The organism is Aquimarina acroporae, from assembly GCF_023195925.1.
Lineage (GTDB): Bacteria > Bacteroidota > Bacteroidia > Flavobacteriales > Flavobacteriaceae > Aquimarina > Aquimarina acroporae.
Window position 1 is genome coordinate 115,344 of the sequence record NZ_JALPRE010000011.1, and the last position, 230,686, is coordinate 346,029.

Annotated in this window: 205 protein-coding genes (2 of these 205 only partly in view); 67 read left to right on the plus strand and 138 right to left on the minus strand. The window is 34.7% G+C overall.

The window, feature by feature from the left end:
• The 4 genes from M0D21_RS16270 to M0D21_RS16285 form a co-directional block, all read left to right on the plus strand.
• Window positions 1-1,250, plus strand: partial view of a WG repeat-containing protein gene (locus M0D21_RS16270; RefSeq protein WP_248331466.1) — the 3' portion only. Its footprint begins 43 nt before the window's first position; only the last 1,250 of its 1,293 coding nucleotides appear in the window; its start codon lies off the left edge, out of view; the stop codon is at window positions 1,248-1,250.
• Window positions 1,251-1,264: 14 nt separating this feature from the next.
• Complete coding sequence (locus tag M0D21_RS16275) at window positions 1,265-1,768, plus strand: hypothetical protein (RefSeq protein WP_248331468.1); 504 nt, start codon at window positions 1,265-1,267, stop codon at window positions 1,766-1,768.
• 463 nt (window positions 1,769-2,231) lie between these two features.
• Entirely contained in the window at window positions 2,232-3,179 is a 948-nt protein-coding gene (locus M0D21_RS16280; RefSeq protein WP_248331470.1) for a hypothetical protein, read from the plus strand.
• Between the two features lie 16 nt (window positions 3,180-3,195).
• Window positions 3,196-3,606: a hypothetical protein gene (locus M0D21_RS16285; protein WP_248331472.1), complete on the plus strand. Its 411-nt coding sequence runs from the start codon at window positions 3,196-3,198 to the stop codon at window positions 3,604-3,606.
• Window positions 3,607-3,615: 9 nt separating this feature from the next.
• Here the strand turns inward: M0D21_RS16285 and M0D21_RS16290 are convergent, their stop codons facing one another.
• From M0D21_RS16290 to hemB, 10 genes are all read right to left on the minus strand, one after another.
• On the minus strand, window positions 3,616-4,329 hold the full coding sequence (locus tag M0D21_RS16290) for a 3'-5' exonuclease (protein ID WP_248331474.1): 714 nt from the start codon (window positions 4,327-4,329) through the stop codon (window positions 3,616-3,618).
• On the minus strand, window positions 4,319-5,479 hold the full coding sequence (locus tag M0D21_RS16295) for a serine hydrolase domain-containing protein (RefSeq protein ID WP_248331476.1): 1,161 nt from the start codon (window positions 5,477-5,479) through the stop codon (window positions 4,319-4,321). The genes M0D21_RS16290 and M0D21_RS16295 overlap by 11 nt, the downstream gene beginning before the upstream one ends.
• 522 nt (window positions 5,480-6,001) lie before the next feature.
• A complete protein-coding gene (locus tag M0D21_RS16300) occupies window positions 6,002-6,760 on the minus strand; it encodes a LytR/AlgR family response regulator transcription factor (RefSeq protein WP_248331478.1) in 759 nt (252 codons plus the stop codon).
• Window positions 6,757-8,703 (minus strand): histidine kinase, encoded by a 1,947-nt coding sequence (locus M0D21_RS16305; RefSeq protein WP_248331480.1) that lies wholly within the window; start codon window positions 8,701-8,703, stop codon window positions 6,757-6,759. Before M0D21_RS16305 ends, M0D21_RS16300 begins: the two co-directional genes overlap by 4 nt.
• A 478-nt stretch (window positions 8,704-9,181) precedes the next feature.
• Window positions 9,182-9,661: a methylated-DNA--[protein]-cysteine S-methyltransferase gene (locus tag M0D21_RS16310; protein WP_248331905.1), complete on the minus strand. Its 480-nt coding sequence runs from the start codon at window positions 9,659-9,661 to the stop codon at window positions 9,182-9,184.
• Window positions 9,661-10,746, minus strand: a complete 1,086-nt coding sequence (locus M0D21_RS16315; protein WP_248331482.1) for a CNNM domain-containing protein — start codon at window positions 10,744-10,746, stop codon at window positions 9,661-9,663. Before M0D21_RS16315 ends, M0D21_RS16310 begins: the two co-directional genes overlap by 1 nt.
• Before the next feature lie 57 nt (window positions 10,747-10,803).
• Window positions 10,804-11,319: a DinB family protein gene (locus M0D21_RS16320; RefSeq protein ID WP_248331484.1), complete on the minus strand. Its 516-nt coding sequence runs from the start codon at window positions 11,317-11,319 to the stop codon at window positions 10,804-10,806.
• Between the two features lie 5 nt (window positions 11,320-11,324).
• A complete protein-coding gene (locus tag M0D21_RS16325; protein WP_248331486.1) occupies window positions 11,325-11,717 on the minus strand; it encodes a c-type cytochrome in 393 nt (130 codons plus the stop codon).
• A gap of 14 nt (window positions 11,718-11,731) precedes the next feature.
• Entirely contained in the window at window positions 11,732-12,118 is a 387-nt protein-coding gene (locus M0D21_RS16330) for a tellurite resistance TerB family protein (protein ID WP_248331488.1), read from the minus strand.
• Window positions 12,119-12,142: 24 nt separating this feature from the next.
• Window positions 12,143-13,117 (minus strand): porphobilinogen synthase, encoded by a 975-nt coding sequence (gene hemB / locus M0D21_RS16335; RefSeq protein WP_248331490.1) that lies wholly within the window; start codon window positions 13,115-13,117, stop codon window positions 12,143-12,145.
• A gap of 222 nt (window positions 13,118-13,339) precedes the next feature.
• Here hemB and M0D21_RS16340 point away from each other — a divergent pair, with 222 nt between their 5' ends.
• The 3 genes from M0D21_RS16340 (at window position 13,340) to M0D21_RS16350 (ending at window position 18,613) form a co-directional block, all read left to right on the plus strand.
• Window positions 13,340-14,221, plus strand: coding sequence for an ABC transporter ATP-binding protein (locus M0D21_RS16340; RefSeq protein WP_248331493.1), 882 nt, complete (start codon window positions 13,340-13,342; stop codon window positions 14,219-14,221).
• On the plus strand, window positions 14,218-17,817 hold the full coding sequence (locus M0D21_RS16345; protein ID WP_248331495.1) for an ABC transporter permease/M1 family aminopeptidase: 3,600 nt from the start codon (window positions 14,218-14,220) through the stop codon (window positions 17,815-17,817). The genes M0D21_RS16340 and M0D21_RS16345 overlap by 4 nt, the downstream gene beginning before the upstream one ends.
• A 139-nt stretch (window positions 17,818-17,956) precedes the next feature.
• Window positions 17,957-18,613: a DUF6090 family protein gene (locus M0D21_RS16350; RefSeq protein ID WP_248331497.1), complete on the plus strand. Its 657-nt coding sequence runs from the start codon at window positions 17,957-17,959 to the stop codon at window positions 18,611-18,613.
• A gap of 25 nt (window positions 18,614-18,638) precedes the next feature.
• Here the strand turns inward: M0D21_RS16350 and M0D21_RS16355 are convergent, their stop codons facing one another.
• Entirely contained in the window at window positions 18,639-18,923 is a 285-nt protein-coding gene (locus M0D21_RS16355; RefSeq protein WP_248331499.1) for a hypothetical protein, read from the minus strand.
• A 333-nt stretch (window positions 18,924-19,256) separates the two neighbouring features.
• On the opposite strand from M0D21_RS16355, the gene M0D21_RS16360 reads away from it, so the two are divergent.
• Complete coding sequence (locus M0D21_RS16360; protein ID WP_248331501.1) at window positions 19,257-20,765, plus strand: carboxypeptidase-like regulatory domain-containing protein; 1,509 nt, start codon at window positions 19,257-19,259, stop codon at window positions 20,763-20,765.
• 73 nt (window positions 20,766-20,838) lie between these two features.
• Here the strand turns inward: M0D21_RS16360 and M0D21_RS16365 are convergent, their stop codons facing one another.
• The 14 genes from M0D21_RS16365 to M0D21_RS16430 are packed head-to-tail and all read right to left on the minus strand — an operon-like array spanning window position 20,839 to window position 47,714.
• On the minus strand, window positions 20,839-21,507 hold the full coding sequence (locus tag M0D21_RS16365; protein WP_248331503.1) for an ABC transporter ATP-binding protein: 669 nt from the start codon (window positions 21,505-21,507) through the stop codon (window positions 20,839-20,841).
• A gap of 23 nt (window positions 21,508-21,530) precedes the next feature.
• On the minus strand, window positions 21,531-23,945 hold the full coding sequence (locus tag M0D21_RS16370; protein WP_248331505.1) for an ABC transporter permease: 2,415 nt from the start codon (window positions 23,943-23,945) through the stop codon (window positions 21,531-21,533).
• A 21-nt stretch (window positions 23,946-23,966) separates the two neighbouring features.
• Entirely contained in the window at window positions 23,967-26,477 is a 2,511-nt protein-coding gene (locus tag M0D21_RS16375; protein ID WP_248331507.1) for an ABC transporter permease, read from the minus strand.
• Between the two features lie 18 nt (window positions 26,478-26,495).
• Window positions 26,496-29,006 carry an ABC transporter permease gene (locus M0D21_RS16380; RefSeq protein WP_248331509.1) on the minus strand — a complete coding sequence of 837 codons (2,511 nt, stop codon included), beginning with the start codon at window positions 29,004-29,006 and terminating at the stop codon, window positions 26,496-26,498.
• Window positions 29,007-29,030: 24 nt separating this feature from the next.
• On the minus strand, window positions 29,031-31,451 hold the full coding sequence (locus tag M0D21_RS16385) for an ABC transporter permease (protein ID WP_248331511.1): 2,421 nt from the start codon (window positions 31,449-31,451) through the stop codon (window positions 29,031-29,033).
• Window positions 31,452-31,470: 19 nt separating this feature from the next.
• Window positions 31,471-33,849, minus strand: a complete 2,379-nt coding sequence (locus tag M0D21_RS16390) for an ABC transporter permease (RefSeq protein ID WP_248331512.1) — start codon at window positions 33,847-33,849, stop codon at window positions 31,471-31,473.
• Between the two features lie 18 nt (window positions 33,850-33,867).
• Entirely contained in the window at window positions 33,868-36,285 is a 2,418-nt protein-coding gene (locus tag M0D21_RS16395; protein WP_248331514.1) for an ABC transporter permease, read from the minus strand.
• A gap of 25 nt (window positions 36,286-36,310) precedes the next feature.
• Window positions 36,311-38,695 carry an ABC transporter permease gene (locus M0D21_RS16400; RefSeq protein WP_248331516.1) on the minus strand — a complete coding sequence of 795 codons (2,385 nt, stop codon included), beginning with the start codon at window positions 38,693-38,695 and terminating at the stop codon, window positions 36,311-36,313.
• Between the two features lie 22 nt (window positions 38,696-38,717).
• Entirely contained in the window at window positions 38,718-41,150 is a 2,433-nt protein-coding gene (locus tag M0D21_RS16405; RefSeq protein ID WP_248331518.1) for an ABC transporter permease, read from the minus strand.
• Window positions 41,151-41,171: 21 nt separating this feature from the next.
• The gene (locus M0D21_RS16410; protein ID WP_248331520.1) at window positions 41,172-43,565 is read right to left on the minus strand and encodes an ABC transporter permease; all 2,394 of its coding nucleotides are present in this window, start codon (window positions 43,563-43,565) and stop codon (window positions 41,172-41,174) included.
• A 45-nt stretch (window positions 43,566-43,610) separates the two neighbouring features.
• Window positions 43,611-44,363 (minus strand): head GIN domain-containing protein, encoded by a 753-nt coding sequence (locus M0D21_RS16415; protein WP_248331522.1) that lies wholly within the window; start codon window positions 44,361-44,363, stop codon window positions 43,611-43,613.
• 28 nt (window positions 44,364-44,391) lie between these two features.
• Window positions 44,392-45,087, minus strand: a complete 696-nt coding sequence (locus M0D21_RS16420) for an ABC transporter ATP-binding protein (RefSeq protein WP_248331524.1) — start codon at window positions 45,085-45,087, stop codon at window positions 44,392-44,394.
• A 16-nt stretch (window positions 45,088-45,103) separates the two neighbouring features.
• On the minus strand, window positions 45,104-46,354 hold the full coding sequence (locus M0D21_RS16425) for an efflux RND transporter periplasmic adaptor subunit (RefSeq protein ID WP_248331526.1): 1,251 nt from the start codon (window positions 46,352-46,354) through the stop codon (window positions 45,104-45,106).
• A 1-nt stretch (window position 46,355) separates the two neighbouring features.
• Window positions 46,356-47,714: a TolC family protein gene (locus tag M0D21_RS16430; protein ID WP_248331529.1), complete on the minus strand. Its 1,359-nt coding sequence runs from the start codon at window positions 47,712-47,714 to the stop codon at window positions 46,356-46,358.
• A 218-nt stretch (window positions 47,715-47,932) separates the two neighbouring features.
• Here M0D21_RS16430 and M0D21_RS16435 point away from each other — a divergent pair, with 218 nt between their 5' ends.
• Both M0D21_RS16435 and M0D21_RS16440 read left to right on the plus strand, forming a co-directional pair.
• Entirely contained in the window at window positions 47,933-49,300 is a 1,368-nt protein-coding gene (locus M0D21_RS16435) for a sigma-54-dependent transcriptional regulator (RefSeq protein WP_248331531.1), read from the plus strand.
• The gene (locus M0D21_RS16440; RefSeq protein WP_248331533.1) at window positions 49,300-50,649 is read left to right on the plus strand and encodes a sensor histidine kinase; all 1,350 of its coding nucleotides are present in this window, start codon (window positions 49,300-49,302) and stop codon (window positions 50,647-50,649) included. Before M0D21_RS16435 ends, M0D21_RS16440 begins: the two co-directional genes overlap by 1 nt.
• On the opposite strand, the gene M0D21_RS16445 is transcribed toward M0D21_RS16440, so the two are convergent.
• The 9 genes from M0D21_RS16445 to hemA form a co-directional block, all read right to left on the minus strand.
• Window positions 50,646-51,071 carry a hypothetical protein gene (locus M0D21_RS16445; RefSeq protein ID WP_248331535.1) on the minus strand — a complete coding sequence of 142 codons (426 nt, stop codon included), beginning with the start codon at window positions 51,069-51,071 and terminating at the stop codon, window positions 50,646-50,648. The two genes, M0D21_RS16440 and M0D21_RS16445, sit on opposite strands and share 4 nt — an antisense overlap.
• Before the next feature lie 116 nt (window positions 51,072-51,187).
• The gene (locus M0D21_RS16450; RefSeq protein WP_248331537.1) at window positions 51,188-51,793 is read right to left on the minus strand and encodes a hypothetical protein; all 606 of its coding nucleotides are present in this window, start codon (window positions 51,791-51,793) and stop codon (window positions 51,188-51,190) included.
• An 80-nt stretch (window positions 51,794-51,873) separates the two neighbouring features.
• Window positions 51,874-52,776, minus strand: a complete 903-nt coding sequence (gene hemF / locus M0D21_RS16455; RefSeq protein WP_248331539.1) for an oxygen-dependent coproporphyrinogen oxidase — start codon at window positions 52,774-52,776, stop codon at window positions 51,874-51,876.
• Between the two features lie 33 nt (window positions 52,777-52,809).
• Entirely contained in the window at window positions 52,810-53,601 is a 792-nt protein-coding gene (locus tag M0D21_RS16460) for an EI24 domain-containing protein (protein ID WP_248331541.1), read from the minus strand.
• Window positions 53,602-53,677: 76 nt separating this feature from the next.
• Complete coding sequence (locus M0D21_RS16465; RefSeq protein WP_248331543.1) at window positions 53,678-54,166, minus strand: DUF6973 domain-containing protein; 489 nt, start codon at window positions 54,164-54,166, stop codon at window positions 53,678-53,680.
• Between the two features lie 2 nt (window positions 54,167-54,168).
• Window positions 54,169-55,194, minus strand: a complete 1,026-nt coding sequence (gene hemE, locus M0D21_RS16470; protein ID WP_248331545.1) for a uroporphyrinogen decarboxylase — start codon at window positions 55,192-55,194, stop codon at window positions 54,169-54,171.
• Between the two features lie 52 nt (window positions 55,195-55,246).
• Window positions 55,247-55,912, minus strand: a complete 666-nt coding sequence (locus tag M0D21_RS16475; RefSeq protein ID WP_248331547.1) for a uroporphyrinogen-III synthase — start codon at window positions 55,910-55,912, stop codon at window positions 55,247-55,249.
• Between the two features lie 3 nt (window positions 55,913-55,915).
• Window positions 55,916-56,827, minus strand: a complete 912-nt coding sequence (hemC, locus tag M0D21_RS16480) for a hydroxymethylbilane synthase (protein ID WP_248331549.1) — start codon at window positions 56,825-56,827, stop codon at window positions 55,916-55,918.
• Between the two features lie 2 nt (window positions 56,828-56,829).
• Complete coding sequence (gene hemA, locus M0D21_RS16485; RefSeq protein WP_248331551.1) at window positions 56,830-58,080, minus strand: glutamyl-tRNA reductase; 1,251 nt, start codon at window positions 58,078-58,080, stop codon at window positions 56,830-56,832.
• Between the two features lie 199 nt (window positions 58,081-58,279).
• Between hemA and M0D21_RS16490 the strand changes: the two genes are divergently transcribed.
• Window positions 58,280-59,170, plus strand: a complete 891-nt coding sequence (locus M0D21_RS16490; RefSeq protein WP_248331553.1) for an AraC family transcriptional regulator — start codon at window positions 58,280-58,282, stop codon at window positions 59,168-59,170.
• 2 nt (window positions 59,171-59,172) lie between these two features.
• Here M0D21_RS16490 and M0D21_RS16495 read toward each other — a convergent pair whose 3' ends face one another.
• Window positions 59,173-60,546 carry a DUF2314 domain-containing protein gene (locus M0D21_RS16495; protein ID WP_248331555.1) on the minus strand — a complete coding sequence of 458 codons (1,374 nt, stop codon included), beginning with the start codon at window positions 60,544-60,546 and terminating at the stop codon, window positions 59,173-59,175.
• 253 nt (window positions 60,547-60,799) lie between these two features.
• On the opposite strand from M0D21_RS16495, the gene M0D21_RS16500 reads away from it, so the two are divergent.
• The 3 genes from M0D21_RS16500 (at window position 60,800) to M0D21_RS16510 (ending at window position 66,366) form a co-directional block, all read left to right on the plus strand.
• Window positions 60,800-64,792: a di-heme oxidoredictase family protein gene (locus tag M0D21_RS16500; protein WP_248331557.1), complete on the plus strand. Its 3,993-nt coding sequence runs from the start codon at window positions 60,800-60,802 to the stop codon at window positions 64,790-64,792.
• Between the two features lie 70 nt (window positions 64,793-64,862).
• Entirely contained in the window at window positions 64,863-65,300 is a 438-nt protein-coding gene (locus M0D21_RS16505; RefSeq protein ID WP_248331559.1) for a T9SS type A sorting domain-containing protein, read from the plus strand.
• A gap of 196 nt (window positions 65,301-65,496) precedes the next feature.
• Window positions 65,497-66,366 carry a helix-turn-helix domain-containing protein gene (locus M0D21_RS16510; RefSeq protein ID WP_248331561.1) on the plus strand — a complete coding sequence of 290 codons (870 nt, stop codon included), beginning with the start codon at window positions 65,497-65,499 and terminating at the stop codon, window positions 66,364-66,366.
• Window positions 66,367-66,375: 9 nt separating this feature from the next.
• Here M0D21_RS16510 and M0D21_RS16515 read toward each other — a convergent pair whose 3' ends face one another.
• Window positions 66,376-66,555, minus strand: a complete 180-nt coding sequence (locus M0D21_RS16515) for a hypothetical protein (protein ID WP_248331563.1) — start codon at window positions 66,553-66,555, stop codon at window positions 66,376-66,378.
• 290 nt (window positions 66,556-66,845) lie between these two features.
• Between M0D21_RS16515 and hemH the strand changes: the two genes are divergently transcribed.
• Both hemH and M0D21_RS16525 read left to right on the plus strand, forming a co-directional pair.
• Window positions 66,846-67,889 (plus strand): ferrochelatase, encoded by a 1,044-nt coding sequence (gene hemH, locus M0D21_RS16520; protein ID WP_248331565.1) that lies wholly within the window; start codon window positions 66,846-66,848, stop codon window positions 67,887-67,889.
• Window positions 67,882-69,270: an MATE family efflux transporter gene (locus M0D21_RS16525; RefSeq protein ID WP_248331567.1), complete on the plus strand. Its 1,389-nt coding sequence runs from the start codon at window positions 67,882-67,884 to the stop codon at window positions 69,268-69,270. The genes hemH and M0D21_RS16525 overlap by 8 nt, the downstream gene beginning before the upstream one ends.
• Before the next feature lie 2 nt (window positions 69,271-69,272).
• Here the strand turns inward: M0D21_RS16525 and M0D21_RS16530 are convergent, their stop codons facing one another.
• The 3 genes from M0D21_RS16530 to M0D21_RS16540 all read right to left on the minus strand — a co-directional run bounded on the left by M0D21_RS16530 (window position 69,273) and on the right by M0D21_RS16540 (window position 71,988).
• Complete coding sequence (locus M0D21_RS16530) at window positions 69,273-69,701, minus strand: nuclear transport factor 2 family protein (protein WP_248331569.1); 429 nt, start codon at window positions 69,699-69,701, stop codon at window positions 69,273-69,275.
• Window positions 69,702-69,708: 7 nt separating this feature from the next.
• Window positions 69,709-70,875: a PQQ-dependent sugar dehydrogenase gene (locus tag M0D21_RS16535; protein WP_248331571.1), complete on the minus strand. Its 1,167-nt coding sequence runs from the start codon at window positions 70,873-70,875 to the stop codon at window positions 69,709-69,711.
• A 99-nt stretch (window positions 70,876-70,974) separates the two neighbouring features.
• Complete coding sequence (locus M0D21_RS16540; protein WP_248331573.1) at window positions 70,975-71,988, minus strand: helix-turn-helix domain-containing protein; 1,014 nt, start codon at window positions 71,986-71,988, stop codon at window positions 70,975-70,977.
• Window positions 71,989-72,144: 156 nt separating this feature from the next.
• Between M0D21_RS16540 and M0D21_RS16545 the strand changes: the two genes are divergently transcribed.
• The 6 genes from M0D21_RS16545 to nadD all read left to right on the plus strand — a co-directional run bounded on the left by M0D21_RS16545 (window position 72,145) and on the right by nadD (window position 78,475).
• Window positions 72,145-75,255, plus strand: a complete 3,111-nt coding sequence (locus M0D21_RS16545; protein WP_248331576.1) for a VPS10 domain-containing protein — start codon at window positions 72,145-72,147, stop codon at window positions 75,253-75,255.
• A gap of 3 nt (window positions 75,256-75,258) precedes the next feature.
• A complete protein-coding gene (locus M0D21_RS16550; protein WP_248331578.1) occupies window positions 75,259-75,810 on the plus strand; it encodes a CopD family protein in 552 nt (183 codons plus the stop codon).
• A 5-nt stretch (window positions 75,811-75,815) separates the two neighbouring features.
• Window positions 75,816-76,370, plus strand: a complete 555-nt coding sequence (locus tag M0D21_RS16555; RefSeq protein WP_248331580.1) for a GNAT family N-acetyltransferase — start codon at window positions 75,816-75,818, stop codon at window positions 76,368-76,370.
• A 74-nt stretch (window positions 76,371-76,444) separates the two neighbouring features.
• Window positions 76,445-77,305, plus strand: a complete 861-nt coding sequence (locus tag M0D21_RS16560) for a YicC/YloC family endoribonuclease (RefSeq protein ID WP_248331582.1) — start codon at window positions 76,445-76,447, stop codon at window positions 77,303-77,305.
• Complete coding sequence (gene gmk / locus M0D21_RS16565) at window positions 77,306-77,878, plus strand: guanylate kinase (RefSeq protein WP_248331584.1); 573 nt, start codon at window positions 77,306-77,308, stop codon at window positions 77,876-77,878.
• Window positions 77,879-77,890: 12 nt separating this feature from the next.
• Window positions 77,891-78,475, plus strand: a complete 585-nt coding sequence (gene nadD, locus M0D21_RS16570) for a nicotinate (nicotinamide) nucleotide adenylyltransferase (protein ID WP_248331586.1) — start codon at window positions 77,891-77,893, stop codon at window positions 78,473-78,475.
• 9 nt (window positions 78,476-78,484) lie between these two features.
• Here nadD and M0D21_RS16575 read toward each other — a convergent pair whose 3' ends face one another.
• From M0D21_RS16575 to M0D21_RS16585, 3 genes are all read right to left on the minus strand, one after another.
• Entirely contained in the window at window positions 78,485-79,108 is a 624-nt protein-coding gene (locus M0D21_RS16575; RefSeq protein WP_248331588.1) for a hypothetical protein, read from the minus strand.
• Window positions 79,109-79,235: 127 nt separating this feature from the next.
• A complete protein-coding gene (locus M0D21_RS16580) occupies window positions 79,236-80,015 on the minus strand; it encodes an enoyl-CoA hydratase/isomerase family protein (protein WP_248331590.1) in 780 nt (259 codons plus the stop codon).
• A gap of 16 nt (window positions 80,016-80,031) precedes the next feature.
• Window positions 80,032-81,489, minus strand: a complete 1,458-nt coding sequence (locus M0D21_RS16585) for a sensor histidine kinase (protein WP_248331592.1) — start codon at window positions 81,487-81,489, stop codon at window positions 80,032-80,034.
• A 91-nt stretch (window positions 81,490-81,580) separates the two neighbouring features.
• Between M0D21_RS16585 and M0D21_RS16590 the strand changes: the two genes are divergently transcribed.
• A complete protein-coding gene (locus M0D21_RS16590; RefSeq protein WP_248331594.1) occupies window positions 81,581-83,272 on the plus strand; it encodes an ABC transporter ATP-binding protein in 1,692 nt (563 codons plus the stop codon).
• A 539-nt stretch (window positions 83,273-83,811) separates the two neighbouring features.
• Here the strand turns inward: M0D21_RS16590 and M0D21_RS16595 are convergent.
• The 8 genes from M0D21_RS16595 to trhO all read right to left on the minus strand — a co-directional run bounded on the left by M0D21_RS16595 (window position 83,812) and on the right by trhO (window position 91,595).
• Entirely contained in the window at window positions 83,812-84,465 is a 654-nt protein-coding gene (locus tag M0D21_RS16595) for a CoA transferase subunit B (RefSeq protein ID WP_248331596.1), read from the minus strand.
• 2 nt (window positions 84,466-84,467) lie between these two features.
• On the minus strand, window positions 84,468-84,806 hold the full coding sequence (locus M0D21_RS16600; protein ID WP_248331598.1) for a hypothetical protein: 339 nt from the start codon (window positions 84,804-84,806) through the stop codon (window positions 84,468-84,470).
• A 12-nt stretch (window positions 84,807-84,818) separates the two neighbouring features.
• The gene (locus M0D21_RS16605) at window positions 84,819-85,460 is read right to left on the minus strand and encodes a peroxiredoxin (RefSeq protein ID WP_248331600.1); all 642 of its coding nucleotides are present in this window, start codon (window positions 85,458-85,460) and stop codon (window positions 84,819-84,821) included.
• A 33-nt stretch (window positions 85,461-85,493) separates the two neighbouring features.
• Complete coding sequence (locus M0D21_RS16610; RefSeq protein WP_248331602.1) at window positions 85,494-86,195, minus strand: CoA transferase subunit A; 702 nt, start codon at window positions 86,193-86,195, stop codon at window positions 85,494-85,496.
• 99 nt (window positions 86,196-86,294) lie between these two features.
• Window positions 86,295-88,646, minus strand: coding sequence for a penicillin-binding protein 1A (locus M0D21_RS16615; RefSeq protein ID WP_248331604.1), 2,352 nt, complete (start codon window positions 88,644-88,646; stop codon window positions 86,295-86,297).
• Entirely contained in the window at window positions 88,647-89,141 is a 495-nt protein-coding gene (locus M0D21_RS16620; RefSeq protein ID WP_248331606.1) for a gliding motility lipoprotein GldH, read from the minus strand.
• Window positions 89,128-90,408: a PSP1 domain-containing protein gene (locus M0D21_RS16625; RefSeq protein ID WP_248331609.1), complete on the minus strand. Its 1,281-nt coding sequence runs from the start codon at window positions 90,406-90,408 to the stop codon at window positions 89,128-89,130. The genes M0D21_RS16620 and M0D21_RS16625 overlap by 14 nt, the downstream gene beginning before the upstream one ends.
• 155 nt (window positions 90,409-90,563) lie before the next feature.
• Window positions 90,564-91,595 carry an oxygen-dependent tRNA uridine(34) hydroxylase TrhO gene (gene trhO / locus M0D21_RS16630; protein WP_248331611.1) on the minus strand — a complete coding sequence of 344 codons (1,032 nt, stop codon included), beginning with the start codon at window positions 91,593-91,595 and terminating at the stop codon, window positions 90,564-90,566.
• Window positions 91,596-92,063: 468 nt separating this feature from the next.
• On the opposite strand from trhO, the gene recA reads away from it, so the two are divergent.
• From recA to M0D21_RS16650, 4 genes are all read left to right on the plus strand, one after another.
• Entirely contained in the window at window positions 92,064-93,074 is a 1,011-nt protein-coding gene (gene recA, locus M0D21_RS16635; protein ID WP_248331907.1) for a recombinase RecA, read from the plus strand.
• Between the two features lie 136 nt (window positions 93,075-93,210).
• Window positions 93,211-93,630: a hypothetical protein gene (locus M0D21_RS16640; RefSeq protein ID WP_248331613.1), complete on the plus strand. Its 420-nt coding sequence runs from the start codon at window positions 93,211-93,213 to the stop codon at window positions 93,628-93,630.
• 24 nt (window positions 93,631-93,654) lie between these two features.
• Window positions 93,655-94,206, plus strand: coding sequence for an RNA polymerase sigma factor (locus M0D21_RS16645; protein ID WP_248331615.1), 552 nt, complete (start codon window positions 93,655-93,657; stop codon window positions 94,204-94,206).
• Window positions 94,203-95,714, plus strand: coding sequence for an outer membrane beta-barrel protein (locus M0D21_RS16650; RefSeq protein ID WP_248331617.1), 1,512 nt, complete (start codon window positions 94,203-94,205; stop codon window positions 95,712-95,714). Before M0D21_RS16645 ends, M0D21_RS16650 begins: the two co-directional genes overlap by 4 nt.
• 92 nt (window positions 95,715-95,806) lie before the next feature.
• On the opposite strand, the gene M0D21_RS16655 is transcribed toward M0D21_RS16650, so the two are convergent.
• Complete coding sequence (locus M0D21_RS16655) at window positions 95,807-96,550, minus strand: lysophospholipid acyltransferase family protein (protein ID WP_248331619.1); 744 nt, start codon at window positions 96,548-96,550, stop codon at window positions 95,807-95,809.
• Between the two features lie 73 nt (window positions 96,551-96,623).
• On the opposite strand from M0D21_RS16655, the gene trpS reads away from it, so the two are divergent.
• Both trpS and M0D21_RS16665 read left to right on the plus strand, forming a co-directional pair.
• Window positions 96,624-97,592: a tryptophan--tRNA ligase gene (gene trpS, locus M0D21_RS16660; protein WP_248331621.1), complete on the plus strand. Its 969-nt coding sequence runs from the start codon at window positions 96,624-96,626 to the stop codon at window positions 97,590-97,592.
• Between the two features lie 571 nt (window positions 97,593-98,163).
• A complete protein-coding gene (locus M0D21_RS16665) occupies window positions 98,164-98,889 on the plus strand; it encodes a DUF6261 family protein (RefSeq protein WP_248331623.1) in 726 nt (241 codons plus the stop codon).
• A 132-nt stretch (window positions 98,890-99,021) separates the two neighbouring features.
• Here the strand turns inward: M0D21_RS16665 and M0D21_RS16670 are convergent, their stop codons facing one another.
• On the minus strand, window positions 99,022-99,495 hold the full coding sequence (locus M0D21_RS16670; RefSeq protein ID WP_248331625.1) for a hypothetical protein: 474 nt from the start codon (window positions 99,493-99,495) through the stop codon (window positions 99,022-99,024).
• 364 nt (window positions 99,496-99,859) lie between these two features.
• On the opposite strand from M0D21_RS16670, the gene M0D21_RS16675 reads away from it, so the two are divergent.
• Both M0D21_RS16675 and M0D21_RS16680 read left to right on the plus strand, forming a co-directional pair.
• Window positions 99,860-100,222, plus strand: a complete 363-nt coding sequence (locus tag M0D21_RS16675) for a BlaI/MecI/CopY family transcriptional regulator (protein ID WP_248331627.1) — start codon at window positions 99,860-99,862, stop codon at window positions 100,220-100,222.
• On the plus strand, window positions 100,219-101,640 hold the full coding sequence (locus M0D21_RS16680) for a M56 family metallopeptidase (protein WP_248331629.1): 1,422 nt from the start codon (window positions 100,219-100,221) through the stop codon (window positions 101,638-101,640). Before M0D21_RS16675 ends, M0D21_RS16680 begins: the two co-directional genes overlap by 4 nt.
• A 71-nt stretch (window positions 101,641-101,711) precedes the next feature.
• Here the strand turns inward: M0D21_RS16680 and M0D21_RS16685 are convergent, their stop codons facing one another.
• The 3 genes from M0D21_RS16685 to M0D21_RS16695 form a co-directional block, all read right to left on the minus strand.
• Window positions 101,712-102,107 (minus strand): hypothetical protein, encoded by a 396-nt coding sequence (locus tag M0D21_RS16685; RefSeq protein WP_248331631.1) that lies wholly within the window; start codon window positions 102,105-102,107, stop codon window positions 101,712-101,714.
• 19 nt (window positions 102,108-102,126) lie between these two features.
• Complete coding sequence (gene pheS, locus M0D21_RS16690; RefSeq protein ID WP_248331633.1) at window positions 102,127-103,146, minus strand: phenylalanine--tRNA ligase subunit alpha; 1,020 nt, start codon at window positions 103,144-103,146, stop codon at window positions 102,127-102,129.
• 150 nt (window positions 103,147-103,296) lie between these two features.
• Window positions 103,297-103,713, minus strand: a complete 417-nt coding sequence (locus tag M0D21_RS16695) for a lipocalin-like domain-containing protein (RefSeq protein WP_248331636.1) — start codon at window positions 103,711-103,713, stop codon at window positions 103,297-103,299.
• Between the two features lie 209 nt (window positions 103,714-103,922).
• Here M0D21_RS16695 and M0D21_RS16700 point away from each other — a divergent pair, with 209 nt between their 5' ends.
• Window positions 103,923-104,246: a winged helix-turn-helix transcriptional regulator gene (locus tag M0D21_RS16700; protein ID WP_248331638.1), complete on the plus strand. Its 324-nt coding sequence runs from the start codon at window positions 103,923-103,925 to the stop codon at window positions 104,244-104,246.
• Between the two features lie 18 nt (window positions 104,247-104,264).
• Window positions 104,265-104,555: a DUF1330 domain-containing protein gene (locus M0D21_RS16705; protein WP_248331640.1), complete on the plus strand. Its 291-nt coding sequence runs from the start codon at window positions 104,265-104,267 to the stop codon at window positions 104,553-104,555.
• A 94-nt stretch (window positions 104,556-104,649) separates the two neighbouring features.
• On the opposite strand, the gene M0D21_RS16710 is transcribed toward M0D21_RS16705, so the two are convergent.
• The 4 genes from M0D21_RS16710 to M0D21_RS16725 form a co-directional block, all read right to left on the minus strand.
• Window positions 104,650-105,006: a hypothetical protein gene (locus M0D21_RS16710; RefSeq protein ID WP_248331642.1), complete on the minus strand. Its 357-nt coding sequence runs from the start codon at window positions 105,004-105,006 to the stop codon at window positions 104,650-104,652.
• Window positions 105,007-105,088: 82 nt separating this feature from the next.
• Window positions 105,089-106,222: a hypothetical protein gene (locus M0D21_RS16715; RefSeq protein WP_248331644.1), complete on the minus strand. Its 1,134-nt coding sequence runs from the start codon at window positions 106,220-106,222 to the stop codon at window positions 105,089-105,091.
• 9 nt (window positions 106,223-106,231) lie between these two features.
• Window positions 106,232-107,101: a sugar-transfer associated ATP-grasp domain-containing protein gene (locus M0D21_RS16720; protein ID WP_248331646.1), complete on the minus strand. Its 870-nt coding sequence runs from the start codon at window positions 107,099-107,101 to the stop codon at window positions 106,232-106,234.
• Window positions 107,102-107,124: 23 nt separating this feature from the next.
• A complete protein-coding gene (locus M0D21_RS16725) occupies window positions 107,125-108,711 on the minus strand; it encodes a 7TM domain-containing protein (protein WP_248331648.1) in 1,587 nt (528 codons plus the stop codon).
• Window positions 108,712-108,787: 76 nt separating this feature from the next.
• On the opposite strand from M0D21_RS16725, the gene M0D21_RS16730 reads away from it, so the two are divergent.
• The 3 genes from M0D21_RS16730 to M0D21_RS16740 are packed head-to-tail and all read left to right on the plus strand — an operon-like array spanning window position 108,788 to window position 112,872.
• Window positions 108,788-109,300: an RNA polymerase sigma factor gene (locus M0D21_RS16730; protein WP_248331650.1), complete on the plus strand. Its 513-nt coding sequence runs from the start codon at window positions 108,788-108,790 to the stop codon at window positions 109,298-109,300.
• A 58-nt stretch (window positions 109,301-109,358) separates the two neighbouring features.
• Complete coding sequence (locus tag M0D21_RS16735; protein ID WP_248331652.1) at window positions 109,359-110,267, plus strand: FecR family protein; 909 nt, start codon at window positions 109,359-109,361, stop codon at window positions 110,265-110,267.
• 46 nt (window positions 110,268-110,313) lie between these two features.
• A complete protein-coding gene (locus M0D21_RS16740; protein ID WP_248331654.1) occupies window positions 110,314-112,872 on the plus strand; it encodes a carboxypeptidase-like regulatory domain-containing protein in 2,559 nt (852 codons plus the stop codon).
• 39 nt (window positions 112,873-112,911) lie between these two features.
• Here M0D21_RS16740 and M0D21_RS16745 read toward each other — a convergent pair whose 3' ends face one another.
• The 5 genes from M0D21_RS16745 to M0D21_RS16765 all read right to left on the minus strand — a co-directional run bounded on the left by M0D21_RS16745 (window position 112,912) and on the right by M0D21_RS16765 (window position 116,756).
• On the minus strand, window positions 112,912-113,892 hold the full coding sequence (locus M0D21_RS16745) for a DPP IV N-terminal domain-containing protein (RefSeq protein WP_248331656.1): 981 nt from the start codon (window positions 113,890-113,892) through the stop codon (window positions 112,912-112,914).
• A gap of 101 nt (window positions 113,893-113,993) precedes the next feature.
• Window positions 113,994-114,935 carry a TolB family protein gene (locus tag M0D21_RS16750; protein ID WP_248331658.1) on the minus strand — a complete coding sequence of 314 codons (942 nt, stop codon included), beginning with the start codon at window positions 114,933-114,935 and terminating at the stop codon, window positions 113,994-113,996.
• Between the two features lie 119 nt (window positions 114,936-115,054).
• Window positions 115,055-116,188 (minus strand): AraC family transcriptional regulator, encoded by a 1,134-nt coding sequence (locus M0D21_RS16755; protein WP_248331660.1) that lies wholly within the window; start codon window positions 116,186-116,188, stop codon window positions 115,055-115,057.
• A 44-nt stretch (window positions 116,189-116,232) separates the two neighbouring features.
• On the minus strand, window positions 116,233-116,502 hold the full coding sequence (locus tag M0D21_RS16760; protein WP_248331662.1) for a hypothetical protein: 270 nt from the start codon (window positions 116,500-116,502) through the stop codon (window positions 116,233-116,235).
• A gap of 11 nt (window positions 116,503-116,513) precedes the next feature.
• The gene (locus M0D21_RS16765) at window positions 116,514-116,756 is read right to left on the minus strand and encodes a hypothetical protein (protein WP_248331664.1); all 243 of its coding nucleotides are present in this window, start codon (window positions 116,754-116,756) and stop codon (window positions 116,514-116,516) included.
• 124 nt (window positions 116,757-116,880) lie between these two features.
• On the opposite strand from M0D21_RS16765, the gene M0D21_RS16770 reads away from it, so the two are divergent.
• Entirely contained in the window at window positions 116,881-117,387 is a 507-nt protein-coding gene (locus M0D21_RS16770) for a CvpA family protein (RefSeq protein WP_248331666.1), read from the plus strand.
• Window positions 117,388-117,409: 22 nt separating this feature from the next.
• On the opposite strand, the gene M0D21_RS16775 is transcribed toward M0D21_RS16770, so the two are convergent.
• From M0D21_RS16775 to M0D21_RS16835, 13 genes are all read right to left on the minus strand, one after another.
• Entirely contained in the window at window positions 117,410-119,272 is a 1,863-nt protein-coding gene (locus M0D21_RS16775) for a SulP family inorganic anion transporter (RefSeq protein ID WP_248331668.1), read from the minus strand.
• Window positions 119,273-119,378: 106 nt separating this feature from the next.
• Window positions 119,379-120,011, minus strand: a complete 633-nt coding sequence (locus M0D21_RS16780; RefSeq protein WP_248331670.1) for a carbonic anhydrase family protein — start codon at window positions 120,009-120,011, stop codon at window positions 119,379-119,381.
• An 82-nt stretch (window positions 120,012-120,093) separates the two neighbouring features.
• Window positions 120,094-121,692 carry a SulP family inorganic anion transporter gene (locus M0D21_RS16785; RefSeq protein ID WP_248331673.1) on the minus strand — a complete coding sequence of 533 codons (1,599 nt, stop codon included), beginning with the start codon at window positions 121,690-121,692 and terminating at the stop codon, window positions 120,094-120,096.
• Between the two features lie 128 nt (window positions 121,693-121,820).
• Window positions 121,821-122,144, minus strand: coding sequence for a hypothetical protein (locus M0D21_RS16790; RefSeq protein ID WP_248331674.1), 324 nt, complete (start codon window positions 122,142-122,144; stop codon window positions 121,821-121,823).
• 81 nt (window positions 122,145-122,225) lie between these two features.
• Window positions 122,226-122,975 carry a tetratricopeptide repeat protein gene (locus tag M0D21_RS16795; RefSeq protein WP_248331676.1) on the minus strand — a complete coding sequence of 250 codons (750 nt, stop codon included), beginning with the start codon at window positions 122,973-122,975 and terminating at the stop codon, window positions 122,226-122,228.
• 10 nt (window positions 122,976-122,985) lie between these two features.
• On the minus strand, window positions 122,986-124,752 hold the full coding sequence (locus M0D21_RS16800; RefSeq protein ID WP_248331678.1) for a BatD family protein: 1,767 nt from the start codon (window positions 124,750-124,752) through the stop codon (window positions 122,986-122,988).
• A gap of 59 nt (window positions 124,753-124,811) precedes the next feature.
• Window positions 124,812-125,711 carry a tetratricopeptide repeat protein gene (locus tag M0D21_RS16805; RefSeq protein WP_248331680.1) on the minus strand — a complete coding sequence of 300 codons (900 nt, stop codon included), beginning with the start codon at window positions 125,709-125,711 and terminating at the stop codon, window positions 124,812-124,814.
• Window positions 125,701-126,735, minus strand: coding sequence for a vWA domain-containing protein (locus tag M0D21_RS16810; RefSeq protein ID WP_248331682.1), 1,035 nt, complete (start codon window positions 126,733-126,735; stop codon window positions 125,701-125,703). Before M0D21_RS16810 ends, M0D21_RS16805 begins: the two co-directional genes overlap by 11 nt.
• A gap of 62 nt (window positions 126,736-126,797) precedes the next feature.
• Window positions 126,798-127,307 carry a flavodoxin family protein gene (locus M0D21_RS16815; protein WP_248331684.1) on the minus strand — a complete coding sequence of 170 codons (510 nt, stop codon included), beginning with the start codon at window positions 127,305-127,307 and terminating at the stop codon, window positions 126,798-126,800.
• A gap of 1 nt (window position 127,308) precedes the next feature.
• The gene (locus M0D21_RS16820; RefSeq protein WP_248331686.1) at window positions 127,309-128,313 is read right to left on the minus strand and encodes a vWA domain-containing protein; all 1,005 of its coding nucleotides are present in this window, start codon (window positions 128,311-128,313) and stop codon (window positions 127,309-127,311) included.
• Window positions 128,314-128,315: 2 nt separating this feature from the next.
• Entirely contained in the window at window positions 128,316-129,959 is a 1,644-nt protein-coding gene (locus tag M0D21_RS16825) for a BatD family protein (protein WP_248331688.1), read from the minus strand.
• A gap of 14 nt (window positions 129,960-129,973) precedes the next feature.
• Window positions 129,974-130,840: a DUF58 domain-containing protein gene (locus tag M0D21_RS16830; protein WP_248331690.1), complete on the minus strand. Its 867-nt coding sequence runs from the start codon at window positions 130,838-130,840 to the stop codon at window positions 129,974-129,976.
• A 95-nt stretch (window positions 130,841-130,935) separates the two neighbouring features.
• Window positions 130,936-131,937 (minus strand): AAA family ATPase, encoded by a 1,002-nt coding sequence (locus tag M0D21_RS16835; protein WP_248331692.1) that lies wholly within the window; start codon window positions 131,935-131,937, stop codon window positions 130,936-130,938.
• Between the two features lie 276 nt (window positions 131,938-132,213).
• Here M0D21_RS16835 and M0D21_RS16840 point away from each other — a divergent pair, with 276 nt between their 5' ends.
• The 3 genes from M0D21_RS16840 to M0D21_RS16850 all read left to right on the plus strand — a co-directional run bounded on the left by M0D21_RS16840 (window position 132,214) and on the right by M0D21_RS16850 (window position 134,932).
• Window positions 132,214-132,966, plus strand: coding sequence for an SDR family NAD(P)-dependent oxidoreductase (locus tag M0D21_RS16840; protein WP_248331694.1), 753 nt, complete (start codon window positions 132,214-132,216; stop codon window positions 132,964-132,966).
• Window positions 132,967-133,051: 85 nt separating this feature from the next.
• The gene (locus M0D21_RS16845) at window positions 133,052-134,188 is read left to right on the plus strand and encodes an ATP-binding protein (RefSeq protein ID WP_248331697.1); all 1,137 of its coding nucleotides are present in this window, start codon (window positions 133,052-133,054) and stop codon (window positions 134,186-134,188) included.
• Window positions 134,189-134,203: 15 nt separating this feature from the next.
• A complete protein-coding gene (locus tag M0D21_RS16850; protein ID WP_248331699.1) occupies window positions 134,204-134,932 on the plus strand; it encodes a metallophosphoesterase family protein in 729 nt (242 codons plus the stop codon).
• A gap of 44 nt (window positions 134,933-134,976) precedes the next feature.
• On the opposite strand, the gene M0D21_RS16855 is transcribed toward M0D21_RS16850, so the two are convergent.
• Both M0D21_RS16855 and M0D21_RS16860 read right to left on the minus strand, forming a co-directional pair.
• Complete coding sequence (locus M0D21_RS16855) at window positions 134,977-135,174, minus strand: hypothetical protein (protein ID WP_248331701.1); 198 nt, start codon at window positions 135,172-135,174, stop codon at window positions 134,977-134,979.
• 108 nt (window positions 135,175-135,282) lie between these two features.
• Entirely contained in the window at window positions 135,283-137,022 is a 1,740-nt protein-coding gene (locus tag M0D21_RS16860; protein ID WP_248331703.1) for an AraC family transcriptional regulator, read from the minus strand.
• A gap of 260 nt (window positions 137,023-137,282) precedes the next feature.
• Here M0D21_RS16860 and M0D21_RS16865 point away from each other — a divergent pair, with 260 nt between their 5' ends.
• From M0D21_RS16865 to M0D21_RS16880, 4 genes are all read left to right on the plus strand, one after another.
• Complete coding sequence (locus tag M0D21_RS16865) at window positions 137,283-137,765, plus strand: hypothetical protein (RefSeq protein WP_248331705.1); 483 nt, start codon at window positions 137,283-137,285, stop codon at window positions 137,763-137,765.
• A gap of 12 nt (window positions 137,766-137,777) precedes the next feature.
• On the plus strand, window positions 137,778-137,987 hold the full coding sequence (locus M0D21_RS16870; RefSeq protein ID WP_248331707.1) for a hypothetical protein: 210 nt from the start codon (window positions 137,778-137,780) through the stop codon (window positions 137,985-137,987).
• A 162-nt stretch (window positions 137,988-138,149) separates the two neighbouring features.
• Window positions 138,150-139,289, plus strand: coding sequence for an SPFH domain-containing protein (locus tag M0D21_RS16875; RefSeq protein WP_248331709.1), 1,140 nt, complete (start codon window positions 138,150-138,152; stop codon window positions 139,287-139,289).
• Window positions 139,290-139,343: 54 nt separating this feature from the next.
• A complete protein-coding gene (locus tag M0D21_RS16880) occupies window positions 139,344-140,444 on the plus strand; it encodes a DNA helicase PriA (protein WP_248331711.1) in 1,101 nt (366 codons plus the stop codon).
• 16 nt (window positions 140,445-140,460) lie between these two features.
• Here the strand turns inward: M0D21_RS16880 and M0D21_RS16885 are convergent, their stop codons facing one another.
• The 6 genes from M0D21_RS16885 to M0D21_RS16910 all read right to left on the minus strand — a co-directional run bounded on the left by M0D21_RS16885 (window position 140,461) and on the right by M0D21_RS16910 (window position 148,566).
• Window positions 140,461-140,985 (minus strand): hypothetical protein, encoded by a 525-nt coding sequence (locus tag M0D21_RS16885; protein WP_248331713.1) that lies wholly within the window; start codon window positions 140,983-140,985, stop codon window positions 140,461-140,463.
• A gap of 107 nt (window positions 140,986-141,092) precedes the next feature.
• Window positions 141,093-144,779 carry a T9SS type A sorting domain-containing protein gene (locus M0D21_RS16890; protein WP_248331715.1) on the minus strand — a complete coding sequence of 1,229 codons (3,687 nt, stop codon included), beginning with the start codon at window positions 144,777-144,779 and terminating at the stop codon, window positions 141,093-141,095.
• Between the two features lie 87 nt (window positions 144,780-144,866).
• Entirely contained in the window at window positions 144,867-145,241 is a 375-nt protein-coding gene (locus M0D21_RS16895; RefSeq protein WP_248331717.1) for a hypothetical protein, read from the minus strand.
• A gap of 130 nt (window positions 145,242-145,371) precedes the next feature.
• Entirely contained in the window at window positions 145,372-146,925 is a 1,554-nt protein-coding gene (amaB, locus tag M0D21_RS16900) for an L-piperidine-6-carboxylate dehydrogenase (RefSeq protein WP_248331719.1), read from the minus strand.
• A gap of 240 nt (window positions 146,926-147,165) precedes the next feature.
• On the minus strand, window positions 147,166-147,375 hold the full coding sequence (locus M0D21_RS16905) for a hypothetical protein (RefSeq protein WP_248331721.1): 210 nt from the start codon (window positions 147,373-147,375) through the stop codon (window positions 147,166-147,168).
• Window positions 147,376-147,630: 255 nt separating this feature from the next.
• Window positions 147,631-148,566: a nicotinic acid mononucleotide adenyltransferase gene (locus tag M0D21_RS16910; protein ID WP_248331723.1), complete on the minus strand. Its 936-nt coding sequence runs from the start codon at window positions 148,564-148,566 to the stop codon at window positions 147,631-147,633.
• A gap of 123 nt (window positions 148,567-148,689) precedes the next feature.
• Between M0D21_RS16910 and M0D21_RS16915 the strand changes: the two genes are divergently transcribed.
• From M0D21_RS16915 to M0D21_RS16975, 13 genes are all read left to right on the plus strand, one after another.
• The gene (locus tag M0D21_RS16915; protein WP_248331725.1) at window positions 148,690-149,685 is read left to right on the plus strand and encodes an NAD(P)H-dependent glycerol-3-phosphate dehydrogenase; all 996 of its coding nucleotides are present in this window, start codon (window positions 148,690-148,692) and stop codon (window positions 149,683-149,685) included.
• A 39-nt stretch (window positions 149,686-149,724) separates the two neighbouring features.
• On the plus strand, window positions 149,725-150,180 hold the full coding sequence (locus M0D21_RS16920; protein WP_248331727.1) for a nuclear transport factor 2 family protein: 456 nt from the start codon (window positions 149,725-149,727) through the stop codon (window positions 150,178-150,180).
• 16 nt (window positions 150,181-150,196) lie between these two features.
• Window positions 150,197-151,045: a sulfurtransferase gene (locus tag M0D21_RS16925; RefSeq protein ID WP_248331729.1), complete on the plus strand. Its 849-nt coding sequence runs from the start codon at window positions 150,197-150,199 to the stop codon at window positions 151,043-151,045.
• 139 nt (window positions 151,046-151,184) lie between these two features.
• Complete coding sequence (locus tag M0D21_RS16930; RefSeq protein WP_248331731.1) at window positions 151,185-152,285, plus strand: glycoside hydrolase family 3 N-terminal domain-containing protein; 1,101 nt, start codon at window positions 151,185-151,187, stop codon at window positions 152,283-152,285.
• 19 nt (window positions 152,286-152,304) lie between these two features.
• Window positions 152,305-153,213, plus strand: a complete 909-nt coding sequence (locus M0D21_RS16935) for a TolB-like translocation protein (RefSeq protein ID WP_248331733.1) — start codon at window positions 152,305-152,307, stop codon at window positions 153,211-153,213.
• Window positions 153,206-153,601, plus strand: a complete 396-nt coding sequence (locus M0D21_RS16940; protein ID WP_248331735.1) for a nuclear transport factor 2 family protein — start codon at window positions 153,206-153,208, stop codon at window positions 153,599-153,601. Before M0D21_RS16935 ends, M0D21_RS16940 begins: the two co-directional genes overlap by 8 nt.
• Before the next feature lie 576 nt (window positions 153,602-154,177).
• Window positions 154,178-157,786 (plus strand): DUF6443 domain-containing protein, encoded by a 3,609-nt coding sequence (locus M0D21_RS16945; protein ID WP_248331736.1) that lies wholly within the window; start codon window positions 154,178-154,180, stop codon window positions 157,784-157,786.
• Entirely contained in the window at window positions 157,783-158,190 is a 408-nt protein-coding gene (locus M0D21_RS16950; RefSeq protein ID WP_248331738.1) for a hypothetical protein, read from the plus strand. The genes M0D21_RS16945 and M0D21_RS16950 overlap by 4 nt, the downstream gene beginning before the upstream one ends.
• A 686-nt stretch (window positions 158,191-158,876) precedes the next feature.
• Window positions 158,877-159,272, plus strand: a complete 396-nt coding sequence (locus M0D21_RS16955) for a DUF6896 domain-containing protein (RefSeq protein WP_248331740.1) — start codon at window positions 158,877-158,879, stop codon at window positions 159,270-159,272.
• Window positions 159,273-159,822: 550 nt separating this feature from the next.
• Window positions 159,823-160,530: an SGNH/GDSL hydrolase family protein gene (locus tag M0D21_RS16960; protein ID WP_248331742.1), complete on the plus strand. Its 708-nt coding sequence runs from the start codon at window positions 159,823-159,825 to the stop codon at window positions 160,528-160,530.
• Between the two features lie 75 nt (window positions 160,531-160,605).
• Complete coding sequence (locus M0D21_RS16965; protein WP_248331744.1) at window positions 160,606-161,475, plus strand: AraC family transcriptional regulator; 870 nt, start codon at window positions 160,606-160,608, stop codon at window positions 161,473-161,475.
• 168 nt (window positions 161,476-161,643) lie between these two features.
• Window positions 161,644-162,522 (plus strand): sterol desaturase family protein, encoded by an 879-nt coding sequence (locus M0D21_RS16970; protein WP_248331747.1) that lies wholly within the window; start codon window positions 161,644-161,646, stop codon window positions 162,520-162,522.
• Window positions 162,519-162,872: a SnoaL-like domain-containing protein gene (locus M0D21_RS16975; RefSeq protein ID WP_248331749.1), complete on the plus strand. Its 354-nt coding sequence runs from the start codon at window positions 162,519-162,521 to the stop codon at window positions 162,870-162,872. Before M0D21_RS16970 ends, M0D21_RS16975 begins: the two co-directional genes overlap by 4 nt.
• A gap of 2 nt (window positions 162,873-162,874) precedes the next feature.
• Here the strand turns inward: M0D21_RS16975 and dprA are convergent, their stop codons facing one another.
• Window positions 162,875-163,978 carry a DNA-processing protein DprA gene (gene dprA / locus M0D21_RS16980; RefSeq protein WP_248331751.1) on the minus strand — a complete coding sequence of 368 codons (1,104 nt, stop codon included), beginning with the start codon at window positions 163,976-163,978 and terminating at the stop codon, window positions 162,875-162,877.
• Window positions 163,979-164,122: 144 nt separating this feature from the next.
• Between dprA and M0D21_RS16985 the strand changes: the two genes are divergently transcribed.
• The 3 genes from M0D21_RS16985 to M0D21_RS16995 all read left to right on the plus strand — a co-directional run bounded on the left by M0D21_RS16985 (window position 164,123) and on the right by M0D21_RS16995 (window position 166,059).
• Window positions 164,123-165,100, plus strand: a complete 978-nt coding sequence (locus M0D21_RS16985) for an HU domain-containing protein (protein ID WP_248331753.1) — start codon at window positions 164,123-164,125, stop codon at window positions 165,098-165,100.
• 208 nt (window positions 165,101-165,308) lie between these two features.
• Window positions 165,309-165,818, plus strand: a complete 510-nt coding sequence (locus M0D21_RS16990) for an acyl-CoA thioesterase (RefSeq protein WP_248331755.1) — start codon at window positions 165,309-165,311, stop codon at window positions 165,816-165,818.
• 73 nt (window positions 165,819-165,891) lie between these two features.
• Window positions 165,892-166,059 (plus strand): hypothetical protein, encoded by a 168-nt coding sequence (locus tag M0D21_RS16995; protein ID WP_248331757.1) that lies wholly within the window; start codon window positions 165,892-165,894, stop codon window positions 166,057-166,059.
• A gap of 34 nt (window positions 166,060-166,093) precedes the next feature.
• Here M0D21_RS16995 and M0D21_RS17000 read toward each other — a convergent pair whose 3' ends face one another.
• The 10 genes from M0D21_RS17000 to M0D21_RS17045 form a co-directional block, all read right to left on the minus strand.
• Window positions 166,094-168,478 carry a right-handed parallel beta-helix repeat-containing protein gene (locus tag M0D21_RS17000; protein WP_248331759.1) on the minus strand — a complete coding sequence of 795 codons (2,385 nt, stop codon included), beginning with the start codon at window positions 168,476-168,478 and terminating at the stop codon, window positions 166,094-166,096.
• 107 nt (window positions 168,479-168,585) lie between these two features.
• The gene (locus M0D21_RS17005) at window positions 168,586-169,815 is read right to left on the minus strand and encodes a murein hydrolase activator EnvC family protein (RefSeq protein ID WP_248331761.1); all 1,230 of its coding nucleotides are present in this window, start codon (window positions 169,813-169,815) and stop codon (window positions 168,586-168,588) included.
• Window positions 169,812-170,585 (minus strand): DUF4292 domain-containing protein, encoded by a 774-nt coding sequence (locus M0D21_RS17010; protein WP_248331763.1) that lies wholly within the window; start codon window positions 170,583-170,585, stop codon window positions 169,812-169,814. Before M0D21_RS17010 ends, M0D21_RS17005 begins: the two co-directional genes overlap by 4 nt.
• A 6-nt stretch (window positions 170,586-170,591) precedes the next feature.
• A complete protein-coding gene (locus M0D21_RS17015) occupies window positions 170,592-171,965 on the minus strand; it encodes a tetratricopeptide repeat protein (RefSeq protein ID WP_248331765.1) in 1,374 nt (457 codons plus the stop codon).
• Window positions 171,966-171,998: 33 nt separating this feature from the next.
• Window positions 171,999-173,015 (minus strand): sugar phosphate nucleotidyltransferase, encoded by a 1,017-nt coding sequence (locus M0D21_RS17020; protein ID WP_248331767.1) that lies wholly within the window; start codon window positions 173,013-173,015, stop codon window positions 171,999-172,001.
• A 50-nt stretch (window positions 173,016-173,065) separates the two neighbouring features.
• On the minus strand, window positions 173,066-173,500 hold the full coding sequence (dut, locus tag M0D21_RS17025) for a dUTP diphosphatase (RefSeq protein ID WP_248331769.1): 435 nt from the start codon (window positions 173,498-173,500) through the stop codon (window positions 173,066-173,068).
• Window positions 173,501-173,522: 22 nt separating this feature from the next.
• Window positions 173,523-174,983: a lipopolysaccharide biosynthesis protein gene (locus M0D21_RS17030; protein ID WP_248331771.1), complete on the minus strand. Its 1,461-nt coding sequence runs from the start codon at window positions 174,981-174,983 to the stop codon at window positions 173,523-173,525.
• Window positions 174,984-175,046: 63 nt separating this feature from the next.
• Window positions 175,047-175,505: a hypothetical protein gene (locus M0D21_RS17035; protein WP_248331773.1), complete on the minus strand. Its 459-nt coding sequence runs from the start codon at window positions 175,503-175,505 to the stop codon at window positions 175,047-175,049.
• Between the two features lie 128 nt (window positions 175,506-175,633).
• A complete protein-coding gene (locus tag M0D21_RS17040; RefSeq protein WP_248331775.1) occupies window positions 175,634-176,119 on the minus strand; it encodes a hypothetical protein in 486 nt (161 codons plus the stop codon).
• A gap of 97 nt (window positions 176,120-176,216) precedes the next feature.
• Window positions 176,217-178,049, minus strand: coding sequence for a serine hydrolase domain-containing protein (locus M0D21_RS17045; protein WP_248331777.1), 1,833 nt, complete (start codon window positions 178,047-178,049; stop codon window positions 176,217-176,219).
• 209 nt (window positions 178,050-178,258) lie between these two features.
• Here M0D21_RS17045 and M0D21_RS17050 point away from each other — a divergent pair, with 209 nt between their 5' ends.
• Window positions 178,259-179,890, plus strand: a complete 1,632-nt coding sequence (locus M0D21_RS17050; protein WP_248331779.1) for a histidine kinase — start codon at window positions 178,259-178,261, stop codon at window positions 179,888-179,890.
• Window positions 179,891-179,893: 3 nt separating this feature from the next.
• The gene (locus tag M0D21_RS17055) at window positions 179,894-180,595 is read left to right on the plus strand and encodes a LytR/AlgR family response regulator transcription factor (RefSeq protein WP_248331781.1); all 702 of its coding nucleotides are present in this window, start codon (window positions 179,894-179,896) and stop codon (window positions 180,593-180,595) included.
• Window positions 180,596-180,649: 54 nt separating this feature from the next.
• On the opposite strand, the gene atpG is transcribed toward M0D21_RS17055, so the two are convergent.
• The 12 genes from atpG to M0D21_RS17115 all read right to left on the minus strand — a co-directional run bounded on the left by atpG (window position 180,650) and on the right by M0D21_RS17115 (window position 194,247).
• Complete coding sequence (gene atpG / locus M0D21_RS17060) at window positions 180,650-181,510, minus strand: ATP synthase F1 subunit gamma (RefSeq protein WP_248331783.1); 861 nt, start codon at window positions 181,508-181,510, stop codon at window positions 180,650-180,652.
• A 43-nt stretch (window positions 181,511-181,553) separates the two neighbouring features.
• A complete protein-coding gene (gene atpA / locus M0D21_RS17065; RefSeq protein WP_248331785.1) occupies window positions 181,554-183,134 on the minus strand; it encodes a F0F1 ATP synthase subunit alpha in 1,581 nt (526 codons plus the stop codon).
• Between the two features lie 58 nt (window positions 183,135-183,192).
• On the minus strand, window positions 183,193-183,720 hold the full coding sequence (gene atpH, locus M0D21_RS17070; protein ID WP_248331787.1) for an ATP synthase F1 subunit delta: 528 nt from the start codon (window positions 183,718-183,720) through the stop codon (window positions 183,193-183,195).
• 7 nt (window positions 183,721-183,727) lie between these two features.
• Window positions 183,728-184,228, minus strand: a complete 501-nt coding sequence (locus M0D21_RS17075) for a F0F1 ATP synthase subunit B (RefSeq protein WP_248331789.1) — start codon at window positions 184,226-184,228, stop codon at window positions 183,728-183,730.
• A 99-nt stretch (window positions 184,229-184,327) separates the two neighbouring features.
• On the minus strand, window positions 184,328-184,519 hold the full coding sequence (gene atpE / locus M0D21_RS17080; RefSeq protein WP_248331791.1) for an ATP synthase F0 subunit C: 192 nt from the start codon (window positions 184,517-184,519) through the stop codon (window positions 184,328-184,330).
• A 36-nt stretch (window positions 184,520-184,555) separates the two neighbouring features.
• A complete protein-coding gene (atpB, locus tag M0D21_RS17085) occupies window positions 184,556-185,623 on the minus strand; it encodes a F0F1 ATP synthase subunit A (protein ID WP_248331793.1) in 1,068 nt (355 codons plus the stop codon).
• A gap of 122 nt (window positions 185,624-185,745) precedes the next feature.
• Window positions 185,746-186,123, minus strand: a complete 378-nt coding sequence (locus tag M0D21_RS17090; protein ID WP_248331795.1) for a hypothetical protein — start codon at window positions 186,121-186,123, stop codon at window positions 185,746-185,748.
• A gap of 39 nt (window positions 186,124-186,162) precedes the next feature.
• A complete protein-coding gene (locus M0D21_RS17095; RefSeq protein WP_248331797.1) occupies window positions 186,163-186,417 on the minus strand; it encodes an AtpZ/AtpI family protein in 255 nt (84 codons plus the stop codon).
• Window positions 186,365-186,814: a bactofilin family protein gene (locus M0D21_RS17100; protein WP_248331799.1), complete on the minus strand. Its 450-nt coding sequence runs from the start codon at window positions 186,812-186,814 to the stop codon at window positions 186,365-186,367. The genes M0D21_RS17095 and M0D21_RS17100 overlap by 53 nt, the downstream gene beginning before the upstream one ends.
• A 24-nt stretch (window positions 186,815-186,838) precedes the next feature.
• The gene (porW, locus tag M0D21_RS17105) at window positions 186,839-189,490 is read right to left on the minus strand and encodes a type IX secretion system periplasmic lipoprotein PorW/SprE (RefSeq protein ID WP_248331801.1); all 2,652 of its coding nucleotides are present in this window, start codon (window positions 189,488-189,490) and stop codon (window positions 186,839-186,841) included.
• Window positions 189,491-189,752: 262 nt separating this feature from the next.
• A complete protein-coding gene (locus M0D21_RS17110; protein WP_248331803.1) occupies window positions 189,753-192,932 on the minus strand; it encodes a TonB-dependent receptor in 3,180 nt (1,059 codons plus the stop codon).
• A gap of 148 nt (window positions 192,933-193,080) precedes the next feature.
• Window positions 193,081-194,247 (minus strand): FecR family protein, encoded by a 1,167-nt coding sequence (locus M0D21_RS17115; RefSeq protein WP_248331805.1) that lies wholly within the window; start codon window positions 194,245-194,247, stop codon window positions 193,081-193,083.
• A gap of 86 nt (window positions 194,248-194,333) precedes the next feature.
• Here M0D21_RS17115 and M0D21_RS17120 point away from each other — a divergent pair, with 86 nt between their 5' ends.
• Complete coding sequence (locus tag M0D21_RS17120; RefSeq protein ID WP_248331807.1) at window positions 194,334-194,888, plus strand: RNA polymerase sigma factor; 555 nt, start codon at window positions 194,334-194,336, stop codon at window positions 194,886-194,888.
• Between the two features lie 30 nt (window positions 194,889-194,918).
• Here M0D21_RS17120 and M0D21_RS17125 read toward each other — a convergent pair whose 3' ends face one another.
• Window positions 194,919-195,614 (minus strand): ABC transporter ATP-binding protein, encoded by a 696-nt coding sequence (locus M0D21_RS17125; RefSeq protein WP_248331809.1) that lies wholly within the window; start codon window positions 195,612-195,614, stop codon window positions 194,919-194,921.
• Between the two features lie 4 nt (window positions 195,615-195,618).
• Window positions 195,619-197,091, minus strand: a complete 1,473-nt coding sequence (locus M0D21_RS17130) for a DUF5687 family protein (protein WP_248331811.1) — start codon at window positions 197,089-197,091, stop codon at window positions 195,619-195,621.
• A gap of 151 nt (window positions 197,092-197,242) precedes the next feature.
• On the opposite strand from M0D21_RS17130, the gene M0D21_RS17135 reads away from it, so the two are divergent.
• Together M0D21_RS17135 and M0D21_RS17140 are read left to right on the plus strand one after the other, a co-directional pair.
• Window positions 197,243-198,295 (plus strand): ferredoxin--NADP reductase, encoded by a 1,053-nt coding sequence (locus M0D21_RS17135; protein WP_248331813.1) that lies wholly within the window; start codon window positions 197,243-197,245, stop codon window positions 198,293-198,295.
• An 84-nt stretch (window positions 198,296-198,379) separates the two neighbouring features.
• Window positions 198,380-198,820: a BLUF domain-containing protein gene (locus M0D21_RS17140; RefSeq protein WP_248331817.1), complete on the plus strand. Its 441-nt coding sequence runs from the start codon at window positions 198,380-198,382 to the stop codon at window positions 198,818-198,820.
• Window positions 198,821-198,902: 82 nt separating this feature from the next.
• Here M0D21_RS17140 and M0D21_RS17145 read toward each other — a convergent pair whose 3' ends face one another.
• The 3 genes from M0D21_RS17145 to M0D21_RS17155 all read right to left on the minus strand — a co-directional run bounded on the left by M0D21_RS17145 (window position 198,903) and on the right by M0D21_RS17155 (window position 201,549).
• Window positions 198,903-199,967 (minus strand): glycosyltransferase family 9 protein, encoded by a 1,065-nt coding sequence (locus M0D21_RS17145; RefSeq protein WP_317250566.1) that lies wholly within the window; start codon window positions 199,965-199,967, stop codon window positions 198,903-198,905.
• Window positions 199,954-200,562 carry a DUF4254 domain-containing protein gene (locus M0D21_RS17150; RefSeq protein WP_248331819.1) on the minus strand — a complete coding sequence of 203 codons (609 nt, stop codon included), beginning with the start codon at window positions 200,560-200,562 and terminating at the stop codon, window positions 199,954-199,956. The genes M0D21_RS17145 and M0D21_RS17150 overlap by 14 nt, the downstream gene beginning before the upstream one ends.
• A 66-nt stretch (window positions 200,563-200,628) precedes the next feature.
• A complete protein-coding gene (locus M0D21_RS17155; protein WP_248331821.1) occupies window positions 200,629-201,549 on the minus strand; it encodes a DUF6427 family protein in 921 nt (306 codons plus the stop codon).
• Window positions 201,550-201,662: 113 nt separating this feature from the next.
• Here M0D21_RS17155 and M0D21_RS17160 point away from each other — a divergent pair, with 113 nt between their 5' ends.
• Window positions 201,663-201,893: a DUF6341 family protein gene (locus tag M0D21_RS17160; RefSeq protein ID WP_248331823.1), complete on the plus strand. Its 231-nt coding sequence runs from the start codon at window positions 201,663-201,665 to the stop codon at window positions 201,891-201,893.
• Window positions 201,894-201,984: 91 nt separating this feature from the next.
• Here M0D21_RS17160 and purD read toward each other — a convergent pair whose 3' ends face one another.
• From purD to M0D21_RS17195, 7 genes are all read right to left on the minus strand, one after another.
• Window positions 201,985-203,256, minus strand: coding sequence for a phosphoribosylamine--glycine ligase (gene purD, locus M0D21_RS17165; protein ID WP_248331825.1), 1,272 nt, complete (start codon window positions 203,254-203,256; stop codon window positions 201,985-201,987).
• An 87-nt stretch (window positions 203,257-203,343) separates the two neighbouring features.
• A complete protein-coding gene (locus M0D21_RS17170; protein WP_248331827.1) occupies window positions 203,344-204,675 on the minus strand; it encodes an O-antigen ligase family protein in 1,332 nt (443 codons plus the stop codon).
• Between the two features lie 103 nt (window positions 204,676-204,778).
• The gene (locus tag M0D21_RS17175) at window positions 204,779-206,464 is read right to left on the minus strand and encodes a DUF6044 family protein (RefSeq protein WP_248331829.1); all 1,686 of its coding nucleotides are present in this window, start codon (window positions 206,462-206,464) and stop codon (window positions 204,779-204,781) included.
• 139 nt (window positions 206,465-206,603) lie between these two features.
• Window positions 206,604-207,950 (minus strand): undecaprenyl-phosphate glucose phosphotransferase, encoded by a 1,347-nt coding sequence (locus tag M0D21_RS17180; RefSeq protein WP_248331831.1) that lies wholly within the window; start codon window positions 207,948-207,950, stop codon window positions 206,604-206,606.
• Between the two features lie 7 nt (window positions 207,951-207,957).
• Entirely contained in the window at window positions 207,958-208,938 is a 981-nt protein-coding gene (locus M0D21_RS17185) for a UDP-glucuronic acid decarboxylase family protein (protein WP_248331833.1), read from the minus strand.
• Window positions 208,939-208,940: 2 nt separating this feature from the next.
• A complete protein-coding gene (locus M0D21_RS17190) occupies window positions 208,941-210,260 on the minus strand; it encodes a UDP-glucose dehydrogenase family protein (protein ID WP_248331835.1) in 1,320 nt (439 codons plus the stop codon).
• A gap of 24 nt (window positions 210,261-210,284) precedes the next feature.
• On the minus strand, window positions 210,285-211,283 hold the full coding sequence (locus M0D21_RS17195; protein ID WP_248331837.1) for an NAD-dependent epimerase/dehydratase family protein: 999 nt from the start codon (window positions 211,281-211,283) through the stop codon (window positions 210,285-210,287).
• 48 nt (window positions 211,284-211,331) lie between these two features.
• Here M0D21_RS17195 and M0D21_RS17200 point away from each other — a divergent pair, with 48 nt between their 5' ends.
• Complete coding sequence (locus M0D21_RS17200) at window positions 211,332-212,414, plus strand: glycosyltransferase (RefSeq protein WP_248331839.1); 1,083 nt, start codon at window positions 211,332-211,334, stop codon at window positions 212,412-212,414.
• Window positions 212,415-212,443: 29 nt separating this feature from the next.
• On the opposite strand, the gene M0D21_RS17205 is transcribed toward M0D21_RS17200, so the two are convergent.
• The 18 genes from M0D21_RS17205 to rfbC form a co-directional block, all read right to left on the minus strand.
• Window positions 212,444-213,058 carry a hypothetical protein gene (locus tag M0D21_RS17205; RefSeq protein ID WP_248331841.1) on the minus strand — a complete coding sequence of 205 codons (615 nt, stop codon included), beginning with the start codon at window positions 213,056-213,058 and terminating at the stop codon, window positions 212,444-212,446.
• Window positions 213,059-213,134: 76 nt separating this feature from the next.
• Window positions 213,135-214,388 (minus strand): O-antigen ligase family protein, encoded by a 1,254-nt coding sequence (locus M0D21_RS17210; RefSeq protein WP_248331843.1) that lies wholly within the window; start codon window positions 214,386-214,388, stop codon window positions 213,135-213,137.
• Window positions 214,389-214,402: 14 nt separating this feature from the next.
• A complete protein-coding gene (locus M0D21_RS17215; RefSeq protein ID WP_248331845.1) occupies window positions 214,403-215,683 on the minus strand; it encodes a DUF6418 domain-containing protein in 1,281 nt (426 codons plus the stop codon).
• Entirely contained in the window at window positions 215,680-216,684 is a 1,005-nt protein-coding gene (locus M0D21_RS17220; protein ID WP_248331847.1) for a polysialyltransferase family glycosyltransferase, read from the minus strand. The genes M0D21_RS17215 and M0D21_RS17220 overlap by 4 nt, the downstream gene beginning before the upstream one ends.
• A gap of 16 nt (window positions 216,685-216,700) precedes the next feature.
• Window positions 216,701-217,936: an oligosaccharide flippase family protein gene (locus tag M0D21_RS17225; protein WP_248331849.1), complete on the minus strand. Its 1,236-nt coding sequence runs from the start codon at window positions 217,934-217,936 to the stop codon at window positions 216,701-216,703.
• 3 nt (window positions 217,937-217,939) lie between these two features.
• A complete protein-coding gene (pseI, locus tag M0D21_RS17230) occupies window positions 217,940-218,980 on the minus strand; it encodes a pseudaminic acid synthase (RefSeq protein ID WP_248331851.1) in 1,041 nt (346 codons plus the stop codon).
• The gene (locus tag M0D21_RS17235) at window positions 218,964-219,845 is read right to left on the minus strand and encodes a methionyl-tRNA formyltransferase (RefSeq protein WP_248331853.1); all 882 of its coding nucleotides are present in this window, start codon (window positions 219,843-219,845) and stop codon (window positions 218,964-218,966) included. Before M0D21_RS17235 ends, pseI begins: the two co-directional genes overlap by 17 nt.
• Window positions 219,839-220,852, minus strand: a complete 1,014-nt coding sequence (gene pseG, locus M0D21_RS17240; protein ID WP_248331855.1) for a UDP-2,4-diacetamido-2,4,6-trideoxy-beta-L-altropyranose hydrolase — start codon at window positions 220,850-220,852, stop codon at window positions 219,839-219,841. Before pseG ends, M0D21_RS17235 begins: the two co-directional genes overlap by 7 nt.
• Before the next feature lie 72 nt (window positions 220,853-220,924).
• Window positions 220,925-221,872: a fibronectin type III domain-containing protein gene (locus M0D21_RS17245; RefSeq protein ID WP_248331857.1), complete on the minus strand. Its 948-nt coding sequence runs from the start codon at window positions 221,870-221,872 to the stop codon at window positions 220,925-220,927.
• Window positions 221,873-222,001: 129 nt separating this feature from the next.
• Window positions 222,002-223,969 carry a fibronectin type III domain-containing protein gene (locus tag M0D21_RS17250; protein ID WP_248331859.1) on the minus strand — a complete coding sequence of 656 codons (1,968 nt, stop codon included), beginning with the start codon at window positions 223,967-223,969 and terminating at the stop codon, window positions 222,002-222,004.
• A gap of 114 nt (window positions 223,970-224,083) precedes the next feature.
• A complete protein-coding gene (locus M0D21_RS17255) occupies window positions 224,084-225,370 on the minus strand; it encodes an aminotransferase class III-fold pyridoxal phosphate-dependent enzyme (protein ID WP_248331861.1) in 1,287 nt (428 codons plus the stop codon).
• A 15-nt stretch (window positions 225,371-225,385) separates the two neighbouring features.
• Window positions 225,386-226,141: a cytidylyltransferase domain-containing protein gene (locus M0D21_RS17260; protein WP_248331863.1), complete on the minus strand. Its 756-nt coding sequence runs from the start codon at window positions 226,139-226,141 to the stop codon at window positions 225,386-225,388.
• On the minus strand, window positions 226,142-227,017 hold the full coding sequence (locus tag M0D21_RS17265) for an aldo/keto reductase (RefSeq protein ID WP_248331865.1): 876 nt from the start codon (window positions 227,015-227,017) through the stop codon (window positions 226,142-226,144). It lies immediately after the preceding gene.
• Window positions 227,007-227,537 (minus strand): GNAT family N-acetyltransferase, encoded by a 531-nt coding sequence (locus M0D21_RS17270; protein WP_248331867.1) that lies wholly within the window; start codon window positions 227,535-227,537, stop codon window positions 227,007-227,009. The genes M0D21_RS17265 and M0D21_RS17270 overlap by 11 nt, the downstream gene beginning before the upstream one ends.
• Window positions 227,534-228,676 carry a UDP-4-amino-4,6-dideoxy-N-acetyl-beta-L-altrosamine transaminase gene (pseC, locus tag M0D21_RS17275; protein WP_248331869.1) on the minus strand — a complete coding sequence of 381 codons (1,143 nt, stop codon included), beginning with the start codon at window positions 228,674-228,676 and terminating at the stop codon, window positions 227,534-227,536. The genes M0D21_RS17270 and pseC overlap by 4 nt, the downstream gene beginning before the upstream one ends.
• Window positions 228,676-229,692: a UDP-N-acetylglucosamine 4,6-dehydratase (inverting) gene (pseB, locus tag M0D21_RS17280; RefSeq protein WP_248331871.1), complete on the minus strand. Its 1,017-nt coding sequence runs from the start codon at window positions 229,690-229,692 to the stop codon at window positions 228,676-228,678. The genes pseC and pseB overlap by 1 nt, the downstream gene beginning before the upstream one ends.
• A gap of 36 nt (window positions 229,693-229,728) precedes the next feature.
• On the minus strand, window positions 229,729-230,604 hold the full coding sequence (gene rfbD / locus M0D21_RS17285) for a dTDP-4-dehydrorhamnose reductase (protein ID WP_248331873.1): 876 nt from the start codon (window positions 230,602-230,604) through the stop codon (window positions 229,729-229,731).
• On the minus strand, window positions 230,588-230,686 hold the 3' portion of the coding sequence (rfbC, locus tag M0D21_RS17290) for a dTDP-4-dehydrorhamnose 3,5-epimerase (RefSeq protein ID WP_248331875.1). It continues 459 nt past the right edge of the window; only the last 99 of its 558 coding nucleotides appear in the window; its start codon lies beyond the right edge, outside the window; the stop codon is at window positions 230,588-230,590. Before rfbC ends, rfbD begins: the two co-directional genes overlap by 17 nt.

Sequence of the window (230,686 nt, forward strand, 5' to 3'; positions counted from 1 at the left end):
GCTCAGGTTTTTCACAACTTAATAGAGATATCTATGTATTTGAAGATGGTAACCAAAAGGGATACGTTGACCATAATTTAAACATTATAATTCCTGCGAATTATCAAGAGTTAGGTGGTTCCCCTAAAAAATTTAATGGATATTATTCTATTTTCAAGAAAAATAATAAATACGGAGTCTTGAATATGAAAGGTGAACATTTGATTACTGCAAAGTATGACTACCTCAGCTATTCTCAAATACCAGGTGTTTTTCAATGTCAACTAAATAACAAATACGGATTAGTCGATAGTAGAGGGAAAGAAATCATCCCGGCACTTTACGATTACTCTCCAGACTTTATAAATAAAGGAAAAGCAATTGTAGCCGAAAAAGAACGGAAATATGGTATACTTGCTCCTAGTGGGAACCCAATAATACCCTATAACCACGAATATATCGATGCCAACTTTGAATCTACATTACAAGCATTTAGAAAAAAAGACTCTTATGGTTATATCAATCATAAAGGAACAGAAATAATTCCTGCCACGTTTGGACCTTCGCGAAATTTTAGAGGTAAGTACGCTATAGTAACTAAAGAAGGATCATATGGTATTATAAACAAAAAAGGGGAGCTGGTACTGCCAGCTGAGTATCAGGATATACGTTATAAGTGGAGTTTTTTTGGTTTTGGTAATGAAAGGCCAACAGCCAAGGTATATTTTGTAAAGAAAGATAATAAGATTGGGGTTTTTGATAAAAACCTAAAAGTTATAACAGCACCTATTTATGACGAGATTGGAAACTTTAAAGACGGGGTCGCAGTAGTTTCTAAAAATAACAAATACGGTTTTATAAATGCAAAAGGTAAAGTTGTAATTCCACTAGAGTACGAAGACGCCGATTTCTTTTCTGAAGGTCTAGCTCCTGTAGTTAAAAATGGAAAATGGGGATTTATTGACACCAAAAACAATGTGGTTATTGATTTTAAATTTAAAGGCTGTGTAAAGCCCTTTTCTGAAGGCCTTGCAGTGTACAGAAAACGTAATCATACCTCATCTAAAGCTCACTATGTAGACGATCGTTGTGGGTATATTAACAAGAAAGGAGAGATAGAAATTGACACCAAATATAAGGAGGCACAAAATTTTAATAAGGGTGTTGGCGTTATAGAAGATGAACAAAATAGGTATTTGCTCACTAGGGATCTAAGAACATTTTTATTAAAATCGATTGAAGACGAACCAGTTATCATGGAGTCTTACTAAAATTGTAATGTATTATGAAATCGATATTTCATATTTTAATGCTATTGATTTTTTCTAACACTATTGGTCAGGAAACTCCTGGATATATAGAAATTAGAAAGATTATAGAACGCTCTGCTTCTTCATTAAATACAGCATTGATAGTTCCTGATTCTGACTTTTATATTGGAATTAGAAATAATGGAATTGTAGAAAATATTGATCAAGACCCATGTATCGATATTCAATCTGACGATGAAAAAAACAAGCAAATCCTAGCTGTTTTAAAAAAGCATAAGTTATTAGACAGTTTATACATGGGGGCAGATAATCAATTCATTAACCTTCGTACATCTAAATCTATAAAACCTGAAAACACCAAATTTTATATTGAACTTACTCATACAGGAGAGAATGCTCCTGATCAGATTTTTATTCCCATTTTGGAATATGAAAAGGCATACCAACTTATTGAGGATCTAAATATAATTTTCGACAACGAAGCGTGTTACAAAAAACTCATCCGTAAGATGAGATGATAGGTTATCTAGAAAGATTATGTTTTCCCTAAAGGAATGTTAAAATAAATCCGGTTATGTTAAAATAAATGCTTATATTCGCATTCGAAATACCTTCACACCCAACATTATATTTAGCTTACTCCCAGAATTATTTTCAATTTTTATTGCAAATTTTTAGTGTTTTAATCTATTGTATAGGTTTTAATTCTGTTTTTTGATGTTAACGCACTATACCAACCATATTTAACGGTGGGGAATGAAAGTTCTACACCTGCTTGCTGGTAATTATATCGAAGGACTTACTCGAATCTACCTGTCATTGACAAATTTAAAATTCGAGTCTGTTGGGGGGACACAACGGACATATAATTACCGAACTCCCCCTCCTGAGGGAGGGGGTTATTTATAAACCTTTCGACACAATATAACTATAGATGCACACGTTTCCTTCGCAAATCATCTCAATTGCAAAACCTTGTTTATGAAACAACTACTAATTTTACTATGTTTATGTACCATTTCAGTAGGTTTTGGTCAAGATGAGCGCAAAGAATCTTCTCAAATTCAAAATAGTAAAACCAGTACACACATACATATTCCGGGCACAAAACTCTCAATAATCCCTCCTTCTGGTTTCAAAATAGCGACGGCATTTACGGGTTTAGAAAAAGGAGAATCAGCTTTAATTCAGGTATATGATCTTGTGGGTGGTAATTTCTATACCAACGCGAATAAGTTTACCAAAGAACGTTTTGAAAAAAGTGGCGTTACCGTTTTTGATTATCAAGAAATGACCATTAATGGATACTCAGGAAAATATATTCATCTTCAAGGCAATCCAGATAAAAAAGGGATTAGTTTGGTTTTTGGTGATGAGACATTTACGGCCATGATTATGGCACTTTATATTGATAATAGCGATAATACAGCCGAGCAAATTAAAGATGCCTTATTTTCTTCGGTTTATGAAAAAGACATGCCGATCGATCCTTTTGAAACCGCAGTATTCAATCTTGATGATTCTAACACCAAATTTAAATATGCAAAATCGGCTGCAAATACTTTTATCTATTCTATTAATGGCAGCAACGAGCTTGATACGAATAGAGATTCGATTATGGTCGTTCTACCATTCCCTGCAGATCCAAGTATGACTGCCAAAAGTATTGCCGAGCAAATGATAGGATCACTTAGAAACAATGGATTAAGTGAAATCAAAATTTTAAGCACCTCTAACGACACTCTCAACAACTACTCGGCGTATCAAATTAAAATGGAAGGTAAATTAAATGGTAGTCCAAGTAAATTACTGGTACAAACCGTTACTCATGGTGAAAATGCAGTAGTATTTAAGGGGTTTTTGAAAGAAAAATCGAATGCAGTGATTGAAGATTTTGAAGCATTAATTAAAACCTTGAGAATGAAATAAATCAACTAAACTATACATGAACAACACAAGGTTAGACAAGATTTTAAGGTTCATAGCAGATCAAATTGAAGGACCGAAGGGAAATTGGCATTTTGTGGTTCAAGACATACAATTTATATGTCTCACTGATGAGTTACACAATCGAATGCGAATTATATCTCCTATTATAGAGCATAAAGATATGAGCAAAGATGATTATTATCGGTGTATGAAAGCTAATTTTCATTCTGCTATCGATGTTAAGTATGCGGTTTCTGGTAAAGTTCTTTGGGCAGTTTTTATGCATCCCTTAAAAGAGTTAACGACTCCACAAGTAGAAGATGCGATACATCAGGTGTTCACGGCAGTTAAAACTTATGGCACTTCTTACAGTAGTTTAAACCTTTATTTCCCAACAGATGAGGATCGAAAGCGTTACTTGAACTAAGAAATACGTCTAAACTGAAACCACCTCTTCTTCTCCAAGTAATTCCTCTTGTCTTAGGCGCAATAAAATTTGAGCTACAGCTACGGTATCTTTTTCACAGTACACTATAATTCTATCGATATCTTGTTCTTCATAAAAGACCTGCCTAACCTGGCTACCATCGATATCATCTTTCGGAGAAGGTATCCCGAGAATGCTAGTAAGTAGTTTTAAGGATGTATAGTGCTTATAGTCTCCAAACTTCCATAAATCCATAGTGTCCAAATGCGGAACTTCCCATGGCTTTTTGCCAAAGAGATTAAGCTTATAAGGCAACGCAATATTATGTATGATCATTCTGCGCGCGATATAAGGAAAATCAAACTCTTTCCCGTTGTGTGCGCAAAGTAGATGATGAGCTTTGGTAAAATGCGTCTCCAGAAGATTTTTGAAATCTATGAGTAATTGTTTTTCTTCTCCGTAAAATGAAGTAGTTCTAAAAGATCTATTTTCTCCTTTGAAAGTGAAATATCCCACCGAAATACAAACGATTTTACCAAACTCTGCCCAAATCCCTGCCCGATCATAAAATTCTTCTGCTGTAAAATCTTCTTTACGTTGATATTTTGTTTTATCTGCCCATAATTGTTTCATTTCAGGATTAAGGTCATCAAAATTCTCATGTTCTGGTACAGTTTCTATATCCAGAAATAAAACATGTTCTAAATTCAATTTATGAAGCATTCTCCATCATTTTATAAGCCTCTTCTATAAAGACAAAGAAATCGTTTGTAAAAGATTCTCCAGGCACAAACTCTCCCCTATTATGTCCAAGTCGCACAATAATAACATCATCTTCAGGAATACAAATTACATACTGCCCTAAAATTCCTCTCATAGCAAATATCTTTTTATCGAGATGATCTGACAGCCAAAAACCATATCCATACATATCATCTTCAGGAAATCGTTGTCTTGTCGCCAATTCTGTAAATTCTGCTGGTAAAATTTGTTTCCCTGCATATACGCCTTTGTTTTTAAACAGGACTCCAAATCTGGCGAAATCCCTAGCGTTACTAGCCACACAACAATATGCTTTTTCCATACCACTATCCTCACTATCGAGTTGCCATATAGCATCCTGATTCATCCCCATGGGGGCCCAGAAACTTTCACTAAGGTACTGTGACAATGTTTTTCCTGTTGCTTTTTCGATTACCATACCTAACAACTGTGTGTTTCCACTCAAATATTTAAATCTTTGTCCTGGTTCCTCTACTACTTGTAGTCCCAACAAAACTTCACGAATATTAGTATCGTAATATGCTTTGGCCGTTATAGAAAAAGGACTTGTATAGTGTTCTACCCAATTTAACCCAGAAGACATCGAGGACAAATCTCCCACAGTAGTTTTGGCAGCTAATCCTTCAGAAAATTCAGGGAAAAAATCACCTAATGGTTGATCCAGGTTTTTTATGTATCCGTCCATTATAGCTTTTCCTAGCATAGCTGTTACTATACTCTTAGCCATAGAGAAGGAATTGGTTTTTGAAGTGGTTCCAAAACCTTCGGCATAGTTCTCATACCATATACTATCACTTTTAATAATCAAAAAAGCCACTGTTCCCAATTCATCATTGATCTTGTTTAGACGGTCAGTACTTTTTACCGTATTATATTTCTCATGAATCGCCCAAGGTATAGTTGCATTTCCTTTAGCAATTGTTCGATTATCAAAATGGGTATAATCATCTAAATAGGCTGTGGTGTGACCAGTCATATAGACCACACGAACTCCTTTTAAAATATATTCTGAATCGAATGCGTATAACAATCCTACACACAGGAGAAGAATAATTCCAAGACCCCTAAGAAATTTTTTTAAGATTTTCATATGATTTAAATTGATGAGAAAATGAGTTTAATTTCCAACTTCTAACCCTACTAATGTAAGAAAATTAATCACAGTGAATTAGATCCTATCTATTATCATTTTGTACAATATAAACTTTGAGTTCATTATCATGGATCATTTGGTGATAACCCCGAATAATTCTAAATAAGGTTCCAAAAATTAATACTGCAATGATACTATTTATAAGTTTCAAAAAATGAAACTCAAAAAAAAAGAGTGTCTACAAAGACACTCTTTTACATTTAAACAAAATTTTACGTTTCATAGACCGAGGTCTTGGCCCACCTGAATTACGGAAAATAAATCATTCTAATGTGTAACCAAGTAAAGGGGCATTCATAATAAGCTTTTGTTTGAATTTGTGTAACTTTAAAGGTAAATACTATGAACAGTATTTTTGCCCTCGATGTTTTAAACGTAGTTTTTAGTGTATAAAACAACAATTTCATTACATCAAATTAATTTCACAAAAACAAACACCTAATATCGTTTTAGGATAAATTATAAAACATTCATCCTTTCATACAGTTCTTTTTTGCTTTTCCTTGAAATTGGCAAGGACTTCCCATTCTTCATAATTACTGACCCTCCTTGTTCTTTAATCAGAAAATCGATATGGTTTAAATTCACCAAATACGATTTATGAATTCTCAAAAAGTCGTAATTTTTTAGTTTAGATTCGAAATGTTTGAGGTTTTTAGAAATTACAATTTCTGTATCATCAATCATTACAAAAGTGGTGTAATTACCATCACTAACACAGTACAAAACATCAATAGCCTTTACCACATGCACTCCTCTAGCATCGGTAATCGATATTTTCGGTGTTTCTGTGATTTTTGAATAGAGTTCCTTAAAATCATTTACAATACTTTCTTTAGATTGATTTTCATTTTTCAATCTAAATGTTTTATCTACCACCTTTATTAATCGTTTGGGATCTACTGGTTTAAGTAGGTAGTCTATAGCGTCATATTGATAGCCTTGAATTGCATATCTATCAAAAGCCGTGACAAACACAATTGTAAAATCTATACTTTCCAGCTCATTTAAGATATCGAACACAGAAATTGCACCCAATTGAATATCCATAAACACGAGGTCTGGCTTCATTTCTGTAAGCACTTTTAGGATCGATGATCTATCCTTAGCCTGTGCGATCACTTCGACTTGAGGACAATAAGAATCCAAAAGCATCTTGATATTCTCTCTATCCTTTTGTTCGTCGTCTATTATTATACAAGTAAGCGATGGTGTCATTTGTGTTCATTTATTATGGGTAGTGTAATAATTACTTCGGTTCCTAAAGACGCTCCAGTGTCATCTATGAGATCATTGATACGTACATTGGCATTATCATTACCGATTCTGCTCAATATTCGTAATCGTTCATCGGTATTTCTAGTAGCAATTGATAAGTGAATAGTGTCATTCCCTTCCTTTTGCAATCGCTCGGCTTCTAAACGGCCAATTCCGTTATCTCTAACTTTGCAAAATACAGTATCAGTGCCTTTCGCAAAAGACACTATTAATTTTCCTTTTTTCTTCGAATGCGAAAAACCATGTATTATCGCATTTTCGATATATGGTTGTATAACCATTGAAGGAATTACAGGATTGGTCTCTACCAATGTGTCATCGATATCATAGATCACCTCAAAACTTTCACTAAATCGTTCTTGCTCTATATTGATATAAGATTGCAAAATCTGTAATTCTTCTTTAAAATTGATGTAGATACTATCAGAGCTTGATAAAATATTTCGAATTAACCCTGAGAGTTCTGTCATATATTCATTGGCCTTGAGATTGTCTTTTTTCAGAATAAAGTTCTGAAGTGTACTAAAAGAGTTAAACAAAAAATGAGGATTCATAGTCGACCTCAGAGATTTCAACCTATTCAAACTTAGTTCTTCATTAAGTTGATGAAATCTTACTCTATTTGCATGACCGCGATATAGTAAAAAGAATAACGCAGCAAGTAAAAAAGCACCTAACAAATAGCTAAACCATCTGCTTTTACTCATAGCCTGACCGATCTTAAAGTTTTCTTCCTCCAGGTCCAGGATTTGCTCTTCTTTAATAGCCAATAATTTCTTACTCTCTATTTTGGCTATCTCTTTACTAATTTTAATGTTATCGAGCGTAGATATTAAAGGTTTTATCTCTCTCATAAGCTTTAAACTAGCAGCTAAATTTCCTGTTTGCTCATAAGATTTAGAGAGATCTTCTTTGGTAATAATAATATTGGCAACATCATTTTTCTTAATAAAAAAACGCTCTGCAATTTTAAAATGGGTAATCGCTTTTTCGTAATCTCCCAACTTAAAGTAAATAAATGCTAAGGTATGCATTAATGCAGGGTACAAGCTATCCCGATCGTTATACTGGATATTATCAAAATCGATATTGTTATTGATCAAAGCCAGGGCTTCCTGAGCCATACCCTTCTGAACGTAGGACCAAGCCATATTGTTATAGGCCAAATTGCAGGTTCTCGATGTCTTATTATTTTTACACCCTTGCAACGCTAGTTTTGAGTAATATATGGTAGAATCGGGTTGGTGATCTGAAAAAGAAGCCGAAATGTTTATGTAGGTTATTCCTTTTCTATAGTCTGAATCATCTTTGATATGGCGAAGAGCTTGTTTAAAATCTATCTTACTTTGGTCCAAATCTCCAATATCCATAAAAAGTAGCCCTCTTGCAGTACAAGCTTCCCAAATATTATCGTTGCTTTTGGTGTTTTCTGCCCTTTGCATAGCCTCATTAAAGTACTGTAGTGCCTTAATAAAATTCGATTGTCTTTGATTAAGCTCCCCATACCTAATCGTGCTTATAGCCAAACAATCCTGATCATCAACCTTTTCACAAAAGTCATAAACAAAGTCTATGATATGTCTGGCATTTTCATGCTTTTCTGCTATTGCAGACAAGAATCTTTCTAATCGAAATCCCGTTTGAATAATTCTTTTTTTGTCTCCAGTTTTTCTAGCTAATCGAAAGGCATTGAGATAACTAGTTTCTGCCTCTTCAATATTCTTTGCTTTCTGCAAACTGTCGCCTTGTTTAAGTAATAGTTTTATAGAATCTTTTTGTACGGTTGTTGTTCTTTTTAATTCTCTATCGATATCATCTTGTCCCGTTATATTACCTGCCAATAATAGCAAGCAGCTAATCAAAATGTAATTATATCTCTTCATTTAGAATTAAAATATATAGTTATTGTTATGTCGAAGGACCTTTATATTCATGAATTAGACAAAGTAGTTACTATGTTTTCAGATCCTATTAAGTATAACAATTATACGTATTTTCAAAAGTTCTGCAACCTTAAACAGCAGTCTTTTATATATATACAACGTATTTTATGTAATGTACCCTAGTTTTTTTGTCGGTTATTTTCAAAATGCTTAAATAAAAAAACTGGTTATTGTAAAATACAATAACCAGCTGCATATAATTGAATGATTTGTGTGAGTTTAATTTCAGTTTTATAAAACCTGTGTTATCACTTTAACCCATTGAGAACAGATTTACATATACACTAAAATTTTCATCATGAAATTATCGTTTATTTACTTAAGTACTAATTGAGTTTACACCAACGGCAATATTGGTTGTATAAAATGCAAAAACAATGTGTTAATGGAGATTTTCTAAGATTAAAAGCACATTCTATTAAAAAAGAGATTGCTGTTTACTAGGGCTTTCATGCTCTAATAACCACTTTTTTCGCCATAATCCTCCAGCATATCCTGTGAGGGATCCATCACTACCAATTACTCGATGACATGGTACAATAATCCACAAAGGGTTTTTACCATTGGCACTTGCCGCTGCTCTTATCGTTTTAGGATCTCCTAATCTTTTGGCGATATCTAAATAGGAAACCGTTTTCCCAAAAGGAATCTTAAGCAGCTCTTTCCATACCTTTTTTTGAAATTCTGTTCCCGAAGGATTTAATTTTAAGTCAAAGTGAGTTCGTCTACCCTCAAAATATTCCTGAAGTTGCGTTACAGCTTGTTCAAGATAAGGAGGAGCTTCTTGTTGTTCTTCAATTTTTTCTATGTCTTTAGTTACAGAAACACTGGATAGTCCATTTTCATCTCCAGAGAGACATGCAATACCCAAGGGAGTTTCAATATATGCAGTCGTTATCACTCTTCAGGTTTATCTTCCAGAATACCCAATCTACGTGCTCGGTTTTCCCAGTTTTTTCTGGCTAGCACCTGCATATCGGTTTCAGTATCACTTTCGTCTACTATTTCTAATCCAAGTAACGTTTCGATAACATCTTCCATAGTTACTAATCCATTTACCGAGCCATATTCATCTACGACCAAAGCGATATGATTTTTGGTCTGAATGAGTTCATTAAACAAATCTGGGATGGGTAAATTCCTCGTCGTAAAAATGATAGGTCTTTTTATATCAGCCAACGTTTTATGACCATTCTGATTGGCCATTTCTTTAAAAATCTCATCCTTCAAAACCTGACCAGTAATATTATCGGCATTGTCTTTAAACACCGGAATTCTTGAAAAACGAAGGTTCTGATTTTCATTAAAGAATTCTTCAACTGTAGTTTCTTCAGAAGCAATTTTCATAACCGTTCTGGGTGTCATTACATCTTTAGTGAAAATCTCTTTAAAATTAAGAAGGTTTCTAATTACTTTAGACTCTGACTCTTCAAAAACTCCTTCTTCTTCGGCAATATCGGCCATAACAGAAAAATCTTCTCGACTAAGCACAGAACCATGATGTCCTTTTCCTCCGATTACCTTAGTAGTAAGTCGCAATACCCAAAGAATACCTGTGTATTTTAAAGGAGCAATAAGAATAATTAATGCTTTAGAGGTAAAATTGGCAAGTTGTTTCCAAAAAGTGGCCCCAATAGTTTTTGGAATGATTTCAGAAACTACCAAAATTAATATGGTCATTATTGTTGATACAATACCTACAATATTCACTCCTAGAATTTCAATCTTATATGGAAGTTGCTCTGCCTGTACACCCACTAAAATTGCTCCTACTGTATGTGCAATAGTATTCAAAGTAAGAATGGCTATCAAAGGTTGATCTACATCTTTCTTCAAATTTTCTAAAGTAGTAGCATATGGTTTCTGTTCTTTCTTCTTTACATTAATAAAAGTAGGAGTTACACTAAGTAATACTGCCTCTAAAATCGAACATAAGAACGAAAAGAAAATAGAAAGTACGGCGTAAATAATGAGTAAGGTCATGTTGTTATAGATATGTAGCTAAAGTACGGATTTTAGTATATGTTTTGCAACAAAAGATTACCAGCCTACATATCGAGGAGGTTCTATCTGGTTTAAATTAAGATATACTATTATTTGACCTCGATGATGAGTAACGTGATCTTGTAATAAATTTAGGATTTGAAGCTTAGATTTTTTACCCGCAAAAAAATCGACTTCAGTTTTAAAATCATCGGCATTGGTTGCCTTAACTTTACTGGTTACAAACTCAAAAGCTTCCCCTAGAACCTCAATAGTTTTGGCTTTGGTATCGGGAATATTCTCTTGTAATGATTCTCTATTGAATTTCTCATCAGAAAAATAAGTGGTTGCTAACCAAAGCATATTGCCCCGAATATGCAATAATTGATTTTTAAAATCCATCTCTCTTTCTGTTGGTTTAAACGAGAATTTCTCCTCGGGCATCTTCTCCGCGATTTGTAAAAGGTAATCTTTGGAGTTTTGCCACTTTTCGAGAAAAGCATCTTTAGGAGTAAATTGTTGTGCCATTACCGTACTTGAAATCAAAAATATTATACTTAAAATCTTTTTCATCACGCTTATTTACTATTACCAGCTTCTTTCATATATGCCTCTATGGCTTTAAGCTCATCATGAGAAAAAGTTTTTAGAATCGCAAAATTGGTCTTCATAACGGTATAGGTTTCGGGATCTACAATAGGTTCTGCTTCTTGTTTTAGAAAAGCTACTACATCGGCATTTTGTTCATTATATACCTTCATAATCTCCTGTATACCTGGACCAATTGATTTTTTATCTATTTTATGGCAGGTATAGCATTTTCCTTTGCCATTAAAAATACGTTTCCCGATATCGTATGGTTTCTCTGCAACGGTTTTTTTACCAATTACAATTTCTTCTTTTTCTTTTTTCTCAGATTGACAACTGGCAAATAATGCTACAGCAATCAATAACAGGGCAATTTTTTGCATAGTATATATGTGAATTAGCTATATTTTTCTTTTATAGTTTCTATGTCTTTGATGAAACGGGCTAAGAGGTCTTTGGAGAAATTACGAATCACTTTTTCTTCATCTTTAGTCATTCCTTGGCTTGCTTCTGCAATTCGAGTAAGCGCATAAATCATAAAATCATATTCTTCATCTGGACCATTATCTGAAAATACTTCGATTACTTTCTTATACAGGGTTTCAATATCATTTTGTTGATCTGTTTCATAATCGAAAGACCATTTGATATCTTTTCCTTTTGGGTGACCTCGTAATATTTCTTCCAGAGTTTCTACTTCCTCTTTTTGAATAACTCCATCGCTCATTGCAATGACATACAACAACTCCCCGAAAGTTTGATATAATCGATCTCTGCTTACCATGATATATGAATTTTAGTTGATGATCTACCCCAAAAGTTTCACCACATCTTTGGCAAAATAACTGGCTATAATATGAGCCCCTGCTCTTTTAAAAGCCATAATTTGTTCGAGCATAACGGCATCGTGGTCTAACCAACCTTTTTCTGCCGCAGCTTTTAGCATCGCATACTCACCACTTACCTGATATACTGCTACAGGTACATCTACCGCATCGCGAACATCCCGAACCAAATCGAGATATGCTAATCCTGGTTTTACCATAACGATATCTGCACCTTCTTCTATATCGATAAGCGTTTCCTTAATGGCTTCATCTCGATTGGCAAAATCCATTTGATAGGTTTTTTTATCTCCAAAACCGGGTGCAGAATCTAGCGCATCGCGAAACGGGCCATAAAATGCTGAAGCATATTTGGCACTGTAACTCATAATTCCAGTATTTTTGAAGTTTTCGGCTTCTAACAGCTCTCTAATCGACAAAATACGTCCATCCATCATATCACTAGGTGCTACAAAATCGGCTCCGGCCTGTGCATGTGATAACGACATTTTTGCTAGCACCTCACATGTTTTGTCATTTACAATATATCCATCTTCTACAATTCCATCGTGTCCATATGAAGAATAAGGATCCAAAGCTATGTCTGTCATGACCAACATATCAGGAGCAGCATCTTTGACTGTTTTAATAGCTCTTTGCATTAAACCCTCAGGATTTAACGCTTCGGTGCCTTTATTATCTTTCAAATTATCGGGTACTTTTACAAATAACAATACCGATTTTAATCCCATAGCCCATAAATCCTTAACTTCTTGAGTTAATAAGTCTAGACTATATCTATAATACTTGGGCATAGAAGGAATTTCTTCTTTAATCCCTTTCCCCTCCACTACAAAAAGAGGTACCAAAAAATCATGTGGGGTAATTGTATTTTCTCTTACCAAGGAACGAATTGCATCATTTGTTCTTAGTCTTCTGTTTCTGCGAAGTTGTTGCATTCTGTACTCTAAAATTTGATGGATGTAAAGATACTCATATATCTGTTATCCCTGTAAATTTTAATATATGATTAAACATTCAAGTTCTTTTAAAACATGTGTTTTATGAAATTGATGACGCAAAGTAGTACTCTTGTTTCCTATTTTAACATCTAAGCTGTAACAAAAACAAAAAAAAGCATACTAATTCACAAAGTGTCGAAATACAAAAAACTACTGCACATGCTCAACATAAAAAATCTGAATAAGACGTATCCTAACGGAACGCAAGCTTTAAATGATGTACATCTGAATTTGGAAAAAGGAATGTTTGGTTTGTTAGGACCAAATGGTGCTGGAAAATCTACATTAATGAGAACGATTGCTACACTACAACTTGCCGATTCTGGTAGTATTGAGTTTGATGGTATCGACGTTTTTAAAAACCCTGAAGAGCTTCGTAAAGTATTAGGATACCTCCCGCAAGATTTTGGTGTTTACCCTAAAGTTTCTGCCGAAATGATGTTGGATCATATCGCAAAAGTAAAAGGGATTACGAATAGTAAAGAACGAAAGAGTTATGTAGCTGACCTTTTAAATAAGGTAAATTTATATAAGTTTAGAAGTCGTAACCTGGGAGATTTTTCGGGGGGTATGAGACAACGGTTCGGAATAGCACAAGCCCTTCTGGGAAATCCAAAACTTATTATTGTAGATGAACCCACGGCTGGTTTAGATCCATTAGAACGTAATCGCTTTCATAATTTACTGAGTGAACTTGGTGAAAACGCAGTGGTGATTCTAAGTACTCATATCGTTGATGATGTAACCAATCTTTGCCAAAATATGGCCGTGTTTAATGAAGGTAAGATTCTTGAACAAGGAAACCCACAAGAATTATCGAGCAGACTTGATGGCAAAGTATTTAGAAAACATATTGACAAATCTGAATTAGAAGCTATAGAAAATGAATTCACGGTATTGTCTAACTATCTAAGAGGTGGTCAATTCTATGTGAATATCTACAGCGAAACCAATCCTGGTGATGGTTTTGAAGTTATACCTAACGATCTGGAAGATTTCTATTTCTATTGTATCAATAAAAAAGAGGAGGTTACGGTATGAAAGAGATTTTCCTTTTCGAATTACGATATCGTTTAAATAGACCTGCTACATGGATTTATATGGCACTGGGTATTGCCATTGCTATTTTATTCTCTGTGTTTCAAAGATCTTCTACGGCTGAGTTTGTGAATAGCCCAAATAGTATAACTGGGGTTTTAGGAACGATCTCAATCATTTCTATCTTCTTTTATGCAGCTATTATGGGAGTACCTATTTTTAGAGATAAAGATCATAAAACTGCGCAAACTTATTTTACATTTCCTATACCTCAAAAATCGTATGTTCTAGGGCGATTTTTAGGTAGTTTTACTATAGTTACCTTTTTAAATATTTGTATTGTTCTAGGAACACTTATCGGTTTTGGTATTGGAGATTTTCTAGATCGACCAGATTATGGAGAATTCGACTCCTTTAATTTCTCTTCCTATTTTCTGCCTTTTCTGTTTCTATTGCAGGTTAATGCACTTTTAATAGGTGCTCTATTTTTCTGCTTGATGGCATTTTTCAAGAAAATGCCTATTATATATCTGGGAGGTATTTGTTTATTTCTCCTCAATTCTCTTTCTCAAAATTTATTGGGAGATATCGATAATCAATGGTTGAGTGTATATTTAGATCCTTTCGGAAACCAGGCTTTTGATTATGTAAAAAAATATTGGTCTATCAATGAGCTTAATGTTAATCAGCTTCCAATACACGGCAAATTTCTTTTAAATAGATTGCTTTGGTTAGGTGTTGGTTTAATACTGTTTTTCATTACTCTATTTAGATTTGATTATAAAAGATTTTTGGTCGACGGAAAAAAAGAGAAAAAAACAGATAATGCAGAGTATGCACCTTCTATGATCTCACAGGTAACGCAATTGTTTACCAAAAAAACAGAACGCCAAAACCTTTGGTCATTAAGTAAAATTGAATTTTTATCAATACTTAAAGATCCTGTTTTTCTAATTTTATTAATCATAGGAATTGCTATATCTGTATTTGTAGTATTTCTAGCTAATGAAACTTATGGAACACCTAATCTACCGTTAACTAGATTTGTAATAGTATTTATTTCTGGAGGTATTTCTTTGTTATCGATAATAATTTTGGTTATCTACTCAGGAGAAGCAGTACACCGTACCAGAAAAAACAAAACTTTTGTTTTTTATGATGCTTTACCGATAAGTGACTCAAGCCTTTATTTTTCAAAGATTATCTCCTTAATAGGTATAGCAATCATTTTGGCTTTTGCCAATGTACTCGTAGGTATTATTTTTCAGACCTTGAATGGCTATTTTGTCTACGAATTAGATTTATCATTAATCTATAACTACGGATTGATTTTTCCTGGCTTTATAACCACTGTGTTATTAGCTTTCTTTATTCATGTAATGGTGAACAATAAGTTTCTTGGTCATTTTTTGGTAATTCTGTTATATGTGGGATTACCTATATTGGTGGCATTTGCCTTTAAGAGTACAGACCCAATGATTACTTATGGTGCTACTACTCCATTTTTTATTAGTGATTTAAACGGCTTTGGGCACTACCTTACAGGGATGACATGGCTTAACCTGTATTGGGTTTTATTTACAGTGGTATTGATGGTTATTGGAAAAGTATTCTGGACTCGTGGATTTTTCTCTTCTGCCAAAGAACGTTTGTCGTTGGCCAAACAACGATTCACAGCTAAAACTATAATAGCATTGATCACCACAATATTTGCTTTTGTCTCAGTTGGTGGATACAGTTATTACAATTTAAGGGTATTAAACTCTATTACAAACACCAATACCTCTGAGAAAATCGATGCTGACGCCGAAAAGAAATACGCAAAATATATAAACACCCCTCACCCACAGGTTACCGATTTAAAAGCATATATAGATGTATTCCCAAACAAAAGAGATGTACATGCCAAAGGGGAATTCAAAATCACCAACAACAATAGAAAAGCGATAGACACTTTATTACTAGAGGTGCAATATCCCAATGAACATACCAATTTGCAAAAAGTGATCTATAATGGTACAGAATTAACTCCTGCAGTTTCAGACTCTGTATATAGAATGTATTTTTACAAATTACCCAAGGCAATGCAACCTGGTGAAAATGCAAAACTTACTATTGAAGTAACTGCAGAAACCAAAGGTTTTTCTAATGGGCTAGAAACACAGGTGTTGTATAATGGATCTTTTTTTGACCAATCTATTTTTCCGAGATTTTATTACGAACAAAGTATTATTGATAATGGAGTACGTAAAAAATATGGCTTAGAAAAATTAGATTATTTATATCCTCCAAGAACAGATTCTACTGCGATTGGCAAAAATCTATTTAATGAAGACTCTAATTACATTAATTTTGAAGCTGTAGTAAGTACCACAAAAGATCAGAAAGCTCTAGCTCCTGGTAAACTGGTAAAACAGTGGGAAGAAAATGACAGAGCGTACTATCATTTTAAATTAGAGTCCCAAACTATACTGTTTTTTAATATAGTATCTTCAAGATATGACGTTAAAAAATCGAGTTGGACAGCACCTAGCGGAAAAAAGGTGGATATCGAAATATATCATTCTCCAAAACATAAACGTAATCTTGAGCATTTTATCAATGGTGCCAAAGTTGCCTTAGATTATTGCTCTAAGAATTTTTATGAATACCCAAACTCAGTACTGCGTATTGTAGAATTTCCTGCGCACTCTAATTTTGCCCAATCTTTTGTAACTACTATACCTTACTCTGAAGATTTTGGATATGTAGCAGACTTTGATAAGGCCGAAGATTTTAATTACGCGTTTAGGGTAACAGCTCATGAAGTAGCTCATCAATGGTGGGCACATATAGTAACTCCAAGTAAAACTACGGGTGCCAATATTATTTCTGAAACTCTGGCAGAATACTCATCTTTGATGACCATGAAACATGAGTATGGCGAAAATGGAATTAAAAACTTCCTAAAATATTCCTTAGATAATTACCTAAGAAGTAGAGCTTTTAGTTTTAAACCAGAACGTACACTATTAAATGTTGAATTTGGTCCCCATATTTGGTATGAAAAAGGGTCTATGGTAATGTATGAGCTTCAGGATATTATTGGTGAAGAAAAAATAAATACAGCCCTTAGAAACTTCTTGAACACCTATAAAAACTATGAGAGCGGAGTATACCCTACTTCAGAAAATTTATATGAAGCTATTCGTGAGGTTGCTCCAGATTCTTTAAAATATGCAGTAGACGATGGATTTAAGGAAATCGTACTATATGAAAACCGTGTTTCTAGTGCTAAAACTAAAAAATTGGGTAATGGAAAATATGAAACGACCTTTACCGTTGATTCTAAAAAAACCTACTATGATGATCAAGGTAAAGAAAAACGTGTAGATGATAAGACCAATTATATTGAAATAGGAGTTTTTGGTGAAGATATTGTTGATGACCAGGAGGTACCTCTTAAAAATCCGTACTATCTCAAAAGAAAATGGTTATCATCTGGAGAAAATACCTTTACAGTTATTACTGATAAAAAACCTGTAAAAGTAGGAATTGACCCTTATAACAAACTAATAGACCGAAATTCTGGTGACAATTTAAAAACTGTTGCCGAGTAATCGCAATATATTATAAGGGACTATAAAATCACGATCAAATAAGCGCTGTTTTGATCGTGATTTTTTTATTCTACCCCTTCTCATACCTCCTGAAAATAAATTAATTAGTACCTTATACCAGCTATTCACACGTCTAGATATGAAAAAAATTAATTGGAGATATGCCCTGGGGGAAACGCTCATTGTAATTATTGGTATTACCATTGCATTTAGTTTAAACAAATGTTCAGAAAGTCAAAAAGATCAAAAACGAAGATCAGCCTATCTTCAGAATTTAAAAAATGACATTCAAACCGACCAAAAAACGCTAAACGACAATCTAGAAACCCTAACAGAATTTCAGAACAATGCACGTGAGATTACACAGCATTTAAATACAGTTTCTGAAAAAAAGATGAGTGTTATTAGTAAAATTTTTAAAATCTCTTCTTTGGTAGAATTCGTTCCCCAAGATGTAACCTATACCACACTTATTAATTCTGGAGACCTCACTCTTTTTGAAGATTTATCGGTAAAATCTGCCATACAAAAGTATTATTCGGCAGACCTGCACACGATACTAAAAGCCTACGAACGTCAGGAAATAATTCATAAAGAATATCTGGGAAGTTATTATATATATCATGCAGATTTCGACAAAATGAGAACCAATGAGTTCCCTTTTGAGAATGAAAAATTATTAAAAAGAATTGTTCAGAGTTTAGATGGGAGTTATCAAATACAAATTCAAGCCACAAAAAAAGGTATTCAACAGTGCGATAGTATTATGGCTATTCTAGGCAAACAAGCAAAATGACTTGTCTATTTCTAACCAAATACGTTTAATCAAATAGTATTGGTGAAGTAGTATATGGTATAAAATCAACAATCTCCCCATCGAATTCGCACCATTTACATTGAGAGACAACCTTACCGAAGGTACTTTTTAAATCATATAAAGTAGAGGGTTTTACTTCTCCGTTTACTACATAAACTCCGTAGCACAAAAAGAAAACATTATCTTGAAGGTCTTTTACAATTAAAGAATTGGTTCCTTCATAACTCTTTTCTACCATTTTACAGATGCTCAATGCTTCGTCTACAGTATAATTACCTTTGCTTTTCATCACACTTATTTTGGGGCGGTAAATGTACCGTATTTATTGAGGTCATTACTTTACCAAAATGTTATCTATACATCAATATAACATTGACTAACAACACAGTAGAAACTCATCAGAATGAGAATAGGTTAATATTCATCATATTTTAGATATTTTGGAACATTGAATGTGATTTCACAACTATCTTTAGTTCAAAACCTGATAAGCATAAGGTTTTATTCGGTTATTAATCAAATCTTTGTAACAAATTCTTTTAAAAAAAGTCTTCTTTTTATGATGGTCAAGGCAACCTTAGGAATAAATTTTGCGTCTTAAAGAATAAGTAAATAATACATCATGACAAACATCAAAGTAGTAACATCTATATTCTTATTTTTTAGTGCTATATCACTTACCACAGCACAAACCATAACATCAAAAGTGATAGATCAAAAAACAAATGAACCTATACCTTATGCAACTATTCAAATTGGCGAAAATCAAGGGATCATTACCAACGAAGAAGGCCGTTTTAGCCTAAATATTGATCAAAATCTGGCCGATATTGATTCTATTTATATTTCTTCTATGGGATATGAAAAAGTAGGAGTAGCGATAAATCAAGCTACAGATAGTATTATCTATATTGCTCCTAAAGCTATTGAGTTAAAAAGTGTGTTTGTTTCGAATAAACATCTCACCATAGATGAAATCATGGAGAATGTTAAAGATCAACTTTCTGAAAATTACAATTTCGAACTGTCAAAAAGGCGATTGTTTTTTAGAGAGTCTGAATTTAATAGCCTAAAGAAATTAGACATTGATTTCAAAAAATCAACTATAAAAGAATTAAACAAAAAATTAATAGATAGCGTGGTTTCTATTATCCCTCGAAAATCTTCTTACTATACCGAAATTTTATGTGATTTATACGGAGACTTCGACAAAAGAAAACTACATATCACCAAAGCTGCAGAATTATACGACAAGAGTAAAACTGTATCTCTAGAAGCGATGTCTAAACGCATGGAAACCATTTTTAAAGAAAACGTGAAGCGAGATTCATATCTTAAAATTAAATCTGGGTTATTTGGCACCAAAGTACAGGTAGATTCAATTTTGGAACAAACCGAAGATTCTGAAGCTGTAAAAGACGAACTAGACAAACAGAATAAAGAAGACAAAAGTAAGTTCTTGAAATATAGAAAAAGTGGGTTAGAAAGTCTATTCTCAAGCTTGTTCTTCAATAAAGATGTAATGTCTAATTTTTTGAACAAATCGGGCAGGTATAACTTTGAACTTGTAGACTACACTTATCTAGATGACCAAAGTGTATACATCATCAATTTTGAACCCAAAAGGAATGAAGATTTTAAAGGGACTTTATACATAAATACCGAGGACTTTGCAATTGTAAGAGCCGATTATGAAAACGTTAGGAATTTTAGAAATTTTAAACTCTTAGGGATTCACTATCAAGATAACTTATATCGTGCAAAAATGGGATTTACCAAAGGTGCTAATCAAAAATATGACCTTAAGTTCATGGAAATGTACCGTGGTGGATTCTTTGGTTTTGATCGCCCATTGAAGGTAATCGAAAAGAACAAGCACGTAAAAGGCAGACGCAAACAAAATGAATTGTCATTAGACATTAATGCAGTGAACACCTATCAACGTAAATATGAAATTGTAGTTTTCGATTCTGAGCAACTCTCTGAAGCCGATTATAAAAACAGTAAAGAAAATTCTGGAATAAAACCTGAATACCTCTCTAAATACGATCCTGAATTCTGGAAAGGCTACAATATCATAGAACCTAATACAGCAATACGACAATTTACTGCAACGCCAGATAGTGAGTAGAATTATCTAAGGAAACATAGAAGACTTTAAAAGTTCCTTCCTTTATTGCCTGGGAAGGAACTTTATTAATTTTCTACCCTGTAACTATACTTCCGTCTAGCAAATTAATCACTCTTGAACCATATTTCATATTCTTTTCAGAATGAGTAACCTGAATAATGGTGACTCCTTCCTTATTCAGTTGGGTAAAAATATCCATAATTTCCTCCCCTTGTTTTGAATTTAGATTACCGGTAGGTTCGTCGGCCAATATTAATTTAGGATTCGCGATTAAAGCACGTGCTATACCTACCAATTGTTGTTGCCCACCACTAAGTTGAGCAGGGAAAAGATCTTTTTTACCAACAATATTAAAACGGTCTAACATATCGGCAACCAATGCTTTTCGTTCTGCACCCCCATGTTTTTTGTATAACAAGGGCATTTCGAGGTTCTCTTTAACCGTAAGTTCGTCTATGAGATGGTACGATTGAAAAACAAATCCTATATATTGTTTATAAAGATTAGAGCGGTGCTTTTCTTTTAAGTTATGTACCGCTTCGTCCATAAACGTATATTCCCCTTCATTAAAATCGTCTAACATCCCAATAATATTAAGCAAGGTAGATTTTCCTGAACCAGAAGGTCCCATTACCGAAATAAAATCTCCTTCATTTACCCAAAAACTAACGTCTTTAAGAAGGTGTATTTTCTGTCCTCCAGACTGCACCCATTTTGATAGATTATTTAATTTTAAAAGCATAATAATTTACTATTTTATCATATTTATTCTGTTCGTAAACTCTTTACTGGGTTAGACAAAGCGGCTTTTACTACATGAAAACCAACGGTAGAGATCGCAATAACAACTGCCAATACGGTTGCTACCACAAAATGCACCCAGCTTATTTCAATTTTATACGCAAAATTTTCTAACCATCTGTTTCCTGCATAGTATGCCAGCGGACTGGCAACCAACATGGCCGTAAATACCAATTTTAAGAAGTCTTTGAGATGTAGGGTGGTGATTCCTAAAACCGAAGCACCCAATACTCTTCGTATTCCTACTTCTTTCTTGCGTTGCTCTGTGCTAAAAGAAGCTAGTCCGAACAATCCTATACAAGCAATAAAAATGGCAATAAGCATAAACCAAAAAACGACCTTCGAAGTACGTTGCTCTGCAGCGTAATTACCATAAAAATTCTCGTCTAAGAATGAATATTCAAAAGGAATATTTGGGTTTAATCTTTCCCAAAGTGATTGAATTTCTTTTATAGTTGTGGCAAAGTTATTGTGACTTAAGGTAGCTACAAAATAATTAGGATTTGCTTGCCCCAAACTGAGCAAAGCATATGGAGCAATAGGTTCATGAAGACTTTTGAAATTAAAATCTTCAATAACCCCGATAATCTCAAGATAGTTTTTCTCTTCTGCATTTCCGTAAAACACTTTTCTCCCTACTGCGGTTTCTGGGTTATATCCAATTTGCTCTACTGCCGTCTTATTAAGTATTATTGAAAGTGAATCACTTGCCCTGTTTTTTGAGAACGTTCTACCATGTAATAATGTGTATCCCAAAGTCTCAATATAATCATCTGCTACTTGACCATACCTGGTGTATACATTGTCATGAATGGTTTTGTCTTCTGCATAAAAGCCATTGTCACTGATCACATGCAAACCGGGGTAGGAATCTCCCACACTTGCTGAAACCACATTAGGATTTTTTAAGAGCTCAGTCTTAAAAGTTGCATAATTTTCTGCAACCTCAACACTACGTAGAGGTATGAGTAACTGTTGTTCTTTTTTGAATCCAAGGTCTTTATTTTTCAAAAAATTCATTTGTTGCCAAATGACCCCAGAAACTAAGATCAATACTGCCGATACAGCAAACTGAAACACAACAAGCCCTTTTCGTATAGACTTGGCCGAAATTGAATTCACCAAAGCTCCCTTAAGCACTGTAATTGGCGTAAAAGAAGACAAGTACAACGCAGGATATAAACCTGATAACAAGCTGGTAAGTATCGTCAACCCAAAAATGATAATCAAAATACTTGGGTGCGCAAAAAGGTCTAATTGTTTTTGAATAAGGGTGTTAAAAACGGGCAAAAGTGTCCAAACCAATAGCAATGCTATAGATAGTGCCAATAAACATAGTAGTAAAGACTCTCCAAAAAACTGAAAAACCAGTGCATTTTTCTTGGCACCAAGCACTTTTCGCATTCCAACTTCTCTAGCCCTCTTTTCTGATCTTGCGGTAGACAAATTCATAAAATTCACACATGCGATCAATAGTAAAAATGCTGCTATTGCACTAAAAATATAGATATAGGTCATACTTCCATTTGGAGCTAGTTCCCATTGCATATTCGAATTGAGATAAATATCCTCCAGCGGTTGTGTAAAGTAGTTTCTTTCAAAATTACTTTCTGCTAGTTGAGCGCCTAGATGTCGTTGTGTAAAATCTGGTAGTTTCCGCTCAAAATTAGCTACAGAACTTCCTTCTTTGAATTTAAGATAAGTGTAAAACAGATTGTTACCCAGTAATCCTTCTTGACTATCGACCCATGTACCCACATCATTATTTTTCATCGATAGTAATAGGTTGGCATTAATATGAGATTTGTAAGAGTCATTTCGAAATACTCCTCCTACAGTATATTGCGTTACTCCATAAGGAATTTCAATATCGATAACCTCATTCACCGGATTTTTCTCTCCAAATAATTTAAACGCTACATCTTCAGAAAGCACGACCATATTAGGTCTATTTAGGGCAGTACTCCCAACACCATACTTAAAATCATAGGTTAGCACCTTAAAAAAAGTAGAATCTACATAGTACCCATTGGTTTCGTAAAGCTTGATATCTTCCTTTTTGTTTTTTAATAGAAACTTATCGACATTAGGGAATTTGAGTACCCTTGTGGCCATTTCAATCTCTGGGAATTCATCTTGTAAAGTTTGTGCCATAGGGGCCGCTGTGGTAGCCAATTCTGTTCCTGCAGATTTCATAAAAATACGATGTACACGATCTGCATTTTTATGGTGCTTATCATAACTCACCTCATCCATAATATACAAGGTTAATAATAGACAGGTTGCGAGTCCGACTGCCAGACCAAAGATATTGATGAACGAAAACAACTTATGTTTCAATAAGTTTCTCCATGCTATTTTGAAATAATTCTTAATCATAATCTTCCGTTTTAATTTTGTTTATTCTGCTCGTAAACTCTCTACAGGATTTACCAATGCAGATTTAAGAGCTTGAAAACTAACTGTAAGTACTGTTATAGCGAGAGCAAAAACAGCAGCTAGTGCAAATACCCATAGATCTATTGAAGTTCTGTAGGCAAAATTTGTAAGCCAATCATCAACAAGAAAGTATGCAATAGGAATTGCTATTGCTATTGAAATAATAATCAGTTTCGCAAATTCTGAAGTAAATAAGACCACCAACTCAGATATTTTTGCACCAAGAACCTTTCGTATTCCCAATTCTTTAACCCGCTGTTCTGCAGTAAAGGCTGCAAGTCCAAATAAACCAAGACAAGCAATTATTAGAGCCATAACTGTAAATATGTTTAACACCAATCCCATTTGCTGTTCTGCAACAAAGGTGTTGTTAAAATCTTGATCCATAAAGCTATATTCAAAAGGAAACGAAGGATCAATTTGTGCTATTTCTTCTTGTACACTAGTAATTACTTCCTGTATATCAGAGGCATTAGTAAAAGATTCTTGATGTAGTCTCATCGAGTAATAGGATAAACCAGCCCCATAATCCCAAACCTTATCATTTTGATGATGAATAATAACCAAAGGACCTATTTCTTGTCGAACACTATTAAAATTAAAGTCCTTTACGACACCAATCACTTCAAACTCATCTTCATCGCCAGAAGCCAGAGCTACTATTTTACCAATGGGAGATTCATTTGCATAATTATCTTTGATCCCCCACCCTAGCTTTTTAACCGCTTCTTCATTAAGAATTACCTTATATTTATCATTAGGTCTGGCCGAAGTATCAAAATTTCTTCCTGCTACAAATTCTACTCCCAAAAGATCTAAATAGTCTTCCTCTGTGCGTACATTTCTAAGTTGAACGACATCACTATTTCCTTCAGTAGTCTTATAACGATCACCTGTCCAAATATTGGGTGGTAGCCCAAAAGACTTTCCTACTTTATCAAAGGCTGGATTCGATTGTAGTTTTGTTTTAAGAGATTCGGTATCAAATCCCAATTGCTCTATATTATGAATTTGAAGAATGTGATCTCTATTAAATCCAATATCTAATGATGATGTATACTTTAATTGTTTCTGAACAAACAAAGTACAGATAACCAATGCTATTGAAATCGTAAACTGAAATATTACCAAAGAATTTCTTACACCCTTACCTTTAAATCTACTGCTTATTTTCCCTTTTAGTGTCTCGGCAGGACGAAAAGCAGAAAGATAGAAAGCTGGATAGCTTCCAGAAATAATACCCAGCATTAAAATAAATACCCCAACGATTACCAAGAATAAAGGATTACTCAAATAAGTAAGCAACTCCAGTTCTGTGTTGGCTATAGTATTAAATACTCCTAAGCTCAACTGCACTAGTAACAATGCTATAAAAGTCCCTAAAAAAACAAATAATGTAGATTCTAAAATAAACTGCTTAATAAGAGCAGTTTTTTGAGACCCCAACACTTTTCTAACTCCTATTTCTTTAGCTCGTTTTGATGATCTTGCGGTAGATAGGTTCATAAAATTAATACTAGAAAGTATTAATACCAGTATTCCTATTGCTCCGAAGATCTTTACATACATTGGGTTTCCGGTAGGACCAAACGTATGGAAATCTGGTGATCCCGATCTATAAATCTCCTTAAGAGGTTGCAAATCTAGTTTCCAAGGATAGCCCTTGGTGAATTCTTCGAACGTTTGATTAAAAATACGTTCAGTGGTGGGTGGAGCCCATTTTGGAGGTATCGCCTGAAGTTTATCTGTAAGAGTTGAAATATCTGTCCCTTCTTTTACCAGAGCATATGTCCCAAAAGCAGTCCAAATCCATTTCCATCCGTCTCTTTTCATTTGATCAGAAAAACTGCTTAGAGAAACCAAAACATCAAACTGAAGATGGGACTTGTAAGGAATATTTTCTATAACTCCTTTTACCGTATAAGTTTGCCAATGCCCTTGCCAATCTTTCACCTCAACTGTTTTTCCTATAGGGTCGTTATTTCCAAAGTAAATTTTGGCCTTTTCCTCAGATAGTATCATGCTCATAGGTTGACCCAAGGCAGTTGCTTTATTCCCTTTAAGCCATGGAAAAGAAAAAATATCAAAGAAATTTTCTTCGGCAGCATAATAAAATTCCTCATTGTAGACATTACTCTCAACATCATCTTGAACACGAAGAATTTGAGCCCCGGTATTCAAGATTCTGGTTACCTCTTCAAATTCGGGAACATCTTCTCGCAAAGCAATGGCGACATTAGGCCCTGTACTAGACACTTGTTCTTCCCAGTCACCCCAAATATCAGGTTGATTTACTCTATAGATACGATCACCTTTTTCATGAAACATATCGTAGCTCAACTCACTATGCACATAAAACCCAATAATAAAACAAGTAGCAATACCTATGCTTAATCCAATGATATTTAGGATACTAAATTGCTTTTGACGAAGTGCATTTCTCCATGCTATTTTGAAATAATTCTTAATCATAATTTCAGTTTAACTTTGCTACTCTACTCGCAGACTATTAATGGGATTAGACATTGCTATTTTCATAGTTTGAAAACTTACTGTTGCAATCGTAATGATTACCGCGCTAAGTGCAGCAATACCGAATACCCAAAATTCTATAGGGGTTTTATATGCAAAGTTTTCTAACCATTCCTGAACAAGGAAATAAGCTACGGGAGAAGCGAGAACGATCGCGATTAAAATAAGCTTAGTAAACTCAGAAGAAAAAAGCATTGCCAGCTCTGAAACTTTGGCACCAAGAACTTTTCTGATTCCCAGCTCCTTTACCCGCTGTTCTGCAGAAAAGGCTGCTAACCCAAATAATCCCAGACATGCAATTACCAAAGCCAAAATGGTAAAAATATTCAGAATAACTGCCATTCTCTGTTCAGATTTAAAGGTAGCATCAAACTCCTGGTCCAAAAAGCTATATTCAAACAATACCGAGGGATCCATAACTGCTATTTCTTCTTGTATAGCATCGATCAATGATTGCAGTTCTCCCGAGGTTTTTACAGATTTATCATCAAATCTAGCGGCCAAAAAAGTGCGGCCTCTTCCATAATTCCAAACCCAATCATTATCTTGATGTAGAATAACAAGCGGCCCTATTTCTTTTTTGGTAGAACTAAAGTTGAAATTTTTAACCACTCCCAATACTTCCATTTTATCAGCGCTTTCATTGGTCATAGCTACATACTTTCCTATTGGAGAGTCTGTAGCAAAGGTTTCCTTTGTACCCCAACCCAAAATCTTAACCGCCTCTTCATTTAAAACTACTCCATACTTATCATTCTCACGAAGAGGATCAAAATTACGGCCGGCCAAAAACTCCAGACCCAAAAGGTCTAAGAAATCACCTTCGGTACGCACATCTTCAAAATGTAATGCAGGGTTTTCTGGACCAAAAGCACGGTACTTATCTCCAGAAGTAACATTAGGCGGAATCCCAAAGGAAAGACCAACATTTGTAAATGCCGGATTCGTTTTTAGCTTCTCTTTAAGTGTCTCTACCTTGTCTCCCAGTTGTTCGACATTGTGAATTTGTAGTACATTATCTTTTAGCAACCCTAAATCTAAATTAGAGGTATACGACAACTGCTTTTGAACAAAAAATGCACATATAATTAAGGCAATCGAGATAGTAAACTGAAATACCACCAAACCGTTTCGCAAGTTTTTACCTTTAAAAACTGAAGTTACCTTTCCTTTTAGCGTTTCAATAGGTTTAAAGGCTGATAGATAAAAAGCAGGATAGCTTCCAGAAAACAACCCTAGAAGTAACACAAACGATAGTAATAAAATCACAAAAATAGGATTGCCTAATACTGGTAACAGTGATAGTTCTTTATCTGCAATAGCATTAAACCCACCCAATAAAAACTGAACCAGAATAATAGCAAAAACAGTACTTAACGCTACAAACAATGTAGATTCAAGAATGAACTGCTTAATCAATCTTTTCCTTTCAGACCCCAATACTTTGCGTATCCCAACTTCTTTCGCTCTTTTTGAAGATCTTGCTGTGGAAAGGTTCATAAAATTAATACAGCACAGAAAAAGAATCAAGATACCAATAGCACTAAATATTTTTACAAACTGCGGATTTCCATTTGGGCCAAATAGATGAGCTTCGGGATCATTAGACAGATATACTTCTCGTAAGGGCTGAAGGTGCAATTGCCATTTTTTACCATCGGTAAATTCTTCATAAGACTGACTAAACAATCGCTCAGTGGTTAGTGCCGCCCATTTAGGTGGAATAGCTTGAATTTTATCTTCCAGAGCCATAGCATCGGTTCCTTCTTTGACCACCCCATAAGTTGAAAATCCTGTCCAGGCCCACAACCAATTTTGCCGATCTAATCGCTGTTGAATAGTAGATAACGATATTAGAATATCAAATTCTAAATGAGAATTATTAGGTAGATTTTCAAGCACCGCAGTCACCGTAAAAATACTCCACTCTCCCTTAGACTCACGCACCTCTAGTTTTTTACCTATAGGATCTTCACTACCAAAATAACGTTGTGCCGTTTTTTGAGTAATAACCATGCTATTGGGTTCTTTGAGAGCGGTTTGCACATCTCCTTTTTCAAACTGAAAAGAGAAAACATCGAAAAAATTGTCTTCGGCCAAAAACGACTTTTCTTCTTTAAACATATCTCTATCATCATTTTGGCTTTTTCGTCGAACTGTTTGAGCTCCGGAATTTAGGATACGGGTAACTTCTTCAAATTCTGGAGCATCCTGTCTTAAGGCAACAGCTACATTTGGTCCTGTAGATGCGTATTGCTTATTCCAGTCACCCCAAATATAAGATTGATTCACCCTGTAAATACGATCTCCTTTTTCATGAAACGTATCATAAGTCATTTCGCTATACACATATAGACCTATCATAAAACAACTAGCTATGCCAATTGTTAAGCCTAATATGTTGAGAAAAGTGAATTGCTTTTCTCGGATCAAATTCCTCCAGATAATCTTGAAATAATTCTTAAGCATGATGTATGTTTTTTGATTGAATTCTTATTCATCTCTAAGCGCATCTACCGGATTTGCATTTGCAGCTACAAAGCTTTGCCAACTTACTGTGAGTAAAGTGATAAGCAAGGCGCTAATGCCTGCCAGTACGAAGATCCACCAACTAATTGAAGTTTTTATCGCAAAATTCTCTAACCAGGAATTCATAGCGTACCAGGAAATTGGAATAGCAATAAAAAATGCGATCCCCACCCACTTAATAAAATCGATATTAAGTAGTTTTAATATTTTGAAAATACTGGCTCCGTTTACCTTTCTTATGCCAATTTCTTTTTTGCGTTGTATACAGGTATAGGAAGTAAGACCAAATAACCCAAGCGCCGCAATAAAAATGGCTAATGCTGTAAATACTTTAAAAGCATCACTAAACTTATTATCTTCTTCATATTGTGCCTGAAATTTTTGATCTATAAACGTGTAATTAAATGTACTCTCGGGGAAAGTTGTATTCCATCTATTTTGAAGTTCATTAATAATCGAATTAAACCCTGCCACAGAAGTAATTCCTGCATCGAGTTTTACCAATAGCACATCACTCGTTGGTGAATGACGCAGTACCATAGGTTCGACCGGATTTTTCAATCCAAAATGATGATAATCCTTAATGACTCCTGCAATATTCCATTCTCGACCCCAAAATTTTACCTTCTTATAAATAGCGTCTTCAACATTGGTAATACCTACTTCTTTTACAAACTCAGCATTTACAACAATGTCATTACTGTACTTTTTGACATTCTCTTTAAACCCTTGTCCTGCCAAAAACTCTATCCCCATTACTTCAAAATAATCTGGGTTCACTTCATAATTATACCAAACCTTTTGCTCATTCAACGTACCATCTGGGTAAGTCATACCCATAAAAGAAGACAAATTATCATACCCATCTCCAGGGTATGTATTTGATAAAGCCGTTTTGGTAACGGTTGGCATTTTTTTGAGTTCATCCATCAAGAAACCATAGTCTCTTCTTAATAATGAGTCTGTAGAAGCATTTAATATTTCTCCTTTTATGGCTATCACATTATTCAGATCTGAACCAATGGGTTGCTCCTGCATAAAGTTAATCTGTTTGGTAACTACTATTGTACCAATTAATAGTACAATTGTGGCAAGAAATTGAGTAATGATTAAGCCCTTTCGAATATGCAACCCTTGCGCCGAAGTTCTTATTTTTCCCTTTAGCGCTTTTGACGGAGAGTAACTACTTAATACAATTGCCGGGTAAAGCCCTGCCAATATCATTCCCAATAGAATTATCCCTAAAATAGGAAGTAACTGTAAGGCTCCCTCAACATCAAAATTCATGGCTTTGCCAGTAAAATTGTTATATGCAGGCAGAACAATTACAGCTAGAATAACTGCAATAATAATAGCCAATACATTCAGAATTACAGATTCTAATAATGATTGTACAATCAATTGTCTTTTTTGTGCACCTGCTACCTTTCTAATTCCTATTTCTTTGGCTCTTTCTAGTGATTTTGTTGTAGACAAGTTGATATAATTAAGCCAAGAGAGAATTAAAATTATAAATGCAATTGCGGTTAAAAACTTCACTCGCATAGCACTACCATTGGCTTCGGCCTCGTAAGGTTTGTTAGAATAAAGATGAATATCTTCTATAGGTTCAATATTCATACGCTCATCATTAACTTCTTCTAATCCGCGATCGAGTATTTTTTGTTGAAGTACTGCCCCATCAGCCTTCTCATCAATTAGTATATAAGTGTAGAATGTATTGTTGTTCCAACTGGGTTTTTTAATAGTTTCACTAATAGCTCCCCAATTAGCCATGGTGCTATATGAAATCAGGTAATTGATTTTAAAATGAGAGTTTTTAGGTTGATCTTTTAGAACTCCAGTTATGGTAAATGTAGCAGGAACCCCGCTATAAACTTGAATTGTTTTACCTACAGGGTTTTGATTCCCAAAAAACTTATTAGCCAAAGTTTCGGTTAATACAATCGTATTTGGTTCTTTGAGCGCCGTATTCACATCGCCGTTCAAGAGATTTTTATTAAAGACTTCAAAATAACTTGCATCTGCAATACACCCATTATCACTTTGTAAAATATGATCTTGAGTTCTTAGAGTTGTCTTTCCTAATCGATAAAAACGAAGGTAGTCTACTACTTCACTAAACTCCTTTTTTAAAGTAGGACCAACCAGATTATAGGTTTGTGCATCTCCGGCAGCATAGGCATCTCCGGTAAGATAATCCATATAAACTCTATATACGTTTTCTGAACCATCAAATTTATCATAGCTTCGTTCGTATCCTACATAAAGCATTATCAAAATAAAAGAAGCTACCCCAATGGCTAAGCCAGATATATTGATAAATGAATACCGTTTGTTCTTTAAAAGATACCTTAATGCTATTTTAAAATATAACGTATACATAATCTGCTTTTTTGATGATTTATTCGGATTTTAAGCTTTTAATAGGGTTTTGTAATATGGCAGAGAATATTTTTCCACTCACAGAAATAAGAACTATAAATAAGGCTAATACTGCTGAAACAAGTACATAAGCAAGTTTAACATCTTCATGGTAAGGAAAAATACCTATCATTTGATTTGCAATAAAGTAAATTGTTAAAAGGCCCAAAACCGCTGCGATACTAAATAGCAAAAGGTATTCTTTTACAATGATTAGAAATATACTTTTAACGTTTGCCCCTAACACCTTACGAATAGCAATCATTTTCTGTTGAGATTTTGTAGAAAATGAAACCAGGCTATACAGACCGAGCACTGCTAATAAAATAGCCAGTAAAGAGAAAAAGATAAAAATATTGATCATTCCCTTCAAGGATCTTAAAAAGATACCATCTAAATCTTCGTCTAAAAAACTAAATTCGATAGGTCTATCTGGAAAACTATCGTTGAAAACAGTGTTTACCCAAGCTTGCATTTCTGCTCTTTTCTCTGAATTCACTTTTATGCTGATGGTTTTACCGCCTATCTCATTATCCATAACCAAAATCATTGGTGGAATTTTCTTAAAAGCCGTATAATCATTGAAATCTTTAACAACTCCTATTACTTTATATCGGTCATTTCCAATTCCTTTACCTATAGCTTTTTTCCAGCCAAATAGCTCCAGCGCTGTTTGATTAATGATGCATGCTTTTTGTGAATCGGTTGCATATTTTTCAGAAAAATCTCTCCCTTCTATCAGTTGCATTTTGTAGGTTTTCAAAAAATCATAATCTACACCATGGGATCTTAGAACTACCTTTTCATTAGGCTCTCCTCCTTCCCAATTTACTCGGTATTGCCTACCCCCAGTAAATGGACCAGAATCTGAAATTGAATAGTGCGTTATATTTGGGTTCTCAAGCAGTACCCCCCCAAGAGTTTCAAGTTTTTCTTTTTCTTCAAGGGTACTTGCACTTATTCGTGAAACCAATAAATCTCCCTTCTCAAATCCCATATCGCGTTGCTCGATATACTTAAATTGTTGAATTATTAATATGGAAACAAATACCATTGGCATTACCAGTATTAATTGAAAAACAACCAATGCTTTTCTTAACCCAGACCTCCGTTTTATTGAAGCATTTCCTTGAAGGAAAGAGGAAATTTTTAAAGAGGATAAAAATATAACTGGGTATAACCCCGCTAAAACTCCAGCTAGTAATACTCCAATTGCAGCATACACAAAAAAGGGCCAGTCCTGAGCAAAAACAATCGATATATTCTTGCCAACAACTTCGTTAAAAACGGGAAGAAATAACAATACCAACCCTATCGAAAGAACAAATGAAATTGATACCATAAAAAGTGATTCTACCACAAACTGATATCTTAAATGTCTTTTGGTACTTCCTAACACTTTTTTAATACCAATTTCGAGCTCTCGATTCATTACCTGAGCTGTTGATGAATTGATATAATTAAACAATGTAATAATTCCGGTAAAAATTACTACCGAAAGAAAAAGGTACAACACAATCATATCACTACGATTTCCCCCTCCCCCTCTTACTTTTGAAGTTTTCATGTATATATCGCCAACAGGTCTTAGCATCAACTCTTCTCTAATCCCATCTTCTAGGGAGATATGACTCGATAAAAAACCTTTTATCTTTTCAGAAACTTCATCAACAGATGCTTTTTGATCTAATACCACATAAATCGTAGCGTTATGATCTCCCCAGCCTCCATTCTTGGCATTTCCAGTTTCTGTTTCATAGGAACTAAAGGAAAGTAAGTAGTCGAATTTTAAATGAGAGTTATCCGGATAATCGATAAATACTCCAGTCACTACATACTCGTGTTTTTTATTTAGTTGTACTGTTTTTCCAATAATACTTTGGTCAGGAGAAAGCTTTTGAGCCAGCGACTCAGATACGGCTATACTCATAGGGTTTAGTAATGCACTTTTTTTATCTCCCTCAAGGAAATCTAGAGTAAACAATTCTAAAAACTTATGATCTGCAAACAAACCATTCTTTTCATGATACATAACATCATTGAAACCCAAATAATTTGAAGTATTTTTAATGCTTGTGGCCTCGATGATTTCGGGGAAAGATTTAGGAAGTTCTTCAGACAACCTATACGAATTACTATCCCAAATTGAATTCTGATTATTACTAATAGAAGCTCTTTCTACCCTAAAAAGGTTGTCATAATTTGCATGAAAAGCATCATAACTACTCTCATGATTAATATAAAAGAGCATAAAAATCACCGCCGCAAGACCTATCGTAAGTCCTCCAATATTTACCAAAGAGTACCCTTTGTACCTCTTTACATTTCTCCAGGCAATTTTGATATAGTTTTTTAGCATTACTGTTTTTTTGATGAATTACTCTGTTCTTAGACTCTTTACTGGGTTTTGTAGTGCTGCTTTTACAGTACCAAAGCTTATAGTAGCAATAGCGATACCCAAAGCCACCATTCCTGCTCCTAAAAACAACCAAATATTTAGATCCATTCTAAAAGAATATTTCTCAAGCCACAAGTTAGCATACCACCAAGCAACCGGTACCACAATAACAAATGCAACTATAACTAATTTCACAAAGTCCTTGGCCAACAATACTACTAATGAAGGAACATTGGCACCTACTACCTTTCGAACTCCTATTTCTTTTGTACGTTTATTCACCACCAACAATGAAATTGCCAATAACCCTATACAACTAAGAAGGATTGAAATGATAGCTCCGCTAGTTATGATGGTGATCATAATTCGCTCTCTTCTAAAAGTTCTATCTATATTCTCATCAAGAAAAGATCCTATAAATTCGGAGTTTGGTTCCAATTTTGACCATGTATCTTTTATAATATCATAACTCTTAGAAATGTTTGAAGATGCAATTTTAATATATGCATATCTCACCTCTTTTTGACTGGTCATAAACAGACTAAGCGGTTCTATTTCTTTGTCTAAATCTCTAAAATTAAAATCTTTGACGACTCCAATAATCGTATGCTGTATGCTATCACTAATAACACTCAGACGTTTGCCCAAAGGTTCAGGCTCTTGCAATTCTTGAACCATTGCTTCATTAATAACGACAGATAAGCTATCGGTAGCAAAACTTGGATCAAATGATCTTCCATCGAGCAGTTCTATATCCAAAGTTTCTAGATAATCATAATCTACAATGAGCATATGGGTTCCCACTTGTCTATTTTTATAATCGAACCCAGATGAACTCGTGTATCGGCTTCCATCTCTACCTCTTCCTAGGTTATTATCTGAAGCAGTAATACTTATAATTTCAGGATGATTTTTTAATTCTTCTCTCAATAGTTTTATAACCTTATATCCATCTTTTTTACCATTTAACGGCACTGAAATTACTTGCTCTTTATTAAACCCTAAATCCTTGTTTCGCATGTATTGCAATTGACCCCAAAGCACAAAACTTCCGCTTATTAGTAGAATTACAATGGCAAACTGCACGATCATAAGTAGGTCCCTCACCTTATCTCTTCCGTTAACCTGTATTTTTCCTTTTAGCGCCTGTAAGGTCCCTAATTTACTGAGTAGAAGCGCAGGGTATCCTCCCGCAACAGCTGTAATAATGAAGAAAACAAAAACCAGCACTGCAATGGTTAAAACAGAGAGTGTATTGGTAAAGGTTGCACCAGTATTAAATAAAGATTTAAATTCATCCAATAGCAATACACTTAACAACCCACCCAAAAGCAGCGTAGCTATAAAAACCAAAATACTTTCACTCCAAAATTGCATGAATACATGTTTCTTTGCAGCTCCCAGTGTTTTTCGCATTCCTATTTCCTGCAGCCTGGAAGTGCTTTTGGCTATGCTCATGTTTACAAAATTTACACAAGCTATAAAAAGTAATAAGATGGCTATTCCTAAAACAACATATGGTAGTGCTCTACTTACAACAAGTTCACCTCTTTGATATGAAGTAAAATAAAGGTCTTTAAAAGGGTGTAACTTTAGTTGTACATATTCTCCAAACTCATTAACCGAAGCTCCATCTCTTTTTGCGTTTTCGATTGGTCCCGAAAAATGAAGATTCATAAAAGCTCTGGAACTTTCTTCAAACTGCTTCGCAGAAACTCCATTCTCAAGTTGCACATATACCTCATGATTAGAGTGATCCCACTCATCTTTAAGATAATCATATCGAGGTGCACTTTGGAAATTAGCTAAAATTTCAAATTCAACACTACTGTTATCAGGAATATCTTTTAAAACGGCACTAACCGCAAAAGGTTGTTTATTTCCCTCAAGAAATAGATTTATCGTTTTACCGATAACATCTGTAGTTCCAAATGCAATTTTGGCCATTTTTTGTGTTATGGCTACTGTATTTTTATCTTTTATGACTGTTTTTGTATCTCCGCGCTCTACAGGAAATGAAAACATCTGCAGAAACTCCGGATCTACCCAACTAATATCTGCGGTTATTTCTTTATCATCAAGCAATACGAGTATACCGCCATCAAGATACCTTGATACTTTATGTACACCTGGTACTTCCTCTTTTAAAGCTGGTGCTAGAGGCATGGGTTGAGAAGTGTAAATATCTGACCCTTCTGGTATTTGCCAATTGGCATATACTTGATAAACCTCATCACCATGTTCATGAAAATCATCATAAGAAAGTTCAAAAAACGCAGCCATACTCAATAATATGGCTACTCCAAATGCAACTGATAATCCAATTACATTCAGAATTGTAAACGACCTGTTTTTCCAGAGAGATCGCCAGGCTATTTTGATATAGTTCTTAAACATTACTGTTGTTTTTTTGATTGATTATTTATTCGCTTCGAAGGCTGTTTATAGGATTTGCTGTTGCAGCTTTAATAGCTTGATAACTTATAGTAATCATGGTAATAAGTAACAACCCAGAGATAGATACAACAAAAATCCACCAGCTCATCTCTGTTCGATATTTGTAATTTTCTAACCAGCGACTCATAAAATACCAAGCCAACGGAGTAGCAATAGCTCCTGCGATAAGGATTAACTTGAAAAAGTCTTTCATGAATAGTATCAAAATTCCAGACACATTACTCCCCAGAACTTTTCGTATACCTACCTCTTTGGTGCGTTGTGCCACGAAAAAGGATATTAACCCGTACAGCCCTAAGCAACTTATAAAAATGGCTAATCCTGAAAACAATCGAGATAAAGACAACAGACGTTGTTCTTCATTATATAACTCGGCTACCCGACTGTCTAAAAAGTTGTATTCATAAATATATTTTGGAAAGACTTCTCTCCATCTTTGTTCAATACCAGTTAAGGTATTTTTTGTGTCACGTCCATTTATTTTGATGGCTAATTCACTAAATGCATTGGTTTGTGGAGCGATAAATACCGGACTAATATCTAAGTGAAAATTTTGATCATGAAAATTGGCTACTACTCCAGAAACTGTTGCTTTAATAAAGCCTCCATTGAGGGTAACTATTTTTCCAACAAGTTCATCAGGGGAGCCTAATCCTAATTTTTGGGCAAGTTTTTCATTAACCACCACTTCGGTAATAGAATCAGACATTTTAAAGTTTCTACCAGCAACAAGATCTAATCCAAAGGTATTGATGTAGTCTTCATCGGCCATTTTTGCTGAAATTGAAAACTCTTCGAATTCTGGACGATTATTATATTTTACACTGGTTCCCCAAATGTTATAGGCAGCTCCAGGGCTTGCCAGACATGCGGTTACACTTTCTACTCCTGCAAGTTGAGCAATTCGTTCTTTCAACCCTTCAATTTTCACATGTTCTAAATCTTCAGGAATATTCAACATCACAACAGCATCTTTATCAAATCCAAGGTCCGCATTTACCGCATAACTAATTTGCTTCCCTATCACTACTGTTCCTACTATAAGTAAAATAGAAATTATGAACTGTGCGGTAACTAGTACTTTTCTGGTTAATTGCCCTCCTGCATCTTTCTGAGTTAACTTTCCTTTTAACGCCAGTGTGGGTAGAATCCTTGCGAGTAAAATTCCGGGATAACTTCCCGCAAAAAAAGAAACCCCAGCTAGTAGCACTATTATCAATAAAACTACTTTGATATCTAGTAAAGAGAATATAGAAAGGTTAAGATCGAAAAGGTCATTAAAAGATGGGAGCACTGTCATCGTGATTAATAGTCCAATACCCATAGCCAACACACTAATGATAAATGTTTCGGTAATAAATTGCCAAAACAAGTATTTTTTATTGCTCCCAAGCACCTTTTTAATTCCTATTTCTTTGGAACGTGTAAATGCCTGAGCAGTAGAAATATTCACAAAATTGATACAAGCCACAGTAATTAAAAAAATTCCAACTAGGCTAAATATCCAAAGTAGGTTTACATTAATTCCGTCATAGTTACTATTAAAATGAATATCATGTAGGGGTTGTAACTTGTAACGATGAACATTTTTACTTTTCGGGCGATGTTTATCTACCAACTCTATTAATGTTTGTTCTATATGAGCTATATCCTGATTGGGGTGTAAAAGCGCATAACAACGTAGTGAACCATTTATTCCTCCCCAGGTTTCACTGGCAACAAATTCATCATAACTTTTTATGGTAGGATATGAAATAAAAAGATCTCTATCGATCATAGAGTTCTCTGGTAAGTCTTTAAGAATACCTATAACCTGAATAGTCTCCAGATTTTCTAAAACAAATGTTTTTCCCAGGGCATTTTCACCTACAAACATTTTTTTGGCAAACTTCTCAGTGACATAAGCTGTTTTAGGTTCTAATAAGGTTCTTTCTCCTAATTTTTCAAGCAAGGGAAAATTAAAAATCTCAAAAAAGCTTGGTTCGGTAAAGGCAAGATTCTCTTTAAAACGTTGCTGGCTGGCCTCATCGGCACTATTAATCTGCCAATCATCTCTGAAATAGGTGTTCGAAACTTTTTCGGCATAATCATAGTCTGTCCTGAACGCTTTTGCAAATCCAGGTGGCACTGCAGTTTCATACCCAATACCATCTCGATGTTCTTCGGTTACAATTCTATAAATTCTATCTTCGTTTTCATGAAAATTATCATACTGAAGATGATGATTAACGAAAAGAAAAATTAGAATTCCGCATGCGAAACCCAGAGCTAATCCCAATACATTAATGAGAGCAAATACTTTTCTTTTTTGAAGATTTCTCCAGGCTATTTTTAAATGGGTTTTAAACATAACTATTCGTTTTTTGATGATATTATTCTGTTCTTAGACTTCTAAGTGGTTTTATAAAAGTTGCATGTATAGATTGGTAACTCACAGTGAATATTGCTATGATAGTTACCAGTAATGCGCATAGTGCAAAAACTTGCCAGTTAATACTGATTTTGTAGGCAAAATCTTCGAGCCATCTATTCATAATATACCAAGCGATTGGAGAAGCAATAACAATGGATATTGCTACCAATTTGAGGAAGTCTTTACTTAGTAATTTATAGATAGTGAAATGAGAAGCTCCCAGTACCATTCTAATACTTATCTCTTTATTTCGTTGTTCTACCATAAAGGCAGACAAGGCAAAAAGACCTAAACACGCTACAAAGAGTGCAAAAAGAGCAAAACTGTTGAAGATAATTCCTAAACGACGAATATCTTCATGCATAACAGCAAATCTTTGGTCTAAAAATGTATATCTCAAGTTTTGGTTTGGTGATAACTTATCCCATATTGTTTTTACAGATGCAATAACATCACCCGAGTTACCCGCATGTATTCTTGCGGTTACAATAGATGCACTATTACCCATTACAAGGCAAAGTGGCATAATATCTTCTTTTAGGGAGTCAAAATGAAAATTCTGTAACACACCAATAACTTTAAGAGTTCGTCCTCCATTTGTGATTTTTTGCCCTACAGGATCGGTTAATCCTAAATGATCAACCATTTTTTGATTGATTACAGCTCCATTCTCAACATCGGATGCTAAGTCTTTTGAGAAATCCCTTCCTTCTACTAGTTTCATTCCTAGGGTCTGTATATAATCTTCATCGACTTGCCAAATTTGACCTGCAACCCCTTTATTTTCTCCTACTTGTCCGTCTTTCCAAAAGGAATTTCCATTTCTTTTGGTTTCGGTGATGGGTAAATAATCTCCAATAGAAACATGGGTAACTCCAGATAGCGATTGTAATTCTTTTTTAAGTGTCGTTACTTTTTCACCCAATGTATTGGTTCCTTTTAACACCATTACATTCTCTTTTTCATATCCCAATTCTTCATTTAAAATATAATCCATCTGGCGATAGATCACCAACGTGCCTATCAATAGAATTACAGAAACTGAAAATTGAAAAACGACCAATCCGCTTCTCAGGTTACCGCTTTTACTCCCGAGGCTTAAACTTCCTTTTAAAACGTCTACTGGTTTAAATGCAGATAGGTAGAATGATGGATATAACCCTGCTAAAATTCCAACTCCAAGAGCTGCAATAAGTATAGATGGGATAAACCATATTGTTTCCCATGGCATGAACAGGTTTTTGGCTGCGATCTCATTAAAATAAGGTAATAAGAGCCACGTTAATAGCACGCCAATTCCGAACGAAATACAACTAAAAATTATTGACTCTATAAGAAACTGAGTAACCAAGTTTCTTTTAAAAGCACCTACGGTTTTTCGAAGTCCAACTTCTTTGGCTCTGTTGGCAGATTTTGCGGTAGATAGATTAATAAAATTAATACAAGCTAAAATCAAAATAAAAATAGCTATCCCACCAAATAACCATACAAAACGTATATCGCTATGAGAAAGATTATCGTGAATATTAACCGATCGTAAATGTATGTCGGTAACAGGTTGTAAAATAAACCGTGAGCTATCACGCATTTCTTTTATCTCAGCTTCAGACGCATTTCCTTGAAGCGCTGGTACTGCATATTTATCAAAAGTTTGCATTAGTTTAGTCTCCAGCTCTGCTACGTTGGTACCTGGTTTTAAAAGCACATAATTGGCATAATTACTTGCCAGCCAATCATTGCTTTCTCCTTCCCAAAAATCATGATTTGCTTTAGTGATTAAGAAGTCGTAATTGAAATGTGAATTAGAAACGATTTCACCCATTACACCTCCAATTGTGTATGGGTTATCGATATCGTTATCTAAAATAATTTGTTTACCTAATGCATCACCTTCGGGAAAATACTTATCTGCTTTACGTTTGGAGATCACAATAGAATTTGGACTTTTCAATGCGTTCTCTCTAGACCCCAAGACCAGTGGTACATCCAAAATTTCTAGCAAACTGGGGTCTATATAGACAAACTCTTCTTCAAACGTACTTTTTAGCTGATCTTTTATTCTTAATTCTTTCCCTACCGGACTTAATAGTTCATGTTTAAGAAATCTTCCAGATTTTTCAATCTCGGGATAATCATTCGTCAATGCCTGTGCAAATGGCGCAGGAAAGAAAACATGTTGAGCTTTCTCACCATTAAATATAATCTCGCTAATAACCCTATATACTCGATCCTTTTTACCATTATGAGTATCATAACTTACTTCATCTCTTATAAATAAGAATATAAGTATACAAGCTGCAATTCCAATAGCGAAACCTCCAATCTTAATGGTAGTAAACATCCTATCTTTACTAATGTTTCTCCAAGCTATTTTTATATGATTCTTAAACATAACTATTCGTTTTTGATGATGTTATTCGGTTCGAAGGCTTTTCACAGGATTAGCCAACGATGCTTTGATGGCGTGGAAACTTACGGTTGCCAATGCTATAAATAGAGCACATGTTCCTGCGAGTAAGAACATCCACCATTGTATTTGAATTCTGTACGCGAAATCTTCTAACCAATCGTTCATTATAAACCAGGCAAGTGGAGATGCAATCAGAAATGCTGTACCTACCAATTTCAGGAAATCTGTAGATAGTAATCGAACGACCTCAGCAACTGATGCTCCTAGCACTTTACGCACTCCTATTTCTCGTTTACGTTGTAGCATTGTATATGCAGCAAGACCAAGTAAACCAAGACATGAGATTAAAATAGCCAGTATCGCAAAGTTGAGAAATAAACTCCCAAATCGCTCTTGAGTGCGATATTGCCTATCGAATGCCTCGTCTAAGAAATAGTAATTAAACGAATCATTTGGTAAAATGGTTTCCCATTTGTTTTGGATACCAGATAGGGTTTGTTGAATATTTTGCCCACTTATTTTAATTGCCAATAAATCAGTTTCATCTGGTTTAATGGTCATAGTAAGCGGTTCTATACTTTTTTGTAACGATTTGAAATGAAAGTTTTGAATCACTCCAATAACCTTCCCTTCTTTGCCCCATTGAGAAAAATTAGCACCCAGTGCTTCTTCGGGTGAAGTATAACCCAATAATTTAACGACCTCCTCATTGATGATCATTCCTTCGGCAGAATCGGTAACAAACTCTCTAGAAAACTCTCGCCCTGCTATTACTTTTAAATCAAATTGCGAAATGAAATCGTGATCTACAAAATAGGCGTTAATATTGGCTACCTGATCTTCTCCTTGACTATTTTTGATAATAGAGTATGCAGCATTATTCACTACTCCTGGAGCAGCTGAAGCTAGCGTGGTTGATAATACACCTGTTATATTATCGATATTATCTTTCAATTCTTTTTGAGCAGGAGAAATTGTGACAGGTAATAGAACCGTATGTTCCTTATCAAATCCCAGCTCTTGATTACGCATATAATTCATTTGATTATAAATGATAATCGTTCCAATTATAAGAGTAATCGAAATAGTAAATTGAGTAATTACCAATCCTTTTCTTAGTACGATCCCTCGTGTACCCGTAGAAAAATTCCCTTTGAGTACATTTACAGGTTTAAAAGATGAGAGCACAAATGCTGGATATACACCCGCAAATGCTCCAATAGCAATTGAGATTAAGAATAGGTACACTAAACTCATCGGATTGGAAAGTAACCCTGCACTGATCTCCTTACCGGCTAACTCATTAAACATAGGTAAGATTATAGCCGTTAACCCAATAGTAATTACAAAAGCTATTAAGCTAATTATTATAGACTCACCTACAAACTGTAAAGATAATTGTCGTTTCTCAGCACCAATAACTTTGCGAACACCCACTTCTTTAGCTCTCTCAACAGAACGCGCGGTGGTTAGATTGATAAAGTTGATACATGCTATTAGTAGGATAAAAATTGCAATTATGGAAAAGATATAAATAGTTCCCATATCACCACTATATTCTCCCCCTCTCTCAGATTTTAAATACACATCTTCAAGGGGTTCTAGAAAAAGTGATACGAACAATTTATCTGCTCTCATCATATCCCCAGTATTTCGCTCCAGAAAATCTGGGAATTTCGCTTCAAGTTGTGCTTGACTGGTATTTGGATGTACCAAAATATATGCTGCTGGATCATATAATCCCCAAGCAGTATCTATTCTTGGCAATACTCCTTTACTGTAAGTTGTCATCGAAATTATCATATTCGCTTGAATATGAGAATTTTCAGGAATGTCATCCATAATCCCAGTTACCGTGAAGCTTAAATCTTTTATATCTTCGTCTTTAATACGAAGCGTTTTTCCTATGGCAGGTTCGTTACCAAAATATCTCTTAGCTGTTTCATGATTAAGCACTACACTGTAAGGCTCTTTAAGTACAGTAGCTTCATCTCCCTGTAAGAGGTCAAAATCAAACATTTCAAAAAATGCTTTATCGGCTGCTGCTGCATTATTTTCTACCAGTTTGGTATCGTCTTTTCGAACCGATAACTCTAATCGCATAAAACGCACTGCCGAAATAATCTCAGGAAATTCTTCTTCTAAGTGAGGAGGCACAGCGCAAGAAGGCCTACTACTTTTCATTTCTCCCGAGGTAGGTGTCTCTAAATTTGCTACTACTCTGTAAATAGAATTTTTGTTACTGTGGAACTTATCATAGCTCTGCTCGAAATTAACATAGAGTAGAATGAGAAACCCAGCAGTTAATCCAATGGCTAACCCAATAATGTTGATTCCAGAATATACTTTATTCTTAATTAGATTTCTCCAAGCTATTTTAAAGTGCATTTTAAACATGACGGTTCGTTTTTTGATTGTTGAAATTGACCTCGACTTACAGATCTAGTTCATTTTTCTGATTGTTGCTCTACCAATTACAATTCCTTTATTTATAGATGGGTCTCCATCATAAGCAATGGTTGGTTCTCCATAAGCGGTAATTCTTAAATCTTCAGATACATTTACTCTGAAATTACCTTCGCCATACGCGGTAATTTTGGTACTCTCGTTGTTAAGCCCCAAGGTGTTTATTTCACCTTCTCCGTAAACTGTATATTTTTGACGATCTACCATACCGTCTTTGATCTCTAAATACCCTTCTCCATACATGGTTACCCCTAATGAATTTACTTGAATATCATTTACAGTTACCTTTGATTCTCCATACATTTTTAGTTTGAAATCTTCTCTTTTAATCGGGCTCTCACATAGAATTACTTCTTCTCCTCTAATTGAAAGTTCTTTAAGATGTTTATAGGTAATTGTTGCGGTGACCATAGTGCCAGGATAAATTGGCTTTTTAGTTTTCCACCCTCTTTTATCATATACTTTTTTCTGCTTTGTGACCATTTTAGCCCCTTCTAAATATATTCTAAGCGTTTTACCTTCAACTCTTACATTGATTTTGTGATCTGGTACCTTTGCATTTTCTATACGTACATTCTCTGTAGTTCCTTCTTTAAAGGTTACTTCGATATGCGGACTAACGATCACCTTGTCAAAATGATCTACCGAAATGTTCTTTTGGCCATATCCAGCAATTGCTGTAACCATCGCTATAGCTAGCGTTACGATTTGAATAACAATTCTTGTCATGAGTTTAATTTTTTATGATTTAAGATAATTATGTGTTAACCTCAAAAGGTTTGTTTTGACTTTCTGTTACAATTTGTCCATCAAACAAATTGATAATTCTATGAGCATAGTGTGAATCTCGATCTGAGTGTGTTACCATGATAATGGTAGTTCCCTCCTGATTAAGTTCTGTAAGCAGGTTCATTACTTCGATCCCGTTTTTAGAATCTAAATTACCTGTTGGCTCATCGGCCAAGATTAATTTTGCATTGGTTACTACAGCTCTGGCTATAGCCACACGTTGCTGTTGCCCTCCTGATAATTGCTGCGGAAAATGTTTCTCACGATGTGCAATCTTCATACGTTCCAAAACCTGTCTTACTTTTTGTTCGCGTTCGCTTTTTTTCATGTTTAGATAGATAAGCGGTAACTCCACATTTTCGAAAACTGTAAGTTCATCGATAAGGTTAAAACTTTGAAAAACAAATCCCAGATTCCCTTTTCTTATTTTGGTGCGTTGGTTTTCTTTTAACCCTCCTACTTCGTGGTTATTAAAGTGGTAGGTTCCCTCTGTAGGATTATCTAACATTCCTAAAATATTCAACAATGTAGATTTACCACATCCCGAAGGACCCATAACGGCTACAAATTCACCTTCTTCAACATTCAGGTTTACATTATTTAAAGCTAGAGTTTCAACTTCTTCAGTTCTAAAGCTCTTTTTTAAATTTTTGATCTGTATCATTTTTTTGATTGTTTTTCTATTTTAATATGATTTTTTCTGCTTCTCCGAAGCTATCGTAGCTCGATGTAATTACTTGTTCTCCTGCTTCCAACCCTTCTATTAACTCATAGTAGCGAGAGTTTTGCTTTCCTATACGAATAGGTCTTCTCCAGGCTACCTCTCCAGAAGCATCAACCACAAATATCCATTGACCTCCTGTGCTTTGGAAAAAACTTCCTTTTGGCAGTAATACAGCTTCGTTTGATGCTCCTAACTGTAATTTAAGATTATAACTTTGACCCGCTCTTATCGTTTCTGGTTTTTTGTCTACAAATACCAAATCAACTTTAAACTTACCGTTTCGTACTTCGGGATATACCTTTCGCAACCTTAACTCGTATTCTGTTCCGTTACGTTCTATTACTGCAGTAAGATCTCTTTTTACTCTATCTATATAGTGCTCATCGATAGATGCTTCTATTTTATAATCGGTTAGTACGTTTACTTGCCCAATACGTTGTCCTTGCTGGATACTCTGACCAATTTCTGCATCTAAAAACCCTAATTGACCATCGGCTGGAGCTCTCACATTTAAGTGATCTATTCGCTCATAAACCATTGATAAGGTCTTTTTCATTCTGGCTAAGTCTTCGTCAAGCTCTTTTAATGAAGTGTTACGTAAAACATTATCCTGATCGGTTTGAATTTTAACAATATCAAACTGTTTTTGTGCCAACTCATAATTTTCTTTAGACGTAAGGTATTCTTCTTTAGAAATTAACTCATCCTCATAAAGGGTTTTATTTTGTTCGAAGTTCCTTTGTAGTTTCTGAAGTTCATATTTAGCATTTACCAAATCCTTTCTTCCTTCAACTTGTCTAGAGTCAAACGTAAGTTTGGTAGATCTTAAGTCATTTTGTTTTAAAGCAAGGTTATTTTCACTTGCCAAAATCTGCTCATATAAACTTCGGTTCTCTAGTTTAAGTATAATGTCTCCTTTTTTTACCATGGCACCCTCTTCAATAAGTTTTTCGGTAACTCTTCCTCCTTCATAAGCATCCATATAGATGGTACTTATTGGTGCTACATTTCCGTTGATGGTAATATAATCATCGAATTTTCCGAAGGAAACCTGAGCGATAGAAAGCTTTTCTTTTTCTGTTCGAAAAGTCGATGCAGAATTTCCAAATGCTATTTTCCAACCCATAAAAAGTACGATGAAACCTATAACCATATACCCATAATGCTTAGGTCTTAATCCTTTTTTCTTTTCAATTTTTATATCCATTTTATTGTACTCTGTTTAAGTTAAATACTGGTAGACCTCTATAGAAATCTAAAGTGCTTTTATTAATTTTTGATCGCAATTGTACTTGCAAAAATTCATTTTGAGCGTTTGCCAAGGTATTTTTAGATTGGTTAAGCTCTATAATACTAATTAGTCCTTTTTCATATCTTTTTTGAGCGATATCGAAAGCTAACTTTTGAGCTTTCGCTCTTTGCTCACTTTGTTCATACTCTCCCTTAAGGGCATTTCTATCTTGCAATAATTGTTGTATGATTTGATATATCTCTTGTTTCTGAACATTAAAATCGTTCTCTGCTCTCATCATAGCAACTTTTTGCTGCTTTACTCTTGATCTACTAGCCCATGCATTTGTAATCGGGATCGCCAAAGAAACACCTACAAATTGTGCAGCATTATCTTTGATTTGTGTATTGAATGGGATTAACTCGCCAGTATCTTCATCCAAATTATTATCTACATATCGAGACGAATACCCCGCAGAAAACCCAATTGAAGGATACAACCCACCTCGGGTAGCAGCTAGTTGTTTTTTTGCAGCTTCAACTCTTAACTCTTGTGCCTTTACTATGGGAATAAAGTTTTTTGCTTTATTAAAAATAGAATCTTTATTGCTTTCGCTTTCCTCAAGAAGCTCTGAAGTTTTATCCTCTATAGTTAAAATAGATATTGTTGTAGCATTCTCTAAATTCATCTGCTGAATTAAAGCTAATTTGGCGGCCTCTACATTATTTTTGCTTTGAGTAACCAAAAGTTGATCTGCAAGTAGCGCCGACTCTGCTTCGTATAAATCTGCTTTTGCTTTTTGTCCTATTTCTACTTGTTTCTTCACCAAATCATAATTCTCTTGAGAAACTTCTTTTTGCTCTTTAGAAATGGTATATAAACCTTCCATAAATTGAATGTCATAAAAAGCAGACATCACGCGAAAAGCCAAAAGATATTTTTGATGTAATGTTTCTTCAAAAGCGGCTTTGTACAAAAACTTTGTAGCTTTAATAGTATTTACTTTTTGAAAACCTTGAAACAAATCTATTTGGGCATCTAAACTATAATTGTTAGAAACAAATTCTGTGTTTACGAAAACATTGGTATTGGGGTCTATCGATCTACCAAAGTTAATCCTATAATTGGTAAATGCACTCACGCTTGGCAATAAACTTCTTATAGATTGTTTATATGATTCCTTGTTAGATTGTTCGGTATATTCAAAACCCTTTATCTGAAGATTATGCTTAACAGCATATGCTACACAATCGTCTAGCGACCATGTTTGCTGTGCTTGAATCGTTGCTCCTAGTAGAAAGCATAAAAAGCATAATATTTTGTGTCTGTAATTCATTGTTTAGATAATTGTATCGTTTCTTGATGCCAAACTATTAACTAACGACATGCCAAAAACACAAAATACTGAAAAACAATTGTTTATGATTTTATTTTAAATTTCTAAGAAAACAACATGTAAAATAATTATACAAATAGTGTCTAATATTTTTACACTTCTGTGGTGTTACGACTCCTAATTTGTAGTTTTATATCATCGAAATAAAATAATTCACCATGCAGGACGGAAAAATCTTAGTTATAGATGACAATAAAAGTGTGCTAAGTGCGCTTGAGATTCTTTTACAGTTCGAATTCAAAAAGGTAGAAACTATTTCTAATCCTAATCAGATTTCTTCTTTTCCTAATCTTGGAGACTTCGATATTGTATTGTTGGATATGAATTTCTCTGCTGGTGTAAACACAGGTAACGAAGGGCTATTCTGGTTACGGGAAATAAAAAAGAAAGCGCCACAAATTTCGGTCATTATGATGACCGCCTATGGTGCTGTTGATCTTGCTGTACGAGCATTGAAAGAAGGAGCTATCGATTTTATTTTAAAACCATGGAACAACGAAAAATTAATGGCCACGATAAAATCTGCAATTTTACTTCGCAAATCACAAAAAGAAATCCAACAACTCAAACAAAAACAAAGTAACCTAAAACAGGTTATTAATGAAGACACCAATTATATTATCGGAAACTCAAAAGCACTTACTGCCGTGCTTAATCTGGTACAAAAAGTAGCAAAAACTGATGTAAACGTTCTTATCACTGGAGAAAACGGTACCGGAAAAGAACTTATTGCCAGAGAATTACACAGACTTTCTTCCCGGAAAGATGAAGTTTTTATTGGAGTCGATATGGGATCCATTGCAGAAACATTATTCGAGAGTGAGCTTTTTGGTCATACCAAAGGAGCTTTTACCGATGCCAAAGAAGATAGAGCTGGTAAATTTGAAGCTGCGCATAGCGGTTCTTTATTTTTAGATGAGATAGGAAATTTATCGTTGCAAACACAAGCGAAACTATTATCTGCAATTCAAAATAGAACAATTGTAAGAGTAGGATCAAACAAGTCTATACCTGTCGATATTCGACTTATTTGCGCTACCAACTGTAACCTTAATCAAATGGTAGCCGATGGTATTTTTAGAGAAGATTTGCTTTACAGAATTAATACGATTCATATTGAGGTACCTCCCCTTCGTGAACGGGAAAATGATATCCTTATTTTGGCAGATTTTTATTTGAAGAAGTTTACTTCAAAATATGGTAAACCTACCTTAAGAATTAATAGTGCTGCACAAGAAAAATTATTGAGCTATTCGTGGCCAGGAAATGTTAGAGAACTACAACATACAATGGAACGCGCTGTGATACTATCGGAAGGAACAGTGCTAAAACCAACAGACTTCTTATTAAGTGCCAATAGTGGTGAAGTTTCTGTAGAAAGCGGTCCCGAAACCCTGGACGATATGGAAAAACTTATGATCTCCCGAGCTCTTGATAAACATAGTGGGAATTATAGTGCTGCCGCAAATCAACTGGGAATATCGAGACAAACACTTTATAATAAAATCAAAAAATTTGATAAGTAATGATAAGCAGAACATTTTATGTAAAACTAATCATAAGAGTTGTAGCCCTTGCTTTAACTGCTTTTTTAATGTCATTTTTATTCTTAAATGACAAGTATTTACTTGCATGTATCATACTACTCATATTTTGTGTTCAAACCTGGTTACTTGCCAATTACCTAAATCAAAATAACCGAAAAATTGCCTTCTTTTTTAATTCTATTAAAAATGAAGATTTCACCCTTCGGTTTCCAGAACATGGAGATGCCACATCGTTTAACGAACTTAATCATAGTCTAAATGTTCTTAATACCATGATGCAAGATGTGTATATAAAGAACCAAGCTCAAGAAAAGTATTATCAGGAAATATTAAATCAAGCCGAAATTGGGATTCTAACGTTTAATAAAAAAGGACATATTCTATTTGGTAACCCTAAGGTCGAAAAATTATTGAATTATACTCCTTTAAATCATATCAAACAATTGGCTCAGGTAGATCAGGAGTTGTTTACTATGTTCGAAAATATTCAACCCTTTGAAAGAAAGCTTTTTCAACTCACCAATGAACGAGAAACTATTCAACTTGCTATTAAATCCAACGAAATTGTACTGAATAAAGAGGTTTTAAATCTGGTCACGATCCAGGATATTCACAGCGAATTAGACGAAAAAGAAACCGACTCATGGATGAAGTTAATTCGAGTACTTACCCATGAGATTATGAATACGGTAACCCCAATTACTTCGATTTCAGAATCTATTCTTAATTATTATAAGGATGAAAATGGCATTCTACCTCTGGAGCAACTTGATGAAAGCAAAATAAGAATGACCACAAAAGGGTTAGAAGTCATTAAAGATCAAGGAAACGACTTAATGAGTTTTGTACAATCGTATCGCAGCTTTTTAAACGTTCCTACTCCAGATAAGAAACTCATAAAAGTTGAGAAGCTGCTAGAAAAGGTAAAAGTACTTATGTATGAAAGTACCAGAGAAAATAATGTAAGCTTATCCCTTATTATTCCCGACAAGGAAATGGAAGTATATGCTGATGAAAAACTCATTACTCATGTGCTTGTGAATCTTTCTAAGAATGCTATTCAAGCTTTAAACGGCACCGAAAATGCAACTGTAGAACTTATTACCGGAACCACCGAAAAAGGGAAGAAGCATATTACTATAAAAGATAATGGCCCAGGAATTCCACCCGAAATTATGAGCGAAATTTTTGTCCCTTTTTATACAACTAAAAATGATGGAACAGGAATAGGTTTAAGTCTTTCTAAGCAAATCATGCATTTGCATGGTGGAAGTTTAACCGTACATTCTGTACCTCAAAAAGAAACTTCTTTTTCTCTGATTTTCTAATATTTTCTAGTACGTTGCAGCGACAGTGAATCTAATTTTAAAGTTTTGAGTAATGCTTCAAAGTAAAAATCCTCTCGTTTGGGAACAATTATAGTTTTGTACGCCGTATTTTTAATGATATAGTGAGATGATGTTTTTGGATCTTTTTCATAAGAGTGAAGATTAACTATATCTTGAATAAAATCATTGATAAGAATAACCTCTTCATATTCGATACCTCTCCGATACGTAGGTTGATCGCTTTTATACACCAAATAATCGTTTCTAAAACTAATAGATTTGCACTCAGTATTCTTTTCGTGAAACTCAAAAGTAAAATCTTTTGAAGCAAATATTTTATTGATATTCTCTACAGTAGGTTCAACCTTTTTGGTGCAGGCCGAGAACAAAACAATTCCTAAACATAAAATTAATTTCTGCATTGCATAGTTATTATAGTACTAAGAAACCTATGAAAACAAAAATGCCGTTCTCAGATCCAGTCATGAAATCTAAGATACGGCATTTAAAATTGTTTACGACCCAAGGGTCTTCAATTTTATTTTGAGGCTAAATGTTTTACTGAGTTCTCAAAGTCGATGTCCTCGGTATTACTAATTGATAATCCAATTCCTCCAGATTTAGAGGCTACAATGTATTCCGTTTGAAATTTCTTATCCTTTTTATACGCTTTTAAGTATTTAAGCTTTACCACTTTTGAAGTAGGTGTAAAGAAATATCTTCCGTGTATTCTTTTGAATTTTACCTCCTGCTTGTTCGCTTCATTTTTAAGTTGATCACTTAAAGCCTGCACAACTCGTGCTGCTCTGTGCTCATCGAACTGATAAAAATCACAAGTGTAAATAAAAACGTAGTTCTCGATATTAGTTTCATCAACAAAAATTTCGAAGTCTACTTTTTTGTTTTCGATTTTTTTCAATTCTGCAAGCGCTACATTTTTGAATTTGGGAGTACCTTCTAACAAGTCGATTTTTGATTTAAATTCTTCAGGAGTAGATTTTACATAATCACTTGTAAGAACAATCGTGTTGTTTTTGAATTCAATTTTATTTTTGGAAAATTTAGCAAATCCTTCTTTCTTAGGCTCAAACATCTGGCAACTAACAAGTAGGATTGAAGTAAGCAATAGTAGAAATTTTTTCATGGGCATTTGTGTTAAAATTTTTAAACCTTAAACAGGTAAAAACTAAATAATTACGCCGCAATATAAGAAAAAAAATTGAATTATTGCCATTCAACGGGTTTTTTGAGCACTTTAACTAGTTTTTCTTCAGGACTTTCCGGTTTTGGATGGTGGTCATATTTCCACTGAACCCTTGGTGGCAGGCTCATGAGAATACTTTCAATTCTTCCGTTTGTTTTTAATCCAAATAAGGTTCCTTTATCGTGTACCAGGTTGAATTCTACGTATCTACCTCGTCGAACTTCTTGCCAATCTCTATGATTTTGGTTGTATGGTAGCTCTTTTCTTCTTTCAACAATTGGAACGTAAGCTTCTAAAAAACTATCCCCTACCTCGGTCACAAAATCATACCAATCTTGCATAGACATGTCGTCTGTTTTCCTACAATAATCAAAAAACAATCCTCCAATGCCCCGTGCCTCTCCTCTATGGGCATTATAAAAATATTCATCACATTTCTTTTTATATGTGCTGTAAAAATCTGGATGGTGATGATCACATGATGTTTTACACACCTTATGAAAATGTGCCGCATCTTCTTCAAATAAATAATACGGTGTTAAATCTTGTCCTCCGCCAAACCAACTATCTACAATTTCACCAGACTTATCATACATTTCAAAATATCGCCAATTAGCATGCACGGTGGGCACCATAGGGTTCTCAGGATGCAAAACCAAAGACAATCCACATGCAAAAAAATCAACATCATCTACCTTAAAATAACTTTGCATGGCTTTTGGCAACGGTCCGTGTACGCCAGATATGTTTACTCCTCCTTTTTCAAAAACACTACCGTTTTCTATCACTCTTGTTCTACCGCCACCGCCTTCTGGTCGTTTCCAAATATCTTCCTGAAATTTTGCTTTACCATCAATCTCTTCTAACTTAGAAGTGATAGTATCTTGTAATGTTTGTATGTACTGGTAAAATTTATCTTTCATGATATACTATACTATTATTGGGCGTTATAAAAATTATTCGGTTAACACTTTACTAGTTGTTTCTGTCGTGTTCTTAGCAGCAATTAAATTTTTCTCATTCAAAATTTTCACGGTTTCTGTCGAAGCGGCAACCACCGAAATAGGGAGTGTAATAATAAAACCTATGATTGGGATAAAAAGCATGAGTACAAACACCAGCCCATTACCTATTGCTATTCCTCTGTGTTTTCTAACAAACTGCACACTTTCTTTATAGTTGAAATGACGTTCCATTGTATAATCCATATTTCCAAAACCAACGTAATATGCCTGAATTAGAAATATAAATATCGTTGCCACTATACCTATTACCGGAATAAAGCTAAGAATCACCAATGGTATCATAAAAAGCAATTCCCTGCATAAGTTTCTTACATTAATTCGAATACCACGAGATAATTGCTGTCTAAAACTTGTATTACGATGTTCATGAGCGGTATCTCCCAATAGATGTGCTTCTACTTTTTCTGAAACCGGACTCATAAAAGGTGCAGATAAAGCCATGACAATATGTTTGTACAATACAAGTCCTAAAACAATAATCAATACCGCGCCCAAAATGGTACTTATGGTACCAAATGTTTCAGAACCCCATTCCCAAACCCATACTTTGGCTATTAAAGCCCCCAAGTTATCGGAAAAGAAATACGCCAGAGCCGCAAAAAGCAATCCGGTAACTACACTAATAAGAATTGGAATGGCAAAATATTTCCATAACCCTAATTTTGAAATAAGTTTAAACGTTCCAAAATATGCCTTTATTCCTGTTAAGATATTCTTTACCATGAGTAACTATTTTAATTAGTTTGCCTATAGATTAGTAGCTCTTCAAAAAGTTTTGTTTCATTTTTTTACAGCTTTCTTATTCTGATAAGTACACTAATTCATTTTTGTGTTTCTCAAAAGTAGTAATATCACTGATTTTGATAGCATTTTTACATGCGTTCCTCAACGAAGTTATCACATCTGCTTCTGAAGTATCTTTAAGCTTAACAAAAAAAACTCTACCAACTTTATTATTATGCAAATCCATTGCATTTTCTAAGGGTTCATTTGGAGCCAATTTTTCGTGCAAATCTGTAACTTTTTGGGCCCAGATCGCAGATTTTGATGTGTTTTTATTGATTTTGAACACTTTTTTGCAAATTAAAACATTCCACAAAGCATGTCTAAATGCATTTCCAATCCCATTTTTATGATGATTATTTTTAAAATAACGATCACACAGGATAAGTGTACGTTTGGTCGCATTAAACGTTGGGAAAATATAGAAAGGATGTCGAAGCATTAAAACAGATAATACATAAAGTTCCTTTATGCTTAGTCGTTTTAACACTCCAATAATATTCATATTTAACCTTTATATTCTTTAACCGCGTCTACAAAAGCTCTTGCATTTTCTACTGGAATATTAGGTAAAATCCCATGTCCCAAATTTGCAATGTATTTATCTTTTCCGAATTCATTAATCATTTGAGTCGCCATTTTTTTGATTTCGGCTGGTGGTGACAATAGCCTTGATGGGTCAAAGTTTCCTTGCAACGTGATATTACCTCCTGTTAGGTATCGTGCATTTCTTGCAGAACAAGTCCAATCTACCCCTAATGCTGCCGCTCCAGAATTTGCCATTTCCTGTAGAGCGAACCAGCACCCTTTACCAAATACGATCACCTCTGTCTCATCTTTAAGAGCATCGACTATTTGTTGTATGTATGACCAGGAAAACTCTTTGTAATCTACTGGTGAAAGCATTCCTCCCCAGCTATCAAATACCTGAACTGCATTTACTCCAGTAGCCACTTTCGCCTTTAGGTAAGCAATTGTAGTATCTGTTATTTTTTGTAATAACTGATGAGCTGCTTCAGGTTGTGTAAAACAAAGTTCTTTGGCTTTATCAAAGTTTTTGGATCCTTGACCCTGCACTGCATAACATAAAATTGTCCAGGGAGATCCTGCAAAACCAATTAAAGGAACCCTATTATCTAGGCGTTCCTTAGTAAGTTTTATTGCATCCATTACATAACCTAACTCTTCATGAACATCAGGAACAATAACTTGTTCTACATCTTTTAGAGATCTGATAGGGTTTGGTAGCCAAGGCCCAATACCGTCTTTCATTTCTACCTCTATATTCATAGCTTGAGGAATCACCAAAATATCACTGAATAATATAGCTGCATCTGGACCAATAATATCTATTGGCTGTACTGTAATTTCTGAAGCTAACTCTGGCGTTCTGCAACGGGTGAAAAAGTCGTACTTTTCTTTTAATGCTCTAAACTCAGGAAGATATCTTCCTGCCTGTCGCATCATCCATACAGGGGGACGCTCAACAGTTTCTCCTTTTAACGCTCTTAGAAATAGATCATTTTTTATCATAGTACAATTATGCTTTTTATTTTATATGTCCCAGGTTCTACAGGGATGTAATTTATTTTTGATTAAAATATTTTACGGCTTGAACAATTACGTTCTCTACCGTTGGTTTGTTGGCAATAATAATGTTATTAGTATATTTTTCAAGCTCTGATGCTGTGGTAGTACCTATACAAAAAGCCATGCTCTTCTCTAAACTATTTTCGGTCATATAACTCTGAACCCCAGAAGGGCTAAAGAAAAGAACTCCTTCAAAAAAACGGCCAAATTTCTTTATATTTTGATGCGTTTTATAAACGATATACTCTTTTAGAGCCACATTATGGGTTTTTAGTATTTCGGGTAACTCGTATCTTCTCAAATTTCCACAAAAGAAGGAAAAAGAAGTGTTTTTATACTTTTTTACTATAATTTGAGCCAATTCTGAAGCATTTTGCGCTATTTCTAGTACTTTTTGACCATTTTCTTCGAGTAGTGTTTTTGTAGAATTTCCTACACAAAAACAATTTGAAATGCTTATTTCAGATTTAAGTACCGCCTTTACAGCATTTTTACTTGTAAATATAACGTTGCTTATGTCTTCTGTTTGACGAAAATCAAAATCCTCCAACAACTCAATCTTAATTGCGTCATAATCTACAAAACCCAACCCCGAATTAAGTAACAATTCTTTTTGTGGCAGTGATAATGTTTTGGTTGATAACAACGTACTTGAACTCATTATTTACTTCATTATTTCTTTAATCTTCTTCATTAACGCTATACCCCCATTATTAAGAATTTCCTGTGCGCACTCCTTACCAAAACTTTCTTCTTTACCTAATTCGATAACTTTACTTGTTTCGATTTTTTCTTGCCCATCTAGGCTAAATAACGATCCTCTGAAGTGAATTTTGTCATCAATAATTTTTGCCAAAGCTCCAATAGGAGCTGTGCACCCGCCTTCTAATTCTCGTAAAAATTCTCGCTCTATATGAACACAAACCTGAGTTTCTTTATGGTTCAAATTTGCTAAAGCTTCTTGACAATAAGTATCTTCTTCTTTTGCAACTACGAGCATTGCACCTTGTGCAGGTGCAGGAGTCATCCAATCAAGATCAATAAAATTATCTGGTTTTAGGTCAATGCGTTCTAACCCAGCTGCAGCAAAAATGGCTCCATTCCAACTACTATCAGTAAGCTTTTGCATACGAGTATTTACATTTCCTCTAAGGTCAACAACCTTATGTTGCGGGTATTTATGAAGCCATTGTGCTTTTCGACGTAAACTCCCTGTAGCAATAGTACCTGAAGCATCAAGAAAATCAAGTCCCTTATGAACCAGGATATCATGCACATTGGCTCTTTCTAAAACAGCCACCTCAACAATGCCCTTGGGTAATGCCGTAGGAACATCTTTCATCGAGTGTACAGCAATATCAATATCTCCCTTAAGCATGGCAACGTCGAGGGTTTTCGTAAACACACCAGTGATTCCTAGTTCGTAAAGTGGTTTATCTAGTATAAGATCTCCGGTAGATTTTACAGGAACAAGTTGGGTTTGATATCCTAAATTTTCTAGGCGACTTTGTACTGTTTTGGCTTGCCAAAGTGCCAATTCACTATCTCTGGTACCTATACGAATTGTGTGCGTCAAGGTTATTTATTTTGTAGTTGGAAAACTTTCTGAATCAGCTCAATACTTTCATCTGCCGAAGTATTTTCATCTTTGAGATGATTGGCAAAATGATTGGTGATTTTTTGAATGATTCTACTGCTGATGATATCTGCTTGTTCTTCATCAAAATCTGCATATTTTTTACGCTGAAGGTTAATCTCGGCGTCTTTTAATGAAGTAAGTTTATTTTTTAGAGCCTTAATAGTAGGTGCAAACTTGCGTGTTTCCAGCCAACCATCAAATTCATCTTTTATTTCTTCTATAATCCTTTTTGCCTGAGGAATATGTTCTTTTCTTCTTTGTAACGTTCTATCTGTCATTTTTGATAAATCATCTAAATGCACGAGGGTTACGTTGGGTAACTCAGTAACATCTGTGGATACATTTCTTGGGATAGACAGATCAAGAATCAATAATGGTTTTTCTGAATGTATCAGTGCTTTGGAAATGGTAGGCTTTTGCGCTCCTGTTGCCACTATAAGCACATCAGAATTTTTAATTTCAGATTGAATATTGGCATAATCTTTAACTACCAAGTTAAACTTACCTGCAATTGCTTCAGCCCGTGTCTTGGTTCTGTTTATCAATACGATATGATCATTTTTTGTGTGCTTCACCAAATTCTCACAAGTATTTCTTCCTATTTTACCTGTTCCAAACAATAATAAGTTCTTATCTGAAACATAAGGAACTCTTGCCAAAATATATTGAACTGCAGCAAAACTTACCGAAGTAGCTCCACTTGATATTTCGGTCTCGTTCTTAATCCTTTTACTCGCTTGTATCACTGCGTTGACCAAACGCTCCATAAAAGGATTCAACATTTCTTTTTTCTTAGATTGCTTGAAACTAGTTTTGATTTGACTGATGATCTCAAAATCTCCCAAAATCTGGCTATCTAAACCAGTACCTACATTAAAAAGATGAGATACTGCCGCACTATTTTTATGAACATACGCTACCTTCTCAAACTCTTCTACAGTACCTTGGGTATGTTCGCAAAGTAATTTTATAATTTGAAAAGGGTGTTCAGCAAAACCGTATAGTTCGGTTCTATTGCAAGTCGATATAATCACTAGGGAGGAAATGTGTTCTTCTTTGGCTTGAGCTAGGATACTTTTTTTAGCATCATCGTTAATGCTAAAATGACCTCTAATCTCGGCATCAGCTTTTTTATAGCTAAGACCAATGGCGTAAAAATGTTTTCCTTTTGCTCGCAAATGGGGCTCCATGTATCTTCATTTCCGTTTACCGAACAAAAGTATTTTACAAATTCTATAAAAAATAACGCTAGAAGAACAATAAGTAACGAAAAGCGGTATTTTCGATAGTTTTTAAGGTCAAAATCCCCTAAAAGCCCTATTTTTGCTATGTCCCTTAAAAACTTTTAGCGACAGTTTAGATTGTTTCTAAATAAAAAAATCTAAAGCTATGGAAATTGATTTAAAAAATAACGCTCCAGGAATTTTAGAAGAAACCCAAATTGAAGATGGGTTTTTAATTCTTAAATTTCAAAACGAAACCAATGAAAACCAGAGAGTTATACGAGAAATCGATAGTAGCTTTATTCAATTTCATTTCTGTAGTAAGGGTTCTATAAAGTTTAGTTTCAACAACGGAAGCTATGCCATAAACGTAAATGAAGAAAATTCTTTATTGCTCTATAACCCACAGCGAGATCTACCAATGAATCTGGAAATGGAGCAAAATTCATGGCTTATTACAGTGCTTATTTCTATTAAAAAATTTCACTCTTTATTCTCCAAAGAGGCTAGTTACATTCCTTTTTTAGGCGAAGGTAATCGGGATAAGAAGTATTACACCGATGCAATTATTACTCCATCAATGGCCGTAGTTCTCAATCAAATCATGAACTATGCGCTTCACCCTTCTATAAAACTTCTATATTTTAAAGGAAAGGCCTACGAATTACTAAGTTTATATTTTAATCGCCCCGAAGATGTCGACAAAGAACAATGTCCATTTTTGGTCGATGAAGAAAATGTACTAAAAATTCGTAAAGCCAAAGAGATTATTATTGCCAGAATGGCTGAACCACCAACACTTCAAGAGCTTTCTAAAGAGATTGGATTACCCTTAAAAAAACTGAAAGACGGGTTTAAACAAATTTATGGTGAGCCCGTTTACGCATTTTTATTTGATTACAAAATGGAAGTCGCCAGACAACTTCTTGCTTCTGGAAGCCACAATGTAAATGAAGTAGGTTTAAAAGTTGGATATAGTACAGCAAGTCATTTTATTGCAGCATTTAAAAAGAAATTTGGTACCACTCCAAAAAAGTATGTAATGGCATTATCATAAGATCAATACACACCTTTACTTTTTTGAGATAATAGATATTTTTCTGTTTCATTACCAATAAGCTCCCCTTTTTGATTTTTAATAATAAAATCGAAAATGTCTTTTTCATCTACCGAAACGACCACTCCTTCTTTAAGATATGCATTGTTTGAGGCAGTATTATATAAACTCCCTTCCAAGACATTTTGATCCCATCGAATCACCTTTACCCACATCCACTCTTTGCTTGAAGACCCAGTTAAAATTGGTGCTTTCACTACTAAATAATCATCGACAAGTTTGTTGGTGTTAAATGCTATTTTGAGTTTTGGGAGCTCTTTTCTTGCTTCTGCACTAATATTTTTAATTTGATCATCATGCAAAACATATTGTAAGGTATTTGAAACACCAAAGATCGAATCGACCATACTTTTTAGGTCTCTAGAGCTAATTTCATATTGCACATTATTTTTATCTCCTATTTGAAGCGAAGTACGTTTGAATCGAATTTTAAAATCGTTTAAAGCATTTAATTTTTTTGCCAAGACTTTCCATTTCGGGTTTTTAAATTTACTCAATTGCACCTGTAATGTGGAGTCGCTACTGATTCTTCTATTTTCTGAAAGATATTGACCTACCAATAAAAGTAAGTCTGAGTATTTTTTTGATGCTTCACAAGAAAACTCTGGTATCGAGAGATCCGGAAGACAAAATTTTTCCATTCCAAAAGTTACTGCTCTACACATGCCATTGTCAGCTTTCGATATTTTAATAAGAATTTGATCTGCAGAGTTACTTACATCATTTTCATAATGTATTAATCTAGCAGTATTCCAACTTTCAGAATTGAAATACTGCAGCGTTACAAAATCGGCTATCACATAATTCTTATTCGCGCTTAACTCCGAAATAAACTTATGAATTCTTTTTTGCTCTACATTAATATTGTCTTTACCTCCATAAAAGGTTATTGCAAGAACACTTTCACTTTTCAGCAATTGCTCTCTTTCATGCTTAGATAAACTACTTCCATACATCTTTAGATATTCATGAGTAGGAGGCCTTAAGGCCCCTTGCAGATGATGAATAGTTTCCACATAATAGCCAGGCTCATCTCTTCGTATGTTACGAATTTCATACTTTTTATATCCCGGAAGTAGCACATTGGCCAAACTATCTACTTCCTTCTCGCTAGGTAAAATAGTATTAGAAAGCGCATAAAAACCATAGCTTGTAAAAAAATCTTTAGTACTAATATCGATTCCTGAAATTTTATCTTTTAAAACCTCATAGCCCTTATCTGTATTACATTGGCAAAAGAGGATCATACTCAAGCCCAAAATAAGTATTCTTCTTATCTTATTAGATGATATATTTTTAAGAGTTATAGCGTTCATTGTTTGAAGTTTTCTTACTGTTTTATATCTAAAATTAACAAGTTGTGAAGTATAATAAAACCACTATTCTCATCATCCAGCCAATTTTATACATTTTAAGAACTTTTGCGTAGTATTTACGTAGCTATTACGAGTTCTAATCGTGCTTCTATTTTTCAAAGATTAACAATACCTCGGTAATTTTATTAAAATTTTAATTATCAAATAATTAAAACCGTAAAATTCTGAATTTATCACACAAACCAACAAAATTATGAGTCACAAAACTCAAACAAAGTCTTTAGATCAGAGGAGCAGATACTGTATCCTCAAAAGGTTAAAAATTAGACCCATACCTAAGCTATTTTTTGCTATACTTTTCCCTATCACTTTATTAGCACAAAGTAATAGCACTAATGGTGGTATAGAAATAGCAAATGGAGTAGCTATACTCTATTTTGAAAATCAACCCGAATGGACCAGTGGCTTTAATTTCCTTTGTCTAAACGACGCTTGTGTTGCTGGTGAACTAAACACCTCAACCAATCGATGGGAAAGACAAATTAATGCAACCCTCGGTGAAACCTATCAAATTCAAATCAAAATCAGTTCCTCAGTAGGAGGTCAGTATATATCTGATCAAATCACAGTGACTGCTCAACAAGCAGGAGATAATAATCCGGCCCCTGAACCAGACCCTACATGTAATGACGGCATACAAAACCAAGGAGAAACCAATATCGATTGTGGAGGACCCAATTGTAGCCCTTGTCAAGGTACAGGAGATGATAGTCAAGCCACCATACAAGCCGAATCTGGTAGCCTTTTAGGTAGTGCCCAATATTATAATGATAGTGCTGCAACAAACGGGCAAGGAGTTGCATACATTAGTACCCCTAACGCAGGGTTTAGACTCGAAAATCTACCTTCAGCAAATAGAATCGAAGTAAAATATGCATCGCAACAATCAGGGAGTATATCCATATTCGTAAATGGAAATGACACCGCAAATCTTAACTTCTCTTCAAACGGAGCTTGGGTAGGTAATTACACAACTGCTAGCATAAATATTAATATCCCTCAAGGAGCATCTCTCGAATTTAGATACCAAAACGGAGATGCAGCGCTTAATATTGATGAAATCACTCTATTTGGAGAAGGACAAAATCCTGAACCAACTTGTGATGACGGAATACTTAATAACGGAGAAACCGAAATCGACTGTGGTGGACCTAATTGTGACCCTTGTCAAGATCCACCTCCTCCTCCAACCTCTGGACCGGTAATCGCATTAACAAGTAATAATGATAAAGGAACATTCCTGGTAGGAGGACAAGATGCAGATCAACCAGGGTTTAGCATATACACCTTCGATAATGACAATGATACCTTACCATTTAGTGATTGTTATGAAGGATGTGCAACAACATGGCCTCCCGTTATCGTTGAAAAACCAGAAGACCTTATCATTACTAATCAGGTAAATACTACTTTTACTCTTGGTTTTGGATTAGCGGCAAGATGTGATGGAACATTACAAGTAACCTATAACAATAAGCCACTATATTACTTCGCTAACGATAATGCCGCTGGCGATACCAATGGAGACAATGTAAATGGTGTATGGCATCTGGCAACCAACCAAGCCGACCCAGAACCAACTTGTAATGACGGGATTCTCAATAACGGTGAAACCGAAATAGACTGTGGAGGGCCTAACTGCGACCCTTGTGGTGACACAAATCCTCCTGTCGATGGAGGAACGTGTGGTGATTACGGACTTACTATTGTAGATGGTCAAGGCGTGATTTATTCTAGAGAAGATCTAGGTCAAGTATTATATATGTGTGCCGGACCAGGGTTTAATGCTTGCGTTGCTCCAGACAAACTTGAAAATGGATATTACCAAAGAGTAATTAATATAACCCTAGGAGAAACGTATGAACTTGGTATACAAGGAGGACCAAATACTACTTTTACCGTAACTGCAGGTGAAGATCGTTGTTATTTTGTTGCAACTTGTAGCGATGGTGTTCAAAATGGAAACGAAACCGGAATAGATTGTGGTGGTCCAGATTGCGGAGTATGCCCTACTTGTGATGATGGCATACAAAATGGAGATGAAGAAGGTGTTGATTGTGGTGGTAGCAATTGTACCATTGGTTGTGACGAAGTATGTAACGGAACCCCAAATCCTAATGCTATCGTTTCTGTAACCAATGAAACCGTAGAAAACCAAAATGATGGAACTATCAAATTCACTTTTGATAATGTAACCGAAAGAAGTAATATAGAATTCAGTATCGATAATGGAAACAGTTATCCATATGCTTCTCCAGATAATGTAGGCTCTTTTACCATAAATAATCTTTCTCCAGCTACTTATAATATCTGGGTACGATGGGGCAATAATGAATGCCCAATTTTCTTAGGAGAATTTGTAATTCTTGAAGGAGGACCTGCTCCAACCTGTGGAGATGGTATTCTTAATCAAGGAGAGGAACGAGTAGACTGTGGCGGACCTAATTGTGAACCATGTCCAGATGATCCTTGTGGTGATATTCCTTTGGTAAATTACCCTAGACCCGCACTACCAACTCCTATTATTGGTTCAGATGCGGCACAAGGTTTTGCTTTTGATCTTGCTACAGATTTAAGCACTGTAAGTGTGCGAATCGGAAATGTTGTTCAAATTCAATCTGGAGGGAATCCTGATTTTGAGTTCTTCTGTTCATGTAACCAAGTAGAATTCTTTGGAGTAAAAGTAGGTGACGGTGTTGCTGTTCCGAGTCAATGTAAAAATGCAGGAGATTTCTACTACTTCTTTAGATACAAGAAACAAGGAAACACAACCAATGATCCTGGTGATATCTACGTATATTCAGGATTATTTACCACCGCTGGTCAAAGAATAGATCCAGATAACAGACCAACCATTACTCGAGAAGGAGCAAACTGGATGCGTTTTAGACACCCTCATGCGCAAGATGGTATTACCGAGGCTGTTTTTGATGCTCAGCATAACTCTGATTTATTACGAAACCTAGATAGATTTAATACTACATTCACTGATGCCGCAAGCGGATTAATTATAAATCCTAGATTAACAAGAGGTGATGCAAACTCTGTTCACCCCCATGGTGATGTAGATAATGCGGCAGTAGTGCGTATTGACTATATGGAAAAAGGAGATTCTTCTCCTCCAACATATGCGAAAAGTGCAGGAGAAGACTCAGGTAAATGGGGTTATGGCAATATAGTAACCTACGAAATTACTGCCGTAACTGGTGGTAGTGGTGCTCAGACGTATAACACCTTCCAAAACTATGTCGTTGGTGAAGGATTAAATACATTGGGTGACCCTAGATTATCGTTAGCTGGTAGAGCTAGTACATATATGGTTTTACCAGGATTTGGATCTCATGTAAGAGAGGAAGCAGATGCAATATTTACACAACACATCATTACTTTAACAAGTGAAGACGATGTAGATGATTTCTTAGAAGGACACCACCTATTTCATGGTGTAAGACATAGACGAAATGGAAACGATCCGGGAAATATTCTAGGAGAAATCAATATAGGAAGTACCAACTGCCAAGAATGTCACTTTAGAGATGGTAGAGGTTCGAAATTGGAAAGAACCAGAGACGGAGAAATGAGAGTGCCACCACCTGTTTATGGCGTTGGTATTCTACAATATATCTCGGGAGCAGAAGTAAAACTTGCATGGAAAGGAGATGTGCCTACGGTAGAACAGCAAGTTAAAAATGCCTTAATTAATGATCATGGAGTAGATCCAGAAATAGATCTATCTGCAAAAGACTTAAGACAACTGGTTGCGTACACAGAATTCTTAACAGTACCGACTAGAAGTCCAGGAGCTTATGACATTCCAGGAGTAACAGAAGGAGATAAAACTTTCAATAGAATTGGTTGTACTAGTTGTCACTCTCCTACACAACGAACTAGTAGTTCTGCACCAGCTGAGTTCCGTAATCTTACGATTAGGCCATATACCGACATGAAGTTACACACGGTAACCGACGAACCTTATAGAACTCCTCCATTATGGGGCCTAGGAAGAAACATAGACCTTTTAGAAAGAAATGGAAAAGCCTTAATTCTTATGCATGATGGTAGAGCTACTACCTTAGACGGAGCTATTCGAGCACATGGAGGCGAAGCAGCAGGATCTAGAGCGGCCTATAACAATCTAAGTCAGGAACAAAAAGATAACCTTATCAAATTCTTAAAAACTCTTTAACCAACATTTTGCACTGGGTATTCCTATCACTAACACCAGAATACCCAGTGTTTACTAAATCATAAAAATCATGAAAAAGCTAACAATAATAACTATTTTGCTTGTACTATTTTCAGTAGGTATTTCTGCTCAAGTAAGTGTAAGCACAACAGTTTCTTGTCCTCCCTGTAGACCTATAGAAGGCTGTGGTATTTGTTGGGAAAATCAACAACAAGCAGATCAATGTGAACAAGGAAAAATTGATGACTTTCAAGAAAAAATGCAACTTATTGTAAGATCAAATCCTATTGCCGACGGTAACCTTTCGCTAATAGGTTCTGTAGCGCTATCAGGTAAAATTGTAATTCTAGATCAATTAGGTGCTGTAGTAGAGTCTATAAATCTTTCAAACAGAAAATCTAATTATGTAGATCTTCAACTCAATTTAGAATCAGGACTATATTTCTTGGTGTATTATGACTATAACCGAAAAGAAAAGATTACCAAAAAACTGGTGTTTACCAAATAGTTTTTGTTAGCTATTACCATATCAGCTTTGCAAGTTGAAATGGAGCATTCCTAATAGGCTATAAATATACTGTTCATTACGTTTCTTTAAAAACTAATTCAAAAAAAAGGAGAAGGCCAAACGCAAACTCAACCATACTTCACACCGTGATATAAACACCGCGCTTTCTCCTCTTTTTTTATTTCACTTATTGATTATGAAAAAAAATGTATCAAATATCTATTTTGAAGCCTCGCCAGGAGTAAAAATTGAAATCGAAGAAGATTTTAATCTTTTTATATATGATTATGGTGATCAAAAATCTATTTCCATTTCTAAAAAAGATAGTGAAGATTGTATACATTTTATTGTATGTGATACTGGAGCATTTGAAATACAAGTAGGGGAAGAAAACCAGTTTATTCTAGGTAGCGACAAATTTATCGCAACCTATGGCGATTCCTTAAAAATTACACCAGGAAAAAACACCCTCATTTTTATACTTCAAATTAGCTTTAAAATTCTACACCAAATGGTTTTAGGAGAAATAGAAACAATAAGATCTCTTTTTAACAACAATAAACGGCCTGAGTCAAATTTTAAAATTGCCAACACACAATTTCTGCATTATGCAGTTGTAAAACCTATCCATCTGAAACATGGAATGATATATCTAAAATCAAAAGCTTATGAATTATTAAGTATTTTAACCCATAGATTATCCGAGGAAAATAAAAAATCATGTCCTTGTAATCTCAACAAAGATGATGTCGAAAAACTTATGCAAGCTAAGTATATATTTGAAAATCATATTAGCGAACCTCTTTTACCTTCACAAGTATCAGGGATGGTAAATCTTTCTTTTCCAAAATTAAAAAATGGATTCAAACAAACCTTTGGGGTGAGCATTCATGAATATATCATAAACTACAAGTTGATGCTTTCTGAACAACTATTAATTTCAAAAAAACATTCGGTAAAAGAAATAGCATTGCAAATAGGATATAGCACCTCTAGCCACTTCATTGCAGCCTTTAAAAAGAAATTTGGTACTACTCCAAAAAAGTATGTGATGCGTCTTAATTAGAAAGACAGTTTAATCGAGTGATTCTACCCTAGGAATTCCTACACCCTTTTGCAGAGAAACAATAGAGTCATACATTCCTTGATCTTCTTCTGATGCATCAGTAAGTACAGACACAAAATCAAATTGCTCTAATAGCTCTAGGACAAAAGGTAGCTTGTCTTTCTCGACATCTACAATAATACGTTTCATGTGTTCAAATATTGTTTGTTAACGTTCACATGTAACCTTCTGCAACAAAAGCACGACCTTTAGTTGAGTCGGGTTCATCTTTGCTTTTTAATTATCTAAAAATACTAAAATAAACAAAGCCAACTTTCGGTTTACTCGAATTTAACGTATTTATAAGTTATGTTCTATTTGTAACTTCATTTTGCTACAACAAATGTTACTTTTACAAATGGTTGCATCAAAAACTCTTATGGTTTTTGCAATCTTTAGTCTGGATAGTTTGTATTTTTGTTCGTGCAAAAAGAAAAATTATGAGTAAAGGAGTTCTCCTTGTCAATCTGGGGTCCCCAGATAGTACAAATCCAAAAGATGTAAAAAAATATCTTGGTGAATTTTTAATGGATCCACGGGTTATCGATCTTCCCCTATGGGCAAGAACATTACTGGTTAAAGGAATCATTTTGAATACACGTCCGAAAAAATCTGCCGAAGCTTATCAAAAAATATGGTGGGAAGAAGGGTCTCCTCTCATTGTAATTTCTGAACGATTGCAAAAAAAGGTTGCTGAAAAAACCGATATCCCAGTTGGCCTGGCCATGAGATACGGTTCAATGAGTTTAAAAAAAGGATTACAGGAGCTTCACGACAAAGGAGTAGATGATGTTATGATCATTCCATTATATCCGCAATTTGCTATGGCTACCACCGAAACTATTTTGGTATTGGCTGAAGAATTGCGAGATGAGTATTTTCCGGATATGAAAATTACAGATATCCCTGCATTTTATAACAAACCAGAATATATCGAAGTCCTTTCTGATAGTATTGCCGAACACTTAAAAGATATCGAGTATGAACATCTGCTATTTAGCTATCATGGTGTTCCGGAACGCCACATACGGAAAAGTGATATTAGCAACGGAAACTGTAAAATGGATGGCAAATGTTGCTTCAAAAAAGGATCAATACAGCATGAATTCTGTTATCGTCATCAATGTGAAATGACTACCGTACAAGTTGCCAAAAAATTAGGGCTTAAAAACGGAACATACTCAACTTCATTTCAATCTAGATTAGGATTTGATCCATGGTTAAAACCGTATACAGATAGAACCATAGAAAGAATGGGAAAAGAGGGTATGAAAAAAATGGCCATCGTTACCCCTGCCTTTGTTTCAGATTGTCTCGAAACTTTAGAAGAAATCGCCATGGAAGGTGAAGAAATTTTTCATGAAATGGGAGGAAAAGAATTTACCACTATCCCCTGCTTAAATGATCGAGATGATTGGGCCGGAGTTTTGGCAAACTGGGTAAATGAATGGGCATCTGTAAAAACAGTGGCTGTAGATGGCTAAAGTTACATCGGAAGCATTAGGTATAGAACCTATAGGTAAACTATTAATCAAACAAGCGGTACCTGCATCTATTGGGATATTGGTGATGTCACTTAACATCCTTATTGATTCGATATTTGTAGGAAACTGGATTGGTTCTATTGCTATAGCGGCCATCAACGTTGTTTTACCGGTTTCTTTCTTTATCGCTGCCTTGGGAATGGCCATTGGTATTGGGGGATCCAGTATTATTTCACGAGCTTTAGGCGCAGAGAATAAAGAAAGAGCACTCCGCACCTTTGGAAATCAAATAACGCTCACCCTACTCTGTACAGTCTCTCTAATCATAATAGGTTTAATCTTCGTCGATGATATTATTCCAAAATTTGGAGGTAAAGGAGATATTTTTGACCCTGCCAAAATCTATTATGTAATTGTACTATATGGAGTCCCGATTCTTGGATTTGCCATGATGGGAAACACGGTGATTCGAGCCGAAGGCAAACCTAAATTTGCCATGATTGCCATGATCATTCCTACAGTAGGAAATCTGTTAATGGACTATGTCTTCATCAATGTATTAGATATGGGCATGCATGGTGCTGCCTGGGCAACAACAGGCTCTTACTTGGCTTGTTTTTCATACATTTTTTGGTTTTTTACCACAAAAAACTCCGAATTAAAAATTGGCTGGCGCCATTTGGGCTTACAAAAAGATATCGTTTCTGAAATTGCTTCTCTAGGAGGAGTAACTCTCGCTCGACAAGCTGTGGTAAGTATCACCTACCTGCTTATGAACAATATTTTATTCGATATAGGACAAGAAGGGCTGGTGGCCGTGTACGCCATTATAGGTCGAATGCTTATGTTTGCTTTATTCCCTGTATTTGGAGTTACTCAAGGGTTCTTACCTATTGCAGGATATAACTATGGAGCACAACAGTATCCAAGAGTTCGAGAATCGATAAACACAGCTATTAAATATGCCGCTTTAGTAGCAACCTTGGTTTTTATCGGGCTCATGATTTTTCCTCATGAAATCACATCTTTGTTTTTGAGTGATAACCCAAATCTTTCTCCCAAAGAGTTAGCTTTAAACCAATTTGTACTATCTCATTCTGCAGAGCCTATGCGATGGGTATTTGCAGCTACACCAATCATTGCGTTGCAATTAATTGGTGCAGCATACTTTCAATCTGTAGGCAAGGCTATTCCTGCCTTATTACTAACTTTGTCCAGGCAAGGGTTTTTCTTTATCCCTTTGGTTCTTATTTTACCCAAGTTTTATGGTGAATTAGGCGTTTGGATTTCGTTTCCTATTGCCGATGTATTATCTACCGTAGTCACTGGGTATTTTCTGAATCGAGAAGTACGAACAAAACTCATGCCCAAAACAGCTTAAAGTTAATGTGTTTTGGTAGCTGCTTTGCTTATAATTTTCCAGTTTCCTCCTATTTTCTTTAGAATAAACACATCTACATAACGAGTATCTTTACCCTCTGCCAAAATTTCGGCTTTTGCTAGAGCAATATCGTTCTGTTGATCTATAGACAAAACATTTCCTTTACGACCATTAAATTTTCCTTTTTCCTTTTTTTCGTACCACGAAGCATATTCTTTTATAGGCACTATCCAAATCTCCTTGTCTTTATGTGACAAAAACAATGGAGCCTCTTCATAAAAAGCCTCTTTAATCAATTCGGGATTATTGTACGAGGTTCCTTCAATGTATTTTTGAATGGTAATTTTTATTGACTCCTCTTCAGATTGAGCCACAAGGCAATTGGTGATACCAAGGGCGATTAAAAATGTAATACATGCGTATGTTTTCATAATATGATTATTTATTGTTATTCTTAATTCTTAATATTTTCCCGTTGTCTTCATCGGTAAGCATGTACAACTTTCCTTTTGGACTTTGTACCACTTTTCTAGATCGAACCCTATCATCTATAAAAAGTTCTTCGGCACTTTTTATGGTGTCATTTTCTATGCTAAATCGCCATAAACTTCCTCTAGACAAACCCGGTACGATCAGATCATTTTTCCATTCTGCAAACTCCTCACCGGTATAAAACATTAAACCAGTAGGTGCCACTGTATGTAACCAATACCATTTGGGATTTGTATATACCGCACCTTTAATAGTGGGAGGTACATAATCTCTACTTCTATATCCTCCGGTAGTAATATTCGGCCAACCATAATTTGCACCAGCTTCCAGTTTATTAATCTCATCTCCTTGTCGTGTACCGTGTTCACTAAACCAAATATTTCCTGTTTTGGGTTCTACAGTAATCCCTTGAGCAGCTCGTATTCCCATACCGTAAATCCCTAGCACAGCATCGGGTCCAAAATCTGGATTGTCTTCAGGAATACTTCCATCATCATTAAGCCTGTAAATTTTACCCCGTTTGTCCTTTACATCTTGAGCAATAGGAATTTCGGGTTCATCAATCTCTTTATACAGGCGCTCCCCTGCCGTGATATATAATTTACCATCTTTCCCAAAGGTCATTCCTCCTCCATAGTGATAATATTCTCGGGTATAAGGTCCAGCTTCCAGAATAGTAGAAATATGAGTAAGCGAATCATTTTGCAAGGTTGCTCTCACCACTTTTGTAGCGCTTCCGATTCCTTGTTTTTTTGCAGCATATGAAATATAAACTTTCCTATTGCTTTCAAATTCAGGATGAGGCAATATTTCAAAAATCCCGGAATTATCGCCTCTTGAAAGTACTCTTATGCTATCTGTTAAATCTTTTGGAAACCCTCTAATCACGGTTTTCTTTTTTGAAGAAAGATTAACTTTTAACAGGTCTCCATCTTTTTCAGAAACCAGCACTTCTTCTTCGGTTAAAAAAGCCATACTCCAAGGATGTTTTAGACTGTCGATAACAATTTCCTTGATCGGATTTAACTTCACATACCTTTCTGTAGGGTTCTTTGTCTTTTTACAGCTTATTGCTGTAATCGCTAAAAGAATAAAAATGTATTTGTTCATCATTTTGATTTATTGGTAGTGCAAAATCAAAAAGATGAGATCAAAACTCTTTAAAAAACATGATTTTTAAAACGAATTATACCCCTGTATAGTGAAAAAGAGTTAAGCAACCTTAAACCGGCTCCTGTATTGAGAAGGTGTTTGCTCGGTTTCAGATTTGAAAGCAAGATTAAAAGAAGTTACATTTCCAAAACCGCAATCATAAGCGATAGTGGCAATTTTTTCATCGATATATTTGGGATCTGCCAACAATAATTTAGCTTTTTCAATGCGATAATGGTTGATGAATTCTGAAAAATTCTTTCCTTCATTTTCATTAATTACCTGAGACAATTCTCGTGGTGTAATACCTAATTTTTCTGCAATACTTTTAAGTGAAGTGGTATTCTCTAGATATAATTCATTTTCTTCTAGTAGGTTTTTCACTTGAAGAAGTAATTTTTTTGACGCAGACCGGTCAATGGTTGAGTTGCTGTACTTTTCTAAGGCAAAAACATGTCGTTTCAACAATAAATAAGAAAACAAATACATCAAAAATGAAAATGAGATAGCTCCCAAAATATAGAAAGGTATAAATCCGAGAAGAATCCCAACATAAAGACCCCATGTAATAGTTGCGCCAATCACAATATTACGATACCACCTTTGTAATTGTAGACTTATTTCACTTCTTGTTCTTGATAAATAGCTCCAGCATATCCCTAGATACACTCCAAAATGTACAAATACCAAAACATATGCGACATATGAGGGAATATCCCCTCTATTGGGAATAATTGGACTTAACAACACAAATAACCCAAACGGAATTAGATGTAGATAGTGTTTCTTCGAAAACTGCTGTTTCTTTTCAAAAAGTGCTTTACCATAAAACCATAAAAAAGGTCCTACCACCAAAATAGCCGAAATCCCCAAGTTTCGTATTCTAGGGTCTACCTCGATATAGTGATGAAAAATCGACTTTCCTATTCTAATCGTTAGCCCTAATAAAACTATTGCCAAAAACTGATTCGCTCTTCTATTTCCCTTTTTTAACGTAAAAAGATATATACAAAGAAATAATGCCTGAATTACTCCCAGACAACTAAGCACTAATATAAATCCCTCTTGTAGCATGCCCCAAAAATAGTAATGATTTTATGGTATTCAAGGTTAAAGTTACGTGAAAATCTTTCTGAATAATTTTTTATTCCAGACTTTAGTGTCCCATCAATTCTACCTTAGAAAACTAAGAAGTATACTATGGTAGTTAAATTCAAAAACTCAACACACATGCATTCACACATCTCTAAAGTAACATTCTTACTTTTCCTCTCTTTTGCAAGTATTTTTTCTGTACAATCTCAAACGTATAACCCCGAACTATATGACGCTCTAGAATATAGACTTGTAGGTCCATTTCGAGGAGGTCGTAGTGCAGCTGTTACTGGTGTACCGGGCAAACCCAACCTGTTTTATTTTGGTGCCACCGGAGGTGGAGTATGGAAAACCACCGATGGAGGAAGAACCTGGGAAAATATCTCAGACGGTTATTTTGGAGGTTCGATAGGATCTGTAGCTGTTGCCAAAAGTGATCCTAATGTTATTTATGTTGGCGGAGGAGAAAAAACACTTCGTGGAAACGTATCTTCTGGATATGGTGTCTGGAAAAGTGTCGATGCCGGAAAAACATGGGTGAAATCTGGACTTCCCAAAAGTAGACATATCCCAAGAATTGCTATTCACCCTACCAACCCAGATATAGTTTATGCTGGAGTATTGGGAAACATTTATAAACCTACTGCAGATCGCGGGGTATATAAAAGTACCGATGGTGGTAAAACATGGAACAAAGTACTATTTGCTAACGATGATTCCGGGGCTGTAGATTTAACGCTAGACCCAAACAACCCTAGAATTTTGTATGCTTCTACCTGGAATGCACGAAGAACTCCATATAGCCTTAGTTCTGGTGGTGATGGTTCTGCGCTTTGGAAAAGTACTGATAGTGGTAAAACATGGAAAGAAATTTCAAAAAACAAAGGATTTGCCAAAGATACCCTTGGAATTATTGGTGTTACCGTTTCTCCTGTAAACAGTGATAGGGTTTGGGCTATTGTAGAAAACAAAGAAAAAGGAGGTGTTTACCGCAGTGATGATGGCGGAGAAACCTGGAACCAATTAAATAGTGATCGTAGCTTACGACAACGTGCATGGTACTACTCTCGAATTTATGCAGATTCTAAAGATATAGATGTAGTATATGTTGTAAACGTATCGTATCATAAAAGTAAAGACGGAGGAAAAAACTTTAGCAGTTTTAGAGCCCCACATGGGGATCACCATGATTTATGGATAGCACCCGAAAACCCAAAACGTATGATTATTGGAGATGATGGTGGTGCTCAAATAACTTATGACGGTGGCGAAACCTGGAGCACATATCACAACCAACCTACATCTCAGTTTTACCGAGTAACTACAGATAATAGTTTCCCGTATCGAATATATGTTGCACAACAAGACAATTCGACACTTAGAATAAACCATAGAAGTAGCGGAAGTTCTATTTCTGAAGATGATTGGGAAGCTACTGCTGGTGGTGAATCTGCTCATATTGCTGTTGACCCAAAAAACAATGATATTGTTTATGGTGGTAGTTATGACGGCTTCTTGACTCGCGTAAATCACAAAACAGAAACTGTACGATCAATAAGTGTATGGCCAGATAACCCAATGGGGCACGGTGCCGAAGATATGAAATACCGTTTTCAATGGAATTTCCCAATACTTTTCTCAAAGCATAATCCTAATAGATTATATACCTTCTCTAATCATGTGCATGTCACCGAAAATGAAGGACAAAGCTGGGATGTGATAAGTCCTGATCTAACCAGAAACGATCCTGAAAAATTAAAATCATCGGGGGGTCCTATCACACAGGATAATACATCGGTAGAGTACTACTGTACTATTTTTGCCGCGGCAGAAAGCCCTTTAAAAGAAGGACTACTTTGGGTAGGTAGTGATGATGGTTTGGTGCATGTAAGTCAGGATGGAGGAAAAAACTGGAACAATGTAACGCCCAAAGGAATGCCAGAATGGATGATGATCAATAGTATAGAGCCTAGTGCTTTTGACGCCGGTACTTGTTATATCGCAGGAACAAAATATAAGTCTGGTGATTTTGCACCGTACCTATATAAAACAACAAATTATGGTCAATCTTGGACCAAAATTACTACGGGAATCGCTCCAGAGCACTTTACACGAGTTCTACGCGAAGATCCTAAGCGCAAGGGATTATTATATGCAGGTACAGAAACAGGTATGTACATCTCATTTAACGATGGTGCAACCTGGCAGTCTTTTCAGCTTAATTTACCAATTGTACCTATAACCGATCTTACCATTAAAGAAAATAATCTGGTCGTTGCAACTCAGGGTAGAAGCCTTTGGATTATCGATGACCTAACCGTTTTACACCAATTAAACGATCAGATAAAAACTCAAAAGCATGTGCTATATCAACCTAAAGATGCTTACAGAATGGGTGGTCGTAGTATAAAAGGTTCTAAAACTCAGGGCACCAATCATCCAAGTGGAGTGATTACTTACTTTTACTTGAAAAATTATGATAAAGCAAAAGATACTATAGCACTCACCTATTTTAATGCTAAAAATGATACCCTAAAATCATATAGTACACATTCAAAAGAAAAAAGAGACTTGTTGAAAGATTTGAAAAAAGGTGGAAATCAGTTTAGCTGGAACATGCGAGGAGATGGTGCAGAAAGATTAAAAGGAATGATTTTATGGTGGGCAAACCTAAATGGTCCAAAAGCAGTTCCTGGCAACTACAAGGTAAGTCTTAGTGTAAATGGAAAAGAAGCTTCAAGACAAACATTTAAAATAGTAGCTGATCCTAGAGCAGAGGCTTCTACTCAAGATATGCAAAATCAATTCGACTTTATAACCAGTGTAAACGAAACGGTTGACAAAGCTCATAAATCCATTAAAAAAATAAGAAAAATCAATGCACAGCTTAAATCTTTTGCTACGCAATATAAAGAGGAGGAAAAAACCAAAGATTTGGTAAAGAAAGCAAAAGACCTTCAAAAGAAGTTTGGAGACATCGAAAAGGCATTGTACCAAACCAAAAACAGAAGTAATCAAGACCCATTAAACTTTCCAATAAAACTTACCAATAAGTTAGGGCATTTAAACTCTTTGGTGGGCATGGGAGACTTTGGACCTACGGCACAGGATATTGCTGTTAAGAATGAATTAACCAAAAAGATTGAAGAGCAATTGGTCGCTTTTGATAAATTAATTTCAGAAGAAATTGAGAGCTTTAATAACGAATTCAATACCTTGCAGCTTAATTATCTTTTTGTAGAATAATACATGCTAGAATATTATAACTATATAAAATCCCTGCATCTCATCTTTGTAATCACATGGTTTGCAGGGTTATTTTATATCCCTAGGTTATTTGTATATCAGATCGAAGCATCTCAAAAGCCATCTCCAGACAGAGAGATTTTGGGACAACAACTTAAACTCATGGCCAAGCGGCTTTGGTTCATTATCTCTTGGCCTTCGGCAATATTGGCCACCTTATTTGCTATTTGGCTATTGATTTTAATGCCAGCCTGGTTACAACAACCTTGGATGCATGTAAAACTAGGTTTTGTGATATTGCTTTTTGCATATCACCTAAAATGTCATCAGATATATAAACAACTTCAAAACGATGTTATTAAATGGTCGTCTAACCAAATGCGAATATGGAACGAAGGGTCTACCATTATCCTTTTTTCTGTGATTTTTTTGGTGATTGTAAAAGATGCCGTGAATTGGGTATATGGCGTTATTGGTATTGTACTTCTTTCGGTACTGTTAATGCTTGGAATACGATTATACAAAAGAATTCGAGATAAAAACCCAAATGCTTAGGAGTTTTGAATTTTATTCCCAAGACATATCAAACCAAGTCTAATCATCCGCTTATCATTCGAGAAGCAATTCCTGAGGATGCCGACCAGTTGCTCAAACTTAAACTGGAGTACCTCAAGGATACCGAAACCATTCCCTTATTCGATTATGAGTACTCCAATAACATTACTGAAGAATATCAATTGATTAAAAAGTACCAAAAAGAATCTAATAGTATTCTTTTGGTCGCAGAAAATGAGGGAAATCTGGTTGGAAACATTGATCTCACCGGAAGCCGACGAAAAAAATTACAGCATACGGGTATGATTGGAATGGGAATTCACACCCAATGGCAAAATCAGGGTGTTGGCACTCATCTCATTCAAAATGTACTAGATTGGGCTGGCAATAATGATTTCATTTCGTTAATTTGGTTAGAAGTATATGCCACCAACCAGGCAGGTATTGCATTATATCAAAAAATGGGATTTAAAGAAGTCGGGCGCATCGATGCTTTTTTTCATGAAAACGAAAAATTTATCGATAAAATTACCATGATTAAGCATCTCACACAAGACTGAAAGTTACTCGGGTTGTTTTAGATGGCAAACTACTCACTTTTCCGTATCTTCGTGCCACTTTATAGCACAATTATATGATTAAATCTATGACAGGCTTTGGGAAGTCTATCCTTCAGCTACCCACCAAAAAAGTAACCCTAGAGGTTAAATCGCTCAACAGCAAGAATTTAGACCTTAACGCTAGAATTCCTTCGCAGTACCGGGAAAAGGAATTACAAATGCGAAATACCATTGCCAAATCTTTGGTTAGAGGGAAAGTAGATTTTGGATTATATGTCGAAATTACTGCCGAAGAAACATCTACAAAAATAAATGAAGGTGTAGTTCAGGATTACATCAAACAATTGCAAACGATAGATAGCAGTGGAGACTTAACCGAGTACATGAAAATGGCAGTGCGTATGCCAGACGCTCTCAAAACTGTTCGTGAAGAAATTAATGATGAAGAATTTAAAGCTATAAATGGAGCGCTTCAAAATGCATTAAAAGAAATAGATGCTTATCGTACTGATGAAGGTCTTGCCCTTGAAAAAGATTTTAATATTCGTATCAAAAATATTGGAGAATTATTGGAGAAGGTCATCGAAATGGACCCAGAACGTATTGAAGCTGTTCGTGAACGATTACAAAAGGCAGTATCAGACCTTAAAGAAGAAGTAGATGAAAATCGTTTTGAGCAGGAGCTTATTTACTACCTTGAAAAGTTTGATATTACCGAAGAAAAAGTACGACTTGCCAATCATGTGAAGTACTTTACAACAACCTTGGCCACTCCCGATTCGAATGGTAAAAAACTTGGATTTATTTCACAGGAAATAGGTAGAGAAATTAACACCATTGGTAGTAAATCTAATTATGCTCCTATGCAGCAGCTAGTGGTACAAATGAAAGATGAACTAGAAAAAATTAAGGAACAATTACTAAATGTATTGTAAATGAAGCAAGGTAAGCTAATTGTGCTTTCTGCACCTTCAGGTAGTGGAAAAACAACTTTGGTAAAATATTTACTTAATAAAGAAGAGCTCAATTTGGGCTTTTCAATTTCTGCTGCATCAAGAGAACCTAGAGGCGCAGAAGTTCATGGTAAAGATTATTACTTTTTGTCATTAAGAGAGTTCAAAGATAAAATCAAGGCAGACGAATTTTTGGAGTGGGAAGAAGTCTATAGAGATAACTTTTACGGAACCCTAAAAACCGAAGTACAACGACTTTGGGATAACGGGAAACATGTTATTTTTGATATAGATGTTGTTGGTGGGCTCGATATTAAACGTATTTATCCCGATCATACTTTAGCCATTTTTGTAAAACCTCCAAGTATTGAGGAGCTTAAAATTCGATTAAAAAAGCGCAAAACTGAATCTGAAGATAAAATCAATATGCGAGTTGCCAAAGCTTCTACAGAAATGGCAACAGCCCCTCAATTTGATGCCATAGTCACCAATGATGACTTAGAAAAAGCAAAGGCAGAAGTTTATCAATTGGTAAAGAAATTTCTTTTAGGGTAAAGAGTTAGAGCAATGAAAGCTATTGGATTATATTTTGGGACTTTCAATCCTATTCATGTAGGTCATTTGGCTATTGCCAATCACATGGCAGAGTTTTCAGATCTCGATGAAATTTGGATGGTAGTAACCCCTCATAACCCATTTAAAAAGAAAAGTTCTTTGTTAGATAACCATCATCGCTATGAAATGGTATATCGAGCTACAGAATCTTATGCCAAATTAAAGCCCAGCGATATAGAGTTTAAATTGCCACAACCAAATTATACGGTTCATACCCTGGCTCATTTACAAGAACTACATCCTGAGTATACGTTTCATTTAATTATGGGAGAGGATAACTTAAAAAGCTTTCACAAATGGAAAAACTATGAGGTTATTTTAGAAAACCATCAAATTTATGTCTATCCCCGTATTTCTGAAGGCATAATAGAGCATCAATTTGAGGATCACCCAAAAATACATAGAATTGGAGCTCCTATTATGGAAATCTCCTCGACGTTTATTCGAAACAGTATTTCTGAAGGAAAAAATGTGAAGCCATTACTTGCTAAAGAAGTTTGGGAATATATTGATGAAATGAGCTTCTACAAAAAGTAAAATACACTATTAAAATTCGTTATAATCTGTCTGAAAAGCTTCTTTTACTCTTTTTATTAATCTGTGCATTCTGTCACTGCCTCCTGCAATGATACCGGCAGTCAAAATAATATCGATGCTTTGTATAATTGTAGATTGAATTTCGGATAAATTATCTCTAGTTTCATTAAATAATATTCCTGACATTAACCGAAAACCAGAAAACGAAAGAATTAATCCAATAATATAGGCAATAACAATTGTTCTTTGTTTACGTTTCATTCCCTCTTTGGTAAGTGTATTTTCAAGATCTTTTTTTTCCTGCATCATCTCAACCACTTCTTCCTCTTCTGCATCTAAAATTCCAGCTTCCTCGCTCACAGGAATACTCATAATCTCTAGCTGAGCATCGATCTCTTCAATTCGGTCTTTACACTCTTTCTTTAATCTTTGCCTGGGATCATGCACAAAAATCTCTATAAATTGTTCTACGACAAACATGATTACCGAGGTATATCCTAAAACAGCAACTACATTTCCTGGAGTAAGATGTGATAAATCTATGGCCGGTAACTGATCTTCAAGCAGAATAAATCCAACTGCTGCAAATACCATTAAAATAATAGCTATCGGATTTTTATATAATGCTTTCATGATTTAGGATTTAAAAGTAATATGATAAAAGTACAAAAAACTAAGTTTGATAAAAATCACCTCATAAAATTATAAAAGCCTCATAGACAAGAATACCATGAGGCCTTTAAACATATAATTTTATTCTTTATTTACCAGGAAATTCTGCTTTTCTCTTTTCTAAAAAAGCGGTGGTCCCTTCCTTAAAATCTTCGGTCCCAAAACAATTACCGAACTGCTCTATTTCAACCTTAAACCCATTTATTCCATCTTCATAAGCTGAATTCACAGATTTAATTGCAGCTGCTATTGCTACCGAAGAATTTCTCATAATTTTTCCAGCTAATTTTTCGGCTAGCGGTAGTAATTCTTCTTGAGTAGTAACATGATTTACCAGTCCGTATTGCTGTGCTTGGTTCGCATCAATCATACCTGCAGTCATGATCATTTCCATAGCCCTACCCTTACCTACTAACTGGGGTAAACGCTGCGTTCCTCCATACCCTGGTATAACTCCCAAAGATACTTCGGGTAATCCCATTTTTGCATTATCGCTTGCCACTCTAAAATGAGCGGCCATCGCTAATTCTAAACCTCCACCAAGAGCAAAACCATTAACGGCTGCAATAACTGGCGTAGAAAGATTCGCTACAAAGTCAAATAACAATTCTTGTCCTTTTTGTGCAAGGTTTCCTCCTTCGGCAACAGAAAAATCGGCAAATTCACTAATATCTGCACCAGCTACAAAAGCTTTTTCACCACTTCCTGTGACAATAATGACTTTTGTTTCTGCATCTAGATCTGCTACTCTAAAAGCCGCATGAAGTTCTTGAATAGTTTCTTTATTTAAAGCATTAAGCTTTGATGGCCTATTAATGGTTATTCTTGTAATACCATTATTTTGAGCCGTTAGAATATTTGTATACATGAGTTAGTTTTGAGTTTTATTCTCTGGGAAATTTTACCTTAAAAACGGTGCCTTTCCCTTCTTGGGATGTAAAGGTAATACTTCCTTTGTAGGTTTCCACAATATTTTTCACCATTCCTAATCCAAGCCCCATTCCACTAGATTTTGTGGTAAATTTTGGTTCAAAAATTCTCTTTTTATTCTCCTCGCTCATACCTACCCCATTATCTGCTACCGTGATAATTACTTCCTCATTCTCGGTAAACACATTTACAATAATTTTAGGCACTCTATCTTGAGGAATGGCTTGGGTTGCGTTCTTAACCAAATTGGTCACCACTCGTATCAATTGTGTGCGGTCAAATTTGGCAATAATCTCCTCTCGCCCTGAAGGAAATACAATATAATCCTCATTAAAAATATCAAGCGCCAGCCCAACAATTTTTACCACATCCAGAGTTTCACTTTTTTGCGCTGGCATTTGAGCAAAATTAGAAAACGCCGAAGCGATAGAACTCATGGTATCTATTTGCTGAATAAGGGTATTACTATATTCTTGTATTTTCTGATTGATATTTGGGTCTGTAGGATCAAATTTTCGCTGAAAACTCTGCACCGTTAATCGCATAGGTGTCAACGGGTTTTTAATTTCATGCGCTACCTGTTTTGCCATTTCTCTCCACGCTGCCTCTCGTTCACTTTTGGCAAGCATAGCGGCACTTTCTTCTAGTTCATCGATCATGCTATTATACGCATTAACCAAAGAGTGAATTTCATCACTGGCATCACCAATTTCAATTCTTTTGTTTCGCTTATCAAGACGGGTTTGATCTATTGTTTCTGAAATTGATTTAAGAGATCTGGTAATGTACTTAGACAGAAAATAAGCCAAAGCGATAGCTATAATCAACATTAAAAGATATACCTGTCCTACACGTTGCAAAAACTCTATCAGTTCCCTTGTGATAAGATCATCATCTTCGAGATACGGAAGGTTAAGAATACCCAACGGTTTGGATCTTGTATCTGTGATATAGGTGTAAGATGTTAAAAACTTCTCACCGTTTTTTTCTGACTTTACAAGATACTTTTTATCATACAAAGATGCCAGCGTATCAAGAATAAGAGGACTTAGTTGTTTATGTATGGTGTCTTTCGGAAAAATACCCTCAGAACCGATCAAAAGTTCACCAGATAGACTATAAATATTTATGGGTAGAGAGTGTTCTTCTGCTATTTGATAAATCTTTTGTCTGTATGCAAATATTCTGGAAAGATGCTCTTCATCTATAGGATAAGTAGTGCTGCGCAATGCGTTATCTATTGCTATTTGAATTCTACTCTCTTTTCGTTCTAATCGTTCTTGGTGATATTCTTCGGCTTCTTCTTTATATTGATAAATAGATACCGCAGCAATTAAAATCGAAGCCAATAGTACCAATACTGTCATTGAGATGAATATTCTGGTACGTAGAGAGAGTTGTAATAGCTTCATAGTATATTTTGATAGGTAAATATAGCAAATATCACACCAAAATAGCTTCTTGTCTCACTGCGTATTGCTTAAATTTGACTAGCTTTACGCTATGGATGAAAATATCATACTCTCAGTAAAAGACCTTTGTATCTCGTTTTTCTCTGACAACAAGGAAAATCAGGTACTGCATGATATTTCTTTTAACATCTATAAAAATGAAATCTTGGGTGTTGTTGGAGAGTCTGGAAGCGGAAAATCTGTTGCTTCATTGGCTATTTTAGGATTACTTCCGAATAAAATTTCGAAAATATCTAAAGGAGATATTGTCTACAACGGAATATCCCTACCAACATTAACCGAAAAGGAATTTAGAACGATACGAGGTAATGAAATAGCTATGATTTTTCAAGAACCTATGAGTTCTTTAAACCCATCTATGAAGTGTGGGAAACAGGTGGCAGAAATATTATTGCAGCACACTTCGCTTTCTAAAGCCGATGCTCGTTCTGAAGCAATTTCTCTTTTTACAAAGGTTAAATTACCCGATCCTGAAAAAGCTTTTCGATCCTACCCGCATGAATTGAGTGGTGGCCAGAAACAACGTATCATGATTGCGATGGCCATTGCCTGTAAACCAAAATTACTTATTGCCGATGAACCTACAACTGCCTTAGATGTTACGGTTCAAAAAGAAATTATAGCTTTACTCAAAAGTCTGCAGCATGAGTATAAAATGAGTGTTTTATTCATTTCACATGATCTTTCGCTTGTTTCAGAAATTGCAGATCACGTTTTAGTAATGTATCAAGGGAAAAAAGTAGAGTATGGACCGGTATCACATATTTTTAAATCACCAGAAAAAGATTATACCAAAGCCCTTATTAATGCACGTCCTACTTTAGATGTTCGGTTTAAAACACTACCAACTATTTCCGATTTTTTAGCTGATGTCGAGCCGTCTCATGAAATTATAACCCAGGAGCAGCGTCAAAAACATCATACAGAACTGTATAAAAATCCTCCACTACTCGAAGTGCATAATGTAGAAAAAACCTATTTTTCTAAAGTTGGTTTTTTTGGCAAAACAGAATTCAAAGCAGTAGATGATGTAAGTTTTAAGCTATATGAAGGGGAGACATTAGGCTTAGTAGGAGAATCTGGTTGCGGAAAATCTACATTGGGAAATACCATATTGCAACTTGATAAAGCAGACAAAGGTCAAATCATCTATAAAGGTCAGGATATCACCCAACTCTCTTCTTCAGAAATAAGAAACTTAAGAAAAGAAATTCAACTTATTTTTCAAGATCCATTCGCTTCCCTCAATCCCAGGCTAACAGTTGGAAAAGCCATTATAGAACCTATGCAAGCTTATGGACTATATACCAATGATACCGAAAGAAAAGAAAAAGTAATAGAATTACTTTTACAAGTAGGGCTTAATGAAGAGCATTTTAATAGATATCCTCATGAATTTAGTGGTGGGCAACGACAACGAATAGGTATTGCCAGAACTATTGCTCTACAACCCAAACTTATTGTTTGTGATGAATCGGTAAGTGCCCTAGATATTTCTGTGCAAGCAAAAGTGCTTAATTTATTAAATGATTTGAAAGAAAGATTTGGATTCACCTATATATTCATATCACACGATCTGGCAGTAGTAAAATATATGTCTGATCAGTTATTGGTTATGAATCAAGGAAAAATTGAGGAATACGGTGATGCAGACCAAATTTATGAAAATCCCAAAAAGGCTTATACCAAAAAACTAATTGATGCCATTCCTAAAGGGCAATAAAAAAACCTGTTAAGCTTAAGCAGGTTAACAGGTTTAATTCATCGCGACTTGGGGAGGTTGCGATTGATTAACAACAAAAAATCACATCAACAAAAATACTTTTTTCGCTAAATACATACAGTTTGAAAGTAATTCCATAGTTGGTTTAACTGACTTCTGTAAACGATTTATACGCTTTTTCATAATAGGGACAATATTGTGTGGGTTAATAATTAGTCTAGTTCTTAAAAAACAATGTGTTTTAGGGGGCATTATTTTCTAAGGGGACACTAATATGCAAAAAAAAATCAATAAACACGTTTAAAGACCTAATAAATCGACAAAATACTCAAAATTTTAACATTTTACTTTCAGAAGCTTGTTTTTACAGGTTAAAGTAAAGGTTTAAGGTAATAGGAATCTTATCGAAAGAGTAGTATTTTTCTTTCAAAATTGAGTTTGCGTGTGTGTAAAACTATAAACGATCATTTATCTAAATTATTATCCGTTATGTTTCAATTATTATTCGTTACCCTGTAATTAGGATTAGAATTCTATACTCATATGGTCATTTCAGGAATTTCTCCTTCGATAATCAATTTTCCTTCGGTTGCATTTTCTATTTCTTCTACACTAACCCCAGGAGCTCTTTCTAAAAGTTTGAATCCATCTTCGGTTATTTCCATCAAAGCTAAATTGGTAACAACCTTTTTTACACAGTTTACTCCTGTAAGCGGAAGAGAGCATTTCTTCAATAACTTAGATTTCCCTGCTTTATTGGTATGCATCATGGCAACTATGATATTTTCAGCACTTGCCACTAGGTCCATTGCACCTCCCATACCTTTTACCATTTTGCCCGGGATCTTCCAGTTTGCGATATCTCCACTTTCAGATACTTCCATAGCGCCTAAAATAGTTAGATCGACATGTTGCCCTCTAATCATGCTAAAACTTGTAGCAGAGTCAAAAAACGAAGCTCCAGGCATGGTGGTAATGGTTTGCTTACCTGCATTAATTATATCTGCGTCTTCTTCGCCCTCAAAAGGAAATGGTCCCATTCCTAATACGCCATTCTCACTCTGAAATTCTACATCTATTCCCTGCGGTATGTAATTTGCGACCAGAGTAGGGATACCTATACCAAGATTTACAAAATATCCATCCTGCAATTCTTTGGCAATACGTTTTGCTATTCCGTTTTTATCTAGCATAATTATCTTCTTCTAATTTTATACGAATTAAAGCTACTAATCGATTTGTTTTCTTGAACCCACATCAAAAAAGGTATTCCAAAAGTAATGGTACCTATCAATCCGAAATACATAAATAAAACACAAGTTACCACTGCACTTATAACAAAAGCAACAAGCATTTTACGGCTGTCAACCACAGCATCAATTCTATTAATATGTTTTTTATCTAATTTACCACAATAGTCACAATTCACATCAACCTCATCCCCTACTTTCATTTGCAGCTCTCCTCTTGTTGCTGTAACTGGAGTATACTTATTTTGCTTCTTGCATCCAGAACATGTGTATTCCAACCTCATCAATCCCCTGTATTAATTCAAATTAGGTTGCGGAGTCATTCTCAAATAAGGTTTAATTTCTTTGTGCCCTTTTGGAAAAAGTCCCGGAATTTCTTCATTGGTTACCGAAGGAACAATAACACAATCATCACCTTCATTCCAGTTTGCTGGAGTTGCTACTTTATGATATGCTGTTAATTGTAAAGAATCGATAACTCGTAGTAATTCATCAAAATTACGTCCTGTAGAAGCTGGATATGTAATGGTAAGCTTTACTTTTTTACTTGGGTCAATTACAAAAACCGATCTTACGGTAAGCTGACTATCTGCATTTGGGTGAATCATATCGTATAACTCAGACACCTTTCTATCTTCATCTGCTATTATTGGGAAATTAACTGTAGTTTTTTGAGTTTCATTAATATCCTTTATCCATCCGTGGTGTGATTCTAGGCCGTCTACACTTAGCGCAGCCACTTTCACATTACGTTTGTTGAATTCTTCTGTATACTTAGCTACTGTTCCTAGTTCTGTTGTACAAACTGGTGTGTAATCTGCAGGGTGCGAAAAAAGCACTCCCCAGCTATCTCCTAACCAGTTATGAAAATCGATTTCTCCCTCTGTAGTTTTTGCTGTAAAGTTTGGAGCTTCATCTCCTAATCTTAATGTGGCCATAATTGTTATGTTTTTGGTTTTAAAAGTATCTTATTATTCTTTTTTACGAACGGTTCGTTGTTCGATTCGTTTTTCATATTTCTCTCCCTTAAAGATTCTTTGCACAAAGATTCCTGGAATATGAATATGATCTGGGTCCAGACTACCCGCGGGGACAAGCTCTTCGACCTCGGCAACCGTAATTTTGGCCGCTCCTGCCATACACGGGTTAAAGTTTCTTGCTGTTCCTTTAAAAATCAAATTACCTGCTTCATCTCCCTTCCAGGCTTTTACAAATGCAAAATCAGCTTGAAATGCATGCTCCAGAACATACATTTTACCGTTGAATTCTCGAGTCTCTTTTCCTTCTGCTACTTCTGTACCATATCCTGCAGGTGTATAGAACGCAGGAAAACCTCCTTGCGCAGCTCTGCACCGTTCGGCCAATGTACCTTGCGGTATAAGCTCAACGTCTAATTCGCCACTTAGCATTTGACGTTCAAACTCATCATTCTCCCCTACATAGGAAGACACCATTTTTTTGATCTGTTTTTTTTGAAGAAGAAGCCCTAAACCAAAGTCATCTACTCCTGCATTATTAGAAATACAAGTGAGTCCCTTAATATTTAGCTTTACTAATTCTGCAATTGCATTTTCAGGAATTCCGCAGAGTCCAAATCCCCCAAGCATAAAGGTCATATCGTTCTTTACCCCTGATAAAGCTTCGGTAACATTGGGTACCGTTTTACGAATCATATTGTTCAAATTTTATCGAAATAAAAGTACTAAAAAAATAGTACTATATCGTTTGAACTATGATGGTTTTACGAATAATTTAATAGTTATAAGGAAGTACTACATTGAGAATTCATCATCAATATTCTCTTCTTGTACATTGCTCTTTTTAAACTCTTCACAATCTACCTCAATCGTTAAGGTTTCTGGTTTTGGAAATGCATCTTTTGAAACTTTTAGGGTCTCATCTTCATAGCATTTTCTCATAAACAATGCCCAAATTGGTAATGCCATGGCAGCACCCTGACCATACCTAGTAGTTCTAAAATGCGTGGCACGGTCATCACCTCCAACCCATACTCCAGTACAAAGGTTAGGCACAATACCCATAAACCAACCATCACTTTGGTTTTGAGTGGTTCCTGTTTTACCAGCAATAGGGTTATTAAATTGATATGGGTGTCCCGTTACTACCGCCTTAATATCTTCTCTGTTGGAAGGTCCTGAACGTAATCTAGCACCAGAACCATATTGTGTAACTCCCTCCATTAGGTTAATAGTTACATAGGCAGCTTCTTTACTAATCACGTCTCTAGTTTCAGGAACAAATTGATACAAAGTAGCCCCATTTTTATCTTCTATGCTCGTGATCATAACAGGTTTGGTATATATCCCTTGATTTGCAAAAGTACTGTAAGCTCCTACCATTTCAGATAGCTTTAAATCTACCGATCCCAAAGCTATAGATGCAACACCTATAATTTCTGATTCAACGCCTGCCTTGTCGGCCAAACGCACAATAGGTTCTGGACCAATTCTATCCATTAATCTAGCAGAAATAGTATTCACAGATTTTGCCAGAGCCGTTTTAAGGCTCATATAACCAGTGTACTCAGCATTATCATTTCGTGGAGTCCAATCTTTCTCTACTACTCCATGAGATCCTACTGGGATGGTAATTTGCGACAATGGTAAGGTGTCACAAGGAGAGAGTTTTAATTGATCTATAGCGGTCGCATAAACAAAAGGCTTAAATGTAGACCCTACCTGGCGTGCTCCCTGATACACATGGTCATACTGGAAGTGCTTGTAGTTGACTCCGCCCACCCAAGCCTTAACATGACCTGTTTGTGGCTCCATAGACATTAAACCTGAACGTAAGAACTTCTTATAATATAAAATGGAGTCTTTTGGAGTCATTATAGTATCTATTTCTCCTTTCCAACTAAAGATTTTCATGTCGGTTTTCTTATCAAAAGACGCCAAAATCTCCTTTTCGCTCTTTCCTTCATCCAACATTTTCTTTCTTCTTGCTGAAGTTCGTATTGCTCTTTTTACAATGCCTTCTACCTCGGCTTTGGTGATATCTCTAAACGGGCTCGTCTTATTGTTTTTTTCCTGTTTGTCAAATTCTTTCTGAAGGTTAGACATGTGCTCTTTAGTAGCTTCTTCTGCATATTTTTGCATTCTAGAATCTATCGTCACATTAATTCTAAGTCCGTCTCTATAAATATTAAAAAATTCTGGATCTCCTTCTTCATTTTCTCCCTTAGGGTTTTCTTTTACCCATTTCGACATCCAACTCCTTACATATTCTCTAAAATATGTTGCCGTGCCATCAGAATGCCCTTCTGGAGCATAGTCTAATTTTAATGGTAATTGCTGTAGACTGTCTTTTTCGACTTCGGTAATATATTCATACTTTGCCATTTGGCTAAGCACCACATCTCTTCGGTCTTTTACCATTTCTGGTCTTCTAAGTGGGTTAAAAAGTGAAGAGTTTTTTAGCATTCCCACTAAAACAGCAGCTTCTTCAATTTTAAGATTTTTCGGAGTATCTCTATTAAAATAGATTCTTGACGCCGAGCTTATACCGATGGCTTGATTTAGGAAATCGTATTTATTAAGATACATCGTCATGATTTCCTTTTTGGTGTATTGTCGCTCTAATCGAGTAGCGATTACCCATTCCTGTATTTTTTGCAGGTATCTTTCAAATTTATTTTTAGAACCTCCTGTAAACAACTGCTTTGCCAACTGCTGAGAAATGGTACTTGCCCCTCCTTTACTCCCTAAAAATATAAAAGCTCTTAGAGTACCTCTAGCATCGATACCTGAGTGGTCGTAGTATCTTGCATCTTCGGTAGCAACCAATGCATTTACCAAATGCTGCGGAAGATCTTCATAATCAACCGGAGTTCTATTTTCTTTGAAAAATGTTCCTATCTGTACCCCATCAGAAGAGATAATTTGTGTAGCAAGATCATTTTGAGGGTTTTCTAACTCTTTAAACTGAGGCATTTCTCCAAATGCCCCCCAACTTGCTAAAAGAAAAAGTAGGACAATAAGAAGAATTCCTGATGCAAATGTGATCCAAAATCCCTTTATAAAAGTAAGTGTACTTACTGCTTTAGTTTTAGACTTGGTTGTTCTTTTCTTACTCGATTTTGATTTGGGTGTTGCCTTTGCCATTTATTTAAGGTTTTGAGCAGGTTCTATTCTAAATCCAATATCTGTTATCCCTTCTAGAGAATGTATTCCATCTACTTCTCCATTTTTACGCATTGCATGCTGTAGGGTAATTGTATACTCTCCTTCTTCAGAAAAAGATACATTTTCTTTATACCATAATTTGTTTTCCTTTACATCTGAAAAACCTGTTCCTAACCATTCGCCATTGGGGGCTGCCATATCATATTCCAAGGTATCTGTAACTACCTTTCCGTTAGGAAATTTCATTTCACTTATCAAAAACAAATTGCTATATCTATAATCATTTGTGTTTCGAACATTAATAAAAAGATTATAGTTATTCTCTTCGCCAAGTTCTGGTAAAATAAAACTTACTTTCTCGTTCATTTCCCAGGCATCTGCTACTGTTTGATATTCATCAAAAATCTGGTTATCATCGCAAGAAACAACCAGTAAGGCTGCACAAATTATAAGTATAAACCTAAGATTTATCATTGTTCTTATTACGTGATCTATGTCTTTTATTCCTTTGGTTTTTTGACCTGTTTGAATTTTTGTTTTCAGAATTCCCTCCTTTTGATTTTGCGGTCACTGTTTGTTTATCTGAAGAACCTTTATTCGTGTTCTTTCTTTTATTTCTATTTTTTCTCCTTCTTTTACTACTACGCTTAGGTTGATCAAATCTAGTTAAACTATCTTGTCCTACAACGTTCTCAAAATCCATTTTAGTGTCTTCTAGCAATTCTGATGCGAATTCTTCAAGACTAGCTACCTTTTCATTATTGTTATTGGCCGCGATAATTTCACCGGCATGTTCTGCAGAGATTTTGTGCCAATTCATCCACTCTCCTTCATAAGCATACCACAGTAGCCCTTTAAAAATATCAATTTTCTGGCATACGGCTACTCCTTTTTCAGTATGTAATTTTGTCTCTGGTTTTGGAAACTCATTTAGTGCGTCTATATAAGCATCTAACTCATAATTAAGACAGCATTTAAGTTTACCACATTGTCCAGCCAATTTTTGAGGGTTCAACGATAGTTGTTGATATCGGGCTGCACTGGTATTTACAGATCTAAAATCGGTTAACCAAGTAGAACAGCACAATTCCCTACCACAAGAACCTACCCCACCAAGTCTTGCAGCTTCTTGTCTAAAGCCCACCTGACGCATTTCAATTCTGATGCTAAACTCATGTGCAAATTCTTTAATAAGCTGTCTAAAATCTACACGCTCTTCGGCAGTATAATAGAAAGTAGCTTTAGAACCATCTCCCTGAAATTCGATATCAGAAATTTTCATTTGTAATTCTAAGCGAATTGCAATTTCACGAGATCTCACCTTCATTTTCTCTTCTCGGTCTCTCGATTTCTGCCAAATATCGATATCCTTTTGTGAAGCTTTGCGATATATTTTTTTGATATCATCGCTATCTAGCTCCACTTTTTTCTTTTTCATTTGGATACGCACCAACTCTCCTGTTAATGACACGATACCTACGTCGTGACCCGGCGAGGCCTCAGTCGCTACAATATCCCCTATACTTAAAGATAGATTTTCTGTATTTTTGAAGAATCCTTTTCTACCATTTTTAAAACGTATCTCTACGCAATGAAAAGGCTTTGCACCACTGGGAAGTGACATATTCGATAACCAATCGAAAACTGTTAATTTATTGCAACCATCGGTACCGCAAGTACCATTGTTCTTACATCCTTTAGGTTGTCCGTCTTTTCCGGAAGAACAACTACTACACCCCATATTTTAGTTCTATATTGAAATTTGTCTATGAATAAAATCATGACAAATACGGTTCTTACTCAAGTTAGATTTTTTATTAAAGCATTTCTAACTTCTCAATTGTTAAAGATACTATGAAAAAAATTATCTGCCATAGTATCTTTGGCATTTTAGCGTCACCTTTTAAATTTTAACGCTTCTGAGCGACCTTTTTTAAAGATTTTATTACTGTTACCCTTTCCTTTTCGGAGCGCCTTTTGCTCTTCATAAGGTAGTCGATTTACTTCCTTACATTCATTTGAACAACAGTTCTCCATCTCAGACGCACAGTCTTCACATTGAATAAACAATAAATGACAAGCTTCGTTTGCACAGTTTACATGTGTATCGCAAGGTTTACCACATTGGTGGCAATTTGCAATAATATCTCCTGAGATTCGCTCTGCTCTTCTATGATCAAAAACGAAGTTTTTTCCTAAAAATTTGTTTTCAAGACCTTTTTCTTCGACTTGTCGGGCATATTCTATAATTCCTCCTTCTAGTTGAAATACATTTTTAAACCCTTTATGCTTGTAATAGGCACTGGCTTTTTCACACCTTATTCCGCCTGTACAATACATTACCAGTTTTTTATCTTCTTTATGTTCGCGTAGGTCTTCTTCAATAATATCTAATGAATCTCTAAATGTATCTACATCTGGAGTAACCGCTCCTTTAAAATGGCCTATTTCACTCTCATAGTGATTTCGCATATCTACCAAAACAGTATCTGGATCTTCAATAAGTGCATTAAATCTCTCTGCATCTACATGAACTCCTTTATTGGTAACGTCAAACGTATCATCATTTAACCCATCGGCAACGATTTTGTGCCTTACTTTTACCTTTAATTTTAAGAATGACTTTGAATCTTGCTCTCTCGCTATATTTAATCGAACATTTTCTAAGAAAGAAATACTATCTAGATGCTCCTTAAATGCATTAAATTTTGGAGCTGGAACCGAAAGTTGTCCATTGATCCCCTCTTTGGCTACATAAATTCGCCCAAGAACATCGAGTTCGTTCCAACGTATAAAAAGGTGATTTCTAAAAATTTCTGGATTTCCGATGTGTGCATATTGGTAGAAAGAAAGCGTGAGCCGATCTGTACCGGCATCATCGATTAGGGCTGCTCTTTCTTTTGCACTTAATTTATTGTACAGTTGCATGCTATACTAATGTTTTAAGTTAAAAAAGAATTCAATTTTTTGGCAAAAGTACAAATCATAAGGAGATTATAAAAAAATGCCTTGAAATTATATTCAAGGCATTTTTTGGCTAATTCGTTACTTATTTAATTTTAACGATTAAAATAATAGGTAACGAAGCTAGCCACCATCAACTATACAACTACTAATTTTAGTACTTGTATACCCATTTTGGTAATGTTTTACCACTCTTTTAAGAAATTTCATCTATGTTATGATGAGTATTATGTTCTATTGCTTTTTTAGGTAGATGTACGAAGCATAAAAAGGTTGCGCTCAATTTTTTTTAAACTTATAAAAGGCTGTGATTTTAAGTTAAGTTTTGTTGTTAATAACGATTTTAGAATCCATATCGCAACTACAAAAAGAAATAGTACTTTAGCAAAAAGTTTAAGATAGATGTCGAATCCAGATATATTTGAACAACAAATGAGTACAGAGAAAGAAGCAAAACTAAAAGCACTAAAATTAACCCTAGATAAATTAGATAAAGCCTACGGAAAAGGAACCGTAATGAAAATGAGCGATAGCTCTGTTCAAGAGGTAGATGTTATTTCTACAGGATCTTTGGGTCTAGATTTGGCGCTTGGTGTGGGTGGTTACCCAAGAGGAAGAGTTATAGAGATTTACGGACCAGAATCTTCGGGTAAAACTACATTAACGCTACATGCTATTGCTCAAGCTCAAAAAGCAGGAGGTATTGCTGCTTTTATTGATGCAGAACATGCTTTTGATCGTTTTTATGCCGAAAAATTGGGTGTTGACATTGAAGATTTAATTATTTCGCAACCCGATCATGGAGAACAAGCTCTTGAAATTGCTGACAATTTAATTAGATCGGGAGCTATCGATATTATAGTAATAGATTCTGTTGCCGCTCTTACTCCAAAAAGCGAAATTGAGGGAGAAATGGGTGACTCAAAAATGGGATTACATGCTCGGTTAATGTCACAGGCACTTCGAAAATTGACAAGTTCTATCAGCAAAACAAATTGTACAGTTATTTTCATTAACCAGCTTCGTGAAAAGATCGGGGTAATGTTTGGTAACCCAGAAACTACAACTGGAGGTAACGCATTAAAATTTTATGCTTCGGTTCGTTTAGACATTCGTCGTTCTACACAAATAAAAGATAGTAACAGTGAAGTAATTGGAAATAAAACCAGAGTAAAAATTGTAAAAAACAAAGTAGCTCCTCCGTTTAGAACTGCAGAATTCGATATCATGTATGGAGAAGGGATTTCTAAAAATGGAGAAATTATAGATATTGGAGTTGCCTACGAAATTGTGAAGAAAAGTGGATCTTGGTTTAGCTATCAGGACACTAAGCTTGGTCAAGGTAGAGATGCTGTTAAGGCCTTACTCAATGACAATCCCGAATTAATGGAAGAATTAGAAGAAAAAATAAAAGAAGCGATCAAAATCGTTAAAGAGGAATAGAAAACCTTAATAAACTTGTAAAAACCTGTATTCATGGTCATGAATACAGGTTTTTTTTATACCTTAAAGCAACCATATTCTTCTCTTTACATCTATATATTAGATTAGATATTTTGTCTCTCTAACTGTAAGAATTATGAAAAGGATAAAAACTGTACTTGTATGTCTTTTGGCTACATTCCTAATAGGGTGTGATCTAGATGACGACAACACGAATTTCTTCTATGAATTGGTCTCTATCGAAAGTGTTTCTGTTCCAGATAGTTTTACAAGGGGTGAAACATACACTATAGATGTCAATTACTTCAGACCTTCTAGTTGTCATGGATTTGCTGGATTCGACTACAACAGATTTGCCAATGAACGAACTGTATCGGTTGTAAATTTGGTAGTAAACCCAGATAATTGCGAAGATTTGGGAACTACAGAATTAATTGAGCAATCGTTTGATTTTGTTGTAGGAATAGAAAATTCTTATGTATTCCGGTTTTGGCAAGGTCGAGACGACGACGGGAACAATCAATTTTTGACTATTGAAGTTCCTGTAGAAAACTAATCACATAAATCAAAAAAAGTATTGGTGGGTTTAGATCAACTCATAAAAAAATGTAAGAAAAAAAATGCTGAGGCACAGGAGCAATTGTACAGATTGTATAGTGGCAAATTATTCTCTATTTGCTTAAAATACTCTAAAGATTATCCTAGCGCCGAGGACACTTTGCAAGATGCATTTATAACTATTTTTGACAAGATCAATCAATACAAACATCAAGGTTCTTTTGAAGGATGGATAAAGCGTATTACCATAAACACAGCTTTACAGAAATATCGAAAACAAAAAGTCTTTGACATTGTTAATGAAGAACAAATAGAAGAAGTTGATGTAGAAATAGAAAATGAAGAAGTTTCATTAGACTATCTTTTGCATATCATACAGCAATTGCCAGATCGATACAGACTGGTATTTAATTTATATGTATTAGATGGCTATTCTCATAAAGAGATCGCAGAGATGCTTTCTATCTCGATAGGAACATCAAAATCTAATCTGGCCCGAGCCAGGAATATTTTAAAAACAAAAATCGAAGCCAATTCGGAACATTGTGTTCGAGCAATTGAAGAACGAAGATGAGTCATAAAAAAAATATAGATCGTTTATTCCAGGAGAAGTTTAAAGACTTTGAGGTTACTCCTGATGAATCGGTTTGGGAAAAAATTCAAGCTCAACAAAAGAAGAGTAAAAAAAGAGTTTTTCTAATTCCACTTTGGTATAAAGTAGGAGGAGCCGCAGCTTTGGTAGCCGTTATAGCCACCATTGGGTATTTTCTAACCAATAATAACCCTACTTCTACAACAAATACCACAATTGTAAATTCAGAAAAAACTGAAAACACAAATACTACCGAAGTGCCTCAAAATACCAGTCCTTCTGAAATCACACCAAACAAAATTGTTGAAAACGATCAAGAAAAAAATAGTATCAATAGCGATAAAGAAGATATTCAGTCTGTAGAAGACCATGCCACAGAAATAGTAAATACTAAAGAAACCTACAATATTCCCAATGATAAAAAATCTTTGACTAACACCAATTCGCCACTAAAGGCATCATCAACAAACAAAGCCAAAAACCCTTCAGAATCTAATACAAAAAATGCGATTGCGATTGCGCAAGACCAAACGAAAAATAGCCCTGTTATTGCGACTACTGAACCAGTGAAAAGCCAAAGCACAAATGAAAACAAAAATGCGAATGGTAATGTCATAAAAGAAAAAATTGCGCAACAGCAATCTAATAACAACCTTAAAGAAGATAACGCTACAACAGATCCTGTAAACGATGAGAAAAAATCTATTTTTGAAGCTATAGCTGAATCTAAGGACAATGAAAAGGAAGAAGAAACTCAAAGTTCTTCTACAAAACGGTGGATTGTATCCCCAAATATAGCTCCTGTTTATTACAATTCTATTGGGGAAGGATCCTCTATAGACTCTCAATTTGCCGATAACGAAAAAAATGGAGAGGTAAACCTTAGTTATGGGGTTCAAATATCTTATGCAGTGAATGACCGCCTTAGTATACGATCTGGTGTGAACAAAGTAGATCTTAGTTACAGTACGCAAGATGTTGGATTTAATCCTTCTGCTACAGGGCAAAACCTTTCAAATATAGACTACAGCCCTAACGGGACTGCAATTTTAATTTCTGATTTTGGCAACTCCAATATTTCTGACTCTTCATCATTTGAAGTGGCGAGAGATGTTATTAATCAAAGACAAAATATCGCATCACTTAACCAGAATATCGCATATATAGAAGTTCCTCTCGAAATGAAATATGCTATTTTGAATAAGAAATTAGGAGTGAATATGATAGGTGGTATAAGCACGCTTTTTCTTCAAGATAATGAAATTTCTCTAGAGGCCGGTGACTTCGAGACTGAGCTGGGAGAAGGAAATAATTTAAACGAAATTAGCTTCAGTGGTAATTTTGGCATAGGAATTGATTATAAAATATCAGATCAGTTTCAATTGAATTTAGAACCGATTTTAAAATATCAGTTCAACGCTTTTGAGAATTCTGATGATTTTAGACCCTATTATTTTGGTGTCTATACTGGAGTAAGTATAAAATTTTAAATCTATATAGAGATTTTAGTTTAGTTGGTTAGGCAATTATTGCTTAAAAAGGCAATGATGAGCAAAGCCGTTCCTGGGGAGGAGCGGCTTTTTTATTTTCTAATATCGTTTTCTAAAGTTTGAAGTATGATATCTCTAGTTGCCATTTTAAGCTCTTTCTTATTTGATTGAGTTAATCCTTTTGTAGAAATTTCTTTAAGAATATGTGCCCTCATTTTTCCAGGGCTCCCACTAAAAAAAGTGTATGAGAAACGTTTTTTATTGTCTAAAAATGTAAGCGGCAATATAGGAATTTGATGATCTATCGCTAGTCTGAAAGCGCCATCTTTAAAATCATCCAAAACAATAGATTCATCATCGGGAATACCTCCTTCAGGAAAAATACAAATACTGGTCCCATTGTTTAACCTTGCCTGTGCACTATCAAAAACCTCTTTTCTACTCTTTTGGTTACTGCGATCTACAAGAATACAGGTTCGTTTATAGAAAAAACCAAAAATTGGAATCTTCGCCAGCTCTTTCTTACCCACAAATACAAATGGATTCTTAACACAATACAACATTAACATAATATCTGTCATCGATGTATGATTTGCGACAAACATATAGCTTTGCTTACGATTGATTTCGGCTTCTTTTGAAACCATTGGAATAAAACCGCAACCATACAATACAATTTTGGCCCAGAAACGAGCAACTACAAAAAACTGAGGATACCATTGTTCTCTTGATGTAAATACCAGTAAAACAGGGAACATAATAATAATTGGTACACCCATAAGAATGTAGAACCAAATACGCCAAAGCAAAATGAGTATTTTCTTTATGATAAGCATCTCCCAAAAATACACAATTGGTTTGAGCTATGTTAACAAAAAAATTACCTTTGCCAGAAATTATCAAATTACTATGTCTAGAATACTAACAGGAGTACAAAGTACCGGAACACCACATTTAGGAAATTTACTTGGTGCAATTATTCCGGCCATTGCAATGGCAAATGAACCTGAAAACGAATCTTTCTTGTTTATTGCAGACATGCATTCTCTTACTCAGATTAAGGATGCAAAAACGTTGCGTGAGAATACATATTCTACTGCTGCTACCTGGTTGGCTTTTGGACTAGATATTGAAAAAACCGTTTTTTATAGACAAAGTGATATTCCTCAAGTAACTGAATTATCTTGGTACTTGAGCTGCTTTTTTCCATACCAGCGATTAACTCTTGCCCATTCGTTTAAAGATAAAGCAGATCGCCTTGAAGATGTAAACACTGGGCTTTTTACGTATCCTATGCTTATGGCTGCCGACATTTTATTATATGACGCCGAAATTGTACCTGTTGGTAAAGACCAGACTCAGCATCTTGAAATGACTAGAGATGTGGCCTCCAGAATGCATAATCAAGTTGGTGAAATTTTTGTATTACCTGAAATTCAATTACAAAAAGAAACCATGTATGTGCCTGGTACCGATGGAAGTAAAATGAGTAAGTCAAAAGGAAACATCATTAATCTATTTTTACCAGACAAGAAGTTAAGAAAACAGATTATGTCTATCGAAACCGATAGCACACCTCTTGAAGATCCTAAAGATCCAGATACCTGCAACGTATTTGCGCTTTATAAGCTAGTTGCAACTCCAGATCAGCAGGAAGAAATGCGTAAAAATTATTTAGGTGGTAACTATGGATACGGTCATGCAAAACAGGCCCTGTTTGAATTGATAATAGAAAAATTCTCTAAAGAGAGAGAACGCTACAACTATTATATGGAAAATTTGAATGAAGTAGATGATGCATTAGCCATTGGTGCTAAAAAAGCAACTGCAGTAGCCGACAAAGTGCTCGCACGAGTGCGTGAAAAAGTGGGGTATTAATTTTTACCTAAAAGTCGGTTATTGGTTGTTAATAATCTGAACTTTATGGATTATTTTTTTGATCTTACCTATAATTTCCTGAAATACCTTGAAAGGGTAACCGGTCTTTCATATGAAGAGATAAATGTAATTATTTGGTTTATTGGGATCCCTTTTTCTTGGTCTATTCTAATTGATAAAATCTATCAAAAAAACTATTTCAAAATTGGTTTTACAATATTAATACTTGCGATAGTCTCCCTTTTTGATTTTGAAAATTTTTCTAAAATTCTTTTTAATACATCGGTAGATTTTTTGAATTTTTTTATTGTCTTTGGTAGCACCTATAAAACCACATCTGTTATTATTTGTCTTTGTATTCCGTTTTTGATATATGCTTTTTTAATAAGAAAAGTATATTTTAGCAAAGCATCTTGAAGCTATTCTTTTAGATGATGCAAATCTTACCTCTATTTTTTGTAAATCCTTGAAAAATAGATGTCTTATGGATTTCCGTAAAGATTTTTTACATTTTAGTTATAGCTTGCCGATCGGTTTTTAAAAGATATAACCGTAAGTAAAATGTCTCAAAATGTTTAGCACCCCTCAATTTAGTAAATTTAGGAATAGTGAATTTATGCGTTATGTGAACGAAATAAAAAACATAACTACACGATATGACCCAAAAAATCTAAATATAGTTCCTCAAATCATCATCCTTAATGATCATTTCATTGCCCTACATACCGATGCTAAAAAGCAAGTCGAAAATACTACTTCAGATACCATTGAGGCTCTAGATAAAAGACGTGATTTAGCTATTATTGGTATGCAATCTGTTTGTCAAAGTTATACATATCATTACGATCCCGAAAAACGAGCTGCTGCCAGGGTATTATTGCATAGTTTTGATCAATGTGGGAAAATAATCATTTATCAAAACCATCATAACAAAACCGATATAATTAATAGACTATGTGAAGATTGGGAAAAAATCTCAGTTTTAAAAAACGCCCTTATTACCTTAAAACTTAACAAATGGGCGCAGGAATTAATAGAAGCTAATAGTAGTTTTAACTGGAAATATCTACAACAGAAAATCGAATTTGAGACTGTAAAACAACTACCAATCGATGAACATCGAAAAGCCATTGAAAACAGTTATTTTGTGTTGTTATCTCATATTTCAGTTTATAAATCGATATCAAACTCTGAAGACTATGATCGTCTTATAAATGATATTAATCATTTAACACTACAGTATAATCAGCTGGCCGAAAAAAGAATTCATATACAGGTCAATTCAGAATTGACCTGATCATAATATTTTAAAAACGTCTCTTCCAATTGTGTTTTATAGCCCTACTCTTTAATAGAGTAAAAAATACCTTTCAACAGAGACAAAAAAAGCCTGTGTAAAACACAGGCTTTTACTTAACACTAAAAATCATCAAACTTTTGAATAAATAAATTTGAGTTTTGTTCTAGGACCTAGATCTCGGTCATTATATACCGTAGAAACCACCAGGTTTCCGTTTTCTATAGTTACTACAGAGCCTACCAAAGAAAGTATATTGTTCTTATCATAAATAAATAGAAACATTCCTTCTGGATTTCGTTTCCAATCACCTTTGGTCTCCTGATCATCTTTTGAGCAATCTCCAAGGAGGTTTGAACTCTCGAAATAGCTTTTTTCGACAAATCGACCACTTTTTAAAATTTCTAATGTTGTCGCTTTATCACAATTTGACAAAGGAAATTCTTTTAAAGGAGTATCCCCTCCCTCATTACTATATTCTTGCTTCAATTTCCATACACCTATAATAGTAGTTTCAGGAGTATTATTACCACCACTACCACACGAGCACATCAAAATGCAGAACGCAAAAAACCGCAATGTATAGACGAGTAGTAGTTTTTTCATATAGTGTAGTTCCAATTACATGGCAAAAATCAGAAAAACACTTCAAATTAACAAATTTTTAACGTTAAAATATGCGTTTTAACGATAATAAATGCATTTTATCGATATTTATTAGATCACCTATTTCTATAACAATCTTATAAGAAATTACTCAAAACCAAACTTTTTTCACAACGTTTTTGAGAAATTTATGCAATAACTGTAATTCCAAATGTTTGAAAAAAAACCACGAATACGCCATATAAACTGCTTCTCAATTTTAAAAGTAAATGAAGATTTGAAAATTTCAAACTAAATTATTAGTTCAAACTAAAAATTTAGTTTATATTTGTTTCAATTCTATTATTTCATTTTATATATAATTATGAAACAACTTACCAAAGCCGAAGAAGATATTATGAAAATACTATGGCAACTACAGGAAGCCAGTGTAGTATCCATCTTAGAGCAAATACCTGAGCCTAAGCCTGCTTATAATACTGTTTCTACTATTGTAAGAATACTTGAGGAAAAAGAATTTGTAAACTATAGAAAAGAAGGAAGAATACATATATACATACCCATTGTTAAAAAATCTGATTATAGTAACCAAAGTATAAATAAGTTAGTAGATGGTTATTTTCAAGGTTCTTTCAAAAGCTTGGTATCCTTCTTTATTAAGAAAAATGATATCAGTCTCGAAGAAATGGAAGCTGCTCTTAAAGAAATTAATACCGAAGAAGAATGATACATTATCTCTTACAAATCATCGCCATACAACTTCTTTTTTTACTAGTGTATGATTTATTTTTGAAAAAAGAGACCTTTTTTACTGGGAATCGCTTGTATCTTATTGCAAGCCCCGTGCTAAGCTTAATTATACCTTTTATAAAAGTAGATACAATAAGAGAACGTATTCCCGACCAATACATCATTCAATTACCTGAAATATTATTAAATACAAACAGAATACAACCTATACAACTTCCCGAAATTGTATTAACCTCTTCTACCCCTTCATTACAATTCATTAATGTATCTCAAATACTATTTGCGGTGTGGTTTCTAGGCGCCGCTTTTAGTCTATTCCTATTTTTATTAAAAATTCATAAAATATTAAAATTTAAACGTAGCGGTGCCAAAACAAAGATTGATACTTTTACTATTATATCACTCCCAAACACAACGTCCGCATTTTCTTTTTTTAGAACCATATTTTTAGGAGAACTCCTTTCTGAAACCAAAAGAGCTAACATCCTTCTGCATGAAAAAACACATGTTTCTCAATACCATTCTTTAGACCTCATCTTTTTTGAAGTCCTACGTATTGCAATGTGGTTCAACCCATTAGTATATATGTATCAACATCGAATTACAGTACTACAAGAATATATCGCAGATGCTAAGGCAGTTTCAGAAACTAGCAAAAAGGAATATTATCAAAACCTATTATCGCAGGTGTTCCAGACAGACAACATATCATTTATCAATACATTTTTCAATCATTCATTAATTAAAAAACGAATCGTTATGTTACAAAAATCAAAATCGAAGAAAATATTTCAACTGAAATATTTATTACTTATCCCTGTAGTATCTGTAATGTTGGTCTATACCTCCTGCAGTGATGAAACAAGTGCACAAACTAGTGCCGCTCAAACTCCATTATTGGAAAAGATCAATGCGGTGCATGAACAATTACAGATACAGGGTAATGTAAGCCCAGAAGAAGAAGAAGCACTAAAAAAAATGGCACTGTTGGTCACCAATGATTTTACAAACCCAAAATACGCAAACACTATAGACGCTATGGCATTACCTTTTGGTACTATTGAAAAAGTGCCTGTATATCCTGGCTGTGAAGGCCTTTCTCAAGAAGGAATCAAAAAATGCTTTGGAGAGAAAATTTCACAATTTATCACCTCAGAATTCAATGTAAAAGTTGCTGAAGAAGAAAATATTAGTGGACGGCAAAAAATTGGAGTACAATTTTCTATTGGAAGAGACGGTAAGATAAAGAATATCAAAACCAAAAATAAGCATCTTAGTCTTAGAAATGAAGCTATCAGGGTGCTCGAAAACCTTCCTGCTATGACTCCAGGACAACAACAAGGGGTTAATGTCTCTGTTCTTTATGAATTACCTATTGTATTTGAAATAAAGTAAAGGAAAACCATTTTATACAGAAAAGCCAAAACCCAAAGGTTTTGGCTTTTGTCGTTTCTGATATACTGTTATTACTTTACTAGAATTCCTCGTTGATCCATTACTGGTAAATCCTGAAAGGCATTTTCATTAATGGTATTCTTCCTGAAAAGGTATTTTTTGTCATACAACTTACCCTCTGCAAAAAAAGTAACGGTAAATTCATTATTCATTCCAAGAAGTTCTTCTTGTATCATTTCAATTTTTGCTGAAGATTTTGCAGCAACCGTACCAATACCATGTCTCAGTAACGATGTTTTACGTTCATTATCATAACCTTTGGTAACGATAAGTACCATTTCTATGGGTGTATCTCTATCATTAATGATATAAGAATTCCAATCTTGAGCCAAAAATTCTTCATTCCATTCTTTAACCACAGCGATATATACATTTTCGACTACTGGTATTTCAATATCTTTTTTCACAATAAGAAATCCTTTGGAATTATAATGAAGATTTAAACTGCTCTAAAAAACGAACATCGTTTTCACTTAGCATTCTAATATCAGAGATTCCATATAAAAGTAATGCGATACGATCGATTCCCATTCCGAAAGCAAATCCGCTGTATTCTTCTGGATCAATATTACAATTCTTAAGCACGTTTGGATCTACCATACCGCAACCCATAATCTCAAGCCATCCTGTACCTTTGGTCATTTTATAATCTGTCTCTGTCTCAAGACCCCAATATACATCTACTTCTGCACTTGGTTCTGTAAACGGAAAGTATGAAGGTCTTAAACGTATCTTTGACTTCCCAAACATTTCGGTAGTAAAATATTGCAAGGTCTGTTTCAAATCTGCAAAGGATACGTTCTTATCTATGTATAAACCTTCTACCTGGTGAAAGAAACAATGTGATCTTGCCGAAATTGCTTCATTTCTATACACCCTTCCTGGTGAAATAGTTCGTATAGGAGGTTGATTGTTCTCCATATACCTTACTTGAACCGAAGATGTATGAGTTCTTAATAAAATATCTGGGTCAGTTTGCACAAAAAAAGTATCCTGCATATCTCTAGCGGGGTGATATTCTGGTAAATTAAGTGCCGTAAAGTTATGCCAATCATCTTCTATCTCAGGACCTTCACTTACATTAAACCCTATGCGTGAAAATATATCGATGATTTGGTTTTTTACTAACGAAATTGGGTGCCTAGATCCAAGATTAATCGGTTCAGAAGGTCTAGTGAGATCCCCATATTTTCCGTTTTCCTCTTCTTTAGACTCTAGCTCTTCCTTTAGAGATTTTACTTTACTTTCTGCAGCTACTTTAAGAGCATTTATAGCTTGTCCAAATTCCTTTTTCTGGTCATTGGCTATATTTCTAAACTCAGCAAAAAAGTCATTTATTAAACCTTTCTTTCCAGAAAACTTAATTCTAAATGCTTCTACTTCCTCCTTGGTTTTAGCCTTGAAACCATCAACTTCTGCTATGTACTCTTTTATTTTATCAATCATCACTATTTACTTAATAGAAGGGCAAATTTAGCGAATTAATATCATAAAAAAACGCCTTCTAATTAGAAAACGTTTCTCTGGTCATATTACCAAATATGTCCTTATAAATTTAACACTACAAAATTAATTTCTTGATAAAATAAAGATCATCTAATTTTTAACCAGAATATCTCTTTGCACAATTTCTTCTCCCTGAAACTCAAACGTAGTTTCAATAGAAAAAACAGTTCCATTTTCACTTATAACACAACTGTATGGTTCTTCGTTACTTTCTGTCATAGTATATTTGCTATCTCCAAGATTTTTCCAGGTTCCCTCTGCAGTATGAGAAACCTCGCAGGTACTTCCTGCTACTCTATGAAATGTAGAATTTAAAGTTTCATTTTCAGAAAAGATAACTTGATCATTTTTAAAACAGTCATCTAATGCGATAGCTTCTCCGTTATGAAACCTTTCTGAAAGGGTCCATTTTCCAACAATTGGATCATTATTTTGATCATCATCTGAACTACAGGACGCAAAAAAAACAACAATACATACTGCATACAAAAGAGTATTTTTTTTCATGGGTATTTAATTGGTTTGTTTACATGGTTGTAACCTTCTAAAGAAAGTCTGGCCGTAAAATTATCATCCCGAAACTATCAAATTGAATTTTACGCTGTTAATTTTACTCTAATTCACCTTTTATTAACAAAACTTTTTGCTACTTTTTTTGTAGCAATGCTACATATTTAATAGTTTTGCTATGTTTTTAATAGCTAACTACAATTATTATGTCATTTCCAACTCCAGGCAAACCAGTAAGAGGATCTAAATCAGGTAATCATTTAATGGCTCTTTTTGATCTTTTAGGCAGAAGTTGGTCGATGGGCATTATCTGGAGGTTGCATGAAGGACCATGTACTTTTAGAGCACTTCAAGAACGATGTGAATCTATATCACCTTCTACACTAAATAAACGTTTAAAAGAACTAGTACAAGCAGCTATGATAAAAAGAACGCTAGAAGGCTATGCTCTTACTAAAAAAGGAGAGGAAATATTTCAATTATTGCATCCATTGGAAGATTGGGCAAGAAATTGGGCAAAAGATTTTTAATACATAAAACTACATATCATGAGTAAAGTAAATTTGGTTATCGTTGGGACCATTAATCCCAACGAAAAGGAAGCCTTGTCGTATTATGTTGAGCAAGTTGGTAAACTTTATAGCGACGTAAATGCGAAATCTGTAGGGAAATATAAAATATCTGAATCTCTTATTGGAGAACACATTCCTAGTCTCGTATCGGTTATGGAATTTGATGATATGAAATCTCTGGAAGAAGTTTTTGAAGGAGCTGCTTATCAAGAACTACTACCCTATCGAGATAAGGCATTTTCAAAATTAGAGGCTTATATTAGTTAAATCATTCAAGAAGACTAGTATACAAAAACAGGGTTTCATATCGAGTGATATGAAACCCTGTTTTTCGTGTTGTATTTGCTTTTATATTAAGCAACTAGTCTATATACTGACTTATCACAAAATAATTTACAATAGCTTCTTTCATCAAAACAGATTGTTCTCCAGCCTTAAGATGCGGCAGTTGTTCTTTGGTTTTGTAGTGTGGCCATCCGTCGTTGTCGTAATAATCAAATTCGTAATACCCATAAGGTTCTAAAAGTCTACATATAGCAATATGCATAAGGTCCATTTTTTCATCTTTCTTGAATCTACGATGAATTTGTCCTAATTCTTGCACTCCTATAAGGTATATTATTCCGTCAAGATCTAAATCTTCTCCTTCGGCAAATTGTTCAGAGAGCTTATTTACCAATGTCTCCCATCTCTCTTTTAATTTCTCATCTCTAGCCATAAACTATCATCCTTCTACAAAAAGTTAAGCGCTACAAAAGTAACGCTTAACCCAAAAAAACAACTATAAAATCTATGAAATCTTATAACTTCCAGGAAACTCCTAATCCTATATATTGGTTACGGTAATTTCGAAATGACCGTGCATCGATATCGGTATAATTTGTACTTCTAACTCTTGAATACAGGGTGGAGGTAATTGAAAACCCATTGCGTATTTCATGGGAAGCATTTATACTGAAATTTGCATATTCATATTTTAGTTTATCCCCAATTAACCCTTCGGTATCTCTAGCATCTATATCGGTATAATTTCTTGTAATAAACGACAAACCAGATCGTATTTTTGTTGCCTTATTTTTATACAGCATGGTGATTCCCGGTCCAAATTGATTAAAGCCCGAACGACCAGTCGAATTATCTATTCGTTTATAATAAACAACATTGGGTGTGATTCTAAGTTTCTCATTAATTGGTAATTGATAAAACAAATTTCCTTTTAAATAGTCCCAATCCCTCTCTCCGTCGCTGTCTATTTCACTAGCATTAAAAGTTTCATATTTTCTTTTCTTGGCATATGCACTAAATCCCAATTTATGCTCCAGACTATTCACATCAAAAGATTGTACAGTAGTAAATTGTACTCCATATTCATCAAACTCAAGATCTCGAACTCCAAATGCATCAAAATCTTTAAAATTATAGAAACTCTCTACTCTGGTTTCATTGTTATCGAAAAGTATAAATTCCAGACCGGCGGTTGCTCCATAGTTGGTATATCCTAATGGGTTAATAAGTACATCTTGATCACCACCTAAGCCTTCTCTATTCATTCTTTTAAATCTTAACTCTGTTAAAAACGTTGTTTTCTTACTGAATTTATGATCATACTTTGCTGTTGTATTCAGACTCCAATAGCTATCATCAAAATTCTCATAGAATAATCGCGAAAAGGGATTTGCCAATAATCGTATCCTATTCTTTCCCCATTTGTATCGATATCTATACGTAACTTCTATGTCTTGATAAATGCTACTCGCAATTAGATCATTTTCTGTTAATACTACCCCTTCAGAACGTATGGTTTTTGGGCTTTTAAAATAATTATATTCGTATCCACCTTGACTTTCAACTTCAAATGAAGTTTTACTTTGTGCACAAATCAAATTAATGCCTAGCAATACTGTAATTCCAAATACTATTTTTCTAGTTTGCATAGTTTTCTTTTAGCTTCTGTTTTTGTTTAAATCGTTTATTTTCTCTTTAAGCCCTTGTTGATTTACCAATTGAATTCCTAATCCCGGACGAACGTTAATTTCCATGATTTGAGGTCCTTTGTATTTATCAATAACAATGTCGATACCCAGGTAGTTTAATGGGAAAGCTTTTGCAGTAGCGATAGAAATTTCCAGAATTTCATTCCAGTAGGGGATCGATACATTTTCAACTATGAATTTACTATCGGGATGATGGTCGAAATAATTTTTACCATCATAAACCTGCGTGAGCGTTCCTCTTTTCATATCTACCCCAATTCCTACTCCATTTTGATGCAAATTGGCTTTACCATCTGATCTATCAGTTGGCATTCTTAGCATACCCATAAGTGGTTGATGATCCAAGGTGATGATTCTAAAATCTGGAACTCCAGATGGATATATTTGCTGAAAAAAAGGATCTGGTTCTATACATTCTTCAATTAATACTCTATCGTGAGAACCCAAAGAATAAAACCCCATGATAGTTGCCGCCATATGCTGAAAAATCTGACGCTCCTCTACAGGTTTACCACTGCTGATCCAAATGCCGTTATGATCTTTCTTTAGAATTTTGATACCTCCTCCTCCACTTCCACGAGCAGGTTTTATGGCCAAAGCATTTTTATTCTTACACAACTCCCAAGCTGCTTTTATATCACTGTTATACTCTATCACCGCATACGTCTCTGCACAGGGAATATCATATTGATGTAAGATTTCTTTGGTGAGTACCTTATCATCGGCCAAGGGATAATGTCTTTTGTTATTATTTGGATAAATGAGTTTAATATTTCTTTCATTAAGCCCAATTACATTTGATTTCTTGTGTGATTTCATAGGGGAAAAATTTATGAGCATGACTATAGTTGTATTTTTTTTGGTTGATTGAATAATGGGGCGAATCGGTAGTATTCTACCCATCGTATACCGATATATCTTCCCAAGAGCATTGCCAACGAAATAATAAGTAGTAAACATTCTGGAAAAATAATGAGCAAAGCGGGCAAAGCCGACCATGACAAAAACCCATAGCATATTATAGTAGCCAAAAGTGTCTGTCCTAATTTTTCTATAGCCAACTTGTGTCCATCCTCAATAGTAGCACGAGAAAAACGCTCTGCCGCAATCGTTAAAATAATCGTTGGAAAAAATGTTAAGGTCGTAAGCCAGGTGACGTTGAATCGTATTCCAATCATCGTTGCGATAATCATCAAGCCTACCATAATACTCAATGAAATTACCAGCTTTGGGGTGTACAATAGCCCAATTCTGTCAAATGGATACGAGATTAAACCTACCAGTAGAATTAAACACACAAACATGATCATTCCCGAAATAAAACCGGTATGTAATAGAGAAAAAGCAATTAATACAGGAAGAAAAACACCAAACGTTTTAACTCCCACAACATTTCTTAAAAACGCCACTAAAAGCCCTCCTATTGGGAGTAACAGAAGTAAATTAAGTGCATTTTCTGGAATAATTCTTTTCTCAACCAAACGCCACAGAGAAATACTTGATAACTGTCTAATTTCTTCAGAGTTGAGTTTTAAGAAAGGAATGTGATTAATACTCTCTACTTCATAGGTATAATCAAACTGAATTCCAGGGGTATGCGTAATCAAAAACTCATCGCCTTCATAAATCTCCAAATAATTTGCAGGGATATAGGCAAAGTGATTGTTTAAAGCATCAAACGGAACCCAATGTTCATTAATCAAAACTTCTGCCCAAACATGAGATGTTCTTTTATTGGTATTTTCAAGAATTATACCTCCCTTTATTCTTGCGGGATATCCCAAATTTCTGCAAAGCGCCACAAACAACCTACTTTTTCCATTGCACGAAGCTCGATTTTGTTCTATGGCCGTTAATGCATCAGTGAGTGTGATTATAGGTGCTGAAGGAATTTCAGCCACATAATCAAAAATACTTTTAATCATTTGGCTATCGTTCTTGGCTCTCTTCGTCAATCGATTAGCTAGCTGAGTAATCTTGGCATCTTTTGCCTGAATATTCTCTGTTGCATGTAAATAGTATTGATGTTTTTCTGAAGCATTATCAAATTGCTGTGGTAAGGTGAATCTTTTTTCCTTTCCCTGAAAAATAAATTCATAGTTGATAGAGTGATAAGTATTAACAGCTTTTGTTCTCCAAATTACCTTTTTGTTGCTCGCTAATCCTTTTTTCGAAAACAACAGTGTACTATCACTCTTATTATTATATTTAGAAATTTGCTGCCTCGAATTACTATTTGGAATAAAGGTTTTTACCGTCGTATTTTTATCTCCAGATTTAAAAAAGTAATTATAGTTTACCTTATACACCTGCTGTGCCTTAAAATCATCATAATTTTCTAATACTGGTTTTATTTTGAAACCAATAGACACCAACGCCAAAACGGTAATGCTTATTAATACGATTTTGATATTTGTTTGAGAATTCATAATCCGTTATTTTTGGGTTAATAACAGGTGAGATGAAATTCACCCTACCTGAAATCGAAAAAAAATTTCCTTTTATATGGAGAAATCCTCAAAATCTGTATGTGATCGCCCCGTTTTTACAGAATTATTTGAGAGTCATGCCGAGGCTGTTCGCAACTTTATATATTACAAGTGTGGAGATAAAGAACAGGCCGAAGATGTGATGCAAGAAGCTTTCATCAAAATGTGGCACCATTGTAAAAAGGTGATCTTCGAAAAAGCAAAAGGATTTCTTTGTACAGTAGCCAATAATCTATTTCTCAATCAAGTGGCTCGCCAAAAGGTTCGATTAGAATACACTAAACTACCGCATAGTAATAAGAATATAGAATCTCCAGATTTTGTTATGGAAGAAAAAGAGTTTATGAATAAACTACAAGATGCTATTGCTGAACTTCCTGATGGACAAAGAGAAGTTTTCTTATTAAATCGAATAGATAAAAAAACCTACACCGAAATTGCTGAAATGCTTGGTGTTTCTGTCAAAGCTGTAGAAAAACGAATGCATAATGCATTAAAAAAAATGAGAATATTAGTAAAAAACATCTAGATCATGGTAGGGTATTTTTAAACTTACCTGTTTATGGTTAAGATATGAAGGAAAAATCATGCTGAAAGACAATGAAAATACATATTTAGCAAAATGGTTAGGGAACAACCTTTCTAATGAGGATCTGGAGGAACTAAAAAAGCTTCCCGAGTATGAGGAGTATAAAAAAATCGTTGAGGGGCTAGAGCATTTTAATGCTCCATCTTTCGATCTCAAGGAATCACTAGAAACGACCAATCAAAAACTCGAAGTTGCTAGCAAAAAAGGGAAGACCATCAGTTTAAAACCTCTGGTTTATGTATTATCTGTGGCTGCTTCGATTACTTTAATTATTGGATTTTTCTTTAATAAGGTTACCTATAACACTGCAGTAGGGGAACAAATTGCTGTCGTATTACCCGACGGGAGTTCGGTACAACTTAACGCTGCATCCACCTTATCACACCAACGATTTTTCTGGTCTAAAAACCGACAGGTTACTCTCGATGGGGAAGCATTTTTTAAAGTGACCTCTGGAGAGACGTTCAAGGTTACGTCATCCCTAGGGAGCGTAGAAGTTCTAGGCACACAATTTAATGTGAAAGGGAGATCAAACACCTTCAAAGTTGGATGTTATGAAGGAAAAGTAAGAGTATCTACCTTAAAAGAACAGCAAAAAACATTGGTTAAAGGACAAGGAGTGATTTTACAGGGAGATACACTAGTTGAAATGCCTGTTACCGATCAAGAACCTATATGGACCAAAGGAGAAAGTTTATTTAATAGTGTTCCTCTACATGAAGTACTTGATGAGCTTGAGCAACAATATGATGTTACTTTCTCGCGCAGCGATATTGATCAAAACCAACTATTTACCGGCGGTTTTATTTATGATGATCTTAAAATCGCACTTGAATCAGTATTAACACCAATGGGTATTGAATATATAGTAAACGGGAAAATGGTAAATCTTTCGCCTAAACAGTAAAACTAAGATAATAGAGGCACTTATATTCTTAAAATCAAAACAGTTTATGAAAAAAATAATATTGTTTTTCCTCTTTTTTGTGGGTTCCTTGCACGCGCAAATCACAAAAGAATATAAGCAAACACCTCTGCAAGAAGTACTATCGGAGTTGTCAGAATCGTATAATCTTATTTTCTCTTTTAGTGATGAAATTGTAAAGAACAAAGTGATCACATTGGTCATAAATAATACCCCACTTGATGATATCTTAGTACGACTAAAATCACTTACAAACCTTGATTTTAAAAAAATATCTGATAGACAAGTCATTATAAGTGTGCCCGATACCAGAATTGAAGTTTGTGGGTATCTTTTTGATGAAAGTACAAACGCTCCTCTTTCATTTGCATCAGTAGTGATAGAAAGCTCAAACACAGGAACCATTGCCAATGACGATGGTTTTTTTCAATTGGGAACTATCGCTGGTGAAGAAACTATTTCTATTCAATATGTAGGCTATAGAACCAAGGTCATGAAAGCCTCAGATTTTGAAATTTCGGGTTGCCCTCGAATACCGCTTTACATTAAAAGCACTGCCCTAGAAGAAGTACTTATCGTCGAATACATAACCACGGGGATAGACAAAAGTATCGACGGTTCCTTTCAGCTTACCAATGAAAACTTAGGTATTTTACCAGGTCAAAGCGAACCTGATATTCTTCAAGGAATTCAACTTATTCCCGGTATTAACAGTCCAGATGAAACGGCTAGTGGTATCCAAATAAGAGGAGGATCCCCAGATCAGAATTTAGTTTTGTGGGACGATATTAAAATGTACAACACTGGGCATTTCTTCGGAATGATTTCAGCATTTAATCCATACATTATCAAAGACGCTAAGGTTTTTAAAGCAGGTACAGATCCGAAATATGGAGATAGAGTATCTGGAGTTATCGATATTTCTAGTGACCGGGATGTGCCAGAAGAATTTAATGGCGGAGCCGGAATTAATGGAACCCATGCTGATGTATTTCTAAAGGCTCCGATAGGAAACAGCGTTGGTTTTATAGTCTCGGGAAGAAGATCTCACACCGATTTTTTTGATCAATCACCAACGTACGAGGCATTGTCAGAAAAAGTATTTCAGAATACCAAAATCGTAGAAACCTCTAATGTGGCCGAAGAAGAGGAAGAGGAAGAGTTTGAAGATGACATTGGTGTAAATGATTTCTTCTTTTATGATACCAGTGCAAAATTAATCATCGATGCCTCTAAGCATGACAAAATTATGCTTAGCGGTATCTACACCAATAACGATCTACGTTTTGAAATTGATGATGAAGAGAATTTAATCACTGATGATCTCGAAATTACAAATGAAGGTGCAAGTTTTTCATGGGTAGGTTCTAGATCAAAAAAGTTCCATCATAGTTTGAAAGCGTATTATTCAAAATTTGATTCTGACTATTTATTTGTAGAGCGCGAAGGAAGTAATATTGAAGAACAATCTGTACGAAAAAATACGGTTGAAGACATAGGTCTTGATGCCCATATGATCTATGATTTTACTCCTAAACATATCATCACTTTGGGATATCAATTTTCAAATAATGAGGTTTTTTATGCAATAACACGTGATAGTGACTTCGAAAGTACTATAAATGAAACCGATTTAGTAAAAAACACAGCAAATTCGATTTATGCTAACTATAAGTTTTCACCTAGAAAAAAGAGTTTTATCAATCTAGGAATACGTGCCTCTCATTATTCTGTAGTCGACGATTTCTACATCGAACCCAGAATAAATATCGAATATCCCATTTCGGAGTTTTTAAGAATTAAAGGGACCGGAGAACTTCGCTATCAACCGATTAGTCAACTTATAGAATTTGAGGACACTCAACTACGCTTAGCAAATGATCTGTGGATTCATGCCAATAATGAAGAGATACCAGTAGTAGAAAGCACTCAATTTTCGGGCGGAATTTTATTTTCCAAAAATGACTGGAATTTTGAGATCGATGCCTACTATAAAAATCTCGACGGACTCACTTCGGCAACCAATGGTTTTAATGCTGTATCGAATGATTTATCCACAGGAGAAAGCACTATTTTAGGGGTGGATATTTTGCTCAAGAAGAAGTTTAAAAACTTTAGAACCTGGATCGGGTACACCTTCAATGATATAGAATATACCTTCCTGGAAATACAGGAAAACCCTTTCCCAGGAAACAATGATATTACCCATAATTTCAGAATTTCAAATACATTAGAAGTTAATAATGATTGGGAGTTCTCTTTGGGTTGGTTATGGAGAAGCGGAGCACCATTTACAGATGCAGATCTGGTCGAAGAGGACATTATTTTTGGGGAAGCTAATGCATTGCGCTTACCCAATTATCATCGATTAGATATATCTGCACTGTATCGTTTTGATTTTAATACTTCGGGGAATTGGAGAGGCCAAATTGGGGCATCGATACAAAATATATACAATAGAAGAAAACCTATTTCTGTAAGTTATAGAGCCGATGAAAACCCAGAAAGCGGTGAGTTAGAACTCGATGTTTTAAGACAAGAATCGCTTGGGTTTACTCCCAATATAATTTTTAGATTATACTTTTAGAAATTTATGTTTTTCACACATCTTTTTTCTATACTAATCCTAATTTTTTAATATACCCCATACTGGTGTGTATTCTGATTTTGGTGTTTTTGTTATTTGCTTTAAATCGGTGCCATCTTTTTTTATAGTAAATAAATCTATATTGTCACCTTGGATATTTGAAAACACCAAATATTGACCGTCGGGCGACCATGAAACTTTAAATATCCAATATACATTTGAATCTGTATAGTAGTTGTATTCGTTGTTTTCATTATGCAGGCTTCTGGTTAAGCATATTTGATTTTCTCCATTTATATCCATCACATATACATCTAAATAACCATTTCTATCTGAAAAAAAAGCAACTTGTTTTCCGTTGGGAGAAATAGAAGGATTAAAATCATTCCCAGAATTATTGTTTGTTAGATTAGTTGTGATTTTTGCTCTGACATCAATAGCAAAAATATCATTTGTCCTATTTTTTTTATAATAGAACAAGATTGATGTATCATTACTATTCCATGATGGCGCTCTATTATCATTACTAATCTCTGAAGTTAGGTTCACCTCTTTGGTGCCATCAGAGTTTGCTACAAAGATATGTGTACTTCTCTCTACGTTTCTTTCATAAGCAATCTTTTTTCCATCAGATGAAAACACCCCATTAACATAGTAATTAAGCTTTTTGCTAATCTTACTTACTTCTTTAGTATTTGTATCATAAACAGCTAATTTCCAACCTCCGTAACGATAAGAATTAAACATAATTGTATTCCCATCAGGGGCTATGGCAGGATTGTATTCACCTTGTCCATATTTAAAAGGAATTATAACTTCTTCATCGATACCATTTGGGCTTATTTTATATATTGACCACCCACTATCATTATCTTTTTTTCTGGAGAATAGAATTGTAGACGTATCTTGGTAAGCCTTGGTTTTTAGGACCATTTCTTCACAATCTATGAAATTACCATCATTCTTTTTTCCAGAAAAAAGAGAAAGGAATAGCAATAAAACTAAAATAAGATTCTTCATAATCGATAATTTTTTCAAGCAGATATTGGCTCCGTTTTGAAATGGAAAACAAAACCACACCTATTTTTATTGGATAAGATTAATTGAAACGGTAAACAGCTTTAATTTGTCCAAAAAGGAGTCATATCGGTATCACTATTATTGGTAATTTGCACCAAATTACTTCCATCAGCATTTATGGTAAAAATCTCCAAATTTTCATTTACCATAGCGGTAAAGGCTATTTGTTTTCCATCTGGTGACCAACAGGTTTTATAAGCCCAAATACTGTTTGCATCAGCATCTGATGTATTAAGACCTGGAGTTAGATTTATTAAACTACCATCATCCAAATTCATTACAAACAGGTCTATTTTATCTGTTTTATCAGATAGAAATGCTATTCTATTTGATTTCTTTGAAGTGGAAACTGCAAAATCGTTTGCAGCATGAGTAGATATCTTTTTAAAGATTTTACCATCTAAAGATTTAAGGTGTATGTTGATCTTGTTATTTTCCAAATAAGTAAATACTATAGATTGAGCATCTTTGGTCCAATCTATGTTTTGATCATTAATATTTGATGCTACCAAGTACCTAGCATTTTTACCATTTTGATCTGCAATATATATCCCCGATTCTCTACCGCTCCAATCATACTCCTGATAGGCAATTTTAGATCCATCTGGTGAAAATTTGGCACAATACTCATAATTATTCCTATTGGTTAACTTTCTCACATTAACTATCTGCCCTTCTTGAAATTCGCCAATTGCCAATTGCCAACCTTTAAATCTATATGTATTAAATAGTACTTTGGTATTATCTGGCGAGGTAACAACATTGTATTCTCCTCTTCTTCTTACGGTGCCTTTGAGAAGGGTTTTTGTAGTTTTTTGTAAAGGGTCGTAAATCATTACATCTAACGTACCTCCAGTATTTAACCCTCCTTTACTCCGGGAAAAAATAATCTTAGATTGCGCTTCTATAGTTATGTGAAAAAACAGAGATATGATAACAGACAGGTATAATGTTTTATTTACATTAAAATTTGGATATTGCATTGATTCAGAAGTTTGTCGAATTATAGTTTGGTAAAGATTTGTATGTGCAAAACTTCTAAAATAAAATGCAACAAGAACAAATAATGGCGTATAGATAGTCCCAAAAATAGATTTTAGGACTACTTCATTGTTTCATCAAGGCTATTTGCATAAGACAATGGGGTAATTCCTTCAACATCCCTAAAAACTCTAAAAAAAGTTGACCGAGAAGAAAATCCGGCTTCATTACCAATAGCCTCAATAGTTACATCTTTTAATTTCCCTTTTTCGATTAGATTTTTAACCTCTTTTACCCTATAACTATTTATGTATTCTTTCACATTACTCCCAAGTTCACTATTTAATATGTTAGTCAAATAAGTTGGACTTACCTTTAAATAATCAGCGAGATCATAGCGAGATAATTTTGGGTTTTTATAAGGCTCATGTTCGCTCATATACCTTTTCAAAGAGTCTAAAAAGTCATCTTTGGATTTGGAATATCCTACATGCTTTAAACTTTTATAAGATAACGGCCATAACAAAGCTACAAATAGCATTGCGAAAACATATAGAGGTCGCCAAATAATAAAGCTATCTAAAAACCAATAATAAACCCCAAAGAAATGAACCAAAGCATAAGCCAATTCACTTAAAGCTATAACCACAAGAAACCCAAAAATCATGGTTTTTAACCACGGTATGTATGAAGCTTTATTTTTTCTTTTATCTGGATTTATCAAATGTAACTTGCGCATTGACACTAATAGATAAATTATTGGGTGTAAACTAAACAAAAGCAACATTTTAAGATACGAGTAAAGGCTAATGGGATACCCAAATTTCAATGTTGGATTTTTTTCGACATCTACAAAAAATTGAGCTACCATGCTTAAATGCCGATCGACACTTTCAGAAGATTTATTAGCTAGGAACAGGATTAGGTTAATCAAGAATGGCGCAAAATGCAGGAGATAGATATTCTTCCATTTCGTTTTTGGTTGTGCCAAAGAAATTATCATTAAATAGATTGTTGGGCCATATAAATATTGAGATATAGAACCTGCCCCAATAAAAAACGGAATATCAAGTATGAGCTTAGTGTCAATTATTATTCGGTGAAATAAATCGAATGCTAATGCACAAAAAAAGAGTATTAATAGCGAATTAGTTCTATTTATATTTCTTCCTACCAGTAAATATGCGATAAGTATTGGAAGTTGGACCAAGGCTATTATGGCAGAGATACTGTATAAATCTAATTCGAATTTCATGTAAAAACTTACATCATTTTATTGTGATCCTTCTTTCTTTACTTTTAAACAATAACTCTCATCAATAGGTCTCTGTGCAAAAAGCGCATTAATGTTAACTCCTGCTCCGAAGATTGTATTGCCAAAAGATAGTAAAATCCTACCCCCATTTTATAAACTCCTGCTTTTGATCCCACACTTCTAAATTGCGTAATCTCTGCGATGGTATTGGCATGTTTTATCTTTTCAATAACCCTTTTTATCATTTCATGTAATGAACCATCTTCTACCTCTTTAACATCTGAAGCAAACTGTGAAGAAATTTTGAACTCCATATACTTCTAATTCAAGAATTGAATAAATCATCCTCTTCTACTGTCGAAGAAGCATCTGCCTGTTGCATTAATAACAATAATCCTAAATCTTCTTTTTGATCTTTAGACATCGTTTTAAGCTGTTCTTTTTGTTTATGATCTACATACCAGGAAACAGCATCTTCCATAATTTTTTTTACACTCGAACCTTCTATTGCCGCTAACAGCTTAAGCTTAGGTATGATTTTATCTTCAATATCTACTATTTTTCTCATTATATATATTGTATATACTATATGCTAAATATATAAAAAATAAAAAACAGATATTTTGGGTTTATGAGAGGAATTTACGGAGACATCATAAAATCAATTATATTTGACTTATAATCATACATCGATGAATGTTATAGATATCATTTTAGGTATCCTTTTACTTTGGGGATTAATAAAAGGACTTAGTAAGGGTTTATTTGCTTCACTAGCTTCTCTGGTAGCACTTATTGTAGGAATTTATATTGCTGTACACTTTTCAGATTTTGTAGGGGGATACTTAGAACAATTTGTAGACTGGTCAGACGGCGCTATGAAATTAACTGCTTTTGCGTTAACCTTTATACTGGTGGTTATTCTCGTTTCCCTGGCAGGAAAGATTTTAACCAAGATTGCCGATTATGCAGCTTTAGGAATTTTAAACAAAATTTTGGGAGGAGCCTTTGGAGTACTTAAAATGGCATTTATAGCAAGTGTTATTATTATCTTTATAGACGCTCTTAATCGAAACATTACTATTATCAAACAAGAGACATTAAACTCTTCTGTATTATATCATCCTGTTCGTAAAATTGCACCTATGGTGCTTCCTACTATTATCAAAGACAATACAACCCAAGAAGAGGAGGTATAGTGTTTGGTATAACTTTAACCAATTATGCCGATTTCTTTTCGTTCACAATCTTGATCAAAGCATTGATACAAGAATCAAAATCTGGGAATACATATTCATTGGCTACCAAATCAGGAATAATATTTACTTTTTTAGACAGATACAATGGTTGTTTTTGCATACCCACTATAGAAGATTTTATGCCTCGTTTTTCCAGACCTAATACCATTTCTTCTAAGACATATACTCCAGATTGATCCATATAAGGCACTTTATCCATTCTGATAATCACATGAGTAGCGGTCTCGGGGATTTGATCGGCTAATTCTTGTAATTCACTAGTTGACCCAAAGAATACAGGACCACTAAGATGCTTTATAAAGATTTCTTCTTTTAGTTCTTTAGGGAAATTGACCTCATCTTTCCAGAGTTTTTCAAATTTTGGGCTTTTCCCCATACCTTCTAGCGATTCAACCTTTGATTGTCGAGCAGTAACATCTCCCATTTTTTTCATAAAAATTAGAGAGGCAATGATTAACCCTATTCCCACAGCATAAATCAAATTCCAGGTTACAGACAATACCAATACAATAAGCATAATAACTACCTCTATTTTTGGCATATGAGGAATCGCACGTAACCCTTTATAATCCATCACCCCAATACCCACTGTAATTAAAATCCCTGCAAGTACTGCTGCAGGTATTTGTGAAGCCACAGGCCCTAAAGCCAACAAAACAATAAGTAATAAAACACCAGCTATCATACCAGATAATCTGGTTTTACCTCCTGCATTAATATTTACCACTGTTCTTATCGTAGCTCCAGCGCCGGGTATCCCTCCAAATAAAGCTCCAATGGTATTTCCTATCCCTTGTCCTACCAATTCTTTATTTGGGTTGTGCTTGGTCTTGGTCATATTATCGGCTACTACAGACGTTAATAATGAATCTATCGCTCCCAAAATAGATAATGTTAATGCAGAAAAGATATAGGGTGCGACTGAGTCCAAACTAAAATTTGAAAATATCGAGAAATTGAACTTTGGGAATCCGCTTGGTATTTCCTGAATAGGCCTATAATTAAGATCAAACCCATATGCAACACCAGACACCACCAATAGTGCCACCAACGTGCTCGGAATTGCCGTTGTAATGCGTTTAAACCCGTAAATTACCAGTATCGTTGCCAGGCAAAGTATAAGTTCCAGGTAATTGATATTCGATAACGCATTTGGAAGGCTTTTTAATGCTCCTACAACTCCGGAAGAATTATTTCCAGCAAGTGCAATAGCTTCTAGTTTTACGTCGTCTTCAGTGATACCCTCTGCTCTTTTTATAGTTTCTTTAAAATCTTCTAAAACCAAAATCTCCTCACCTGCTTCTTCCTTCAAGATCTTATTCAAAATCACTTCTTGTGCTTCGGGAATAAAATGACTTACAAAGGATTCATCTTCTTTCGGGTAATACCCAAGTGCTGGTAGAATTTGTGTCACCAAAATCATTACTCCAATAGCGGTCATAAATCCTGAAACTACGGGATAAGGAATGTATCGAATATATTTCCCTACTCCCATGGCACCTAGTCCTATTTGTATAATTCCAGAAAGTAAAAAAACGGTTAATATAGCTGGCAAAGCGGCGTTTACATCACCATTATAGGTTCCAATCAAACCTGCGATGATAAGCATACTCACAGCAGTCATTGGTGCAGTTGGGCCAGAAATTTGAGTATTGGTTCCTCCAAAAAGTGCAGCAAAAAAACTAATGAAAATTGCACCGTATAAACCTGCACTTGGACCCAATCCCGAAGACACCCCAAAAGCCAATGCTAATGGTAATGCTACAATACCGGCAGTTAGACCTCCAAACGCATCTCCTTTTAAATTATTGAAAAAACCCTTCATATTGGTTAGATTTTATATTGTTTTCCGTTATTTGATTTCAAAAATACCATAAAAAAAGAGCCGCTATACGAATATAACGGCTCTTTTTTTAACATTTCTTTTCTTATTATGCTTCGAAGAAAGTTACTTTCCCGTTGCTAATATCATACATACCTCCCAGAATCAATATTTCTCCATTATCCTCCATTTCTTTTAATACGGAGCTTTGAGTTCTGATATTATCGATAGTCATATGTACATTTTTTGCAGCTACATCATTTACAAAATCAATATTTTTTGAAGTTCTGTCTGCAGCATCTGATGGCTCTGTTACTGCTTCTACAGCTGGTTTGATTTTACTCAGTAAAGCCGTAAGATTTCCCAGTTTTGCATCGTCACAAGCTCCTTTTACGGCACCACATGCCGTGTGACCTAAAACTAAAACTAACTTAGTCCCTGCAAGTTTGCAAGCAAACTCCATACTTCCTAAAATATCTTCATTTACAAAGTTACCTGCTACTCTTGCACTAAAAATATCCCCAATTCCCTGATCAAAGATCAATTCTGAAGACACTCTTGAATCGATACAACTTAAAATAGTTGCAAACGGATACTGTCCGCTTTTAGTATCATTTACCTGATCTAAAAGATCTCTATCGGCCATAAGCTTTTGTTGAAACCTTTGATTTCCTTCCTTAAGTAACTGTACTGCTGTTTGAGGTGTTATTTTGGCTTGTGTTTCTTTAGTAAGTGCTTTCATCTTTATTTTTTTATGTTTTTAAAATCATTAAATAAGATTATCACCATATAGCAACTAATCATTTAATGAATTATAATTTTTACTATTTATTCTGTGGTCTAAGCTTAAAAAACTCGATATAACTATCTGGGTTTTCTACTTCCCCACGCTCTGAAATCAATTTGATATCAATGTTTTTGTTCTTGGCTTTTTCAGAGAAGTCTTCCAAAATCTCAATAATATCATTATCCAAATACCTTGTCTTTCTCACATCTAAGGTTAAATAAGTTTCTTCTGGTAACTTATCTAACTCCTTAAGAATTGCTCCTTTGTTAAAGAATGTAACCTCTTCAGCAAGCGTCATATTTACTCTATGCTTACCATTACTTACATCTTCAATATGTAAAAAGTGAGAGTTTTGGTAACTCTTAATAAGAATTACTACAATTCCAACCATAAGTCCTAAACCAATACCCCATAAAAGATCTATAAATACAATACCTAATACGGTAACGGTAAATGGAATAAACTGTTTCCACCCTAAATTATACATTGTTTTGAACAATGCTGGTTTTGCCAATTTATAACCAACGATAAATAGAATTGCCGCAAGTACTGATAACGGAATTTTAGTTAGTATGCTAGGGATCAGAATAACAGATATCAATAAAAAGAAACCATGAATAATAGCAGACATTTTCGTGCGCCCTCCAGATTGAATATTTGCTGAACTACGTACAATTACCTGTGTGATTGGTAACCCTCCTATAAAGCCTGAAATCATGTTACCTGTTCCTTGTGCTAACAATTCTCTGTTCGTAGGTGTAACTCTTTTTTGAGGATCTAACTTATCGGTCGCTTCAACACACAGAAGTGTTTCTAAACTTGCCACCAATGCAATAGTAAATGCAGTTACCCATACATCAGTATTGGTAATAACACGGAAGTTAGGGAAACTAAATTGCCCTAAAAAACTATCAATACTATCAGGAATAGGAACCGCTACCAAATGATCTGTAGTAATGTTCATAGCTCCATCTTTAGTAAAAATATAAAACAAAATCCCAACAACCACAGCTACCAAGGGACCTTGTATAAGTTGGAAAATTTTACCCTTTTTGGACAAAACTTTGTTCCAAAGGATTAAGATTCCCAGCGCAATCAAAGCAATCACTGTAGCTCCCACACTAACATTACCACTTATAATAGCATTTATCGTTTTTAACAGTTCTGTTAGAGTATTTTCTCCATCTAACTGTAAAAAAGCGAAATTACCTTCCGGATTTTTGTCTAAACCAAAAAAGTAGGGTATTTGTTTTAATATGATAATAATTCCGATACCTGTTAACATTCCTTTAATTACAGACGATGGAAAGTAATATCCAATGATTCCGGCTTTAAGAAGCCCAAAAACTATTTGAATTACTCCCCCAAGCACTACAGCTACCAAGAAGTTCTCAAAACCTCCTAGCGCACCAATAGATGTTAATACTATTGCTGCCAATCCCGCTGCAGGTCCACTTACACCTATCTGAGATCCACTTAATAATCCCACTACTATACCCCCAATTATACCAGCTATTAATCCCGAAAATAACGGAGCACCACTGGCAAGAGCAATTCCCAAACATAAGGGTAATGCTACAAAAAACACGACAACACTAGCCGGTAAATCATTTTTTAATGTTTTAAAAACACTCATAATAAAAAAAATTTGATTGTTGTTCTGCAACCAGAACTTTAAAAAGTAAACGTATCTATTAGCAAAGACAAATCGTCCATTTCCTATTCAAAGATTAAAAAATAGGTGCTATTGATTTTTGGTAAGTCTTAACTAAATTTTGGAGGCGGAGTTTTATGCTCCAAGTATACCCCGGGATTTGCAGTATACAGATCAGGGTACGATTTTATGGTTAAATCTGCGAATTTGGCTGTTCTGTTGTCGAAATGTTGGGATATTTTATCCTTCTCTTTATAATCTTCTTTTTCAGAACTTTCTTTTTCTTTTTTCTCAGAATTATCTGTTTCTTCTAAGACAATTGAAGATTGATCTTCTGAAGAATATGAATTTATGAGATTAGTCGCATAGTACGATACGTTCAGAATGAATCCGAACAAAATTAAAATACGAACTATTTGAGGCTTAATCTTCACCTATATACAAAATTATTTATTGCTAAAATAACAGTATTACTTTCAAAATCTGTTAAATCAATCGTAAATTTAATTAACAAACTAGAGTTCTCTTAGGTCTTCAGAGGGAATCCAGCCTATTTTTCCATCGGTAAGTCGTATTTTTTTCCAATTATTTACGGTCTCGGTAACTTTTACTTTGGTTCCTTCATGAAGTTGAAATACATCTTCACTTCTAAGATTGGGTTCACTTTTAATAGTAGTTTCCTGAGCGAAGATAATGGCAAATTGATTGTTTTGCACACTATTATATTGACTAAACGCAAAAAATACTCCAAATATCCCTATTAAAAAGACCACCCAACTCCCCACAAAAAATAATCTTTTCCTTGAAGATAAATTAGCTGTATAGTAGAGGATAAACAAAATAACAAACAAGATCATACATGCAACCGAAACCCAGGCCCAACCATCAAAGGTAAATAAGGATGTAATTTTTCTTAACATTGATGACACAAAACCTTCGGGAATAGAATCTATGGCATCTATAGTTGCATTTTGCGCAAAAACAAGGTTGTTTTTTATATCCTCATCATTGGGAGCCAACTCCAGGCCTTTTTCATAATAATAAATACTAGGTCCAACATTACTCAATTTATAATGTGCATTCCCTAGGTTGTAGTATAAAGAAACCGATTCCTGACCAGCGTCTAAAATAGACTTATAAGCATCTATGGCTTCTTGATATTTTCCTTGTTGATATAATGCATTTGCTCTTTGAAACTTCTCTGTTCCTTGAGAAAAACCAAGCACAAATGCTAAAAAAACAAGTATTTGAACGAATTGTTTCACGTTAATGTCTTTATAATTGTTTATCAATAGCGGCTATAACTCGTGATGCCTTATCATAATCTTGTTGCATTGCCGAGGTAGAAGAAGGAGTGTATCGTGCAAATTCACAACTTTCTAATAACCCAATAAATTCTATTGCTGTAGTATCCTGTACATCCCGTTCTTTGAGTAATCGCTGTATACGATCTTTACTCATATCACTGGTTTGTATCTGCAGCTTTGCTTTGAGATAATTGTGTAACGCCCGCTCCATGGCTATGTAAAATTCTTTTTGATTCCCTAGGTTCTTTCTGGCTTCAGAAAGATATTTACGAGCAAGTTTATCTGCTTTTCGAACTCTATTCCCAGCAACATCACTAAGTCGTTCTTCTCTTTTCTTACCAAAAAACAAGAATAAGGGTATAGCCAGTAACGGGGCAGTCAAAGACACCCAATAGGCTGTAGATTTAAAAAAATGTTCTTTTTTAACCGATGTAAGGTTGGCATTCAATTTTAAGAATCGAAACTGATTACCAGTTTGGGTTACAAGTTTCTTACCAGTACCCAAAGTTGTTTCTGAGGTAACCACTTCTCCTCCGTCTGGACCCGTTTTTACATTAATGACAATTTCATCTGAAGTAATTCTCTTATATGTTTCCGTTTTTAAATCAAAGTAAGAGAACGACACCGAAGGTATTGGGTATTTCCCTTTAAATTGAGGAACCAAGGTATAGGTATCAGAGATATTCCCTCCCATACCAGTAAGGTTTGTTCTTACTCGTTCATTATGCTCAGGCTCATATTGCTCTAATCCATTTGGAACGCTAAGTTTTGGCAAATCAAATAACTTTAAGTTTCCGTTACCAGAAACCAATACCTTCGCCTCCAAAGACTCGGTAGCATCTAATTGTGTTTTATTGGCTGTAACCTTAAAATCAAAAGACCCAACCGCCCCAGAAAAATCATCTGGTTTTCCTTGTTCTGGCAAAGGTTTTACATTAATCGTTCTATTACCGGCTGCAACGGTTTTATTAACCGTAGAATACAATCTACCTCCAAAAATATCCCTCCTTTTTGTAGGCACGTCTACTGAAACCGTTAAGGTTAAAGGTTCTATATTTAATTTACCTGTTTTTTGAGGGTATAGTACGGTCTTTCTTAATACAACATATCGATAAGGTTCACCGTCGTATGTACCGTTTTCGATTTTTAGTTGTTTCATATCGATAGCCTGACTCCAAAAATCACTATAGGTTGGACTATCTAATTCTCTCCAATTGCTAACACTTATCCTCGGGCTTACATACAATTTATATACTACCGTAATGGCCTCATTAAGGTAAGGAGTAGCTTTTGATACTTCGGCTACCAAATGTAAGTTTTCACTTGCTATATAATCGGTATCATTACCATCTTTAGGTTTATCTACCGCTCCTGTTACTTCTATTCTTACCGGGAGTGTTTTGTACGTTTGCCCATCAATTTCTATGGTAGCTTGTTTAATAGTAAATCTACCTCGAGCAGTAGGCTCCAAAAAATAACTAAATGTTTTGGCATAAGACCTTTTTCCGTTGATCCAGGAATTGCTTATCGATTGGTTTGGGCCACCTACTACTGTAAAACCGGTAAAAGAAGGAGGCGTGAAATTATCTCCATCTTTATTCATTTCGAAATCTACTCGTAACCTTTCATTTACCCCTAACTTTTTCTTACTTACTTTGGCTTCAAACTTTACTTGAGCTACCGCAAGCTGCGCTACCGTGAGTAATAAGGTTAAAAAAATTAGTTTTAGTTTCATGTGTATACTATTTTCTCTTTCATCAAAAACTTTTACTAAACCGAAGTTTTTGGTTTTCATTACCAGTCTTTATCCGTTCTTACTTTCTGGCCCTGAGCTTTCTTTGCATTAATTTTATCTTGAACTTTCTTTTCTTCATTATTCATGGCTTCCAGCAAGCTTTTTACTTGCTGTGGTGACAACTGACCTTGAACTTGTTGTGGTTTTTGCTGCTGCTGTTCCTGTTGGTCTTGTTGGTCCTTACCTTGTTGCTGCTGATCGTCTTTAGGCTTGCCTTCTTCGTCTTTCTGATCTTTTCCTTTATCTTTTTGATCTTCGTTTTCGTCCTGCTTCTCTTTTTGATCCTGATCCTGATCTCCTCCATCTCCTTTTTTATCTTCCTTGTCTTCTCCTTCTTTTTGATCCTGCTTATCTTGATTTTGTTGATCTTGATTCTGATCCTGGTTCTGATCTTGATTATCTTGATTTTGGTCGTTCTTTTGTTGTTCTTCTTCCAACATTTTCTTTGCTAACGCCAAATTATACCTAGTTTCATCATCTTTTGGGTTATTTCTTAAAGCATTTTTATAGGCCTCAACAGCTTCTTTATATTTTTTTTGTTCCATATAGGTGTTCCCCTGATTATGAAACGCTTTGTGTTTTTCTGACTTTGATGCTGTGGTTACCTTAGTTGCTTCGTTATAACGCAAATGAGCCTCATCATATTTTTCTGAATTGTAATATGCGTTCCCCAAATTATATTTTGGCGTGGCATCTACGGGGTTTTTAAAAATCGCTTTTCTATACTCTCCTTCGGCCAAAGGAAAATTACCTTCTTCTGTTAGCACCTGATTACCTGTAGCTACAAATTGTTTTGCTTCTTTGGCAGCCTCAACCAAATCCTCTTCCTGAGCAAATGTAAATCCCCAAAGAAAACACGCTATACTAAGTAAATAATATGACTTCATCTTACTGTTCATTAAACAAGTTTAATTTTTTGAGCCAAGATGTTTTTCTCTCTAATAAAAAGATATCTAGAAATAGTAAAAACAATCCTGCTCCCAAAAACCATTGAAACCTATCTTTAAAATCGGCAAATTGTTTTGCTTCGAATTCTTTCTTATTCATATTTTGCAATATTGAAGTAACTTCTTCTACCACATTGCTTGTGTTTTTCCCATCGATATAAGCCCCATTGGCTTCGTTGGCAATCTCTTGCAGGGTATTCGTGTTTAATTTGGTAATTACCGTCGCTCCCTGACTATTTTTCTTATAGGCTTGTACAATACCATTTCGTTTAATTGGTATTGGCCCTCCTTTTTCTGAACCTACTCCAATAGTAAAGATCTTTATCCCCTCTTTTGAAGCTTCTTCGGCAATTGACTTCACATTTCCTTCATGATCTTCACCATCACTTACTATAAAAAGTACTCTATTGGTTTGCTCTTCGTCATTATAATATGTTTTGGCAAGTTCTATTGCTTCATAAATTGCAGTTCCTTGCGAAGAAAGCATTTCTGTATTCATAGATTGAAGAAACATTTTCCCAGAGGCATAATCTGTAGTTATAGGCAATTGCGGAAAAGCACTCCCCGCATATGCTATAATACCAATTCGATCACTCGCCAGGTTATTAATAATCTGAGTAACCAGTTGTTTCGATTTTTCTAGCCTGTTGGGCGCAATATCTTCGGCCAACATACTTCTCGAAACGTCGATAGCAAATACTACATCTACCCCTTCACGTTTTACAGTTTCTAATTTGGTTCCTACTTTGGGATTCACCAAAGCAATTACCAAACAGGCCAATGCTAAACTCACTACGATTATCTTCAATAGCGACTTAAATATAGATCTATTTGGACTTAATTTCTTGAGAAGTTCAGAATTTGCAAACTTTTTTTGAGTAGAATTCTTCCATAAAAGAACACCTAAAAACATGGTTATAAGTACCGGAATACCCAATAACAACCAAAAATATATTTTCTCTTCTAGTAAGTACATTCTTTCTTATTCCTAATGCAATGTTTTCTTTAAATACCGTCTTTCACGCATAACGTGACAAACTATTGTTTTATGGTTAATGCAAATGCATCAATTTTTTCTTTTACTTCTGCAGAAAGCGTATCGTTTTGTACCCAGGCATGAACATCTCCCAAGTATTTCATTCCTAAATATGCTGCACTTCGGGAGAACGGCATCGGAAATTCTTCTGGACGATCATTACTATTACTGCAACTTATCATGGCCATATTTTTACCTCGCAACATTCTACCAAAGTCTTTCTCTTTATGTAAAAAGTCTGAAATCCTATCTAAAAAGGTTTTCATCACTCCACTCATAGTATACCAATAAATGGGTGTAGCAAAAACTATAGTTTCATAATTCTGAACGATGCCTTTAAACAGAAAATTAAAATCATCTTCGCGATTTTTAAATTCGTAATCAAAAAAACCAATATCTTTTTGATTCAGGTCTACTATTTCAAACCCTGTCATATCTTTTAAATACGACACGATCTGTGCAGTGTTACCATTGCTTCGGGAGCTACCCAATATGATGATTCCTTTCTTCAAATTAAATAAAACTTCTAAACACCGTATACCTTAACAGGAACTCAATAAAAATTAATAGTCCGGCCAATAATACCAATGTTCTAAATTTCTCTTCGTAATTATAAAATTTAAACTCCTCTATATCTGTCTTCTCTAATTTATCAATTTCCTCATAGATTTGTTCTAACTTTTTGTTATTTGTTGCCCTAAAATATTTACCTCCTGTGGCTTTGGCAATTTCTTTCAGCAAATCTTCATCGATTTCTACCTGTACTCTTCCGTACTGAAAAGATCCGTTAGGCAATATTGCAACTGGGGCCAGAGCCATGCCATTTGTTCCTAACCCAATGGTATAGGTTTTAATACCATACTCCACAGCAAGTTCTGAAGCAATTTTAGGGTCTATAAAACCTGCATTGTTTGATCCATCAGTTAGTAAAATGATCACTTTACTTTTGGCCTTACTATCTTTTAACCTATTTACCGAAGTCGCTAATCCCATTCCGATCGCTGTACCATTTTCAAGAACATTGTCATATCGTACATCTTTTAAGCTAGACAATACGATCGACTTATCACTCGTGATAGGTGTTTTGGTAAAACTTTCTCCAGCATAGACCACCAAGCCAATACGATCATTGGGTCTACCTTTAATAAACTCTGCCGCAACGTCTTTTAATGCTTCTAATCGATTTGGCTTTAAATCTTTTGCCAACATACTGGCAGAAACATCGATAGACATAATAATATCGATACCTTTAGTCGTTTTTGTTTTGGTAGACACATCTACGGTTCTAGGTCTAGCCAATGCTGTAATAATTAAAGCAAGCGCAATAAGTCTTAAGGCAAATAATAATGGCCGTAATTTTGTTAACCAACTTCTGGAAACTTTAAATCCTTTTAAACTTGATATTTTAAGTTCTGCCTGTTGTTTTTTTCGTTTCCATATAAACCAAGCAATAGCCACTGGAAGCAATAAAAACAACCAGAAAAACTGTGGATTTTCAAATGTAAAATTTTCAAACATTGCTATTTGGCATTTCTTAGTTCTACAGAATTTATAATACGTTCTGCCACATCTTTGGCATAACGATCTTCGATATCATAAATTACAGTGATTTGTTGGAATCCTCCTTTTTCAATAAAGTTCAAAATCACATATTCATTCTTTTGCTTTGTTTGTTTTACGTGATTTGTAATATCAAAATTCCCAAATATTTTCACTCCTGGGGCTCCTCCCAGGGTTTGATATTCTTCATCCTTTACTGTAATATTTTTGGCGCCATTTCCTTCGAGGTATCCTACTGCCCCATCAACAGCTTTTTTCAAGTCGGCTTGATCTTCTTGTTGTTTTGACAATGTAGTTACAGCTACATAAAAGTTGCCTTCGATATTTCCGTACACGAAGGTCTCGTTACCTTTCAAGATTTGCTTTTGCTCTTCGGTAAGCTTATAATTATTTCTAATTAACACTTCTGGTGTTGATATAGTAACTGGTGGAGACCCATAAGCACTTGAAATCCATTCTTTCTCTTTCAGCTCTTTGGTTGGGTGCCCAAACAAAGTGTCTGCAACCACATCAAACCCTTTGAACACACCAAAACCAACATAGGTAAGTGCAATACACAAAACCAACGCGGCACTACCAATAAGGATTTGTTTTCTTCTTAATTTTTGTTCTGCTTTTTTGCGATACTCTTCTTGTTCCAACAACTCTTCTTCAGTTGGTTCAGGAATCGCTTCTTTGGTTTCATTTATCACGCGCTCTATCACATTGCGATCGGCTTTTGCTATACCAATGTCTGGTTTAGACTTTGCAAACTTGGCCATATCTGCAGTTTTGAGTACGCTTTTTAGTTCCTCGATGGTCTTTTTGTCCAAATTCAGGCTTCCCGATTTGATTTCTTCGTCTAACTTAGCAATTAACTCATCGGTAGTACTTTCCATAGCATGGTCATACACCTCTTCATCTATATATTTTCTTGCTGTATCACTAAGTTGAGAATAATACTCCTTATGCGATTCTTTTTCTAATAAATGTGACTCGTCTATTCTTCGTAAAGCAAGCATCGCTCTTTCATAAGGAGGAAGTTCTTTTTCTTTGGCTTCTCTTTTCTTTTTTCTTCGGAAAATAAAAAATACAATACCACCTGCAACTACCAATAACCCTAAAAGAATCCATAAGTACTTTTTCCAATCGAAGAAGGATGCATCAACCTCTGCCAAAGGCTTAATTTCATACATCTTTTGTTTGGTAGTATCTACCAATACGTCTCTAACCTCAACCTTAAGTGAATCTGTAAAGAACACTTGATCCCCAACCATTACTTTTTGTCTTGGAATTGTATAATGACCAGAATCGAATTGTGTTAACGCATACTCCTTAGTTAGTTTTAGTCGATTTGCACTTTTTGAAGTATCTATTTTATAAGAGTCTATAACTTCTAGTGGGGTAAAGGTTTGTCCTTCTGGAAATACAACTATTTGTGTAGAATCTGCCTCTACCTGCATACTATAGCGTATTTCTTCTCCTATTTTTATGGATGTAGAATCTATACTTGCTTTTACTTGAGCAAAACCCTGTGCTCCGCACAACAAAAATGCAATAAGCACCCAAAATTTAAATGCTTTAGAGAAGTATAATATGTTTGTATATAAATCGTAGCTTTTCATTAGTGCCTTTCTCCTTATCCTCTTCTTTTAAAATATCCCAATAGTTTTTTTACATAGCTTTCATCGACCCTACAACTTAGCGACCCTGAACCACTTCTATTAAAACTATCCTTGAAATACTCTACTCTTTCCTGATAAAATTTACTGTAATTACGTCTAGTTTTCTTTGATCCTGTATTCACCAACAATAATTCTCCGGTTTCTTCATCTTCCATTTGTACCATTCCAAGATTAGGAATTTCTTCTTCATATCTATCAAAAACCCGAATACCTGTTACATCGTGTCTGCTTCCTACAATTTTTAAGGTTTGCTGATAATCGTCGGTAATAAAATCTGAAAGGATAAATACAATTGCTTTCTTTTTCATCACATTAGACAAAAACTTCAAAGCTTCGGTGATATTGGTTTTTTTACTTTTTGGTTCATATTCCAACAGCTCCCTGATGATTCTAAGTACGTGCGATCTTCCTTTTTTTGGCGGAATAAACAATTCGATCTCATCGGTAAACAAAATCAACCCGATCTTATCATTATTTTGAGTAGCCGAAAACGCCAGTGTAGCAGCGACTTCAGTAATAATCTCTTTTTTAAATTGTTGCTGTGTCCCAAATAATTGTGATCCTGAGACATCTACCATGAGCATCATAGTAAGCTCACGCTCTTCTTCAAACACCTTTACATAAGGTTCATTATACCTAGCCGTTACATTCCAATCTATATTACGAACATCGTCACCAAATTGATATTGTCGCACTTCGCTAAAGGTCATACCTCTTCCTTTGAAAGTAGAATGGTATTCTCCTCCAAAGATATGATCACTCAAACGTCGAGTTTTGATCTCAATTTTTCGAACTTTCTTTAGTAACTCTTTAGTATCCATATTTCATTTCGTCATTCTGCAGGTGATGCTGAATCTATCAAATCATATTTTTTATCAAATAACAGTGATATTCTCGTTTTACAACAATGACAATACTATGGTACTTCGATCTCGTTTACAATCTTGTTGATAATATCTTCTGAAGTTACATTTTCGGCTTCGGCTTCGTAGGTAATACCAATACGGTGACGCAACACATCATGTATTACAGCACGCACATCCTCAGGGATTACATATCCTCGACGTTTAATAAACGCATAACACTTTGATGCTGTAGCCAAATTAATACTACCCCTTGGAGAAGCTCCAAAATTGATTAACGGTTTTAATTCTTCTAAACCGTATCTCTCTGGGTATCGAGTTGCGAAAATAATATCGAGTATATATTTTTCTATCTTTTCGTCCATATACACTTCTCTTACCGCTTGTTGAGCAGTTAAGATTTGCTCCAAAGAAACTACAGGATTTACTTTTTCAAAAGAACCTTTAAGATTCGCTCTTATGATCAATTGTTCTTCATCAAGCTTTGGATAATCGATCACTGTTTTTAACATGAAACGGTCAACCTGTGCTTCTGGAAGTGGATAGGTTCCTTCTTGCTCTACTGGATTTTGTGTAGCCATAACCAAAAATGGTTTGTCTAGTATAAAAGTTTCATCTCCAATGGTAACCTGCTTTTCCTGCATGGCCTCAAGCAAAGCACTCTGTACTTTTGCCGGAGCACGGTTGATCTCATCTGCCAAAACAAAATTGGCAAATATCGGCCCCTTTTTAATCGAGAAGTCATTCTCTTTTATATTGTATATGAGAGTACCAACAACATCGGCAGGGAGTAGATCGGGCGTAAACTGAATACGGCTAAAACTACCATGCACAGCTTTTGACAACGTATTAATCGCCAAGGTTTTTGCTAAACCAGGCACACCTTCTAGTAAGATATGACCCTGTCCTAAAAGCCCTATCAGCAAACGTTCAACCATATGCTTCTGACCTACGATCACCTTGTTCATTTCAAGAGTCAATAAATCTACAAAAGCGGATTCTTTTTCTATCTTTTGGTTGATTGAAGCAATATCAACAGCGTTGTTCTCTTCCATCTATTTTTTATTTTTTTAAAGGCGTGAATTTAACATTCATTATTAAACATTGCAAATTGTCGAATTAATTTTCGCCTTGTTGTTAATTGTTGGTTAAATCTATACGTTTTGCGATCAAATTTTACGGTATATTTAAATAACTTTTTTAAAATTTGGACATAACAACTTTCATCATTTTTTCATGATGATTATACCAAAAGACGCAACACAAGAAAAGGTGTTGCAATTTTATCCTCATATTTCTAACATAGAAATGCATAAAAACATTACAACTCAATGAAAACAGCTTTAATTACCGGAGCAACCAGCGGAATAGGAAAATCTACTGCCATAGCCTTAGCAAAACACAATATCAACTTAATTATTTGTGGCCGAAGAACAGAACGTCTACAAGAATTACAAAAAGAGTTAAGCAATACCGTAAAAGTGTATACACTAAGTTTTGATGTACGCAATAAAGAAGAGGTGTTTGAAAAAATTGAAAGCCTCCCAGAGGAATTCCAACAAATAGACATCTTGGTTAACAATGCAGGAAATGCCCATGGGCTTGATCCTATTCAAACTGGAAGTATCGAAGATTGGGATGCTATGATTGATATTAATGTAAAAGGATTACTCTATGTTTCTAAAGCTGTAATGCCAAAAATGATTGCTCAAAAGTCTGGGCATATTATTAACATCGGGTCTATAGCAGGAAAAGAAGTATACCCCAACGGAAACGTATACTGCGCGAGCAAGCATGCTGTAGACGCTATTAACAAAGGGATGCAAATCGATCTAAACCAACATGGCATTAAGGTAGGGGCAATTCATCCCGGGTTGGTCGAGACTGAGTTTAGCAATGTACGATTTAAAGGAGACGATAAACGTGCAGATGGTGTTTATAAAGGCTTCGATCCTTTAACCCCAGAAGATATAGCAGACCTTGTCTCTTTTGTAGTTACAAGACCATACCATGTAAATATCGCAGATCTTGTTGTTTTTCCTACTGCCCAAGCGAGTAGCACTATCATTAAGAAAAGTTTATAATTTCTTTATTCTCATTGCATTGCCGACCCAATAAAAATAGCTAAGTTTATATGGGGAAAAATGTCGATTGCAATTTGTAAAAGGAATGATCAATAAACGCCTCCTTATTAAAAACCTACTTGCCCATAATGACGAAAACAGTTTTTATGACAAGAAGCGTAAGCTCAATATCGGAGAGAAAGAAGGCAAGGCGAAGTTCCTAAAACATATATGTGCTCTTGCTAATTCTAACCCTAAGAACAACTCCTATATTGTTATTGGAGTTGAAGATGAGGACAATCAAATCGTTGGAGTAGATTTCTTTGATGATAGTAAGATTCAAAATCTGGTAAATGCCTATCTGGATAATCCCCCTTTGGTGGCCTACGAAAATATCCCATTTCCGCATTTACCTGGTGATAAAGTGGTGGGGCTGGTATCTATTCGACCGCAATCTGATAAAATCTGTTCCCTTAGAAAAAATATTTGGAAATATTATGGTGGCACGGTTTTCTTTAGAGAAGGAAGCATAAGCATGCCCAAGGTTTTTGATATTGAAATCAAAGACATCAATTCTGAAATAGTAAGCGCTATCGAAAGTCATGCGCAAAACAATATCGAACTTACTTTAGATGGTGTTTTTGATTTTATGAACTCAAGAAAAGATTACAACCCCAACTATAAAGTATTTAAGGAGTACTTTGTGATGTGCTGGGCGGGAAAAGAAAAACGTCAAAACGGGGAAACCTATTATTCAAGGGTAGATATTGCATTAATAAATGAACAGGTGAAATTGTTTTATTCTGAGTTAGACGAGGTCAGTATTTCCTTTACTGACGAGCAGTTTAAAATTGTAGAGTATGTACAACTTGGCCTTCAGGACACCTATAGATATTATCCTCTCGAAGAAGTCGTCATTAAATTTAGAGACAATGCAAGTTATGATATAGAAAGCAAGTTACTATTTGAACCTCCTCAATTCGACAGAAAAACATTATATCACTTATACAACAGCAACAATGCATTGGTAGAAAAGCTGAAAAACAAAATTCCTTTGACTAAAAATGAAGAAAATGATATAATTAACCTTCCTGCAACATATCTTCTGTGTTATTTTAACGATTTTAGCGAAGCAAAAGAAAAACTTGAAGAAGCAAAACCATATCTGAAAAGCTATAACGGTAATGTATACTCTCTTTACAAGGAAAGTATTAGGGTCCTTAGAAAAGTACGATATAGTTAAATATTTAAAACTAGAATGAGTAGAACTTTAGTAATTGGTGATATCCACGGTGGTCTAAAAGCCTTGAAACAACTAATACAAATAGCAAAAATCACCCCAGAAGATCTCTTAATATTTTTAGGTGATTATGTAGACGGATGGAGCCAAAGTGCAGAGTTAATTGCATTCCTTATCGAACTTAAAGAAACACATCAATGCATCTTCATAAGAGGTAATCACGATGAACTGTGTTATACCTGGCTTACTCAAAAAACATATAACGTTGACTGGATTAAACATGGTGGGCAAGCTACTATGAATTCTTATGCAAAAGTAACCGCAGATGAACTACAAGCTCATCTTTCTTTTTTCGAAAATCTCATTAATTATCATATCGATAACCAAAATCGAATCTTTTTGCACGCAGGATTTACCAATCTTAATGGACCTCATAGAGAATACTTCAGTAAATTGTTTTATTGGGACAGAACACTTTGGGAAACGGCACTCTCTGTAGACTCAAAACTTGATAAAACCGATCTTAGGTACCCCAAGAGATTATTGCTTTTTGACGAAGTTTATATTGGCCACACACCGGTTACCAGAATCAACAAAACGGTTCCGGTTAATGCAGCTTGTGTTTGGAATATTGATACAGGCGCTGCATTTAAAGGCCCCTTAACTGCTATTGATGTTGACACCAAAGAATATTGGCAAAGTGATCCGGTATATCAGCTGTATCCCGATGAATGCGGAAGAAACTAAATTGAAAAGAAATACCTCTACAATTCCCTTTTAGTATCATATTCTTACATCCCAATTATCGTTGTACCCGGACAATCATGGGTGTGACATTTATCTGTGTCTTTTGGGCATATTCGAGGGTTCTTAGTTTGCAACAAAACAGTTAAAACCGAAGTGAATCCCCCATTTACTTTGTCGAGACGATCTAATTGAGCAACCTTTAGTTTATTAAGCCCTAATTTCTTTGTTTTCGTTTTTTTCATATCCTTACGTTATCGTTGTTTGTGCAATCTACCCAAATGTATAATAAGAATTTTAAAATCAAATGCTTAACAGACACACATCACAAGGATTTCATGAATTTCGATAAATTATTCGGCGTTTAATGTAGTAAGTTTACGCATAAAATAGGAAGGCTTTATTCCTGTACTCTTTTTAAATGCAGCCGAAAAAGACTCTGCACTATTAAACCCCATCTCTTGGGCTATACCCTGTATTGTATAATTTTTAAGCGATGCGTTTTCTCTAAGTTGCTCTACACTGTACTGCACCCTTAATTCATTTACATAATTTGTAAAACTCTTATTCTTATGATAATTAATAACCTTAGACAAATACTTGGTATTGGTATTAATCTCTTTTGCAAGTGACGAAATACTTATATTATTCTGCAAGAACTGATGTTTTTCTTCGAATTCACTTAGTTTTCTTAGAATATCATTGACTACCTCATCGGCAATCCCTATATCATCTTCCACTTGTTTATTAGATACTTCCACCTTTTTATTCCCTTTGGTAAGCAACTCGTTAAATTTTTGCTCATACTTTTTTCTTTTCAGAAACTGATAACACATAAAACCGGTTGCTACCAATGACAGTAGAATAAGTGCCATCACCCAAAAACTAAGAGTATTGGTATTCTTTTCAAGTTTTGCTATTACATTTTCTTTTTCCTTTAAAAGTAAAGGGGTGTCAAATTCTTTAAACAACTTGGTAGAAACCGATGCTCTTTGACTATTAATAACACGATCAAACTGAAGCAACTTATTAATATAGGTCAATTGTTTTTCCTGTTCTGAATTGGCCTTATACCACGCAATCAAAAACTCGTACCCTTTTCTGGTTTCGGGCAGGACAACATTGTCCTTCTGGATTAGATCATCCATATACAAAAACTCCTTTTCTGCCTGTAACGTATCTTCTTTTTTAAGATACAACTGACCCAAATAAAAAGATCCCAGCACATAGCTCTCATTGTCTTTTATCTGTTCATCTTTTAGCAATCGCAGTCCCTTGGTGATACTATCACTTGCTCTATTAAAATCTTCCCTAAAAAATAGATTTATCCCTTCGTTTAACACCAATTTACCATAAAAATTCTGCTTAAGTTTTTTACTTTTCAAGGACATCGCAATCCCCTTATAATTATAAAATGAAGCTGAATCTAATAGTTTGTTGTACCGATATGATTCTGCCATTGGAATTAACGACAACAAATACGACATTTCATTTAATTCATCTCTATTTCGCTCATATTCGAAGTTCTCCTTAAACAAGGTGAGCGCTTCTGCGTGCTTGTCAATTTTGGTTTTTATGCAAGCGATATTATGATTTGTACTTTGTATATACTCGGTATTTTGCACCTTTTCAGACAAAGCCAATGCTAGAATGTAGTTATCCAAAGCACGTTGATAATCTCCTTTCACAAAATAATATCCTCCTTTAAACGAATAGGCCTTTATAGGATAACGATCATTATTCAATCTTTTGGTAATCGCAATGGCCAAATCTAGTAAAGCTATTTTTTCTGATTCTTCTACAGCATAGTATGATAACGAACTATAGGCTTCTGCCATTTTTATGGTATCCTTATCGGCCATTGCTTTTTCGAGGTAGGTCGATAAATACAATTTTGATATGAGTGTATCTCCATTTGCTTTTCTGTAAGCAGAATACAATTCGTCATAAGAGAGTTTTTGCAACGAATCCTTAGAAATTGGCTGTTCCTGCCCTAACGCAGTAGATAATCCCAGAACAAAAATAATCGATAGCCTAAGCAGATTAACTAAGCTAAAAAAACCAATTGTTTTTTGGGGTATTAAAACTATCATTTGCTTAAGAAAAACGTGTTGTAAGTGCTACAAATATAAGATTTTGAACAAACAACATGTTTCAAAAAAAAAATACAACTGTGCATCAAAAAATCTCATTTTACCAAATACCAAATATCCCGAATCTAAAAATGTCGGAATTCGTGGAATTTCGACATTGATTTCATGAATTTCGATATAAGTCATTTGTTTTCAGATAAGTACTGCATCTATATTTGCCCACTTTCAGCTAACAAATTAATCTTTAAAAATTAAAACAAATGAAAAAAGTATTTTATTTTTTACCAATCCTTGCGGTTTTAGTCTTCACATCTTGTGAAAAGGAAGAAGCAGATGAAATCATCAACCACAACCCTGACACCAATCCTTTCAAAATTGAAACCATTGAAAAGGATAATGGTAAAATTTTCACCTTAACACCAGGTTTATATGGTCCAAATGAGACAGCTCCTTCAACTAAAGTAACTTATACCCTAATTTTACCCCTACCATTTTTAAATCAGGCAACTCAGGGGAATGGTACATATCATCTTGATCTTTATTATCAACAATATGATTCAGCTATTGACGGGTATACATGGATTCCGGCCCTATCAATCGATCGCCCTTCAAATTCAACAGCACTAATTTTACCCGCTGCACATGATGGGCATAAAAGAAATAAATGGCTAATTGGTTATGGCCTATATAACACAGATATTGGCTCCTGGTCGAGATATAAAGAGATTGATATTAATCATTAATATTTTATCATCATGCTCAAAAACATCTTACACCAAGAAAACATTAAAAAAATTGAAAGACATCAACAAAAACATATTACAGGACAGGGGTTTGCTCTAGATCTTCCCATAGCCATTGCTTGTCGAAAAGGAGATCAAATTTGCTGTGGTAGTGGCCGCGGTAAATGTGGACTTGCAGGCGGTATATATGATGGAGGTCAATGCTTTTGTTTCGATTCCTAACCCCCTTTTATTGGAATGTTTGTCCTTAATGCACAAGCTTCAAAGATAGTATTTCTTTGGAGCTTGTTGTATTTATGTGATTTATCATTCGCTTAAAAATTAATTTTTCTTCAATCATTCTATTTTGTAGCTTTAGAACTCGAATATATAAACAGACCACAAATGGGAATTTTTGACAAAATAAAAGAGAAATTAAGCCACGAGTTTATTGATATAGTAGAATGGTTAGACTACACCGATGACACCATTGTACATAGATTTGAAAGATACCAAAACGAAATAAAAAACGGCGCACAACTTATTGTTCGTGAGGGACAAACGGCAGTTTTTATTAACGAAGGTCAGCTTGCCGATGTTTTTACACCAGGAACATACACCTTAAACACACAAAACCTGCCAATTTTAGCAACCTTAAAAGGGTGGAAATATGGTTTCAACAGCCCTTTTAAAGCTGAGGTGTACTTTGTAAACACACACTTATTTACCGATGAAAAGTGGGGAACAAAAAACCCAATAACCTTAAACGATGATCGTTTTGGTCTTGTAGAAATAAGAGCATTTGGAACCTATGCTTTCAAGATTAGTGACCCAGGTAAATTTGTTATTGACGTTGTCGGTACCGATGCCAATTTTACTAATTTTGAGATCAATGAGCATCTTAAAAGTTTAATCTCTACTCGTTTTACCGACACTATTGGTGAAGCCAATTTACCTATTGAATTATATGCCGCTAATACTACAGAGCTTTCTGAAACCTGCCTGGAGGTAATGCAACCAGAGTTTAATTCTGTAGGTATTTCTCTGGAGAAATTCTTCATAGAAAACGTTTCTATGCCGGAAGAATTAAAGAAAGAAATTTTTGAATATAGTAGAATCGATAAACTGGATCTTGATAAGCTTACCAAGTTCAAAACTGCAAAGGCGATCGAAGCGGCTGCGGCCAATGAAGGAGGAACGGCTGGTGCAGGAATGGGTATGGGAATGGGATTTGTTCTGGCTCAGCAAATGGGAGGAATGATGAACCCCATGGGAGGTCAGCAACAGGTTAATCAGGTACAACAAAATTCTCCTGTAACCCCTCCTCCAATGCCTGTGCAGGTACAATATTTTTATGCTAGCAACGGGCAACAGGCCGGACCTGTATCTTTTGATCAATTAAAGGTTTTATTTGCCAATAGAACCGTAAACAAAGATTCATTGATCTGGAAACAGGGTATGGGCAATTGGGCTGCACTTAAAGATGTTGAAGAATTAAAGTCATTTTTAGGAGGAAACACTCCCCCTCCGTTACCTGGGAATTAATCAGATTTTAAATTATAGTATGGTATCCCGGTTTATTGCCGGGATGACACTTGTATGGAAGAAGAAAAAAAAGCAGTTTCAGAACAAAAGAAATCCTGCATCAATTGCGGTGCAGAGCTAAAATACAAACCTGGTACCACATCGATCACCTGTGAATATTGTGGTCATGAAGAAACTATTATTCAGGATCAAGATGGTTTTAAAGAATTAGAACTTAAACCTTATCTTGATGAAATGGGAGCACAATCTCATTCTGAAGAGATTATGATGCTTCATTGTAAAAACTGTGGCGCCAACCAGCATATAGAGGAGAACTACAAATCTTTACATTGTGTTTATTGTACTATGCCTTTAATTATTGAAGATGCTTATAAAGAAGATTGGATATTGCCAGGAGCTGTACTTCCCTTTCAACTAGATCAAAAAAAATCACATCAGATATTTTCTAAATGGGTAAAAGGGTTATGGTTTGCTCCTAACAACTTAAAAAAAGCAGCGTTAGACCCTCAGAATACAAAAGGGCTCTATTTACCCTATTGGACCTTTGATGCTCAACTATTTGCCAAATACCGCGGTCAACGAGGGGATTATTATTATGTAACAGTACCCTATACAACCACCCAAAATGGAAAAACGGTGCAAAGAACCCGGCAAGAACGTAGAACCCGATGGACCCCTGTAAGCGGAACCATCAATGGTTTTGTCGATGACACCTTAATTAAAGCTTCTCACCAACGTAAAAACAAAATCCCTAGAAAGGTATCAAATTGGAATTTGAACGCTTTAGAAGCTTTTAATACCAATTTTCTGGCAGGCTTCGTGACCGAAAAATACACTATACCTTTAAAAGATGGTCATTTGGCTTCGACTAAAGAAGCTGAAAAAATTGCTACTTCGTGGGCAAGAAGAGACATTGGCGGAGATACACAAAGGGTCACAGGAATCGACATGCGCCTTTCTGAAGAAACTTTTAAACACATTTTGCTTCCCGTTTATATAAGTTCATACCGATATAGCGGCAAGACCTATAATTTTTATGTTAACGGGCAAACAGGAATCATCTCTGGCAATAGACCTTATTCCTTCTGGAAAATTTTCTTTTTGGTACTATTTATAATAGTTGTAATTGTAGTATTGGTTACTTTTTCACAATAAAACTTGATGCTTTGTTTTACTTTATGGTAAAACGTATGATCTCGAAAACGGTATCCTGACCTAAATCAGGGCATAAATTTTCCTTTACAATAAGAGTAAGGTTTTTACTACTTCCCTCGAATTTCTTTTTCAAATCCTCTATATTTTTGGAATGACTTCTCATAAAGCCAATGATCGCCTCTTGATCTTTAGAAAAAGGATTAACAATTCCAGACCCACTATTCATTATCGTCCCTACTTTAACCTTAATTGCAGCTTCAAAAGATTTACCACAAATTTTCTTATCAGTATAAAAATCAACTAACATAGCGTTAAAAGTCATTGTTCCGGGTTCCTGACGGTTGTATGCTTCCAAATCTATATTTGTAATTTCATTATCACTTGGATCACCAAATCCAGGTATTTCGATTTGCGGTTTTTTATCTTTCGAGTTGCCTTCTATTGATTTCTCTGTCTTCACATCTTTTTTTTCCTGTGCTACAGTATTTGATTTACAAGAAAACAAACCTATAATAATTACGATATACACAATTTTACTCATAGCATAAAAATAATAAAACTTTAATGTACTCCCTTTAAAATGAACATAAAAAAAGGAGTTGATTATACTCAACTCCTTTCTCTTATTTTGAAAAATGCAATACTATATTATTGCTTTAACACTTTAAATATTCCATGTACACCTCCTGAAACTTTTACAATGTAAAAACCATCAGTAAATGCAGTAGCGTCCCACTCAAATTGAGATCCAAGACCACTTCTTTGATAAACTAAGTTTCCAGTAACATTGTAAACCGCAATAGATATTCTTTCTTGCGAATTAGACTTAAGGTTACCTTCACTATTTAGATTAAACATAAAACGACCGTTTGATGGATTTGGCGAAACAGACATAGAACTATCTGGAGTTAAAGAAGCCAATGGAGTTGCCTCAGCTCCAGTTTCGTCACCTCCATTAGAAATGATACCATAAATATCAAAAACTTGGTCAAATGGCCCTCTTCCAAAAGCCGTAGTAACTGGTGTCCAATCAACAGAACCTGTACCAAATAAATCTCCGGCATCTTGGAAATGTGTTTCGGCACCAATTCCTCCATTTTGAGAAGACCAGAACCATTGTTGTTGCGCTCCACCGAAAGCTAAGTTTGCATAAACACTAATCCAATATGTTCCGCTTTCTAGATTAACCGGTTCTGGAAGCAACAAGTTCATGTTAGTATCATTAGGATCAGAAATAGGTGTTAATTGTCCACTGTTATACACTTCATCTCCCGGGATTCCATTGTTATTTTCATAAATTACTACACTCGCATTATTTAGAGCAGGAGCATTGTTAGCCCCACCAAAAGCAAGAATTCTATTAATAACCCAAGTATCTCCATTAGGAACAACGAAATCATCTGCTGCCTGAACCAAAGCTCCAAAATCTAAGAAATTCTGTGATGGTGTAGACGATACAGCTCCTGCATTTTGGTTATAGATTGGTAATTCTGAAATTCTTATTGTAAATCCTTCAGCTACTTGCTCTTCACCAGAAGTAGCCACTAAAAATATTGAAGTTTCATCTCCTATATTTACTCCATCGGCAAATGTTACACTTAGTACATCTCCTTCCAAACTAGCAGTAGCTACTGCTGGGTTTGTATTATCTAAAGTAATATTGATTGGACTACCATTAGAACTTACGAATAATCCTTCAACATTAACTTCAAAGTCTTGAATATCATTGATATCTGTAGTAACATCTTCTAACAAATACGCAACACTTAAAGAAGACTCTGGTAACTGGTTGAATACTGGGAATCTAGCACTAAACAATCCATTACCATGAGCTGCTGCTGCGATAAATCCATCTTTTCTAGTTTCTACCCAAGGAATAACGTTATTTCCGATTCTAACATTCTCTTTTCTCCAAACAGTATTACTACCATTTAATCTATATGTAGAATATAATCCTGTACTTGTACCTACAAAAACTCTTTGTAATCTAGATCCAAAGAAACCTTGACTACCTCCTAAAAATGCAGTACTTCTTGCAGAAGGACCATTCCCAGAACCATCTGCGTTTTCTTCTAAGTTACCACTAATATCTGTCCATGTTTCTCCACCATCTTCGGTAATGAATAAACTTGGAATTCTGTAGTTAGAGAACGTAACAATAACTCTATCAGCATTAGAAGGGTCAACATTGATATGGCTTACATTACCTACTGGCAAACCTTTACCTTCTGCAATATTAATTGCAGGTTGATTATCAATATTAGCATTATCCATTCTGTAAACTTCTCCATTATTAGTACCATAGTACAATCTATTGGCAACAGGATAGGTAGAAACACCTAATGCTGTAATTGATGTTCCGGGAGAACTAGCAGAAGTCTCTACATTTACCCAATTTACATCAGTAGATGCATTACTAAATAAAGGAATACCATCTAAATCATTATTTCTCCAGATTCTGTTACCAGCTGGCATGTACATGATATTATCATTATTCGGATCTAAAATAAAAGGAGCAATGAATGCAAAACCAGTTGCACTTGCAGCGTTTACCCTTGTAAAAGACACAAACTCTCCTGCTTCGTTATAATTAAATCTAAATACTCTTCCTCTTTGTGAAGACACATATCTTGTTAGACCTCCATCGGCTATAGCACTAAATGCACCATCACCACCGAAAAGATCTTCCCAATCTGCTCTTGGATCTGTAGAATTTGTATACCAAGTACTGTTATCCTGGAAACCTGCCAAAAGATCATCACTATTTGGCTCAGGATCAAAAGATACGTGATACGGTTGAGTAGTTAAATAACCATTACTTAACGATGTCCATTCTACTGGAACAGTTGGATCTAGATTTGTAGTAATATCTTCTGTTACAGAAACACCACCATCATGTCCAGAAAGCACTCTATTTGGATTCGATGGATAAAAAACTAATGCATGCTGGTCAGGATGCTGCCCAGGATAAAGACTAATATCGTTTAAAGTAGAGTATCCTGCGATCCAGCTTTCTCGACCTACTGGTGTAGTAAATCCATCAGTAGATCTATATAAATTTGTACCTCCAATGATTACTAAATTCGAGTCTGCAGGACTAACTTTTACTAATAAGTTATACCCTCCTTGAGGATTAAAGTTTCCTACAGGACCGCCAATTGTCGTTGGAACATTTGCAGTAAGATCTGTCCAGTTTTCTTCGGCTGCAGCATCATATCTATGTAAAAATACAGGACCACCTGCTCCTCCGTTTACCGTTAAAAAATATACCACATTTGGATTTGAAGGATCTATTCCCATAACAGATCTACCATAAGCTTCGGGTAGAAAATCTGGAGTAATTTCTGTCCAAGTATCTCCATCTGCCGATGTAAAATAACCATTATTAGGATCACTATTTGAATCTAAAGTAGCATAAATTTGACCATTAGAAGCAATTGCTACTTCGGCCAACGTATCAAAACCTCCAGCTAAGACTTCAGTAAAATTACGACCACCGTCTTGAGATCTATGAACCCCAGTAATTGTACCTACATAGATATCTCCATTAATAGGATTAATAACTATCGAATTGATTAGATCTAATGGGCCAAAAGCTCTTGGGTCACCATCATTGGTATTCCTTAGGTTTTCCCAAGTACGTCCACCGTCTCTTGATCTGTAAATACCAGTACCTTGATAAAAGGCTCCTCCTTCAGATGCTGAGTTTCCTAAACGTTCCCCAGAAGCGTAGTACCAAGTAAAACTTTTACCCGGTCTTGGATCCTGTACTATGGCTGTAATACTTGGATTCTGAAAAGAACGTGTTACTTTTCTCCAAGTTTCACCTCCGTTTTCAGATCTCCATAAACCTCCAGATACACCTCCAGCAAGAATTACATTCTCGTTATTGCGGTCTATCGCTAAAGCTCTTGTTCTACCACCAACATTCCAAGGACCTCTATTTGTCCAATAAGAAAATCTTCCTCTTTTAGAAGACTTGGCAGCTTGAGCCAGAGATTTTTCTGAAGCATCACCTACAGGAATCTTGTCAGAAAAAAGCGCTTCTGCCTGGCGAATATTTCTCGGAATTTCTCCTGTTGCCGGATCTTCGAGTAATTTTCGCTCATATTCCATTCTGGCTTTTAGGTTTTCAACTACTCGTTCTGGTTTAGAAGCTCTAGACGTGCCTGATTTACCTTCGTAAAGTTTTTTGGCGTTGTGATAAACTTGTTTTCCAGTGAGTTGATCTGCCTGGGTCTTCAGGCCAGATTGTTGGGCATTTGTAGTAACAATAGCTCCCAACATAGCTATTCCCCAAACGAGACGTTTGGGATAGAATAAAAATGTTTTCATTTTATTAAGCTGATTTGTGAGTAATTGTCAAATCTAACTTAAATTTTTGAACTTTTTTCTTAAAATTTATGAAAATTTAACTCTTTATTATTTTTTCTCTAAGATTACCTCTACACTTTCAGTAATAACATGGCATACATCTTCCGCTACTAAAACGGGTTCACTTAGTGTATTATCACGATACCCGTCTTTGGTTACGGTAATAATATAAGTTCCAGCTCTTTCATATGCGCCAACAAAAGTATTGTTGGCTTCTACTTTTTTTAAAGTTTCACTATAATTCCCATCGATAGCCTCTACTGTTACTCCATTGGTAATATTTGCTCCTCCCAAGCCATCTTTTACAGTCACTTCTAGCCCTGCTCTTGCTTCTAACGTACATAAAACAGGATCTTGGGTATCATCATCACTATTACAAGCCAAAAATGTAGTAACTATTATCCCGATTAAAAATTTCTTCATCTTTATGTTTATTGTTTTGGTGTTTCCTTTAGTAAGATGTTACAAATTTTAATTGGTTGCGTTTCTATAGCTACAATAAAAAAAGCTCCTAAAACAACATTAGGAGCTTTTAAATATTTTGAAACGATTGTTACAAATCGAATTTAATTCCCTGCGCAAGCGGTAATTCTGTAGTATAATTTATGGTATTTGTTTGTCTACGCATATATACTTTCCAGGCATCAGATCCAGATTCACGACCTCCACCTGTTTCTTTCTCTCCACCGAACGCGCCTCCTATTTCTGCTCCAGAAGTTCCGATATTAACATTGGCAATACCGCAATCTGATCCTGCGTGTGATAGGAATCTTTCTGCTTCTCTTAAATTATTAGTCATTATTGCAGATGACAATCCTTGTGCAACACCATTTTGAATTTCGATAGCGTTTTCTATTTCTCCACTATATTTCAGTAAATATAATACAGGGGCAAATGTTTCATGCTGTACAATTTCGAATGAATTGTTGGCTTCTGCTATTGCAGGTTTTACATAGCACCCGCTTTCATAGCCTTCACCAGAAAGCACTCCTCCTTCTACTACAATATTACCTCCTTCGGCAACTACTTTTTCTAAGGCGTTTTGATATCCCTTAACGGCATCGGTATCGATTAGAGGCCCAACATGATTATTTTCATCTAGTGGGTTTCCTATCCTTAATTGACCATAAGCATCTACCACAGCATTTTTAACCTTATCATAAATAGAATCATGAATGATTAATCTTCTGGTAGAAGTACAACGCTGTCCTGCAGTTCCTACTGCACCAAATACTGCACCAATCACTGTCATTTTAATATCGGCATCTGGTGTAACAATAATTGCATTGTTTCCACCCAATTCCAGAAGTGACTTTCCTAATCGTTGTCCTACTGTTGCCGCTACAATTTTACCCATTCGAGTAGAGCCTGTAGCCGAAACCAATGGAATACGCTTGTCTGTAGTCATCATTTCACCTACTTTATAATCTCCATTAATAAGACATGAAATTCCTTCTGGCAGGTTGTTGTCTTTTAATACTTTTGAAATAATATTTTGGCAAGCAATACCACAAAGTGGTGTTTTTTCACTTGGTTTCCAAACACATACATCTCCACAAATCCAAGCCAAAGCAGTATTCCAGGACCATACTGCAACTGGAAAGTTAAACGCAGAAATAATACCTACAATTCCTAGAGGGTGGTATTGTTCGTACATTCTATGTCCTGGTCTTTCTGAATGCATCGTCAAACCATGTAATTGCCTTGATAATCCCACAGCAAAATCACATATATCGATCATTTCCTGTACTTCTCCCAGACCTTCTTGATATGATTTCCCCATTTCATAGGATACTAACTTTCCTAGAGGTTCTTTTAGTTTTCTTAGCTCTTCTCCAAATTGTCTCACAATTTCTCCACGCTGTGGAGCTGGCATTACTCTCCAGGATTTAAATGCCTCCTGAGCACTTTGAATTGCTTTTTCATAATCTTCCTGAGTGGTGGTCTCCACTTTCCCAATTAATTCTCCGTCTACTGGTGAATATGACGAAATTGCTTCTCCCGAAGAAAACCAATTTGATCCTGTCGATGTTCCTTTATTATGCTCAGAAACACCTAGTTGCTCCAGGGCTTCTTTAATTCCGAAATCTACTATTGCTGTTGCCATGTTATTTGTAACTTTTTGAAAGGATAAAGATAATGTGTTTTGAAGATATATTAAATTCTGATTGTTCATAAAGTTAGTTTTAATAAATTTTACAATAAAACCACTTCAAAAAAATCAAAAATGTAAAAAATCAGAAAGTCATAGCATCAAATTGACATTCTGTTTCTACCGTATGGCAATACAATATAGGAGCAACCGAAATCTAAAAAAGAAAAGCGAACCGAAGTTCGCTTTTATCATTTAGCACCCTGTATCTTCATATTCCAAGCTTCCATCTACCGGACATGGAATATCACAAGATTGCGTAATTAAAATCGGAAATTGACTCCCTGCAGGTCTAAAAACGCAAGTACAACAATCAAAAAATGGAAAAATCCCTCCTTTAATCGATTGTTGTTCACTCTTGTTTAATTTCTTAGTGTTTTCGATGTTTAAAATTTTTTTCAGCATAATAATTAAGATTAATTTGTACGTACTTTAAAAGTAAAGAATTTAGCTCCATTCCACCGTCTTATTCACTGAAAATCATAGAAGTAGTTCCTCATTTTTATAAAAATGAGGTTTTAGTATTCAAGCTTTAAATTTATCTTGCGCCCCGTATGGGAAGAGATAATACTAAAAAGAAATCGCTCAAACAAGATTTCTCATGTAGAGCGATTCCCAACTAAATAACCAACCAAAAAGTTTATATTGTTTAGCGCAATCTTACTTTTCTATCGAAAGTGATCTCAATTTCAGATCGGCTTTTTTTATTCTCTTCGTATCGTTCTGTATCTTTTTTCCTGAAGTAGCATTCTTGAAAAGCAGATGACCTCTACCTTTAAAACGATATACTGTTCCAGATGTTGGATGATACAATTCTATGGTACTATCATTTATAACGGATAACTCAAAGTATTCATTGCCCAGATACGAATAATCAAGTGTTAAAATTTTCCTATAAAAATCATTCGCAATATCATTTACCTCATAATGCCCTACATAATCATAGAAAAGAGCATCAATTGGAGTTCCATTTTGATCTTGTGAACTTTTGAAATTATCTCCAGATCCGTAGTATAAAAACTTCATGTAGTTTTCATTGTCAAATTCATTCAAGGCACCAAACTCACTGGTAAATACCTTTTCCCAGGTTTCATATTCCTGAAGGAAATAATGAATATTATCATAAAACACTAAATCGTAATCGAAATTGCTTCTTTGATAACCTACCAAGTAATAACTGGTGTTGGTTACACTATCGTAGACTTCGATTTCATTACTTGATATTTGAGAGATCGACAAGTTGTAGGTACCATCGATATCATGACTAATATCTACAGAGGTGCGAAACACATCATAAAATCCAACATCTAAACCAAAACCTCCTCCATTATCACCGATTCCCACCAGGTTATTATTGGCATAAAATGTTCCGTTTCTAAAGGAAACTGTAAACGCTTTCTGTAAAAAAGGAACTTCTCCGTTTCCTCGGGTTCGTTCTATATCTACATACCAGATTTCGTAACTGTGTAGTAGTGAATTTAAGCTTATCGTAGGTTCTTCGATAAAAACATCATCCTCGATAACCACTTCTGCAACACAAGAGGTTAACAACATAGAACCTAAAACCATAACCGAAAGTAATTTTAATGTCTTCATAAGCTGTGTGTTTTCAATTTCCTATTTCAGAAACCAAAACACGTGCCAAAATCATATTTACCTGATAATCAGTTTTTTATTTTGATTTCTATTTTCCTTATTTTTGAGCCAATAAATAGATCTATGGAAAACAGTCCGAAATTTGCGGTTATTGGTGGTGGTAGTTGGGCAACCGCTATTGTAAAAATGCTTACCGAAAACCTCGATGAGATAGGTTGGTATATGCGTAGTGTATATGCGCTGGAACATCTCAAAAGACAACAACATAATCCTAATTATCTTAGTTCTGTTGAATTTAAGCTGGAACAACTAAAACTTACCAACGATATTAATGAAGCTGTAGAATATGCCGATTATCTGATATTTGCGATTCCATCGGCTTTCCTGCATACTGAGCTTCAAAAACTTACTGCTTCTTTAGAAGGTAAAGTGATTTTTTCGGCGATTAAAGGGATTGTTCCCGAAACGGGATTAATCGTTGGAGAACATTTTCATGATGAATATAATATTCCATTCAATAATATTGGTGTTATTACCGGTCCTTGCCATGCCGAGGAGGTAGCACTTGAACGTTTATCTTATCTCACTATTGCTTCAAACGACGAAGAAAAAGCAAAAGTAATGGCAGATCATTTGAGCAGTTACTATATTAAATGTAAAATTAGTGACGATATCATAGGTACCGAGTATGCTGCGGTACTTAAAAACATTTACTCTGTTGCAGCAGGAATAGCTCACGGATTGGGTTATGGCGATAACTTTCAAAGTGTATTAATGAGTAATGCCATTCGTGAAATGAAGCGTTTCATTAAGAAAGTACATAAAATGAAACGTAACATTAACAACTCTGCTTATCTAGGAGATTTACTGGTAACGGGGTACTCTGTTTTTTCGCGTAATCGTATGTTTGGTAATATGATTGGCAAGGGGTATACCGTAAAAAGTGCGCAAATGGAAATGAATATGGTTGCAGAAGGATACTATGCCGCCAAAACAGCCTACGAACTAGATGCGACAGCCACCACTCGCACGCCAATTATAGATGCAGTTCATGACGTTTTATACGAAAACAAAAATCCTAAAAAAGTATTTAAAAAGTTGGCCGAGAAGCTAGATTAATTATTCTTATCTTCATAGCTCATTTATTATAGAAAAGCTATGACCGAAGTTATCGAGAAATTCTATACCGCATTCAGCAAATTAGATGCCGATACCATGATCTCATGTTATCATGATGATATCGTTTTTGAAGACCCAGGATTCGGAAAACTAGAAGGAGAACGTGCCAAAGCTATGTGGCAAATGCTGTGTGCCAATGCCAGAGATTTTACCTTAGAGTACAGTGACGTTAAAGCAAATGATACTTCAGGATCTGCACATTGGGAAGCCAAGTATACATTTAGCCAAACCGGAAGAAAGGTACACAATCGTATCGATGCCGAATTTGAATTTAAAGATGGGAAAATCATAAAACACACCGATCATTTTAACTTACATCGATGGGCCTCTCAAGCCATAGGCTGGAAAGGAAAATTACTTGGAGGAACAGGATTTTTCAAGAAAAAACTAATACAACAAACCAATAGATTATTAGATAAATATATGTCTGCCTGATTTTTAACACACAATCATGAATACCATAAACATTACCACTCCCCTCGTGTCTGTATCGTGGCTTTCAGAACACCTCAACGACCCAGATCTTATAATTCTTGATGCTACCATCAAAAAAGTTGCTTCTAACCATAATGAAAAATACCCTGACCTGAGTATAAAAGACAGTCGCTTTTTTGATATTAAAAAAGTGTTTTCTGATAAAAGTACAGATATACCCAACATGCTACCATCTGCCGAGACTTTTGCCAAAGCTTGCGAGCAATTGGGAATAAGCTCTCATCATAAAATTGTAGTGTATGATAAAATAGGCATGTACTCTAGTGCCAGAGTATGGTGGATGTTCAAAATCATGGGGCATACTCAAATTGCAGTGCTAGATGGTGGTTTTCCTGCCTGGCAGCGAGCTAATTTACCTGTTGAAGAATATTCTTCAGCACAAAAATATACTCAAGGAAGTTTTAAGGCTGTGTTTAACCCAAAACTAGTGACCGATGCAGCAACTATTTTGAACAAAATAAATGACGAAGACACCTTAGTCTTAGATGCAAGATCATCGGGGAGGTTTTTGGCTCAGGAACCAGAACCCAGAGCAAGCCTAAAAGGAGGCCATATTCCAAATTCGAAGAGTCTTCATTATGAGCGGGTACTAGAAAATGGAACTATGAAATCTATTGATGAACTAAAAGAAATACTCGACAGTTTTAATATTGAAGATAAAAAACTGATCTTTACCTGTGGTTCAGGAATCACAGCATGCATTATTATGCTGGCGGCAGAAATAGCTGGATATGAGAATGCATCTGTTTATGATGGTTCCTGGAGCGAATGGGGACAACTAGAAGGAGTTCCTATCGAAAAATAAATAAACCAAAATTAGCCGAACCTCGTTATGAAATAAGCTACACCATAGTTTTTGACATACATCGAAAATGATTATGTAGCGATTTACATAGCTGCACTAAGCTTAGTCGAAGTGTGACCTCAAAAAATAGTATAAACACATGAAATATTACGTTACTTCTCTTTTGACCGTGCTAATGATTTGCACAACCTTAACCGCACAAAAATCTCAGTTTACGTTGGATGATTTTTATGCAGAAAACCCAGCCTTAGATGCTACGGTAGATTCTATCTACAATACGCTGTCAGAAAAGCAAAAGGTGGCACAAATGATTATTAGCTGCACCGGAGAATTGGGTAAACCAGAAGCAACTGTAAAAAAATTGGCTAAGGATACTATTATTGGGGGTGTTGTTTTCTTAAAAGGAAGTAAAAAGACACATACCAATACCATTAATGAACTCAATACAATCTCTGAAAATAACAAAACCCTACCTCTTATTTTCAGTATGGATGCCGAACCTAGTTTATTTGCCAGTCGTATTAAAGGAGCAAAAGACGTAGGTAAAACCATAGATATTAAGTCTGAAGCGAAATCAGATTCGGTAGTGAATATCATAAATAAAGAACTTAAAGAAATAGGGGTGCATCATAACTTTGCTCCCGTACTGGATATTAGCCCCGGCAACGAAGCGATAAAATCTCGTAGTTATGGTAATAATAAAGACTCTGTCATTAATCTTGCCAATAGATTTATAAAATGTACACAAGAAGGAGGCATTATAGCCACGGCTAAGCACTTTCCTGGGCACGGATTGGTAAAAGGAGATACCCACAAACAAAGTGTATATATAGATGGGCCGTTGCAAGAGGTAGACAACTATACGCCTATTATTGCAGATGGTGTTTTATCGATTATGATAGCACACATCACCGTTGTGAATAATGATATTTTTGGAACCGATGGGCTACCCTCTAGTTGTTCCCGAAGAATCATAACCGATTTGCTAAAAGAAGGTATGTGTTTCGATGGTATTGTGGTTTCTGATGCCTTAAATATTATGAAAGCCGTTACTATTTTAGATAATGCGCCGTTATTGGCTTCTAAAGCCGGATGCGATATGATTTTGATGCCCCAAGACGAGCGAAAGACGATGAACTCTATTCTTGAAGAAACCAAAAAAGACCCAGAATACCATAAGCAAGTGATCGCATCGGTAAAAAAGATTTTACGATTAAAAATTTGTGCTGGGATTATTTAATAATCCCAGGTAAAAACACATGAAGTATCTATTCATCATAGGCATAGTTTTCTTGAGCATTGCAGGCTGCAATTCAAAAGAAAAGAAAAGCACTACAGGTGAACTATTGTTATCTAAACCGGTTCCAGAAGATACTCCTGCTCCTTTTCTTCCTGAACTTGTAGATCATAATGCAATGGTTCACAAAGGTATCTTTTCTAATGACCTTTCTGAATATTATTATACCACTTCTAAAAAAGATTTCACACAATTTAATACGTATATGGTTAAAAAAAGTAATGGTCGATGGTCTTCACCTCTACCCGCTTTTTTTAATAGTACCTACAACGATCACGGCATGAGTTTCTCTCCCGATGGAAACACTCTATATTTTAGCTCTACACGACCTACAGACATAGACTCCATACCAAATACCTGGCATTTATGGAAGGCTAAAAAAGTGAATGACCAATGGGGTGAATCTTCATATATTTCTATCCCTAACCTTAATGATAAACTTGTTTCTCACCCAAGCATAACTAAGGACGGTACACTATATTTTCATGTTAGTAATCTCGATTATAGTGATATGGCCATCTATTCTTCGCAATATATCGATGGAAAGTTTCAAAAAGCTACAAAACTAAACTTTGGGCTCACAAATAAGGCTGGATTTTGCACTCCTTATGTTTCTCCAGATCATGATTATCTGGTATTTGCAAAGGTAGGAACGTCACTTACCCTATATATTAGCTATAGAACCGAAGGGTTGTGGTCACCGCCAATAGAATTACCCAAAGCGATTAATACAGGAGGGCAAGGCAACCCATATATAACTCCCAATGGTGAGTTTCTGTTTTATACGCAACGAGACACTACAAATACATGGCACATAAACTGGGTCGCTACTCGATCATTTATCAACACCAAAAAAACATCTCATGAGTAATACCACCGGACTTGCCTTATGGCATCAATTTGTTACAGAGCGAAATACTGCAAATCTTGGAGAATTAATTGCCGACGATGCCGTACTATATTCTCCCGTGGTATGGACCCCACAAAAAGGGAAATTTATTGTGAGCATGTATTTAACCGCTGCCGCAAGCATCATTGCCAATGAGCATTTTAAATATGTTCGTGAGGTTATCAATGACGAGCATAGTATTCTTGAATTTACTACCGAAATTGATGGGGTAACCGTAGAAGGAGTAGATATGCTTACTTTTAACCAAGAAGGAAAACTAGAAGCCATCAAAGTAATGGTACGCCCCTTAAAAGCGATGCAGGTAGTGCACAAAAAAATGGGCGAGTTTCTGGAACAGATGAAAAAGTAACGAGTAAGGATTTAAACCTACCTATAACCATTTCTAAACCCCTTCTATGATATCAAGTACACCTCAACGGCTAGTTTTTTGATCTCTACAAGAGGTTCTGTATATATAACTATCTATCTGTTACTCTTTCTAAACAGTTGAGTGAGTGGTGCCAACCTATTCTTAACCCCTTTGTACTACTTCATAACCCAAAATAAAGATCAAACAACCCCTTCTAAACGTCTATACAACCTCTTGCAAACATAGTATCACCGCTATAAAACACTTTGAGATACCAACTAAACATTTACAAACCGCTTCGAAGCAGTTTAGAACCCGATAAAAGGGGTTATGAACCACCCAAAACACATTAAAACGGAAGTTATCTTTTCTTTTAAAAAACTACATTTTGGTACAGATTTCTGTATACGCATCCCGTTTCTGACCCATAATTTTGCCCCTGGTTGTTGTCATGCACGAGCAACAACAAAACTTTAACATTTGGTCATGCTTGAGTTTCATTTTTTGAAACTGGCATGCGATATTATTGCATTACGATAGTTCAACGCAATAGTTTTAATAGTTTGTATTTAGGTCATGAATAAAAATATCATATATATTAGTATTGTAATGTGTTTGGGAATGCAGTTGCAGGCCCAAACCACATTATCAGACAAGAATTATGTGTATTCTAATATTCCCCAGCAACCCATAACGGTAGGTGAGTTAGAAAGTCCTAACTGTACTACACTCGATGGGGAGTATATAGAATCGGTCACCTATTTTGATGGATTGGGAAGACCTACACAACAAAGAGCCATAAAAGCCTCGCCTAATCAAAAGGATATTGTTACTCATATTACCTATGATGATCTGGGTAGACAAACCAAAGAGTATTTACCCTTTGAGTCGAATGCAGCAGTGGGAGAGTATACTACGGTGAATATCACCAATGATATTAACACCTATTATAAAAACACCTATGCCGATGACTTTACAGGCGTAGCTACCGCTAATATCAATGCGTATGCTGAAAAGGTGTATGAAGACTCTCCACTGGGTAGAGTGTTAAAGCAAGGTGCACCAGGAACAGCTTGGAAAGCCAATCCTACTAGTGATAGCGATCACACCATTAAATTTGGTTGGGAGGCCAATATAGCCAATGAAGTGGTACGTTTTGAGGTGGCTTTTGCTAATCCTGCCAATACCGAAGCCCCAAGTCTGATAAAAAACAATCATTATGGAGCTGGAGAACTTATGGTCACCACTACCAAAGATGAAAACTGGACTGTGGCAGATGGGAATAACCATACCACCAAAGAGTACACCAACAAACAAGGGCAAGTAGTATTGAAAAGAACCTTTGCTTCGACAAATTCAGCAAGTTCTGAGGCACATGACACCTATTATGTCTATGATGATTTTGGGAATCTGACCTATGTGATCCCTCCCAAGGTAACTGTTAATGATGGTGTTTCTGCTACCGAGCTAGCCGAACTCTGTTACCAATATATCTATGATGGGCGTAACCGCCTTGTTGAAAAGAAAATACCAGGGAAAGACTGGGAGTATATCGTGTATGATATCTTAGACCGACCGGTTTTTACACAACATGGAAACCAACGTGGTGTAAATACAGGGAAAACCTATAATTGTTGGGATGTAACCCGTTATGATGCTTTAGGGAGAATAGCCTATACCGGGGTGATGATTAATAATGTAAATCGAAAATTATTACAAAGTCGTACTACCAATGCCAATGATCCTTTGCATGAAACCAAACAAGGAACCGAAGTAAACATTGCAGGTACTATGGTACACTATAGTAGAAATACCTATTTATCAAGTTCGATGACCAAGGTATATACTGTGAATTACTACGATACCTATAGTTTTGACAAAGGTTTACTATCTACTCCAACCACAGTATTAGGGCAAGCAGTAACGACCAACACCAAATCCCTACCTACAGGAAGCAAAGTGCGAGTATTAGGTACCGATGACTGGATTACTACCGTCACCTATTACGATGCCAAAGGAAGACCGATCTATATAAGCAGTGAAAATGAATACCTACACACCACTGATATTATAGAGACCGAGCTTGATTTTACAGGTAGGGTACTACAAACCAAAACGAGTCATACCAAAGGGAGTAATGCTGCTATCGTTACTATAGATACATTTGAGTATGATCATATGGGTAGAGTGACTCAGCAAACCCAAAAGATTAATAGCCAAGATGAGGAGCTTATTGCAAGCAATAGCTATGATGCGTTAGGGCAATTAACCGCTAAGAATGTTGGTAGTGGATTACAACAAATAGACTACGCCTACAATGTTCGTGGTTGGCTTAAAGGGATTAACGATGTTGATAATTTAGGTAGTGATCTTTTTGGGTTTAAGATTAGCTACAATAACCCTAGTGTTACAGGAGTAGGAGTGCCAGCCTTGTATAATGGAAACATAAGTGAGACACAATGGAAAACAGCTAATGATAATAAGAAAAGAGCCTATGGATATTTGTATGATGACTTAAATCGAATAAAAATTACTCGATATACAGACAATATGAATGCCTATACGGGGCAGTATAATACAGCGTATTCATACGATAAAATGGGGAATATGTTGACATTAGGGAGAAATACCACCAACGGAGCAGGCTCTTATAATCAAATTGATAATTTGGTATACCGGTATTCACCTACTAGCAATAAATTGCTAGCTGTAACCGATAATAGTACATCTACCGAAGGGTTTAATGATGGCAACAAAACTGGTGATGATTTTGAGTACGATAGCAATGGTAATATGATTGTTGATCATAACAAAGGGATCTCAAGTATTACCTACAACCATCTCAATTTACCGGAAACAGTTTCTATAAGTAATAGTCAGGGAACCGGAACAATTACTTATATTTACGACGCCACTGGGGCTAAACAAAAAAAGATAGTCACAGATGGAAGTTCTGTAACAAATACTGAGTATGCTGGAGGGTATTTATATAAAAATAATACCCTTGAATTTATAAGTATGGCAGAAGGATATATTGAACCAAATAATAGCAACGGTTTTGATTATGTCTATCAATACACAGATAATGTAGGGAATATACGATTATCTTATAAAGATGCGAATGGAAATGGTACTATCTCTCAAGATGAAATACTAGAAGAGAATAACTATTATCCTTTTGGGTTAAAGCACAAAGGATATAACACTCTAGTATCGAGTACAAATACCGCTTTAAATTTTAAGTATAATGGTGTTGAGTTAGAAGAAGGGTTAGGCTTTAATCTCTATGAGATGGAGGTAAGACAATATGACCCCACTATAGCTCGTTGGACAGGAATTGATCCCGTTACACACCATTCTATGTCTACCTATAACAGCTTTGATAACAATCCTGTGTATTGGGCAGACCCAAGTGGTGCTAATGCTGAAGATTTAGTTAATGAAATTATTAGTAAATCGTCTGGATATAGTTCTTCTAAATGGAAATCTAATGAAGATGGGACATTCAGCGCTAGTAAAGGTAGAACAGCGGGAGAAAAAAATGATTCTGATAATCCACCAAGTACTGAAGTTATAAAAAACGATGATGGAACATATAAAGTAGTAAATGCCAATGATGATGGAGACACTGGTATTTATGTTGTAGATAATACAGGTGAAAGAACGGGAGAAATAATAGGTGAAACAAGAAATGCTGATGAGTTCATTAACCCTGAAAATGGAAAAGTATTTAAAGATTTCACTCTTTATGTGGATGCGAAGTGGGAAGCAATCCTTAGACCACTTGCAAAAAAAGCTGAAAGTTTAGATTTAATTGAAGTTGCTAATGAATCAAGACCTACGAAAACTTTTGACGTAAAATATTTTTATCCAAAGCAGGCGAGACTTTTAGGCGGCAAATATGCTACAAGTAGAACTGCAGGAAATTTTTTAGCAGGATATAATGCTCAAGGAGCTACCTATTATGGAGCAGGTATTAGTTTTGTTACGTTTCAAAAAATCGCAGGCTCTCTTCATAAAAAACAATTTAGTAAATCAAATGTTTTGGGAATTATGTTTAAAGGTAAGACTTTTGGACCAGCACCTTTTTATGGGGAAGTTCCATATCAGTATAGAGCAAGTAAATTAGGTTGGGATTCAGCCATTTATAACTATTTGTCTAAAGGAAAAAATATAATAAGATGATAAAAAAAAGTGTTATACTCATTGGAGTACTTCTTATAATTGGGGTAATAATTAATCTCTTTTTAGATTTAAATAAATTAGAAGAGAATATCAATATGGACAACAGTGGAAAATCATATTTAGAAAACGACCATGTCAAAATATCCAGAGTAAGGTGGGGTGTTTCCTCAAATCATACAGAAATACTTGTTTTATTAAAGAAAGACAACCTAGAACTAAAATTTAATAATTCAATTTATGTAGAAGACAATAAAGATACAGTCATTATATATTCGGAAGAAATCCCTAAAAATTATGTTTATGACAAGAATAACTTCATAACTATAAATAAAATTGACATTGATAAATTATCTGAAATCAGAAAATTTGTCAAAGACAAAAACCTTATTGAAATAATTTACTAATCCCGATCGCTCGGATATGATAGCGCGGATTTGTAATCCGTGCCAAAATAAATTCAAAAAAACGGTCACAGTTTAGTGATCGTTTTTTGTGTTAGAATGTTCGGTGTCAAAAAAAATGAAACTGACTTGTTGTATTTTTAAAAATTAGAAGAACCTATTTAGGTGTAGATTTGTTTTTAAGTAGTATTGCATGGGTTGTAAATCTGTATCAACTAAAAAGACCATAAAATGAAAATTATATATATAATATTTTTTATGATTTTAAATTTATTAGTGTTTTCCTTTCTAACTGGAAAGGTTAAGATAAATAGTAGTTTAAAAGCATTACTGATAGTTTTCTTATCAGCCATCGTTTTTTTACATTTCTCAGATTACTTAAGACTATCTTCAAATGAGGTTTTTTTAATATTACTTACATTTAGTTTAACTCCTATTGCACTTACTCTTTTGGGTAAAATAGCAATTAGATTTGCTGTAAAAACAAATAACTCTATAAAAGAACATTTTATATTTAAAATGTTCAATTTTATGATCAATTACATCATTTATATATTAATAACTGTTTTTCAAATCGTGACGTTAATTAAAGATTAGATATATTAACAGATCGTTCGGGCTTATATTTGTTTTAAGTAGTATCGCACGGATTGCAAATCCGCGCTATCGGATTTTTAATTAAAAACATCATGGAGGAAGCATTAAAAATATACATTCAATTTGTAGAAAAATTTGAACAAGAATTAACTTCTAAATATAAAATTCCAGATAACTTTTGGAATAAATCAAATGCAAATTTCCCAAAAAAGGGCAGCACAGATAGTTTTAAATATAGTTTTCATGGAGCTGGCTGTAGGGTTGAAAAAAAAGGGATTGTATGCGAATATGATATTGCTCCATTAAATGAGAACCACATTAAATTTTCTCCTTGGAAATTTTTTAATTTTATAGAAACTAACCCGGATTTAAAAAAATTAAGTAGAGAAGATTTCGAGTTAGGGTTATCGATACTTGAGAAAAAAAGAAAAATATCTAAAGTGTTTATAGAAGGAATTGAAACTGGGGTTTACCAAATACATCAATAACTTCCCGATCACCCGTATTCTATGATTAAATCAAGTAAAACCCAATAGCGCGGATTTGTAATCCGTGCTATCAACAAACACTGTAAAAAAACAAAAGCTATATTGGGGTGATATAGCTTTTTGTTTATGACGATATGTTAGTTTTGGGGCACTTTATTTTTTTAACGATGTTCTTTTATGTTTCTTTTTAGAGGAAGCCTTTGCTACTTACTTTATGTTTCATAAAACCGATTACTTTATTAACAACTACAGTGTAAAAGTAGCACTCTGAAAATAGAATATAGGTGTGCTGCTGTCGAAACACCATTCGTCTTCGACCAAACCTATGTTTTCTTTCGGTGAATGGTAAAGTCCGTTGTGTTACCTATAAAAACAGAGGGCAAAACCCTTGATCTTTATGATACGATGGCTCAGATTTGTAATGTGAACCAAAACTAATTCAAATAAAACCGTCACAGTTGTAGTGATCGTTTTTGTGAAAGAATGTGTAGTTCCAAAAAACCGATAAGTTTCTCATACAGACAAAAAACTAATTTGTACCTTGGGTGTCATGACTCGAAAAGTATGTATTTTACTATCTGGTATTTGGTTATTGTTTTGCTGTACATCAAACACAGAACTCCCTGAAATGGCAGATAGCAATGAGGTCGAAGAAGTTGAACCCAAGTCTTTTTCTTTTCTCGCTTTAGGAGATTCGTATACCATTGGACAAGGTGTACAACCCAAAGAAAGCTGGCCATTTCAGCTCAAAGATGCTCTTGAAAACTCAGAAAGAACCATAGAAGAACTTACTGTCATTGCCAGAACCGGGTGGACCACCAGTGATTTACTACAAGCCATAGTACAACAATCGCCCACTAAACAAGATATGGTGTCTTTATCTATTGGGGTGAATAACCAGTTTAGAGGTTTAGAATTTTCAATATTTCAAGAAGAGTTCAATACCTTACTCGATATTGCCATTGATCTGGCAGAATCAAAAGAAAAGGTTTTTGTCGTTTCGATCCCAGATTATGGAGTTACCCCTTTTGGCTCATATAATAGTGAAAACATAGCCCGAGAGCTAGACATGCATAATGCCTACATGAAACAACGTTGTGCAGAGATCAACATTGCTTTTATAGACATTACCCCTATCTCAAGAGAACTGGGCGATGGTAGCAATGCTCTGGCCGATGACAATTTACACCCTAGCCCGTTTCAATATAGTTTATGGGTCGAAGAAATTTTGCCTATCGCCAACGCTATTTTAAAATAGAGCGGTATTAAATTGTCCAAAACAGACAACCATATTCTATTTTCTGATGCGTATCTTTCACAGAAAGCCTAATATATGAGTAACCCTACACAATTAGATCGATATAAGGCACTTCTTAATTTTATTGATAAGAAGTTTAAAGAAAATATTTCTATACAGGATATAGAAGATGTTTCCTTTTACTCCTACCGAAATATAAATCGAATTTTCTTGTCACTGCATCACGAAACCATTGGGAAATACATAAAAAGAATAAAGCTCGAAAAAGCTGCACAATACCTTAAATTTTCTGACACCCAAATAGCCGATATCGCACTCGAAATAGGGTATAGCGATTTAGCAGCGTTTAGTAAAGCTTTCAAAAATCAGTTTAACTGCTCTCCTTCTCAATTCAGAGAAGCTCAGGAAATCAAACAACAACTTATAAAGAATGCTATTTCTGAAAATGCAAAAACATTTGAACCTCAATTAACATTTGAAATAGAAGAATTACCCGGTCTGGATATTGTATACCTCACCTATCAAGGTTCTTTTGAAGATTTAGGAGCGATTAAAAAGGTTTGGGATCAACTTTTGAAGTTTGCATCCCGAAAAAATCTTATCGATGATCATAGTATTTTTCTAGCCGAAGTTCTCGACGATAATGAAATTACAGATCAGTTACATTGCAGATATAATGCTGCCATGGTTCTAGAATCACCCTTATCTTTTACTCCAAAAGGGCTGTTTAGAACCAAAACCATTCCTCCTCAGAAATATGCCAAATTTTTGCATAAAGGGTCACACGAAGATTCATTAATCACCTATGATTATATCTACTCTCATTGGATGAGCGATATACAGCTGGAGCTAGAAGACAAGCCAACCTTAGAGTTTTTTCTTAATGACGATGCCAACACTCCACCAAACGAACTACTTACCGAAATTTATATTCCTATCAAATAGGAGATTGTCCAAAACTAACAAACTCCCAAGCTAGCATTGCTCTTACTTTTGTACTGTAAGCCAAATATATGAGCAAAACAAAGTTTCACAAATAACGGTACCCCATTTTTTAGCGTTTACAGGCTTTGATCTGGTTCTTACACTTTTTCCCAAATAACAAATAACCGTATGATGAATATAGAAGAAATCACTATCCTTTTTGAAAATTCTAAGGTCTTAACCTATGTGGGGTATTTCTTTATAATTAATATCTCTTTGATTTTTTTTGAAATAGTTCTCGATGTATTTACAGCAAAAGAGCGTCGCTGGAAAGATACCGGAGCCAATATTATCATCTTTTTTATGGGACAATTACTCGAAAAAACCCTATTTGGGTCGATTGGTATTATTTGCCTTTTACCTTTTCATTACCTCACTCCATTAGAAATCCCGATGAACGGTTGGACCTGGGCACTTGCCCTACTAGCAGCAGATTTCACCTATTACTGGATGCACCGCATCGAGCATGAACATCGCATATTATGGGCAAATCATAGTGTGCACCATTCTTCTGAAGATTACAACCTTACGATATCAATGCGTTTAAGCATCGTTGAAAGTGCTATCGAATGGATTTTTCTAATCCCTATGATTCTCGTTGGCTTCAATCCGTTTCAGGCTATAATTGCATTGCTTTTTGTAGCGCAATACCAAACCTGGATTCATACAGAACGAATCGTAAAATTAGGTTGGCTCGATGAAGTATTTAATACCCCTTCTGTGCATCGTGTGCATCATGGGTCGAATACCAAATACCTGGATAAGAACTATGGTGGCATATTAATCCTCTGGGACAAACTGTTTGGCACCTTTCAACGTGAAGAAGAAAAAGTGATCTATGGGCTTACCAAAAACATCAATTCGAACAATCCCATTACCATCAATTTTATTGAATATAAAAACATCTGGAAAGATGTAAAAAAATGCAGAACCTGGAAAGATAGATTTAAAATCATCTTCGGAAATCTTATTTGGAAACCTTCATATTTTAAAAACGATAATCTATGACCACCACCATAGCAACAGCAGTAGTCGCCCTTTTACGAGAAAAGAAGTTTTTGGAAGCACAAAAGCAGTGGTTTGCAGAAGATGCTATAAATCAAGAACCTGAAGCATATCAGCAAAAATCTGTGTCTGGGCTTAAAGCCATGATGCAAAAAGAAAAAAACTTTTTATCGATAATTAAGCAGTGGAACCACTTTCAGGTGTCGGATCCTTTAATTGCCAAAGATCATTTTAGTATTCATATGGTTACAGATGTTACTTTGGTAAACGATCAACGCGTTGCTATAGATGAGATTATCGTGTATGAGGTAAACGATCAAAAAATTACTAAGGAGCAGTTCTTTTATTTATAGTTTTACACCGCTTCAAACATTTTGCCAGGTAGTGGTTTTATAACTCCTTTAAGTTCCATGTTTAGCAAAATAGAAGCTGCTTTAAACGTTGGTATTTCACACTCTAATGCAATAATATCTAACAGCTCTTTTCCTCGGATGTTGAGAAAAGAGTAGATCTTTTTTTCTTCTCCTTCAAGGTCGACGAACAATTTTTTTTGCACTACAGGTTGTTCTTTTTTGTCCAGTTCCCAGTTTAGCATGTAAATAAGGTCTGCTGCACTAGTAAGCATATGCGCTTGTTGGGTTTTAATAAGCATATTGCAGCCTTCACTTAAAGTATCTGTAGCACGGCCAGGAACGGCAAACACCTCCCTGTTATATGAATTGGCAATGTCTGCTGTGACTAGTGACCCTCCTTTATTGGCGCTTTCGATGACTACCGTAGCTTCGCTAAGCCCAGCAATAATTCGGTTTCTTCCTAAAAAATTCTTGCGATCAAACGTATCGGTACTCCAAAAATCGGTAAAAAAGCCTCCATTTTCTTCAATCTGCGCCATGTATTTTTGATGTGCTTTGGGATATATTTGGTTTAGCCCATGTGCCAAACAACCCACGGTTTGCAACCCATGTTTTACAGCAGCTCTTTGGGCGGTAATATCTACACCATATGCAAATCCAGAGACAATTACAGGGTTGAGAGGGGCCAGATTTTCAATGAGTTCTTCGCAAAACCGAACGCCATAACTTGTTACTTGCCGTGTACCAACAATGCTTATTATTTTCTTTTGTTTTAGATCGATGTTTCCTCGACTAAATATGACGACTGGGCTGTCGATACAATGCTTTAATTTTTCAGGGTAATTGTCCTGATCATATGCGGTAAAAGCAATGTTATGAGCTTCGACAAATTTTAACTCATTCTCGGCCGCGATGCGATGCTCAGGATTGTGCAAATCTTTAATTTTCACCTTTCCTATTCCATCAATTTTTAAAAGGTTATTCACTTTTTCAGACAAAACAGCCTCTGCAGAACCCACTTCTCGTATGAGTTTCTTTATAGAAGTATCTCCTAGATTCTTTACTTTTTTAAGGGTAAGCAGCGCAATTAATTTTTCCTGGGTCATCTAACAATTTGTATCTCAGTACAAGAAACGAAAAAAATCAAAACTGTTGATAAATTCGACAGGCTTAGTTCTTATGACATTCATTTTTTTTTACCTTTGAGTAACTTAACCACATACAGAAAAAACAACATTTAGGAGGGGGCGATGAACTATACAGCAAAGTACATAAGTGAATTATTATATAGATATGAATGTGTAATTTTACCAGGTTTTGGTGCGTTTTTGACCAGACGTGAACCTGCAAGCATTCAGGAATCTACACACTCTTTTTTTCCTCCTAAAAAATTAATTTCTTTTAATAGACAGTTACAAAATAACGATGGTTTATTGGCCAATTATATTGCATCGGCTGAAGGTATTTCTTATGCAGATGCTGTTGCCAAAATTCAACGTTATGTATTATCAATTCAAGATAGCTTAACACAAGGTAAGCGTGTAGAATTAGAAGGAATTGGTGCTTTCTTTACTTCGGTAGAAAACACCGTACAGTTTGAACCTCAACATGAGGTAAACTATTTAACAGAAGCTTTTGGTTTACATACGTTTGCTTCTCCAGAAATTACCAGAGAAGTATATAAAGAAGAAGTTGAGGCTATTGAAGAGGTTACTCCTATTACATTTACTCCAGAAAAACGTCGTGAAAGACCATATCTGCAATATGCAGCGGCTGCAGCTATTGTTTTAGGGATTGGAGGTTTTTTCACTTTGAAAGAGGTAAGCAATGCCAATATAGTTTACAATAACAAGCAAGAGAAACAAGCTACCGAAGAAATTCAAAACACAATACAAGAGGCCACGTTTAATATATCTAACCCCTTACCTGCGATTACCCTTAATCTTTCTAAGAAAGAAGAAGGAACTTCAGTAGCAGAAGCAGAGGTTCAAGGTAGTACTACCGGAAACTATCACATCGTAGCCGGAGCATTTAGAATTGCATCAAATGCCGATAAAAAAGTTGAAAACTTAAAATCTGAAGGTTTCAACGCACGCTTAATTGGCGTAAATAAATATGGGCTTCATCAAGTTGCATATGCTAGTTATTCAGATCGTGCTCAAGCATTACAAATGCTAAGTAAAATTAAGAAAGAACACAGTTCAAGAGCTTGGTTATTGGTTCAATAACATTTTTTTCAAAAAAAATATCTTCTAATAGTTTATCAGTATCTTATTGATATTGGCAACTCTTGAGTTATTTAATTGTCTCTTTTTCATTTTTTGACTAAGAGCAATCAAGGATTCTCATCCTTACATTTTACATTCAAAATACTTTTATTCAAAGGAATAGTGTAAGTTATGCATTGGTGATTATCTTTGCCAAAAAAAGTATCTTATGGAAGCTCGATATCCTTCAGAATCACTAACCATTCTTACAGATCTAGTATTGCCTGGTGAGACTAATCCTTTAAATAATCTTTTTGGAGGAGAACTCTTAGCCAGAATGGATCGCGCGGCAGGAATTGCAGCAGGAAGGCATTCTAGAAGAATTGTAGTAACTGCTTCAGTAAATCATGTAGCATTTAATAGAGCCATTCCACTAGGGAGTGTGGTTACGGTAGAAGCTAAAGTTTCAAGAGCTTTTAAATCTTCTATGGAAGTGATTATAGATGTTTGGGTAGAAGATCGCCAAAGTGGAGAACGAACCAAGGCCAACGAAGCCATATATACTTTTGTTGCTGTTAATGAAACAGGAAGCCCGGTAGCCGTACCTCCTATTAAACCAGAAACAGAACTGGAACAGCAGCGTTTTGATGCTGCACTACGAAGAAAGCAGTTAAGCCTCGTGCTTGCAGGAAAAATGAAACCCAACGACGCTACAGAACTAAAAGCGCTTTTTGTATAACCTAAAACTTTCTTAAAGTCAAGAAGTCAATCCCGTTTTTCTGCTATATTTAAAATAAGAAAAACGCACACAAATGAAACGAGTAAGTAAAATCAACTTTTCAGTTTTTATTACTCTTATTGGATTAGTATCGATGCTAACACTGTTTATGAAGTATCGTTATTTTGAGGAAATCAACAATAAAAAATACACTTCTACAATTGAATTGAATATGCCACAAATTACTTCTTGTAATTTTTAAAAAGTAATCTGTAGCATAACCCAAAAGTTACCGTTTAATTCCAATTTCCATTTAAGAAAATCTTTAAATCTGGGAACACACCGATGTAAGTATTAGTTACTACATTACCATCTTTAACCAACAAATAGAATTCGTTGGTTTCGGTAATTCCGATAAGGTCATCTCTCCCATTTTGGTTTATATCATTTGCAAAAAACTGTGTAAATGATCCCATATTAGATGCAAGAACATCGTAACCAGAATAAAAACCTGTACCGTCATATCTGAATTTGTATAGATGTAGTTCTTTTAACCCTTTATGATAAGCAATTAGATCATCGGTACCATTATTACTCCAATTCCCCACTGCAAAATGGGTATAATTACTCCAACCACTACTTACTACATCATATCCCGAATAAAAACCAGTACCGTCGTATCTGAATTTGTAAAAATGCAGTTCGTCTAATCCTTTGTGATAAGCAATTAAATCATCGGTACCGTTGTTACTCCAGTTTCCCACAAGAAACTCGCTGTAATTTGTCCAACCACTACTTACTACATCATATCCTGAATAAAAACCCGTTCCGTCATATCTGAATTTGTAAAAATGCAATTCGTCTAATCCTTTATGGTAAGCGATTAAATCATCGGTACCATTGTTACTCCAGTTTCCCACAAGAAACTCGCTGTAATTTGTCCAACCACTACTTACTACATCATATCCTGAATAAAAACCCGTTCCGTCATATCTGAATTTGTAAAAATGCAATTCGTCTAATCCTTTATGGTAAGCGATTAAATCATCGGTACCATTGTTACTCCAGTTTCCCACAAGAAACTCGCTGTAATTTGTCCAACCACTACTTACTACATCATATCCTGAATAAAAACCCGTTCCGTCATATCTGAATTTGTAAAAATGCAATTCGTCTAATCCTTTATGGTAAGCGATTAAATCATCGGTACCATTGTTACTCCAGTTTCCCACAAGAAACTCGCTGTAATTTGTCCAACCGCTACTTACCTCATCATATCCAGAATAAAAGCCACTACCATCATATTTAAATTTATACAAATGCAACTCATTTAACCCTTCGTGATAGGCGATTAAATCATCGTTACCATCATTTCTCCAGTTACCAACTAAAAACCTACTATAATTTGACCAACCTCTTGATATTTCACCTATAGCCGTTTCACAACTTACATTTCCTGAAAATTTAATGATTTTGTCTGCCTGATTTAAATAGAGAAAATTATTCGTTATGCCCAACTCATCTGATGCATACGTATTATTTTCTATTCTTAAATTAATGAATTCGGACTGAAGATGAGTACAAACACTCTGTTTAATCGCATCACATTCGTTCTCCTGGGCAAAACTATTATTATGAATGTATACCTCACCAACCGGGATTCCTCTTATTCTAAAAGCAGGAATTAATCTATTATTGAATTTATTGTGATGGATTTCGATGGTATTACCTGCTCTTTTGTCTGGACATAGGCTATCATATTCTGCTTTCCCATGCATATCAAAACTATAGGTCCAAGAAGGTTGACCTCCATATCCCACTATATTATAAGAAGCTTCATAACTTTCATTTTCGTGGCCACTCCCCGCTATATCATGCCTGTTATACTCAAACGAATTACATGAGACCAAACCATCGGTAGTAGCAGTCTCTGTGGTATTAAATGACACTCCGTATCCCAACCCATATCTTATATTATGATGAATGTAATTGTTTATTATTTTATGTCCTGTAGAATTTTTAAGATGAATTCCTGCCTGGGACCATCCTGATATCTCACAATTTTCCACCGTTAAATTATTATATCCACATATTAAAATACCATCAGTTACACCAGGGGTATAAGCGTTATAACTTGTGTCTATCTCCTTCTGAGGTAAATGATCAATATCTTCAATATTTGTCATAAAATCGTTACCGAGTATTTTTATCCCACTTATGGTAACATTATCAGACTCAATTCTTATCAATTTTCTTGATCTCTCAGGTAAAATTCTAGCAGGAGTGGTAAATGTCGCGCCATAGCTTCCACTAGCTCCCCCACTCACTAACTTTATGGGTCTATCTATGATCACAAACGCACATTCTGATGAGCCATTTCCATAACAATCGCGGGTTAAGTAATTACAATCTGTCTCATCAAATTCAAACACCGCATCATCCTTTACATAGATAATATCACCAGGGCTTGCTGCGTTTATTGTAGATTGCAAATCTTCTTTCTTATCTACTACATAATCTGCATCATTTTCGGAATACGTGGTGACCACATGAGGACACTCAGCATTTATTTTTGCAAAAGCCGATTTAGAAATCTTTATGTCGGAAGGCGTCGAGATATATTCATCTCGATTACAACAACAACATAGAATACACAATACAACTAATAGGATATTTTTCATCTATATCTATTTTAGGTTATTTTTTATCTAGATATTGATTAATGTAGAGAAGCACAAAAATGTTACCCCCAATCTGAATAAACCTTTAGGAAGTTTTACAAGCGATATTACATTCTATAAATCCAACTTTGTGGATTTAATCGTTTTGCATTTTGGTAGATCAAGAACTTCATTATCGCTCTTCCTGTTGTAGGGTTGGTTCGCACCTCTCCTATCGACTGCTTTGTAGTTACTTTTTGGCCTTCTTTTACAGAAATATTCTGAAGATTGTAATAGGTAGTAATATAATTACCATGTCGTATCTGTACCAAACGGCTTGCTCCCTTTAGCTTTTGAATCGCAATGACTTCTCCCTCAAAAATTGCTCTCGCAGGTTCTCCTGCTCTTGTTTCGATCTCTACTCCACTACTATTAATTTGAATATTGGGTAATGTAGGGTGCGGCTGTCGTCCAAATTTTTTGGTTATTCTACCTGTACCTACAGGCCAAGGTAATTTACCTTTATTCGCAGTAAAATTATCTGCAAGTACCTTTGCTTCAGCAGTAAGAGCAAAAGTGGTGGCCGATCCTTTTTTGGTTACTTTCTTTCCTGCTTTTCGGTTGGCTCTTGCAATAGCCTCTCGAATCAACTTTTCGATCTCTTTATCGATGGCACTGGCCTTCTCTTGCTTTTTCTTTATTTGTTGGGTATAAACACCTTGTTTCTTTCGAATAGAAGCCATTAATACCTGTTGCTCCTTCTTCTCGTCCTTTAGTTTTTGTTGTGCCTCTCTATTCTCAGCTATTAAGGTTTGTTTGTCCTCTTTTTGTCGGGTTAAGTCTTTGTTTAACCTTTGAAGCTCCATTGTATTGCTCTCTATACGCTCTGCTTGCTCCTTACGATGCTCACTATACTGCTTCATATATTGCAAACGCTTATACGCCTGCGCAAAGTTTTTTGATGACAACAAAAACATGATTCTGCTCTGGTGAGATTTACTCTTGTATGATTTATTAATCATTTTGGCATAATCTGTTCGCAAAACATGGAGTTCTTTGCGGTAGACATCAATTTGCTTAAGGTTTACATTGATTTCTCTGGTAAGCAGATTTGCTTGCTGATTGGTAATTTTTATGAGGTTTTGGCGGGTACTAATTTGAGAGTTTATAGTTTCTACTTCATCTAAAACCGAACGTTCTTTAAGCTTATTATCGGCTCTAAGCTGTTTCATTTGTTCAATTTCTTCTCGTAGTCGTTGCCGTTCTTCTTCTAAACGTTGTTGCTTAGAACTTTGAGCAATTACAGAGCCACTACAAAGCAATACTACTACTAAATATATAATGTGCAATACTCTCATTGAATAACAACCTCCTTATATCCTGATGGTATTTTAAACGGAAAACTTACTCTTGCATTGTAATCGACCTCACGATATTCTAAATCGATTGTAGTTTTGCTATCGGTTTGCACCGCATCTATTCGAATTCTCTTCGGAAAATCCTGATTTCCTACCTTTTGATATTCCCTGTAGATAATATTCAAATTTCTGTTTTCAATAGGTTGTTTCAGCTGTTGCTCAGCTATTTTAAAACCCTCTGGTTGTATCAAAAACAGGCGCTCGAATAACGCTAGCTCTGTTTTTGGTTTTAATTGATACGTTTGGTTATATACCGTAGCTTTGTATTTATCATCTCTTAAATTGAATAAGGCTTGCCCCAACAAAAGTTGCTGCACTTTCTCAAAGTCTAATTCTGTTCCTAACCACTCACTAAGAAGCTTAAAATCACCTTCGAAATATGTGTTTTCAATTTTTTCGTAGTAGCTTACCTTTTCGGGAGTTATAAGAGCTTTGGCCAGGGTAATACCTAACATTTTTACGCTTACCCAAATCATTTTGTCTTTTTCCATACGCAATGTTGCACTTGGGCCAAAAGACTTTTTGCCATCGTCATACTTAATCTTAATCTTGGCATTTAAGGTTTCAAAATTAAACGACTTATTATAATGATTAGCAATTACTTTTTCTGCGCTTAACTTCTTAATTCTGGTTGTAGCCACTTCTTTGGTACCCTTACAGGAATTCAAGAACAACAAAGAGATACATAATAGATAAACTACTTTATTCATTAGTAATTATGATTTTTTCTGAAGTTGAATGGCTTTTTGCAAATATTCTGTGGCTTTGGTTGTATCTCCCAGTTTTTGATAGGCTTCACTAATTTGTTTGTAAAAATCTGATTCCATTTTGGTGTCATCTACAATATAATCGATCCCTGAGTTTAGAATATCAATCGCATCTTCTGCCTTTTCTAACTGAATTAGAGACACTCCGTTCACCAAATAAAAAATGGGTTGCGCAGGATACATCTCTAGCGCCAACTCACTACCCGATTCTGCTTTTTCAAAACGTCCTAAATCTAATTGCAGTAGCAAAATCCTTCTAAGCAATTCAAAATCATTTGCATTTTCTTTTATACCTCGTTCATAAAAGTTTAATGCTTGTTCCTTCTGTCCTTTTTTGTAATAAAAATGACCAAATTCGGTATATACCTTGGCATCTTGTTGTCCTCCTTGCATAAGATCCATGATCTCAGAAAGAGAGGATTCGTACTGTGGGTTTGTATTGATAAACTGTAAAAAATCGTTTACGATTTTGTATTTAGATTCGGTATCTACCTTATTGCTTTTTACTGCAATTTTCATTGAAGCTATAGCCTCTTCAGTTTTATTGCTATCTAGATAAAACTTATACAATGCCAAATGTACGAGTTCAGATTTAGGCTTCTTCTTGAGTAATGTTGTTGCTACTTCAAATGCCTTTTTTTTCTGATTACTTTTACTGTACAAATAGATAAGATTAAGATAGTTTTGTTCCTCTTTCGGATTCTTCTTAATACGCTCTTCAAGTCTTGCGATTTGATTATCTGGATTGGTAATCTTTGAAGCTATTCTTTTACGAAGCTGTTTACGGTAGGAATCTGCACCCAATTCTTCATTCAACTCATCTAAAACACGAAGGGCATCGTCATATCTTTTTTCGAGATAATACAAATTGGCCAATTGCTCCTTAAACATAGAGTTGAACACTACCAATTTCTCTACAACCTCTGCAGACTCTCTGTACTTACCTTCTTTAAAATACACCTCATACAACAGTTCTAAGACATATCGATCATCAGGCTTTTCCTGTAGTACTTTTTTAAAATTAGCTTCGGCTTTTTCAAATACTTTGATCTCTAAGTAATTTTTACCTAACTCCAGATATAAAAAGTTGGGTTCTGCATCTATCTCTACACATTTTTCAAGCGCTTCAATAGCCTTGTCATAGTTGGTGATCGCCTTTTGTTTTAATGCTTCAAAAAAGTATTCCTGAAACTCATCTGAGACATTACCAAGATCATCGATATTCACCTCTTGTTTAGGCTCAATCTCTTGACCAATTGTAGTTACATTTCCTGTCACCAGGAAAATGATTAAAAAACATATATGTCTCCAACGTATACTCATATCAACTAGAAAGTACTATACTTCCCTCACAAATTATTCCAAAACAGAATAGTCGCCAATACTAATGGTTTTAAAATTACCATCGTATCTTGCGTTATTACCAATCATTGCATTGTCTAAGGTAGCGTTTTTTACGATAGTATTATTCTGCACAAGGCTATTTTTAATGGTCATATTCTCCAAAACACAACCATCACCCAATGAAACATTAGGTCCTACGGTAGAATTTTTAAGTACAACATCTTTTCCTATATAGCAAGGCTCTATAATTTCTGAGTTTTCAAGATGAACAGTATCGCTTATCAATTTTTCGCCATCTTTTTGTAAAAAACCTAGCATTCTAGAATTGGTTTCTACAGTTACATTTTTGTTTCCGCAATCCATCCACTCATCAACTTTTCCGGTTACAAAAACTTTCCCATCTGCCATCATTCTTTTGATTCCGTCATTTATTTGGTATTCTCCACCATTAATGATATTGTTATCTAAAACATGCTGAAGTTCATTTTTTAATACCCCAACATCTTTAAAATAATAGATTCCTATCACCGCCAAATCTGAAACAAATTCCTGTGGCTTTTCTACCAATTCTACAATTTGCTTCTCTTCATTAAGCTTCACCACTCCATAGGCCTCTGGTTGATCCACTTGTTTTACCCATATTACTGAGTCTGCATCTTTATCTAAATTAAAATCTGCTCGAATAAGTGTATCTGCATATGCGATTACCGCAGGACCTGATAAAGATGCTGCGGCACACATAATAGCATGCCCGGTTCCTAATGGTTGATCTTGTCTATATATCGAGGCCTTTGCTCCCAGGTTTTCGGCAAGTTCGGTTAGGCTTGCTACTACATCATCTCCAAAAAAGGCTGGATCTCCCAAGACAAAAGCAATTTCTTCTATAGGTTCTCCCAGTACTTTGGCAATATCTGAAACCAATCTATGAACAATTGGTCTTCCTGCAACAGGAATTAAAGGTTTTGGAACTGTAAGTGTATGAGGTCTAAGTCTAGAACCTCTTCCTGCCATAGGTACAATAATTTTCATTCTCTAAATTTTTTGATCGATTATTGGTTAATTGTTTTATTGATCTTATGTTATTTTACTCCTGTACTTCCAAAACCACCTTCTCCTCTTGTGGTTTCTGATAACTCTTTAACCTCTACCCATTCGGCACGCTCATGCTTGGCAATGACCAATTGTGCGACGCGTTCTCCATTTTCAATAGTAAAATTTTCGTTTGAAAGATTTACTAGTATCACTCCTATTTCTCCTCTATAGTCTGCATCTACAGTTCCCGGTGCATTAAGTACAGTTATTCCTTTTTTGGCTGCCAGACCACTTCTAGGCCTCACCTGAGCCTCGTATCCTACAGGTAATTCTATAAATAATCCCGTTTTTACAATGGTACGTTCGAGAGGAGCTAGTGTAATAGGTTCTTGTATATTGGCTCTTAGGTCCATTCCGGCAGAGGCGATCGTTTCATAGTGTGGTAACGCATGCTCAGATTTATTAATTATTTTAATTTGCATAGATGTATAAACTTCCTGTTTATTAAGATTTTGGTCTACTTATTATGTTTTTCAATTCCCTTTTCTCAGAGGCGTACAAAATTACTAAAAACAGTAGTAACAACGGGATAGAAATAAAATAATTGCTATCAAAAACATAAAAGGAGAGTATAGAAAAAGTGATTGATATACTCAGGTAAGTTCCTATCTTTTTAAGGTTGTACGGAATTGGGTAATATTTCCTTCCAAAATACCAGGACAATATCATCATAGAACCATACGCCGCCAGCGTAGCAACCGCAGAACCCATGTAGTTATATTTGGGTATTAATATAAAGTTTAAGATTAACGTGAGTACAGCACCTACAATTGAAATATAGGCTCCAAATTTTGTTCTATCGGTAATTTTATACCATACCGATAGGTTGTGGTAAATTCCTAAACACAAATTCGCCAGTAAAATGATGGGTACAATTTTTATAGCCTCCCAATATGAAGTGTCGAGAATGATAAATTGTTTTAAAATATGTACAAAAACGATCACGGCTAAAAGAATAACGGCTCCAAAAGCCACAAAAAACTTAGTTATTCGGGCATACGTTTCTGGAGCATTTTTATTTTCGGCGTAGTTAAAGAAAAAAGGTTCTATCCCTAATCTAAAAGCTGTTGCAAATAATGTCATAAACAGTGCAAGTTTATAGCAGGCAGAATATACGCCCACCATATGCTCTGCTAGGTCTTTTGGCAACAAATAATCTAATAAAATACGGTCAAAAGTTTCATTTATAGAGTATGCAACTCCCGCAACCAATACCGGAAGCGCATATTTCATCATTTTTTTCCAAAGATGGAGATTAAAACGATAGTTAACCTTTACATAAAATGAAAGTAAGAGCAATAGTGTTAACGCACTAGCGACCAGGTTAGAAATAAAAATATAGTTGATCTCATAGTCCTCAAAAACAAATCTGTTGAGCCCAGAGAAATCTTCAGATAAGGGTATTAAAAACTTTAATAAAAATACATTTAACCCAAGATTAACTGCTACGTTTAAAATTTTGATCACCGAATATCTAATGGGTCTCTCATTTGCTCTAAGCCAAGCAAAGGGAATAATCACCAAAGCATCTAGTAAAAGAATCCAAATCACCAGTTGAATATAATCGGCTCTAATATCGGTAAGCAATGCTATTTGGTCTTTTAAAGCCAGAGCCAATGCGAAAAAAGCAAAAGATGAAATTAATAAGGAAATGGTTGATGTACTCACCACACTATCTTTATCCTTTTCTTTATTGAAAAATCTAAAAAATGCGGTTTCCATACCATAGGCCAGTATTACATTAAACAGTACGAAATAAGAAAATATGATCGAAACTTTCCCATATTCGTCTGTAGGCAATAAATCTGTATATAGAGGGACCAATAGAAATGACAACATGCGAGGAAGCACTGTTGCCAATCCGTAAATAAAAGTCTGCTTAAATAATTTTTGAAATATACTCAATGCGTGATGCTACTTGTAGCTGTAAAAATACAATTTTTTATCACCATCGATAGGTTTGGTATTCTACTTTATTTTCTCAAGAACTGCTGGTATTCTGAAATGTCCCTTTTCACCCTCTTTTACATACTCTACTACGCATTCATTTTCTTTGAGACGATATGGTATTCTTTCTATACCAGGAACCGTATTATTAAATTCATCTTTGGGGTCACTACTCATCACCAAATCCTTATTCTTTTTGGCATAGGTATATTTTCCTACATATACAGATTGACCCTCTTCCTTGGTAAGTTCTATTTTTTTCTGTTTGAAATACGCGTATTCTAATATTACATTTTCGCTTTTTTCTATGGGAATATAAAGAGTAAACCCAGCATCATCAAGGTCATACCATTTTTCGAAATACGGACTTTTAACTGTTACAGGTGCATTTGTCTCCATCTTTTGACTACTGGCACATTGCGTGAAGATTACAAGAATCATTAGCAATGTTATATGAGTAAGTATATTTCTTATGTTCATCTTTCAAGTGTTGAATTTCTTAAGAAAAGACAAAAGTAATGCCAATTTTTATTTTAGTAAAGATAAAGGATAATCTACGTAAAATAATATTGATGACAATTCAATATACCTTAAAGCATACCCTCCTATTATTCTTCAAACACCTCCTGAACTCCTGATATACAAATTACATCATCCCCAGCAATATGCTGAACAGCTACAAATACATCTTCGGTATAGGTGTTTAAATATTCTACAGAAAACATACTCTCTGTATTCAATGTGCTTATTATCCTTACCCCATAATTGATTAAGTTTTCTTCTTCAATAAAAGAAAAGCATTTTTCACTTGTTATAGCCTCAGATATTCCCCATATCAATTCTGGTTCATTCAATATATTTGTCGCTTCATACATTCTAACATCACCAGTTCTAGGAATGGGCTCTAAATTAAACAATCTTATACCACACGTCTCATCATTTTTATTTAAAAGACTGGCACATGGATCTTCTTCCATATTTTCAATATCTAAATCCTTGTCATTATCACAAGAGATAAGAATGGTTGAATACAAAGCAAGTATTATTAATTGCATATATCTTTTTGCAGTAAATAGTAGAATCTTTTTTTTCATGATCTCAGTTTAAAGAGTTATTCTCCTATTAAGACTTTACAAATGGTAAAGGTTGCGTCATTTTAGAATTAATTCAACTATTCTTATAATCTTTTGTTTATGATTTATGCAATAACTCTGAGATCTTTTGGGCAATACGATCTTTATACTCTTTTGAGTCATTAAGCTGTTGGGCTCTCTTAAAGTTTTCTGCAGATTTCTTGAATGCTCCACTTATTTCATAAATTTCTCCAAGACTATCATAAGTATTCCATGAATCGGGATGCTCATCACGATTAAATTCGAGAACCGCTATAGCCTTATCTATTTTATTATCCATATAAAACAGGTATCCAAATTCATTAAGAATGGCTTCAAAATTTAAATTGGGAGATTGCTGCTTTATCTTTTTATATTCTTCAATTGCAACATCTAATTTATGATTAGAAAAAGCATCTATAAGTTGCGTTTTCTCATTTCTTATTTCTTCTTTTTTAACACTCACCATTTGCTCCTTATTTCTGAAAATAACCAGCTCTTTTAGCTTTGATTTGTTATCGGTTTTAAACTGAATATAATTAGGGTAATCTTCAATTTGAAAGGTGTTATTTCCCAAATAATACATTTGATTTTTCTTCTTTCCCAATCTGAAATCAAACATTGGTGAGCTTATATATAACTTCCCATTTTTTTCAAAAATCTTATTAATTCCTTGCGCACCATATAAGAAATCTAAATACGAACCTACAACTTCAGTTTTAAGATCTTCAGGAATCTCTTTTAGGATAGATTCTTCTACAGTAACACCCCAGTTTAATAGTTCAAAAACCTCTTTGAGTAAATGGTTCATTACTGGAAATCTGTTAGGTTTATCTCCATTTGCCAAAATCGCAATTCCATTTCCGCCATTCATCGTTGCCATAAATTCTCCTCCTACTCCGGTATTTGATCCTCCATGAGAAAACCACTCCTGGTTTCCAATACCTAGTGATCTATTCCAACCGGCACTCCAACCTCCAACGGCATGGATAGATACGACATCAGTTATTCTTTTAGCGACTTTTTGTGAAATCACCTTGTTATTCTTATTTCGAAGGGCGTTCTGCATTTCTATCGCTATTATCGACAGATCTGAAGGGTTTGACCACATTCCAGATGGCGCAACCTGTGGTGTAATTGGAAGCCCAGTTCTTATAATATCTCCTTTTGAATTATGCACTTTTGCTACATTGGTTAGAAAACCCGATTCATTAGGTTGTTTCATCGTTGTGTTTTTAAGGTGTAAAGGCTCAAAAACATACTCATGAACCAACTCTGCCAATGGCTTTTTGAAATGATCTTCGAGAGCCATTTGAATAATTACATACCCTCCTCCACTATATTGCCAATTGGTTTCTGGTGCGAAAATAAAGGATATCTCTCTGTCGTATCTAGGCAATAATTCACCTTTCAAACTTTGTACAATGGTTGGAATCTTATCTCCTTCATAGAAATCTGCAAAACCACTTTGACTGGTTCCCGCAGTATGAGATAATAAATGCATCCAGCTTATTTTACTACTCTGAGCAAATTCGCTTTTCGGTAATTTCCATCGCTCTAAATAATTTGCAATAGGATCATCTAGGTTGATCATTCCTTTTTCTTCCAAAATCCCACAAAGTATAGCCACTATGGCTTTGGAGGTAGACGCCGTAGAAAATGAAGTGTTTACATCTATCTTGTCATTGGATCCAGAGGCTTTAATCCCCCATTGATATGTCCATTTTACCCGGTAATCTTCAAACACAGCTACACTCAAACCATGAAGTTTGTGTTTTTGCATTTTTTCATTAATTTCCTTTTTTAAGGAATCAAAGTTTGACCCTTCAGACTGACTCAACATTTTAGTACTTGTAGTCCCAAAACCAACTAGAAAGCACCATGCTATTATTATAATTTTTACAGTTCTCATACACATAATTTTTTGTTCGTAAATTGATTATTTACTTCGAAATTCTACTTTTATTACCTTCTTTAAAAGGATTTCTTTACCAACTGCTCTATAGGTATTTGAACTGCTCTTATATACTTTGTTTTTAACCTATCTTAGCACTATAGATCAGTTATACACCTATGTTATTATATCGTCTTATAAAAAAACTTGGCGTTGTCCTTTTTGTCATGATACTATTATGGTCTTGTGAAGACGATTACATCATACAAACTCCTGAAGTAAAATATAAAACCGGAGACGCTATAACCTGGCGGTCAAAAAATATTGATGATAGTGGATGGTCTTTGTATAGAGGAAACACGAAAGATTCAATATTCTGGGCCAGAGCGACTATAGATATACTTGAAAAGCCTAAACCATTTATCCCGCAAGGAATGCTTATTTATGGGTTTGGAGCCTACGAAGTATATTGGGACGAAACGCTTATAGGTTCCAACGGAACCCCTGGTAACGAACTTGAAAAAATTGGAGAAATAGACAGGTCTTTTATCATTCCCGATTCTCTCGCAAAAAAAGGAACTCACTTATTAGCATTGCGTATGTCGCAAAAATACCATCCCGAAAAACAAAGAGGGTTGGGCTTTGTAGTAGGTGACTATAAAAATATTATTCAAGCCCCAGTGGTTCTTACCGCCATAACCTACATTTTTGCCGGCGCATTTTTGCTTACTGCCCTCTACTTCTTTATTCTGTATTTTAATAACCGTAGATTTTTCCCTGTACTGCTATTTAGTATTTGTTCATTCTTGTTTTCCTTATTAATTATTATAGAATACATTAAATTTTACATTCCTATTCATTATAGTGATTTCTATGTGCGGTTAGAGATTATTGGAGCATTGACCTTTATCATTGCCTTCATCATACCCATATACTTTTCCATTCAGTTTTCTATCCCTAAGCGGAAATTAATAGCCACTATTTACTTTTTCCTGCTCCTGTTTTTGTTCTTTTACTACAGAGGTGAATACGATTTCACCACCCAGGTTTTAATCCTCTGCATGTGGTTTGTTTCTATTGCTATGGCTATAACTGCCATGGTTCAAAAAAGAGAACATGCATTCATAGTTCTGTCAACACTGCTTATTAATGTTATATTCTATTATTATTTCGAATACGATATAGGATTAATTTTAAGTTTTACCATTTTATTGCTTTGTATGTTCTATATATTGGCGCAACAGATTAAGAAACAGCGTGAAGTTTATGAATATTCCCTGGTAGAGACGTCAAGACTAAAAAACGAACTATTAAAGAAAAAGATACAACCTCATTTTTTAATGAACACTTTGACTTCTTTAATAGACTGGGTAGAGGAATCTCCAAGAAAAGGAGTGTATTTTATTGAAGCCTTGGCCGAAGAGTTTGATTTACTGAATCAAATTGAGGATAAAAAATTAATCCCTATCTCTCAGGAAATACAACTTTGTAAAAGCTTTCTCAATATTATGAAGTATCGCAAAGAGATTACCTATTCATGGCATGAGGAAGCTATAGAAGAAACTCAAACCATACCCCCTGCGATAATTCATACCTTGATTGAAAATGGAATTACCCATTGCATACCCGATACAAATAACACTATTAGCTTTCAACTTGTTCAAGAAACCTCTTCACGACACAGAAGATATTTCCTTAGAACCATTGCAGGCATTAGAAAACCTAACAAAGCGACTGAGGACGGAACCGGAAATAAATATGTTAAGGCACGTCTTACCGAGAGTTATGGCCAAAAATGGGACTTTAGCTCTCAAAAACATCCTCAAGGTTGGGAAAATATCATAACTATATACGTTTAATTTATGAATATACTTGTTATTGAAGACGAACTTAGAATTGCAAAGCGAATTGTAAGAATGACAAAAGAGTTCTTTCTAAATACTGCTGAGCAAATCACACATCTTGAATCACTCGATCAAGGGTTGGAGTATGTTCAAAACAATACAGTAGATCTAGTTCTTCTAGATCTTAACTTAAACGGAGAAAATGGTTTCGATTTGCTAAAAGAAGCGGTTTCACAATCTTTTCACACCATCATAATATCGGCTTACAAAGAACAGGCACTACAAGCATTCGAATTTGGTGTTCTTGACTTTGTTCCCAAACCTTTTAATCAGGAACGATTATACAAAGCTTTTGATAGAGTTTTGAACAAAGAAGACATTGCTACTAAGAATATCAAATTTCTGGCTGTTAAAAAACGTGGAGAGGTACGATTAATAGATATTGATAACGTTGTATATATAAAAGGTGCCGGAATGTATTCTGAGCTAGTCTTGAACACTAGTGCCACTTTTTTGCATGACAAATCCTTGGAAAAACTAGAGCAACTGTTACCAGAAACATTTATACGAATTCATAAATCTTATCTTTTGAAAATTTCAGAGATTAGAGCTATCAAAGTGAGTTCTGGCAGTAAGTATATGGCAGAGTTAAAAAACAATGAATTACTACCCGTCGGAAGGACCAAATACAAGAGTTTAAAAGAGCGAATGTTTGGCTAAAAAAAAGCCTCATAATTTCTTATGAGGCTAATGTATATTTAATAGAAGTATTTCTTAACTATTTAATGCTTCTGCACCACCAACAATCTCCAGGATTTCATTGGTAATCGCAGCCTGTCTTGCTTTATTGTAAGATAACTTAAGTGCATCTCTAAGCTCAGTTGCATTATCGGTTGCTTTATGCATTGCTGTCATACGTGCTCCATGCTCTGAAGCAAAAGAGTCTCTAATCGCTTTATACAATTGCGTTTTTAACGACTTAGGTATTAACTGCTCTACAATTTCTTCTTTTGAAGGCTCGAAAATATAATCTATATTCGAGGCTGTCGCATTTTCGATAGGCAAAATTGGTAAAAACTGCTCAGTTGTTACATCTTGAGATGCAGCATTTCTAAACTTATTATATACCACTACGATCTTGTCGTAAGAACCATTGGTAAATGTTTCCATCAGCTCTTCTGCGATATCAGCGACATTTGCAAAAGTAAGGTCATCAAAAACTCCACTTTTGTTAGCAATAACCGTGTGTGTTTTAGAAACTACGTCGTTAACCTTTTTTCCGATAGTCATAAAGTCTACCTGCTTTCCTGCATAATCATTCTCATATAAGCCTTTTACCGCTTTTATGATATTAGAATTGAAAGCACCGGCCAAACCACGATTAGAAGCAATTGCAACAATCAATACTTTATTTACTTCGCGTTGCTCTGCATATACACTTGCACTATCTCCTTCGAGTGAAGCACTTAAGCTTTGAAGGAGTTCGGTAAGTTTATCTGCGTATGGACGCATTGCAGTAATAGCCTGCTGTGCTTTGTTCAATTTTGCAGCCGATACCATTTTCATGGCACTGGTAATTTGCATCGTTGACGACACAGAGGTTATTCTACTACGTAATTCTTTTAAATTAGCCATTTCGTATAATTATGAATTCTGAATTCAGAATTATGAATTGTTATTAAGCTTTATACTTTGCTGAAATCTCTTTACAAGCAGATATTAATACATCTGTAACCTCGTCGGTTAATTTTCCAGATTTAAGCGTATCTAGAGCATCTCTATGCTTAGCATTTAAATATTCGATATAATCGCTCTCGAACTCTTTTACTTTATCTACAGGAACATCTCTAAGTAAATTCTTAGAACCAGCATAGATAATTGCAATCTGATCTTCTACGGTGTAAGGATCATTTTGCGCTTGCTTAAGAATTTCTACGTTACGTTTTCCTTTTTCGATTACGTTTAAAGTCGCTGCATCAAGGTCTGAACCGAACTTAGCAAAAGCTTCTAATTCACGGAACTGTGCCTGATCCAGTTTAAGTGTACCTGCTACCTTCTTCATCGATTTAATCTGTGCAGATCCACCTACACGAGATACCGAAATACCTACGTTAATCGCTGGACGAACCCCAGAGTTAAATAAATCTGACGTTAAGAAAATCTGACCATCGGTAATCGAAATTACGTTGGTTGGGATATATGCAGAAACGTCACCCGCCTGAGTTTCAATAATAGGAAGTGCAGTTAATGATCCTCCTCCTTTAACTTTAGATTTTAAAGAATCTGGAAGGTCATTCATATCCTTAGCAATAGTATCATCGGCGATAACCTTTGCAGAACGCTCTAACAATCTTGAGTGAAGGTAGAAAACGTCTCCAGGGTATGCCTCACGTCCTGGTGGACGACGTAATAAAAGAGATACCTCACGATATGCTACCGCTTGTTTTGATAAGTCATCATAGATAATTAAAGCCGGACGACCAGTATCTCTAAAATACTCTCCAATTGCTGCACCAGCAAACGGAGCATATACCTGCATTGGAGCAGGATCTGATGCATTTGCAGCAACAATAGTTGTATATGCCAATGCACCTTTATCTTCTAATACTTTGGCGATACCTGCTACTGTAGAAGCTTTCTGTCCGATAGCTACATAAATACAGTATACTGGCTCCCCAGCATCATAAAATTCTTTTTGGTTAAGAATCGTATCGATACAAACTGTTGTTTTACCAGTCTGACGGTCACCGATTACCAACTCACGCTGTCCTCTACCGATTGGCACCATGGCATCGATCGACTTAATTCCTGTTTGAAGCGGCTCATTTACCGGCTGACGGTAAACTACACCAGGAGCTTTACGCTCTAATGGCATTTCAAAAGTTTCACCTTCTATTGCTCCTTTACCATCTATTGGGTTTCCTAGCGTGTCTACCACACGTCCTACGATTCCCTCTCCAACATTAATAGATGCAATACGTTGTGTACGTTTTACAGTTGCACCTTCTTTTACTTCTGTAGAAGAACCTAAAAGTACGACACCAACATTATCTTCTTCAAGGTTAAGTACGATACCTTCTAAACCAGAATCGAACTGTACTAATTCTCCGTATTGAGCGTTAGACAAACCGTATACACGTGCGATACCATCACCTACCTGTAATACAGTACCTACCTCTTCTAATGAAGCTGATGCTTCAAAACCAGATAATTGTTGTTTTAATATTGCTGATACTTCAGCAGGATTCACTTCTGCCATTTTATAGTAATTTAGACGAATAAGAAGTGACTTCTTATTCCCTTATTATTAATTTATATTAATTACTTAATTCTCTTTTTAAAGTAGTAAGTTTATTTGCGATACTTGCATTATACTGCAAGTCACCTACTCTTAAAATAAACCCACCTATAATACTCTCGTCTACTATATTTTCGATAGTAGCTTCGTTGCCTGTTAACTCTTTAACCTTAGCCAAAACTTTTGCGCTAAGTGTTTTATCTAAAGGAACTGCAGTAGTAACTTTTGCTACCTGAGTATTATTTAATTGATCTAAAAGAACAATATATTGTTTTGCTACGTCTGCAAGCAAATCAACTCTTTTATTCTGAATTAATATTTCGAATAATTTTTGAGTGATATCGCCAGCACTTTTGAAAATCTCACGTAGAGAAGCCAATTTCACTTCACTTTTGATCAGCGGGCTGTTCAAAACCATTTTAAGCTCGGCACTATCGTTAACAGTATTGATAATACTTTGCATCTCCTTCTGAACATCTTCAGTGGCTTTTTTGTCTTGAGCCAAGCTCAAAACAGCTTTTGCATATCGTATTGCTGCTCTACTCATTTATAATTTAGTTTAAAGTAACATCTCCTAACATAGAATCAACCAATTCTAATTGATTCTTCTTGTCAGATAATTCTTTTCTTACCACCTTTTCCGCGATTTCTACAGAAAGCCCAGCCACTTGATTTTTCAAATCTGCAATTGCAGCTTTTTTCTCACTAGCGATAGTTGCTTGTGCTTGTGCTACAATTTTATCTGCCTCTGCTTGTGCTTCAGTCTTTGCATCGGTGATCATGTTTTCTTTAAGCTGTCTAGCTTCTTTCAACATAGCATCACGCTCTGCTCTAGCTTCATTTAAGATACGCTCATTATCTGCCTGAAGATTTTGCATTTCTTTTCTTGCAGCTTCAGCAGATTCTAATGCATCCTTAATTCCTGCTTCACGATTATTAATCGCTTCAAGAATAGGTTTCCAAGCATATTTTCTAAGTAATAATACTAAACCTACAAAAAGTAAAATCTGCCAGAAAAAAAGGCCGAACGAAAAATCATTTATTAACTTCTCCATAACTAATTATGTTGTTTCTTAATTGTCTAATTTTTAAATAATCTTAAACAACAACTGCAACCAACCGTTACAGTTGTTGTTTGTTCTTTAAAGGTTCGATTAAGATGCGAATAACGCAGCGAATCCAATACCTTCGATAAGTGCAGCTGCAATAAGCATAGCTGTTTGGATTTTACCAGAAGCTTCTGGCTGACGAGCGATAGCTTCCATCGCTTGACCACCGATTCTACCGATACCAACTCCAGCACCAATTACAATTAAACCTGCTCCAATAATTCTTGGGATATCCATGATTATATAATTAAAAAATTAAACTTCAATACTTTATTAGTGATGTGCCTCTTCATTTGCCATACCAAAGTACAGCGCAGACAACATCGTGAATATATATGCTTGTAATGCAGCTACCAATAATTCTAATATAGATAGTGCAAATGCTAATCCGAATGATAATGGGCTACCGATCCAACTCTTGAAAATGAACATTAACCCAACTATACTCATTAATACTACGTGACCAGCGGTCATGTTAGCATACAAACGAATCATTAATGAGAATGGTTTAATAAAAATACCAAGTAACTCGATTGGAGCTAAAACTATTTTCATAAATGTTGGAACTCCTGGCATCCAGAAAATGTGACCCCAGTAATTTTTGTTTGCAGTTAAGTTGGTAATTAAGAATACCAGCAATGCTAGTGCAAAAGTTACTGCAATGTTTCCTGTAACGTTCACTCCAAGTGGAGTCATCCCTAAAAGGTTTAGCAACCAGATAAAGAAAAATATTGTTAACAAGAAACTCATATATCTCTTATATTTTTTCTCTCCAATGTTTGGAATAGCGATTTCATCTCTTACAAATACCACAAGCGGCTCAAGAAAACGACCTACTCCGGTTGGGATGCCGTTATTCTTTTTGTATGATTTTGCCAAACCTCTAAACATAAAGAACATTAACAATCCAATCAAAAACATACTTACTACGTTTTTGGTGATCGAAAAATCTAAAGGTTTAGCATTGGTAGCGTGATGGTCTTCATCATAGTTGATAGTTCCCTCAGCATCAGTTTTATAAATTTTACTGTGGTATAGCTTGTAGTAATTTCCATCTACCTCTGCAACAGTTTCTCCATGATGAAACTTAGAAGACGAAAATACCTTCAATCCATTATCCCATAAAATCACAGGCAATGGAAATCCATAATGTTTATGTGTAGCTTTATCAGAAAATAACGTGAAATCATGTGAATCTTGAAGGTGATGATCGATAAACTCCTTTATTTCAGTTTTCAAATCACCGCTTCCTTCTTCCTTAGTTTCTTTAGCAAATAGATTAGAAGTGGTAAAAACCAGTGTAAAAATCAATAAAATCTTAACTACAGTACGTTTTTGCATTACGCCTAAAATTTCGGTTCCTAAATTTCGGTGCAAATGTACACAATAAAGTTAGATTCTTAAACTATTTTGATCAAATAAGTTTGAGATTATTTTTCAAAAAATAAAATGCTGAAAACCAACTAATTAATAGACTTCAAAATTCGTGAAAAGTAATAAACTTCTAAGATCAAACAAATTAAGTAGGCAATAAAGAAATCTAGAAAGACATTTTTGTTGATTTCGATATCATTGAACTTTGTAATAGCAATAAACCCTCCTATTTTGATCAAACTGCCCCCCATAAAGATAAAACCAATCAAATCTTTGAATCTTTTTCGCACCAATAATGTTCCAACGGTAAATACTATAGTAAATGCCCCATTAAATAGATAAGAAAGATCGATTATTTTGTCATTACGATCTAGAGAAAAGCTTTTGATAATTTCTGTATGGATGAAGTATCCCCCAATAACTATTACCACAAATAGAAACAGAAAAAGAAGTATTTCTTTAAGCATTATAGAATTTTACGCAACATATAATCCACACAACCCTAACTACTTGTTATTTGAGTTGTTGATACGATTTAGCTGTTTAATCACAAGATAAATAGATGCCGTAACACCAAATAACACCAAACCCATGGTAAACCATTGTTTTTCTAATTGGTAATAGGTATCTAGCTTTTTTCCCAGATAAGCACAAATAAATATTGTGCCTCCCATTTGAAAAGCTATTCCGGTAAGGGCAGCATATTTTCTAAGCTGATTTCCCTTGTCCTTGCGCTGCGGCTTGTGGTTGTTTTGACTCACTGCTAGATGGTTTGCTCAACGACTTTACACCGCCTTTCATAGAACAAGAGGCATTGAAGTTTGCTCCAGGCTCAACAGCCAATTTACCTACGGTAACTTCTCCTTCTATATGAGCAGTAGGTTTTAAAGATAAAGTGTTTGAAACTAGTAATGTACCAGAAAACTTACCTTCAAAATCTGCATCAGAACACTCTAAAGTTCCTTGTATGAACCCAGATTTTCCAACCACTACTTTACCCGAGGTTTTAAAAGTTCCTTCTATTGTTCCTTCAATTCTAAAACCACCTTCAGAAACGATATCACCTACGATTTTGGTTCCTTCAGAGATTTTGTTTTGGTTACGAGAGAAATCAGTCATGCCGCCTTGGTCTCTTCCTTTTTTATTATCTGAAAACATAATTGTATAAGGGGGATTAAATTATTATTCGGTTTCTTCTTCTATTGTATATTCTTTGTCATAATTCTCCAGATTCTTGTGTATCTGAAGTATTCTATAATTTGTAGAGGCCATTGTAAAATGGTCTGCCTCTACTTTTTTATAATATTTTTTCTTTCTGTTCCACTTGGTCAAATCTACTCCTCTTGTATCTTCCGTTTTACCAAGAGACAACAGCTCTGCAAGTCCTTCAGCTTCTTCTCTACTTCTACGTGTATGTACAACTACAAATTGTTGGTCTTTAGTATATACATCTAAAGAAACTTTTATCTTATCATATTTCAACTCGTTTAGAACAAGTGTGATATGTTCTTTTAAATCTGCCGCCTGGTAGTTACCAAACGTAGAAAACGGATAAATAAGTTTATGATTCTTTTTATCGTCTAAACCAGTTTCAAACTGATTGTTTTGGATCTGTGGTATAGTAATTTGGTAGTAAATCTGAGCTTTTTTACCTTCTGGACTTTGAGGATAATTAAGCGCAACATAATTTAATGCCTCTTTGTACGCCTCAAAACCTCGATACCTACCAATTGCTTGTGCCTTTAATAACTCAAACTTGGGTAAAAACTCATCATCGGCACCAAACTTAGTAATGAGTTCTTCACTTTTTGAGATTACCTGTGCATACTTCTGGCTTTGGAAATCTTTATACAAGGCATTATACATTGATTTTGGACTATTTTTATCATCTTCCAAAGCCTCATCAGGATTCTGTAAGATTTTTGCATATCTAGAATCCCCATGATTGTTTATGATGTCCTGTTTTGATGCATTAGACTTCGCAATATCACCTTGAGCGGTATAGATCTTATACAGGTTATATTTTGAAGGAATAATAAGGCGTTCTTCGGGATCACTTTGCAATAAAGTCTCAAACTTATCTATTGCCAATTCATATTCCTGAAATTTTTCCTTATAAATAACTCCTAATTGATAATACGCAAAATTAAGATCTGTTTTCAAAGTATCTAAAGTTCCTTGCTCGGTTGGGAGTTGAGCAATATAGGTTTGCGGATCAAAAGTAGGGTCGGTATCTATTGAATATTGTTCTTGTTTATTCTCCTGCTCTGTAGAAACAGCTCCTGGATTGGAAATACTAGAAACTCTCCAGTTATCTTGTAATTCTCGGTTGCCAAAAGTTCTTTTGAATGACGTTTTACCATAAGCTACCGTCGTTTGATTATAGAAATAGAATTTACCGGCAGCATTTGCATTTGGACCTCCTGGAGTAACCGAATTTAAACCTGGTCTTCCTGGTTGTTGAAACCTTTGTTCTACAGGGAGTTGACTTTTAAATTTTTCTATTTCGGCTGCTTCTTGTGCAGCAATAGCCTCGGCTTTTATCTTATCGGTATACTCTGTATAATACGCCAATCGGTCTTCTGGAGACATAGCAACTACAGTAAGAATACTATCGTTGGTTTTTACCACTCCTTCGTACAAGATAACATCATCAAGATTATCTCGTTTTTTCTTTAGTACTCTATACCTCTTAGAATCTACAATCATTCGTTGCAGTGTACTGTCGTAATATTTCCCAGAAGTAGCATATTCTTTTCTATCAAAACTTACATCTCCCAATGTATAATAGTTTAGAGACTCTAAATATTTATCGGGCGAATTTGTTCTCAAGGATTTGTTGTAATAGTCAACCGCCATATCTATTGAATCTAAGGTTAAAAAATACACCGCTTTCTGGTTATATATTTTATCTAAAAAAGGTCGGTTTTCACGATTCTCCTCAAGATCGGTTAGCAGTTCTAAAAACTCTTCGCGATTTCCAGTTTCGTAGTTAAAATTTCTTGCTTTTGCCATGTAGGCATTTAACATGTACCTCCTTGGTGTTCTTCTATTGAGTTCGATTACTTGATCAAAAGCATAATTGGCACTATCTTTTCTACCTAATTCATTGAGCAATTGACCTTTGATATAAAGGTATCTTCCTTTTTCTTCAAATTTTTTGGTATGAATTGCCGCTTTATTGATATATGTGATTGCAGAATCCTTTTGCTTGAGGTTCACATGAGCTTGTGCGATCATAGCAACAGCATCAGCATAATCCTGAGGCTCCATATATTCCTGCTCAATCATTCGGGTAAGGTCTTCGATAGCTTTTTCATTATAGTCTAATCGAAGATTGGTTTTCGCCCTCCATACCTTTGCATGGTTGATGGTGTTACTTGTCGGATATTTATAAAGGATATAATTAAAAGCTTCTAAAGCCGGGATAAATCTTTGCTCAAAATATCTAGATTTCCCAAGCAAAAGAAATGCCTCGTCTATTCTTGGGTTTCGCTCTTTTCCATTAATAAGCATACTGTGTTTTTGTATGGCTTTTACAGCTTTTTCTTCGGAGCGATCAAAATTTTGATTCAATACTTCGTTGGGTAAGCGCACATCTTCGCTTACAATCATTCTTTCGATAGGAAGTAATTCCCAAAAATTATCCTCGTATGTCTGTATAATTTCCTCTTTTCCCTGATCAAAGGCTAGTCTACCATTATATAAAGTGTTGTTTTTTGTAGTCACATCATGCCAGGTACGGTTTACAAACTTGTCTTTTTTACGAGAACAGGCAAACCCTACAACGGCTAAAAACAGCACCAGAGCGATTTTTGATATTTTTCGTCCCAATTAGAGATAATTTATAAGTGTGATAACTGAAAAACTTATTTTTTAGTGTGTTACAATACACAAAAATAGTCTGTAAATGGTAAAAATACATTTCTTTCGTTAAAAAACAGATGGTTAGTAAATTTTTCTGCCTCATAGCTCATTTTTATTCAGTTTTCCATGTATTGAAGATCTTTTAAATGCCTCTTTAGGGAGGTATTAAAAAAGGCGCGAAGAATTCCTCGCGCCCTTTTTTAAAAACAAAACCGAAATTAGTGGAACATCATAAACTAAAATTAACTCTTGCGAACAAAAACCTACCAGAATATCCAAACTGTGAAGTTCTTCTAGAAAACACAAATTGATCTCCAGCGGTTCCTCCGGCTCTGTTTTCATCGGGGTATACATCTAACAAGTTATTCGCTCCAATGGTCACATTTAAATTTTCAAGAAGTTCTGCCGAGAAAGAAAGATCGGTTACTACTTTCCCATCATAAACCGCATCATCGCTTACCACGGTTCCGTCTACTCTTGGGTCGCCATTAAAATCATCTGGATCGGTTACCTCACCAAAAAACACATTACGTAACAACACATTATACTTTCCAAAAGACAGAGCGTTGCTAAAACTTATTTTGGTTCTGGGTTGTGCCAGGGTTAAAAAGGCTTCTTCCTGCCCATCAAAGAAATTACCACTTTGACCTGCATTTGCGATTCTCTCAGGAACTCTAATTTCTTCTACTTCAGTCTTGGCAAATGTGGCTGATAAATCATTTTTTAATGTTGCGTCTTCGCCAAAATTCATTTTATGAGAAATAACTACATCTACACCTTGTGACTTGGTATCAATGGCATTTACAAAAAATCGAGCGCTTGTAGCTCCTGCTGCTTGAAATATCTGTGTCAATTCTGGATCACCTCCGTTTCCAAAGCTACCACTATATACAATTCTATCATCGATATTGATTAAATAAGCATCTGCCGTAACTGTAAAATTTTGAATTTTGGCTGTAAGCCCAACACTAAAACTATTTGATGTTTCTTCTTTAAGTTTTGCAATTCCTATCAAGTCTGCAGCTCTACTATCATTGGTAAATGTTCCTTGCTCAAAAGGTTGATTATCTACAAAAACAGTACTTGTTCGGCTAAAGAATTGCTGATGTAATGATGGCGCTCTAAATCCTGTACTGTTGGCACCTCGCACAGAGAAGTTCTCTGTGATTTTATAACGAGTTGCTAATTTGTAATTGAAGGTGTCTCCAAAATCTGAGAAGTTCTCATATCTTCCTGCAAGACTCACCAACCATTTTTCTGTAAAGTCGGCTTCTAGATCAATATATCCGGCAATACTATTACGATATTCATCGGTTTCATTATTTGGATCGAAGCCTCTAAATACTTGAGAACCTCCTCCTAGAACAGCACCTGTAAAGTTATTACGCACCAAATCGGCATCTGGAGTTGTTCCTGTTACCACATTTCCATTAACATCATAACTAACATACGATGCTTCTTCTCCCGCTGTAATGGCATAATTCTCTACCTTGTATTCTGCACCCATTGCCACGTTTAATCCACTAAAAATATCTTCATAAAATCTGCTAATATCCAAATTCGTGGTATTCTGCATAAAGCTAAGTCCTCCGGCATCAAAATTTCTTGGTGTGGCTACACCTAATGTACCGTTACTAGAATTACTTACTGTAAAATCGAATGTGTTGGTTCCATAGGTATTTGAAAAATCTACATTCCAATTATTAACTACCCCTCGTATACCTACGGCAATAGATCTATCTACAATATCGGTTCCTATATTTGGTAAAAAACCATTTGGAAATGCTGGTGTATTTGCACGCCCATCCCCTTGTGCTGGTCTTCGGTAAAATCCAGAGGCCAGTCCTTCACGATAACTAATTCCTCCAAAACTGTAAAATTCTGCATCTTCCCCTAAAGGAATCGCCATATTTGCGAAGAATTTCCCTTCACGTAATTTTGAGGTACCTACTCTAAATCTAAAATCTTCTCGGGTTAAACCTCTGGCAGCAAGTTCATCTTCATCTACATCTATATCTAATAAACTTCTAAAGGTTGCTATATCAGCATCATTGGTTACATCTAATGCAGCAATCTGGTCTCTTGTTGCCTGATCGAGGTAAGTTATTCCTTGTGCTGCGGTTTGGTAATCTGCCAATGTCATTTCGGCAACGTTACCTCCCCCTTGAGCAAAAACACGTTCTGCACCATGATATCCTCTAAAAATATCTCCTTGATAATCTCTGTTACGCAATGCTGGCTCTCTAGTAGATAAAGATCCTGTAAAATTTATGTACCCACCATTATCTCCGATTGGCAATCCATAATTTACATCAAGTTTTACTTTTTCTCCATCGCTTCCGCCTTCAAACTGATTTGAGTTTTCGCTAAAATTAGCACCTGTATTTAACGTAACATCTAACTTATTAGTAGCTTTTTTCAATACGATATTGATTACCCCTGCAATGGCATCAGAACCATATTGGGCAGCCGCACCATCACGTAGTACTTCTATGCGCTGTATGGCAGCTGTTGGTATTGCATTCATATCTGTTCCTACGCTACCTGCTCCCACGGTACCATTTACATTTACCAGTGCAGTATTGTGTCTTCTTTTTCCGTTGATCAATACCAATACCTGATCAGGACCAAGTCCTCTCAAAGATGCTGGGTCAATGTGGTCTGTACCATCTGAAACTGTTTGCGTTTGCGATGTAAAAGAAGGCGCCACATAGTTAAGTATTTCGTTTAAAGAAGTTTGCGGGCCTTGCGTAGCTATTTCTGTGATGTCTAAAACATCAATTGGAACGGCCGTTTCAACTGCTGTACGGCTGGGATTTCTTGAACCTACAATTACCACATCATCTAGTTGAGCTGAAGCATCTTTAAGTGTTACCGATATAAAATCTTTACCTTCTGCATTAACTTCGGTAGTTTCAAAACCAATATATGAAATCACCAATATGCTATTCTCTTCGGGTAAACTAATCGTAAAATTTCCTTCAAAATCGGTTTGTGCACCAATTGTCGTTCCTTTTACCAAGACATTGGCTCCGGGTAACGGGCTTCCATTTGAATCTTTTACATTACCATTAATTTCTCTTTGAAGAATAGATTTCTTCTCATTTAAAGCAGACGTTTTCAAAACAATTTGTTTCCCAACGATGGTATAAGAAATGTCTGTATCTTCAAAAAGTAACGTTAATACATTTTCTATATTTTCTCTTTTAACTTTAATAGAAGTTTTCTGATTAACATTTACCTCATCATTGATGTAAAAGAATTTATACGAAGTTTGATTTTTGATTTCCTCTAATACCTCAACAATTGGAGTTTGTTTAAAATCGAGTTCTATTTTGCCTTGAGAAAACCCAGAAGTACCCATCACCTGAAAGATGGAAAAACAAAATAAAACCAGTGTAAGCCTCATTTTTAAAACATTTGATTTGTGCGCTAAGTGTGAAAATAGCGTACGATTACCCTTTTTTTTCATAATTTTGAAAAGTTTGGTTGTTAGTACTCAGTTAAATAATAATCGAACCGTAAGGGGAAGTGTAGCAGCACTTCCTTTTTTTATTTTACGGATTGATTGTAATTTTTTTGTCTTTTATTTCATATTTAAAATCTATTGTTTTAGAGAACACGTTTAGGATTTCCTCTACATTTTCTATATCAAACTCTCCAGTAAAATGTGTGTTATTTAATTTCTCATTGAAACTTATAATTTCTACATCATACGTTCTTTCAATTCTCTTATACACCTCTACAAATGACTCATTATGTAAAATAATCTTCTTATGCATCCAAGAGGTAAATAGCGATGGGTCAACCTTTTTATGATCTAGTACTTTTTTATCTTTACGATATATAGCTTGGTGATTTGGCGTCAATTTTAATTTATCAATGTTAGCGTCAGTATTAGTAACGGCAACTGATCCTTCTACCAGAGTAGTTTTTATGGTAGCATCATCTTCATAAGAGGATACGTTAAATTGGGTTCCCAATACCTCAACATCTAACATCCCTGTTTTAACAATAAACGGTTGTTGTTTGTTGGTAGTAACATCAAAAAATGCTTCTCCTTTAAGATGTACTAGTCGATTTTCAGATGTCCCGTTAAATTCTCGTGGGAATTTTAAAGAACTAGCTGCGTTTAACCATACTTTGGTGCCATCAGACAAAGTGAGTTGAAATAGTTTTCCTTTCGGAATTGAAATCTCAAGATATTCAGTTGTTGCACTAGAGTTCTTCCCTTGAACTACAAGTCTATCTTGATCCTTTTTAACGACAAGGTTACCTTTTGTATCTTTAATATCGGCACTTCCATCAATGCCTATATAACTCACTGTACCATCAGCCTGTACAATTTTTATTTTATCTGAAGGTGCTTCATCTACCGAAACAATTTTGGAATCTGTCTCAAATAAAGACGTGTTTGTTCTAGTATATGTATATATTCCCAAAATCACCCCAGATACTACTGCAGCATAAGCAAGAATTTTTAAGACAGGCTTGAAGGAAATTACTTTGGTTTCTTTTGAGTTTATTGTATCCACAAAACGCTCAAAGGCACCATCGGTATTAATATCTACACCTTCTTTGGCAGCATACCATTTTTTAATTTCTTCTTTAAAAAAAGTCGCATTCTCCTGATCTTTAACAATCCATTGTTTGAGCTGTTTTCTCTCTTCAGAGGTGATACTCCCTTCAAGGTATCTTCTAATTATTGTTAAATAATTAATCATTTTATTCTTTTTCTATCTATAAGATGCAGAAATCTCACCAATCCCCTACTTTATTTTAATTTTTTTAATTTAGCGTGTGTCTTGATATGAAAAAAAGTTCCCCCGACATAGAAAAATCGCTTATTAAGGGATTAACCCTTGGTGATGAGAAGAGTTATAAAATTCTTTTTAATGAGTACTATGAATGGTTATGCAATTATGTCTATAAGCTAACCAACGATAGGATATTATCTGAAGATTTGGTGCAAAACGTAATGCTTCGACTTTGGGAAAAAAAATCTTCTTTAAAAATAACCAGTTCTCTCAAAAATTATCTGTTTCGATCTTGTCACAATGAGTTTTTGATGTATCTACGTGTTCAGAAAAAAGAACATGATGCTCTAGATGAATTAAAATGGCAAGCGCTTTTTGAGATGTATGATCAAAAAGAGGATCAAACCGAAGCCGACTGGAACAAGCTAGAAAAGGTCATGGAGCAACTTCCTCAAAAATGTAAGGAGGTTTTCAAATTAAGTCGTCTTGAACAAAAGAAACACAAGGAAATTGCAGAAATACTAGGCATCTCTACCAAAACGGTTGAAGCCCATATTAGCAAGGCCTTGCGGTTCTTAAAAACAAATGTTTCTGGCTTTTTCTTCTAATCACAAGCCGGTTCACATAAAATTTATCTCTTACTTATTAAAGTGCTCTTCCAGCTCTTTAAGTGTTTCTTCAGAGGTAGCAATATCTTTTACCACTTCTCCCTTATCTAAAACTACGATACGCTCACACACTTCGGTTACATGCATGAGATCATGACTAGATACTAAAACCGTTATATCTGGATCGGCAGAAAGCTCTTTAATGATTTTTTTAAGTCGTATTTGTGTTGTAGGATCTAAATTAGCAAAAGGTTCATCCAGAATAATAACTTCAGGTTTACCTATCAAAGCCGCAACGATACCTACCTTTTTCTGATTTCCTTTTGAAAGATCTCTAAGATACTTTCGTTGTCCTAAAATTTCACCGTGAAAAAAATCTTCAAATTGTGCCAGCAGAGCATCTACATCAGCTTTATTCTGACCTCTTAACTCTCCTATGAAATAGAAATATTCTTCGGCAGTTAAATATCCTATTAAGAAAGTTTCATCTATGAATGCCGACGTTATAGATTTCCAATCTTCGCTTAGATTTACTTTAATTCCATTATTTTCGATATGCCCTGTTGTAGGTTGAATTAGATCCAGCAACGCACTAAAAAGTGTTGTTTTACCAGCTCCATTATTACCTACCAAGCCAAAGCTTTTTCCTTTTTGAATTTCTAAATGATCAATATTAAGAACCGTGTTACCGGTATATGTTTTTGAAAGATTATGTACTTCTATCATCTTCTTATTTTTTTTGTTTGTATGCCGATATGGTTTTATACTTTTCTGTTTTATATATCTTTTCGATTATATCAAATACTTTATCTCTAAATGCGAATCCTGCCAATCCGGCTACCGTGACCAATGCATACCCGGCATAGGGGCTATATGTATAATGTCCAATTGCATATAGGATCATAGGCAGTACCATTTTAGGTAATGATAACATAAGGGTTTTGGTGTTAAATGCCTGTTTGTCTCCAAAAGCTTTTTTATTGCTGGTAAGGTCTATAGGTGTTTTTACATAAGCTCCAGCCCAAAGTACTACATGAGAATTTACTCCAATATTGTAAATCGAGGCAACAATAATGGCTAGATATACATCCCAACCAAAGTAAAGATATCCCGATGCCAACACTGTAGAAATTAAAGTCGCAATTACCATAAGCCACCATTTAGAAGACAAATACTCTTTGTACTTTATATTCTGGCTCATCATTAATGGATAATAAGAACTATCCCAACTCGGTACAAATTGACCAAAACTTAACAGAAATCCCCCGGTTACAAAAATGGCTGCAAATATTTTCCAAACAGGTCCATCATAGGCTTCTACAGATCCCGTAAAAAATAGTAATCCGTAAAAAAGAAAAAGAACACTCACCATCACCGTCGACCTTGCTCTTTTATTTCTCTTAATCAATTTTATATCATTCTTAAGAAAAGTAGCGGTCTTACCGAATCGATCTAACCAATCGAGGTTTTCTGTTTTAATATTTTTCGATTGTTTGGCTAATCCAGCATCTAGATATAAATCTTTGACAAAAGATCTAAAAGAAAACACAATAAGTAATATCGTGATTATTACAGGAATCAAAGTAACTGCCCACGAGTTGTAAAGTGCCTGAAAGAATGGAGCGGTGTAAACGGTTATATCGAAATAACCAAAATAGTGCAATCCACCTAAAACAGCAATTACTCCTCCTATGATAAAGATCAAATTATCTTTTTTATTCAGAATGATATTTAGAAAGTTATTACCATAAACCAAAGCGATCAGACCGAGATTCCATAGTAATACATTAGCAACCGGATAATCGTTGGCGATCATTGTAATTGAAAATGGAATAAAAAAGAAGGCATGAATGACGTTAAAAAAAGAAAATGCCGTTTTTCCGAAAGCGAAAGAGACTATTTTCTTTTTATTAAACGGTAACAGTAATAAGGGTTTAATGTTAATCACTGGCATTTTTTGCAACGCATATCTAAAAAGCAGATCTCCCACCCACCAATAGATCAAAAATCTATTAATAGTATCGAGGGGGTCCAGCTCCAGTTTTTCTTCGATTACTGTAAACGCCCCTATCCCTCCTAGGGCAGATAGTCCCAGCAACCAAAATGCCCAAAATGCCATAAAGAGCTTCATAAATAATCCCGAGGTCATCGATGCCGACCTCCAAAAGGATTTCCATTGTAGTGTAATAAAATATTTGAACATTGTTGAAAGTAGTTTGTAAAAGAGGAAGAAAGACCTCTTACTCTATTTAGTAATCGAAATCTTATTTTTGTTACAAAATCGATTTAGATAATTTTATCTTAAAACGTATCTTCTCTGCTTGCATTTGTTATTTTTGCCAAAAAATATTGCAATGTCAGATTTCCATAAACTAACGATACAAAATATTGTAAAAGAAACTCCTAGTGCTGTTTCTATTGCCTTTGAAATACCATCAAACCTTAAAGAAACCTATACCTTTATTCCTGGACAATATATCACTATAAAAACCGAAGTTGATGGTGAAGAAATTAGAAGGGCTTATTCTATTTGTAGTAGTTTACAAAGTGGTGAGGTAAGAGTAGCCGTAAAGGAGATAGCAGGAGGAACATTCTCTGTAATTGCTAATAACCAATTAAAAACTGGTGATGCTCTAGAGGTTCACCCTCCAGAAGGTCATTTTCTACTTAACACCAACACCAACGCAGCAAACACTTATGCTGCCTTTGCCGCGGGAAGTGGGATCACTCCTATCATGAGTATGATCACTTCGGTATTACAAGAAGAACCCGATAGTAAATTTGTATTGGTGTATGGAAATAAAAGTCCCGAAGAGACCATATTTTACAGCCAGTTAACCGCACTTCAGGAACAATATGCAGATCGCCTATTTATAGAATTTGTATATAGCAAATCACAGCAAGACAATGCCCACTTTGGTAGAATAGAAAAGCCTATTGTGAATTTTGTTGTAAAGAACAAGTTCAAAGACACTGATTTTGAAGCTTTTTATTTGTGTGGTCCAGAAGAAATGATCAATGAAGTGACTTCAATTCTTGAGGAAAATGGAATTGTAAAAGACCGTATCCACTTTGAGTTATTTACAAGCAGTACCGAAACAGCAGAAATAGACGTAGCACTAGAAGGAAAAGCGACGGTGACCGCAATTGTAGATGATGAAGAATTCACCTTTGTTATGGATCAAAAGAAAACCCTTCTTGATGCAGCATTAGACGAAGATATTGATGCTCCTTATTCTTGTCAAGGCGGAGTATGTAGTTCTTGTATTTGCAAAGTGGTTGAAGGAACTGCTGTTATGGAAAAAAATAGCATACTTACAGATAGTGAAGTTGCCGAAGGGCTTGTATTGGCATGCCAGGCTCATCCAACCTCAGCTTCAGTAAAAATAGATTTTGATGATGTTTAAAGGCTACTCCCGAAAGTAAGAATTAAATCTTTTGTGGATTTTACGCAAAATCCTTACTTTCGATAGAACTAATCCTTTATTTCAATGTCCAAATTAGCGTGTTGCTTGTATATAAGTATCGAAAACCAGGTTTTTGATGAACAAAAAATAAGTGAATTAATTAAAAAAGCGAGGCTTCAAAATCAAAAAAACAACATTACTGGGTTTTTGTATTACCGCCAAAATCATTTTTTTCAATATATAGAAGGGGACCCAAACGATCTAGATAATTTATTGCAAAAATTACAGGACGATTCTAGGCACACCATATTAAATCGAGCTTCAGATAAAGACTTAAAAGAACGTAGGTTTGACAACTGGAGTATGGGTAACCTAAAAACAGATGAACTCATTCAAATAAAATTAGAAGATATTATTCTAGATTATCTTTCTTGGCTGAAAACCTATAAAGGTGTAGAATTTGAAAATACTTGGAGCATTATAGATAAGCTTGCCGAGTATAGAAATAAAGGTGCACTTTCATAACAATATAACAATACCTAAGCACATTAGGTTCTGTGTACATTTATTTGTTTTTTCAGTGTTTTCAGAAAATAGAAAGGTGATTTTACTGAAACAATCCGTTAAGTTTTTCTATGACCAACTTTGGTTCTATGGAATACATCACTTTTTCGTATCCAGGAGGAACTTTATTACCATATATTGACGTTGGAATTTGATCATATTTGGCCAAATTCGGTAAAATAGCATTTGACTCTGGCTGATCAAAAGGCATGAACCCTGCATAAGGATGTGTTACTCCCCATAGGGTAATGGTAGGTATAGCGTACATCGCAGCCAAGTGTGCATTACCGCTATCCATAGACAACATAACGTCGAGATTTCCGATAAGTTTAAGTTCATCTTCAAATGGCAGTTTACCTACGGTATTAATTACGTTACGATATTTAGAAGCTATATTGTTTAGAATGTCATTTTCTCGTTTACCTCCTCCGAAAAGAAAGATCTCAAATCGATCTTCTGCATCTAATTTCTCAATTACCTCTACCATTAGATCTAACGGGTACGTTTTACTCTCATATTGAGCAAAAGGAGCAATCCCCAACCATTTTTTAGTAGAATTTTGAGTTAACGCTATAATGTTAGGTGTGAGCTTTGGTTTTTCGGGGAATTTATGCTTAGAAAGATCTATCGGAAATCCTAAAGCATCAAAGACATCTGCATAGCGCTGGTGCGTGCTCTTTAGTTGCTTAAATACCTTATTTTTACCTTGAGTTAGTGCTTTTTTCTCTGATCTGCCCTTATCAATTTGAATTACTTTAATCCCCCTAATAGAAAACAAGGTTTTCAGGACATTAGATCGTAAAACATTGTGCAAGTCTGCTACAGCATCGATATTGAATTTTCTTAACTCTTTAAACAACTTTGTTAAACCAAAAATGCCTTTGTGCTGCTGTTTTACTTCAGCATGATATACTTCGAGATTATCAATATCTGAAAATATGGGTTCAAAAAACTTTCTGGTAAGGACAGTAAGCTTTACTTCGGGATAAGCGGCTCTAAACGTTCGCAATACAGGAACTGTCATTGCTACGTCTCCCATAGCAGATAACCGTATTACCAGAATGTTTTTTTCAGTTTTTTTAAGGGTATATGTCTTATTTTTCCCCACGTAAAACAGGATTTAACTCATCATCGTTATACATTTTCATCTGCTTATAGACCTTCATGTATTTATCTCCACTTTCGATATCATTCAATAAGGTATCTATAGCGGTAGAAAGATCGACTTGCTGTTCTAATAAAATATCAAGTTTTTTCTGGCATGCTGCTTTATGCTCTGCAGAAGCACCTTCGCGAACGGTTTCTTCATACATATGATACACCTTAAGAGCAAGAATAGATAGTCTGTCTACTCCCCAGGCAGGGCTTTCTGTGTTAATTGTAGCTTCATTTTTGGGTGTTACTTCTTTGTATTTTTCCAAAAAATAACTATCAATATATTCTACCATGTCTGTACGGTCCTGATTTGAAGCATCAATTTTTCGTTTTAAGGTTAAAGCCGCTACAGGATCAATTTCTGGATCACGTATGATATCTTCATAATGCCATTGCACTGTATCGATCCAACATTTACGATATAGTAGGTGCTCAATTGCTTGAGATTTACTATCATAAGGATTAGAAAAATCTTGGTCAACGCTATCAACTACATGATATTTGTCTATAACTTCTTTAAAAATTTTATTTGCCGTATCGGTAAACATGTGTATTGTTGTTTTTTAAAATGTTTACAAAGGTACATATTTTGTTTTGTGGTAGGAACGGTTATCTCAAAATAACAACATTGTAAAAGGAATTAGAACAAATACCCAAATATTGATTTCTTTAGCTAACATATTATAATTCATTTCCAGATATGATGTTCCCATGATGGAAAGTGGTGCAGCAATAAAAAATAGTTCTGAAGTATTTTTATAAGGTATAACTACAACCAAAGCCATAGCAATAATTAAATACGCAATAATAAGTCTTAGTATCGGTTTAATATTTGCTGTTCTTTTTCCATATTTTATGAGATAAACAGATAAAAAAAACAGAATGCAAATTGCCAATATTCCCACAGAAAACAAGTGATCTTTAACCAAATACCCGGCAAAAGATAAAGAGATTGTGTTTATAAAAGCTCCAACTGCAAAAAAGGAATCATAAAAGAACAACGTAAAACAATTGGCAAAGAGATAAACTGTTAAAACTCCTAGTATGGGAATAATCCAGTTACGATAATTTTTAGGCTCAAAATAAAGTACTCCGAGATATACAAAGACAATAAAGCCTAAGCTCCAAAAATAGGCTATGGTGGCTACACCAATACATAATGAAGCATTAAAAATTTTGGCTTTTATCTGTTTCTCATCTTTTAAACGAAGTATATTATACAACCCTAAAAGAACAAAAGCTGAAGCAATTAGAATATGAATATTAACCAATGATCCTGGAAGTAGTGCCGTTAAAAAAGCATATAGCAAAATGGTATATGTTCCCTTCTCTGTTAAATCATTTCTCTGAACCACATAATTAAGCAACAACATGGGTAAAATATAGAGTATTCCACTTAAAATAATGAGAATAATATCTCTGCTTTCTTCAATAACACCCTTCTTATATTGTGCAATACAAAACAGGATAAGCATATATAATGCTACTACAATATAATTTATGGGTTTTGATTTACTAAAAAAGCTTGATAACACTACTATTTTTTATATTTTTGCCAAAGACAAATTTTTGTCTTGATATATTGAAGAACTAATTTATAAAAAGTTTTTAGTTTACAGCTTTTTATATAATCCTCATAGACTAAATTATGAAAGAATTTTTTGAAGCAATCGAATATCTATTTGTTGATATATTATTTGCACCGCTTGATTCATTAAGAGCACTAGAACTAGAAAGTTGGACAGCCGCAAACACTATAAACTGGTTATTTATGTTAATTGGTTTTGTGGCGTTTTTATACTGGATGAAGGAGTTAAAGAAATTTAACGATAATAATGAAGAAGATAGAGATCCAACCGCTCACTCATTCTTGAATTAAATATAACATTACCTTTTATATAGGTAAAGTACAATTATAAAAAAAGCGCATAGTATATATGCGCTTTTCTTTTTTATTAGGTTTAGGTGGATTACAAATCAAACCCTAAATCTTTTCTAAAGTACATCTTGTCAAAATGTAGTTTTTCTATATTGGCATATGATTTCTGCAGTGCTATTCTAAAATCATTATCAAAAGAAGTAACTGCAATTACTCTTCCTCCGTTGGTTACTACCTTACCCTCTTCAATTTTTGTACCTGCATGAAAAACGATAGAATCTGAAATGGTATCAATTCCCGAAATTTCTTTTCCTTTTTCATAAGCTTCCGGGTATCCTCCAGAGACAGTCATTACTGTTGTAGCGCTTCTTTCATCAATTTCCAGATGTGCTTCATTAAGTGACTGCTCTCCCACATGTTTAAATAGTTGTACCAAATCGGTTTGAATTCTTGGCAGAACAGCTTCTGTTTCAGGATCACCCATTCGAACGTTATACTCAATTACTTTAGGATCATCACCAACTTTTATAAGACCGATAAAAATAAACCCTTTGTAGTCGATATTTTCTTTTGCTAAGCCATTTACAGTGGGTTTAACAATTTGTTCCTCGATTTTGCTCATAAACGAAGCGTTTGCAAATGGAACTGGAGAAATCGCTCCCATACCCCCCGTATTTAGTCCTGTATCTCCTTCTCCTATACGTTTATAATCTTTTGCCGTTGGAAGCGTTACATAGTTTTTACCATCTGTAAGCACAAAAACACTTAGCTCAATACCATCAAGAAACTCTTCGATAACGACCTTTTCACTTGCCGCACCAAACTTTTTGTTGGTTAGCATGTTTTCGAGCTCACTTTTGGCTTCTTCTATATCCTGAAGAATAAGCACCCCTTTTCCTGCCGCCAAACCATCTGCCTTAAGCACATAAGGTGAAGAAAGGGTTTCAAGAAACTTTTTACCTTCTTCTACAGTTTCTGCTGTAAAACTTTGATATGCCGCGGTAGGAATATCATGCCTGAATAAAAACTCTTTGGCATACTCTTTACTTCCTTCAAGCTGTGCTCCTTCCTTAGACGGCCCTATAACCACGATATCATTTAACTCTGAATCGCTCTTGAAAAAGTCGCTTATCCCTTTTACCAAGGGATCTTCTGGGCCTACCACGACCATTTTGATATTTTTTTCAATCACTAATTCTTTTATGGCAGAAAAATCTGTAACAGCAATAGGTACATTTGTTGCAATTGAAGCTGTTCCTGCATTTCCAGGAGCTACAAATAATGAATCACACAAATCACTCTGTGCTATTTTGTATGCAAATGTATGTTCTCTTCCTCCAGACCCGAGTACTAAAATGTTCATGGTAAAGTATAACTTGAATTTAATGCCTCAAAAATAGTTGATTGCAGGTTTTCCTACTAATATTTATGGGCAATTTTATAAATAAAATTATTGTAGAGATCTATTGGCTTTTATGTCGGTGTTTCGAATAATCCTACTACTTAAAATACTTCTCTTTTTTAATAACAAGGGAATTATAATCGAGAAAAATACAATACCATTAAAACGTACCAACATCGATTCGAAAAGCAGCGAAATGGTAAGTACCAAAAAAACCGAAAATTCATTTCTACTTCTACGCATACGCATACCTAGTAAAACAAAAATGCACGTTAATATACCAAATCCAAATATTCCCGTTTGCAAATAGGTTTGAAGAAACTGATTGTGAGCATTATACTTGTTTTCATAATTATGAAAATAATCTAGCTCCTTGTATCTTTCAACGAGCACATCATTGGTATCTCCAATTCCATATCCAAATACAGGTGATTCTTGTATAAGTTCTCCACTTGCATTCCATGTTAATAATCTTGATTTTTCAATTGAAGTATTGTTAACACCATAGTCCTTTTTTATACCTGTTACATTGGTGTAAAAATCGAATACTCTAGGGTTATTTAGAAATACTAACAACCCAAGAAAAAAAAGAATTGAAGCTGTATATTTTTTGTTTTTATCAGAAATATTAAAGATTAAAAGGAGGCACATGATTGCCAATGTAAGGTATGCTGCAATGGATGCCAGTAGAAATAGGTAAACAAACAATATCAAGATAGTCAGTGCCTGAATTCTAGACTCCAATTTGTTCTTTAAATAATAACTTAAAACTAACAAGATATACAAAGAAATATAACTTGGGTTTACCAGTTTTGAAAATTCTGATCGAACGAAGTATGCCCATCCCTTCATTGCGGTATTCATGAGTTTCGACATTCCTTCAAGAGAGGCTTCGAAAACAAAACCTTCTCTTTTAACGTATGACAGTACGTCTAACACTCCTAGCGAAAGATTTATAAAAAAAGATACCAGAAGCCCTAATAAAAGAAAATCGAAAAGCCTGCGAACTGTAGATGCGTCTTCCTTTACAAAAAGAAAGATGACAGGAAAAAACAAAAGAGATAATGATCTTTGTAGTAAATTCATACCATCTGCAATGTTCTCGGTATATATCATACTAACGGCTAGAGCCACAAAATAAAGAGGAAACAACCAAAGTGCTTTATTATCTGTAAAGGAGTGTCTGTTTGTTCTAAAAATATTCACCATTCCCAGAACAATAGAAATGATAAAAAACGGAGTTGGAAGATTAATCCCCAAAGGAAGTAAAAAAAATGCTGTATACAGACTATTCCAGAATACAGTAAGTACCCAATCATTTTTGTCTATATAAAACCATTCTTTAAAATCTAAAATGGCCGTTATTAATTTGTTTCTCATCACCTACTTTCATTTAGGGCTTTCCTGATGAATATTGCCTTTGGTTGATTTGGATTATGACGATTCACGGTTAACATTCCAGTAAATCTAAAATATGATCATTTCAATCTAACACTTCGTATACATATATCTTCCAATCGGAATGAAAAATTTCAAAAATTTCTAAGAATTTAATATTATCATCTTGCTTTAAAGTTATCTCTGCACTTGATAAAATGTATTTGCCGCCTAATTTCTTTAATTCATCATAATTAAAATCAAGATTCTTTATCTTTTTGGGGTTCGCATTTAAATAATTCCTACCTAATTCTTTTGAAAAGGCATAACATCTAGATCCCCATTCATCATAGTAAGTTGCCAGATATGGTGCTTTGTCAAGCTCTTTGGCAATTACCTTTCTAAACTTATGTTTATATACTAGAGGATAGTCTGGAAAATATCCATCTAAGGTATAGAAACCATTATACAACGCAATAGAAGGATGAATTCCTAAACTTATTACCCTATAAGAATCAGTAGGTTTATCTATATAATCTTTTATTTCTTCAAACAGTTCTTCTGCAAAAAAATTGGAATATGAAGGCTCATTTTTATTCGTATTCAATTCATGATTTGTAAGAATAAAAACAAATTGAATAACAATAATCATATAGGCTATGTATTTTCCAAAGTCCCATTTTCTTGAAATGACGATTAAAGAAAAACCTAATAAAACATACCAAAACATCGGATGCAAATTATAGAACCTATCTATTTGAAGTGGTATAATTTCTATAAATTTTTTGTGTAAGGTTAGCACTGGACCCCACAACAAAATTCCGTACATTATCGAAACCAAAAAAACAAATACTAATAAGTAATTATAAGTCTTATACTTATATGTTCTTTTAAAAAAGAACTGTAGTATAAAAACAAATAGTATTGGATAAAAGATATATTTATGAAGACTATCTGCATGATAATGACCCGCAGTAAATAGTGTTTTAGCTCTTATATAAGCATTTTTAAAACTCAACTCAGGAAGTTTAGTCTCTATCCTATGGGAAACATAATCTGGATTAAACGCGAAAGAATAGATGATCGGAAAATGACTTATGCCATATAAAATACTAATAAGCAAGATGCCTTTTACAAAAGGAATATTTATCGTTTTATTTTGATAAAAATCATAGACCAAAATCAACAATAACAGAACAATAAAGAAAATACCCGATAACACCAAAGACGAGTAAAAAGGGAAAAGCCCAATGATTAGCCAATTTGTAGAGTGCCTACTTCCATTTTTCAAATTTAAAAAAGCATAAAGCACTATAGGTAAGCCTGCAACACTTAGCGTGAAAGACCAAAAAGGGAGCATTGCAAATAAGACGGACACTCCAGTGATAATAAATGAATCTGATTTCTTATCTGGTTGAATTAGTTTTTTAAGTAAATAAAACATACCAAAAAATGCTACCAAACTCATGATTAATTTATTGAACACATAACCATAGTATGCTCCAAAAAGTTTGAACCAAAATAAACTTATATCATATGTGCCATATAGTGATGAACGTGGAATTCCATTAAATACTTGCTGAATTTCCCTATCTGGTGCTGAAAAAAACTCACCAGAATTTAAAACTGTTTTTGCCCAAACCAGATTAGAGTCAAGGTTATCATGAATACGAATATGCGAATCTTTACCTAAATATATGTACGGAGTAATATAAAGGAAAATTAAAATTAACGCAGCGATAATTTGCCATTTTGAATTATCTAACGCAGATTTTATAGACTTCTTCTTCATGCATTTAAATTATATACCATGTCCTAGTGAAATTGTTGTTTTAAACCTCTGACCAACTTTTACTTAGCACTAAAACATATTCAGAATTAAACCAAGTCAAAGATTCACTTCTCAAAACTTCGAATATAAAATATGCTATCTAGTATGCTTTTTCTTCTCCTTTCACAGCATTAATTGCTGTAAGAACGACTATTTTAATATCTAAAAGTAAAGACCAGTTTTCGACATAAAAAATATCATACTTTACTCTATTAATAATATCTTTATTTGTTTCTATTTCTCCTCTAAAACCACTTACTTGTGCTAACCCTGTAATACCGGGCTTCACAAAATGACGTACCATAAACTTATCTACTCTTTTGGCAAATTCTTCATTGTGTTTAACCATATGTGGCCGTGGGCCCACAACAGACATATCTCCTTTAAGCACATTTATGAACTGTGGTAACTCATCTATACTGGTTCTACGAATAAATTTACCTACTCTAGTCACTCGTGCGTCACCACGAGTTGCTTGATTAGCACTTGTGCTGGGCTTCATCGATCGGTACTTATAACAATAAAACTCCCTGTAATCTAACCCATTTCGTCTCTGCTTAAAAAAAACAGGGCCCTTGGATTCTAATTGAATGAGTAAAGCTATAAGTGGAGTTAACCATGATAAAATGCCTATTAAAACAAATAATGATAAGAGTATGTCAAAAGTTCGTTTGGCAAATTTATTTATCGAATCATCCAAAGGGATTTCACGAAATGACAATATAGGCACATACCCATAATAATTAAAGATGAGTTTTTTGGTAAAAATGTCTTTATTATCAGGAATAAATTTTAAGATTTTAAGATTATTATCTGTAAAACTTACTACCTCTCTTAGCTGTTTGTTTGTTAATTCTGCAACCGAACAGTATACCTCGTCGATTTCATTTTCGAATATATAATCAAAACAATCATCGAGATTAAAATTATCGATTTTTACATCAAACTGCTTTTGGAATTTATATCCAAAGTCCGATCTGCTTTTAAAAATTTCTATGAGCTGATCGGTCTTCTTATTATTTCCAATGACTACCACCTTCCTTATGTTTCCTCCAAAAACTCTTCGGTATCTTGTGAGTAAGGAAAGTAAAATAAATTTAAAAAATGTAACTAACCCTAATACAGAAAGAAAATACTTACCAATTTCTAATCTACTAATAAGGGGTTCTTTAAAAAAACCAATAAATGCATATAGAATGAGGGCAAAAATTAAGAATTGGCGTATAATTGAAGCCAATACCTGAATTACCTTAGAGAATCTTTTTATGTCATAGAACTTATTTTTGATAGATAGTATGATCCACAAAATTGAAACATAAGCCGAAAACACCAAGTTCTGATTTATGTTAGCGTTGAAAAATAATATAGTAACATTCAGTATTACTAAATCAACCAAACAAAATAGGGGTTTTATATATACAGAAAATCTGCCTGTTCTTCCGCTCATTTATAATTTAGGTTGTTTTTTTAAAGTCCCTATGTTCACTTTTGTATAATTCTTCTTCAGAAAGACTTTTAAAGTATTCTAATGTTCTTTTCATACCTTCAGACCTATCTATTTTTGGCTCCCAATCTAAAACTTCTTTTGCCTTAGTAATATCCGGTTGCCTTTGAAGCGGGTCATTAACTGGTAAAGGTTTATAAATTACCTTTTGATCTGTTCCTGTAAGTCTTATAATTTCTTCTGCAAAATCAGCAATAGTAATCTCATTCGGGTTACCAATGTTGACTGGATATACATAATCACTAAAAAGAAGCCTGTAAATACCTTCTACAAGATCATCAACATAACAAAAAGAACGGGTTTGAGAACCATCTCCAAACACTGTAAGATCTTCTCCCCTTAAAGCCTGACCAATAAATGCTGGTACTACACGACCATCATTTAATCTCATTCTTGGCCCATAAGTGTTGAAAATCCTTACGATTCTAGTCTCCAAACCATGATAAGTGTGATATGCCATTGTAATTGATTCCTGAAAGCGCTTTGCTTCATCGTAAACTCCTCGAGGACCAATAGTATTTACATTTCCATAATACTCTTCATTTTGAGGATGTACCAGAGGATCTCCATAGACTTCACTGGTTGAAGCGATCATAATTCTGGCGTTTTTTTCTTTTGCTAAGCCTAAAAGATTATGCGTTCCCAGGGAGCCCACTTTTAAGGTCTGAATAGGAATTTTAAGATAGTCTATAGGGCTTGCAGGTGAAGCAAAATGTAGTATATAATCTAGTTTTCCCGGCACATGAACAAACTTGGAAACGTCATGATTATAAAACTCAAAATTCTCCAGTTTAAACAAGTGTTCTATATTCTTAAGATCTCCAGTAATTAGGTTATCCATACCAATAACATGAAAACCTTCTTTTATAAATCGGTCACAAAGATGTGATCCCAAAAAACCTGCCGCTCCAGTAATTAAAATACGCTTCATAATTATCTTTCAGAAATTAATGTTTCTCTACCTATAGAGTAATATGATAAGTTTTCTTTTTTAACATCATCCAAATCATAGAGATTTCTACCATCAAAAATCACATTTCCTTTCATTAGATCTTTGATTTTCGAAAAATTAGGCGTTCTAAAAATACTCCATTCTGTGCAAATTATTAAAGCATCTACATCTTCTAAAGTCTCATACATAGAATTTGCAAATTCTATCTCTCCTTCATATTTCTTTTTAACATTGTCCATCGCTTCAGGGTCAAAAGCTTTTATTTTTGCCTTTTCGTTTAACAATTCTTGAATCATATATAACGAAGGAGCTTCTCTGATATCATCTGTTTCTGGTTTAAAAGCAAGTCCCCAAATTGCAAAAGTCTTATCTTTTAAATCATTATCAAAATGTTTTAAAATTTTCGGCATCAAGGCTATCTTTTGATTTTGATTTACCTTAATTACTGAATCTAATATTTGAAAATCATATGTTGCTTCTTTTCCTGATTTGTATAGAGCTTTAACATCTTTAGGAAAACAAGAACCTCCATACCCTATACCCGGAAACAAAAATCGCTTACCAATTCTCGAATCGGTTCCCATACCAATTCTTACTTTATCAACATCGGCACCCACTTTCTCGCAATAATTTGCGATTTCATTCATGAAAGTGATTTTGGCTGCCAAAAAAGAATTTGCAGCATATTTTGTTAACTCTGCCGACTTTTCATCCATTACAATAATCGGATTACCAGATCGAACAAAAGGTTTATACAGTTTTTTCATCAAATCTGTAGCCTTTTCAGAACTTGAGCCAATAACAATTCTTTCTGGTTTTAAAAAGTCATCAACCGCAAAACCTTCACGCAAGAATTCTGGATTTGAAACTACATCAAAATCGCAAGTGGCATTTTTGGCAATAGCCTGGTGAACTTTTTCGGCGGTTCCAACCGGTACTGTACTTTTATCCACTACCACCTTATAATCTTTTATAAGTTCTCCTATACTATTTGCTACACCAAGTACATATGATAAATCTGCGGAGCCATCTTCATCTTCAGGAGTTGGCAATGCTAAAAAGATAATATCTCCATGTTCAAGACCTGCTTCCAATGATGTAGTAAATTTGAGTCTCCCGGCATTAATATTTCTTTCGAATAACACATCAAGATGGGGTTCATAAATTGGAACCTCTCCAGCTCGCATTTTTTGAACCTTTTGTTCATCAATGTCTACACATAATACTTCATTTCCAGTTTCTGCCAGGCAGGTTCCGGTTACTAATCCTACGTAACCTGTCCCTATTACTGATACTTTCATTTATTCTAGATTATTTTTTAATTCTTATTTAAAGTCTGATGGTGAAATTTTCTTCCAATGCTGCAAAGAGGTTTTGAAACCGTACTTAAACTCAAAACCATTTTCGATTAAGAATTCTGGTTTAATGTTGGTCGGAAAACCGGCCTTTCGCACTCTTACTGGATGAATATCAGACTTCTTTCCTATGATTTTAAATGCTTTTTGTACAAAAAAGGCAATAAACGCCAAAAGTTTTACAGAGATCTGGAGTGTTGGCTTTTTATACCCCAATTCTTCTTTGGCAATTTTGGTCATTTCCTTAAGGTTCACGATAGGGTTTTCTGCATAATTATAAGTAATAATCTTTTCATCACGATTCATTACAAACAACATACTTTCTATCAAACCGTATACATAACCATATGCCTTTACTACCGTTCCGTCTCCGGGAATTACAAAAGTTCCTTTTTTGAGAGCTTTAATCATTCTATATACATTACCCGGGTCTCCCGGACCGTATATAACGCTAGGTCTTACAACGATCAAACGTCTTTTCTTGTTTCCTTGTACACACCAATTTTTATGAATTAACTCTGCCATACCCTTAGAAATTCCGTAAGGAGTCTCCGGATAAAGTTCTGACTGCTCTGTCCTTTCGTGAAGTGATCTTCCATATGGAGCTATACTACTGGTAAATAGTATATTCTCTATTCCCATAGATTCTGCAAAAGCATTTACATTTTTAGCACCATTAATATTGGTATCAAAATACTCCGGCTGTTCATGACCTGGTTCTCTATGTATAGCTGCAAAGTTAAATATCCATGAATTCTCAGTATCTAAATCTAAATCAAGCGTTTTTATAGGGTTTCTTACATCTACATGATCAAACATGATCTTTTGTTCCTTCAAATCTTTATCAAACCCCTCTAATTTCTTGATATCGAACACGTAGTATTTATCAAACCTGTTAACTTCGATAAGTTTCTGCAACAAAAATTTGGCTATATAACCTGAGCCCCCGAATAAAAATGCTATTTTCATTTAAAATTTTAAATACATAGCTGCAAAAATAGTCTTAATTTTGCTCTTATGAAAAAAATTAAAGTCCTTCATATTTCGGAAACATTTGCGGCCGGAGTTTATACTTATATAAAAGATATCAACCAGTTTTTTAAAAATATTGATGATGTCGAATCTTATGTTATTTATAGTGGAAATCGAAAAGATACAGATAGAGAGAAATTTAAAACCGATTTCCCAGAATCCTCTACATTGATTGAGGTAAGCATGACCCGGGAGATATCACCAGTTCAGGATTTTAAAAGTACTATAGCACTTTTTAAACAAATTAGAAAAATAAAGCCAGACGTAATTCACTTACACTCTTCTAAAGCTGGAGTTATTGGTAGAATTGCTTCAAAAGCCTACCCAAAAGCTAAAGTATACTACACACCAAACGGGTATTCTTTTTTGAGAGAAGATGTTTCAAATTTTAAAAAATCTTTATTTAGAACTATAGAAAAGTGGATTAATCTAATCTTTGGAGGAGTTACTGTAGCTTGTGGAGATACAGAGTTTGATTATGCGCAAAAGATTGGCAAGGCCCTACTCGTGAGAAATGGTGTAGAAATAAATTCTGTATATAAATTCAAGGAACACAATAGCAATAAAAATGAAAGTCAATTTGTCGTAGGCACAATGGGGCGCCTTAGTCCTCAAAAGAATCCCGGTTTATTTAATGATATTGCACTTAAAATGCCAGGGGTCAAATTTATTTGGATTGGCGATGGAGAGCTTTCAAATTTAATTACCGCTTCTAATATAGAGGTAACTGGTTGGATGCCTAGAGAAAAAGCTCTTGAAACCGTTAATCAATTCGATGTGTACATACAAACTTCGCTTTGGGAGGGGTTACCTTTTACGATCATCGAAGCAATGATTCTTGAAAAACCAATTATTGCGAACAATGTAATTGGTAATAAAGACGCTGTAAAAGATAAATACAATGGGTTTTTATGTAACACTTTGGAGGAATTTGTGAATTCAATAGAGACTTTACAAAAAGATGAAAATCTACTGAAAGAAATGGAAACCAATTCTAACAAAAGAGCAAAGGAACTTTTTGACCGTGATAAGAATTTCTTGGAGTTGGCGGAAATATATAGGTCATAATTCTCTATGTAAAATACCCATTAATTAGATCATTTAGACTTTTTAAAAGCATAAATGACTGCAGAAACAAGTAAGAATACCAGTACACCAGACAAGAAACTGAATAAGATCATTCGAGTTGTTGTAAAACGAGATTGTTTTTGGGTTAATTCTTCTAGTAATTCACCATTTGCATCAAACAACAAATAAGGGTCATATTTCTTATTAACTAACTTAGTCTCAAACTTTCCTTTTTTATTATATACTATATATTCATTTGACTTAAAAAAATCTTTAATATTTTTTTCAAAAACCACCTTAGATTTCTTAGTTTTTAAAACTATAGAATTAATCTTTATGGGCTTTTGTTCATAATTGGAAGAACTGATATCAAATCTAAGTGTCGTAAGAATTTTATCATCCAGGGGTACTTCAAACTCAATAATCTCTTTTTGTTTGGCTTTTATAAGATAATTGATAGATTCTTTCTCTACAAACTGTGGTATACTGTCAAAAGAATAAAACAATTGAAATCTATCTGCTCTTATAAACTCAGCATCTACATCTATATTTAATTTGGATGGTTTGAATTCAATAGAATTCATCCAAAGAAATGTAATCACGGATACTGCAACAGAAATGATAAGCTTTATTATGTTTTTCATGAATTATATTTTGAATACTTACAAATATATCCTACAGGAAGTAATACAAAGAATGGTAAATTTATATAAATGAGCTTTAAACTACCTCATCTACAGTCAATATTTGTTTCTGAGCCTGTAAAAGGTTAGTTTCTATAAAAACTAAAGTGAAAAAAATTGAAAAAAACGTAACTCCTTTCTGTCGAAGTAATACTGATTCTGTGCAAAAAGCAATTAATATCGTGAGAATGACCATAAATTGCTGCAGATTTTTCGTTTTATACACCTTAACCAAAGCGATTATTATAATTAACAGTAAAAGAACCAACCCTATGATACCATGATTTAAACTAGTCGTCATGTATTGATTATGAGAATTAAAATCTTTTAACTGTGTGTAGCCTTTGTTTTCATAAATCGTATTTAACACCTCTTTAGACCCCTTCGGACCGTATCCTAAAATCATTTTCTTTTTAAAAGCTTCATAAGAAGAGGACCAAATTTTATTTCTTACACTCATTTTATGATAGTCTTCTCCAATCTCAGAGACATATTCCTTTGTATCTAAACCAAACTTGTCTAAAGAATCATAAAACTTATCATTTACGTACTGACTGGTATTTATTAGAAATACACCCAAAATAGTAATAGAAACCAAATACAATATGGTTTTTACATTATAGAGTTGTTTAAAATTTAACACCCCATAAACCAAAACTACAAGTCCGTAGGTAAACAACCCTATTCTAACTCCCGACAATACAATTATAATAAAAAACAAAAGGGAGATCCATCGTTTGTATTGATTAGCAAATGCACTAAACAATAAGAAGATATTGGCCACATTCAAATACATAACATCATATGGGTAATGAAAGTGATACATAGATCTTTGAACGAAATTATAATTTAATCTATGTTCATAATTCACCACATAGTTGTAGGCTAATGTTAGTAGGGCTAAAACACAAAACAAAACACAAGAAAAAATGAAAACCGTTTTCGCTTTTTTAATGTATTCTAGATTTAATTTTGCAAGAACAAATAATAATGGGATTGCTAATAGTGGAAGCTGAGAAGCAACTCTAGAATACTTAAGCCCATATTCTGGCGAATAAAATATTCCTATAACCTGAAAAAAATAATATATCAAGAAAAGTACTAGAATCCTATTTCTTCGAAATTGGTCTTTACGCCCTAATTTATCTGAAAAAAAGAAAATAGATAACGCTAGTAATCCCAACGAAATAGGGGATAATATCATTGTAAAAGGAAGAACTGCAATTACCAAATAAAAACAAATCTCTATGCGATTATCTTTTTTTAAAAAAAAGCTTTTCATGTTCATCATCTCATCTTATTTTTTTAACTTTCAATTAGCTTCTTCTTATTTAATGATTTTGCTCTAAAGTAAAAAAAGCTGACCAATGCATAAAAGACAAGAAATACAACACAAAATTTCAGTTTATAAAAATAACCCATTGTAAAAGAGTAAATAGTCCAGTTGAATAACTGATATACTATTACAGATAACACATAAGCTTTATGCACCACAAGCTCTTTTAGTAACCATCCCATAAATGCCAAAATTCCTATGGTTAATAAAACATGAAGTAATAAGGCCATCCATACTGGAAAAATTAGAAATAAAATTGAAGGGTAGCCATTGGTAAAGCTAAACCCGCTTTCTAAGGAATCTTCTAAGCCTTCTTGACTATACGCAAACTTATACATCAATTTATGCATACCATATGATAAATCAGATATATCATAAGAAAACTCATTGTCATTATATACATAAGATTCTGTTGCTCCCCACATCAAATGCCCTTGAAGTCCAAAGATTCTATAAAATATAGCTTCATTAGGATCATATATTTCTACAATAGCGTAAGGAGTCCTTTGCTCATACCGTTTGTAAATTACAAAATAGGCCAAACTAAAAATTAGAACTACCGAAATCAATATTCTTTTATTAAGAAATTTTTTCCAGTTTATCTTATAATTAGACGTTAGTACAATAGGGAGTAAGAATGAAAACAATCCAGATACAATTGGCGAAAACTTTTGGCCAATCAGAAAATTATACCCGAAATAAACGATCATTAAAACAATACTAGATCTCTTATATCTACTGTAAAGAATACCTAAGGAAAACGGAATAAAAATAGATACATTTCCAAATATTTTGTTTAGAAATGGAAACTTTGAATATTCCCAATATTCAAATCTGGAAACTTCTGAATCAAATAGAGGTAGTCGCGATTGACTTGCATTAAAAAGTAATATCAATAATGAAAAAATTACTATAAGAAGTACAATTTTATCATCGACCTGCTTATTTTTAAAGCTAAACCTTGGAGTAACCGTTTTAAATTTATTTAGAGTATTAAAGGTAGCTAGTATTACCAAAAAGGTAAGAATAAAATATAAAACGTATAGTAATGTGGCACCAACAAAAAAACTATCTCTACCTTGTTCACTTATGAAAATACCTTCCTCAATATAAATAAGCGACGGTATTATAGAAATGCCTTGAAAAACTAATAGCCCATAAATAAATAATAGTTTGAAATTTTTCTTAGCAAAGAGATATAAGAAAAGAAAAAAAACAGCAAATAAGAATATGTTAAAGAACAGTGTCATTTCAAAATATTTATACCCAATCCTTTATATAAGTCTAATACGTTATTTGAGTTATTACTAAAAGGCAAAACTCCAAAATATACTTCCTTCATATCCATTGCTATTTTTAAATTCAGCATAGCACTTGATTCAAATGAATAGATACCAGTAGGTGCAATTTGCGGAATACAGGTTTCTATTGGGGTATTATCTCTAAAAAGCTCATATTTGTCAAAACTATCATTGAGAAGCTCTTCTGCTATACTCACATCGCCATTTCTATGTGGCTTATAAATAATCGTCGTGTTATCACTAATCCTATCTTTTACTTTTTCGAACAAAAGAGATAATCTTTCTTTATAATACTCTTCTCCTTCTGCACTATTATGCATAATATCCTGACCTATTATCAAGGTTTTATCTTCTTTGGGCGAATAAGCTAGTTTTTCATAAGGAAGTGCCAGAGATTTCTCAGAATAAATCGCATTATTTGGTATTCTAACATATTGGCCTTTTATATCTTTTGACGCTATGTTGGTCGGATGCCCTGGAAAAGTCTCAAAATTCAAACCACAAAAAGCGCTTAATTTTTTTTTGAACCCTAGAGTCTTGAGATCTCTTACCGGGTAGTAATAATTCAATATGCCATCTTCAACAACATAAAACAAATTATCTTCTCTTTTTTTAAGATTCAGAAAAATATGATTCGTCACCACATCATCCAAGTTACAATAAAAAAATGTATAGTTCTGGTCTAAGGATAGTTGTTTTTGTACTTTCTTTAAGTACTTTTTGTATCCTTTTAGTTTTTTTATTTGAAATAAAATTTTTCCAATTTTAGAAGATACGGTATAGGTCAAATCCATACCACCATTAATTACAAGGTCCCATGAATTTTCATCATATCGGAAATTACCTGGGTTCAATAAAACATTGATTCCTGAATGTAGTTTATTCTTTATTATACTTTCAAAATTAGAAGTATGGCTTGGAGAAATGGCAATGAATAAATTTTTACGCACTATGTTAATCTTCAGTTTAGATTTTTTTTAATTTCCGCCAATATTGTCTTTTCAAAACGAAAATAAGCAAAAAGCTTATCAGAGTAGATACTGCAGCGGCTAAAATACCAAATTTAGGTATAAAAACCATGTTAAGTAAAATATTGAGTACAGCAGCAAAAAGTGCAGGTTTAAGTATAAGCTTATCTTTCTTGTATCCATATAGTAAAAAATGAAAAAAGAGCGAGAAATTCAGAAAAATATTTCCAATCAAAATGATAAAATAAACAAGTAATTCTGAAGTGAATTCAGATTTGTCAAGCCATTGTAATGTAGGATAGATGGCGATTATAATTAAAACACTTACCCCTATTGTAGTGGTATATAGTTCCTTTAAAAATTTGGCGATTGTTGATCTAATTCTATCGGTCTCATTTGAATGAATTGCTCTTAAAAGATTGGGGACAATCAAAGTGATAGTAATAGTGTTTACGACAATATTGACAATATTGGCGAAGTTGGTATAAAAAGAATATATCCCAACCTGTTCTTTGCCTAAAAACCAATCGATCATATATCTATCAGAGTACTCAATTATTTTATAGGCAATTGTACCTATAAAAAAGGGGAAACTAATTGATATACCTGTTTTAATCCATTTTTTATCGATAGAGAACCAAGCAACTTTTTTTAGATCATTTCTACAAAAAATGATTACATAAATCAAACTAAATAACAAACTCAATATAGAACCTATAATCCAATATGTAAGAATAATTGGTATTGTGATTTCTCTTTTCAACCATAGATATTCAATAGCAACCATGCTAAGAATCCACAAGGCAGTTCTCATAAAAAGAGTAATATTAGCGATATTAGGTTTATTGAATAAGTTAAAAAACCTAAAAGCTTCTTGAGAAAGGTGTTCAAAAATTAATAACACATAGAACGGTAGTATAAACTCAAAAGGAATTATTTCATTCAAAAAAATGAAATACACAATTGGAATAAAAACAACATATCCTATCGTATGAAACCAGAATTGATTTAGTAAGTACGCATGTTGATTTTCCTTGTTCTCTATTACCTCTCTATGAGAATAGTTATAAAAATCAAATCCTAATAAGAAAATAAAAAACGTTATTGAGGTAACGATCAAACTAATAACTCCGTAATCTGCTGTAGACAGGGTTTTAGAAAGGCCTATCATCAACAAGAATTTTGCCCCCATTGATGCCCCTCTTAACAATAATGCTAAGATTTTTTTTTGCATTAATTATTCGAAATGTTTCCAGTCTAAGGGTTCTCCCTTATTCAAATCATGAACAAACTTTTTCCCTAAAATATCTTTTAAATGTTTTGGGTGCATGCCATATCCAGGTCTTATTGATCTTACGTTTTCTGGTGTTAATTGGTCTCCTTTTTTAACATCTTCTACTATAAATAGGGATCTTGCGAACTTTTTATTTCTCTTTACTTTTTCAGATAATTCGTAAGAAGCCTTACCAAGCATTTTTTCGGTATCTCTCACAGCATTAACCATTTCTGTAAATTCTTTCTCATCTAAGGAGAAATCTGCATCTGGACCGCCGATAGATTTATCTAGTATAAAATGCTTCTCTATTACTTTTGCTCCTAAAGTAGTAGCGACGGCTGGTGCCAAAGCTCCATAGGTATGATCACTAAAACCGACCTCAACATCAAATCTACTCTTAAGGTCTGGTATAGTATTAAGGTTTGCCAGTTCTAATGGTGCAGGATATGAAGAAGTACATTTTAACAATATGATTTCATTGTTCCCTGCTTTTCTACAAGTTTCTACAGCTAGTTGAATGTCTTGTTCTTCTGCTATTCCTGTAGAGATGATAATGGGTTTTCCTTTGGAAGCCGCATACTCGATTAGCGGTATATCTTGAATTTCAAATGAGGCTATTTTATAGGCCGGTACATTTAATTCTTCCAAGAAATCTACAGCAGTATGATCAAAAGGTGAAGAAAAACAAATTAATCCTTCTTCTTCGGCAACCTCAAAAAGCTTTTGATGCCACTCCCAAGGAGTATAAGCTTCTCCATACAATTCATACAGCGTTTTTCCATCCCATAAGGTTCCTCCTTCTATCTGAAAATGCTCATTATCGCAATCTATTGTAAGTGTATCTGGAGTATAGGTTTGTAATTTTATGGCATCGGCTCCAGTTCTTTTTGCTGCTCTTATGGTTTCGATGGCTACATCTAAGTCTCCATTATGATTTGCAGATAATTCTGCTATAATAAAGCATGGATTAGTGCCTCCGATTAATTTACTTCCTATTTTCATTATCTAGTTTTTTTCCAACCACAAAAGTACACTTTTCTCCTCTTATATTTTCTAATGACAAAGCTCCGTTAGGAGTTTTTATGGTTAGTTGGGGAGAAACCTGCAAGATTACTCCGTTATCAACAGAGCTATTAAAACCATAATCTGAATAGTTGACCTTATCTATTATAACTTTTTTATTGTCGTAAAACGTAAATGCTCCAGGATAAGGATCTGCTTGTGCTCTTACCCAATTACGTATTCGCTCTTTGCTCCAGTTCCAATTAATCTCACCGTCATTGGGAGTACGTTTTCCAAAATAAGTAGCTTTACTCTCATCTTGAATAGTAGTCTCAAGGTCTTTTTTATCTACTTTTTGAAGCACTCCTTCGACCAAAGGAATGTATTGCTCTGCATATTTCACCAAAATATCTGCACCAGTATCATTATCTCCTATAGGTATTATAATTTGTTCAATAATAGCTCCGGTATCACAACCTATTTCAATTTTGTGAGCGGTAATTCCTGTTTCTTTTTCATTATTTATAATTGCCCAAACATGAGGGGTTCTTCCTCGGTATTTAGGCAATAAAGAACCATGTATATTGAATGCCAGTTTTTTAGGGTGAGTAATAATATCTTCTTCAATCAAAAACAAATAATTGATAGAAGCAATCACATCAACATCGATATCTTTGATAAAACTGAATCCTTTTCCTTTTCTTGGGTTACCTGCAAAACAGGGGATCTTATTATCCTTACAAAAATCTATAATTGCAGTAGATCCTTTATCTGTTAATACAAATCTTACTTCGTAATTGTTTATTATTTGAGAAATGGTTTTATACCCCAATCCTCCGCTACATAATACTCCTAGAGTTAACATAAGTGTTCAATCAAATTAAGAAATCTTTGTTTAATATCTGCATCGAATAATTCTTGTTGCGAATGTAAGCAGTTCTCATAACTTTTTACTTCCAAAATACCTAGAATAGCATTTTTAAAACTATCTACGGTATATTGTGTATAATCTCCACCTCCAAAAATTGCATGTTTCTCCAAAAAGCCTTTGTAAATAAGCTCTTGATTGTCTACAAAATACCCCCCAAGAATTGGCATTTTCACACAGCATAATTCATATAAAATTGTGCTTGTGGGAGCAATAGCAAAATTACAAGAAGTCATCAAATCCGCCAGTTCATTTTCAGACAAATTACTATGGGTATGAAGTCTGGAAGAGGCTTGTTTCTCCAGAGCATAAATTTCCTGGTCTTGGTAAGCCGCTCCTAAAACCACATGAATTTCTTCTATTTGATCTATTTGTAGTAATGCTTGTGTTGCTTTTAAAGAAAGATTAAGCATATCTGCTCCACCAAAACATACAAAAGCTTTATTGATACTTTTTATCTCCCGAGTTTTCTTTGCAGCCTCCAAAAACGACGGTCTAAGCAATGCGAATTTTGTACCTAAAGCAAACTCTGTATTAGACTCATGTGTAAAATCTGAAACTTTTAAATAGGGAGAATGGTTAATTACAATATCTGCATACATATGTTCTTTGGCAAGATCATCTATGTAGATCAATTGGAATCCCAGCTCTTTTATCTCCTTTTGATATAAAGATGTGAAGTGATATCCATCTGCTATAATGATATGATTTTTAGGCTCATATCGATTTGCTATCCAATGTGGTTCTTTTTCTGATGTGATATCGCTTCCTAAAAGCACCGTGGTATAATCTTTTGGTATAACGCTTGTTGTACTCGAAGATCGTGTAAGGTATACAAATTCATAATGCTCTTTTAGCATTTCTACCACTCCAAATAACCGATATAAATGCCCTAAACCTGTGGTTTTGTTACCGTCGGCTCTAAAAATTATTTTTTTCTTCAAGGGATTGCTAATTTTTTGTCAAACCTACGCATAAAATGTATCTATCTAGACAATTTTTGGTTTAAATAGGTGTTAATTGCTACAATCTCCGGCTTGGAAATCAGCAAAGGTAGGATTGTATAAATTTTCAGATATTTCAAAATTATTTTCTGTAATGAGATCTGATAAAGAACAATAATCGGTATAGGAGGTTTGTTTTATGATTATTTGTCCTCCAACTTCCTTCAAATTTTTCAAAGCCTTTAAAGGATCTCCATTACTAGCATAAATTTCTAAATTCCCATCAATTTTCTCTATATCCTCAAAACCTAATTCATCTTGATTACCAAAATCAAAATTATCATAAGGGTACAGATAGCCAAAGTCCAAATCCAAATATTCTCCAATTATTAAATCACCTTTTATTTCTTTAATCCCTCTCAATACTGACATATCCGTAATACTCTCTTTTCTTCCATCGGGATTAGGATGTACAGGATGATTACCAAGGATCATTAGATTTCCTTCTAGAATATCTATTTGATGATTTTCAAACAAGGATATATGAATTTGATCTCTTATTTTAATGTCTCCAACCACTGTTCCAGAACCTACCGTATTAAAAATTCTTGCTTTTGATATATCCGACTCATTATCAAAATTATCTATGGCCATGACTGATACACTGTACCTATTAAAAACCTCTAGGTCGGTAACAGTTATAGTATTATCATTAGTTTCTTTTATTATAACATCATTTGTAGGTATAATAAGTTCTTCATTTGCTTTGCAATACCATATTACATCGCTAATCGAAAGAGTATCATAAAAACAAGGAGCTATGAAAACTCTGTATAGAATATTGTCATTGTTTATATCAGACGAACTATCCCATTCTATTTTCACATTCATATTGTTTTCTATAGAAACAATTATATTAGCAGGTGTACTTGGCGGTGAATTTATCACCTCATCTTCTTCACATGATACTAGTAAAATCATAAAAATTGCAATAGGAAACTTTTGGATTATTTTTTTCATTTTATAGGTACAGTTAATTAATCTTGTGGTAAGTTCTTATTTTTAAAAATACTTCTTTTAGAGATGTTATAACTCACAGGAACAATTTACAAAATGTATATTCAGATGACTTTTTAGTTTAAATAGGTACTAATTGCTGCAATTTCCATCTTGAAAGTCTGTTAGTGTTGGATTATATGAATTTCCTGATATTTCAAAAGTATTAGTAAGGAAAAAGTCTGAAAGTGCACAATAATCAAGTATTGGGGTGTCTTTTATTGATATTGTCTCGCCTATATGAGTTAAAGTATCAAAACCGTTTAAAGAAGTTAAATTAGTATTATCAATCCGCAAATTCTCTTGTATTTTCAATAAGTTTTTAAACCCTTCCCCAAGTTCATCAAAATTTAAATTATAATTATCTGAACCCATAACCTCGCTTCCGAAAATCAAACTTCCATTTATTTCTCTTATGCCATTCAAAGGTGTTAAATCTGTAATACTCTCTACTTCAAATCCTAAAGTTCCAGAGGGCCCAACTCCACCTATTATAAGATTCCCATTTAAAATTTCTAATTCATGTTCTTTAAATAAATCAACAAAAACTTGATCAGTCAAAACGATATCTCCATTATACGTTCCCGATGGAACAGTTGAAAAACCTATCGTCATGGGTTCTGACTCATTACCAAAATTATCTACCGTAGTAACGGCAATTCTATAATATGACAATGGATCAAGGTTTTCTAAAGAATAAAAATTATCGCTTATCTCGGTCAAAGGTGTATTAAAATCTATATATAAGTCAGTAAATATGTCATTTGTAGTATATGTTAATACCCATTTTCCTATGTATAATTTATAACTAATATTATCTCCTTCTACACCATTAGGTTTTTCCCATTCCAGCCTAATATTTGTAAAATCCAGGTCATACCTTAAATTAACAGGGGAACCTGGTGGGGTATTGAATTTACATTTTACCCCTTTGATGTCTTCTTCAGTCGGATTATATAAATTATTTTCTACCACGTAACCCCTATAATTAATTTCTGGAATAACATCTATAACCACATTATTCATATACTCACGGATGCCACAAAAATCTAACAGCTTCTCGTTGTCAGTAATAGTTACTCTGGAAATATTGAATTCATTCTCACTGTTATTTAAATTTGAAATTCCTTCTAGTGAAATTAATTCTGAATTTCCAATAATTTGAAGATTCCCAGTACTTTTAAGATTATCAAACCCTTTCAATTCAACAAGTTGATTCATGCGTCTCAATGATAGGCTATTTGTCGAAGTAAGTTGAGAAAAAACTGATAGATGAGTATCGGTAATATTATCTAACTTTTCTAAATACAATTCATCAATCTTTGTAACACCAGAAAAATTCGAAAGGTTTTTAATCCCTAAATTGGTTAATTTTAGAGCTTTAATTTCTTTTTGGGGTTCTAATCCTTCAAGATTTTCTAAAATAGGATTATTCAAAAGTTCTACTCTAGTCGCTAGTCCAAAATACTTTCGAATAGCAGAAATATCCTTTAGCTTTGGATTGTTTTCAATGCGGATAACTGTGTTTTGATTACTCAATATGTTCTCAAGTCCATCCAAGGTTTCTAAAGAGGTATTTTGGACTACAATCTCCTCACGAACAAAATTTAATGATGCCAAGTTTGATAGATTTACAATATCCTCTCCTTCTATTGTAAGTTTTGCAATTGCAGTATAAGGAAAATTGTCTACTCCGAACTGATCTGTAATTCTCTCGTAGCCCCCAACAGTATTTTTGGTAGTAGTAAAAGAAAAAGTATCGAAAGTGCTTTGTCCATCTGGACTAGTTGCATAGACTGCGCCTTCATATTGAGTTTCTTCCTCTAAATCAGAAAAGGTAAAATTATTTTCTGCCAAAGCTTCCGCTTTCACTTCATTATTTAAAACTATCCTGTATAGTGTATTTGAACCCATGTTTGTTTCCCAGGAGATAGAAGCGTTAAATGCTTTAATCTGATCTATTTTAATAGTAATTGAATTAGGTATTTTATCATCACTATCGCATGAGGTTACAAAGAGTATAAGAAATGCTAATAACAATTTCAGAATTGTTTTTTTCATCGTAAAATAGTTTATGTAAAGGTACATTACTTTATGTTCTATCCTGACGAATTGTTACTTCTTAAGACTGTTAAATTTTAGGCAACAGAGCCAAAATGAAAAGTATAAAAAGAACTATCTCACCTTAAACAAGGGAACGAGAGGTTGGGCTTTGAGCGCTTCTTCCATATTTTTATGACCTTGAACTGTTTTAAACTTATCGAAAAATAGTGCGTAAGCTTCAATTAGTTTGTCGATATCTTCCTGGGAATGGGCATAACTCAAATTATGGGTGCCTATGGTAAATATTCCATTTGCAAACATTTCTTGTAAATAGAGTGTTTTGATCTCTTCTGGAGTTGCCCAATCTACAGGTTTGATCACAAAAAATGACCACACAGGATAGCCTTGTATCTCGAAGACATCAGACAAATCATATTTAGTAATGACTTTGTTTAGTTCATTTATTAAATATGCACCATGATCTTCTATAGTTTTAAGAATTGGTTCTTTTTCCAAACGATCCAAAACCACATTTGCAGCTGCCAGAGACAAAGTTTCTCCTCCAAAAGTAAACGAGAAAAATACTTCCTCCATAAACTTCATTATCTCTTTTTTTCCTGCAACTGCGGATAAAGCATAACCATTTGCCAATCCTTTTCCAAACGTCGCCAGATCAGGAGTGACACCAAAAAACTCTTGTGCACCACCATTTGCGTATCTAAATCCGGTAATGGTCTCATCAAACACCAAAACTGCTCCGGCCTTATGAGTAAGTTCTTTTACTTTTTGTAAGAAATTATCTTTGGGAGGCGTAATATTTACGGGCTCCATAATGACAGCGGCAACTTTACCTTCTAACTCTTTAAGTTTATTTTCTAATGACTCAATATCATTATACATAAACTTATGAGTTAAGTCCTGAGTCGCTTGAGGTACTCCCAAATCTCGGGTAGTCGAACCGATATACCAATCTTGCCAACCATGGTAACCACATACTAGTATATGATCTCTACCAGTATATGCCCTGGCAATTCTAATCGCTCCAGAAGTTGCGTCAGAACCATTTTTGCCAAATCTAACCATTTCTGCACAAGGCACCATCTTGCATATTCTCTCTGCTACCTGAAACTCTAACTCGTGTGCCAAAGAGTAAATCGTTCCTTTTTGAAGTTGTGCTGTTACGGCTTCGATAATTTGCTCTTCACAATGCCCTATGGTTATAGATAACAAACCATTTACGTAATCTATGTATTCGTTGCCATCTACATCCCAAAACTTTGATCCTTTTGCGTGAGAGGCGAAATATGGTGAAACTCCATGCGGTAGTTGAGTAATACTCTTACTAAATGTTTGAGAGCCTAATGGAACGGTTTCTAATGCTCTTTCCAGGTATTTTTCGGATTGACTATACTTACTCATATGAATTCTATTTTTTTAATCTTCATCAACAGATTTAATATATCCTTCGTTTCTGGTAATATTACTGTTGAGTTCTTGAATTTCTTCGTTGTTTAAATAATATTCTGCATATGTTTTCCAATCTTTTTCTAAACCAAGATCTTCAACAATTTTTTCTATAACCTCAAAATCTACTTGTTCATCGACAGTTAACCTAACGTGATTATAGTTCTCATCGGGCGCATAGTTATCAGATTGGAATAGTGTTCCGTTTTTATAGGTGGAATTATTGCGAATAAACGGTGTAACGTGTTCTCGTTCAGAATTTAGTTTAGCTTCATTCCATGCTTTCTCTAATGCCGAGAAAGTGAAAACCTCGATGTCTTGTCCATCAGGGTACAATTCTTCTAAAATATTGGCGTAATAATCTAATTTTCTCTCTTTAGCCTGAGTTACAACCTCATCTATTAACACAGGGTCTATAAGAGGACAATCTGATGTTAACCTTACCACATAATCAGGCTTATCGCTTTTTACCGTTTGATAAAAACGGTCCAAAACATCATCTTCACTTCCTCTGTAATACTTAACATTTAACTCTTTAGCAAGTTTTTCAATTTGATCATCATTTGAATTGGTGGTTGTAGCAATATAAATCATATCTATTGATTTGGCTTGCTTTATTCTATCAATATGAATCTGAAGAAGTGTTTTGCCTTTAATCTTTTTCAAGACTTTATTTGGCAATCTTGTTGATCCTGATCTCGCTTGAGTAACAACTATAACTTTCATTTAATTCCAGTTTGAGGGATTTAACAGTTCTTCTTCTTTCACAGATATCTGATCTATCAAATCATGCGGTATATCGATGGTTCCATTACATATACTCAAATTACCTAACAATTGGTCCTCACTTTCAACACCTATCAAAACCGCATCTATGTATTTTTTTTGTAATACATATTGAAGAGTTAATGTTTGCGTATTAAGGTTATGTTTTTCCTTAATGCCTGTAAGTGTTTCCATATAAGGTCGCAACGTCTCTAATTTTCCTTTTATATCTTCTATTTTTTTAAAAAATAGACCTTGTAAAAATACGGAACGAGTATGAATTTCGATATTTTTAGCTTTGGCTTTTTCAAGTACGTCCTTTCGTTTAGACTGGTTATCAAACAAATTAAATGGAATCTGAATAAAATCAAAGTCACTATAATTGTCTATGATATCTTCAATTTCATCATTAGTATAGAGTGAAATTCCAGCTTTTTCAATGATTCCTTCATTTCTAATCTTTAAGACCTCATCATAAAGATCAAGGTTTTTTTTAAAACCTTGATGATTGTGAAACATGTACCCCAAAAGTTTATCTGTATGCAGGGTCTCACAATTTGAGAGTATATGATTTCTTAGCTCATCCTTTTTTAAAGAAAGGTTGACACTTAGCTTTGTGATGATATTAAATTTTTTATGTGGATATTTCTTTTGAAATGCCCCTATTACTTCTTGAGAATCTCCATAGGCTTCTGCAGTATCCAATGTCCTAATTCCATTATCGTATGCGGTATGTAATATTTGAAAAGCCTTGTCTAGGGTTGGTTTTCCTAATTGATTATTAATCCCATAGGCTAACCCTAGTTGAACAGTTCCTAAAATAAGTTTATTCGTCATTTTTCTTAATCATCCTTATTGAATTACATAATTCTCCTGCATAAACTCCCTTGTTTTCTATGATGCCTTCAATCTCAAACCCCATATTCTCATAAAGTTTTAAGGCTCCAATATTCTTTTCAATCACCCCAAGAGTTATTTGAGAAAGTTTTATGGCTTCAAAACAATAGTTAATTACACATATCGAAGCTTCTTTGGCATATCCTTTTCCCCACTCATTCTTGTCTCCCATCATTATCCCATATTCTCCAGAATTCTTAACGCTATCTATAGGATCTATTTTTATATTACCAATATGTTTATCTGAGTCTTTAATATGAATACCCCAAAAAAGGATATCTTTTTCTTCTTGCTCTTTTAGGTAAGTTTCTAACTGATCAAGCGTATAATTACCTCCTGTTTCTAAATATTGATAAACATCAACATCATTTAACCATGCTACGTATGTTTCTGATAAATGTTCTTCTAAAGACAGTCGTCTTAAGGATAATCTTTCTGTTTCTAGATTAACTGCTTTCATTTTAAAAAACTAATCACTTTATCTATGACGAATTGTTGCTCATCAGAAGACAACGTAGGGTACATAGGCAAGCTAATGCATCTGCTATAATATCGCTCAGCACTGGATAAGTCAGCTGTTTGATATCCTATCTTTTTATAATAAGGTAATGTATGTATCGGGATATAATGAATTTGCGCATATACTCCTTGTTCTCTCAAATAATCGTATAATCCTTTTCTATCATCAACCTCTATAACAAATAGGTGATGAGCATTATAAAAATTAGAAGGTAGCGATTGGAATTTCACCCTCCCCTCAAATGCCTTCTTATACTTTTGCGCAATTTCATTTCTTCTTTTTACGCCATTGGTGTTTTTGGCCAACTGCGTAATTCCTAATGCCGACTGTATGTCTGTTAATCTATAATTAAATCCTAACTCTTGCATTTCATAATACCACCCACCATGATTTTCAGACATATTGTTTTTGGATATACCATGTGTTCTTAAAGAAAGTAGCTTTTGATAAAGGTCTTCATCATTGGTTGTTACCATACCACCTTCTCCACAAGCAATATGTTTTACCGGGTGAAATGAAAAAATACCTATGTTGGCATATACCGCGTTACCACACATTTGTTTTTCATTTTGAGAATCTGTGAAGTACCCTCCTGGGGCGTGACAAGCATCTTCTATAATCCATAAATCATGCTCATCTGCTAATGCTCTAAACTCCTCTAAGTTTACTGGTAAACCTGCAAAATCAACTGGTATTATTCCTTTGAAAAAGCCTTTAGGTTTGCTTTCTATTAGCTTTCTGGTATGTTCTAAAGAGAGTAAATAAGTATCTGGATTTATATCTGCAAACCACACCTCTCCTCCACCATAACGAACACAGTTTGCAGATGCGGCAAATGTTATAGGAGTTGTAATTACACGATCTCCCGATTGTAATCCTAACGCCAATACAGAAATATGCAATCCTGCCGTGGCATTACTTACAGCTACAGCATATTTGGAACCAACATATTCCGCAAATTTCTTTTCGAATTCTCCAACCTTTGGTCCTTGGGTTAAAAAATCTGCCTGAAGCGTTTCTATTACGGCATTTATATCTTCTTTCTCGATAGATTGTCTACCATATGGAATTATTTTCATTATACGTTAAAATTTGGATCTACATGTTCCTTTACAAGGTCTCTTAAACTCTCAACTGTTTCCCAATCTGTATTTTCTCCAGAATTATAATAAAACCCTTCGGGTACTTTTGTGGCTTCAAAATGTTTGATATATTCCTCCAAATTAAATATGGTTTTTTGAGGAAGTATCGCATAATATTTTCCTAAGTCCCAAGTATTAAATGAATCAGACATTGTTATCATTTCTTCATGAAGTTTTTCTCCAGGACGTATTCCCACCACTTCATGTTTCGCTTCTGGAGCAATGGCATTTGCAACATCGGTTATTTTATAAGAAGGAATTTTAGGAACAAAAATCTCTCCTCCCCATGCTTTCTCAATAGCATTAAATACCATTTCACAACCATCTTCCAAACTGATATTAAACCTTGTCATTCTCTCATCTGTGATTGGCAGTACTCCTTCTTTCTTCTTTTTCAAGAAAAAGGGCATTACAGATCCATTTGAGCCCATTACATTTCCATAACGTACTACCGAAAATTTAATATCTCTTTTTCCTTTTATATTATTTGCGGCTACAAACAATTTGTCTGAAGCTAATTTGGTTGCCCCATAAAGATTAATTGGTGCAGCTGCTTTATCTGTAGAAAGTGCTACTACACTTTTTACATTTGATTCAAGTGCAGCTTCTATTACATTTTCTGCTCCTAAAATATTGGTCTTAACACACTCCATAGGATTATACTCTGCAATATGAACGTGTTTCATCGCAGCTGCGTGAATTACAATATCTATACCTTCAAATGCTCTTTTTAATCTTTCTTGATCTCGAACATCTCCCACAAAATAACGCATGGCTGGATATTTTGAATCTGGATAGTTCATCGCCATTTGAAAATGCTTCTGTTCATCTCTGGAAAATATAACTAACCTTTTAACTTTTGGGTAACGTTTCAGAATTAATTCAGTGAACTTTTTTCCAAAACTACCTGTTCCACCTGTTATTAGGATTGATTTTCCGTTTAAATCTAACATATTCGTCAATTTTATTTAATGATAGTATTTTCTTATTTACAAGCCAAGGTTCTGGTTTAATCTATTGATCGAAGTTTTCCAATCTAAGATGTTAACTTGTAACGCTATAGTGAGCTTTTTTTTATCTAAAACACTATATTTTGGCCTGACTGCAAAAGTAGGGTAATTATCTGTTTTTTCAAGCTTTATCTGCTCAAGTTTACCAGAAATTCTCAAAACTTCTTCGGCAAAGTCAAACCATGTTGCCTCACCAATATTACTGTAGTTGTAAATTCCATATCTAGATTCTCCTTTAAGAATCAATTCGGTAATAAACATGGCAAGATCGTTAGCATTAGTGGGAGTACCTGTCTCAGATGTTGTAATTGTAAGTTCCTTGACGGTTTCCGATTTCCTTAAAATTGTCTTTAGAAAGTTATGTCCAAATTCAGAATATAACCAAGAAGTTCTTATTATGAAATAGTTTTCAAGTATTTTCTGAATATGTTGTTCCCCAGCCAGCTTAGATTTACCATATTCATTTAACGGGTTGGGGCTATCTTCTTCGGTGTATGGAGTGTTTTTTTTACCGTCAAAAACATAATCTGTAGAAATATGCACCAGAATCGCATCATGATCTAAACATGCTTCAGCTATATTCTTAACTCCTTCTGCATTGATCTCAAATGCTTTTTGAGGCTCTTTTTCTGCTTGCTCTACATTGGTATAAGCAGCACAATTAATTACATACTCATAATTTTCCTTAGAAAATAGATGCTTTACTTCCTCTTTTACCGTAATATCTAAATCTGAATAACTTGCAAAATGCATTTCCAAATCGGGATAATTACTTTCAATTTTCTTAAAACATTGGCCAAGCTGACCTTTGGCCCCTGTTATCAGAACCTTTCTTTTACTATAATTTCCCTGCATTTTCCAAATCTTTTAGAAGTGGCAACTCCTTATCTTTTTCAGATAGCAAAATTTCTATATCATTAGCACTCCAGTCGATTGC

Coding starts and splice junctions, on each gene's coding strand:
- M0D21_RS17225 (WP_248331849.1), bottom strand. CDS start 217,936: ATGCAAAAAAAAATCTTAGCATTATTGTTAAGAGGGGCATCAATGGGG.
- atpH (WP_248331787.1), bottom strand. CDS start 183,720: ATGAGTAGAGCAGCAATACGATATGCAAAAGCTGTTTTGAGCTTGGCT.
- M0D21_RS16760 (WP_248331662.1), bottom strand. CDS start 116,502: ATGGAGTTCAAAATTTCTTCACAGTTTGCTTCAGATGTTAAAGAGGTA.
- M0D21_RS16960 (WP_248331742.1), top strand. CDS start 159,823: ATGACTCGAAAAGTATGTATTTTACTATCTGGTATTTGGTTATTGTTT.
- M0D21_RS17020 (WP_248331767.1), bottom strand. CDS start 173,015: ATGAAAATTATTGTACCTATGGCAGGAAGAGGTTCTAGACTTAGACCT.
- M0D21_RS17170 (WP_248331827.1), bottom strand. CDS start 204,675: ATGAGAAACAAATTAATAACGGCCATTTTAGATTTTAAAGAATGGTTT.
- gmk (WP_248331584.1), top strand. CDS start 77,306: ATGAAGCAAGGTAAGCTAATTGTGCTTTCTGCACCTTCAGGTAGTGGA.
- M0D21_RS16435 (WP_248331531.1), top strand. CDS start 47,933: ATGCAGGACGGAAAAATCTTAGTTATAGATGACAATAAAAGTGTGCTA.
- M0D21_RS16300 (WP_248331478.1), bottom strand. CDS start 6,760: ATGACACCATCGCTTACTTGTATAATAATAGACGACGAACAAAAGGAT.
- M0D21_RS16605 (WP_248331600.1), bottom strand. CDS start 85,460: ATGGCCACATTAAGATTAGGAGATGAAGCTCCAAACTTTACAGCAAAA.
- M0D21_RS16370 (WP_248331505.1), bottom strand. CDS start 23,945: ATGATTAAGAATTATTTCAAAATAGCATGGAGAAACTTATTGAAACAT.
- M0D21_RS16320 (WP_248331484.1), bottom strand. CDS start 11,319: ATGAAAAAGATTTTAAGTATAATATTTTTGATTTCAAGTACGGTAATG.
- M0D21_RS16700 (WP_248331638.1), top strand. CDS start 103,923: ATGTCATTTCCAACTCCAGGCAAACCAGTAAGAGGATCTAAATCAGGT.
- M0D21_RS16600 (WP_248331598.1), bottom strand. CDS start 84,806: ATGAGGTTGGAATACACATGTTCTGGATGCAAGAAGCAAAATAAGTAT.
- M0D21_RS16585 (WP_248331592.1), bottom strand. CDS start 81,489: ATGAAGCTATTACAACTCTCTCTACGTACCAGAATATTCATCTCAATG.
- M0D21_RS17075 (WP_248331789.1), bottom strand. CDS start 184,228: ATGGAGAAGTTAATAAATGATTTTTCGTTCGGCCTTTTTTTCTGGCAG.
- M0D21_RS17190 (WP_248331835.1), bottom strand. CDS start 210,260: ATGAAAGTATCAGTAATAGGGACAGGTTACGTAGGATTAGTAACCGGA.
- pseC (WP_248331869.1), bottom strand. CDS start 228,676: ATGAAAATAATTCCATATGGTAGACAATCTATCGAGAAAGAAGATATA.
- M0D21_RS16780 (WP_248331670.1), bottom strand. CDS start 120,011: ATGAAAGCACTTACTAAAGAAACACAAGCCAAAATAACACCTCAAACA.
- M0D21_RS17180 (WP_248331831.1), bottom strand. CDS start 207,950: ATGAGCGGAAGAACAGGCAGATTTTCTGTATATATAAAACCCCTATTT.
- M0D21_RS16510 (WP_248331561.1), top strand. CDS start 65,497: ATGAAAAAAAATGTATCAAATATCTATTTTGAAGCCTCGCCAGGAGTA.
- M0D21_RS16905 (WP_248331721.1), bottom strand. CDS start 147,375: ATGCTGAAAAAAATTTTAAACATCGAAAACACTAAGAAATTAAACAAG.
- M0D21_RS17050 (WP_248331779.1), top strand. CDS start 178,259: ATGATACTATTATGGTCTTGTGAAGACGATTACATCATACAAACTCCT.
- M0D21_RS16500 (WP_248331557.1), top strand. CDS start 60,800: ATGAGTCACAAAACTCAAACAAAGTCTTTAGATCAGAGGAGCAGATAC.
- dut (WP_248331769.1), bottom strand. CDS start 173,500: ATGCAAATTAAAATAATTAATAAATCTGAGCATGCGTTACCACACTAT.
- M0D21_RS17175 (WP_248331829.1), bottom strand. CDS start 206,464: ATGAAGAAGAAGTCTATAAAATCTGCGTTAGATAATTCAAAATGGCAA.
- M0D21_RS17260 (WP_248331863.1), bottom strand. CDS start 226,141: ATGAAAGTTATAGTTGTTACTCAAGCGAGATCAGGATCAACAAGATTG.
- M0D21_RS16495 (WP_248331555.1), bottom strand. CDS start 60,546: ATGAACGCTATAACTCTTAAAAATATATCATCTAATAAGATAAGAAGA.
- M0D21_RS16800 (WP_248331678.1), bottom strand. CDS start 124,752: ATGAAACTAAAACTAATTTTTTTAACCTTATTACTCACGGTAGCGCAG.
- M0D21_RS16305 (WP_248331480.1), bottom strand. CDS start 8,703: ATGAAGAGATATAATTACATTTTGATTAGCTGCTTGCTATTATTGGCA.
- dprA (WP_248331751.1), bottom strand. CDS start 163,978: ATGACCCAGGAAAAATTAATTGCGCTGCTTACCCTTAAAAAAGTAAAG.
- M0D21_RS16825 (WP_248331688.1), bottom strand. CDS start 129,959: ATGAAAAGCTACGATTTATATACAAACATATTATACTTCTCTAAAGCA.
- M0D21_RS16785 (WP_248331673.1), bottom strand. CDS start 121,692: ATGAGTGTTTTTAAAACATTAAAAAATGATTTACCGGCTAGTGTTGTC.
- M0D21_RS16410 (WP_248331520.1), bottom strand. CDS start 43,565: ATGTTTAAAATGCACTTTAAAATAGCTTGGAGAAATCTAATTAAGAAT.
- M0D21_RS17185 (WP_248331833.1), bottom strand. CDS start 208,938: ATGAAGCGTATTTTAATTACTGGAGCGGCAGGTTTTTTGGGATCACAT.
- M0D21_RS16420 (WP_248331524.1), bottom strand. CDS start 45,087: ATGATACAGATCAAAAATTTAAAAAAGAGCTTTAGAACTGAAGAAGTT.
- M0D21_RS16295 (WP_248331476.1), bottom strand. CDS start 5,479: ATGAAAATCTTAAAAAAATTTCTTAGGGGTCTTGGAATTATTCTTCTC.
- M0D21_RS16545 (WP_248331576.1), top strand. CDS start 72,145: ATGCATTCACACATCTCTAAAGTAACATTCTTACTTTTCCTCTCTTTT.
- M0D21_RS17055 (WP_248331781.1), top strand. CDS start 179,894: ATGAATATACTTGTTATTGAAGACGAACTTAGAATTGCAAAGCGAATT.
- M0D21_RS16855 (WP_248331701.1), bottom strand. CDS start 135,174: ATGAAAAAAACGAAAACAAAGAAATTAGGGCTTAATAAACTAAAGGTT.
- M0D21_RS17235 (WP_248331853.1), bottom strand. CDS start 219,845: ATGTTAACTCTAGGAGTATTATGTAGCGGAGGATTGGGGTATAAAACC.
- M0D21_RS17000 (WP_248331759.1), bottom strand. CDS start 168,478: ATGAAAAATATCCTATTAGTTGTATTGTGTATTCTATGTTGTTGTTGT.
- M0D21_RS16350 (WP_248331497.1), top strand. CDS start 17,957: ATGAAAAAAATTAATTGGAGATATGCCCTGGGGGAAACGCTCATTGTA.
- M0D21_RS17110 (WP_248331803.1), bottom strand. CDS start 192,932: ATGAGGCTTACACTGGTTTTATTTTGTTTTTCCATCTTTCAGGTGATG.
- M0D21_RS16750 (WP_248331658.1), bottom strand. CDS start 114,935: ATGCAATATCCAAATTTTAATGTAAATAAAACATTATACCTGTCTGTT.
- hemB (WP_248331490.1), bottom strand. CDS start 13,117: ATGCAACAACTTCGCAGAAACAGAAGACTAAGAACAAATGATGCAATT.
- M0D21_RS16915 (WP_248331725.1), top strand. CDS start 148,690: ATGGAAAACAGTCCGAAATTTGCGGTTATTGGTGGTGGTAGTTGGGCA.
- M0D21_RS16710 (WP_248331642.1), bottom strand. CDS start 105,006: ATGGCTAGAGATGAGAAATTAAAAGAGAGATGGGAGACATTGGTAAAT.
- M0D21_RS16280 (WP_248331470.1), top strand. CDS start 2,232: ATGAAACAACTACTAATTTTACTATGTTTATGTACCATTTCAGTAGGT.
- M0D21_RS17205 (WP_248331841.1), bottom strand. CDS start 213,058: ATGAAAAACATAATAAAGCTTATCATTTCTGTTGCAGTATCCGTGATT.
- M0D21_RS16865 (WP_248331705.1), top strand. CDS start 137,283: ATGAAAAAAGTATTTTATTTTTTACCAATCCTTGCGGTTTTAGTCTTC.
- hemA (WP_248331551.1), bottom strand. CDS start 58,080: ATGGAGCCCCATTTGCGAGCAAAAGGAAAACATTTTTACGCCATTGGT.
- M0D21_RS17010 (WP_248331763.1), bottom strand. CDS start 170,585: ATGAATAAAGTAGTTTATCTATTATGTATCTCTTTGTTGTTCTTGAAT.
- M0D21_RS16290 (WP_248331474.1), bottom strand. CDS start 4,329: ATGCTTCATAAATTGAATTTAGAACATGTTTTATTTCTGGATATAGAA.
- M0D21_RS16775 (WP_248331668.1), bottom strand. CDS start 119,272: ATGAAGGGTTTTTTCAATAATTTAAAAGGAGATGCGTTTGGAGGTCTA.
- M0D21_RS17255 (WP_248331861.1), bottom strand. CDS start 225,370: ATGAGTAAGTATAGTCAATCCGAAAAATACCTGGAAAGAGCATTAGAA.
- M0D21_RS16695 (WP_248331636.1), bottom strand. CDS start 103,713: ATGAAAAAAAATACTCTTTTGTATGCAGTATGTATTGTTGTTTTTTTT.
- M0D21_RS17135 (WP_248331813.1), top strand. CDS start 197,243: ATGTCAGATTTCCATAAACTAACGATACAAAATATTGTAAAAGAAACT.
- M0D21_RS16460 (WP_248331541.1), bottom strand. CDS start 53,601: ATGGTAAAGAATATCTTAACAGGAATAAAGGCATATTTTGGAACGTTT.
- M0D21_RS16955 (WP_248331740.1), top strand. CDS start 158,877: ATGGAGGAAGCATTAAAAATATACATTCAATTTGTAGAAAAATTTGAA.
- M0D21_RS16530 (WP_248331569.1), bottom strand. CDS start 69,701: ATGAAAACATACGCATGTATTACATTTTTAATCGCCCTTGGTATCACC.
- M0D21_RS16885 (WP_248331713.1), bottom strand. CDS start 140,985: ATGAGTAAAATTGTGTATATCGTAATTATTATAGGTTTGTTTTCTTGT.
- M0D21_RS17005 (WP_248331761.1), bottom strand. CDS start 169,815: ATGAGAGTATTGCACATTATATATTTAGTAGTAGTATTGCTTTGTAGT.
- M0D21_RS16850 (WP_248331699.1), top strand. CDS start 134,204: ATGAGTAGAACTTTAGTAATTGGTGATATCCACGGTGGTCTAAAAGCC.
- atpG (WP_248331783.1), bottom strand. CDS start 181,510: ATGGCTAATTTAAAAGAATTACGTAGTAGAATAACCTCTGTGTCGTCA.
- M0D21_RS17125 (WP_248331809.1), bottom strand. CDS start 195,614: ATGATAGAAGTACATAATCTTTCAAAAACATATACCGGTAACACGGTT.
- M0D21_RS16355 (WP_248331499.1), bottom strand. CDS start 18,923: ATGAAAAGCAAAGGTAATTATACTGTAGACGAAGCATTGAGCATCTGT.
- M0D21_RS17045 (WP_248331777.1), bottom strand. CDS start 178,049: ATGAGAACTGTAAAAATTATAATAATAGCATGGTGCTTTCTAGTTGGT.
- M0D21_RS16875 (WP_248331709.1), top strand. CDS start 138,150: ATGGGAATTTTTGACAAAATAAAAGAGAAATTAAGCCACGAGTTTATT.
- M0D21_RS16735 (WP_248331652.1), top strand. CDS start 109,359: ATGCTGAAAGACAATGAAAATACATATTTAGCAAAATGGTTAGGGAAC.
- M0D21_RS16620 (WP_248331606.1), bottom strand. CDS start 89,141: ATGATAAATCTTAGGTTTATACTTATAATTTGTGCAGCCTTACTGGTT.
- pseI (WP_248331851.1), bottom strand. CDS start 218,980: ATGAAAATAGGAAGTAAATTAATCGGAGGCACTAATCCATGCTTTATT.
- M0D21_RS16925 (WP_248331729.1), top strand. CDS start 150,197: ATGAATACCATAAACATTACCACTCCCCTCGTGTCTGTATCGTGGCTT.
- M0D21_RS16615 (WP_248331604.1), bottom strand. CDS start 88,646: ATGGCAAAGGCAACACCCAAATCAAAATCGAGTAAGAAAAGAACAACC.
- M0D21_RS16590 (WP_248331594.1), top strand. CDS start 81,581: ATGGATGAAAATATCATACTCTCAGTAAAAGACCTTTGTATCTCGTTT.
- M0D21_RS16835 (WP_248331692.1), bottom strand. CDS start 131,937: ATGGAAGAGAACAACGCTGTTGATATTGCTTCAATCAACCAAAAGATA.
- M0D21_RS16680 (WP_248331629.1), top strand. CDS start 100,219: ATGATACATTATCTCTTACAAATCATCGCCATACAACTTCTTTTTTTA.
- M0D21_RS17245 (WP_248331857.1), bottom strand. CDS start 221,872: ATGAAAAAAATAATCCAAAAGTTTCCTATTGCAATTTTTATGATTTTA.
- M0D21_RS16840 (WP_248331694.1), top strand. CDS start 132,214: ATGAAAACAGCTTTAATTACCGGAGCAACCAGCGGAATAGGAAAATCT.
- M0D21_RS16625 (WP_248331609.1), bottom strand. CDS start 90,408: ATGGGGTGTAGTAGTTGTTCTTCCGGAAAAGACGGACAACCTAAAGGA.
- M0D21_RS16430 (WP_248331529.1), bottom strand. CDS start 47,714: ATGAATTACAGACACAAAATATTATGCTTTTTATGCTTTCTACTAGGA.
- M0D21_RS16930 (WP_248331731.1), top strand. CDS start 151,185: ATGAAATATTACGTTACTTCTCTTTTGACCGTGCTAATGATTTGCACA.
- M0D21_RS16895 (WP_248331717.1), bottom strand. CDS start 145,241: ATGAAGAAATTTTTAATCGGGATAATAGTTACTACATTTTTGGCTTGT.
- M0D21_RS16715 (WP_248331644.1), bottom strand. CDS start 106,222: ATGCAAACTAGAAAAATAGTATTTGGAATTACAGTATTGCTAGGCATT.
- M0D21_RS16665 (WP_248331623.1), top strand. CDS start 98,164: ATGTTTAGCACCCCTCAATTTAGTAAATTTAGGAATAGTGAATTTATG.
- M0D21_RS16765 (WP_248331664.1), bottom strand. CDS start 116,756: ATGAGAAAAATAGTAGATATTGAAGATAAAATCATACCTAAGCTTAAG.
- hemE (WP_248331545.1), bottom strand. CDS start 55,194: ATGATAAAAAATGATCTATTTCTAAGAGCGTTAAAAGGAGAAACTGTT.
- M0D21_RS16575 (WP_248331588.1), bottom strand. CDS start 79,108: ATGAAAGCATTATATAAAAATCCGATAGCTATTATTTTAATGGTATTT.
- M0D21_RS16820 (WP_248331686.1), bottom strand. CDS start 128,313: ATGTTTGAAAATTTTACATTTGAAAATCCACAGTTTTTCTGGTTGTTT.
- hemF (WP_248331539.1), bottom strand. CDS start 52,776: ATGAAAGATAAATTTTACCAGTACATACAAACATTACAAGATACTATC.
- atpE (WP_248331791.1), bottom strand. CDS start 184,519: ATGGATATCCCAAGAATTATTGGAGCAGGTTTAATTGTAATTGGTGCT.
- M0D21_RS16945 (WP_248331736.1), top strand. CDS start 154,178: ATGAATAAAAATATCATATATATTAGTATTGTAATGTGTTTGGGAATG.
- M0D21_RS16970 (WP_248331747.1), top strand. CDS start 161,644: ATGATGAATATAGAAGAAATCACTATCCTTTTTGAAAATTCTAAGGTC.
- atpB (WP_248331793.1), bottom strand. CDS start 185,623: ATGCAAAAACGTACTGTAGTTAAGATTTTATTGATTTTTACACTGGTT.
- M0D21_RS16390 (WP_248331512.1), bottom strand. CDS start 33,849: ATGCTAAAAAACTATATCAAAATTGCCTGGAGAAATGTAAAGAGGTAC.
- nadD (WP_248331586.1), top strand. CDS start 77,891: ATGAAAGCTATTGGATTATATTTTGGGACTTTCAATCCTATTCATGTA.
- M0D21_RS17090 (WP_248331795.1), bottom strand. CDS start 186,123: ATGCTTAAAGAAATACTTCTTTTTCTGTTTCTATTTGTGGTAATAGTT.
- M0D21_RS16490 (WP_248331553.1), top strand. CDS start 58,280: ATGGAAATTGATTTAAAAAATAACGCTCCAGGAATTTTAGAAGAAACC.
- M0D21_RS17130 (WP_248331811.1), bottom strand. CDS start 197,091: ATGTTCAAATATTTTATTACACTACAATGGAAATCCTTTTGGAGGTCG.
- M0D21_RS16730 (WP_248331650.1), top strand. CDS start 108,788: ATGGAGAAATCCTCAAAATCTGTATGTGATCGCCCCGTTTTTACAGAA.
- M0D21_RS16525 (WP_248331567.1), top strand. CDS start 67,882: ATGGCTAAAGTTACATCGGAAGCATTAGGTATAGAACCTATAGGTAAA.
- M0D21_RS16650 (WP_248331617.1), top strand. CDS start 94,203: ATGAGTCATAAAAAAAATATAGATCGTTTATTCCAGGAGAAGTTTAAA.
- M0D21_RS16340 (WP_248331493.1), top strand. CDS start 13,340: ATGCTCAACATAAAAAATCTGAATAAGACGTATCCTAACGGAACGCAA.
- M0D21_RS16535 (WP_248331571.1), bottom strand. CDS start 70,875: ATGATGAACAAATACATTTTTATTCTTTTAGCGATTACAGCAATAAGC.
- M0D21_RS17200 (WP_248331839.1), top strand. CDS start 211,332: ATGAAAAAAATTAAAGTCCTTCATATTTCGGAAACATTTGCGGCCGGA.
- M0D21_RS17250 (WP_248331859.1), bottom strand. CDS start 223,969: ATGAAAAAAACAATTCTGAAATTGTTATTAGCATTTCTTATACTCTTT.
- M0D21_RS17140 (WP_248331817.1), top strand. CDS start 198,380: ATGTCCAAATTAGCGTGTTGCTTGTATATAAGTATCGAAAACCAGGTT.
- atpA (WP_248331785.1), bottom strand. CDS start 183,134: ATGGCAGAAGTGAATCCTGCTGAAGTATCAGCAATATTAAAACAACAA.
- M0D21_RS16830 (WP_248331690.1), bottom strand. CDS start 130,840: ATGGATACTAAAGAGTTACTAAAGAAAGTTCGAAAAATTGAGATCAAA.
- M0D21_RS16770 (WP_248331666.1), top strand. CDS start 116,881: ATGAATGTTATAGATATCATTTTAGGTATCCTTTTACTTTGGGGATTA.
- amaB (WP_248331719.1), bottom strand. CDS start 146,925: ATGGCAACAGCAATAGTAGATTTCGGAATTAAAGAAGCCCTGGAGCAA.
- M0D21_RS16985 (WP_248331753.1), top strand. CDS start 164,123: ATGAACTATACAGCAAAGTACATAAGTGAATTATTATATAGATATGAA.
- purD (WP_248331825.1), bottom strand. CDS start 203,256: ATGAACATTTTAGTACTCGGGTCTGGAGGAAGAGAACATACATTTGCA.
- M0D21_RS16550 (WP_248331578.1), top strand. CDS start 75,259: ATGCTAGAATATTATAACTATATAAAATCCCTGCATCTCATCTTTGTA.
- M0D21_RS16450 (WP_248331537.1), bottom strand. CDS start 51,793: ATGAAAAAATTTCTACTATTGCTTACTTCAATCCTACTTGTTAGTTGC.
- M0D21_RS16375 (WP_248331507.1), bottom strand. CDS start 26,477: ATGATTAAGAATTATTTCAAAATAGCATGGAGAAATGCACTTCGTCAA.
- M0D21_RS16805 (WP_248331680.1), bottom strand. CDS start 125,711: ATGAACAGTAAGATGAAGTCATATTATTTACTTAGTATAGCGTGTTTT.
- M0D21_RS16400 (WP_248331516.1), bottom strand. CDS start 38,695: ATGTTTAAAACCCATTTAAAAATAGCCTGGAGAAATCTTCAAAAAAGA.
- M0D21_RS16935 (WP_248331733.1), top strand. CDS start 152,305: ATGAAGTATCTATTCATCATAGGCATAGTTTTCTTGAGCATTGCAGGC.
- trpS (WP_248331621.1), top strand. CDS start 96,624: ATGTCTAGAATACTAACAGGAGTACAAAGTACCGGAACACCACATTTA.
- M0D21_RS16415 (WP_248331522.1), bottom strand. CDS start 44,363: ATGACAAGAATTGTTATTCAAATCGTAACGCTAGCTATAGCGATGGTT.
- M0D21_RS16720 (WP_248331646.1), bottom strand. CDS start 107,101: ATGAAATCACACAAGAAATCAAATGTAATTGGGCTTAATGAAAGAAAT.
- M0D21_RS16325 (WP_248331486.1), bottom strand. CDS start 11,717: ATGCAAAAAATTGCCCTGTTATTGATTGCTGTAGCATTATTTGCCAGT.
- M0D21_RS16950 (WP_248331738.1), top strand. CDS start 157,783: ATGATAAAAAAAAGTGTTATACTCATTGGAGTACTTCTTATAATTGGG.
- M0D21_RS17215 (WP_248331845.1), bottom strand. CDS start 215,683: ATGACACTGTTCTTTAACATATTCTTATTTGCTGTTTTTTTTCTTTTC.
- M0D21_RS16540 (WP_248331573.1), bottom strand. CDS start 71,988: ATGCTACAAGAGGGATTTATATTAGTGCTTAGTTGTCTGGGAGTAATT.
- M0D21_RS17040 (WP_248331775.1), bottom strand. CDS start 176,119: ATGAAAAAAAAGATTCTACTATTTACTGCAAAAAGATATATGCAATTA.
- M0D21_RS16880 (WP_248331711.1), top strand. CDS start 139,344: ATGGAAGAAGAAAAAAAAGCAGTTTCAGAACAAAAGAAATCCTGCATC.
- M0D21_RS16475 (WP_248331547.1), bottom strand. CDS start 55,912: ATGAGTTCAAGTACGTTGTTATCAACCAAAACATTATCACTGCCACAA.
- M0D21_RS17265 (WP_248331865.1), bottom strand. CDS start 227,017: ATGACGAATAAACTTATTTTAGGAACTGTTCAACTAGGGTTAGCCTAT.
- M0D21_RS16595 (WP_248331596.1), bottom strand. CDS start 84,465: ATGCTAGATAAAAACGGAATAGCAAAACGTATTGCCAAAGAATTGCAG.
- M0D21_RS17270 (WP_248331867.1), bottom strand. CDS start 227,537: ATGAAAGCAGTTAATCTAGAAACAGAAAGATTATCCTTAAGACGACTG.
- M0D21_RS16965 (WP_248331744.1), top strand. CDS start 160,606: ATGAGTAACCCTACACAATTAGATCGATATAAGGCACTTCTTAATTTT.
- M0D21_RS16745 (WP_248331656.1), bottom strand. CDS start 113,892: ATGAAGAATCTTATTTTAGTTTTATTGCTATTCCTTTCTCTTTTTTCT.
- M0D21_RS16380 (WP_248331509.1), bottom strand. CDS start 29,006: ATGCTTAAGAATTATTTCAAGATTATCTGGAGGAATTTGATCCGAGAA.
- M0D21_RS16995 (WP_248331757.1), top strand. CDS start 165,892: ATGAAACGAGTAAGTAAAATCAACTTTTCAGTTTTTATTACTCTTATT.
- M0D21_RS17150 (WP_248331819.1), bottom strand. CDS start 200,562: ATGTTTACCGATACGGCAAATAAAATTTTTAAAGAAGTTATAGACAAA.
- M0D21_RS16740 (WP_248331654.1), top strand. CDS start 110,314: ATGAAAAAAATAATATTGTTTTTCCTCTTTTTTGTGGGTTCCTTGCAC.
- M0D21_RS17120 (WP_248331807.1), top strand. CDS start 194,334: ATGAAAAAAAGTTCCCCCGACATAGAAAAATCGCTTATTAAGGGATTA.
- M0D21_RS16515 (WP_248331563.1), bottom strand. CDS start 66,555: ATGAAACGTATTATTGTAGATGTCGAGAAAGACAAGCTACCTTTTGTC.
- M0D21_RS17195 (WP_248331837.1), bottom strand. CDS start 211,283: ATGAAAATAGCATTTTTATTCGGGGGCTCAGGTTATATAGCCAAATTT.
- M0D21_RS16860 (WP_248331703.1), bottom strand. CDS start 137,022: ATGATAGTTTTAATACCCCAAAAAACAATTGGTTTTTTTAGCTTAGTT.
- M0D21_RS16440 (WP_248331533.1), top strand. CDS start 49,300: ATGATAAGCAGAACATTTTATGTAAAACTAATCATAAGAGTTGTAGCC.
- recA (WP_248331907.1), top strand. CDS start 92,064: ATGAGTACAGAGAAAGAAGCAAAACTAAAAGCACTAAAATTAACCCTA.
- M0D21_RS16560 (WP_248331582.1), top strand. CDS start 76,445: ATGATTAAATCTATGACAGGCTTTGGGAAGTCTATCCTTCAGCTACCC.
- M0D21_RS16890 (WP_248331715.1), bottom strand. CDS start 144,779: ATGAAAACATTTTTATTCTATCCCAAACGTCTCGTTTGGGGAATAGCT.
- M0D21_RS16990 (WP_248331755.1), top strand. CDS start 165,309: ATGGAAGCTCGATATCCTTCAGAATCACTAACCATTCTTACAGATCTA.
- M0D21_RS16920 (WP_248331727.1), top strand. CDS start 149,725: ATGACCGAAGTTATCGAGAAATTCTATACCGCATTCAGCAAATTAGAT.
- M0D21_RS16755 (WP_248331660.1), bottom strand. CDS start 116,188: ATGAAATTCGAATTAGATTTATACAGTATCTCTGCCATAATAGCCTTG.
- M0D21_RS16725 (WP_248331648.1), bottom strand. CDS start 108,711: ATGAATTCTCAAACAAATATCAAAATCGTATTAATAAGCATTACCGTT.
- M0D21_RS17160 (WP_248331823.1), top strand. CDS start 201,663: ATGAAAGAATTTTTTGAAGCAATCGAATATCTATTTGTTGATATATTA.
- M0D21_RS16285 (WP_248331472.1), top strand. CDS start 3,196: ATGAACAACACAAGGTTAGACAAGATTTTAAGGTTCATAGCAGATCAA.
- M0D21_RS16315 (WP_248331482.1), bottom strand. CDS start 10,746: ATGACCTTACTCATTATTTACGCCGTACTTTCTATTTTCTTTTCGTTC.
- M0D21_RS16705 (WP_248331640.1), top strand. CDS start 104,265: ATGAGTAAAGTAAATTTGGTTATCGTTGGGACCATTAATCCCAACGAA.
- trhO (WP_248331611.1), bottom strand. CDS start 91,595: ATGCAACTGTACAATAAATTAAGTGCAAAAGAAAGAGCAGCCCTAATC.
- M0D21_RS17015 (WP_248331765.1), bottom strand. CDS start 171,965: ATGAGTATACGTTGGAGACATATATGTTTTTTAATCATTTTCCTGGTG.
- M0D21_RS16505 (WP_248331559.1), top strand. CDS start 64,863: ATGAAAAAGCTAACAATAATAACTATTTTGCTTGTACTATTTTCAGTA.
- M0D21_RS16640 (WP_248331613.1), top strand. CDS start 93,211: ATGAAAAGGATAAAAACTGTACTTGTATGTCTTTTGGCTACATTCCTA.
- M0D21_RS17115 (WP_248331805.1), bottom strand. CDS start 194,247: ATGATTAATTATTTAACAATAATTAGAAGATACCTTGAAGGGAGTATC.
- M0D21_RS16425 (WP_248331526.1), bottom strand. CDS start 46,354: ATGGATATAAAAATTGAAAAGAAAAAAGGATTAAGACCTAAGCATTAT.
- pheS (WP_248331633.1), bottom strand. CDS start 103,146: ATGATTGATAAAATAAAAGAGTACATAGCAGAAGTTGATGGTTTCAAG.
- M0D21_RS16405 (WP_248331518.1), bottom strand. CDS start 41,150: ATGTTTAAGAATCATATAAAAATAGCTTGGAGAAACATTAGTAAAGAT.
- M0D21_RS16655 (WP_248331619.1), bottom strand. CDS start 96,550: ATGCTTATCATAAAGAAAATACTCATTTTGCTTTGGCGTATTTGGTTC.
- M0D21_RS16330 (WP_248331488.1), bottom strand. CDS start 12,118: ATGGTAAGCAGAGATCGATTATATCAAACTTTCGGGGAGTTGTTGTAT.
- M0D21_RS16445 (WP_248331535.1), bottom strand. CDS start 51,071: ATGCAGAAATTAATTTTATGTTTAGGAATTGTTTTGTTCTCGGCCTGC.
- M0D21_RS17100 (WP_248331799.1), bottom strand. CDS start 186,814: ATGTTTTCAGATAATAAAAAAGGAAGAGACCAAGGCGGCATGACTGAT.
- M0D21_RS16870 (WP_248331707.1), top strand. CDS start 137,778: ATGCTCAAAAACATCTTACACCAAGAAAACATTAAAAAAATTGAAAGA.
- M0D21_RS16810 (WP_248331682.1), bottom strand. CDS start 126,735: ATGTACTTACTAGAAGAGAAAATATATTTTTGGTTGTTATTGGGTATT.
- M0D21_RS16940 (WP_248331735.1), top strand. CDS start 153,206: ATGAGTAATACCACCGGACTTGCCTTATGGCATCAATTTGTTACAGAG.
- pseB (WP_248331871.1), bottom strand. CDS start 229,692: ATGTTAGATTTAAACGGAAAATCAATCCTAATAACAGGTGGAACAGGT.
- M0D21_RS17035 (WP_248331773.1), bottom strand. CDS start 175,505: ATGAACATAAGAAATATACTTACTCATATAACATTGCTAATGATTCTT.
- M0D21_RS16345 (WP_248331495.1), top strand. CDS start 14,218: ATGAAAGAGATTTTCCTTTTCGAATTACGATATCGTTTAAATAGACCT.
- hemH (WP_248331565.1), top strand. CDS start 66,846: ATGAGTAAAGGAGTTCTCCTTGTCAATCTGGGGTCCCCAGATAGTACA.
- M0D21_RS16580 (WP_248331590.1), bottom strand. CDS start 80,015: ATGTATACAAATATTCTAACGGCTCAAAATAATGGTATTACAAGAATA.
- M0D21_RS16610 (WP_248331602.1), bottom strand. CDS start 86,195: ATGATTCGTAAAACGGTACCCAATGTTACCGAAGCTTTATCAGGGGTA.
- M0D21_RS16975 (WP_248331749.1), top strand. CDS start 162,519: ATGACCACCACCATAGCAACAGCAGTAGTCGCCCTTTTACGAGAAAAG.
- rfbD (WP_248331873.1), bottom strand. CDS start 230,604: ATGCAGGGAAATTATAGTAAAAGAAAGGTTCTGATAACAGGGGCCAAA.
- M0D21_RS16465 (WP_248331543.1), bottom strand. CDS start 54,166: ATGAATATTATTGGAGTGTTAAAACGACTAAGCATAAAGGAACTTTAT.
- M0D21_RS16670 (WP_248331625.1), bottom strand. CDS start 99,495: ATGAAAAAACTACTACTCGTCTATACATTGCGGTTTTTTGCGTTCTGC.
- M0D21_RS16910 (WP_248331723.1), bottom strand. CDS start 148,566: ATGAAGACATTAAAATTACTTTCGGTTATGGTTTTAGGTTCTATGTTG.
- M0D21_RS17210 (WP_248331843.1), bottom strand. CDS start 214,388: ATGATGAACATGAAAAGCTTTTTTTTAAAAAAAGATAATCGCATAGAG.
- M0D21_RS16275 (WP_248331468.1), top strand. CDS start 1,265: ATGAAATCGATATTTCATATTTTAATGCTATTGATTTTTTCTAACACT.
- M0D21_RS16360 (WP_248331501.1), top strand. CDS start 19,257: ATGACAAACATCAAAGTAGTAACATCTATATTCTTATTTTTTAGTGCT.
- M0D21_RS16395 (WP_248331514.1), bottom strand. CDS start 36,285: ATGTTTAAGAACTATATCAAAATAGCCTGGCGATCTCTCTGGAAAAAC.
- M0D21_RS16675 (WP_248331627.1), top strand. CDS start 99,860: ATGAAACAACTTACCAAAGCCGAAGAAGATATTATGAAAATACTATGG.
- M0D21_RS16385 (WP_248331511.1), bottom strand. CDS start 31,451: ATGTATACGTTATATTTTAAAATAGCATTAAGGTATCTTTTAAAGAAC.
- M0D21_RS16845 (WP_248331697.1), top strand. CDS start 133,052: ATGATCAATAAACGCCTCCTTATTAAAAACCTACTTGCCCATAATGAC.
- M0D21_RS16365 (WP_248331503.1), bottom strand. CDS start 21,507: ATGCTTTTAAAATTAAATAATCTATCAAAATGGGTGCAGTCTGGAGGA.